The 230,686-nt window shown below is 49.9% G+C and carries 195 protein-coding genes and 1 tRNA gene (1 of these 196 cut by a window edge); 88 read left to right on the top strand and 108 right to left on the bottom strand.

Features of this window, described 5'->3' with window-relative positions:
* From BP71_RS19505 to BP71_RS19490, 4 genes are all read right to left on the bottom strand, one after another.
* Positions 1 to 968 carry the 5' portion of a RagB/SusD family nutrient uptake outer membrane protein gene (locus tag BP71_RS19505; RefSeq protein WP_496382250.1) on the bottom strand. 562 nt of this gene lie to the left of the window's left edge, so only the first 968 of its 1,530 coding nucleotides appear in the window; its start codon is at positions 966 to 968; its stop codon lies off the left edge, out of view.
* A gap of 18 nt (positions 969 to 986) precedes the next feature.
* A complete protein-coding gene (locus BP71_RS19500; RefSeq protein WP_496382248.1) occupies positions 987 to 4,097 on the bottom strand; it encodes a SusC/RagA family TonB-linked outer membrane protein in 3,111 nt (1,036 codons plus the stop codon).
* A gap of 248 nt (positions 4,098 to 4,345) precedes the next feature.
* On the bottom strand, positions 4,346 to 7,045 hold the full coding sequence (gene ligD / locus BP71_RS19495; RefSeq protein WP_496382246.1) for a DNA ligase D: 2,700 nt from the start codon (positions 7,043 to 7,045) through the stop codon (positions 4,346 to 4,348).
* A 20-nt stretch (positions 7,046 to 7,065) separates the two neighbouring features.
* Positions 7,066 to 7,821 (bottom strand): DUF72 domain-containing protein, encoded by a 756-nt coding sequence (locus BP71_RS19490; protein WP_496382244.1) that lies wholly within the window; start codon positions 7,819 to 7,821, stop codon positions 7,066 to 7,068.
* Positions 7,822 to 7,952: 131 nt separating this feature from the next.
* On the opposite strand from BP71_RS19490, the gene BP71_RS19485 reads away from it, so the two are divergent.
* The 6 genes from BP71_RS19485 to BP71_RS19460 all read left to right on the top strand — a co-directional run bounded on the left by BP71_RS19485 (position 7,953) and on the right by BP71_RS19460 (position 13,768).
* The gene (locus BP71_RS19485) at positions 7,953 to 8,312 is read left to right on the top strand and encodes a hypothetical protein (protein WP_496382242.1); all 360 of its coding nucleotides are present in this window, start codon (positions 7,953 to 7,955) and stop codon (positions 8,310 to 8,312) included.
* Between the two features lie 143 nt (positions 8,313 to 8,455).
* Entirely contained in the window at positions 8,456 to 9,856 is a 1,401-nt protein-coding gene (locus tag BP71_RS19480) for an ATP-binding protein (protein ID WP_496382240.1), read from the top strand.
* Positions 9,857 to 9,891: 35 nt separating this feature from the next.
* Positions 9,892 to 11,553, top strand: a complete 1,662-nt coding sequence (locus BP71_RS19475) for an NAD(P)/FAD-dependent oxidoreductase (RefSeq protein WP_496382238.1) — start codon at positions 9,892 to 9,894, stop codon at positions 11,551 to 11,553.
* Entirely contained in the window at positions 11,553 to 11,822 is a 270-nt protein-coding gene (locus BP71_RS19470) for a UBP-type zinc finger domain-containing protein (RefSeq protein WP_496382236.1), read from the top strand. Before BP71_RS19475 ends, BP71_RS19470 begins: the two co-directional genes overlap by 1 nt.
* Positions 11,823 to 12,001: 179 nt before the next feature.
* Positions 12,002 to 12,910 (top strand): helix-turn-helix domain-containing protein, encoded by a 909-nt coding sequence (locus tag BP71_RS19465; protein WP_496382234.1) that lies wholly within the window; start codon positions 12,002 to 12,004, stop codon positions 12,908 to 12,910.
* Between the two features lie 93 nt (positions 12,911 to 13,003).
* Positions 13,004 to 13,768, top strand: a complete 765-nt coding sequence (locus tag BP71_RS19460; protein ID WP_496382232.1) for an SDR family NAD(P)-dependent oxidoreductase — start codon at positions 13,004 to 13,006, stop codon at positions 13,766 to 13,768.
* Between the two features lie 93 nt (positions 13,769 to 13,861).
* Here the strand turns inward: BP71_RS19460 and BP71_RS19455 are convergent, their stop codons facing one another.
* Positions 13,862 to 14,479 carry a YceI family protein gene (locus tag BP71_RS19455; protein ID WP_496382230.1) on the bottom strand — a complete coding sequence of 206 codons (618 nt, stop codon included), beginning with the start codon at positions 14,477 to 14,479 and terminating at the stop codon, positions 13,862 to 13,864.
* Positions 14,480 to 14,670: 191 nt separating this feature from the next.
* Here BP71_RS19455 and BP71_RS19450 point away from each other — a divergent pair, with 191 nt between their 5' ends.
* From BP71_RS19450 to kdpB, 5 genes are all read left to right on the top strand, one after another.
* Positions 14,671 to 15,096, top strand: coding sequence for a response regulator (locus BP71_RS19450; protein WP_496382228.1), 426 nt, complete (start codon positions 14,671 to 14,673; stop codon positions 15,094 to 15,096).
* 60 nt (positions 15,097 to 15,156) lie between these two features.
* The gene (locus BP71_RS19445) at positions 15,157 to 16,494 is read left to right on the top strand and encodes a sigma-54-dependent transcriptional regulator (protein ID WP_496382226.1); all 1,338 of its coding nucleotides are present in this window, start codon (positions 15,157 to 15,159) and stop codon (positions 16,492 to 16,494) included.
* Positions 16,495 to 16,771: 277 nt separating this feature from the next.
* Positions 16,772 to 16,849, top strand: a complete 78-nt coding sequence (locus tag BP71_RS19440) for a potassium-transporting ATPase subunit F (RefSeq protein WP_496383131.1) — start codon at positions 16,772 to 16,774, stop codon at positions 16,847 to 16,849.
* Positions 16,850 to 16,862: 13 nt separating this feature from the next.
* The gene (kdpA, locus tag BP71_RS19435; RefSeq protein WP_496382224.1) at positions 16,863 to 18,551 is read left to right on the top strand and encodes a potassium-transporting ATPase subunit KdpA; all 1,689 of its coding nucleotides are present in this window, start codon (positions 16,863 to 16,865) and stop codon (positions 18,549 to 18,551) included.
* Between the two features lie 16 nt (positions 18,552 to 18,567).
* Positions 18,568 to 20,607 carry a potassium-transporting ATPase subunit KdpB gene (gene kdpB, locus BP71_RS19430; protein WP_496382222.1) on the top strand — a complete coding sequence of 680 codons (2,040 nt, stop codon included), beginning with the start codon at positions 18,568 to 18,570 and terminating at the stop codon, positions 20,605 to 20,607.
* Between the two features lie 2 nt (positions 20,608 to 20,609).
* On the opposite strand, the gene BP71_RS19425 is transcribed toward kdpB, so the two are convergent.
* Entirely contained in the window at positions 20,610 to 20,876 is a 267-nt protein-coding gene (locus tag BP71_RS19425; RefSeq protein WP_496382220.1) for a Txe/YoeB family addiction module toxin, read from the bottom strand.
* Positions 20,873 to 21,184, bottom strand: coding sequence for a hypothetical protein (locus BP71_RS19420; protein ID WP_496382218.1), 312 nt, complete (start codon positions 21,182 to 21,184; stop codon positions 20,873 to 20,875). The genes BP71_RS19425 and BP71_RS19420 overlap by 4 nt, the downstream gene beginning before the upstream one ends.
* Here BP71_RS19420 and BP71_RS19415 point away from each other — a divergent pair.
* From BP71_RS19415 to BP71_RS19385, 7 genes are all read left to right on the top strand, one after another.
* Positions 21,183 to 21,743, top strand: coding sequence for a K(+)-transporting ATPase subunit C (locus tag BP71_RS19415; RefSeq protein ID WP_496382216.1), 561 nt, complete (start codon positions 21,183 to 21,185; stop codon positions 21,741 to 21,743). The genes BP71_RS19420 and BP71_RS19415 overlap by 2 nt on opposite strands.
* Positions 21,744 to 22,174: 431 nt before the next feature.
* On the top strand, positions 22,175 to 22,537 hold the full coding sequence (locus BP71_RS19410) for a DUF7674 family protein (RefSeq protein WP_496382214.1): 363 nt from the start codon (positions 22,175 to 22,177) through the stop codon (positions 22,535 to 22,537).
* Positions 22,538 to 22,542: 5 nt separating this feature from the next.
* Entirely contained in the window at positions 22,543 to 22,773 is a 231-nt protein-coding gene (locus BP71_RS19405; protein WP_496382212.1) for a hypothetical protein, read from the top strand.
* Positions 22,774 to 22,785: 12 nt separating this feature from the next.
* The gene (locus BP71_RS19400) at positions 22,786 to 23,904 is read left to right on the top strand and encodes a sensor protein KdpD (protein ID WP_496382210.1); all 1,119 of its coding nucleotides are present in this window, start codon (positions 22,786 to 22,788) and stop codon (positions 23,902 to 23,904) included.
* A gap of 1 nt (position 23,905) precedes the next feature.
* The gene (locus BP71_RS19395; RefSeq protein ID WP_496382208.1) at positions 23,906 to 25,639 is read left to right on the top strand and encodes a HAMP domain-containing sensor histidine kinase; all 1,734 of its coding nucleotides are present in this window, start codon (positions 23,906 to 23,908) and stop codon (positions 25,637 to 25,639) included.
* Between the two features lie 217 nt (positions 25,640 to 25,856).
* Positions 25,857 to 26,180 carry a DUF8740 domain-containing protein gene (locus BP71_RS19390; RefSeq protein ID WP_496382206.1) on the top strand — a complete coding sequence of 108 codons (324 nt, stop codon included), beginning with the start codon at positions 25,857 to 25,859 and terminating at the stop codon, positions 26,178 to 26,180.
* Positions 26,181 to 26,198: 18 nt separating this feature from the next.
* Complete coding sequence (locus BP71_RS19385; protein ID WP_496382204.1) at positions 26,199 to 27,590, top strand: tail fiber domain-containing protein; 1,392 nt, start codon at positions 26,199 to 26,201, stop codon at positions 27,588 to 27,590.
* Between the two features lie 36 nt (positions 27,591 to 27,626).
* Here the strand turns inward: BP71_RS19385 and BP71_RS19380 are convergent, their stop codons facing one another.
* Positions 27,627 to 29,579, bottom strand: a complete 1,953-nt coding sequence (locus tag BP71_RS19380) for a CocE/NonD family hydrolase (protein WP_496382202.1) — start codon at positions 29,577 to 29,579, stop codon at positions 27,627 to 27,629.
* Positions 29,580 to 29,758: 179 nt separating this feature from the next.
* On the opposite strand from BP71_RS19380, the gene BP71_RS19375 reads away from it, so the two are divergent.
* The 6 genes from BP71_RS19375 (at position 29,759) to BP71_RS19350 (ending at position 37,628) form a co-directional block, all read left to right on the top strand.
* Positions 29,759 to 31,639, top strand: a complete 1,881-nt coding sequence (locus tag BP71_RS19375; RefSeq protein ID WP_496382200.1) for a T9SS type A sorting domain-containing protein — start codon at positions 29,759 to 29,761, stop codon at positions 31,637 to 31,639.
* Between the two features lie 128 nt (positions 31,640 to 31,767).
* On the top strand, positions 31,768 to 33,627 hold the full coding sequence (locus BP71_RS19370; RefSeq protein ID WP_496382198.1) for a T9SS type A sorting domain-containing protein: 1,860 nt from the start codon (positions 31,768 to 31,770) through the stop codon (positions 33,625 to 33,627).
* A gap of 137 nt (positions 33,628 to 33,764) precedes the next feature.
* The gene (locus BP71_RS19365; RefSeq protein ID WP_496382196.1) at positions 33,765 to 34,133 is read left to right on the top strand and encodes a hypothetical protein; all 369 of its coding nucleotides are present in this window, start codon (positions 33,765 to 33,767) and stop codon (positions 34,131 to 34,133) included.
* Positions 34,134 to 34,216: 83 nt separating this feature from the next.
* On the top strand, positions 34,217 to 34,702 hold the full coding sequence (locus BP71_RS19360; protein ID WP_496382194.1) for a helix-turn-helix transcriptional regulator: 486 nt from the start codon (positions 34,217 to 34,219) through the stop codon (positions 34,700 to 34,702).
* A 117-nt stretch (positions 34,703 to 34,819) separates the two neighbouring features.
* Positions 34,820 to 35,353, top strand: coding sequence for a DUF4199 domain-containing protein (locus tag BP71_RS19355; RefSeq protein WP_496382192.1), 534 nt, complete (start codon positions 34,820 to 34,822; stop codon positions 35,351 to 35,353).
* 142 nt (positions 35,354 to 35,495) lie between these two features.
* Positions 35,496 to 37,628 (top strand): T9SS type A sorting domain-containing protein, encoded by a 2,133-nt coding sequence (locus BP71_RS19350; protein WP_496382190.1) that lies wholly within the window; start codon positions 35,496 to 35,498, stop codon positions 37,626 to 37,628.
* 24 nt (positions 37,629 to 37,652) lie between these two features.
* Here the strand turns inward: BP71_RS19350 and BP71_RS19345 are convergent, their stop codons facing one another.
* Both BP71_RS19345 and BP71_RS19340 read right to left on the bottom strand, forming a co-directional pair.
* A complete protein-coding gene (locus BP71_RS19345) occupies positions 37,653 to 39,758 on the bottom strand; it encodes a metallophosphoesterase (protein WP_496382188.1) in 2,106 nt (701 codons plus the stop codon).
* Positions 39,755 to 41,539, bottom strand: coding sequence for a cytochrome-c peroxidase (locus BP71_RS19340; protein ID WP_496382186.1), 1,785 nt, complete (start codon positions 41,537 to 41,539; stop codon positions 39,755 to 39,757). Before BP71_RS19340 ends, BP71_RS19345 begins: the two co-directional genes overlap by 4 nt.
* Before the next feature lie 101 nt (positions 41,540 to 41,640).
* Between BP71_RS19340 and BP71_RS19335 the strand changes: the two genes are divergently transcribed.
* The gene (locus tag BP71_RS19335; RefSeq protein WP_496382184.1) at positions 41,641 to 42,513 is read left to right on the top strand and encodes an AraC family transcriptional regulator; all 873 of its coding nucleotides are present in this window, start codon (positions 41,641 to 41,643) and stop codon (positions 42,511 to 42,513) included.
* Positions 42,514 to 42,516: 3 nt separating this feature from the next.
* Here BP71_RS19335 and BP71_RS19330 read toward each other — a convergent pair whose 3' ends face one another.
* From BP71_RS19330 to BP71_RS19305, 6 genes are all read right to left on the bottom strand, one after another.
* A complete protein-coding gene (locus BP71_RS19330; protein ID WP_496382182.1) occupies positions 42,517 to 42,900 on the bottom strand; it encodes a DUF983 domain-containing protein in 384 nt (127 codons plus the stop codon).
* 133 nt (positions 42,901 to 43,033) lie between these two features.
* On the bottom strand, positions 43,034 to 43,615 hold the full coding sequence (locus BP71_RS19325) for a chemotaxis protein CheB (protein WP_496382180.1): 582 nt from the start codon (positions 43,613 to 43,615) through the stop codon (positions 43,034 to 43,036).
* Positions 43,597 to 44,406, bottom strand: a complete 810-nt coding sequence (locus BP71_RS19320; protein WP_496382178.1) for a CheR family methyltransferase — start codon at positions 44,404 to 44,406, stop codon at positions 43,597 to 43,599. Before BP71_RS19320 ends, BP71_RS19325 begins: the two co-directional genes overlap by 19 nt.
* 3 nt (positions 44,407 to 44,409) lie before the next feature.
* A complete protein-coding gene (locus BP71_RS19315) occupies positions 44,410 to 44,775 on the bottom strand; it encodes a response regulator (RefSeq protein WP_496382176.1) in 366 nt (121 codons plus the stop codon).
* 9 nt (positions 44,776 to 44,784) lie between these two features.
* The gene (locus tag BP71_RS19310) at positions 44,785 to 48,387 is read right to left on the bottom strand and encodes a response regulator (protein WP_496382174.1); all 3,603 of its coding nucleotides are present in this window, start codon (positions 48,385 to 48,387) and stop codon (positions 44,785 to 44,787) included.
* A gap of 13 nt (positions 48,388 to 48,400) precedes the next feature.
* On the bottom strand, positions 48,401 to 49,996 hold the full coding sequence (locus BP71_RS19305) for a hybrid sensor histidine kinase/response regulator (protein ID WP_496383129.1): 1,596 nt from the start codon (positions 49,994 to 49,996) through the stop codon (positions 48,401 to 48,403).
* Between the two features lie 464 nt (positions 49,997 to 50,460).
* Here BP71_RS19305 and glgX point away from each other — a divergent pair, with 464 nt between their 5' ends.
* Positions 50,461 to 52,641, top strand: a complete 2,181-nt coding sequence (glgX, locus tag BP71_RS19300; protein ID WP_496382172.1) for a glycogen debranching protein GlgX — start codon at positions 50,461 to 50,463, stop codon at positions 52,639 to 52,641.
* Positions 52,638 to 54,485, top strand: a complete 1,848-nt coding sequence (gene treZ, locus BP71_RS19295) for a malto-oligosyltrehalose trehalohydrolase (protein WP_496382170.1) — start codon at positions 52,638 to 52,640, stop codon at positions 54,483 to 54,485. Before glgX ends, treZ begins: the two co-directional genes overlap by 4 nt.
* Here the strand turns inward: treZ and BP71_RS19290 are convergent.
* Both BP71_RS19290 and BP71_RS19285 read right to left on the bottom strand, forming a co-directional pair.
* Complete coding sequence (locus BP71_RS19290) at positions 54,472 to 55,044, bottom strand: hypothetical protein (RefSeq protein ID WP_496382169.1); 573 nt, start codon at positions 55,042 to 55,044, stop codon at positions 54,472 to 54,474. The two genes, treZ and BP71_RS19290, sit on opposite strands and share 14 nt — an antisense overlap.
* A gap of 74 nt (positions 55,045 to 55,118) precedes the next feature.
* Complete coding sequence (locus tag BP71_RS19285; protein WP_496382167.1) at positions 55,119 to 56,012, bottom strand: helix-turn-helix domain-containing protein; 894 nt, start codon at positions 56,010 to 56,012, stop codon at positions 55,119 to 55,121.
* 173 nt (positions 56,013 to 56,185) lie between these two features.
* On the opposite strand from BP71_RS19285, the gene BP71_RS19280 reads away from it, so the two are divergent.
* Together BP71_RS19280 and BP71_RS19275 are read left to right on the top strand one after the other, a co-directional pair.
* Positions 56,186 to 57,625, top strand: coding sequence for an arabinose isomerase (locus BP71_RS19280; RefSeq protein WP_496382165.1), 1,440 nt, complete (start codon positions 56,186 to 56,188; stop codon positions 57,623 to 57,625).
* 43 nt (positions 57,626 to 57,668) lie between these two features.
* Positions 57,669 to 60,542: a glycosyl hydrolase gene (locus BP71_RS19275; protein ID WP_496382163.1), complete on the top strand. Its 2,874-nt coding sequence runs from the start codon at positions 57,669 to 57,671 to the stop codon at positions 60,540 to 60,542.
* 83 nt (positions 60,543 to 60,625) lie between these two features.
* Here BP71_RS19275 and BP71_RS19270 read toward each other — a convergent pair whose 3' ends face one another.
* From BP71_RS19270 to BP71_RS19235, 8 genes are all read right to left on the bottom strand, one after another.
* Complete coding sequence (locus tag BP71_RS19270) at positions 60,626 to 60,793, bottom strand: hypothetical protein (RefSeq protein ID WP_295922522.1); 168 nt, start codon at positions 60,791 to 60,793, stop codon at positions 60,626 to 60,628.
* A gap of 76 nt (positions 60,794 to 60,869) precedes the next feature.
* Complete coding sequence (locus BP71_RS19265; protein ID WP_496382161.1) at positions 60,870 to 62,033, bottom strand: THUMP domain-containing class I SAM-dependent RNA methyltransferase; 1,164 nt, start codon at positions 62,031 to 62,033, stop codon at positions 60,870 to 60,872.
* Between the two features lie 119 nt (positions 62,034 to 62,152).
* A complete protein-coding gene (locus tag BP71_RS19260) occupies positions 62,153 to 63,061 on the bottom strand; it encodes an NAD(P)/FAD-dependent oxidoreductase (RefSeq protein ID WP_496382159.1) in 909 nt (302 codons plus the stop codon).
* A gap of 50 nt (positions 63,062 to 63,111) precedes the next feature.
* A complete protein-coding gene (locus tag BP71_RS19255) occupies positions 63,112 to 63,666 on the bottom strand; it encodes a TetR/AcrR family transcriptional regulator (RefSeq protein ID WP_496382157.1) in 555 nt (184 codons plus the stop codon).
* 59 nt (positions 63,667 to 63,725) lie between these two features.
* Complete coding sequence (locus BP71_RS19250) at positions 63,726 to 65,063, bottom strand: hypothetical protein (protein ID WP_496382155.1); 1,338 nt, start codon at positions 65,061 to 65,063, stop codon at positions 63,726 to 63,728.
* Positions 65,064 to 65,172: 109 nt separating this feature from the next.
* On the bottom strand, positions 65,173 to 65,418 hold the full coding sequence (locus tag BP71_RS19245) for a hypothetical protein (RefSeq protein WP_496382153.1): 246 nt from the start codon (positions 65,416 to 65,418) through the stop codon (positions 65,173 to 65,175).
* A gap of 272 nt (positions 65,419 to 65,690) precedes the next feature.
* A complete protein-coding gene (locus BP71_RS19240) occupies positions 65,691 to 65,933 on the bottom strand; it encodes a hypothetical protein (RefSeq protein WP_496382151.1) in 243 nt (80 codons plus the stop codon).
* Positions 65,934 to 66,008: 75 nt separating this feature from the next.
* Positions 66,009 to 67,655 (bottom strand): vitamin K epoxide reductase family protein, encoded by a 1,647-nt coding sequence (locus BP71_RS19235; protein ID WP_496382149.1) that lies wholly within the window; start codon positions 67,653 to 67,655, stop codon positions 66,009 to 66,011.
* Positions 67,656 to 67,899: 244 nt separating this feature from the next.
* On the opposite strand from BP71_RS19235, the gene BP71_RS19230 reads away from it, so the two are divergent.
* A complete protein-coding gene (locus tag BP71_RS19230) occupies positions 67,900 to 68,283 on the top strand; it encodes a helix-turn-helix transcriptional regulator (protein WP_496382147.1) in 384 nt (127 codons plus the stop codon).
* A gap of 39 nt (positions 68,284 to 68,322) precedes the next feature.
* Here the strand turns inward: BP71_RS19230 and BP71_RS19225 are convergent, their stop codons facing one another.
* The 3 genes from BP71_RS19225 to surE (BP71_RS19215) all read right to left on the bottom strand — a co-directional run bounded on the left by BP71_RS19225 (position 68,323) and on the right by surE (BP71_RS19215) (position 72,969).
* Positions 68,323 to 70,644 (bottom strand): DUF7133 domain-containing protein, encoded by a 2,322-nt coding sequence (locus tag BP71_RS19225; RefSeq protein ID WP_496382145.1) that lies wholly within the window; start codon positions 70,642 to 70,644, stop codon positions 68,323 to 68,325.
* A gap of 69 nt (positions 70,645 to 70,713) precedes the next feature.
* Positions 70,714 to 72,006 (bottom strand): MFS transporter, encoded by a 1,293-nt coding sequence (locus BP71_RS19220; protein ID WP_496382143.1) that lies wholly within the window; start codon positions 72,004 to 72,006, stop codon positions 70,714 to 70,716.
* Positions 72,007 to 72,234: 228 nt separating this feature from the next.
* Positions 72,235 to 72,969 carry a 5'/3'-nucleotidase SurE gene (surE, locus tag BP71_RS19215; RefSeq protein WP_496382141.1) on the bottom strand — a complete coding sequence of 245 codons (735 nt, stop codon included), beginning with the start codon at positions 72,967 to 72,969 and terminating at the stop codon, positions 72,235 to 72,237.
* A gap of 83 nt (positions 72,970 to 73,052) precedes the next feature.
* Here surE (BP71_RS19215) and BP71_RS19210 point away from each other — a divergent pair, with 83 nt between their 5' ends.
* From BP71_RS19210 to BP71_RS19200, 3 genes are all read left to right on the top strand, one after another.
* Complete coding sequence (locus BP71_RS19210) at positions 73,053 to 73,958, top strand: diacylglycerol/lipid kinase family protein (protein WP_496382139.1); 906 nt, start codon at positions 73,053 to 73,055, stop codon at positions 73,956 to 73,958.
* Between the two features lie 109 nt (positions 73,959 to 74,067).
* Positions 74,068 to 75,072 carry an NAD(P)/FAD-dependent oxidoreductase gene (locus tag BP71_RS19205; RefSeq protein ID WP_496382137.1) on the top strand — a complete coding sequence of 335 codons (1,005 nt, stop codon included), beginning with the start codon at positions 74,068 to 74,070 and terminating at the stop codon, positions 75,070 to 75,072.
* Between the two features lie 2 nt (positions 75,073 to 75,074).
* Entirely contained in the window at positions 75,075 to 75,398 is a 324-nt protein-coding gene (locus tag BP71_RS19200) for a 2Fe-2S iron-sulfur cluster-binding protein (RefSeq protein WP_496382135.1), read from the top strand.
* 68 nt (positions 75,399 to 75,466) lie between these two features.
* Here the strand turns inward: BP71_RS19200 and BP71_RS19195 are convergent, their stop codons facing one another.
* Positions 75,467 to 76,165, bottom strand: a complete 699-nt coding sequence (locus tag BP71_RS19195; protein WP_496382133.1) for an SGNH/GDSL hydrolase family protein — start codon at positions 76,163 to 76,165, stop codon at positions 75,467 to 75,469.
* 91 nt (positions 76,166 to 76,256) lie between these two features.
* Positions 76,257 to 77,135, bottom strand: a complete 879-nt coding sequence (locus BP71_RS19190) for a maleylpyruvate isomerase family mycothiol-dependent enzyme (protein WP_496382131.1) — start codon at positions 77,133 to 77,135, stop codon at positions 76,257 to 76,259.
* A gap of 121 nt (positions 77,136 to 77,256) precedes the next feature.
* Between BP71_RS19190 and BP71_RS19185 the strand changes: the two genes are divergently transcribed.
* Positions 77,257 to 77,979, top strand: a complete 723-nt coding sequence (locus BP71_RS19185; RefSeq protein ID WP_496382129.1) for a proteasome-type protease — start codon at positions 77,257 to 77,259, stop codon at positions 77,977 to 77,979.
* Between the two features lie 49 nt (positions 77,980 to 78,028).
* Here BP71_RS19185 and BP71_RS19180 read toward each other — a convergent pair whose 3' ends face one another.
* From BP71_RS19180 to pdxA, 7 genes are all read right to left on the bottom strand, one after another.
* On the bottom strand, positions 78,029 to 79,411 hold the full coding sequence (locus tag BP71_RS19180; RefSeq protein WP_496382127.1) for a M28 family peptidase: 1,383 nt from the start codon (positions 79,409 to 79,411) through the stop codon (positions 78,029 to 78,031).
* Between the two features lie 36 nt (positions 79,412 to 79,447).
* On the bottom strand, positions 79,448 to 81,769 hold the full coding sequence (locus BP71_RS19175; protein ID WP_496382125.1) for an efflux RND transporter permease subunit: 2,322 nt from the start codon (positions 81,767 to 81,769) through the stop codon (positions 79,448 to 79,450).
* 71 nt (positions 81,770 to 81,840) lie between these two features.
* Positions 81,841 to 83,025, bottom strand: a complete 1,185-nt coding sequence (locus BP71_RS19170; RefSeq protein WP_496382123.1) for a methyltransferase — start codon at positions 83,023 to 83,025, stop codon at positions 81,841 to 81,843.
* Positions 83,026 to 83,095: 70 nt separating this feature from the next.
* Positions 83,096 to 84,895 carry a tetratricopeptide repeat-containing sensor histidine kinase gene (locus BP71_RS19165; protein ID WP_496382121.1) on the bottom strand — a complete coding sequence of 600 codons (1,800 nt, stop codon included), beginning with the start codon at positions 84,893 to 84,895 and terminating at the stop codon, positions 83,096 to 83,098.
* A 74-nt stretch (positions 84,896 to 84,969) separates the two neighbouring features.
* Positions 84,970 to 85,593 carry a DNA-3-methyladenine glycosylase gene (locus tag BP71_RS19160; protein WP_496382119.1) on the bottom strand — a complete coding sequence of 208 codons (624 nt, stop codon included), beginning with the start codon at positions 85,591 to 85,593 and terminating at the stop codon, positions 84,970 to 84,972.
* The gene (locus BP71_RS19155) at positions 85,593 to 86,480 is read right to left on the bottom strand and encodes a YicC/YloC family endoribonuclease (protein WP_496382117.1); all 888 of its coding nucleotides are present in this window, start codon (positions 86,478 to 86,480) and stop codon (positions 85,593 to 85,595) included. Before BP71_RS19155 ends, BP71_RS19160 begins: the two co-directional genes overlap by 1 nt.
* An 85-nt stretch (positions 86,481 to 86,565) precedes the next feature.
* Positions 86,566 to 87,672, bottom strand: a complete 1,107-nt coding sequence (gene pdxA / locus BP71_RS19150) for a 4-hydroxythreonine-4-phosphate dehydrogenase PdxA (protein ID WP_496382115.1) — start codon at positions 87,670 to 87,672, stop codon at positions 86,566 to 86,568.
* A gap of 96 nt (positions 87,673 to 87,768) precedes the next feature.
* Here pdxA and BP71_RS19145 point away from each other — a divergent pair, with 96 nt between their 5' ends.
* Positions 87,769 to 88,695 (top strand): 2-hydroxyacid dehydrogenase, encoded by a 927-nt coding sequence (locus tag BP71_RS19145; RefSeq protein ID WP_496382113.1) that lies wholly within the window; start codon positions 87,769 to 87,771, stop codon positions 88,693 to 88,695.
* Between the two features lie 60 nt (positions 88,696 to 88,755).
* Here BP71_RS19145 and BP71_RS19140 read toward each other — a convergent pair whose 3' ends face one another.
* Genes BP71_RS19140 through trpS form a run of 4 tightly spaced genes read right to left on the bottom strand, consistent with a single transcriptional unit; the run spans position 88,756 to position 91,890 of the window.
* The gene (locus BP71_RS19140; protein ID WP_496382111.1) at positions 88,756 to 89,322 is read right to left on the bottom strand and encodes a 50S ribosomal protein L25/general stress protein Ctc; all 567 of its coding nucleotides are present in this window, start codon (positions 89,320 to 89,322) and stop codon (positions 88,756 to 88,758) included.
* Between the two features lie 35 nt (positions 89,323 to 89,357).
* Positions 89,358 to 90,302, bottom strand: coding sequence for a ribose-phosphate pyrophosphokinase (locus BP71_RS19135; protein WP_496382109.1), 945 nt, complete (start codon positions 90,300 to 90,302; stop codon positions 89,358 to 89,360).
* A 38-nt stretch (positions 90,303 to 90,340) separates the two neighbouring features.
* On the bottom strand, positions 90,341 to 90,916 hold the full coding sequence (locus tag BP71_RS19130) for a phosphatase PAP2 family protein (protein WP_496382107.1): 576 nt from the start codon (positions 90,914 to 90,916) through the stop codon (positions 90,341 to 90,343).
* Entirely contained in the window at positions 90,913 to 91,890 is a 978-nt protein-coding gene (gene trpS / locus BP71_RS19125; RefSeq protein ID WP_496382105.1) for a tryptophan--tRNA ligase, read from the bottom strand. Before trpS ends, BP71_RS19130 begins: the two co-directional genes overlap by 4 nt.
* A gap of 484 nt (positions 91,891 to 92,374) precedes the next feature.
* Between trpS and BP71_RS19120 the strand changes: the two genes are divergently transcribed.
* From BP71_RS19120 to trxA, 3 genes are all read left to right on the top strand, one after another.
* Positions 92,375 to 93,046, top strand: coding sequence for a DUF2461 domain-containing protein (locus BP71_RS19120; protein ID WP_496382103.1), 672 nt, complete (start codon positions 92,375 to 92,377; stop codon positions 93,044 to 93,046).
* Positions 93,047 to 93,103: 57 nt separating this feature from the next.
* Complete coding sequence (gene dnaE / locus BP71_RS19115) at positions 93,104 to 96,754, top strand: DNA polymerase III subunit alpha (protein ID WP_496382101.1); 3,651 nt, start codon at positions 93,104 to 93,106, stop codon at positions 96,752 to 96,754.
* Between the two features lie 85 nt (positions 96,755 to 96,839).
* Positions 96,840 to 97,172, top strand: a complete 333-nt coding sequence (trxA, locus tag BP71_RS19110) for a thioredoxin (RefSeq protein ID WP_295922486.1) — start codon at positions 96,840 to 96,842, stop codon at positions 97,170 to 97,172.
* A gap of 208 nt (positions 97,173 to 97,380) precedes the next feature.
* Here the strand turns inward: trxA and BP71_RS19105 are convergent, their stop codons facing one another.
* The gene (locus BP71_RS19105; RefSeq protein ID WP_496382098.1) at positions 97,381 to 98,055 is read right to left on the bottom strand and encodes a DUF8737 domain-containing protein; all 675 of its coding nucleotides are present in this window, start codon (positions 98,053 to 98,055) and stop codon (positions 97,381 to 97,383) included.
* Positions 98,056 to 98,205: 150 nt separating this feature from the next.
* On the bottom strand, positions 98,206 to 98,367 hold the full coding sequence (locus tag BP71_RS19100; protein WP_496382096.1) for a hypothetical protein: 162 nt from the start codon (positions 98,365 to 98,367) through the stop codon (positions 98,206 to 98,208).
* A 69-nt stretch (positions 98,368 to 98,436) separates the two neighbouring features.
* Here BP71_RS19100 and BP71_RS19095 point away from each other — a divergent pair, with 69 nt between their 5' ends.
* Positions 98,437 to 98,622: a hypothetical protein gene (locus BP71_RS19095; RefSeq protein ID WP_496382094.1), complete on the top strand. Its 186-nt coding sequence runs from the start codon at positions 98,437 to 98,439 to the stop codon at positions 98,620 to 98,622.
* Between the two features lie 171 nt (positions 98,623 to 98,793).
* Here BP71_RS19095 and BP71_RS19090 read toward each other — a convergent pair whose 3' ends face one another.
* From BP71_RS19090 to BP71_RS19060, 7 genes are all read right to left on the bottom strand, one after another.
* Positions 98,794 to 99,672 (bottom strand): aldose 1-epimerase family protein, encoded by an 879-nt coding sequence (locus BP71_RS19090; RefSeq protein WP_496382092.1) that lies wholly within the window; start codon positions 99,670 to 99,672, stop codon positions 98,794 to 98,796.
* A 4-nt stretch (positions 99,673 to 99,676) separates the two neighbouring features.
* The gene (locus BP71_RS19085) at positions 99,677 to 100,888 is read right to left on the bottom strand and encodes an aspartate aminotransferase family protein (protein ID WP_496382090.1); all 1,212 of its coding nucleotides are present in this window, start codon (positions 100,886 to 100,888) and stop codon (positions 99,677 to 99,679) included.
* A 56-nt stretch (positions 100,889 to 100,944) separates the two neighbouring features.
* The gene (locus BP71_RS19080) at positions 100,945 to 102,138 is read right to left on the bottom strand and encodes a hypothetical protein (RefSeq protein ID WP_496382088.1); all 1,194 of its coding nucleotides are present in this window, start codon (positions 102,136 to 102,138) and stop codon (positions 100,945 to 100,947) included.
* The gene (locus BP71_RS19075; RefSeq protein ID WP_496382086.1) at positions 102,131 to 102,973 is read right to left on the bottom strand and encodes a type 1 glutamine amidotransferase; all 843 of its coding nucleotides are present in this window, start codon (positions 102,971 to 102,973) and stop codon (positions 102,131 to 102,133) included. The genes BP71_RS19080 and BP71_RS19075 overlap by 8 nt, the downstream gene beginning before the upstream one ends.
* Positions 102,974 to 103,091: 118 nt before the next feature.
* On the bottom strand, positions 103,092 to 104,192 hold the full coding sequence (locus BP71_RS19070) for a carboxylate-amine ligase (RefSeq protein WP_496382084.1): 1,101 nt from the start codon (positions 104,190 to 104,192) through the stop codon (positions 103,092 to 103,094).
* A gap of 27 nt (positions 104,193 to 104,219) precedes the next feature.
* The gene (locus tag BP71_RS19065) at positions 104,220 to 105,479 is read right to left on the bottom strand and encodes an ATP-grasp domain-containing protein (protein ID WP_496382082.1); all 1,260 of its coding nucleotides are present in this window, start codon (positions 105,477 to 105,479) and stop codon (positions 104,220 to 104,222) included.
* A 29-nt stretch (positions 105,480 to 105,508) separates the two neighbouring features.
* Positions 105,509 to 106,219 (bottom strand): esterase family protein, encoded by a 711-nt coding sequence (locus tag BP71_RS19060; protein ID WP_496382080.1) that lies wholly within the window; start codon positions 106,217 to 106,219, stop codon positions 105,509 to 105,511.
* Between the two features lie 152 nt (positions 106,220 to 106,371).
* Between BP71_RS19060 and BP71_RS19055 the strand changes: the two genes are divergently transcribed.
* The gene (locus BP71_RS19055) at positions 106,372 to 107,142 is read left to right on the top strand and encodes an alpha/beta hydrolase (protein WP_496382078.1); all 771 of its coding nucleotides are present in this window, start codon (positions 106,372 to 106,374) and stop codon (positions 107,140 to 107,142) included.
* On the opposite strand, the gene BP71_RS19050 is transcribed toward BP71_RS19055, so the two are convergent.
* Complete coding sequence (locus tag BP71_RS19050; RefSeq protein WP_496382076.1) at positions 107,139 to 108,164, bottom strand: acyl-CoA reductase; 1,026 nt, start codon at positions 108,162 to 108,164, stop codon at positions 107,139 to 107,141. The genes BP71_RS19055 and BP71_RS19050 overlap by 4 nt on opposite strands.
* A gap of 129 nt (positions 108,165 to 108,293) precedes the next feature.
* On the opposite strand from BP71_RS19050, the gene BP71_RS19045 reads away from it, so the two are divergent.
* The 3 genes from BP71_RS19045 to BP71_RS19035 all read left to right on the top strand — a co-directional run bounded on the left by BP71_RS19045 (position 108,294) and on the right by BP71_RS19035 (position 111,569).
* Positions 108,294 to 108,641, top strand: coding sequence for a 4Fe-4S binding protein (locus tag BP71_RS19045; RefSeq protein WP_496382074.1), 348 nt, complete (start codon positions 108,294 to 108,296; stop codon positions 108,639 to 108,641).
* Between the two features lie 348 nt (positions 108,642 to 108,989).
* Positions 108,990 to 110,192, top strand: a complete 1,203-nt coding sequence (locus tag BP71_RS19040) for a porin (protein WP_496382072.1) — start codon at positions 108,990 to 108,992, stop codon at positions 110,190 to 110,192.
* A 57-nt stretch (positions 110,193 to 110,249) separates the two neighbouring features.
* Positions 110,250 to 111,569: an ammonium transporter gene (locus tag BP71_RS19035; protein WP_496382070.1), complete on the top strand. Its 1,320-nt coding sequence runs from the start codon at positions 110,250 to 110,252 to the stop codon at positions 111,567 to 111,569.
* A gap of 99 nt (positions 111,570 to 111,668) precedes the next feature.
* On the opposite strand, the gene mtaB is transcribed toward BP71_RS19035, so the two are convergent.
* Together mtaB and BP71_RS19025 are read right to left on the bottom strand one after the other, a co-directional pair.
* A complete protein-coding gene (gene mtaB / locus BP71_RS19030) occupies positions 111,669 to 112,997 on the bottom strand; it encodes a tRNA (N(6)-L-threonylcarbamoyladenosine(37)-C(2))-methylthiotransferase MtaB (protein WP_496382068.1) in 1,329 nt (442 codons plus the stop codon).
* A gap of 37 nt (positions 112,998 to 113,034) precedes the next feature.
* Complete coding sequence (locus BP71_RS19025; RefSeq protein ID WP_496382066.1) at positions 113,035 to 114,870, bottom strand: LTA synthase family protein; 1,836 nt, start codon at positions 114,868 to 114,870, stop codon at positions 113,035 to 113,037.
* A gap of 148 nt (positions 114,871 to 115,018) precedes the next feature.
* Between BP71_RS19025 and BP71_RS19020 the strand changes: the two genes are divergently transcribed.
* On the top strand, positions 115,019 to 117,205 hold the full coding sequence (locus BP71_RS19020) for a glutamine synthetase III family protein (protein WP_496382065.1): 2,187 nt from the start codon (positions 115,019 to 115,021) through the stop codon (positions 117,203 to 117,205).
* Between the two features lie 29 nt (positions 117,206 to 117,234).
* Entirely contained in the window at positions 117,235 to 117,786 is a 552-nt protein-coding gene (locus tag BP71_RS19015) for a hypothetical protein (RefSeq protein ID WP_496382064.1), read from the top strand.
* Between the two features lie 73 nt (positions 117,787 to 117,859).
* Here BP71_RS19015 and BP71_RS19010 read toward each other — a convergent pair whose 3' ends face one another.
* Positions 117,860 to 118,870: a glutamine synthetase beta-grasp domain-containing protein gene (locus BP71_RS19010; RefSeq protein WP_496382062.1), complete on the bottom strand. Its 1,011-nt coding sequence runs from the start codon at positions 118,868 to 118,870 to the stop codon at positions 117,860 to 117,862.
* A 394-nt stretch (positions 118,871 to 119,264) separates the two neighbouring features.
* On the opposite strand from BP71_RS19010, the gene BP71_RS19005 reads away from it, so the two are divergent.
* The 3 genes from BP71_RS19005 (at position 119,265) to BP71_RS18995 (ending at position 121,656) form a co-directional block, all read left to right on the top strand.
* Positions 119,265 to 119,972 (top strand): RsmE family RNA methyltransferase, encoded by a 708-nt coding sequence (locus tag BP71_RS19005; RefSeq protein ID WP_496382060.1) that lies wholly within the window; start codon positions 119,265 to 119,267, stop codon positions 119,970 to 119,972.
* Positions 119,973 to 120,115: 143 nt separating this feature from the next.
* Positions 120,116 to 120,775 carry a DUF4159 domain-containing protein gene (locus BP71_RS19000; protein WP_496382058.1) on the top strand — a complete coding sequence of 220 codons (660 nt, stop codon included), beginning with the start codon at positions 120,116 to 120,118 and terminating at the stop codon, positions 120,773 to 120,775.
* Between the two features lie 134 nt (positions 120,776 to 120,909).
* Positions 120,910 to 121,656 carry an acyl-CoA desaturase gene (locus tag BP71_RS18995; RefSeq protein WP_496382056.1) on the top strand — a complete coding sequence of 249 codons (747 nt, stop codon included), beginning with the start codon at positions 120,910 to 120,912 and terminating at the stop codon, positions 121,654 to 121,656.
* Positions 121,657 to 121,970: 314 nt separating this feature from the next.
* Here BP71_RS18995 and BP71_RS18990 read toward each other — a convergent pair whose 3' ends face one another.
* From BP71_RS18990 to BP71_RS18970, 5 genes are read right to left on the bottom strand one after another with little or no spacing between them, the layout of a single operon-like run.
* Positions 121,971 to 123,353, bottom strand: a complete 1,383-nt coding sequence (locus tag BP71_RS18990) for a sensor histidine kinase (protein WP_496382054.1) — start codon at positions 123,351 to 123,353, stop codon at positions 121,971 to 121,973.
* Between the two features lie 3 nt (positions 123,354 to 123,356).
* A complete protein-coding gene (locus BP71_RS18985; RefSeq protein ID WP_496382052.1) occupies positions 123,357 to 124,034 on the bottom strand; it encodes a response regulator in 678 nt (225 codons plus the stop codon).
* The gene (locus BP71_RS18980; RefSeq protein WP_496382050.1) at positions 124,031 to 124,564 is read right to left on the bottom strand and encodes a 5' nucleotidase, NT5C type; all 534 of its coding nucleotides are present in this window, start codon (positions 124,562 to 124,564) and stop codon (positions 124,031 to 124,033) included. The genes BP71_RS18985 and BP71_RS18980 overlap by 4 nt, the downstream gene beginning before the upstream one ends.
* The gene (locus BP71_RS18975) at positions 124,564 to 125,853 is read right to left on the bottom strand and encodes a dihydrolipoamide acetyltransferase family protein (protein ID WP_496382048.1); all 1,290 of its coding nucleotides are present in this window, start codon (positions 125,851 to 125,853) and stop codon (positions 124,564 to 124,566) included. The genes BP71_RS18980 and BP71_RS18975 overlap by 1 nt, the downstream gene beginning before the upstream one ends.
* Before the next feature lie 60 nt (positions 125,854 to 125,913).
* Positions 125,914 to 127,185 (bottom strand): competence/damage-inducible protein A, encoded by a 1,272-nt coding sequence (locus BP71_RS18970; protein ID WP_496382046.1) that lies wholly within the window; start codon positions 127,183 to 127,185, stop codon positions 125,914 to 125,916.
* A gap of 107 nt (positions 127,186 to 127,292) precedes the next feature.
* On the opposite strand from BP71_RS18970, the gene BP71_RS18965 reads away from it, so the two are divergent.
* Positions 127,293 to 128,018 (top strand): DUF4197 domain-containing protein, encoded by a 726-nt coding sequence (locus BP71_RS18965; protein WP_496382044.1) that lies wholly within the window; start codon positions 127,293 to 127,295, stop codon positions 128,016 to 128,018.
* Between the two features lie 57 nt (positions 128,019 to 128,075).
* Positions 128,076 to 128,417 (top strand): gliding motility protein GldC, encoded by a 342-nt coding sequence (gene gldC, locus BP71_RS18960; protein ID WP_295922457.1) that lies wholly within the window; start codon positions 128,076 to 128,078, stop codon positions 128,415 to 128,417.
* A gap of 137 nt (positions 128,418 to 128,554) precedes the next feature.
* On the opposite strand, the gene BP71_RS18955 is transcribed toward gldC, so the two are convergent.
* The 6 genes from BP71_RS18955 to BP71_RS18930 all read right to left on the bottom strand — a co-directional run bounded on the left by BP71_RS18955 (position 128,555) and on the right by BP71_RS18930 (position 135,188).
* Positions 128,555 to 128,914, bottom strand: coding sequence for an MmcQ/YjbR family DNA-binding protein (locus tag BP71_RS18955; protein ID WP_496382042.1), 360 nt, complete (start codon positions 128,912 to 128,914; stop codon positions 128,555 to 128,557).
* The gene (locus BP71_RS18950; RefSeq protein ID WP_295922455.1) at positions 128,911 to 129,090 is read right to left on the bottom strand and encodes a DUF6728 family protein; all 180 of its coding nucleotides are present in this window, start codon (positions 129,088 to 129,090) and stop codon (positions 128,911 to 128,913) included. Before BP71_RS18950 ends, BP71_RS18955 begins: the two co-directional genes overlap by 4 nt.
* A gap of 40 nt (positions 129,091 to 129,130) precedes the next feature.
* Positions 129,131 to 131,134 carry a (E)-4-hydroxy-3-methylbut-2-enyl-diphosphate synthase gene (gene ispG, locus BP71_RS18945; protein WP_496382039.1) on the bottom strand — a complete coding sequence of 668 codons (2,004 nt, stop codon included), beginning with the start codon at positions 131,132 to 131,134 and terminating at the stop codon, positions 129,131 to 129,133.
* Between the two features lie 325 nt (positions 131,135 to 131,459).
* Positions 131,460 to 132,542: a GHMP family kinase ATP-binding protein gene (locus BP71_RS18940; RefSeq protein WP_496382037.1), complete on the bottom strand. Its 1,083-nt coding sequence runs from the start codon at positions 132,540 to 132,542 to the stop codon at positions 131,460 to 131,462.
* Between the two features lie 4 nt (positions 132,543 to 132,546).
* On the bottom strand, positions 132,547 to 133,770 hold the full coding sequence (locus BP71_RS18935; protein ID WP_496382035.1) for a sugar MFS transporter: 1,224 nt from the start codon (positions 133,768 to 133,770) through the stop codon (positions 132,547 to 132,549).
* Between the two features lie 65 nt (positions 133,771 to 133,835).
* On the bottom strand, positions 133,836 to 135,188 hold the full coding sequence (locus tag BP71_RS18930) for a Gfo/Idh/MocA family protein (protein WP_496382033.1): 1,353 nt from the start codon (positions 135,186 to 135,188) through the stop codon (positions 133,836 to 133,838).
* A gap of 306 nt (positions 135,189 to 135,494) precedes the next feature.
* Between BP71_RS18930 and BP71_RS18925 the strand changes: the two genes are divergently transcribed.
* Together BP71_RS18925 and folE are read left to right on the top strand one after the other, a co-directional pair.
* Positions 135,495 to 135,911, top strand: coding sequence for a 6-pyruvoyl trahydropterin synthase family protein (locus BP71_RS18925; protein WP_496382031.1), 417 nt, complete (start codon positions 135,495 to 135,497; stop codon positions 135,909 to 135,911).
* Positions 135,871 to 136,560 carry a GTP cyclohydrolase I FolE gene (gene folE, locus BP71_RS18920; RefSeq protein ID WP_496382029.1) on the top strand — a complete coding sequence of 230 codons (690 nt, stop codon included), beginning with the start codon at positions 135,871 to 135,873 and terminating at the stop codon, positions 136,558 to 136,560. Before BP71_RS18925 ends, folE begins: the two co-directional genes overlap by 41 nt.
* Positions 136,561 to 136,711: 151 nt before the next feature.
* Here folE and BP71_RS18915 read toward each other — a convergent pair whose 3' ends face one another.
* Together BP71_RS18915 and BP71_RS18910 are read right to left on the bottom strand one after the other, a co-directional pair.
* Positions 136,712 to 137,635, bottom strand: coding sequence for a sugar phosphate isomerase/epimerase family protein (locus BP71_RS18915; RefSeq protein ID WP_496382027.1), 924 nt, complete (start codon positions 137,633 to 137,635; stop codon positions 136,712 to 136,714).
* A gap of 25 nt (positions 137,636 to 137,660) precedes the next feature.
* Positions 137,661 to 138,674 (bottom strand): cation diffusion facilitator family transporter, encoded by a 1,014-nt coding sequence (locus tag BP71_RS18910; RefSeq protein WP_496382025.1) that lies wholly within the window; start codon positions 138,672 to 138,674, stop codon positions 137,661 to 137,663.
* A gap of 38 nt (positions 138,675 to 138,712) precedes the next feature.
* Between BP71_RS18910 and BP71_RS18905 the strand changes: the two genes are divergently transcribed.
* Complete coding sequence (locus BP71_RS18905; protein WP_496382023.1) at positions 138,713 to 139,267, top strand: NUDIX domain-containing protein; 555 nt, start codon at positions 138,713 to 138,715, stop codon at positions 139,265 to 139,267.
* Between the two features lies 1 nt (position 139,268).
* Positions 139,269 to 139,883 carry a LysE family translocator gene (locus tag BP71_RS18900; RefSeq protein WP_496382021.1) on the top strand — a complete coding sequence of 205 codons (615 nt, stop codon included), beginning with the start codon at positions 139,269 to 139,271 and terminating at the stop codon, positions 139,881 to 139,883.
* A 2-nt stretch (positions 139,884 to 139,885) separates the two neighbouring features.
* On the opposite strand, the gene BP71_RS18895 is transcribed toward BP71_RS18900, so the two are convergent.
* Together BP71_RS18895 and surE (BP71_RS18890) are read right to left on the bottom strand one after the other, a co-directional pair.
* Positions 139,886 to 141,454: a GH3 family acyl-acid amido synthetase gene (locus BP71_RS18895; RefSeq protein ID WP_496382019.1), complete on the bottom strand. Its 1,569-nt coding sequence runs from the start codon at positions 141,452 to 141,454 to the stop codon at positions 139,886 to 139,888.
* Between the two features lie 13 nt (positions 141,455 to 141,467).
* Positions 141,468 to 142,235 carry a 5'/3'-nucleotidase SurE gene (gene surE, locus BP71_RS18890; protein WP_496382017.1) on the bottom strand — a complete coding sequence of 256 codons (768 nt, stop codon included), beginning with the start codon at positions 142,233 to 142,235 and terminating at the stop codon, positions 141,468 to 141,470.
* A 119-nt stretch (positions 142,236 to 142,354) separates the two neighbouring features.
* Here surE (BP71_RS18890) and BP71_RS18885 point away from each other — a divergent pair, with 119 nt between their 5' ends.
* Positions 142,355 to 142,849, top strand: a complete 495-nt coding sequence (locus BP71_RS18885) for a GNAT family N-acetyltransferase (RefSeq protein ID WP_496382016.1) — start codon at positions 142,355 to 142,357, stop codon at positions 142,847 to 142,849.
* Positions 142,850 to 142,854: 5 nt separating this feature from the next.
* On the opposite strand, the gene trhO is transcribed toward BP71_RS18885, so the two are convergent.
* Positions 142,855 to 143,841 (bottom strand): oxygen-dependent tRNA uridine(34) hydroxylase TrhO, encoded by a 987-nt coding sequence (gene trhO / locus BP71_RS18880; RefSeq protein ID WP_496382014.1) that lies wholly within the window; start codon positions 143,839 to 143,841, stop codon positions 142,855 to 142,857.
* A gap of 195 nt (positions 143,842 to 144,036) precedes the next feature.
* Here trhO and BP71_RS18875 point away from each other — a divergent pair, with 195 nt between their 5' ends.
* Entirely contained in the window at positions 144,037 to 144,651 is a 615-nt protein-coding gene (locus BP71_RS18875; RefSeq protein WP_496382012.1) for a deoxynucleoside kinase, read from the top strand.
* A 1-nt stretch (position 144,652) separates the two neighbouring features.
* Here the strand turns inward: BP71_RS18875 and BP71_RS18870 are convergent, their stop codons facing one another.
* Both BP71_RS18870 and BP71_RS18865 read right to left on the bottom strand, forming a co-directional pair.
* A complete protein-coding gene (locus BP71_RS18870; protein ID WP_496382010.1) occupies positions 144,653 to 145,129 on the bottom strand; it encodes a hypothetical protein in 477 nt (158 codons plus the stop codon).
* A 332-nt stretch (positions 145,130 to 145,461) separates the two neighbouring features.
* Positions 145,462 to 145,545: transfer RNA gene (locus BP71_RS18865), tRNA-Leu, on the bottom strand.
* 160 nt (positions 145,546 to 145,705) lie between these two features.
* Here BP71_RS18865 and BP71_RS18860 point away from each other — a divergent pair.
* Positions 145,706 to 147,109 (top strand): Gfo/Idh/MocA family protein, encoded by a 1,404-nt coding sequence (locus tag BP71_RS18860; RefSeq protein WP_496382008.1) that lies wholly within the window; start codon positions 145,706 to 145,708, stop codon positions 147,107 to 147,109.
* A gap of 278 nt (positions 147,110 to 147,387) precedes the next feature.
* Here BP71_RS18860 and BP71_RS18855 read toward each other — a convergent pair whose 3' ends face one another.
* From BP71_RS18855 to BP71_RS18830, 6 genes are all read right to left on the bottom strand, one after another.
* Complete coding sequence (locus BP71_RS18855; protein WP_496382007.1) at positions 147,388 to 149,064, bottom strand: selenocysteine synthase; 1,677 nt, start codon at positions 149,062 to 149,064, stop codon at positions 147,388 to 147,390.
* Between the two features lie 162 nt (positions 149,065 to 149,226).
* Positions 149,227 to 150,564 (bottom strand): amidohydrolase/deacetylase family metallohydrolase, encoded by a 1,338-nt coding sequence (locus BP71_RS18850; RefSeq protein WP_496382005.1) that lies wholly within the window; start codon positions 150,562 to 150,564, stop codon positions 149,227 to 149,229.
* Between the two features lie 112 nt (positions 150,565 to 150,676).
* Positions 150,677 to 152,251 carry a SusD/RagB family nutrient-binding outer membrane lipoprotein gene (locus BP71_RS18845; protein WP_496382003.1) on the bottom strand — a complete coding sequence of 525 codons (1,575 nt, stop codon included), beginning with the start codon at positions 152,249 to 152,251 and terminating at the stop codon, positions 150,677 to 150,679.
* Positions 152,252 to 152,270: 19 nt separating this feature from the next.
* Positions 152,271 to 155,816, bottom strand: coding sequence for a SusC/RagA family TonB-linked outer membrane protein (locus BP71_RS18840; protein ID WP_496382001.1), 3,546 nt, complete (start codon positions 155,814 to 155,816; stop codon positions 152,271 to 152,273).
* A gap of 262 nt (positions 155,817 to 156,078) precedes the next feature.
* Complete coding sequence (locus BP71_RS18835; RefSeq protein ID WP_496381999.1) at positions 156,079 to 157,308, bottom strand: FecR family protein; 1,230 nt, start codon at positions 157,306 to 157,308, stop codon at positions 156,079 to 156,081.
* A gap of 126 nt (positions 157,309 to 157,434) precedes the next feature.
* Positions 157,435 to 158,070: an RNA polymerase sigma factor gene (locus BP71_RS18830; RefSeq protein ID WP_496381997.1), complete on the bottom strand. Its 636-nt coding sequence runs from the start codon at positions 158,068 to 158,070 to the stop codon at positions 157,435 to 157,437.
* Between the two features lie 293 nt (positions 158,071 to 158,363).
* On the opposite strand from BP71_RS18830, the gene BP71_RS18825 reads away from it, so the two are divergent.
* A complete protein-coding gene (locus BP71_RS18825) occupies positions 158,364 to 160,103 on the top strand; it encodes a T9SS type B sorting domain-containing protein (protein WP_496381995.1) in 1,740 nt (579 codons plus the stop codon).
* Between the two features lie 16 nt (positions 160,104 to 160,119).
* On the opposite strand, the gene BP71_RS18820 is transcribed toward BP71_RS18825, so the two are convergent.
* Positions 160,120 to 160,593, bottom strand: a complete 474-nt coding sequence (locus BP71_RS18820) for a hypothetical protein (RefSeq protein ID WP_496381993.1) — start codon at positions 160,591 to 160,593, stop codon at positions 160,120 to 160,122.
* A gap of 648 nt (positions 160,594 to 161,241) precedes the next feature.
* Between BP71_RS18820 and BP71_RS18815 the strand changes: the two genes are divergently transcribed.
* Positions 161,242 to 161,514: a hypothetical protein gene (locus tag BP71_RS18815; RefSeq protein WP_496381991.1), complete on the top strand. Its 273-nt coding sequence runs from the start codon at positions 161,242 to 161,244 to the stop codon at positions 161,512 to 161,514.
* A 109-nt stretch (positions 161,515 to 161,623) separates the two neighbouring features.
* Here the strand turns inward: BP71_RS18815 and BP71_RS18810 are convergent, their stop codons facing one another.
* A complete protein-coding gene (locus BP71_RS18810) occupies positions 161,624 to 162,967 on the bottom strand; it encodes a WG repeat-containing protein (RefSeq protein ID WP_496381990.1) in 1,344 nt (447 codons plus the stop codon).
* 214 nt (positions 162,968 to 163,181) lie between these two features.
* Between BP71_RS18810 and BP71_RS18805 the strand changes: the two genes are divergently transcribed.
* The gene (locus BP71_RS18805) at positions 163,182 to 164,345 is read left to right on the top strand and encodes a DUF3095 family protein (protein ID WP_496381988.1); all 1,164 of its coding nucleotides are present in this window, start codon (positions 163,182 to 163,184) and stop codon (positions 164,343 to 164,345) included.
* Between the two features lie 9 nt (positions 164,346 to 164,354).
* On the opposite strand, the gene BP71_RS18800 is transcribed toward BP71_RS18805, so the two are convergent.
* Positions 164,355 to 165,509 (bottom strand): AraC family transcriptional regulator, encoded by a 1,155-nt coding sequence (locus BP71_RS18800; protein WP_496381986.1) that lies wholly within the window; start codon positions 165,507 to 165,509, stop codon positions 164,355 to 164,357.
* 104 nt (positions 165,510 to 165,613) lie between these two features.
* Here BP71_RS18800 and BP71_RS18795 point away from each other — a divergent pair, with 104 nt between their 5' ends.
* Positions 165,614 to 167,047 (top strand): S41 family peptidase, encoded by a 1,434-nt coding sequence (locus BP71_RS18795; protein ID WP_496381984.1) that lies wholly within the window; start codon positions 165,614 to 165,616, stop codon positions 167,045 to 167,047.
* 172 nt (positions 167,048 to 167,219) lie between these two features.
* Positions 167,220 to 172,601, top strand: a complete 5,382-nt coding sequence (locus BP71_RS18790) for a S8 family serine peptidase (RefSeq protein ID WP_496381982.1) — start codon at positions 167,220 to 167,222, stop codon at positions 172,599 to 172,601.
* Between the two features lie 82 nt (positions 172,602 to 172,683).
* Here the strand turns inward: BP71_RS18790 and BP71_RS18785 are convergent, their stop codons facing one another.
* From BP71_RS18785 to BP71_RS18770, 4 genes are all read right to left on the bottom strand, one after another.
* A complete protein-coding gene (locus tag BP71_RS18785; protein ID WP_496381980.1) occupies positions 172,684 to 173,202 on the bottom strand; it encodes a cupin domain-containing protein in 519 nt (172 codons plus the stop codon).
* A 144-nt stretch (positions 173,203 to 173,346) separates the two neighbouring features.
* Positions 173,347 to 174,951, bottom strand: coding sequence for an efflux MFS transporter permease (locus tag BP71_RS18780; protein WP_496381979.1), 1,605 nt, complete (start codon positions 174,949 to 174,951; stop codon positions 173,347 to 173,349).
* A gap of 2 nt (positions 174,952 to 174,953) precedes the next feature.
* Complete coding sequence (locus BP71_RS18775) at positions 174,954 to 176,000, bottom strand: HlyD family secretion protein (RefSeq protein ID WP_496381977.1); 1,047 nt, start codon at positions 175,998 to 176,000, stop codon at positions 174,954 to 174,956.
* A 22-nt stretch (positions 176,001 to 176,022) separates the two neighbouring features.
* Positions 176,023 to 177,357: a TolC family protein gene (locus tag BP71_RS18770; protein ID WP_496381975.1), complete on the bottom strand. Its 1,335-nt coding sequence runs from the start codon at positions 177,355 to 177,357 to the stop codon at positions 176,023 to 176,025.
* 165 nt (positions 177,358 to 177,522) lie between these two features.
* Between BP71_RS18770 and BP71_RS18765 the strand changes: the two genes are divergently transcribed.
* On the top strand, positions 177,523 to 178,398 hold the full coding sequence (locus tag BP71_RS18765; protein WP_496381973.1) for a helix-turn-helix domain-containing protein: 876 nt from the start codon (positions 177,523 to 177,525) through the stop codon (positions 178,396 to 178,398).
* Between the two features lie 35 nt (positions 178,399 to 178,433).
* On the opposite strand, the gene BP71_RS18760 is transcribed toward BP71_RS18765, so the two are convergent.
* The 4 genes from BP71_RS18760 to BP71_RS18745 form a co-directional block, all read right to left on the bottom strand.
* Positions 178,434 to 179,366 (bottom strand): TIGR01777 family oxidoreductase, encoded by a 933-nt coding sequence (locus BP71_RS18760; protein WP_496381971.1) that lies wholly within the window; start codon positions 179,364 to 179,366, stop codon positions 178,434 to 178,436.
* Entirely contained in the window at positions 179,363 to 180,184 is an 822-nt protein-coding gene (locus BP71_RS18755) for a DCC1-like thiol-disulfide oxidoreductase family protein (protein WP_496381970.1), read from the bottom strand. The genes BP71_RS18760 and BP71_RS18755 overlap by 4 nt, the downstream gene beginning before the upstream one ends.
* 56 nt (positions 180,185 to 180,240) lie before the next feature.
* On the bottom strand, positions 180,241 to 180,747 hold the full coding sequence (locus BP71_RS18750; RefSeq protein WP_496381968.1) for a GbsR/MarR family transcriptional regulator: 507 nt from the start codon (positions 180,745 to 180,747) through the stop codon (positions 180,241 to 180,243).
* Between the two features lie 75 nt (positions 180,748 to 180,822).
* Positions 180,823 to 181,422 (bottom strand): hypothetical protein, encoded by a 600-nt coding sequence (locus BP71_RS18745; protein ID WP_496381966.1) that lies wholly within the window; start codon positions 181,420 to 181,422, stop codon positions 180,823 to 180,825.
* A gap of 244 nt (positions 181,423 to 181,666) precedes the next feature.
* On the opposite strand from BP71_RS18745, the gene BP71_RS18740 reads away from it, so the two are divergent.
* The gene (locus tag BP71_RS18740) at positions 181,667 to 182,845 is read left to right on the top strand and encodes a PQQ-dependent sugar dehydrogenase (RefSeq protein WP_496381964.1); all 1,179 of its coding nucleotides are present in this window, start codon (positions 181,667 to 181,669) and stop codon (positions 182,843 to 182,845) included.
* A 40-nt stretch (positions 182,846 to 182,885) separates the two neighbouring features.
* Here BP71_RS18740 and BP71_RS18735 read toward each other — a convergent pair whose 3' ends face one another.
* Together BP71_RS18735 and BP71_RS18730 are read right to left on the bottom strand one after the other, a co-directional pair.
* The gene (locus tag BP71_RS18735; RefSeq protein WP_496381962.1) at positions 182,886 to 184,817 is read right to left on the bottom strand and encodes a pectinesterase family protein; all 1,932 of its coding nucleotides are present in this window, start codon (positions 184,815 to 184,817) and stop codon (positions 182,886 to 182,888) included.
* Between the two features lie 170 nt (positions 184,818 to 184,987).
* The gene (locus BP71_RS18730; protein WP_496381960.1) at positions 184,988 to 185,278 is read right to left on the bottom strand and encodes a hypothetical protein; all 291 of its coding nucleotides are present in this window, start codon (positions 185,276 to 185,278) and stop codon (positions 184,988 to 184,990) included.
* A gap of 327 nt (positions 185,279 to 185,605) precedes the next feature.
* On the opposite strand from BP71_RS18730, the gene BP71_RS18725 reads away from it, so the two are divergent.
* On the top strand, positions 185,606 to 186,175 hold the full coding sequence (locus BP71_RS18725) for a CAP domain-containing protein (protein WP_496381959.1): 570 nt from the start codon (positions 185,606 to 185,608) through the stop codon (positions 186,173 to 186,175).
* Between the two features lie 39 nt (positions 186,176 to 186,214).
* Here the strand turns inward: BP71_RS18725 and BP71_RS18720 are convergent, their stop codons facing one another.
* From BP71_RS18720 to BP71_RS18685, 8 genes are all read right to left on the bottom strand, one after another.
* Entirely contained in the window at positions 186,215 to 188,410 is a 2,196-nt protein-coding gene (locus BP71_RS18720) for a PepSY domain-containing protein (protein WP_496381957.1), read from the bottom strand.
* Between the two features lie 6 nt (positions 188,411 to 188,416).
* Positions 188,417 to 188,911, bottom strand: a complete 495-nt coding sequence (locus BP71_RS18715) for a DUF2271 domain-containing protein (protein ID WP_496381955.1) — start codon at positions 188,909 to 188,911, stop codon at positions 188,417 to 188,419.
* Between the two features lie 6 nt (positions 188,912 to 188,917).
* Positions 188,918 to 190,390, bottom strand: coding sequence for an ankyrin repeat domain-containing protein (locus tag BP71_RS18710; protein WP_496381953.1), 1,473 nt, complete (start codon positions 190,388 to 190,390; stop codon positions 188,918 to 188,920).
* 163 nt (positions 190,391 to 190,553) lie between these two features.
* Positions 190,554 to 192,956 (bottom strand): ABC transporter permease, encoded by a 2,403-nt coding sequence (locus BP71_RS18705; RefSeq protein WP_496381951.1) that lies wholly within the window; start codon positions 192,954 to 192,956, stop codon positions 190,554 to 190,556.
* Positions 192,957 to 193,248: 292 nt separating this feature from the next.
* Positions 193,249 to 193,935 (bottom strand): LytR/AlgR family response regulator transcription factor, encoded by a 687-nt coding sequence (locus BP71_RS18700; protein ID WP_496381949.1) that lies wholly within the window; start codon positions 193,933 to 193,935, stop codon positions 193,249 to 193,251.
* Entirely contained in the window at positions 193,932 to 194,963 is a 1,032-nt protein-coding gene (locus BP71_RS18695; RefSeq protein WP_496381947.1) for a sensor histidine kinase, read from the bottom strand. The genes BP71_RS18700 and BP71_RS18695 overlap by 4 nt, the downstream gene beginning before the upstream one ends.
* A gap of 44 nt (positions 194,964 to 195,007) precedes the next feature.
* The gene (locus BP71_RS18690) at positions 195,008 to 195,778 is read right to left on the bottom strand and encodes an ABC transporter permease (RefSeq protein WP_496381945.1); all 771 of its coding nucleotides are present in this window, start codon (positions 195,776 to 195,778) and stop codon (positions 195,008 to 195,010) included.
* A gap of 2 nt (positions 195,779 to 195,780) precedes the next feature.
* On the bottom strand, positions 195,781 to 196,686 hold the full coding sequence (locus tag BP71_RS18685; RefSeq protein ID WP_496381943.1) for an ABC transporter ATP-binding protein: 906 nt from the start codon (positions 196,684 to 196,686) through the stop codon (positions 195,781 to 195,783).
* 383 nt (positions 196,687 to 197,069) lie between these two features.
* Here BP71_RS18685 and BP71_RS18680 point away from each other — a divergent pair, with 383 nt between their 5' ends.
* From BP71_RS18680 to BP71_RS18645, 8 genes are all read left to right on the top strand, one after another.
* Positions 197,070 to 197,402 carry a PadR family transcriptional regulator gene (locus tag BP71_RS18680; RefSeq protein WP_496381941.1) on the top strand — a complete coding sequence of 111 codons (333 nt, stop codon included), beginning with the start codon at positions 197,070 to 197,072 and terminating at the stop codon, positions 197,400 to 197,402.
* 1 nt (position 197,403) lies between these two features.
* On the top strand, positions 197,404 to 200,076 hold the full coding sequence (locus tag BP71_RS18675) for an ABC transporter permease (protein WP_496381939.1): 2,673 nt from the start codon (positions 197,404 to 197,406) through the stop codon (positions 200,074 to 200,076).
* Positions 200,077 to 200,443: 367 nt separating this feature from the next.
* Positions 200,444 to 200,959 (top strand): putative immunity protein, encoded by a 516-nt coding sequence (locus tag BP71_RS18670; RefSeq protein WP_496381937.1) that lies wholly within the window; start codon positions 200,444 to 200,446, stop codon positions 200,957 to 200,959.
* 215 nt (positions 200,960 to 201,174) lie between these two features.
* Positions 201,175 to 202,260 (top strand): serine hydrolase domain-containing protein, encoded by a 1,086-nt coding sequence (locus tag BP71_RS18665; RefSeq protein ID WP_496381935.1) that lies wholly within the window; start codon positions 201,175 to 201,177, stop codon positions 202,258 to 202,260.
* A 23-nt stretch (positions 202,261 to 202,283) separates the two neighbouring features.
* Entirely contained in the window at positions 202,284 to 202,613 is a 330-nt protein-coding gene (locus BP71_RS18660) for a hypothetical protein (RefSeq protein WP_496381933.1), read from the top strand.
* Positions 202,603 to 203,172, top strand: a complete 570-nt coding sequence (locus BP71_RS18655) for an RNA polymerase sigma factor (protein ID WP_496381931.1) — start codon at positions 202,603 to 202,605, stop codon at positions 203,170 to 203,172. Before BP71_RS18660 ends, BP71_RS18655 begins: the two co-directional genes overlap by 11 nt.
* A 1-nt stretch (position 203,173) precedes the next feature.
* Positions 203,174 to 203,479: a hypothetical protein gene (locus BP71_RS18650; RefSeq protein WP_496381929.1), complete on the top strand. Its 306-nt coding sequence runs from the start codon at positions 203,174 to 203,176 to the stop codon at positions 203,477 to 203,479.
* A 139-nt stretch (positions 203,480 to 203,618) separates the two neighbouring features.
* Entirely contained in the window at positions 203,619 to 203,843 is a 225-nt protein-coding gene (locus tag BP71_RS18645; protein WP_496381927.1) for a Kazal-type serine protease inhibitor domain-containing protein, read from the top strand.
* 3 nt (positions 203,844 to 203,846) lie between these two features.
* Here the strand turns inward: BP71_RS18645 and BP71_RS18640 are convergent, their stop codons facing one another.
* Together BP71_RS18640 and BP71_RS18635 are read right to left on the bottom strand one after the other, a co-directional pair.
* Positions 203,847 to 204,704 carry a CPBP family intramembrane glutamic endopeptidase gene (locus tag BP71_RS18640; protein WP_496381925.1) on the bottom strand — a complete coding sequence of 286 codons (858 nt, stop codon included), beginning with the start codon at positions 204,702 to 204,704 and terminating at the stop codon, positions 203,847 to 203,849.
* Between the two features lie 6 nt (positions 204,705 to 204,710).
* Complete coding sequence (locus BP71_RS18635; RefSeq protein WP_496381923.1) at positions 204,711 to 205,319, bottom strand: serine hydrolase domain-containing protein; 609 nt, start codon at positions 205,317 to 205,319, stop codon at positions 204,711 to 204,713.
* 383 nt (positions 205,320 to 205,702) lie between these two features.
* Here BP71_RS18635 and BP71_RS18630 point away from each other — a divergent pair, with 383 nt between their 5' ends.
* Entirely contained in the window at positions 205,703 to 206,128 is a 426-nt protein-coding gene (locus BP71_RS18630) for a VOC family protein (RefSeq protein ID WP_496383127.1), read from the top strand.
* Positions 206,129 to 206,191: 63 nt separating this feature from the next.
* Here BP71_RS18630 and BP71_RS18625 read toward each other — a convergent pair whose 3' ends face one another.
* The gene (locus BP71_RS18625) at positions 206,192 to 207,313 is read right to left on the bottom strand and encodes a redoxin family protein (RefSeq protein ID WP_496381921.1); all 1,122 of its coding nucleotides are present in this window, start codon (positions 207,311 to 207,313) and stop codon (positions 206,192 to 206,194) included.
* 196 nt (positions 207,314 to 207,509) lie between these two features.
* On the opposite strand from BP71_RS18625, the gene BP71_RS18620 reads away from it, so the two are divergent.
* Positions 207,510 to 208,592 (top strand): sensor histidine kinase, encoded by a 1,083-nt coding sequence (locus BP71_RS18620; protein ID WP_496381920.1) that lies wholly within the window; start codon positions 207,510 to 207,512, stop codon positions 208,590 to 208,592.
* Positions 208,589 to 209,257: a LytR/AlgR family response regulator transcription factor gene (locus tag BP71_RS18615; protein ID WP_496381918.1), complete on the top strand. Its 669-nt coding sequence runs from the start codon at positions 208,589 to 208,591 to the stop codon at positions 209,255 to 209,257. The genes BP71_RS18620 and BP71_RS18615 overlap by 4 nt, the downstream gene beginning before the upstream one ends.
* Before the next feature lie 134 nt (positions 209,258 to 209,391).
* On the opposite strand, the gene BP71_RS18610 is transcribed toward BP71_RS18615, so the two are convergent.
* Positions 209,392 to 209,970, bottom strand: coding sequence for a histidine kinase (locus BP71_RS18610; RefSeq protein ID WP_496381916.1), 579 nt, complete (start codon positions 209,968 to 209,970; stop codon positions 209,392 to 209,394).
* A 606-nt stretch (positions 209,971 to 210,576) separates the two neighbouring features.
* Here BP71_RS18610 and BP71_RS18605 point away from each other — a divergent pair.
* The 10 genes from BP71_RS18605 (at position 210,577) to BP71_RS18560 (ending at position 226,027) form a co-directional block, all read left to right on the top strand.
* Positions 210,577 to 211,167, top strand: a complete 591-nt coding sequence (locus BP71_RS18605) for an RNA polymerase sigma factor (protein ID WP_496381914.1) — start codon at positions 210,577 to 210,579, stop codon at positions 211,165 to 211,167.
* A gap of 88 nt (positions 211,168 to 211,255) precedes the next feature.
* Positions 211,256 to 212,218 carry a FecR family protein gene (locus BP71_RS18600; RefSeq protein ID WP_496381912.1) on the top strand — a complete coding sequence of 321 codons (963 nt, stop codon included), beginning with the start codon at positions 211,256 to 211,258 and terminating at the stop codon, positions 212,216 to 212,218.
* A gap of 208 nt (positions 212,219 to 212,426) precedes the next feature.
* Positions 212,427 to 215,900 (top strand): SusC/RagA family TonB-linked outer membrane protein, encoded by a 3,474-nt coding sequence (locus BP71_RS18595; protein ID WP_496381910.1) that lies wholly within the window; start codon positions 212,427 to 212,429, stop codon positions 215,898 to 215,900.
* 2 nt (positions 215,901 to 215,902) lie between these two features.
* Entirely contained in the window at positions 215,903 to 217,381 is a 1,479-nt protein-coding gene (locus tag BP71_RS18590) for a RagB/SusD family nutrient uptake outer membrane protein (RefSeq protein ID WP_496381908.1), read from the top strand.
* A gap of 85 nt (positions 217,382 to 217,466) precedes the next feature.
* Positions 217,467 to 219,131, top strand: a complete 1,665-nt coding sequence (locus BP71_RS18585) for an amidohydrolase (RefSeq protein WP_496381906.1) — start codon at positions 217,467 to 217,469, stop codon at positions 219,129 to 219,131.
* A gap of 93 nt (positions 219,132 to 219,224) precedes the next feature.
* On the top strand, positions 219,225 to 220,817 hold the full coding sequence (locus BP71_RS18580) for an amidohydrolase (RefSeq protein ID WP_496383126.1): 1,593 nt from the start codon (positions 219,225 to 219,227) through the stop codon (positions 220,815 to 220,817).
* Positions 220,818 to 221,202: 385 nt separating this feature from the next.
* Complete coding sequence (locus BP71_RS18575; RefSeq protein WP_496381904.1) at positions 221,203 to 221,871, top strand: ABC transporter ATP-binding protein; 669 nt, start codon at positions 221,203 to 221,205, stop codon at positions 221,869 to 221,871.
* Complete coding sequence (locus BP71_RS18570) at positions 221,837 to 223,000, top strand: ABC transporter permease (RefSeq protein WP_496381902.1); 1,164 nt, start codon at positions 221,837 to 221,839, stop codon at positions 222,998 to 223,000. Before BP71_RS18575 ends, BP71_RS18570 begins: the two co-directional genes overlap by 35 nt.
* A gap of 1 nt (position 223,001) precedes the next feature.
* On the top strand, positions 223,002 to 223,448 hold the full coding sequence (locus BP71_RS18565; RefSeq protein WP_496381900.1) for a hypothetical protein: 447 nt from the start codon (positions 223,002 to 223,004) through the stop codon (positions 223,446 to 223,448).
* A 32-nt stretch (positions 223,449 to 223,480) separates the two neighbouring features.
* The gene (locus BP71_RS18560) at positions 223,481 to 226,027 is read left to right on the top strand and encodes a zinc-dependent metalloprotease (RefSeq protein WP_496381898.1); all 2,547 of its coding nucleotides are present in this window, start codon (positions 223,481 to 223,483) and stop codon (positions 226,025 to 226,027) included.
* A 199-nt stretch (positions 226,028 to 226,226) separates the two neighbouring features.
* Here the strand turns inward: BP71_RS18560 and BP71_RS18555 are convergent, their stop codons facing one another.
* Together BP71_RS18555 and BP71_RS18550 are read right to left on the bottom strand one after the other, a co-directional pair.
* Positions 226,227 to 226,613: a dienelactone hydrolase family protein gene (locus BP71_RS18555; RefSeq protein ID WP_496381896.1), complete on the bottom strand. Its 387-nt coding sequence runs from the start codon at positions 226,611 to 226,613 to the stop codon at positions 226,227 to 226,229.
* Positions 226,614 to 227,022: 409 nt separating this feature from the next.
* Positions 227,023 to 227,295, bottom strand: coding sequence for a hypothetical protein (locus BP71_RS18550; protein WP_496381894.1), 273 nt, complete (start codon positions 227,293 to 227,295; stop codon positions 227,023 to 227,025).
* A 247-nt stretch (positions 227,296 to 227,542) separates the two neighbouring features.
* Here BP71_RS18550 and BP71_RS18545 point away from each other — a divergent pair, with 247 nt between their 5' ends.
* Complete coding sequence (locus BP71_RS18545) at positions 227,543 to 228,055, top strand: TlpA family protein disulfide reductase (RefSeq protein WP_496381892.1); 513 nt, start codon at positions 227,543 to 227,545, stop codon at positions 228,053 to 228,055.
* A 100-nt stretch (positions 228,056 to 228,155) separates the two neighbouring features.
* Here BP71_RS18545 and BP71_RS18540 read toward each other — a convergent pair whose 3' ends face one another.
* Positions 228,156 to 228,596 carry a DUF6194 family protein gene (locus BP71_RS18540; RefSeq protein ID WP_496381890.1) on the bottom strand — a complete coding sequence of 147 codons (441 nt, stop codon included), beginning with the start codon at positions 228,594 to 228,596 and terminating at the stop codon, positions 228,156 to 228,158.
* Positions 228,597 to 228,887: 291 nt separating this feature from the next.
* On the opposite strand from BP71_RS18540, the gene BP71_RS18535 reads away from it, so the two are divergent.
* Positions 228,888 to 229,211, top strand: a complete 324-nt coding sequence (locus tag BP71_RS18535; protein WP_496381888.1) for a winged helix-turn-helix transcriptional regulator — start codon at positions 228,888 to 228,890, stop codon at positions 229,209 to 229,211.
* Positions 229,212 to 229,277: 66 nt separating this feature from the next.
* On the opposite strand, the gene BP71_RS18530 is transcribed toward BP71_RS18535, so the two are convergent.
* On the bottom strand, positions 229,278 to 229,835 hold the full coding sequence (locus tag BP71_RS18530) for a 2OG-Fe(II) oxygenase (protein ID WP_496381886.1): 558 nt from the start codon (positions 229,833 to 229,835) through the stop codon (positions 229,278 to 229,280).
* Between the last annotated feature and the right edge of the window lie 851 nt (positions 229,836 to 230,686).

Raw genomic sequence — 230,686 nt, 5'->3', positions numbered from 1 at the left:
CCGGATACATAATCCGGAGCGGTGTCCGACTTACGATTGTAGCCGCGCGGACCGGTAATGATGTTCATCACATTTCCCTCGGTACACGACACACAGCTCCATCCCCCGGCAGAGGTATTGGTGTAGGACAGCTCGAAGATAGATTCACTGTTAAACTTGTTACTGGTTTTCCAAAGATCCGCAAAATTGTCGAGCAGCTTATAGCCGTAGGGGTTACTGCCGCCCGGCGTCCCGTTGACCTTCGCCAATTCCTGCGCCGCCGGCGCGAATTTTTGCTGATACAACAAAACTTTGCCGAGAAGCGCGTGTGCTGCGCCCTGTCCGACGCGTCCGCCCTCGGTTGCTACGTTGATCGTCGCCGGAAGATCGGCGGTCGCTTCGGTAATGTCCTTTTCGATCTGTGCATACACCTCCCCGGGCGTCGCTTGCACCACATCGTACATTTCCTGCGTGGAAATAGTTCTCGTAAACAAAGGCACATTCTTGAACAGCCTTACCAACTCGAAATAGAAGTAGCCCCGCAGGAATTTCGCTTCCGCAGCGTAACGCTTTTTCAGGGTTTCATCCATCGGCACCCCAGGGAGCTTTTCCAGAAGGGCATTGGCGCGGAATACGCCGGAGAACCCTTTTCGCCAGAGTTCTCCCTGTGGTCCGGTGGTCGGGTTTAGGGTATAGTTGGAAATGACCTGAAAATCCATGATATCGCTCGGGCCGCCACCCCCGGCAAAGTGGTCGTCGGAGGCTGCGTTCATGGTGGCGATGGTGCTTACGTAGCCGTTGCCTTGCCAGCCCACGACGTCGTATATGGCCACCACGCCATTGAAAGCCTCTTCCTGGTTGCGGTAATAGTTGGCTTCCAGGTTCAGCCCTTTTGGTTTTACATCCAGGAAGCTTTCAGAGCAAGACATAAGCTGCATGCCGGCAGTAAATGCCAGTGCAGTCGCGAATTTGTTATATCTCAATTTCATCTTATTCGTATTAATCAATTAAAAGCCAATGTTCAAACCTACCATGAACGAACGCGCCTGCGGGTAGATACCCTTGTCGATACTGAGCACGCTTCCGCCGATTTCAGGATCATAGCCGGTGTACTTGGTGAGGGTAAACAGGTTCTGGCTCATTACATACACGCGTGCCTTTTTCATAGCCACCTTGCTGATCAGCGAAGCCGGGAGCGAGTAACCGATTTGCAGGGTTTTTAGACGGAAAAAGTCGCCTTTTTCCAGATAGTAGCTCGAAGGGTTCTGGAAATTCTTGTTTGGGTCGCCGTTCACGATACGAGGGAAGGTCGTGGAAGTTTCCGGGCCGGTCCAGCGGTCCAGGGCGTCTGTCTGCCAGTTCGCATTCGCGATATCGAGGCGACGCAATCCCTGGAAGATCTGATTACCGGCAACACCTTGGCCGAACACCACGATATCAAATCCTTTGTAAGCCGCATTGAGGGTCAAGCCGTAGTTCCACTTCGGAGTGGGGTTACCAATGAAGGTGCGGTCGGTTTCAGTGATCACGCCGTCGCGATTGAGGTCTTCCCATTTGAAATCACCCGGTTTTGCATTCGGCTGGATCTTTTTGCCGTCGGAAGAAACGTGTGAATCGACTTCCTCCTGGGTTTGGAAAATACCCTGGTTCACATACCCGAAGAACGAGCCGATCGGTTGGCCTACCTGGGTGCGGGTAATAGGGGGCGCTCCCTGGAAGCTGGCACCGCCTGAGAGGTACTCCACACCATTGCCCAGGTTGGTGACTTTGTTTTGAATGTAGGAAACATTACCGCTCACAGAGAAGTCGATTTCACCCAGACGTTTGCGATAACCCAATTCCAGTTCCACACCGGTATTTTCCATGTCGGCGATGTTGGCCGCAGGGTTGGAGATCGCGCCTACGTACCCCGGTATGCGTGGATTTTGAAGAATGTCCTTGGTAGCCTTTTTGAACCATTCGAATGTTACATTCACATTATTGAAGAGCGTCGCGTCGAAACCAATGTTGGTCTGGCTGGTCTGTTCCCATTTCAAATCCGGGTTGGCCGGTGCGTTGGGGCTGTATCCGATGATGTAACTGCCTGAGGTTCCGATGGTATAATTACGACCGCTACCGATGGTCGACAGGTAGGCGAAATCGCCGATGCCGTCGTTACCCACCACCCCGTAACCACCGCGGAATTTCAGGAAGTTAACCGCATTGATCGAAGGGAAGAAATCTTCCCGGGACAATACCCATCCCAGCGAGAATGAAGGAAATACACCGTATTTGTGGTTGGAACCGAAGCGGGACGAACCGTCGCGACGTATCAGTGCCTGAACGAGGTATTTCTCGTTGTAATCGTAGTTCAAACGGGCAAAAAGCGAGCTTACGGTGTGTTTTGCCCCTTCCGAGCCGTCGGAGTTACGCTGGTCGGCCGGTACTTTGAAGTTCAGGGACGCGTCGTCGAAGTTGGTAGCCGGTACGTTGAAGAACGTCACGCTCGTCATCGTGGTGTTGTTGTCCAGGTAAGCACCTTGTCCCAAAAGCACGTTCACATTGTGCAGACCGAATGCACGGGTGTAGGAAATGGTGTTTTCAAGGTTGTAATCCAAACGGCGGTTGTTGGTGCGGTTGAAGTTGGTTTGCGACGTTACAGAGGCCGCATTCAGCCAGGAGATGGGGGTGAAGCTTTCATTGCCCCAGAATGCCAGCTTGCTGCCGATGGTAGACTTCAGCTGCAGGCCCTTGATCGGCTCGGCCATCAGGTAGGCATTACCCACGATGTTGTCGGACCAGCTGTAATTGCCTAAACGGGTTTGAATATACGCAAGCGGGTTGCTCATTTCCTGACCAACTGCCTGAGAGATGCCGTATGGATTGCCGTTGGCGTCGCGCTGGATACCCTTGTTTGTGTATGGGGCCGCATTGGCGATGGCCGGGTCGGTGATCACAGCGGGTGTGATCGGGTCGAGGTTGATCGCTGAGCTCAGCGGACCGCCGAATTCGCTGTTGGTGTTACCCAAACCGATCGATTTATCGTGCGCGTAACCCAGGTTTTGCCCGAATGTGAGCCATTTGGCCAGTTTGTGTTCCGAGTTCAGACGAATGCTGGTTCTTTTGTATTTGGAAATATCCGTAGCCACGATGCCTTCCTGATCAAGGTAACCCAGTGACAGATAGAAGGTTGACTTCTCGGATCCGCCGCTGATGCTCAGCTCGTGATTCTGGCGTTTGGCGCTGTTATTGAAAATCAATGACTGCCAGTCGGTTCCCTTACCGAACGATGCCGGGTTAGGATAGGGTGCTGTTTGTCCCGCATTCACGGCCGCTTCGTTGCGGATGGTTGCATATTGGGTAGCATCGAGCAGATCCAGTTTTTTGGCCGGCCCCTGCACACCGATGTAGCCATTATAGTTGACGCGAATACCGCCTGCTTTTCCTTTTTTGGTAGTAACCAGGATCACGCCCGCCGCTGCACGGGCACCGTAAATGGCCTGGGAAGCAGCATCTTTCAATACTTCAATCGACTCTATATCAGACTGATTGAGGTAGCCGATACCACCGTTGTCTACCACCACGCCGTCTACCACCCAAAGCGGGTTGTTGTTGTTCAGCGTTGTCACCCCGCGTACCCGAACAGTGGCGGCTGAGCCGGGTTGCCCGGAGTTGGAGGCGATCGTCAGACCGGACGTGCGACCCTGCAATGCCTCTTCCAGCCTGTTGATCGGCATCGATTCCAGGTCGCTGGCCTTCACGCTCGAAATCGCACCGGTGACGACGCTCTTTTTCTGTGCGCCATAGCCGACCACGACCACCTCGTTCAGATTGTCGACGGATTCCTGTAATTCAAAATTGATTTCCGATTGGTTAGCTACTTCGATCCTCTGGGTCAGCATGCCGATAAAACTAGCCACCAGTATCGAATTGGGCTGTACTTCAATGGAGTAATTTCCGGAAGCATCGGTAATCGTGGCGTAGTTGGTACCCTCTACCACCACAGTCGCGCCCACAAGCTCTTCGCCTTTGCCCTTAACACCGACCTTGCCCTTCACAACACGGCTCTGGGCGAGGGCCGTCTGCACAAGACCATATAGCATTAGCACACTACATAATAGTACAATTTTTTTGCTCATAGATGTTAGTATTAAAATTTAGTAGACAGGTAAATGACCTTTGCTCAATTAATTATTGAAAAAGTGATACTTGCGTATCGCCTGCAAAGGTATAGGCACAGTGGGGTCACCAGGCAGCAATGCATTACTACATTACTACCTCATATTGCACAAGTGAAATGTTTTCACGGAAAAATCACCCCTACATTACTACTACAATGCAGGTTGAGCTGGTTATTTATTGATATAAACTACGAGGATTTTGACTTTCAACCGGTGGTGACATCAATCTTTCCGATCACCTCTTCCAGATCGATGCCCTCGCCTAAAACGGGTTGGAAGAGATCGCCTTCGCGCTGTATCCGGGCGGTCGCGTTGTGAATCGTGAAGTCTTTCAGTGCGAGTCCCTTTCTGACCTCTTCCCAATGCAGGGGCATAGACACGGTGGCACCTGGTTTGGGCCGGACGGCATAAGGGGCGGCCAATGTGGCCTTTGGCCTGTTTTGCAGATAGTCGATGTATAATTTGCCTTTGCGGTTTTTGGTCAGCCGTTCCACGCTGGTAAAGTCGGGAAGTTGCTGCTGGGCCTGTCCCGCCACCCATTCGGCGAAGAGCTGGCACTGATCGTACGAGTATTTTGCGCCGAGCGGGATGTAGATATGCAGGCCTGTGGAGCCGGAAGTTTTGCAGTAGGCAGGTACACCGAGTGAATCCAGCAATTTTTTGATGGTCTGGGCAGTTTCGATCACCTGTCCGAAGGTATTACTGGTGTCGGGATCGAGGTCGAGCAGGCACCAGTCGGGATTATCGGGCTTTTCAATGCGGCTGTTCCAGGGATTCACATCAATGGCACCAAGGTTGGCCATGTAGAGCAGCGTTGCTTCGTCGTTGCAGAGCATGAAGTTCTTCTGCTCTCCTTCCGAGGTATAAGGGAACGTCCCGATCCAGTCCGGAACCTTGCCGGTGACGTCTTTCTGGTAAAAACTCTTTCCGTGAATGCCGTTGGGAAACCGGTTCAAAGAAAGCGGACGGTTTTCCAGATAGGGTAGAATAAAGGGAGCTACCTGGTAATAATAGTTGATCAGATCGCGTTTGGTGATCTTGTCTTCCGGCCAGTAAAGCTTGCCCAGATTCGAAAACTTCACTTCACGGCCGCCAATCTTACGAACCTGCGTCTCCTCTTTGGGGTTCAGCAATGTTTTCCTTTTTGCCTTGTCCGGCTTGCTGATAATTTCCTCATGAGTGTTTTCAGTCTCTTCGACTACCTCTTCCGTTGACTTCTCGATCTCGCGAACTACTTCTTTGGCCGACTTGTCTTCCCGCATTCCTTCGAAGGACGGGTGCCGGAAAACGCCATCGGCGGTCACTTCTGTAAAGCTGATCTCACACACGAGTTCGGGTTTCAGCCAGGTGACATTGGCGTGCGGCGGGTTGGGCCTGAAACGCGACGGTTTGTTATAGTCCGGTGTTTCTTTAAAGGGGCTTTTGGGAGTAACCAATGGTTTGAAGAGCGCCAGCATTTCCTTTTGTTGCTTTTCTTTGAAGCCGGTGCCCACCTTGCCCACATAGCGCAGCTCGCCATTTTCGTAAGCAGCGAGCAGGAGTGCGCTGAATGGCTTGGGGGAGTCGTCGTTCAGGGTGTAGCCGGCGATGATCACTTCCTGCCGCTTATTGATCTTGACTTTAAGCCAGTCGCGGGAGCGGATGCCCGGATAGTATTCGCTGTCCGACTTCTTGGCGATAATGCCTTCCAGCCCCATTTTTTTAGCCGCATCAAAAAAAGCTTTGCCTTCGGCTTCGATGCTGTATCCCAACTGAACGGGGCTGCTTTCGTCTACGATGCGCTTCAGAATAGCTTTTCGTTCGGATAATGGTAAATGCACGAGGCTCTTGCCTTCCAGCCAAAGGACGTCGAAAACATAGAATACCAACTCGCCGTCGGCCTCGCTTCGCCAGTTCTGCAATGCGTTGAAGTCGGAATGGCCTTTGTCGTTGATCACTACGATTTCCCCATCCAGCACGGCATTGATTTTCCATTGGGAAAGCTGCTGGTATATCGGGTAAAATTTGTCATCGAACGATTTCTTGTTCCTTGATTGCAGGCTTACGTCACCGTTTTGCAGGTATGCCAATGCCCGGTAGCCATCCCATTTGACTTCAAACTCCCAGGCGTCGTCGTCGAACGGTTCGTTTACCAGTGTCGCCAGCATCGGTTGTAAGCCATTCGGAAATTTTTGTTTCTTACCCTTTCGCAGGATTGCTGTTATGTCGGGCTCCGGACTTTTTTTTTCAGCCTTGTCGCTTTCAGCCGGTTCCCGGGCTGCGCTTTTAGCGCGTTTTTTTGCGGGTTTTGCGGATTTGCCCTCGTCGTGATCGCTGATCCAGACATGGTCGGCACTTTTTTCGATGCCTTCCAATGTTTTCCGGGACACTGCTGACCGGTCTTTTTCAGTAATATCCTCCTCCGAGGCATATTTGTCGCGGTGCTTGATCAGCAGCCAGGCATTCTCCTCCATGCCTTTTGTTTTTACCAACGCAAATTCTCCTTTCAGCTTTTTGCCATGCAGCCTGAATTTCAGTGAACCTGAACGCAGTTCTTTCAACAGCATTTTTTCCTTGCCTTTTTTTCCTTCCACTTCCTCCAAAGGTTCGTAAGTGCCAAAATCCCAGACCATGACGGTACCGGCGCCATAATTGCCTTCGGGTATGATGCCTTCAAAATCCTTATAATCGTAAGGGTGGTCCTCCACCATCATCGCCAGCCGTTTCACCAACGGGTCCGTGGATGGGCCTTTGGGTACAGCCCAGCTTTTGAGCACACCATCCATTTCCAGGCGGAAATCATAATGTAGCCTGCTGGCGTCGTGCTTCTGGATCACGAAAATCAGTTCATCTTTGCCGGCTTTACCGCCTTTAGGTTCGGGAGTGCGTTCAAAGGCGCGTTTCTCGTTGTATTTGGTGAGGCCCATGGTTAAAATTGGTTGAGTAGTTAATGTACGGGTACTGCTGTTCCGGCGATCATTTTCCCTAATGTTCTGGCATTGTTTAAAGCATGGCCGCCGACATCGTTGTTGAAAAATGCCCAGACCTGGTGGCCTTTGTCGATCCAGTCGATGAACTTGGCGGCGTAGTTTTCCAGTATTTCGTCGGAGTAGGACGAGCTGTACAGGGAATGCGGTCCGTGAAAGCGGACGTAAATGTCTTTGGCGGTGGCCTCCTCGTGGTAAGGGTAGCGATCCGATTGGGCGAAGACTAGCGTAATCTCGTACTTTTTCATCAACCGGATGCTCGCCTCGCTGAACCACGAAGGGTGGCGTACTTCCAGTGCAAACCGGTATTCGCTGTAATCGCGTTGCAGGATTTCGTAGAATGGCGCGACCAGGTCTTCATGAAAAGGCGCATTGGCCGGGAGTTGTACCAGTACGGGGCCCAGATGCTTTTGAAATGGCTCGAATATTTTGAAAAAGCGCTCAAGCGGCTCTTCCGGATCGTGGAGTTTCTTGAGATGACTCAGATATCTGCTCATTTTAGGGCAGAAAATGAAGTCTTTCGGGACGCTATTGACCCATTTTTCAACAGTACCCTGCTGTGGCAGCCGGTAAAAGCTGTTATTGATCTCAGCAACATGAAAATGTTTGGCGTAAAATGCGAGATAGTCCGCTGCTTCCACGTCTTTGGGGTAAAAAATACTTTTCCAGTGTTTGTAACTCCATCCCGAGGTGCCGATGTGTATGTTTCGCTCCACTTTCACTTTCAGTTTGCTGTACGGCTTCGGAATGCAATAATCGTACCGCCGGGGCCGGAAACTATCAGGCGGATAACAGGGAATGGTTTTTGAGTTCTCACCGGGAACCAATCACCTTTTAATCACATCAAATGGCAGTTATAGATATCCTGGGAGACCAGGAAGAGACATTAGGCACAGCGGATGACCTGCGCGAGGAGGTCGTTCTCGAGATTATGCAGCAGGAGATCGTGGGGAGTATGGTTAAAATTGAGTTTGAAACTTCACTGGGGCTATGTACGGGGTATTACCTTTCCACCGAGCTGGGGCATGAGGAGATCAACCTGGAAGCTGAGTCCTTTGAACGTTTGAAACAACTATTCCCTGCGTGTAACGGCGCATTCGTGCATCCGAACAATCGCGACTGGGTAGAAATCAGCATGGCGGAAGGCATGGGAGGTTTGCCGGAATACAAGATTTATAGCCGGGTGGTAACAGGGGGTATTGTATGAGCCGGTCTGGTGGGTAGATTTCGATTCATGGCCCCGAGTGTGCTTCAAAGTCTATTTCGGCAGGTTTAACCAAAAAAATCCGCCTAAATGCCGATTTATTTCGAAATTGGGCGCTTTGACGAAACTACCAACGCTTTCTCCGTATGAAAGATATCACTGTAAAAGACTTGCAGGCCATTGAAGTTTTTAAGGATGTTCCTGAGAGCCAGCTGCAATGGATGATCGACCGCAGCCAGCATTATGAAATCCAGGAAGGCGAGCTGATGACCCGTCCCGGCGAACCGATTTCCGGAACGCATATTATCTTTTCCGGGCGTATCGAACTGTACCGGGTACAGAACAATGCCAAGCATGTAATCTCGCAGCTCTTGCCGGGCGCTGTTACCGGTATCCTTCCTTTTTCGCGGGGGAAAGTCGGGATAGCATACGGCGTGTGCCTCGAAACGACACAGTTGATGACGTTCCCCAAAGAGCTGTTGAAAGAACTGATCATCTCGCATTATGAGCTCACGCAGGCGCTCGTGATCGTGATGACGTCACGGGTACGCGAGTTTACCGAGCTGGAACAGCAGAACGAAAAGATGATGGCATTGGGTAAGCTCTCGGCCGGTCTGGCGCACGAGCTCAATAACCCGGCTGCTGCCATTGTGCGCAGTTCGGCTTCGCTGAAACAGCATTTGCTGATGCAGCCGGATTCGTTCCGGTCGCTGCTGTCGATCCATTTGTCGGATAACGAGATCGACCTGATCAACGGCAAAATGGTGAGCCTGCTCAGTAATGTCAACCGTCCGGTACTTTCGATGATGAAACGGTCGGAGAAGGAAGACGAGATCCTGGATTGGCTGGATGTTCACCAGATCGAGGGATGCGACGACATTGCGGATAACCTTGTTGAGTTTGGTGTGGGTGAAGATGACCTGGAAGAACTGAAAAGCAAGATCAATCAAAAAGACCTCTCGCCGGTACTCACGTGGATCAACAACAGCCTGACCACGGAACGCATGGTGGCGGACATTCAGGAAGCTTCGAAGCGCATCGCCGAGCTCGTAGGCTCGGTAAAGACATTCACGCATATGGACCGCGGGGGTGAGCGCGAGGTGGTCGATATTCACATTGGCATCCGCAATACGCTGATCATGCTGAACTACAAGCTAAAAAAGGGCAACATCAAGGTCACCGAAGATTTTGACCTGACATTGCCTCCCGTGAAAGCGATGGTAGGCGAGCTGAACCAGGTGTGGACGAACCTGATTGACAATGCGATCGATGCGTTGGAAAACCAGACGGCCGCTGAATTGACCATTATCACCCGGCGTGATAAGGAATTTGTAAAGGTGACGATCTGCGACAATGGTCCGGGCGTGCCGGCGGAAATCCGTTCGAAGGTCTTCGACCCTTTTTTTACGACTAAATCGGTGGGGAAAGGCACCGGGCTGGGACTGGACGTGGTGTCCCGCATCGTGAAGCAGCATAATGGCACCGTTACGTTGCATTCACAGCCGGGCCGCACCGAATTTCTGGTTTGTTTCCCATTTAATGGATAATTTTAATTCTCAACCATCTCTTAAAGAAAGCTCCTATGGCTTTGCCCATTATCTTTTCCATTGACGACGACGCACAGGTGCTCAGGGCCATTAGCCGTGACCTGAAAGCCCACTACCGTGATAAATACCGGATATTAAGTACTACTTCCGTGGCCGAAGCCATTGAAAGCCTGCTCGAATTGCAGAACCGGGGCGACGAAGTGGCAATGTTCATTTCGGATCAGCGCATGCCGGAAATGCAGGGTGTCGACTTCCTGCAAAAAGCGATGAAGCTGTTCCCCTTCGCGAAACGGGTGCTGCTCACAGCTTATTCCGATACCGAGGCGGCGATTAAAGCTATCAATGACGTCCAGCTGGATTATTACCTGATGAAACCCTGGGATCCGCCGGAGGAAAAGCTATACCCCGCCGTCGACGAGCTGTTGCGTGACTGGCAGGGTAACTACCGCCCCGACTTCAAGGGTATTAAAGTAATAGGTTACCAGTTTTCACCCAAAGCGCACGAAATCAAGGACTTTCTGGCTGGAAATCTGGTGCCTTACCTATGGCTGGACGCCGAGTCGAACGACACGGGCAGGCTGATTGCAGAAAACAACCATCTATGCCCGGTCGATTTTCCGGTCGTTATTTTTGAAGATGGCTCGCTGTTGAAAACCCCGTCGCTGATCGACATTGCGGGCCGTATCGGTCTGAATCCCAAGACAAAACAGCAGATCTATGATGTAGTGATCATCGGAGCCGGACCAGCCGGGCTGGCGGCGTCGGTGTACGGAGCTTCGGAAGGTTTAAGTACTTTACTGATCGAGCGGAAAGCACCTGGTGGTCAGGCGGGAACGAGTTCCCGGATCGAGAATTACCTGGGTTTTCCGACTGGCCTGAGCGGAGCAGAATTAACGCGCCGCGCCATTACCCAGGCCACACGGTTCGGTACGGAATTCCTCTCACCGCAGTTTGTGAAGGAGATTAAATTGAAGGATAAATATAAAACCGTCGTGTTGGGCGACGGGGCGGAGATCAACGCCAAAGCCGTGGTGATCACGACGGGTGTGGATTACCGGAAACTGGAAACGCGGGGAATAGGTGATTTTACTGGAAAAGGAATTTATTACGGCGCTGCGAGTACCGAAGCGAGCTCGTGCGGAAACAAGGATGTGTATGTGCTCGGCGGAGGTAATTCGGCAGGACAGGCGGCAATGTATCTGTCCAAATTTGCCCGGAATGTCTATATCCTGATCCGTAAAAACGACCTGACGTCGTCGATGTCATCCTACCTGATCGATCAGATTGCGGGTACCGAAAACATCAGCGTATTGGGCTGCACGGAAATTGTGGAAGCCAGAGGCAGCGACCACCTCGAAGGGTTGAAGCTGACAGACCTCAATACCGGCGAGGAACGCGATGTGCCCGCCGACGCCCTGTTCATCTTCATCGGCGCCAAGCCATACACCGACTGGGTAGGACTGGAAATCATCAAGAATACCAAAGGTTTTATCGAAACCGGCCGGGATATGAAGAATTACGACAATTTCAAGCAGATCTGGAAAGTCGACCGTGATCCGTACCTGCTTGAAACGAGCTCACCCGGCATTTTTGCTGCGGGTGACGTGCGCGCAGGCGCGATGAACCGCGTGACCTCCGCAGTAGGCGAAGGATCGATGTCCATCAGTTTTGTTCACCAATATTTAAGCGAAGTATAATGGATCAGGTTTGTAAGCATATCAGCGATATTCAGGAGATTAAGGTGGCGACCGAACTTGCCTGTGAGGAATGCAGGAAGGCCGATGGCTGGTGGGTACACCTGCGCACCTGCCAGACCTGCGGTGCCACATTGTGCTGCGACAGTTCGCCGGGCAAGCATATGACCAAGCACTTTCACCGCACCGGCCACCCCGTGGCATCATCGGCGGAGCCCGGCGAGAAATGGCTTTGGTGCTATGCGGATGAATCTTTTGTGGAGTATGAGTGAGAAGGAAGGGAGGAAGGGAGAAAATGGAGAAAAGGGAGGAAGGGAGAGCGAATGTCACCTTTCCCTTCCTCCATCCTCCTCATCCTCCCCATTCTCGCCATTCTCCCCATCCTCCTCGTCCTCCCTCGTTCATACTCCTCCCTTCATTTTTCTAAGATTGAATTTCGTAACTTTATGGCATGACGAAGACGGCGACTATCGAACAGTTCTATAAGGACACTTCCCAGCTGATCCCGGAACCGCTTCAAAAGGAAGTTGGGCATTTCAATATCTTCCGGACGGACGAACTTTACCGGGCGTTTGCGAAGAACCGTGCCATGCCCTATAATCGTCGGGCCTATTATAAAATCAGCCTGATTATTGGCCGCAACCGCGCGGAATATGCGGACAAGGTTATTGATATCGAGCATAATGCATTGCTTTTCGCGACTCCGCTGATCCCTTATAATTATGTGCCCCAGGACGATAACCAGGCTGGTTTTTTCTGCATCTTCTCCGAGGATTTCCTGACGCAGGACAATAGTGGTGTGCGGCTGCGGGAACTGCCGGTGTTCAGGCCGGGTGGTAATCCGATCTTCTTCCTTACCGATGAGCAGATCGAGGACATCAAGTATATTTTCAAAAAGATGTTCAGGGAAATCGAGTCGGATTACGCATACAAGTATGATCTGCTGCGCAATTATGTGATCGAACTGATCCATTTCGGGCAGAAATTGCAGCCTGCAACCTCTTTGTTTACAGAAACCAATGCCTACAAAAGGGTTTCTTCGCTTTTTGTGGAACTGCTTGAACGCCAGTTTCCCGTAGAGCCGCCGCACCAGAAGCTGAACCTGCGCTCGGCCAAGGATTATGCAGACCAGCTTTCAATCCATGTGAATTACCTGAATAAGGTTTTGAAGGAGATAACCGGTAAAACGACTACCGAGCTCATCACCGAGCGGATTATCAAGGAGTCCAAGATCCTGCTGAAACACACCGACTGGAATGTGTCGGAGATCGCATACAGTCTGGGTTTTGAAGAACCATCGCATTTCAATAACCTTTTTAAGAAGCACACCACACTGAGCCCGCGCGCATTCCGGGTGTAAGATTTGAATTTCGTAAGTTTTGATTTGAAACCCGCAAATCCGGCGGGATACTGCCCGGTACCTTTGTTCCATCAATTTTAAACAATAAGAAAGATGGAATCAGCAAGTAAAATAGCATTGGTTACCGGCAGTAGTCGTGGTTTGGGAAAAAACATGGCATTGCGCCTGGCAGAAAAAGGGAACGACGTGATCGTGATATATCGCAGCAAGGAACAAGAAGCGGAAGAAGTGGTAGCAGTGATTGAAGCGCTGGGACAAAAGGCAGTGGCAGTTCAGCTCGATACCGCGGATGTCAAGGCTTTTGACGGTTTCTTTTTACAGCTTTCAAGTATATTGAAGGACAAATGGAACCGGACTTCCTTCGACTTTTTGATAAACAACGCAGGTATCAGCCGTCCTTCGGCATTCGGTCAAACGAGCGAGGAGGATTTTGATGACCTTATGAACGTGCACTTCAAGGGGGTTTACTTCCTTTCTCAAAAAGCACTGCCACTGATCGCCGACGGTGGCCGGATTGTGAACCTCTCCACCGGCCTCGCGCGCTTTTCCACACCCGGGTATGCTGCATACGCATCCATGAAGGGCGCGATCGACACGTTGACGCGCTATATGGCCAGGGAACTGGGCAGCAGGGGCATTACTGTTAATGCGTTGGCGCCGGGAGCCATCTATACCGATTTCAACAGCGATTCATTCGATAAACACCCGGGCCTGACGGAGTTCATCAGCAGCGTTACCGCACTCGGCCGTGTGGGCCAACCCGACGACATCGGCGGCGTGATCGCATTCCTTTGTTCGGAAGATTCGCGCTGGATCACCGGGCAGCGGATCGAAGTTTCGGGCGGGATGTTTTTGTGAAAAGTACCAATGCCGTTGTCAATGCCGGCGTCAACTAACACGGCATTGGCAACGGCGCACCGCAGGTTGTTGGTGATAACACCAACAACCACATTACATTTTCTTCCCTGACAGCTTCAAATGCACATCGATACCCGGCTTAATGGATGCATCATCCGGCAGGCCGGGTTCCGTGGCGTAAGTCATTCCCCACAAAGTACGATCAATCCGGACTTTTCCTTCCATTTTGAAAGAATCGCCGCTGATATCGATACGGGCGGGGAATGTGACTGGGTTACTTTTACCTAACATCGTTAAATGACCTGCCACCTGGTAATTTGCATCTTTTACCACGTCGTCACCGCTGCCAGAGAATGGGGCGACGACCGTGATTTCGAAGGTTACGTCCGGATGCAGTGCCATATTAAAGAAATCAGGGCTTTGCAAGTGGTGAACCAGTTGATGCTTAACCTCTTCGGTGGGAAGGTTAAAGTTGATGATCGAGGAAACCGGAATGGTGAATGCACCGCTTTTAACTTTACCGTCCTCGATGATGAGACTGTTGCTCTCGACCCCGATCGACCCTTCATTGAAATAGCCGGTTTTGAGATACCCCTTCCATTCCGCTACCGAGGTGTCGTCCAAATGATACCGGGTGGTCGATACATCGTGATCCGTACAACCTGTAAATAGTGTAGCAAGTGTTAACAGTGTTAGAAATTGTTTTTTCATGTTTTGATTTGTTTTCATGGCTGATAATGATTTCGTTGCAAAACTATGTCCAAAGAATGGCTGGTAGCCTACGTGAAACGGATCAAAAACTACGCGGAGGGGATTTATGGGAGGAATTTGGGCCGATTGAAATCGGAAGCAATAATTGCTTTAATTTGTAGCCAGATTTTAGTCATTAATACTACCTGGCGATGTCAGTAAAAGGACCTATTATTTCCATAGAGGACGATGCCGACGACCAGTTCTTAATCAAAAGCGTCGTTGAGGAGCTTGACATACCCAACGAGCTATTGTTTTTCAATAACGGTCTGGAAGCGCTGCTGTACCTGGAAACGACCCAGCAGCAGCCATTCGTGATCATCTGCGACATCAATATGCCGGTCATGAATGGGCTGGAATTGCGCGAACGAATCGATCAGAACGAATATCTGCGAAGGAAGGCTATCCCGTTCGTGTTCCTGAGCACTGCAGATAATCCGCTGGTGATCGAAACAGCGTACGACTCCACAATCCAGGGCTTTTTCAAAAAAGAAAACAGTTTCGAAGACCTCAAAAAGAGGATCAGGGTCATATACGACTATTGGTCATACTGCCTCCATCCAAATCAATACCATTAATGCCGGCTTTCAAGCCGGAGCCCCAGCCAGTTCGCGCGGGAGACAAGCAGAGAACAAGCCATGAAAAAAGTTCTGATCATCGACGACGAAGAAAAACTAAGGGGCCTCATGGCCCGGGTGGTAAAGCTGGAAGGTTTCGACGTGATCGAGGCAGGTGACGTCAAAACAGCCTGGAAAAAGCTGGATCAATCGGAGCCGGACGTCGTGCTTTGCGATGTAAAGCTGCCCGACGGCAATGGCGTGGAGTTCCTGAAATTGTTGAAAGAAAAATACCCTTCCCCGGAAGTGATCCTGCTCACTGCCTACGGCAATATTCCGGACGGTGTACAGGCCATCAAAAACGGCGCATTCGACTACATTACCAAAGGTGACGACAACAACAAGATCATCCCGCTTTTGTATAAGGCCATGGAAAAGGCCGAACTCAACCGCCGGGTTATCAGCCTGGAAAAGCAGCTCGGGGAAAGACATTCTTTTGATGCTATCATAGGTAAGTCCAAAAGATTGCAGGCCAGCATCGATCTCGCGAGACGTGTAGCGCCCACAGACACCACAGTTCTGTTGCTGGGTGAAACCGGGACCGGTAAAGAAGTATTCGCTCAATCCATTCACCAGGCCAGTAACCGGGCTAAGAAATCATTTGTGGCGATTAACTGCTCGGCATTTGGAAAAGACCTGCTCGAAAGCGAGATGTTCGGACACAAGGCGGGTGCATTCACCGGTGCGGTGCGCGACAAGAAAGGGCTTTTTGAAGAAGCCAGCAATGGTACGATTTTCCTGGACGAGATCGGTGAGCTGGCACCGGAGTTGCAGGCCAAACTGCTGCGGGTGCTGGAATCCGGTGAGTTTATCAAGATCGGCGAGACGCACGCTACCAAGGTAAATGTGCGTGTGATCGCCGCCACGCACCGGGACCTGCCCAAGCTGATCGAGACCGGCGAGTTTAGAAGCGACCTGTTTTACCGGTTATCGGTATTCCAGATCACATTGCCGTCTTTACGTGAACGCACTTCGGACATTGAAGCGCTGGCAGGCAGTTTTGCTGCCCAGTTTGCATTGAAAACCAACAAAAAAATCAGCACGCTGTCGCCGGATTTCGTGGCAGCGTTGGAAAAAAATCCCTGGAACGGGAACATCCGGGAGCTGAAAAATGTCATCGAACGGAGTGTGATCCTCACCGATGGGCCTGTGCTCGATGTAGAGAGCCTACCTTTCGAAATGCAGCACCCCAGGCAGGAGAGTGGCAAAAATATGTCGGCATTCTCGCTCGCCAGCGCCGAAAAATTGCATTTGCAAAAGGTTTTAAATTACACCAACGGAAATAAGGCCGAAGCCGCCAGACTGCTGGAAATCGGCGTCGCTACGTTGTACCGCAAAGTCGACGAGTACAAGCTCTAAACACCTTATCTCTATCAACCGGAATTCCATTGTGATAAACGGGCCTATCATTTTGATAGGCTTTTTTTGTGCCCATTTGGAATGTAAATGCTTAATTAATTGCTGTACAGTCTATTGTGCAAGAATGTGGCGCCGGGGCACAATGATGGCAATAGTGCTGGCATGTCAAACAATATTATCACTCTGATCATGACAACGATCCTTCTTCTGGGAGCCGGAGCACTGAGCTTCGCTCTTTTTTACAAAACTGTTCACTACTTCGAAAAGATCTGAAATCATGCTTCCGCTATTCATCGTCTCGATACTGGTCTTCGTGTACATGTGCTATGTGCTCGTAAAGCCCGAAAAATTTTAAAACACCCAAATCAATGAACACTGAATTATTTGGCATTATCGCGTTATTCGTCGCTACGGTCGCATTGGCGGTACCGTTCGGCCAATACATTGCGAAAGTATACGGAGGAGAAAAAACACCCCTGGACCCGCTTTTCAACCCTTTGGAAAAAGGGTTTTTCCGTTTGAGCGGGATCAGGCCAAACGTTGAAATGAACTGGAAACAGCATTTGTCCGCATTACTGACGATCAATATGGTCTGGTTTTTCTTCGGCATGTTCGTCCTGATGAACCAGAGCTGGCTACCACTCAATCCCGACGGCAACCCCTCGCAATCGGCTGAACTCGCCTTCAACACGACCATTTCATTTGTTGTGAACTGTAACCTGCAGCATTACTCGGGCGAAAGCGGAGTAAGCTACCTGGGCCAGTTGTTTTTGATGTTCCTGCAATTCGTAAGTGCCGGAACGGGCATGGCAGCTGCTGCGGTCGTGATCATTGCATTGAAGGAGAGAACTACCGACAAGCTCGGTAACTTCTACGATCTGATGGTAAAATCCTGCACGCGGATCCTGCTGCCCGTATCGTTTGTGATCGCGATCATTTTGCTTGCAAACGGCACACCCATGACTTTTGATGGCAAGGATACCATGATATCCCTGCAGGGCGACACAGTCCAGGTTTCCACGGGTCCGGTAGCTGCATTCGTGCCGATCAAACACGTCGGTACCAACGGAGGCGGTTTTTTCGGGGCTAACTCGGCGCACCCGCTCGAAAACCCCAACTATGCAACCAACATGACTGAAATGTTCGCGCAGATGATCATTCCGCTGGCCATGATTTTCGCATTAGGGTATTATGTCAAACGTAAGCGGCTTTCGTGGATGATCTTCGGGGTAATGACGCTCGGCTTCCTGCTATTGACGGTCCCTACCGTTGTCACTGAACTGAACGGTAACCCAAAGATCGCACGGATGGGCGTTGATATGTCTTCCGGTGCGATGGAAGGTAAGGAGACCAGGTTTGGAACCACGGCCTCGGCATACTGGAGTATAGCCACTACCGTCATCTCCACGGGTTCCGTTAACTCCATGCACGACAGCTTTATGCCGGTGTCCGGGTTGACGCAAATGCTGTCCATGATGACCAATGCATTTTACGGCGGTGCTGGCGCGGGTATTCTCAATTTTTACATATTCATCATTCTGGCCGTCTTTATCAGCGGTCTGATGGTGGGCCGTACGCCGGAATTTATGGGTAAAAAAATAGAGGCACGGGAAATGAAGATTGCGATGATCGTCGCGCTGCTTCACCCGCTGCTGATCCTGGCGGCCACGGCATTAGGCGTATCCATGCCCGAGCTGACCGCCGGCACACTGAACAATCCCGGTTTCCACGGGTTAAGCGAAATGCTCTATGAATATACCTCTTCCGCCGCCAATAACGGCAGTGGTTTCGAGGGATTGGGTGACAACACGCCCTGGTGGAACATCAGTTGCGGCATTGTGCTGATTCTCTCCCGATTTATCCCGATCATCGGTCCGGTAGCCATTGCAGGCATTCTGGCATCCAAAAAACATGTTCCGGAGAGCGCGGGTACACTACAAACCGACACGGGCACATTTGGTATCATGGTTTTTGCCGTGATCGCGATCATCACTGCGTTATCCTTCTTCCCTGCATTGACCCTCGGGCCGATCGCCGAATATTTTTCAATGCAATAATTAACTGAAATCAGAAATGAAAACTCAAAATACATCCCTCTTTCAGGGGGATCTCGTACGGGAGGCGCTGGCGCAAGCCTTTGTGAAGCTGAATCCGAGAATTATGTTCCGTAATCCTGTGATGTTCACAGTCTGGATCGGTACGCTCGTGATGCTGATCGTGAATGTGTGGATCATGAGTGGCGAAAAAACGCAAGGCAGCTTGTTGTACAACCTGATCGTCTTTTCGGTCCTTTTCCTGACGCTCGTTTTTGCCAATTTTGCCGAAGCTATCGCCGAAGCACGGGGTAAAGCCCAGGCCAACAGTTTGCGGAAAACGCGTGAGGAAACGCCCGCGAAGTGGATACAGACAATAGGTGAAATGTATGTCAACGAGATTAAAATAGTCCCATCATCGCAGCTGCGGAAAGGCCATATTTTTCTTTGTGAAACCGGCGATATTATCCCTACCGACGGTGAAATCATCGAAGGCCTCGCGACGATCGACGAAAGTGCCATTACCGGTGAATCGGCTCCGGTGATCCGGGAGGCGGGCGGCGATAAAAGTAGCGTAACCGGTGGTACCAAAGTGCTTTCCGACCGCATTAAGGTCAAAGTGACCACCGAGCCGGGCGAAAGTTTCCTGGATAAGATGATTGCTTTGGTAGAAGGCGCCAGCCGTCAGAAAACGCCCAACGAAATTGCATTGACAATTCTTCTGGCAGGCTTTACATTGGTTTTTGTCATCGTATGCATCACCCTGAAGCCATTCGGTGATTTTGCAAATACACCCATTACGATCGCCGCATTCATTTCGCTCTTCGTCTGTCTGATCCCGACGACGATCGGCGGGTTGCTCTCCGCGATCGGTATTGCCGGTATGGACCGTGCATTGCGTGCCAATGTGATCACCAAAAGCGGTAAGGCGGTGGAAACGGCGGGCGATATCGACACCCTGTTGCTGGATAAAACAGGTACCATCACCATCGGGAATAGAAAAGCGACCAATTTCTGGCCGGCTAAAGGCGTGGATAAAAGTTACTTCATTACCGCGGCCGCCTTAAGCTCTGTGGCCGACGAAACGCCGGAAGGTAAGTCGATCATCGAACTCGCCGACATTCATCCGGACCAATTGCGGGTCGAGAATCCTACATTCATTGAATTTACTGCCGAAACCCGCAGCTCGGGTGTCGACTACCTGGATACCCGCATTCGAAAAGGCGCGTCGGATGCGATCCGCAGGCTCAGTGAAAAAGCCGGTAATGCGTTTCCCGAGGACATTGCCAATAAGGTGAGGGACATATCCAGCAACGGCGGTACGCCGCTGGTCGTGGCCGAAAATGAGAAGGTAATCGGTGTGATCGAGTTGCAGGACATTATCAAGCCGGGTATTCAGGAACGTTTCGAAAGACTGCGTAAAATGGGTGTGAAAACGGTGATGGTAACCGGAGATAATCCACTGACTGCTAAATATATTGCGGAAAAGGCCGGGGTAGATGATTACATTGCCGAAGCCAGGCCCGAAGATAAAATGAACTACATTAAAGCCGAGCAGCAGAAAGGCAAGCTCGTGGCGATGATGGGTGATGGTACCAATGATGCACCCGCCCTCGCACAGGCAGATGTAGGCGTGGCGATGAACAGCGGTACGCAAGCTGCCAAGGAGGCCGGCAACATGGTCGATCTGGATAACGATCCGACGAAGCTGATCGAAATTGTCGAAATCGGCAAGCAGCTGCTTATGACACGCGGTACGCTCACTACTTTCAGTATCGCCAACGACGTTGCTAAGTATTTTGCCATTGTGCCCGCTTTGTTCATCGCCTCCATTCCGGCGTTGCAAGGCCTGAACATCATGCGCTTGCACAGCCCCGAAAGCGCGATCCTGTCGGCTGTTATCTTTAATGCGGTGATTATCCCCTTATTGATTCCGCTGGCATTGAAAGGTGTAGCGTACAAACCCATCGGTGCGAGTGCATTGCTGAGGAGGAATCTGCTGATCTACGGATTGGGAGGTGTGCTGGTGCCATTCGTTGGGATCAAGGCGATTGATTTGGTTGTGAGTGTGTGGTTTTAAAGCTATTGCTCATAATGGCCATGGACGCTCAGCACGAATATCTCAACGGAAGTCAAGACTTTGTAAATCAGCCGATGCTCGTCGGAGGTTCTTCGGTTCCAATATCCTTTAAACTGATGTTTCAATCCCTCAGGCTTACCAAGTCCTTCAAAAGGGTGTTTATGAATGTCAGTAATGAGTTCGAATACCTTCCTGACCAGTTTCGGATCGGTCTTGGCCCAATGAGCAAGATCTTCAAATGCGCTAGGATCAATAATGGTGTTTTTCATCCCTTTTCAGCCAGGTGTTTGCTGAAAAGTTCAAAAGAGTCGCCGCTGAAAGTTACCACGTTACCTTTTTCGAAATTATTGATGGCTTCTTCAAGACGTTCGAAATACTCCTCACGGGTTTCTTTGCGGAGAATCCCTGCGGAAGCTTGGTCGGTAATGCTGATGGTGATCTCTGAATTCTCTTTACCACGAACCAATGCTTTGATTTTCTCTGTCAACTCATCAGTGAATTCAGAAGATTGAATTCTCAAAACAGCTTCCATAAGATTTTCTTTTTTCTCAAAAAATAAAAAAATTAAACCAACCATGAAACAACACATTCTTCCAGCGATCCGGTTGACAATCGTGACGCTGTTATTCTTCTCAGGCGTGTACACGCTGGTGATCCTGGGTATTGCCCAGGCGTTTCCGAACCATGGAAAAGGCGAGGTAATCGAACGGAACGGGAAACGTTATTATGCCAATATCGGGCAGTCGTTTACCGATGATAAGTACTTCAATTCCAGGCCTTCCGCGGTGGGTTATAATGCAGCCGGCAGCGGTGGCAGCAACAAGGGCCCTTCCAACGAAGAGTACCTGGGCGTGGTGAAAGCACGGATCGATACATTCCTGGTGCATAACCCGGATGTGAGGCCATCACAGGTTCCAGTAGAACTGGTAACCGCGAGTGGGAGCGGTCTGGACCCCGATATTTCTGCCAAGGCGGCACTGGTGCAGGTGGATCGAATTGCCCGGGTTCGTAACATTCCCGGCGACCGTCTGAAAAAGCTGGTAGCAGACCATATTCAGGGGCCATTACTCGGCATGTTCGGCCCGGAAAAGGTGAACGTGCTGAAACTGAACCTGGAGCTCGATCAGCTTCGATAATACCATCGACACCGCCCGCTTCCAGTGCCGTCGTAGCGGGCGGTGCCTTTTTCTTCCGCGCGGCTATGATTGAACAGATTGACCATTTTATGAAAACCGTATTACTGAGTGCCCTTGCCATTGCCTCCTTCACCCACGTTAATGCCCAGGATTCGACCGGCAATAATGTGTCTCCATTTCCTGAATAGCCGCGATGCGATTTTTAGCAGGAGGCAGTCGGATTTGTCGAAGGACAAAACTTACGTGACCACAGCACTGACTTTTGCATTGAATTGAGAAAGGTATCATACCTGACGGCCAATTGTTGGTGACAACACCAACAATGGCTGAATGGCTGAATAGCGCTGTTGGTGATAACACCAACAATGGCTGGCTGAATGGCGGAGATTACTGGTGACAACGCCGGCAACGGCCACTAACCCTACATTGCAATGTTTACCCAATTACAAATTATCAACCTGTTACGAAATGAACTTCCCCGCCTGGCGGGGGCGGATTGTGCGGAATTATCTTCGCGTACTTTCGTTTCTATCCATTCATCGATCCATTACCTGTCGGATTGTACTAAAAACACCATCGAGCAACGGCATTTCGAACCGGCTCGCCAATGCTTCGCGCTGGCGGAACGCATCTACCAGGAAGGCGACATGATGGTGAGGCTGCTGATCGAAAATGTGTTCGTCTATGCCACCGTCTGGACCAAAGGGCGGAACATCACCAGCCTACCGGGACACATCATTCCCGATATTTTATATAAAATACATTTGAAACAATTGAATGACAGCCATTGCTGACAACCATGAAAAAGGATCCTGATCCGATTGATATACACATCGCCGGAATAGACGATGAAAAATTTACCAGACTGATTACAGAAGAAATGGAACATTCCGCGCTGCTCAGGGGATCCGGAATTTCCAAAAGGACGCATGCGGGTATTGTACAGAAAATGCGGGAAGGCAACGCCGTGGCAGCGGTTACGAGAGGCGGAATATGGGTGGGCTTTTCTTATATCAACCCTAACCGGTAACCCCTGAAAAGCATGGAAGCCAGCAATGCGGAGCACTTTCTTGAATTGATTAAAAAATCGAGGAAAGGCAAATTCAAGATCTACATCGGAATGAGTGCGGGAGTCGGTAAGACGTACCGCATGTTGCAGGAGGCGCACGCGTTATTGCGTACCGGTATCGATGTAAAGATCGGTTATATCGAAACCCATCTCCGCAAGGAAACGCACGATCTGTTGGAAGGATTGCCGGTAATACCCAGGCGGAAGCTATTTTATAAAGGGAAGGAGCTGGAAGAACTGGATGTCCAGGCTGTGATCACCCTCCGCCCGGAAGTGGTGATCGTCGATGAGCTAGCACATTCCAATATCGAGGGCAGCAAGAATGCCAAACGCTGGCAGGACGTGCTGGATATTCTCGATGCCGGGATCAATGTGATTTCGGCCGTAAATATCCAGCACATCGAAAGCCTGAACCAGGAAGTACGCGAAATTACGGGTGTGGAAGTGGCAGAGCGTATTCCCGACAAAGTGCTGGGGATGGCTGATGAAGTCGTGAATATCGACCTTACCGCGGATGAGCTGATTAGCCGTTTGAAAGAAGGTAAGATTTATCGGGAGGAAAAGATCCAGGCCGCATTGCAGAACTTTTTCAAACCCCAACATATTCTGCAACTGCGTGAACTGGCCCTGAAAGAGGTGGCATCGCAGGTCGAACGGAAGGTAGAGAGTGAGATCCAGCCGGGTATGGCGCTGAAACACGAACGGTTTTTGGTATGCATCAGCAGTAATGAGAAGACGGCGCGTAAGGTCATCCGTAAAACCGCCCGGCTCGCCAATTACTACCATAGCAACTGGTTTTTGCTGTATGTACAAACGCCGGGCGAATCGGCGAGCAGGATCGGGCTGGCCAAGCAGCGGCATCTGATCAATAACTTCAAGCTGGCCACCGAGCTGGGAGGCAATGTGATCAAAATGGAGAACAGCAGCATTGCCAAAACGATCGTGGAAGTGGCCGAAAAGAATAAAATCACGACAATATGCATCGGAAAGCCGCATTTGAACCTCTTCAAAGTCATCCTGGCGACGAATGTGTTCAACGGACTTTTAAATAAAATGTCTTCTTCCGACATTGACCTCATAATACTTTCCTGAAATGAAAATCAAAACCAAATTACGGCTGGGCATCGGGCTGCTTTTCGCGATGATCACCGTGCTGGCAGTTGTCGGCATCCGGCAGGTCAGCCTGTTATCAGCCGATTCCCGCAATATCCTCGTGGCTAACCATAACTCTCTGGTATATTCCCGGCAGATGCTTAGAGCGCTCGACGAACTGGAAATTCACGCGGGGGCGCTCGACCAGTTCAAAAAGAACCTGGAAGCACAGCAAAAGAATGTTACCGAGATCGGAGAAAAAGAACTGACCGACCAGTTGACCCGTCATTTTGAAAGACTGGCGACAGACGTCCGGGATCAGCAGCTGATCGGCCAGATCCGCGGCGACGTGACCGAAATTATGAGCATCAACCTCGATGCGATCAGCCGCAAAAGCCACATCGCCAGTCAAACTGCCAAAAGTTCGATGGTCTGGATCGGGATCACAGGTACACTGTGTTTCATTATCGCGTTCACGTTGTTTGTCAACCTGCCGGGAAACATCGCAAACCCGATCCGGGAATTGACCGAGAGTATCCGGCAGATTGCGAACGAGAACTATACCGAGCGGGTGCACTTTGGCAGTGGGGACGAGTACGGGCAACTGGCGCAGTCGTTCAACACCATGGCCGAGAAGCTGGAAGAATACAATAGCAGTAACCTGGCCAAACTGATGATCGAGAAGAAACGGGTTGAAACGCTCATCGATAATATGCACGATCCGGTAATCGGGTTGGATGAGCATCGGACGATAATCTTCGCCAACGAAGAGGCCCGCAATGTCACGGGGCTCAAAGCGGGTGAAATGATCGGTCGGGATGCTGCGAAAGTGGCTTTACATAACGATCTGATCCGCTCACTGGTACGTGACATTTTTGAGCCGGATACAAAGGGGAATGGCGAGGCCGCACCGATGAAAATCTACGCCGACGGCAAGGAAAGCTATTTTGAAAAGGAATATGTTGACATTTCCATTGTCCCGACAGGCGAGTCGGCGAGCCGGTCGATCGGTCATGTCATCATTTTGCGGAATGTGACACCTTATAAAGAGCTTGATTTTGCCAAAACTAATTTCATTGCGAACGTGTCGCACGAACTGAAAACGCCCATTTCTTCCATTAAAATTACATTGGATCTCCTGCGTAACGAGCGGGTGGGTGAAACCAATGATGAACAGCGGGGCCTCCTCGACAGCATTCGGGAGGATGCCGACCGTTTGCTGAAAATTACCGGCGAGCTGCTGAACATTACTCAGGTGGAAAGCGGTAAGATCCAGTTGAATATTGCCGGATCCTCGCCTCAGGAGATATTGCATTATGCCGTCGCCGCCAATGAAACGCAGGCCGAAAGCCGGGATATCCGGTTGCTGGTCGATGAAAACGGGGTGAAAACCAGCGTCCTGGCAGATTCCGAAAAGACGGCCTGGGTGCTGACCAACCTCATTTCCAATGCAATCCGCTATTCCTACGACCATTCCAACATCCACATTGGTTTGGAAGAAGATCAGAATTTTGTGAAAATAGCTGTGAGGGATAACGGTCAGGGTATTTCGCAGGAGTATAAAGACAAAATTTTTGACCGGTACTTCCGTGTCCCCGGTTCAACCAAGGAAGGTACCGGACTGGGGCTTGCCATTAGTCGTGAATTCATTGAAGCCCAGGATGGTACACTCACAGTCGAGAGCGAGCTGGGTGCCGGAAGTATCTTTACAATCGGTTTGAAAAAGAATAGCTGATATCGGACATTGCGCGAAGGCAGTGCAGCAGTGTAGTATAGGAATACTTCGAAACTTATTCTGATTAAAGTAAAAGTATTGTAATCAGCGTTTTATGGCGTTTTCCTTTTGATTTTTAAGCAGGACCGGTCGTATATCGGATATGTGGCTTGTTGCACGGGATGCTTATCATCGGACACTAAATTCAAGTGTCACATTTTAATCCATCCCGAAAATTATGGTAAACCTGTCCAAGCCTTTTTTGCTCCCTCTTTACCGTTTGCTACCCCGGAACCGAAAGATTTTTATTGCGTTCTGGCTGCTTACATTGCTGCATCACGCGGCATTCTCGCAAAACCCGTTCAAGTTTAGTTATCAGGGTGTAGCACGCGACGGCAACGGCAAGCTTGTCGGTACCGCCACCGTCTCGGTCAGGGTGAAGATCCATGAAGACTCGCCCGGCGGTCCGATTGTTTATGAGCAAACCAACTCGCCCCAGACCAATGCAAGCGGTGTTTTCAACCTGGTGGTCGGTACCAATGCATTTCTGAACATCGACTAGGGATCCAAGGACTACTTCATGCAAACCGAGATCGATACCGATGGTGATGCGGATAGTTTCACGGACATGGGCACCACGCCACTGCTCAGTGTCCCTTATTCCCTCATCGCAAAGCAATGGATGAATAATTATCCCATTGTCCAGAAAGGTACCGTTGGGTCAGGGCCCAGCCTTTCCAATGTGCAGGCTGGGGCCAATTTGATCTGGTATCCCAGAAAGGGTGCATTCCGCGCCGGATCGCTGGACATGAATGGTGTTGCTTACTGGGATCATAATGGCATCGGCGTCAATTCATTTGCGACGGGTTTTAATACCAAGGCATCGGGGGAAGGTTCGATCGCGATGGGGAAATTTTCATTTGCATCCGGCCTCAATTCGGTGGCAATCGGATCCAATCTTTTTGCGAATAGCGAAGACGCGGTTGTCATTGGGCGTAGTGCTGTTGCCGACGGGAAAGGCGCTACTGCGATAGGCTATGAAGTCAAATCGCCCGGTGAACGTTCATTGGCTATGGGCTCGGATGGCGCTATGGCTTCCGGCCCTCACGCCGTATCGATCGGGGCGGGAACGGTTGCGCGAGCTTTTGGAAGCGTTGCTCTGGGCTCTTTTAATAACAATCAGGACCCGATCGGCCTGAATCCTTCGTTTGATCCGTTGAGCAGGTTTTTTCAGATTGGAAACGGGTTTAGTAACGAAAGCCGCTCTAATGCCATGACGGTTTTGAGGAATGGAAATGTTGGGATTGGCAATAATGCTATTAATCCGGAATTTATACTTGATGTCGGCAGCAGGATGAGATTGAAGCACAATCCGAATTTAACACCTGGAATATGGATGAACGATGACCAGAACAAACCAACGTTCTTTTGGGGAATAAGTTCTAACAAGACCATGGGAATGTACCACATCAATCACGGATGGGTCGCAACGATATCTGAGGATGGTTATCTGGAAGCAAAAAATGGTGTATATACCTACGAGCTCGTTGCCTACAAAAAAGCAGTAATAAAGGGTGACATCCACCTGGAAGGAAAGCTGATCAATACATCTGACCGTCGTTTGAAAATGAATATTACCCCGTTGTCCGGCAGTCTGGCGAAATTGTCGAGTCTTGATGGTTATCACTACCACTGGAAAAACAAAACCAAAGACCAAACCTTGCAAACCGGCGTGATCGCGCAGGAAGTGGAGGCAATCTTTCCGGAACTGGTTACCACAGACAAAGGCGGCCTGAAATCGGTGAACTACGTCGGGTTGATCCCGCATTTGATCGAAGCGGTGAAAGAGCTGAATGACAAGAATGAAGCAGTGGCTCGCCTCGAAAGGGAAATGGAGGCAATGAAGAAGATGATCGCCGGATTAAAAGATACAGGCGGCCATTCTGAAAATGCTGCCCGAGCAAGTAAGTAAGTTACAGCCCCGCAAATGCGGGGCTGCTTTTTTGTACTATTCCACCACACGCACCCCTACATACGAGGACGCTTGACCCGACAAATAAACCCTGTGTTTTGCTTTCTGGAAATCAGCTTCTGTGGCCTCGTAGATATTTACAAACTTTTGCGGATTACGGTCCACCAGCGGGAACCAGGAACTCTGGACCTGGACCATGATTTTGTGACCCTTTTTGAAACGGTGAGCTGCGTCCTGCATGTCGAATCTCACATTTTCGATCTTGCCCGGCGTCATCGGTTCGGGTTTGGAGAAGCTTTTCCGGAATTTCGAGCGCATTACCTCGCCACGTATCAGCAACTGGAAGCCTCCCATTTTCATGTTGGGGTTTACCGGGCTGTCGTTCGGCGCGTCGCCGGGGTAAACGTCGATCAGTTTGACGACGAAATCGGCATCAGTACCCGTTGTCGAAACAAAAAGATCGGCGAAGACATTACCCGAGATCGTTACATCCTCTTTTAGTGTTTCCGATTCATAAACCAGCACATCCGGGCGGGTGGCAGCAAAACGCTGATCTTCGTACATAAAATCGCTGCCGCGGATTATGCGGACTTCCGACGTATAGGGCACCGGTTTATTCGGGTCGCTAGGGTATTCGTGGAAAGAAGGTTTTACACCCACCTGCATGATCGTCATGGTTGGCGAGAATGAAAGGGTGCCGTCCGGATGGAGGTAAAGTTTCTTCTCGACCGTGTTTTTGGGTGGCCACTGATCATACTTTCGCCATTCGTTCGAACCGGTCTCGAAAATATAGGCTTTGGGAAGGTTGGGATCAGGTTGGTCTTTGAGGTAATGATTAAATACCGGCAGTTCAATGTCCTTCTGGTAAAATGCGCTCGTTTGGGAGCCAAAGCGAATGTTACCTAGCGATTCACCCGTCCCGCGTGACCAGCCACCGTGGATCCAGGGGCCCATTACCAGCAGGTTAGGCGATTTGGGCCCTTTGCTTTCAATGCCCTGATAGGTTTTCAGTGGGCCATAGAGATCTTCCTGATCAAACCACCCGCCGACCACCATGACGGCCGGTTTGATGTTCTTCAAATGCGGCACCGGCGTTCGGGCTTTCCAGAAATCGTTATAGGTTTCATTCTCCATCATCTGGTTCCAGATGCGGTTCTGACCTTTGAAAATCTGTTCATTGAAGTTCTTCAAAGGTCCCATGTTCTTGTAAAACTCATAGGAATCCGGCGTGCCATACGCGGAAAACGGGGGTGCTCCCTTGGGGGTGGGCGCGGGCCGTGGCGCACCATACGAGGACAGGAATGCGAAGGTGCCCATCAGAAAGAATGCCCCGTTATGATGCCGGTCGTCGCCCATGAACCAGTCGGTGACCGGTGCTTGCGGCGACGCTATCTTCAATGCCGGATGCGCTTCCACGGCTGTCATGGTGGTATAGTAACCCGGCGCCGAAATGCCCCAGCTGCCTACTTTGCCGTTGTTGTCCGGGATATTTTTGAGCAGCCACTCGATCGTGTCATAGGTGTCGGAACTCTCGTCCACGTCGGTTTGAGCCTTTTTGACGGGTATAAATGGCCGGTAGGCTTCGAAATCACCCTCCGACATGTATTTTCCTCTTACATCCTGATAAACAATAATATAGCCTTCCCGGGCAAACAGCATGCTTGGTCCCAGCGATGTTTTGTACAAATCTTCCCCATAGGGAGCCACACTGTACGGTGTGCGGTTCAGCATCATGGGATAGGTTTTGGAAGCCGAAATGTCTTTGGGAATGTAAATGGAAGTAAAAAGCTTGACCCCGTCCCGCATCGGAATCTGCCGCTCGATCTTGGAGTAGTGCTGGCGGATGTAAAGGGAATCTTCGTTGGGCTTGGTCTGGGCGCGAGCGTTTTGTATAAAGACAAAGATCGGTAAAACCAGCCAAAGCATTCTCAGACCGGATAAGGAATGCTTTCGTCCACGCAGGCAGAAGGAAAGTATAAAAGTGTTCAAGGCTATATCATGAATTTTGTTTAACCCAATTTAAACATAAATAGGTTACATCAGCTTTCCGTGCAAAGGAATGAACACGACCCGCTGGCTAAGTGATCAGCGCGGCTTGAACATTCTTGCAAAAGTTTAATTTGGTAGCGGATAATTTCAATCATTTATCACTTTAATCTTCCTGAGACATGATTAGAAATTACCTGTTTTTTTGCCTGTTCCTGGCGACGTCTTGTCGCCTCGTCGCCCAATCGGGTTCCTTGGATGTAACATTTGGCCAGGGAGGGAAAGTAACGACGAATGTCGGTAATGGTGAAACCTTTATGAACTCGGTGCTAATTCAGCCGGATGGGAAAATAGTAACGGTCGGATATACAGGCCCCCAGGAGTATCAAGGCAGATTTTGCCTCGTCCGATATAATTCAGATGGAACTTTGGACAATACTTTTGGCATAGATGGAATTGTCGAAACCACGCTGGGAAGCACCGAGGATCTTGCTTTTTCCGGAGCTTTGCAGCCTGATGGGAAAATACTGGTAGCGGGGTATACGTGGAAAGGTGACGATGACTTTGATTTTGCTCTCGTGAGGTATACAGTGGAAGGTTTACGTGATCTCACGTTCGGTCAAAGCGGAATCGTAACGACCAATTTTGGGGACGGAGATGCCGATGGTCACGGAGATGACGACCGCGCGAGAAAGGTTCTATTGCAGCCTGACGGCAAAATAATACTCGCCGGTTCAACCGGTGGCCCTGGCACGGCCTGGATGACGGATATGGCATTTGCCAGGTATTTGCCCGACGGTCAATTGGATGGAAGCTTCGGTCAAAATGGAAAAGTCATTATACAAATGGACGAACCAGGTTCGCAGTTGGCTCAATACGTTAATTCTATGGCAATGCAGGCGGATGGGAAAGTGTTGGCAGCCGGATTTACGGAAGTTTTGGATGAGACTACACAGGAGATCAACCGGAGCTTTATTGCAGCCCGGTTAAATGCAAATGGAGATCTGGATAACAGTTTTGGCGTAGGAGGAATCGTGTTGCCTTCGATAGGGCGCGACGATGTGGCAAATTCGATTCAACTACAATCCGATGGGAAAATTCTGATATTCGGAAGATCGTCTCCGGTAAATGAAGGATTTAACGACTTTGCATTAGTGAGGTATAACGCTAACGGTACTCTGGACGCTGGTTTTGGCAATCAAGGGATAGTCTTGACAGCGTTTGACAATGCCTATGATTTCGGATTGGATATGGTTGTTCAGAAAGATGGGAAGATTTTGACTTCTGGTATGACCGTTGTACAGAATGGAACCACATGGGATTTTGCCATGGCACGTTTTCACGCGGATGGTTTAATAGATATGGCATTTGGAAATAACGGAAAAGTAACAACGGATTTTAGCAACAATTTGGATCGGGGCGCAGCCATGGCGATGGACTCAAAAGGAAAGATAGTAATCGTGGGACATACAATTACAAATACCCACGCGGACGTAGCGTTAGCCCGATATATCAATGACGCTTCGCTGCCCGTAGAATTATCCAGTTTCAGCGCCACGTTGAGGGAAGCTGAGGTCCAATTGAGATGGCAAACGTCAATGGAAGCAAATAGCGATCATTTCGAAGTAGAACGGAGCCGGGATGGAAAGAAATGGATATCGATCGGATCGCTAGAGGCGGCCGTTAACTCCGAAAAGCTGCAAGCATATCATTTCAACGATTCCAAACCCTGGACAGGAGAGAATCTTTACCGGCTGAAAATGATCGATTTGGATGGGACATTTGCTTATAGCGGTATCAAACCGGTATTCTTTCAAACTGGCGACCTGGGGCGCATTAACGTATACCCGAATCCGGTTGAAGATAAGTTATACCTGATGTTGGGAAAGGGAGAAATTCTTAAGAGCGTGAAGGTTTACGACCTGAATGGCATTCTGGTATTTCAGTCAGATGCAGAATCGTCTGAAATAGATCTTCCAAATATTAAAACAGGTACTTATTGCCTTACAATACAACTTGCAGATGGATCATGCCATAGCCAAACGATTCTTGTGAATCGCTAGCTATCCCGGGGTTTTTTGCTTTCATCCGAACCATTCGATAAGCCATACTATCAAGCTGGACATTGTAATCTTCTTACACTTCAATAGCGGATAATTTCAATCATTCCTCACTTTAATCTTCCTGAGACATGATTAGAAATTATCTGCTTTTTTGCTTGTTCCTGGCGACGTCTGGCCGCCTTGCCGCTCAACCGGGTTCACTGGATTTAACTTTTGGCCAGGGAGGGAAAATTTTAACAAATGTGGATGAGACTAGAAATGACGCCAGTTCGGTGTTGATACAGCCTGATGGTAGAATTGTAGTTGTAGGATCCTCCATGCCAGTAGAATATGCAGGCTTAGGAGGATATTTTACACTTGTTCGCTACAATCTGGACGGATCTGTCGATAATGATTTTGGGCTGAACGGTAACGTTACCACGGTCATCAACGGAGAAGACGATATTGCTTTTTCTGGTGCTTTGCAAGCGGATGGGAAGATCATTGCTGCTGGTTACACGTTGACCGGCACTAACTACGATTTTGTAATGGTGAGGTATAATCCAGATGGTACAAGAGACCCTACATTTGGGATGGATGGAATTATAATAACCGATTTTAATGGAGGGAATGATATAGTTAATCAGGTTCTTATTGAACCCGACGGGGATATTATTCTTATTGGATACACGGGAGATGACGAATTCGATGAAATTGACATGGCTTTTGCAAAGTATAAGCCGGATGGAACACCAGATCACACTTTTGGTGGTGATGGTTTGGTAATTGTTCCGGCTAGTGATCCCAAACTGTGGGATATCGCATATGCAGTCGCTGTACAGGCAGATGGTAGACTTGTTATTGTGGGCAGCTCTGAAATATACAACCCTGTTACTACGGAGGTTAAAGAAGAAATAATTGTGTTGCGATTGGATGGAAACGGAGCCCTGGATAATACATTTGGGAATTCGGGTGTTGTAGAATTAGAGATAGGGCAACATCGCGACGTAGCAACATCAATAGTAATAAATAGCGAAGGCAAGATCATCGTCTTGGCCGAAAGCAGGACCAACAGTGGCTATTCGGACTTAGTAATTGTTAGGTTCACATCGTTCGGTGCACTAGACACTACTTTCGGTACAAACGGAATGACTGTTGTATCATTCGACAACACTGACGATAAGGGTTACTCATTGGTTTTACAGCCCGATCAAAAGATACTGGCTGGTGGCTACACAGCGAGGAGCAACGGATCAAAAGTTGACTATGCCCTTGCGCGTTTCGATTCAAACGGGTTTTTAGACAATACTTTTGGTAATGGAGGAAAGGTAACTGTCGACTTTCAGGGCAGCTTTGACTATGGAGCTGCTATTGTCCTGCAGCAAAATGGCAATATTGTTATGGCGGGCTCTTCCAATGCTCAAAATGACTTTGACTTCGGCCTGGTTCGTTTCGAGAACGATGTCGCATTACCTGTCAAACTCATCCGTTTCGACGCGACCCGATTAGAAAAGCAGGTTCATCTGAAATGGCAGACGGCGGAAGAATTGAACAGTGATTATTTTGAAATACAAAGAAGCCCGGACGGCATTAAATGGGCAGTCGTTGGGACGATCACCGCCGCCAAAACTTCAGTGACGGCGAAGGAATATAGTTTTGCAGATGCAAATCCTGAGCCCGGACAAAACTACTATCGTTTGAAAATGGTGGATCAGGATGAAACCTATGCTTTTAGCAATATTGAAGTGGTCCGTTTTAGTCCGGCCATTGAGAAAAATGAGGCCTTTGTGTATCCCAATCCCGCGACAAACAAATTGTATCTATCACTTGGTAAAGGCCAGGTGCCTCAGCGTGTGCAGGTTTATCAGTTGAATGGTACGCTGGCATTTCAATCAGAATCGGGTTCACCCGAGGTAAATCTTCCCAATTTGAAAGCCGGAGAATACTTCCTGGTTTTACATATGGCGGACGGATCGGCACATAGCCAAATGATTGCTATCGGTCGCTAGACGAGGAGCAGATAGTAATGGCTATAAGCCTCTCTGTCAAATATTATCCAAGACTTCTCCGACATTCTTGAAGAAGGATTTGCAATTTATTTTCTAGTACTGTATATTGCATAGTACCTTGTAAAACAATTACAGCCATGAAAATCAGATTATTCTTTTTTACAGTATGCGCGATCGCTGCGGTCGCCTGGTCATGCAACAACAGTGGGCTCCATATCCGTGTGAAGGATGCCGATGATTACTACCGGTTCTCGGCCAAGTTTGACAAAGCGAAGTCGCCCCGCATCCATCGATTCATCAACAGCCAGATCGCACCCACCCGCATCGAGTCGGATCGGGATATTGATATTACCACGATACTCGATGACGAAACCAAATTCCAATGGGAGGCCTCGCCGGGGGAGATCATGATTTATCTCGACCGGCAGGAAAATAGTAAGGCTTCCTATATTCGCATCAAGCAGATGTGTGAAAAAATCAAGGACATTATACAGGAGAAGCCCTGAGTATTCGCCTGAAAGTGTTGCATTGCAAGCCCATGAGGTTGCCGAAAATTTTTATTTTTGGCATCCCAATGGACTGGTTACAAATGGATTTACGAACGATCGGCGACTTTTACCAAAAACACAGGCAGGTGATCCTTTACGGGATATCACTTGCCTTGTTGCTTTTTGTACTGAAATGGCTCGAATTACGATTCCTGATCATCGGCCACATCATCGAAATTTACGTGGGGGCCATCGCGCTGCTTTTTACAGGGCTGGGCATCTGGCTGGCCATGAAACTGACTACCCCGAAGGTGGAAACGCGTATTGTAGAACGTGAGGTGTACGTGACTGCCGGTGAGGAATTCAATGTCAACGAGCAGGAAAGGTTACGCCTGGGGCTGAGTCTGCGCGAGCTGGAAGTGCTGCAACTGGTCGCCGAGGGAATGAGCAACCAGGAAATCGCCTCGCGGCTCTTCGTTTCGCTCAATACAATCAAAACACATTCATCGAGGATATTCGAAAAGCTGGAAGTCAGGAACCGGACCCAGGCGGTGGAAAGGGCCAGGCGGCTACGGTTGATCCCCTGATCATACTTCGGTGTGAACGGGGGCGCTCCACGTGCAAAATCACCCGAAAGTATGAATCGGAAATGCTTCTTATCGCTCAAATTCGCAGCATTATCAGCTATTTAAACAAACAGCATTATGAAGAGGATCATCATCATCTGCGGCCTTATCTCGGGTGCCGTCGTTTCCACCCTAATGATATCGACCGTGGCGGTATGCTACAATCAGGAGGATTTTGAAGGTAATATGCTGCTCGGTTATGCAGCGATGCTGCTTTCCTTTTCCATGGTTTTTGTAGGTATCAAAAACTACCGCGATAAATATAACCACGGCACCCTGTCGTTTGGTAAGGCCTTCAAAATCGGACTGTATATCACACTGGTCGCTTCCACAGTGTATGTGGTTGTCTGGCTGATCGATTATTACCTGTTCATCCCCGATTTCATGGATAAATACACGGCGCACGTGCTCAGACAAGTCAAGGCGGACGGGGCTACGCAGGCGGAACTGGATAAGAAAGTCGTGGAAATGGCCGAGTATAAAGATTTGTACAAAAGCCCGCTGATGGTCATACTTTTCACTTATGCCGAAATCCTGCCGGTGGGACTGGCGGTGTCACTCATTTCAGCTTTAATCCTGAAAAAGCCTGGTGCCCGATCCACAGCAGCGTAATTGTTCGATAAATAAATTCGGGTTCTAAGAAAGTATTGTAAAATACTGGGAACTATTACTACGAAAAGTAGGGTTTGCGGTTCAAAGGATTTTCTTGCTAACTCATTGAAAATCTTCTTAATCAAACAAACCCTTCTTTTTCGTGAAAAAACTTTACTTCCTGATTTCGGGACTATTGCCGTTCGCCGCAAATGCGCAATGCCCCACAGCCCTCAACTTCACTAACCAGGCGTCGATCAACAGTTTTCAGACTGACTATCCCGGTTGCACAGTGCTTCCCGGCGACCTGACCATCGAAGGTGACGATATCACAGACCTCACGCCTCTGAATACGCTCACAGGTGTGGAGGGTATCATCTCCATTCATTACAACAGTACCCTTACCAGCCTGAACGGGTTGAATAACATTGTTCTGGCGGACTCCACGCTGGAAGTCCACGACAACCCTGTGCTGGGCAGCCTGGCGGGTCTGGAGGGCATTACTTCGGTGAACGGTGATTTGATCCTGGACAACAATGACCTGGTCGAAGACCTCGCTGGCGTCAAAAACATTACCTCTGTGGCCGGTTCGCTCGTCATCGGAGCCAGTGATGCGTTGGTTTCGATCAGTGACCTGACCGTGTCATCGGTAGGTGGTTCGGTGCACATCGGATTTAATGAAAATTTGCCGACACTAACTGGTTTGCAGGCCATAACGAGTCTGACCGGTGATTTGGAAATTACTAATAATCTTACAATCAAGGATTTGTCTGGCCTGGAAGGGCTTGTTTCGATCGGAGGGGGTGTATATCTCGATTTCAACGACAGCCTGGAAACCCTTGCGGGATTGAATCAACTGACATCCATAGGCGACGAACTTTATCTCGATTACAATCTGATGCTCGCCAATCTGAATGGTTTGAACCAGCTCACATCCATCGGCGGGTATCTGACGATCTCCGAAACGGACAGTCTGACCGATCTGTCCGCATTAAGCAACGTTACCGCGGTGGGCGGTGGTTTTAACCTGTTTTTCAACCTCGGGTTGAAGCAAATGACGGGACTGGAAAATATACCATCGTTCGGCGAAGAGGTCACTATCCTGCTCAATCCTTTACTGGAAAGCCTGGATGGCTTGAACGGGTTAACGACAGTAGGAGAGTTGGGAGTGCAGATCGCCGCCAACTTTTCGCTGAAAAACGTATCGGCATTGTCGTCGCTTACCGCTATTGACGGCGATTTACAGGTTATTTTCAATCCTTCATTAAGCAGCCTTTCGGGTTTGCAAAATCTGCAATCGCTGGGAGCATTCGGGACGTTGGTCGTTGCCGGTAATGATTCGCTGACCGATTTGCAGGGGCTGGGCGGATTAACTACCGTGGATCGGTTGTTCATTGAGGAAAACGGCATGCTCCGGGAACTCGCCGGGCTCGAAAACCTGGTATCGGTGACCGACTCGGTTTCTGTTTCTGCCAACGACAGTCTTCAGAGCCTCGATGGCCTGGCCGGACTTCAGTTCATCGGTGGCGGGCTGCTGATCTGGGCGGATTCGTCGCTGACGAGCCTCGCCGGGTTGAGCAGTTTGAATGTAGTGGCCGGTACGATCACGATCATAGATAGCCCGGAGCTGGAAACCTGCGCGACCAGTGAAATTTGTGAAATACTTAAAACCAAACCCGTGGAGGCCGTGTTCATCTCGGGCAATAAGACTGGCTGCGCCACACGCGAAGAGGTGGATCTCGGGTGTGTCCAGCTGCCGGTGCGATTGATCAGCTTCAAAGCCCGAAAGGAGGGTCAAACGGCATTACTGGAATGGTCGACGAGTCTGGAAGTAAACAGTGATTTCTTTGAAATTCAGCACAGCCATGCTAAGGGGAAGAATTGGATGACAGTCGGGAAAGTGGCTGCTCAGGGCGAAAGCTCCCTCACACAGCGGTATGCATTTGTACATGACAATCCACGGGCAGGTAGCAATTTGTACCGCCTGAAAATGGTTGATCAGGATGGTACGTTTGCTTACAGCAGCATTCAAGACATTCGTTTGGATGAGACATCCGATATGGAGATTTATCCTAATCCGGTGGTTGCGAGTCTGATCATCCGGTCCGGGCACGGTCTGATCCGGCAAGTAAGGTTGTACAATGCCTCGGGTGGTCGCGTGGCGTTCCGGTCGCCAGCGGCACAGGAAGGAGCACCCTGGGTGATTGATACCGGGCACTTGCAGGCCGGCTCATACATAGTTCGCATTGCGTACGCCAACGGCCAGGAGCAAACCGGGAGATTCGTCAAGAAATAGGCAACACGTTTGAAGGAAGTGTGGTTAACGGATCGCCAGCTTTTTAACCACGCTTCTGCCGTTTACCCTTACCTTCAGCAAGTAAATCCCGGTGGGCAGCTCGCTGGGCAGGAAGGCCGCAGGCGTATGGCTGATCGTCATTTTCCTGCTATCCAATATTCTTCCCGAAACGTCGGTGAGCGTCAGTTCCGCCATCTGCGTGGCTTGCACCGTGGTGCGGATCTGCATTTGGCTTGCGGATGACGGATTAGGAATGACCTCGATATCGAGCGCAAGGTTGGGGTCGGCAGAAAGGATCAGATCCCTTAGCAATACGCTGCTAATGGACGTATAGAGTAATCTTCCGTCGGCTGCCGTAGCCACAACGCGGTAATAATATTCCGTATTGACGGGCAGTCGGGGGCTTTCGGTATCCACAGAAGTGTAGTCCTTGTTCTGTTGGGAATTGGGTCCGCCGGGTACCCTGGTGATCTCCGTGAAATTCTTTGCGTCTGTCGACCTCTGGATTGCGAAATGCGACAGTTCATTTTCGGCACTCGTCGTCCAGGTTAACGTGACTAGGTTTTTATCGTCCTTCGAAACCTTGAATCCGATGAACTTCGCGGGGTCAGCCTTGGGAACCCTGACGTGGAACACATCCTGAACACAGTTCTTGTCGTCCTTCACCGTGTAGTCGGTACTTTCGGAAGGCTGCACCGTGATCGTTCTCGATGTTTGTCCCGTATTCCAGACATAACTACCTACAAACGAAGCTTTCAAATCGACCGACGCATTTTGTGAGATATCATGCGTGGTTTCCTTGTTCACTTCTTTTTCCATGGTGAACTTGTCGCGGATGGTGCCGTCAGACGTGATCCATTTCATATCAAGCCGGTTGCCTTCCACCTCCATCATGAGCGCACCACCGACCTCCGCATTCGAATAATACATAGCCTTGTGCGGATAATCGGCCTTCGGGCTGCCCAGGTGCCCGCTGGAACCAGCCACGACATACACTGTGCCGCGGCTGTCAGGGGTAATTTTAATGTAAGGGCAGGAATTGTCGCTTCCGTCGTATTTCGCGGTCGACGCGTCTATCACGTGCTTGGCTGCATCGAAGGTGTTGCTATATCCGTAATGCCCGTTCATGAGCCGCGATCGCTCGTACACGTGGCTATGCCCGCATACGATCAGATCCACGCCGTAGCGTTCGAGAATACGGATAAAATTCTGACGTATCCCTGTCATTTCCGGGTCACCGTCGGATTCGCGTGACCCCTTCGAATAGGGTGGGTGGTGCCAGTAGGCGACGACCCAGCCCTTATTTTTGTTGGCGGCAAGATCCTTTTTAATCCATTGGACCTGCCGTCCAAGCGTATCGTACAATCTGGTGGCATTGTCCTCGCGGCCGTAGGAGTCCAGGGATAGAAAATGTACATTCCCGTAGTCAAACGAGTAGAACGATTCCGTTCCCGAGGCTTCGCCGCCTGCTTCACCCTGCGCAGGCATGGTGAAAACGTCGTAATAAGGTACTTTGTGGTCGTTCTGCCTGGCTGGATTATCGTTGTCGTAGTCGTGATTGCCGGGCGAGGGATAGAGGGGATTCTTTTTGAGGAAATTATCCTTGTATTTGGAAAAAAAGTGGGTTTGGTATTCTACATCCTGCCCGAATGAATAGGCATTGTCGCCGAGCAGCAACCAGGCGTTCATATACTCGTTGCCCAGGTATTCGGTGAGTTTATCGCGCACCGATTGCTGTATGACTGCGCTGGTGCCGCAATCGCCGAGGAAGCCGAACCGGTATTTGCCCGGCTTGCCTGCGACGGCGGTTGTCTGGAAATAATTCTGGTCGCCTTCCTGCAAAACACCTGTCTGTGAGCCGATGGAATAATAATACCGATTTTCGCTTTGAAGCCCGGTGACCTTCACCTCGTGTTCCATCGTAAGCGCATTATCGGAGATGATTTGGCCGAGAGCCTGGGGGCTGGCACCGATTTTGACCACTGAATTTTCAGGTTTATCTGTTCGCCAGCGGATCACGATGCTGGTAGGCGTCGCCGCTTGCAGATACGGTCCGCGTAGCAGCGCGCCTTGACCATAAGCGGCAGCTGCCGCAATGAATAGCAGGAAGGAAAGTAAATGTTGTTTCATAGACGGTCGGTGAGTGCATTTATAAAGGCGATGATATCCGATTTTTCCTGATCGGTCAGATTTAAGGGCGATGAAGCAAGGGTTTGGTCAGGAATGTCGAGACCCAGACCTGCGCCTCCTCCTTTATCATAGAATTCCATCACCTTTTTCAGGCTTCCAAAATTCCCGTTATGCATATACGGTGCAGTTACAGCTGCATTGCGAACGGTCGGTGTCTTGAATGCCCCGCGGTAATAGGGGGTTGGCAGGGTTTCGAAACGGCCCTGATCGGGATCTGCTACGGGTTTTAGGAAATCGTCGGATGCCGTGGTGCCCAATATCTCAAATTCCGTCTGAAAGTACAGCGGCGGGATAAGGCCATTGAACAGGGGCGCGAAGTGGCAGGTGCCGCATTGCGCTTTACCCATAAAGAGGTTGAAACCATTAATCTGATGGTCTGTGAGTGCCACTTCATCGCCTGCCATATAACGGTCAAAATCCGACTTGAAAGGTTGTAATGTGCGCACGAAGGCCGCGATCGATCTGTAAATAATGGTGTCGTTAAGGGACTTCCGGTCAGGAGATACTTTCCGGATAAGGCGGCGGTAGGCCCGCTCCTTTGCCAGTCCCCGGATCGTTTCGGCAGGTCTGCCACCCATTTCGAGTGTATCATGGATGACGGTACGGATCTGATCTTCCAGCGTTTTGGCACGTCCATCCCAGAATTGGGTGTGTTGAAATACCCCATACAACAGCGAAGGTGCATTTCGCCTGACGGTCTGGCCGGGGTGGATGCCTGTACTTTTTGCAAGCCCGTCCGTAAAATACAAAACCGGGTTGTGACAGGACGCACAGCTACGAGTTCCATTTGCCGACAATCGGGTTTCAAAGAAGAGTTTTTCCCCCAATTCGGCCAGGGCGGGCTTACTGGTCGTGTTTGTTCCAAAAGCCGCCGGGGCAAATGCATCGAGGCTGAACAGGTTTTTGGCATTATAGTTTAAAATCTTCTTCTCATTGAGCTGCAATCCCATCCGGGAGATCATCCGGCCGAGGTGCTCCTGTAAGGGCAGTGCAGAGCGGGTTAGGAAATGCAGCCGGTCGAATTTGTCGAAATCTCTGCTTTTTGTAATATCGGTCTCACAGGAAAGGAGGTATTTCCAGACAATGTCATCGTCTGAATGTTCTATATATGGTTTCAGGACTGTATTTATCGTTTGCAGTGAAACGAGTGCCTCGTCGAGTCCGCTTTTCAATAACGGTGCGTCAAAACCCGTGATACTGAGCGTGATGATCCGGATGAGCTCGATCCGGACGCTTTCCAGGATCTGCGCATCGTTGGCCTTAAAATTGAAAAGCAATGCGGGCATATCATCTGCTGCTACCTGTAATAACTCGCATTGCTGCAGCAATTCCACTTTGTGAACAACGGGGTCGTCGAACAAAAGTGCTTCGATATACTGCAAGCCGGCAGGTTCCATATATTCGAGATGGGGTTCCTCGATTTCATTTTTGGGCGGCCGGTTGTAGATCCGGGAGGAAGTAAAAAAGAAGTATTCGAGAAAGTAGGCGATGCGTTTATAAGCCAGCCGCGAATCGCGAAGCGCCTGTTTGGCGCTATCGATGCCGCGTACATCGGTGCTGTCTATAGCATCGATAGCAGCTTTTAACTTTATTACCTGTGCGGCGAATTCTTTGGCGTCCACCCGGAAGTGCGTGGTACAGTTTTCCACGCCGATAGCACCCTGCCTCGACGATGCAGCAAGCACCACGAACGCCAAACTCAATGCAAAGGCCTTCCACATAACAGGAACGAGGTTTGGAAACTTCCGCAAGATACGAAACAGGATTAAAGTCGTGAATAAACCTTAAATTGCCGGGACTGACTTATTTTACGGTTCCATCCATGCACGGTTCATTTCCCCGGCTAGACATCGGCCCGCTTTCAGAATACCGCGAAGACCACATGATGGTCGCCCGGTTTTCGGATTACATCCACGAGCATCAGAGCCTGTTCTTTCCGCATCGCCACAGCTTCTACCATCTGGTACTTTTTACCGCTGGCAGCGGCCGCCATACCATTGATTTCCACCATTTCCAGGCCGCTCCCTACCAGATTTATTTCATGATCCCCGGGCAGGTGCATTCGTGGGATTTTGAAGGGGAAATGGAAGGTTACGTTGTCAATTTTTCTGATTCATTTTTTAAATCCTTTCTGCTGCAACCGGATTACCTCGATTCGTTTTCCTTTTTTGACCAGGACACCAGCAACAATGTGTTGACCCTCAGTGAAAATGTTCGGGAGAATATTTGCGGATTGTTTGAAGAGTTGCTGTTGCAGAATGACCGTGCCACTGCCTGGCGTGACGATATCGCACGGGTTTTGCTGCTTCGGATCTTTCTGACCATCGAGCAAAGTGATTCGGTAGACAGGAGAAAGAGCTCGGAAAAGGGGAAAAATGCAACGGTGAGGAACTTCATCCGCCTGATCGATAAGCATTACGACCGGCTGAGGCTGCCGGGCCAGTACGCTGATATGCTGAATGTGACGCCCAACCATCTCAATGCACTTTGCAAGGAACACCTGGGCAGGCAGGCGGGAGAACTCATCCGGAACCGGATCGTGCTAGAAGCAAAAAGGCTATTGATCAACCTGGATCTGACGGTGTCCGAAATAGCGTACAAGCTGAATTTCAACGATAATTCCTATTTCACCAAGTTCTTCCGGAAGGAAACCGGCCTGACGCCCGAAGACTTCCGGAAGAGTAATGCGGGTTAACGGCTATACCGAACGTTTTTCAGAAGAGATGGGCTTGATGAACAAAGCCAGCCACGACCGACGCGCCAATCTGTAAAAAAGAGGCGTCAGAATGACCAGGATCGGGATGATACTGATCAGGAAGTAGTCCAGGTATTGTTCGAAAAAATTCACGAAGATCAGGAAATAGATCACCATGAATGCCACATAAAATGCATAGCTCATATACAATGCACCCTGATAAAATCCGGGCTCAGGAACCAGGTCGGCGCCGCAATGCGGGCAGTTCCGGTTCATTTTGTCGAAATTGCGGAGGTTATAGGCACTTTTGGTGATGAAAAAATCGCCTTCGCCGCAGCGGGGGCATTTGTTGAACAGGACACTATATAATTTACTGGGCTTTGCCATGATCGTACTTGTTTAGTCGCTTATGAAGGCTCGGGAAGTCTGATCCTCTTTTACAAATTTCCCTATAAAAGCATTTAAAAAGAAGGACTAAAAATGCCTTTTATGGTAGAAATCAACGATCGGGTCTCAAATGCTAGCGGAGCGCATTGATAAACGTTGCCATTTCCAACAGATTGAGCACATGGTCGACGTGGGAATGGGTCATGGCGTGGTGCGGCATGAAGGGCATTTGCGCGGTGCCGGGGTTCTGGACTACAACGGTCCCGCCTGCTTTTTTGACGGCCGTCAGGCCTGCGGTGCCATCCTCATTGGCCCCGGACAAAAGGATAGCCACCAGGCCTGATCCGAATACTTCCGCAGCAGACTCGAATGTGACATCAATGCTCGGGCGACTGAAATTGACCTTTTCGGAGTAGTCCAGGGAAAAAGTGTGGTCCCGTTCGATCAGTAAGTGATAGTCAGCCGGAGCAAGGTAGATATTTCCCGGACTGACCGGATCTTTGTCCTCCACCTCCCGCGTCGGATTGAGGGTTTTCGAAGCCAGCAAACCGGTCAGGGAGGAATCGGCGGAATTGCGCCGGTGCAAGACCAGTGCAACAGGAAAAGGCAGATCTTCGCGGAGCAGGGGGAGGAGTTTGAACAACACTTCCAGGCTACCAGCCGAGCCACCGATGACCAGGAAATCACAGGGACGCGCTATATGACTTTTTTCCATATTTTCTCCCGGTTAAGTTGCTTGAACTTGTTTTGCACGGCCGAAAATTTCAGGGTCTCCTTGGTCCCCAGTGCCAGGTACCCCAACGTACCCAGACTGGCATCGAATAATTTCAAAACTCTGTCTTGCAGGTCTTTATCGAAATAGATGAGCACATTTCGACAGAGGATCAGATCGAATTCATTAAACGAGCTGTCGGAGACCAGGTTGTGGGTCGAGATAATGATTTTCTCGGCGAGCTCACTGTCGAATTTGGCCTGTCCATACTGGGCAGTATAATAGGCCGAAAAATCCCTGGTCCCGCCGGATGTGATGTAGTTTTCAGAATACTGCTTCATCAGCGCGAGGGGGAAAATACCTTTCCGCACTTTTTCCAGAACACTTGGATTGAGATCCGTCGCATATAACAATGACCTTCGGAGCAAGTTGGCCTCTTTAAGAAGAATGGCCATCGAATAAACCTCCTCGCCGGTAGAACAGCCTGCATGCCAGATCCGGATGAAGGGCTTGGTACCCAGCACCGGCAGAATGTCTTCGCGCAGCGATTTGTAGAATGATGGATCACGAAACATTTCGGTTACATTCACCGTGATCTCTTCCACAAAACGTTTGAGATAGGATGGGTCCGTCCGGACATGATACCGCAATTCCGCAAAGCTTGGGAATTTGTCCAGTGAGCACAGCCTTACGATACGCCGTTTCAGAGATGCCCGCGAATACCTCGTGAAGTCGTAACCGTATAGATCGAACAGGTCGTTGAGTAAAAGATCGATGTCTTCCTCTTCCATCATACGTTAAATAGCGTTAAGCAACTTCAGTAGTTTTTCAACATCAATGGGTTTGGAAATATAGTCGTCGGCTCCGGCCTGCAGGCATTTTTCCCGGTCGCCTACCATGGCCTGGGCTGTTACCGCAAATACGGGTGTGGCGTGTCTGTTTCCAATGTCTTTGATGAGCGGAATAGCTTCATATCCATCCATTTCGGGCATCATCATGTCGATCAGGACTGCATCGACGGGTTCTTCCGTACGCAGGATATGCAGTGCTTCGGGAGCCCCGGAACAGGCAATGCATTCGAATCCCTTGGATTTCAGGGTCGCTTTGAGCGCGAAGATGTTCCGGGCATCATCGTCGATGATCATGATTTTTTTCTTGTCCATGAAAGAGGGTCAGGATTTTTCGTAAAGCCACACCCGCAGCAGCGACATCAGCTGGTCGATATCGACGGGTTTGGTAATATAATCAGAAGCTCCCGCATTGATGCATTTTTCCCGGTCACCGGTCATCGCTTTGGCGGTGACGGCAATGACAGGCAAGTTGCGCCAACGGGGATTTTCGCGGATGCGCTTGGCAGTTTCATACCCGTCCATCTGCGGCATCATCATGTCGAGCAGCACTACGTCCACGTGTGGGGTATCTTGCAGTTTCTGAAGTGCTTCCTTGCCGTCGAGGGCAGTGATCACGTTCATTTTGTAGTTTTCCAATGACTTGGAAAGTGAGAAAATGTTTCTGACGTCGTCATCGGCGATCAGGACGGTTTTGTTGTTCAGAATTTCTCCCAGGCCGCCCAGTTTCCGAGGCTCGCCATTCTGCCTGCCCGACTTCTTGTTTTCCTCCACCACGTGCAGGAAAAGGGAGACTTCATCGAGCATCCGCTGATAAGAATGGGCGGTTTTTACAATGATCGAATCCGCGTACTGCTTAATCCGGAGTTCTTCCGTCATCGAAAGGCTCTTTCCGGTAAAGATAATGATCGGAATATGTTCGAAGCCCGGGTTTTTCTTAGCCTCTTCGAGCATATCATAGGCTTTTTTGTCGGGGATACCCATATCGAGGATCACGCAATCGGCTTCGTTGGCGGTCAATGCGTGGATGCCTTCATCGATGTCGCTTTTCAACTCTGAATTGATGTCGAAAGTGCCCAGGTAATAAGCCAATGCCTTGGCATGCATAGAATTATCTTCCACGATCAGCACTTTTTTAGATTTTTTGCTGATCACATATTCGATTTTTTTAAAGACTTCATCCATCCGCTCGACGGCCACCGGCTTATCGATAAAGTCCACGGCACCTTTCATCAGACTTTCATTTTTCATCCGGTGCGACGACATAATGTGTACGGGAATATGCCGGGTTTCAGGATCTTTTTTGAGCTGGTCCATCACTTCCCACCCACTGACGACCGGTAGCTGGATGTCCAGCAGAATGCCCATGGGTTTAAAGGTCTTTGCCAGTTCCAGCCCCTCATCGCCTCGAACTGCCACAATACCCTTGTAGCCCTGCCGACGGGTGTAATCGAGCAGTGATTTGGCGAAAAAAGTATCGTCTTCGACGATCAGAATTGTTTTCTCCCGGTCGCTGATCGTAGCGCGGTCGTCGGCGATACTTTCGGGTATAATGGCACTGACGAACTGATTTTCGGTTTTAGGGGCGCTTTTCGGTGACATTTCCTCGTGGTGATTGCCGAAAAAGTTTCCGGTATCAGGTTCTGTCAACCCGTACGACTGCCGCAATGGAATGAACAACGTGAACTCACTGCCCTGACCTACGACACTCGTCAGGGATATTTCTCCGCCAAGCAATTTGGCCAGTTCGCGGCTGATGGAAAGCCCAAGGCCGGTACCGCCATACTTGCGTTTGGTAGATCCGTCGGCCTGCTGGAATGCTTCAAAAATATGGTGTTGCTTCTCGGGTGCTACACCAATGCCGGTATCACGTACGGAAAAGCAGAGCATTTTATCATTACCCTCCTGGAGCCGGATCGTGATGTCTACAGACCCCTGTGAAGTGAATTTCAATGCATTGGAAACCAGGTTTTTCAGGATTTGTTCCATTCGCATCTTGTCCGTTTCAATAACCGGCGGCACGCCGTTTTCAACGTTGACGGAGAAATTAAGCCCTTTTTCACGGGCCACCGGTGCGAAGAGTCCCTTCATGTCCTCGCTGATTTCTTTAATGGAAACCGTGACGTAGTCCAGGTCCATTTTGCCCGCCTCGATTTTGGAGAGATCCAGGATCTCGTCGATCAGTCCCAGCAATCCGTTGCCGGACGATTGAATGACCGTCGCATATTCGATCTGTTCGCTGGTCAGATTCCTTTCATCGTTTTCGGACAGCAGCCGGCTCAGCAGTAAGATCGAGTTCAAAGGTGTGCGCAATTCATGCGACATATTCGCCAGGAATTCGGATTTGTAACGGGTCGTCAGTTCGAGCTCTTCCGCCTTCTTGAGGATTTCGAGATTCTTCTCTTCAAGGAGCCCGCTTCGCTCTTCCAATTCTTCGTTGGTTTGCTGCAACTCTTCCTGCTGCACCCGCAGCTCTTCCTCCGAGGCCTGCAATTTCTGTGACTGGGCTTCCAGTTCGGCATTCAGGTTTTCTAGCTCGTTGTGCTGTGTCTGAAGCTCTTCCGACTGTGCCTGGGTTTCTTCGAGGAAATTCTGAAGTTTTACGTAATCCAAAGCCGAATTTATTCCGCTGGCTATTGTTTCCAGGTTGTCTTCCAGGAACTTCATCGTCAGATCGTCAGGTGTTTTAAGGAAACCCAGCTCTATCACCCCGATACATTCGTAAGAATAAACAAGCGGCAGGATCGCGATGGCCGCCGGGTTGGCGTCACCGAGGCTGGATGTGACTTTCAGGTAGTTTTCCGGGATATCACGAACAAGCAATGTTTTCTTACTTTCGATTACCTGGCCGGCCAGTCCCTGGCCCGCGATCAATTTTTCAGGGGCATTTTGGGTTGCAAAGCTGCCAGTGAGGTTGAAATGCCAGTTGTTGTTCAGGATGTAAATAGTACCCAGCTGTGCGCCGGCGTAGCTGGTGAGGGTATTAATGAGATTGGAAGACAGCTTTTTGAGCACCCGTTCGCCACGTATCGCGTCGTTGACCTGTACTTCGCCTGCCTGCAACCAGTTCTGAAGACTCAATTCGTTAAAAGTCTGTTCGAGTGAACTGGTCATCTTGTTTAAGGCATACGAGATCCTGCCGATCTCGTCGTCGCTGTCATCCCGGGCCCTGGCCGAGTAGTCTCCCGAAGACACCTGTTGCGTAACCTGTTCGATGTGACCGATCCGCTGCAGTGTTTCCGTGTATTTTTCTTCATCGATCCGCTGTTGAGCGATCCGTTTGTCCATATCGTTCTTGATCCGCAGATACGAAGAAATGGTAATCAGGATCGAGATCAGGGCCGCCGCAACCAGGAGAATGGGCGTGTATTTGATATAAATCTGCTGTTGTTCAAGACGGGTAACGAGGATCTGGCTTTCTTCCTCCTTAATGTGTTCCGTGGCGAGCCTGAGATCGTCCATGATTTTTTTGCCACGGACCATTTCACGAAGGCGTGCATCGGTATCCGCTAAAAAATTGGGGTCCTTTCTGGCCATGTCGATGATGTTCTGCATCTGGCCAAACTTCGCTTCGTACAATGCCTTCACCTCGCGCAGGTTTTTTTGTTGCAACGGGCTATCTGCCGTCAGTTCCACCAGGTTATTGTAGCTCGTGGTCGTTTTCTCGTAGGCACCATTATACGGATCCAGAAACTGAGGGTCGGAGGTTACCAGAAACCCGCGCTGCCCGGTCTCGGCATCCTTCATATGGGACATAATGCTTTCAGCCTCAATCAGAACCTCATTGGTATGGTTCACGAGCTCCGAGTTGTTGATGAGCTTCTGAGTGCTGTAATAAGAGGCCAGTAAGCTGAAAAACAGCAGCAGAATGGAGAAGGAAAATACGATCTGTAACTGCTGGATGATAGAGTTGGAGACTTTCTTCATAAACGGCGGCGCACTAATTTTCTGTTTTAACGGGTGTTAACGAACCTTCCTGAACGAGCGGCAGCACGAGTACAAACTCGGAACCTTCGTTTTCGGCACTTCGGGCTGAGATCAGTCCATTGTGTTTGTCCATGATCTTTTTGGCGATGGCCAGTCCTATGCCGGTCCCTTCGTAGGTATTGATATTGTTGAGACGCTGGAAAATAACAAAAATACGGTCCAGGAACTTCTCGTCGAAGCCGATACCATTGTCTCCGATGATAATCCTGCAAAAGCTGCCATCAGGCGATACGGGACCTTCCAGCTCCTTATATTCGGTGATCTCATAGCTGATCCGGATCACCGACGGCACCTCTGGACGTGAGAATTTCAGCGCATTGCTGATGAGATTCTGGAAAACCTGGCGGATCTGACTGGGAATCGTATCGATTACCGGTAATTTTTGTTTTTCGATGACTGCTTTCTTTTCCCGGATCGTTTCGTCAAAGTCCGCCAGCAATTCGTCCAGCAGTGCATTGAGGTCCGTGGGTTGGAAATTTGCCGTCACCGAAAGCCGGGAGTAATCCAGAAGGTCGCTGATGAGTCGCGACATTCGGGCCGAAGAGCTGATCGACCGGTTGAGATAGGAAGTGGCTTCTTCGTTGCCGTTTAGGTATTTGTCTTTAATTAAATGGCTGAACGTCTGTATTTTACGCAATGGTTCTTTGAGGTCGTGCGATACCACCCAGGCAAATTGCTGCAATTCATGGTTGGTGGTTTCCAGTTCCGAGTTTTTATCAAGCAGTTCCCGTGTGCGCACCTCTACTTTATGTTCCAATACTTCATTGGCCATTTTTTGCTGGTGAATGTCCGTAAATGTGCCGACCCAGCGAACAATAGCTCCGTTTTGCAATATGGGGATGATTTTCAGCAAAAAATATTTGTATTCTTCTGTTTCGAGATGCCTCAAACGGGTCTCGCCGGAAAACTCCACACCGTTGGAGAAATGTTCCTGCCATTGGTCACACAAATGGTCTTCGGGGTGTGTATCGGGGAAGGTTTCCGCGTTGGTGGAATACTGGAACCAATGCTGGTTCACATACTCGATCTTGCCGTCGGTGCGGATTGTGAATGCGATCTGGGGAAGGGATTCCAGAATGAACCGCAATTCCTGCATGCGTGTAGCGAGTTCGTCCTGCGCACTTTTCTTGATTTCAATTTCATTGCGCAGCGACTCCTGTATCAGTTTAAGTTCCTGTTGTTGTTCAAACAGCCGGTAAAAAGTTTTGACTTTCAGCAGCAGAATGTCAGGGTCCACAGGCTTGGTCAGATAGTCGATTCCGCCGGAGGAGTAACCTTTGGTAATAAATCTTTTTTCTTTATTGACGGCCGAAAGGAAAATAATGGGCGTATCCCGTGCTTTGCCAAAACCTGCTATGGCTTCTGCGACCTCAAAGCCGTCCATACCGGGCATTTGTACGTCGAGAATGATGACCGAGTAGGTTGTATTGAGTACTTTTTTCAACGCTTCCTCACCCGATTCCGCCGTGTCGGTCTTAAAGTGGTGTAGTTCCAGGATTTTTTTCAGCGGTAAGATATTTTCCGGCCTGTCGTCGACAATGAGGATCATAGTTTCGGGTAATATGGGCATTGATTCCTACGAATGCGAACACCAGGATCTATATACGTAGACATTTGAACACATCAATAAAACTAAGTGTGTGTACGAGTGTTGCCGTGTGCGTTTCCCGGAATTATACAAAAATTATACCAGTAAGTCGTCGAATGGTCCATATTTCATGTAAAAAAAGCGACTCATCCGCAACCGCGTCGGAAGTGCCTGATGAATAACCAATTTTCACGGCAGCTGATCCCGGCCCGAGCCGCAGCGATTGACCCGCACTGAGTTGCGGGTAGCACGATTTTTCGGCCCGACTGGGGAAATTCTTCCCGGAAGTGCGTTGCGTCCGTTGGCATAATTTTGTATCGCAAGGCTGCATCGATGACACGTTTCCCCGGTAAATACGCCCGATGGCAGAAGTCAGAATGCCAGTTGCACGGGTAGAAACGTGTCGTGAATCTTAAAAAATAGCTATGAGAAAAATCGCCAATAAAAAAGTCGTCGATGAATCTAAACGGAGTAACATCAGGGTGTACCCGGGGGAGCCATACCCGCTCGGCGCCACCTGGGATGGAAAAGGAGTCAATTTTGCTTTGTATTCAGAAAGCGCCTCAGGCGTGGAGCTATGCCTGTTTGAAAGTGCCGATGCCGCTTCGGAGCATGTGAAAATTCAGATCAGGGAGGTATCGCATCACGTGTGGCATGTTTATGTACCGGGCCTGAAACCAGGTCAGCTCTACGGTTATCGTGTTCACGGCTCCTATGAACCTATGGTCGGATTGCGCTTCAATCCAAATAAATTGCTGATCGACCCTTATGCCAAGGCGATTTCCGGTACGGTTCAATGGCATGATGCACTTTTCGGTTATGTGATCGGCGACCCCGAGGAGGACCTCAGTTTCAGCGAACTCGATAGTGCACCTTATATTCCAAAATCCGTTGTAGTGGACCATCTGTTTGATTGGGAAGGTGTGGCTTCGCCCGGGATCCCGTACCACGATATCATCATTTATGAAGCGCACGTGAAGGGGTTTACCTGTCTGCATCCCGATATTCCGAAAGAGATCCGCGGCACTTATGCAGGAATGGCGCATCCGGCAAGTATAGCGTATCTCAAAAAACTGGGGATCAATGCAGTCGAATTAATGCCTATTCACCATTTCATATCCGACCGGCATTTGCAGGAGAAAGGGCTCACCAATTACTGGGGCTACAATTCCATTGGTTTCCTGGCACCCGATGTACGGTACAGCAGTTCGGGCGCACAGGGTGAGCAGGTTATTGAATTCAAGAATATGGTCAAGGAAATGCACAAGGCTGGGATAGAGGTGATCCTGGACGTAGTTTACAACCACACTGGCGAAGGCAACCAGATGGGCCCTACGCTTTCTTTCCGCGGCATCGATAACATGGCCTATTACAGGCTGGTAGACGGCAGGTACTACATGGATTATACGGGCACCGGTAACACATTGAATGCGAGGCTTCCTAATGTGCTGCGTCTTATTATGGACAGCCTGCGTTACTGGATTACGGAAATGCATGTGGATGGTTTCCGTTTCGATCTGGCCTCGACGCTGGCACGCGAACTGCATGAAGTGGACCGATTGAGCGCATTTTTTGATATCATTCACCAGGATCCGGTCATTTCACAGGTTAAGCTGATTGCCGAACCCTGGGATACCGGTTCCGATGGCTATCAGGTTGGCAAATTTCCCATCGGCTGGGCCGAATGGAATGGCCGCTATCGAGACTGCATGCGCGACTACTGGCGCGGGGCCGATAGCATGCTCGCTGAGTTTGCGGAACGTTTTACGGGAAGTTCGGATCTATATAAGGGTGAAGACCGGAGGCCGACGGCAAGCATCAATTTCATCACGGCGCATGACGGATTTACCCTGAACGATCTGGTTTCGTATAATGATAAGCGTAATGATGCGAACGGAGAGGATAACAACGACGGGGAGCGATACAACCGCTCGTGGAACTGCGGGGCAGAAGGGCCCACTGACGACGAAGACATTATCGAACTGCGCAACAGGCAAAAGCGGAATTTCCTCACCACACTCTTCCTGTCACAGGGCGTGCCGATGCTGGTGGCCGGGGACGAATGGGGGCGTTCTCAAAACGGGAACAATAATGCGTATTGCCAGGACAATGAGATTTCCTGGCTTAACTGGGACCAGGCAGATACCGAACTCCTGACATTCACTCAAAAGCTCATCGCATTCTGTAAAGCGCATCCGTCATTCCGCAGGAGGCACTGGTTCCGTGGCGTGCCGATCAAAGGTATCGGCCTGGAAGATATCGCCTGGTTTCTGCCCGATGGCCAGGAAATGCCTGATGAAAACTGGAACCACGACTTTGCAAAATCGCTCGGTATTTTCCTGAATGGCAAAGGGATCAGGCACATGGACCCCAAGGGCAAGCCTATCTACGACGACAGCTTCTATATTATCTTCAATGCGCACTTTGAACCCGTAGAATATACATTACCACCGGAAAAGTATGGCAGAGAATGGCGTAAGGTGATCGATACTGCCGATGCCTGCGTAAGCGATGACGGGCAGGTGCTGAAACCCGGGGAGTCTTTCACTGTCGACAGCCATTCGGTGGTGGTTTTTAAACATACATTGGAAGAACAAAAGATATGAACTACAACGATCTGATGGCCATGCAACCCGGTGTCACGTTTGATGCCGAAGGGAGGGCTCGTGTGTTGGTATGGGCCCCAAAGGCGAAAAAGGTCGCGCTGGAGTTGAAATCGTCAGGTGAGCTGCTCGACCTGGATGCACGGGAATATGGCTTCCGGACACTCCACACACTTGCATTGAAGCCAGGGGATTTATACGCGTTCCAACTCGATGGCGAGGGCCCTTTTCCGGACCCGGCAACAAGGCATCAACCAGAAGGCGTACACGGCGCTTCCCGCGCATTTGACCCACGTGAATTCCATTGGACAGATATTGACTGGCGGGGCATTCCGATGAAAGACTACATCATTTATGAGCTGCACACCGGCACGTTCACACTGGAAGGAACTTTCGGGGGGATTGAGCAAAAACTCGACCATTTAGAACAGCTGGGTGTGAATGCGATTGAAATTATGCCGGTTTCGCAGTTTGCCGGAAAACGTAACTGGGGCTATGACGGCGTTTTTCCATACAGTGTCCAGGACTCCTACGGCGGCCCGGCGGCATTGCAGCACCTGGTCGACGCCTGCCACCGGAGAGGGATCTCTGTCATCCTCGATATGGTTTACAACCACCTGGGTCCGGAGGGAAATGTGCTTGGGCGGTTCGGGCACTATTTTACCGATAAATATCACACGCCCTGGGGAGATGCTATTAATTTCGATGATGCCTGGTCTGATGCTGTACGTCACTATTTTGTGCAGAATGCATTGATGTGGTTCAGGGACTTTCACATTGACGCACTGCGGTTGGATGCGGTGCATGCGATCAAGGATTTCAGCCCTGTACATATTTTACAGGAAATCCGGGCGCAGACCGACATCCTGTCCCGTGAAACCGGCCGCTCTTACCACCTGATGGTTGAAATGGACCTGAACGACACGCGTTTTGTAAAACCGGTTGCGGTGGGCGGTTATGGAATGGACGCGCAATGGGTCGATGAATTCCATCATGCCTTGCGTGTCAGTTCCGGTCAGGAAAAAAATGGCTATTATGCTGATTTCGATCCCGTCACATCGCTGGCCAAATCGTTCCGTGACGCCTATGTGCACGACGGTATTTATTCCGATCACCGGAAAAGGAAGTTCGGGATGAAAGCCAACGACATTCCGGGGCATCAGTTCATTGTTTTTTCTCAAAACCACGACCATATCGGTAACCGCATGTTGGGTGAACGGACGAGCCAGCTGGTTAGTTTTGAAATGCAAAAACTGCTGGCAGGTGCCGTTTTCATTAGCCCGTTTATTCCGTTGCTTTTCATGGGAGAGGAATGGAGTGAATCCAATCCTTTTCAGTATTTCGTAAGCCATACCGATCAGGAACTGGCGGAAGCGGTGCGAAAGGGTAGGAAAAATGAATTTGCAGCCTTTCATCCGGAGGGTGAAGCGCCCGATCCGTTGTCTCCTTTGACCTTCCGGAATTCCACTTTGCAATGGGAGCTGCCTGTGCAGGAGCCGCATCACACTATGCTGCGTTACTATCGGCGCTGGATCCGGTTGCGTAAACGGGAGGATGTTCTGCGCGAATGTGACCGTGACGGGCTATCGGCAGAAGCCTTTCCTGAGAAAGAGGTGATTTTCATTCAACGCGTAGGGGCAAATCAGCATTTGACAGGGATTCTCAATTTTTCAAAATCAAATCAGGAGGTACTTCTGCCATTTGACCATCTGGTCTGGTTCAAGCTGATCGCCTCATCGGATCCGCTCTGGAATGGGTCTTCGGCAATGCCCGACCGCGTCGATGCCGGAAGATTGGTGGTTCCCCCCGAATCGGTTTCGGTTTACATGAATGTTATAAAGTCCTGATTTTGATCCGAACATCGTGAGGAGCCGTCTCATCTCCGCCGAAATAGGGCAGCAGCTTGTAGGCCAGCCCCACTCCGCCGGAACAATGGCGCGGCATCACGGTTTCTATTCCGCGGTAAGTGAAGACGTATGTGTTTTCGCGGGTATCGATTCGGAAGCTGGTGAGCTCATTGAGTTCCGCCGTGCCCAGTTCACGTTCCTGGCGGATCCCGTTTACATAGATATACGCGTAAATACGTAGTGCACCTTCGCGCCAGTTCCAGCCGAAACGCGCGCTATTGCTCTGATGTTGCGAGCTGCAATCGGAGAAGCCGTAAAGTTTGTTGATATCGTTCTGGTTTTCGGGGACGGCCGACTGGTAGATACAGCTACTGTCAAACACAGCCTGAAAACGCATCGAACCAGAAGTAAATGGAGTATTCAGGTTATGTTCTACCTCGTGGTTGCCCGCCTTGATGGTGTAGGTAGTGAAATCGTCCCCGAAACTCGGCGTATTGCCGATCCATTCGCAAGAAACCGCGCCCAAGAGGAGGAGAAGGCCTGTCAGGTATCCTTTCATTTGTTCGGTTTTAGAGGTGTTGGTCGTTAATCAGGATAGGAACGACGAAGCGTCCGGAAAATTGGATCCGATCGTTACTTCGCATTCCCGCGATAGGCCGAGGGCGTGAGCCGCATTTTCTTTTTGAAAACGCGGGAGAAATAGAATTCCGATTCAAAACCTGAGCGAAGTGCTACTTCGGTCACCGAAAGCGATGTTTCCCGCAGCATTTGGCAAGCCTTGTCGATTTTGAGCCCGAGGTGGTACTGGCCCGGGGCGATGCCGGTAACCTCCTTGAACGCTTTCCGGAACCATACGTACCCGACTCCGTTTATGGCCGCCAGCTGTCGCATTTCCAACGAGGTTGCCCATTGTTCATGAATCTGAAACCGGATCTGGTGAACGATCCGCTCTTTTGCGGAGCGGGTGCGGTTGGTCATCAGGGCCGAAGCGTACACGAGCCCCAGCAGCTGGATCACAAGGCAGGAAGCCATTTGCCGGTGCGCAATGCCCTGGTATTTCAATGTGTCAACCAGCCGGATGAACACGTTCAGCAGTTCCGAGTCGAAACCGATTGCGAGCAGCGGGTTTTGAGGCGTAAAACAGTCCTGCTGCATGAGATATTCGGCGTAATCTCCATCGAAACCCACCCAAAATTCTTCCCAGCCCGTGTCTGCGGCAGGCTTGTAACGGTGCCACACCCCGGGATAGAGCAGAAAAGCAGTGCCAGCCTTCACCGGCGTCGGTGGCACATGCGCCGATTCGAATATGCCATTGCCGTGGGAAATGTAAACGAGCTGGAATTCCCTGAGGGTCCTGCCATGCTGCCAGTCGAATTGATAGCCGTCCGGGTGTTGCGGGTCGGGGTACGCTCTGCCAGCCGGGTGTGTGTTGTGCCCGACATTACGGATCGAAACGCCCCAGTTTGGTTCCGTACCGGCCTGCGTTTCCGGTTGGTTAGCATTAAAATATTTTCGATATAGTTTCATATCACTTTGTGCAAATGACAGATCAATTCCTGCATTGACCAGAGGCTTCTTTTTGTCCTACTTTTGTAAAGTTAAAGAATATTTTGTCGGAGTATCGGCATGGCAAAAGGGCTGAGCGGCGTCAGGCGGCTCCTTTGTTTTAGCCAAATTTATTCAAACCTGTACTTTTTGATATGGAAAAACAAAATGGATACCCTTTGCGCGTGGGATTGTTTGGTATCGGATTAGAGGCTTACTGGGACCAGTTCGGGGGGCTCGAAGGGCGGTTGCGGGGATACGTCAGCGTGGTGGAGGAGCGTCTCGCCGGTTACGGAGCAGAGATCGTCAACCTGGGGCTGATCGATACGCCGGAGAAAGCGTTGGACGCCGGCCATCAGTTCCGGCAGGCGGATGTGGATCTGATATTTTTGTATGTGACGACATATGCCCTGTCATCGACAGTACTGCCGGTAGTGTCGCGCGCGAAAGTTCCGGTGATTGTCCTGAACCTGGCCCCTGAACCGTCGATCGACTATCAATGGTTTAACGCCCTGAACGACCGCACACGCATGACCGGTGAATGGCTGGCTTTTTGTTCCGCATGCCCGGTTCCCGAAATTGCGAACGTTTTCCGCCGGTCGGGCATTCCATTTTATCAGGTCACCGGTACATTGCATGATGATCCGGACGTCTGGTATGAGGTGCAGGAATGGATCGAGGCTGCAAAAGTGGCGCACACCATGTACCACAACCGGTTGGGTGTGATGGGGAATTATTATGGAGGTATGCTCGACATTTACTCTAATCTCACGCTGCAATGCGCGACTTTCGGTGGTCATGTGGAAATCATAGAGGTCGACGAACTTTCCGCGCTGTGCGAAAATGTTTCTGACAACGAGGTGCAAGTCATGCTGGATACTTTTGAAAATGCCTTTGATATCCAACCGGACTGCCCGGAGCAGGAACTGGTCAGAGCTGCGCGAACCGCAGTGGCTTTGGACAAACTGGTGAAAATACACAAGCTGGGCTCGCTGGCGTACTACCACAAGGGCACTGGCAATCCGCTGAATGAAAACACGATGAGTTCGGTGATATTGGGGACCTCGCTGCTCACGGCCCGGGGGGTGCCCGTAGCCGGAGAGTATGAAATTAAGAATGTACAGGCCATGAAGATCATGGACGCATTTGGAGCCGGTGGTTCATTCACGGAATATTATGCCATGGATTTTCGGGATGATGTGGTGCTGATGGGCCACGATGGCCCCGGACACATTGCCATTGCGGAAGGAAAAACCAAAGTGAAGCCGCTGTATGTCTATCACGGAAAGGTCGGTAATGGGCTTTCGGTTGAGATGAGTGTGTCGCACGGGCCTGTGACCTTACTATCGGTTGTGGAAACTGTCGACGGGAAGGTGATCCTGCTTGTGGCTGAGGGGGAGTCGGTACCGGGGCCTATTCTGGAAATTGGCAATACCAATAGCCGCTACCGCTTCCCCATCGGCGCAAAACGTTTTATGGAAAACTGGAATTACCATGGCCCGGCTCATCACTGTGCAGTGGGGGTAGGACATATCGGTCCGAAAATAGAGAAGTTGGCGAAACTGCTGGCAATCGGGTCGGTGACGGTATGTTAACCGCCGTACCGGCTTTTAATTACGGTTACAGAACGATATGATTATGCGCAACATAAGATACCCGTTACTCCTGCTGCTGTTCCTGGGCTTGCAGCAACTTACAATGGCCCAGCAGGTGGATAAATTGTCAGGAACGACGTTCCGAAATCCGCCCGCCAGTTACGGCATCCGCTGCTGGTGGTGGTGGTTGAATGGCAATACTAATAAGGAGACGATTACCAGAGACCTCGAAGAGATGAAAGCCAAGGGGTTCAGCGGGGCTTGCATTTTCGATGCGGGCGGTGCCGAGCAACGTGGTAATGCGCAGGTGCCGGAAGGGCCGATGTTTGGCTCGCCGGCGTGGCGGGAACTGTACCTGCACGCCATTCAGGAAGCGGACAGACTCGGGCTTGTGATGTCGTTGAGCATTCAAAGTGGCTGGAACCTGGGTGGGCCTGATATTACACCCGACGAAGCTGCCAAACAGGTAACGGTATCCGAAACAAAGGTAGAGGGAGGAAAGGAAGTGCTTGTGGAGTTGCCTATGCCGAAAATAAGGGATGAATATTACCGCGATATACGCGTGCTGGCTTTTCCCTTCAAAAGCCTGCCGGACCGGAAGCCAATCCGTGATTTTGAAAGCAAATCGGCTGCGAAGGAAGTAGGCTGGTCGGTGCCGGAAACGAGGCCGCTTCTGACCGACATTCCGGGTACGCCGGGCGAAGAAGATGCTATGGCCGCGCAAGTCATGGATATCAGCAGTAATTTCAAAAACGGAAGGTTGAAATGGAACGCCCCGGCTGGCGACTGGACTGTGCTCCGTATCGGGTATACGACAACCCATTCGGAAGTGTCTACTTCGAGCGGAAAATGGCAGGGTAGGGTGATCGACTATATGAATGAAAAGCATTTCGACCGGTACTGGAATACCCACGTGGAGCCCCTGCTTCGCATGATCGGAAGTAAGGCAGGCAAAACATTGAAATATCTTCAGACCGACAGCTTTGAAGCCGGGGGGATGAACTGGACCGACGGTTTTGAGAAAGAGTTTAAAAAAAGGCGGGGGTATGATCTCACGCCCTATTTGCCGGTTCTCTCGGGCCGAATTGTCGAAAACCGTGAAATGAGCAATCGCTTTCTGTCCGATTTCCGGAAGACGATCAGTGACTGTATTTCCGACCACCACTACCGCCTGTTCGCTGCCAATGCACGCAAGTACGGAATGGGCATTCAGCCTGAATCGGCCGGCCCGCATGCCGGTCCGTTCGAAGGGTTGAAAAATTACAGCCACAGCGAGATCATGATGAGCGAATTCTGGTCTCCCTCGCCGCACCGCTCCAAGCCGGTTGACCGTTTTTTTGTGAAACAGGCGGCCAGCGCTGCAAAGATCTTCAACAAAAAACTGGTTGGAGCCGAATCGTTCACGACCATTGGCCCGCATTGGAATGATGTGATCTGGGCCGACATGAAGCCCAGCGCCGATCATGAATTCTGTGCCGGACTGAACCTCATTTATTTACATACATTTACTTCTTCCCCCAAAGAAATGGGTCTCCCGGGGCAAGAATACTTCGCCGGAACGCATTTCAACCCGAATGTAACATGGTGGGACTATTCGACCGGTTTTATCCAATACCTCACGAGGTGCCACTATATGCTGCAACACGGAACAGCCGTTTCCGACGTGCTTTATTACTATGGTGACCACATTCCCAACATTGGCCGCTACAAGGACGATGATCCGGCGAAAGCGTTGCCGGGATATGATTATGACCTGATCAACGAAGACAAACTGCTCGATCTGCAATTTAAAAACGGCCTGATTACACTGCCTCATGGCGTTTCATACAAGGTGCTGGCATTGCCGGACCATCAGGTGCTTTCCTATGCTGCATTGAAAAAGGTGGAAGAGCTCGTGAACGCCGGAGCTACGGTGATCGGCAATAAGCCGCTGTCGATTGCAAGTCTGGTGGGTTATCCTCAAAAGGAGGCGGAGTTTAGGAAAGTGGCTGAAATGCTCTGGGGTGACGTAAGCGAGGCTATGGGAGAAAAGAAGGCAGGCAAGGGCCGCATTGTTTGGGGTAAAACAGCTTATGATGTGCTGCGTTTGAATGGGTTGCCGCTTGATTTTCAGGCCATGGATAAGAAGGAAGGCGATAGTTTCGACTTCATCCATCGCGCCGACACCGATGCAGACTGGTATTTCGTGAGTAACCAGAACAAGGACGCGAAGCAGATAATGGCTGCATTTCGCATGACAGGCCGGCAGCCTGAGTTGTGGAACGCCGTTACCGGTGAAAGCATGGGTGCTCAGGCTTTCAGCCAACGGGACGGAAGGACGTTTGTCCCACTGGACCTGGATCCCTACGGGTCTGTTTTCGTGGTTTTCCGCAAGCAGGTGGACACCCTCGCTGCCGGGAAGGCGAAGACCAACAGCCTGGTTCTTGCTGAAGCCGGTTTGCTGACGGGTACCTGGAAGGTCCGTTTCGATCCCAAATGGGGCGGGCCTGGTGAAGTATTGTTCAAGGGGCTTGTCAGCTGGACGGACCGCCCCGAAGAAGGGATCAAACACTATTCGGGAAAAGCGGTGTACAGCATCCGTTTCAACATTTCAAACGATAATCCTGATTTTAAAACACTTTTTCTCGATTTGGGGGAAGTAAAAGATGTGGGTATTGCACGCGTCAGGCTCAATGGGCGTGAAGTAGGGACCGTCTGGACACCACCGTTCCGGGTTTCGGTGGCCGGTGCGCTGAAACTGGGAAATAATGATCTGGAAATAGAAGTAGTGAATACCTGGCGGAACAGGTTGGTGGGCGACAGGGGAAAGCCTCAGGATCAGCGATTTACAAAAACGAATATCACGATTCCCGACAGCTGGCAGTTGTTGCCTTCAGGCTTGCTGGGGCCGGTGAAGTTGCTGCGAGGGGAATGGTAGGGGCATAAAAAAACGAAGTCCGGATGTTCGTTTCATGCGGACTTCGTCTCCACTTAGGAACCATTTAAAAAGGTGCTATAACGCTACCTTCGCTGTTTTCCCAGGCTATTGTGTTGTTTCTGGTTGCTGGTAATATGATTGCCTTTCACCATTTCTTCTTCACGATGCCTGCTATCCAGATTGTCTTTGTTTTCAGGCCGGTTCTGGACTTGGCCTTGCGGCATGGTTCCCGAACTTTGTGATTGTTTCATGACAATAATTAAATGGTTATGTCTGGTATTATTTAAATATTATGCCAAACCTTGCATGCCATGCCAGCAATTTTCGTCAAACTTTTCTCGAACCCTCGTAAAGTTCGTATTCCAGCAGCCTGCAATCGATTCTGCCCGAATAAAACTCGATCCTGCGTTTGGCTTTCAGGCCGATTTTCTTGGCCAGGTCGAGGTTGCCGGTGAACACATATCCGAAATATCCTCCACACTTCTGTTTCATAAAATCACCAATCCGTGCATAAGTTTCTTCAAGTTCGCCGATCTCGCCGAGGCGCTCGCCATACTCCGGATTGATGAAGAAGACACCCTTATTGTCACCCGGGACTTCGGTGTCCGCAAAATCACAGGTATCGAACTCAATCATATTGGCAACGCCCGCGGCGATCGCATTCTTTTTGGCGTTTGTGATCGCGTTTGCGTCATGATCGGTAGCGATGATCCGTAATCCGGGTACTTCTATGATCTGCGCTTCCAGTTTGTCCTGCTCTTTGTAATATACCTCTTCATCGTAGCCGAGCAAATGCATGAAAGAATAGTTGTCTCTGAAGAGACCCGGACGGCTGTTGGTGGCGATCAGTGCTGCTTCGATGGCTAGCGTTCCGGAGCCGCACATCGGGTTGAGGAATACGGAATTACGGTCCCAGCGGCTGGTTACAATTGTGGCCGAGGCCAGTGCTTCGAGCATGGGAGCCTTACCCGGGATTTTGCGGTATCCATGCCGCGCAACCGATTCTCCGGAGGTATCGATGAAAATTTCGGCCCGATCGTCTTTCCAGAACAGGTGCACGACAGCGCCTTTCAGCTCGGAGCCACTCGATGGCCGTACGCCTTTCTTGTCGCGCAACCGGTCCACAATGGCGTCCTTTACACGCAGGTTGGCAAACATGCTGTTGTTCACGGTTTCGGTCATGACGTTACTGGTCACCGAGAAATAGGCGTCTTCGGCCAGGATATTCTCCCATTCCATTTTGGAAAGGAAGCGATAAACGTCGTCCGGATGCCTTGCGCTGAACGAGCCGAGGCTGTACAGCACCTGGCTGGCGCAGTACAGGTTAAGGTTCAGTCTGATGCAATCATTGACCGTCCCGTTGAGCCGTACACCCGTTGCAAATGTCTCTTCTACCCGGAACCCCAGCGACGTAACCTCGTTTTCGAGATACTGGGAAAGGCGTTTGTAACAGGTGATAACGATCGGGGCGGTGGTGTTGAAGAGAATCATTGGCTTTCGGCAGTCGACTTTTTTGAATTTCAGATAAATAGTAACAATTGAATTTCGATAGCAGACAGCCGACGGCCGACAGCCTCTTCGCACAAAACTACCGCATTACCCCTGCAAAATCAGTAAGCTTCGTTGATTAATTCATGATTGAGCCTGGCGCCGGCGATGGTGCCGGATGCCATTGCTCCCGTTAACCCCCTGAACGCGCCGCTGTTATCGCCCGCGGCGTAAATCCCGGGTATGTTCGTTTTTTGGGCTTCATCGACTTTGATAAATCCTTGCGGCGTCAGTGCGCAACCCAATTCTTCGGGCAGTAGTGAATGCTGGACAAATGCGGGGCGATGGTACAATGCGGTAACGGTGCGGGTAGAACCATCGCCAAGATGTAAAGTTTTGAGGGATCCGTCTTCGTGATCCAATGAAACGATTGGTGTCTCGACGATTTCAGCGCCGAATGCCAGCATTTTCTCCCTGGCTATTTCGTCGAATGTCGCCGGGCCGTTGGTGTAGAGCGTCAGGTCGGCAGTCCAGTTTCGGATCAGCTTCACGTATTCGAGCGCCATTTCGCCGTTGGTCAGCACACCGGTGCGGGCGTCGCTGTACTCGTAACCGTGGCAGTAGGGGCAATGGATCACGCTGATGCCCCAGCTTTCGGCGAAGCCCGCAATGTCGGGCATAATGTCGCGGATACCGGTGGCGAAAATGAGTTTTTTGGCTTGGAGTGTCTGTTCATCGCTCGTGGTGACGGTAAATGTCCCGTCGCTTCCGTGTACGTGCGTGACCAGTCCCGTGCGCATATGCACGGTCGGGTAGGCGAGTACCTGCTCACGTGCGAGCGCGGAAATTTCGGCTGGCGTCTTACCGTCGTGTGTGATGAGGTTATGCGAATGGGGTGTCTGGCGGTTGCAGGGTTTGCCGCTATCGATCATGACGACGTTCCTGCGAGCCCGGGCCAGTGTCATTGCAGCGGATAGTCCGGCGTAGCTGCCGCCGATGATGGCGACGTCGAAGTTTTGGTGGTTGAGCATGTTTAAATATATAAATGTCTCAAAAATGAGACACGGTTGAACAAAAAATTTTAAATCCCAATTCCCTTACTGAATGAAAACCACGCAAGCTCACGCGCTTCCGACCGACTGAGCGCTCTTTTTTGCTGTGAATTAATGAATACCACCACCACGCTCTGGAAGAAGTTATGAATCCAGTCAACGGTCATGCCCTGGTTGATAATGCCTTTTGTGAGCAGCACTTGCAGGTTCCCTTTCCAGAGCTCGAAGGTGTGGTCGTATTCCGAGCATTCTTCATTAGCCGTCTGGTGCTTATGGTCGTGGAGTGTGTGTAGTTTATGCAAAAAAGTGTTTTTCGAACCGCAGTCGAGACCAGCGTAAAACATCGTTTCCAGCCTTTCCTGCGGATTTTCCGAGGCATAGTAAGCATTGGACATCGCAATCGCGCAAGCTTTCCGGATTTCTTTCTGGCATTTGTCCATCAGTTCCTTACGGTCTTTGAAATACCGGTGCAAGGTTCTGCGGGTTACCTGCGCCTGATCGGCCACTTTCTCAAGCGGTGCGGAAAGGTCTTCATTGAAGATCAGGATCGCGGCCTCGATAATGCTTTGTTCGGTGTCTTTCATAGTTGTGAAGACAAAGATAAAGCAATGTCTCAAATTTGTGACATGCAATGCCCTGTTTTTTAATCCCGGCTCTCTGAAACCGGATGGTGGGCCAGGAAACGGTTGTATTGTCGTCTGATTTTTTCCAGCCGCCCTGCGGCTGCTGCAAACATACCGGAAACCAGTCCTTCCTGCTGGTTATGAACGGCCGTGACGTCAGAATAACCAAAATCTTTCTGGGTTGAAAGGAATGGGTAGATGACCATTTTGTTGCTGGTGAGCTCGGAAAGGAAGTTGTCGGCAGTCACCGTGTCATCAAATGGTGCATCGAGGATCTTCTGGAAAAATTTCCGGTAGATCACGATGAACTGTGTTGAAAGGATGTGGTTTACCCAGTAGCGATGGGTATCCAGGGGCAGCGCATGCCCGAACCCGCCGCTTGTCCCCGCCGAAAGTACATCGCAACCCTGGCGGTGGGCGCTGATGATGTTGCCGATGAGCATGTCCCGATGATAATCCGGGGTAAATTCGTGGTCGTCTTCACAAATGATGATCACCGACTCGTCGTTTTCCAATGCTGTCGCGACAATCCGCCGGATGCTTTGCCAAAGGCCTACCGCTCCAATGGAATGTTTGCTCGCGTTTATATATTCGGGAGTGAATTCTTTTTTGTCGATAAATTGCTTTTCAATATGTTGCCGCCGATCTGTTCTTTCAGGCAGGTTGATGATATACACGGGAATAACGATATCGTCGAAACGCATTGTTGCCGGATTTGTATTGAACCCGTAAAAGGCCTGGCTATCCAGGACATATTGAATCGCATTGGAACAATCCGCAAAAAGTTTGTCGACACGGCGCTCCACATGATTAGCCAATGTTACATCGGAATAACCAAAATCTTTCTGAATAGAAATGAACGGATAAACCGAATAGATATGGGGACTGACCTGGGATAGTTTCAAATCAGCACTGTCGGAATCGAGAAAATTGATTTCCAGTATTTGTCTAAAAAACTTTCTGAAAATGATGGTGAATTGTGCGCCCGTAAAACCCTCTGCCCATATCAGGTTTCGGGATATTTTAAAAAGACTGTGGACAGAACTGAGGCCGCCCAGCAAAATATCCGCCTCCGCTAACCGGGCTTCTTCAATGCATTCAAAAAGCAAATCTTTTGAATAATGCCCCGTAAAAAGATGATCGTCTTCACAAATAAGAATATAATCGTCATGGCGGTCGCAAGCCTCAGAAATGATGCTCCTGATTGTGTTCCAAAGACCCACAGCCCCGATCTTATGGCGTTCGGCATCGACCAGTACATAGTCGAATTCCGCGCGGCTTTCAAACTGCTCCCGTGCATGGGCGCGCCGGTCGGGACGGTCGGAAAGATTAATAATGTAGGTGGGAATGGCTGTCATAGATCCATTTTGGTAGATACTTCCGGAAGAGAATGCAGGTTAGGAATGCGATGCATGCCCAGCGGGAAGACCAGACACTCTTGGAAGGGTATCTGATCTGAAAGGAAAATCAACACATATGCGTAGTGACGGTAGGTGCAATACCGCATACGCAGGTAACGAAATCTGTACCCGCGGAGCAATTGTAGATATTGGTTCCGTCGACAGGACAACTGCATGACACACTGGGGCAATTAAAGGCCTGAGCGGTACAATACACCGCGCCTCCGGATCCTCCCAGTACGTTTTTCAACTGGCTCCGTGACAGGATTTCAGCGTCATCGAAGTGCAGGTCTTCCAATTTCAATTTCTTCATACGATTGTGATTTGGGGTTGAGAATCGAGACTTTACCAACCGGTAAAGAATATTGCCTTCCGGGCGGATCGCGAATTACCCGGAAGAAAATATTTTGGTCGCTACTGAATTTCAGATGACCCGCAAACTGCGTTGCGGCTTGGCTTTGCGGGCAGGTCCTTCCAAAAGACTTATAATGCCTTGAAAGCGTTTTGAAATGCGTATTAACCTTGAGTGCCATGATCCGGTACCGTCGCGGGAACTGGTACCGGATTGGTTTGCTCAACGCCTTTTTAGCACCGGTGGGTCGTTACCACGTTGGCGTAGCCGCATATGCAGGTGGCCACATCGTTGTTGGACCAGCATTGATACATGTTCGAGCCGTCGTTGGGGCAGCTGCAAGAAGCGGCGCAGTTGAAAGTCTGCGCTGTACAGTACACGGCTCCTCCCGATCCTCCCAATACGTTTTTCAACTGGCTCCTTGACAGGATTTCAGTGTCATCGAATTGCAGGTCTTCCAATTTTAATTTCTTCATAAGGTTGAGATTTGGAATTAAGAAATGAGACTTTGCCACCCGGCAAAGAATATTGCCTCCCGGGCGGATCGCGAATTACTCGGAAAGGAAATATTTTAGGTCGCTTACACCGTAGATTTCGGGTAGCTGATGCCCGTTCACAAAAAAGGTGGGTGTAAACGATATCTTCGTAGCATTGCACCATGCACTCATGGCATCGATCTTGTGATCCTGCCTGGCAAGCTCTCCGTTGACCGCATATTGGGCGGCAAACCTGTCGTAGTCTTTGTCAGGTGCCGCATACCAGTCGTCCAGGGCATGATGCAGTGTATCCCGGCCGTACTTTTCCCCGATTGCCAGAAAATGTCTGACAGGCTGGGCAGCCACATCCCCGGCTGCATTAGAGGCCGTGAAAATGATACGGACACTTACGTCGGGATTGTTCCGGACGAGTTCTTCCATCGGGGCGTGCGCTTCGGCGCAGGGGCCGCAGTACGGATTGCATACTTTGATGATCCTGTGCTTCGCGGCAGGGTTGCCCAGCTCGATTCCCAGGCCATAGGGGTCTTCGGTCACTGTTTTCTGGCGGGAAAGCAATGCTTCGAAAATTTGTGAACTGTGTTTTAGCCGGTTCAGCTCTGTTTTGTCCCGCTTCCCGGTTTTGAGTTGACGATAGGCTGGCATGAGAAACGCAAGCGCCAGTACCGGAAGCAGGAAAGACACAAGGGCGACCATCAGGAACGGCATGGTCCAGATCATTTGAACCGGAAATGTCATATGCCAGCCACCGTACAGCGCCGTAATTCCCTGCAGGAACAGAACAGCCTGGACGGACAGGCACAGGATACACCATTGTTTCGCTACCTTCCATTGATAGTAAACCGAAAAAATCGTGTAGGGAAGCGCTACGGCGTTCAGCCAGGTCAGCGCGGAGAGCGATGCCGGGCTGGTCGGACCGTTGAGCAGGAGTAAAAGGTTACTCCCCGCAAAGTAAACGAAGCCGATGGAAGACCAGCCAACGCCACCGATACGGGCTGCCTTTGAGTTGAGGACGGCGCTGCAGTTCACTTTTTTACTGGCCTTGCATATCTTTTGCGCCACCGGATTGTATTGATCCAGCTCGTACCAGATCAGTAAACCGCAGGTAACGAGGCCGACCAGCGTAAGTAAGGTAAAAACAACCGGCAACCAGGATATTTCCCAGCCCTGCGTCAGGACGGCAACGCCGCACGCGGCCAATGTCACGACAGGAAGCGAAAGGACCAGGGCAGATTTTTGAAAATAATCTGTCTTTTCCTGTCGTTTTTTCCGATCATAATCCTTTTCCGGTTTTGCTTCGCTGGCGTCAATAAGCATTAGCGTGCGCGATGTCCATTTGTTTTGGAAATCGGCAATGTCCGCTGAGGTTTTTTTTAGGGATTCAGGATGAATGTATTCGATTGAATGTTCGTCAGTATTGAGAACGACGACCAGTTTTTCTTCATTCGGTTTAATAAATACCGGCGCCAGAAAGGGTGTCGGCATTTGGCCCAGCTTTTCGATACTGGTTTTGATACTAATATTTTTAATGTGATAGGCGGTGAGCACATCGCTTACCGCCAGCATGGCGGGATAATCGGGATGGTTTTGAAGATCGGATTCGATTGTGCCGGTTGAAATACGGACATTGTTGAGCTTTACAACATGGGTGACCGACTCAACGACATTGTCGCGGCGCGATAAAGCGGATAAAAGACTCATCATGTTTTCAGGTACGTATTGAATATAATGTCGAAATCGGTTGATAACCTGCGGGGTGGAGTGTGGGTATTATCAGGTCATTTGACTTTTATCTGTCCTGTGCAATTATATGTAGATATAGTGAAATGAAATTGGAAAAAATCGTTCAATTTGCTGTAAATTTCCGTTCACTAATTGGACAATTCATTTGATAGATTTGGTACAGATATTTCTATGAATTATGGAAATGCGGAAGCCTTCTCGATGTATGCAGATGGAAATAAAGCTGAGATCGCTCCGGGATGCGAGAAAATTGAGCACGCGCATGGTAGCCGAACGCGTCGGTGTTTCCCAGAGCACTTATATGGATTGGGAAAGGAATAGATCTTCTCCGTCGTTGCGGCTGTTGGGACCCCTGGCTATGGCCCTGGATGTCTGCCTGATTTGTTTCGTTGCCTACCTGTTCGGGCAGATGACACTAGATGAGTTGCTCGTTGTGAAGCCGGAAACTACGATCAGCGAACTGACCGCAGTGGCACGAAAGCCGGGCGAAGAGCCTGAGAAGAATAGCATCGATTTAATGCGCAGCGATATGCAACGGCTGGAAATACTCCTGCGCCAAAATCTGATCGCCGCCCTGCCCGCCAATTAGCGGCGAGAGGGCGGCGATCAACAGAACCGTTTTCAGCGATCAAATCCCGTTCAATTCTGACTCTGTGAACGCTTTTTCGCGTCCTGTCAGTTTGGTGCGGACTTTGGTGACTTCTTCGGTAGTGACTTTGTCGGCATTGTTGCGCCAGGAGCGGCGGATGTAGCTCAGGAGCTGGGCGATGTCTTCGTTGGGCATGTCCTTGTCGTAGCCGATGCCAGGCATGTCGCCGCTCACTTCGGGTGTTTGGTATACGTGTCCGTTCACCTTGACTGGCCCCGTGAGACCGAAAAGGACGATCGAGATCAGTTTGTCTTTATTGCCGGTTACCCATTCCGACTGGTTCAGTGGTGGAGCGAGTGACTTGACGCCTCCGCCGTCGGCACCGTGGCAGGTCTGGCATACAGAAGTGAACAATGCTTCGCCTTTGGGAAATTCTTTTTTCAGCATTTCGGGATTCCGGTTACCTTGTGCGCTGCGTATGGCCGTTATGGCGCGGGTCAATTGTTTGTTGATCAGTGCATTCGGGTCAGATACTGAAGCTGAGATAGCCCCTTGGAAGATTTCTTCCTGATCTTGGAGGTTGCTGATCACTGCGTCGGACACGTAGCGGTTGTTGGGATATTTAACCACCAGCTTGTTCAGCAGCCCACGCGACACATTCTGGTCAAATTTTTCGATGCTTTTGCACAGCAATGCAATGTATGGAGCTGCCAGCGTATCGCCCGAATCAACGATACCGTCAAATGCCGCTGCATATTGCTGGTACGAACCAGGCGTGATCACCGACGCCGAGGCGTATAGCCCCTGCGCACGGAAGGTCCAGGCCGGTTGCCGGATCCAGCTCAATGCCTCTTCGGGTTTCAGGGAATTCAGGCCTTCGAGCGTCCACAATGCGTGGATGGCAAAAAGGGGATTGGCAGTTTGTTTAATCGCCTCACGCAATGCGGGTATGGTCTGGTTGTATTTTCCGTCGATCAGTTTTTGCTGCGCCCGGTCGCGAACCCAGCCGTTGGGATGGCCGAGCAGCTTCACCAATTCCTGAGCGCCGTCCGGAATGATAACCGGCTTGGGTTGCGAACCTTTCGGGACGATCTTATAAATACGGCCTGCCGAAAGCGGTTGGGTAAGGTCGCGCTTGCCGATCTGGTCTTTCAAATAGGGCGTCAGATAGGTTTTGTGCTGGATAATACCGCGGTACATGTCGAGTACGAACATGCTGCCGTCGGGGGCATTATAAAGGCTTACCGGACGGAAACGCTCGTCGGTGCTGGCAAGGAACTCCTTGCCTTTGTAAGCAATATCCCCTTTGACCACGTAGCCTTTTTCATTCAGGAAATCGCGTTTGATCAGGTTCGCCGACGGTTCCGGTACGAATGCGTTGAAATCGAAATTCTTGCCAAACAGGTCACCGCGGTAGATAACGGGTCCGGCAGCCGCTGTAAATTCGTTCAGGCGCAGGCTGTCGTCCAGAATGTTTTTCATGTAGCCACGGTTCACACCCGGGGTCGGGTGGAGCGGGTATACTTTGTTATTGGCAACGGACTTCTCGTTGTAGCCGGCGACACCTTTCTGGTTTTTATTCCAGGCACCCAGTCCCGCGGGGAAATAATCACCCAGGAGGTTCTGGGAATTGTTGTTATAATAAAGCCGGCCGTAGTTGTCCTGGCAAATGCCCCACTGACCGCGGAAATGGGTATGCTCGATGAGCCATTTTCCGCCAACGCGACGATAACGTTTGTCGGATTTGGCATTATAGATCCAGTTGTCCATCGCGCGCAGCAGGCCGTTGGGCTGGTGTTCCACATTGCCGCCCTCGGTGTATTTGGGATCTACCAGCGTTTTTTTGACAACCTTGTCGTTTTTCAGCTCGTAAAACCAGAGGTTGGTAGGCTCCGCGACAAGTATTCCATTCTCGATCAGGCAAATAGCGCGCGGAAGTACGAGCGAATCGATCACTACCTGGCGGTCATCGTACACACCGTCCTGATTTTTGTCATCAAGGATCACGATGTTGCCATTGGGAATATCTTCGCCTGTACCAATGGTGTCGGGCATATAACCAGTCATTTCGACTACCCACATACGGGCATTGTCGTCGAACTGCATGGCCACCGGCGCGCTGACCAGCGGCTCAGATGCAACCAGCTTAATTTCGAAACCATCTTCGATCTGCATTTTGGCGATGGTTTGAGAAGCCGGTACAAAAGGAGATTTTCCAGAAGTTCCAGCTGGTTTCTCCTCAGGGGCCGCCGTGGTCGTGGAGGAGGAGACAGTTTGCTGGGTGGTTTGTTTGTTGGTTTTACAATACATCAACGAAAACGAAACCGTCAGAAACAGAAGGGGATAACGGTATTTCTTCATCAGAATGGTATTCTCAGCAAAATTGGTTGCATAATGGACATGGCGCTGCTGCGATGCGTTGGGCCTCTATCATAACGATTCTTCGACCGGTTTCATGTTTTTGGTCAGGAAGTGGATGATCAGCCAGGCGATGATATAGGCCAGTCCGCAGATCACGAACAGGATGTTATACCCGGTGCCGATATTGCCCAGCACCTTATAGTAGTCGAGTAATGCGCCAACCAGCAGCGGGAAAAACGTAGATCCAAGTGAGCCTGCCATGCCGCCGATCCCTACTACCGAGCTCACCGCACGTTTCGGGAAAATGTCGGACACGATCGTGAAAATATTGGCGCTCCATGCCTGGTGGGCGGCAGTAGCAATGGCGATAATGCCGACGACGGTCCAAATATCGGTTGCAAACTGCGCGAGGATGATCGGCATGACGGCAAATGCCACGACCAGCAATGTGGTTTTGCGTGCCCGTAATGGCGCCCATCCTTTTTTGATGAGGTAGGAGGACAAATAGCCGCCGCCAATGCTCCCGAAAGTAGTTGCCGTATAAACGATCGCTAAATGCAGGCTTGGTTTTTTCAAATCGAGTGCAAAAGTGGTGGCAAAGTACGAAGGCAGCCAGAAAAGGAAAAACCACCAAACAGGGTCTGTCAGGAATTTACCTACAATAAATACCCACGTTTGCGGGAGACTGACCAGTTTGGTCCAGTGAATAGGCTTTTGATTTTCACCGTCCCCGGCTTCGTTGTCACTGTGGATAAATGCATTTTCTTCGGCACTCAATTTCTTATGGCGTGACGGGATTTCGTACATAAACCACCAGAAAAACAACCAGATAAATCCGAGCGCGCCGGTAATGAGGAAAGCACCTTGCCAGCCGTAGGAGCCCAGCAGCCAGGGGACAAGAATGGGTGCAGCCACAGCACCAATACTCGTACCGGAGTTGAAAATCCCTGTTGCCAGTGCCCTTTCGCGTTTGGGAAACCATTCAGCGGTGGCTTTTACCGCTGCTGGAAAGTTACCTGCTTCGCCGAGCCCCAGCACCGCGCGAACGGCACCGAATCCAAAAGTGCTTTTGACGAATGCGTGGGCAATGGCGGCGACGCTCCATATGATAATGGAAACCGCATACCCCATTTTGGAGCCGATTTTATCGATGATATTGCCAAAAACGATGTATCCCGCGGCGTAGCAGCCCGCGAAAACCATTACGATGTTGGCATAGTCGCTTTCTGTCCAGTTGAACTCCGTTTCGAGGGTGGGTTTGAGTAATCCAAGAATCTGCCTGTCGATGTAGTTGATAGTGGTTGCAAAGAAGAGTAAGGCACAAATAACCCAGCGATAATTTCCAATATTGGTTTGTTTCATGGTGGGGAAAAAACTGATTCTTCGGATTCAGGATTGATTAATAAAATGGTTGTTTGGGAAGAAGACTGCATTTTAGCGGTTCTACCCCTTAATTCAAATGCAAGACTTTTATAAAAACAGAATCCCGTACCTGTCGGATACGAGATTCTGCACTAAATCAGGAATGTGCGTAAATGATTTACCGGCCCGATGGCTTCCCCTGACGGAAGCTATCGGGCCTTCTGCCTGTCAGGTGATCGGGTAGGCCAGCTGGGCTTTTATGAGTTCTGCTTCATTGGTGAGATCCAACCGCAGCGGCGTGATCGAAACAAAATGATTTTCGATCGCCCAGCGGTCGGTGCCTTCCTCCGCCGGTTCGAGCGGAACCACGGTGAACCAGTAGTGCTTGCGGCCCATGGGATCCAGTGCAGGGACGATGTTGTTGTCGTACAGCCTCACCGATTGCCGGGTCCACCGGACGCCTTTGGGATCGTGCGGAAAATTGACGTTGACAAGGTTCAGGTGCGGATTTTTAAAGAGCAGGTCCAGCGCTCTTTCGACGAACGGGTCGAGTGCGTCGAAATCGGGCTCGATGTCCGTCGGCGTGCTTAATGCAATCCCTTTGATCCCGAAGAGCACCGCTTGCTTGGCCGCTGCGAGTGTTCCCGAATGCCACATGGCATTCCCCAGGTTCGGCCCCAAGTTGATCCCGGAAAGCACCACATCCGGTTTGTCCCACAGATGCTGGCCCAGTGCCACGCAGTCGGCCGGCGTGCCGTTGACCCGGTAGGCGTCGATCCCCGGAAATTCAATCGGGGATTTTTTATAGGAAAGCGGCCGGGAGGCGGTAATGGCATGACCCATAGAGGATTGTTCCACGTCCGGCGCCACGATTTTAACTTCCCCGAAACGCGAGGCGATCCTGGCCAGTGCCGCTAAGCCAGGACTATATATGCCGTCGTCGTTGGTTACCAATATCTTCATAACGTATAGCGTTTTCGGTGAATATTAATAAAATTATGCCTGGTATGTTTTTTATGGGAGGGAGGTATGCCTTATAACCTGATATGAAACGAACCATCCTGCTACACAACCCCAGCGCGGGGGATAATGACTTTTCCAAAAAAGAACTGGTCAAACTGATTAAGAAAGAAGGTTTTGAATGCTCCTATGCTTCCGTCAAGGAAGAGGGCTGGGATACGTTCGAAAATGATACGGATTTTCTGATCGTCGCGGGCGGTGACGGCACTGTACGGCGTACCGCCAAGGCATTGATGAAGCGAAAACTGCTGGACAAGCAATATCCGCTCGCATTGCTGCCACATGGTACCGCCAATAATATCGCGACTGCCTTACAGATCGAAGGACACGCCAAAGACATTGTCCCACATTGGCATCATTACCATTTGAAATCGTTTGATATTGGTAAGATCCATGGACTGGGGGATGATTTGTTCTTTCTCGAGGCATTCGGTTACGGAATTTTTCCGAAACTGATGAAAGTAATGGACAAGATCGAAGGTGAGATCGGTGATAGTGTGGAGGAAAAACTGAAGGCGGCCAGGGTGGTCTTGTACGACATAGTGCAGAACTACGAAGCCAGGCCCTGCACCATCATCGCCGATGGCGTGGAGCATTCGGGCAATTATATCATGGTGGAGGTTATGAACATCCGGTCCCTGGGCCCCAATCTGGTGCTGGCTGCCGATGCCGATCCGGGCGACGGCATGCTGGATGTGGTTATGGTTTCGGAAGCGAACCGGAAGAAGTTCGAGTCCTTCCTGCTCGGAAGGATCAATGGGAAGGAGGACAGTGAATTCAGTTTTACAACCATCCGCGCCAAAAAGGTAAAGATTATGTGGGACGGAAAGGATATCCATGCCGATGACGAAAGGCTGAAAGTGGAGAAACCTTTGGAGGTTGATATTGAAATCCTACCGGATATGCTGCAATTTATGATCACGGATAGCTGATTCCATAACTTTTGGTTATAATGGATAACCAATTGTGATTGGCTTCCGGTGTGGATGACCGCTACTTTTGGATCACGAAAGTTTTCCAAAATTCTCATTCACATTCATCATGATTCACACAGACATCTGTATTATAGGAGCAGGACCGGTGGGGCTCTTCGCTGTTTTCGAAGCCGGACTACTTAAAATGCGCTGCCATCTGATCGACGCACTGCCGGTAGTGGGCGGGCAGCTTGCTGAAATCTATCCCCAAAAACCCATTTATGATATTCCTGGTGCGCCGGGCATCATCGCCGAAGACCTGGTGAAAAATCTGATGATCCAGATCGAAGAGTTCAGACCGGGTTTTACACTGGGAGAAAGGGTAGAGGGACTCGAAAAACAGGACGACGGCAGTTACATCGTGCGGACCAATGAAGGTACCGCTGTGCATTGCCAGGTGGTGGTGATTGCCGCGGGGCTTGGGAGCTTCGAACCGCGTAAACCGGCCGTAGAGCGATTGGAGTACTTCGAGGGCAAGGGGGTGCATTATATGGTGAAAAGGCCGGAGCAGTTCCGGGACCGGAACGTGGTGCTGGCCGGAGGCGGTGACTCGGCGTTGGATTGGACGATTTTCCTTGCCGACATTGCTTCCCGGGTTACCCTCGTGCACAGGGGCGACACGTTCAGGGGGGCGCCGGATTCTGCCGAAAAAGTTTTCGAACTCGCTGGAAAAGGAAAAATCGACCTCATTTTACAGGCACAGGTCAATAGCCTGAATGGAAACGGCGTGTTGAAAGAAGTGTCCGTGCTGGGCAACGACAAATCTGTGACAAGCGTTCCGGCGGATCATTTCATCCCTCTCTTTGGCCTCAGTCCCAAACTCGGCCCCATTGCCGATTGGAACCTGGGCGTCGAAAAATCGGCACTCGTGGTAGACACACTGGATTATTCCACCAATATCGCCCGCATTTACGCGATCGGTGATATCAATACCTATCCGGGCAAGCTAAAACTCATCCTGTGCGGTTTTCACGAGGCGGCCATCATGATGCAGAGCGCATTCAAGTATGTCCACCCGGATCAGAAACTAAGTTTTAAATACACCACTGTTAACGGTGTTAATCCATTTTAGCCATGATCAATATTTTCATAGAGAACGATTCAGGAGAACGGCAGAGCCTGGAAATCCCTACGGATATGGGTTTCAGTCTCATGGAATTGCTCAAAGCCTACGAATACGACATTCAGGCCACCTGCGGCGGAATGGCTTTGTGTGCCACCTGCCATATCGAGGTGCTGGAAGGGATGGATAAGCTTCCAGAGTCTAATGACAACGAGCTGGATACATTGGACACGCTTCCCAACTCTGATCAAAACAGCAGGCTTTCCTGCCAGCTAAGGCCATCGGACAGTATGGACGGACTTGTAATTCGACTGAAAGCGCTGGAAGAAGCTTAATAAGGTTATTAGAATTTTGGAATAATAGTGCATAAACCCCCGCTAGCCAAATAGCAGGGGTTTTTAGTTTATTTTAAAAGTGATTTCACCTGAGGCAGGATGGCAGTTACCCACCGCTGGTACATTTTGCCGGAGAAGTGAAGCTGGTCGGCGGCAATCATGGACGGGTCATTGAGCGCCTCGCGGGATATGGACGTAATGTCGAGAAACCGTATTTTCTTTTTGGCGCATTCCTCTTCGGCCACGGTGTTGAAACGGTTGATTTCTTTGGTGATCTGTTCGCGGTTGCCGGCGCCATAAGGTGTAACGCCCCAATCCGGAATAGATAGTACAAAAACGCGTCCGGTTTCTCGGCCTGCGTATATAATGCAATGGTCGAGCAGGTCGCGAAGCTCGGCGCGGTATTCTTCGATGTTACGTCCCTGGTATTGGTTGTTGACGCCAATGAGCAGTGATACAAGGTCGTACTGTCCGAACGGGTGACGTTGTTCCAATGCATCGAGCAGATTTCGCGTCGTCCAACCGGTGGCGGCGATAATATCCGGTGCCCTGACGGCTTTGCCCACTTTTTTCAGTTCGCCCGAAAGCAGAACCGGCCAGCACTCATCGGTGGAGACGCTCTGCCCGATGGTGTAGGAGTCGCCCAATGCCAGGTAGGTGAGGGTGCCTGTTTCTTCCGGAGCCGGGTCGCTTCTTCCCGCTTCGGGTTCCGATGACCCAGCACAGGCTGCGAATGACAGGATCATGATCAATGGGTACAGTTTCATGTCCTATATACCTTTTTCGACCGGTTTTGGATCGATTTGATTGAGATTTGGTTTTGGCCAAGTGGTAAGGAATTCCTTTGCGATCCGAAGATCAGGCCATGACTGCAATGAGGTTTAATGTAGTGCTGGCAAGTGCCTCATCTCCCGTGATCGTGACAGCACCGGCGGCATCCGCCGGACTCATTGCTTTTGTGAATAGTTTCCAGGCAGTGTCCGCGGGGATCGTGATCGTCGCATCGGCGAGGTCCTCTAATGCCTCTTCAACAACCCATTGACCGTTCCTGCGTACGTTGTAAGCAGTGATCGGCTCTTCCAGCCCGACCTGAATGGCGATAGCTGTACCCTCCTGCGCCGGCGTATTGCGGTATGTGTGCGGGAGCCCTCTTAAAAAGGTGTCCATCAGCGGCTGAAAAAGGCGCCTGGTCATAATTCCAGGCTTGCCCACGGCATCGCGGATCTGCTGCTGGTGATGCCATTTCTCCGTGTATTCACGGGCAATGTGAAACCAGTTTTTTGAAATCGTTTCACCGGCCCAGGACACCGGATACGGGGCGTTGGCGTCTAAATCCTGTGCTGCCATAATTTGGGAATATTGCTTCCCGGTGGATTCGAGCAGCTCGGTGAGCAACTGCGGACTGATTCGCTGAGCGGCCTTCACCCAATCGGCATTGAACTGGTTGAGATAGGCCACGAGATCGTCGTAGCCGTTGATCTCCAGGTCAGGCGCGGTGTAATGACCGTCGCGTCCGGAAATAACGCGCACATTGCCGTCCAGTAAATGGGCGGCAACATCCCTGACGGCCCACATACGGGCAACGGTAGGTTTGTTCCAATCTTCGGGTTGCAGTGATTTTAGTAGCTCAATGAGTTTATCGTCGAGTTCGGGAAAGAGATGAATGGTGTGGATCATGGCGGCGGCAGGCTGTTGGTTTTGAAATAAAAGCCGTTCGGCAATTTCATAAATAAACATCAAAAAGGGATTTTCTGTGATGTTAAGGTTATGATTTGGTATTTTTGAAGCTGATTTCAGTGTATCAGGAACGGGTATGATCGTAATTGGGCCCGCCCGGGAAGATTAAATGTGTAGTAAAATGACTTATTGTTTAGGAATAAAAGTAAAAGAAGGACTGGTTGCGCTGTCCGATACCCGCATTACCGCCGGCACCAATACGACGACGAAGAAAAAGGTTTACATCAAGCAAAAGGACCATTACTCGATGTTTATCATGACGAGCGGTCTGCGTTCGGTGCGTGATAAGGCAGTGCACTATTTTGAAGAGCTGATCAATGACGGTGTGGTTTACAACAAACTTTACAAGGCTGTCAATGCATTTGGCGAGCAGATCAAGCGTGTGGCCGACGAGGACAAGGCCAGCCTGGAAAGGTCCGGATTCAAATTCAATCTGAACTCCATCGTAGGAGGACAGTTGAAGGACGATGAAGACCATAAATTGTTCCTGTTGTATTCGGAAGGCAACTGGGTGGAGCTGGATGAAGGTTCTCCTTACGTCATTATCGGTAATTCGGGACAGGGCAAAGCCATTCTGAACCGTGTCCTGAATGAGGATTCAAGCATGAAACAGGCATTGAAGGCCGGGTTCCTGTCATTCGATTCAACACGGGTTAGCAACAACGACGTGGATTTCCCGATCGACGTTGTACTGTATAAAAAAGACAGTTTCGCGATGATTGAGCATCGTTACGAGCAGAAGGACATGCAGGAAATATCAGCGATATGGGCGGAAAAGCTGAAACAGGCGCTGGATGACATCCCGGAGGATTGGATGGACCGGTCGTTCGATAAGATACCCTAGGCACAAAATTGCCTAGGGTATCTTATCGTAGCCGGGTTTAAGTCCGGAATTATAAGCCGTATTTGTCTATCAGGTATAACATCGAAGCCATGGCGGCTGCACCCAGTTCGAGCTCGCGCTTGCTGACGGCGTCGAATGTGTCGTTGACGGCGTGATGGTAGTCGAAATACCGTTGCGAATCGGGTATCAGGCCGAGTAATACTGTTCCCTGCTGCGCCAATGGCCCGATATCAGCACCGCCGCCACCGGGTCCAAGCTCGTGGATGCCGTAGGGAGCGAACAATTTGGTCCATTGCATGATTTTGGCTTTCTGTGCAGGCGTTCCCACAATTCCGAAGCCTAGCGGTGTGAAGCCTCCGCGATCCGATTCAATGGCAGCCAGGTGTTTTTCCTTTTTTGCTTTCGCGGAGTCGGCATACGCCAGGCCACCTTTCAGGCCGTTTTCTTCATTCATGAACATGACGGCCCGCAGGGTATTGTTGGGCTTGTAACCCAATGCTTTTAATATCCGGAGGGCTTCAATAGACTGGACGCAGCCCGAGCCGTCGTCATGCGCGCCCTGCGCGAAATCCCAGGAGTCGAGGTGCCCACCCACGGTAATGTACACACCCGGACTATCTTTCCCTTTCAGTTCACCAATCACGTTATGGGATGGTGCATCCGGGAGTGTTTCACAGTTTTGCTCGAAATAAAATTCGGTATCTGGATTTTCTTTTAACGTCTTGCTGAGTAATTCTGCCCCATTGGTTGTAATGGCAGCTGCCGGGATCATTGGTGCACCGCTGGCATAACGCATGCTGCCGGTATGCGGTATATCGTCCAGGCGAGTGGTCATCGATCGGGTTAAAGACCCGATTGCCCCCAGTTTGGCCGCTTCGCTTGCACCGGCACCCCGCTGCTCCACGGCCCCGGCGTACGCTTCAAACGTATTCAGCTTGGTGGGATCCATGGGCCGGTTGAAAAAGACGATTTTGCCTTTTACCTTTTCAGTACCCAGTTCACGGAGCTGCTGAAAGCTTTTAACTTCTATGACCTTCGCTTTGATACCACCTTTCGGTGTTGCAACGGAGCCTCCCAAAGCAGCGATAGGCACTGTGGTCTTTTGTTTGCCATTAATGATCTGTGCCTTTTCTTTCGGCCCTCTTACCCAGTGTGGGACCATGACGTTTTGCAGAAAAACGTTGTCGAAATGTTCACCTTCCATCACGGATCTGGTGTACTCAACGGCTTTTGCAGCACCGGTCGAGCCGCTCAGGCGTGCACCTACCTGCTGGGTCAAATGTCTGAGCCATTCGTAGGACTTGCCTTCACTGAGAGAAGTGTCGAAGATTTTGCGGATGAAGATGGAATCGGCCTGATAACCGGTTTGGGCCTGGCCAGGAACGACTATCCCTGCCAGAGACAGGGATAGAGCGGTAAAGAATTTTTTCATACAGTGACAGGAGTTTATGTAATAGCGGCTAATATACTAGCTCGGCTTTACATTTTTCCCCTGCCTTTTAGCAATAGACAACAATAATGCGGGAAGCAGGATCAGGTTGGTACACATCGCCACGAGCAGCGTAATGGAAACCATCACACCCATAGCAGCGGTACCTCCGAAACTGGAAGCGGCGAAAATCGAAAACCCGCAGAAAAGGATCACCGCTGTGTATATCATGCTCAGGCCGGTGCCAAAAATCGAACGTGTCACAGCTTTGGAAGGAGTCAGGCCGTTCTTATGGAGCTCTTCCCGGTAACGCGTCAGAAAGTAGACGGTGCCATCCGAGGCGATCCCGAAGGTGATGCTGAAAATAAGGATGGTCGTTGGTTTGAAATAAATATCAAAATACCCCATGATGCCGGCCGTTAAGGCCAACGGGATCAGGCAGGGAAGTTTCGACAGGAGAATAATGGGGACCGAACGGAATAACACCATGCCGACAATAGCGATGAGGACAATGGCGATCAGCAGGCTCTCGTAAAGGTTACTCAACAGATAGTCGTTGCTTTTGAGGAAAACCAGACTGTGTCCGGTAAGGCTTACCTTATATTGTGCCGGACTGAAAATCGAATCCACTTTGGGGCGGATCTGATTCATGAGCTCTTTGATTCGTTCAGAGCCCACATCTGCCATCTGAAAGCTCAGGCGGGTAACGCTCTTGTCTTCGTTCAGAAAGGCTGTCAATTGTTTTGCCGCGCCCTGCTGGCTTTGTACGTACTGCGTCATTTTATTCAGTTCGAGCACGCCTGGCAATGCGTAATATTTGGCATCACCCCCGCGGTATCCTTGGTAAAGGAACCGAGACGCTTCTACAATGGAGACCGGTTTCGAGAATTCCGGAAATTTGGCCATTTCGTTCTGGAAGGCCTTGATTTTGTACAAGGTCCTGGCCTGATCTGCAAAAACACCATTGGGTTTTTTGGTATTGATCATTACCTCGAAAGGTAGTACGCCATTGAAATTTTTCTCGAAAAAGCGGAGATCAGTATACACCACATCTTTTTTGGGCAGGTCGTCCACCACGTAGCCAATGGTTTTGATCTTCGTCATCCCAAATGCGGAAACAACGATGAGGACCACCATAGCGATGTAGATTTCCTTCCGCCTGTTGTGGACCAGGTGATCGACTGTTTTCAGGAAGCCCGCGGCCCATTTTCCATCCAGGTGTTTCAAATGGCGAGACTTCGGGGTGCTCATATAATGCAGCGTGATCGGTAGCAGCACGAGGCAAAGTACATACGTTACCATGACGCTGATGGCTGCGACCACACCGAATTCAACCAACAGGATACTGTTGGTAAAGTAGAATACCCCAAAGCCGATTGCGGTGGTCATGTTGGCGAGGAACGTTGACAAGCCGATCTGCCGTATCATTTCCCGCAGTGCTTCATCCTTGTTGCTGTGCGAGACGAGTTCGGCCTGGTACTTGTTGATCAGGAAAACGCAGTTCGGAACGCCGATCACAATGAGCAGGGGAGGGATCAGGCCGGTTAATGCGGTGATCTTGTAATTGAATAAATGCAAAATACCAACGGAGAACACCACGCCGATCAGCACCACAATAATGGATAAAAGCGTGAGACGCAGTGAGCGGAAAAAGGCCCAAAGAATAAGCAGCGTCACAAAAACTGCCAATCCCATGAAGAGCTCCATTTCACCGGAGATCTTCTTCATGTTGACGGTCCTGATATAGGGCATCCCCGAATAATGCAGATCGGTATTGTATTTGACGGCAAATTCATCGGCCATCTTTTCGATATCATCAACGATCGTCAGACGGCGCTTGGAGTTCAGTTCCTTATCATTGAAGGTGATGACGATGAGGGTCGCGTTCGTTTTGCTGTTGAGTACGAGACCTTCGTAAATCGGAAGATTGGCAATTTCTTTTTTCAGGCTGTCGGCTTCGGCCTGGGTGCCCGGGATCTGGCGGATAACAGGGGCGAAATCGAAACGGGTGAGACTATCATTGCGGACGATTTTATACACATTCGCGAGGGACAGCACAGTTTTGATCCCTTCTGTTTCCTTGATTTTTTGGGACAGCTTGCACCAGTCACGGAATTTATTGATTTCGAAAAGCTGTGGATCCTGCCAGCCGATCACCATTACACTTCCATCCTCGCCGAAAAGTTTTCTGAAATCCTGATATTCTTTCTCGACAGGATCGTTGGATGGCAGGATGCGGGCGAAATTGTAGGAGAGCTCAATTTTGCTGGCCTCATAGGCCATGAAGACGGTCGATACTAGCACTAATGCAACCCACAAAAGCCGGTAGCGGATAATGTAAGTCGCTATTTTATTCCACATATTCGATAATTCAGTTCACAAAAAGTTGCAAATATACGCACATACGACGTAAAAAGGGACATTCTAACGGTTCAAATCCCCGCCAATCTTTCAAGGTGATGGTACTCAATACCAAAAAACTTTTTGGCTTCCTGGATTTTGCGTAGTACGACTGCCTGTGATTTTTCGCTTGCTGGCCCTTTGGTTCCTACGATCATCACGTTTTTGGGCGTGTGAGCATCGGAGATAAATTCGAAGACTTTTGTTTTGTACCCGAAGTATTCGAGGATCAGCGCGCGAATTCCATCGGTGGCCATCTCTGCCTGCCGTTCCAGAAAAATTCCGTGCCGGGTCAAAAAACCTAACTCGTTTTCTACGTGATGTTTCTCGATTTCACGCCGGACCTGCTTGTGGCAGCAGGGGGCGACGACGATCAGGTCGGATCCGGCCTCGATGCCTTTGTAAATCGCATCATCGGTAGCGGTGTCGCAGGCATGCAAGGCGATCAGCATATTAATTCCGGTGCTATCGAATGCCCCGATTGTGCCCTCGCGGAAATCCAGTCCGTGGAAGCCCGCATTCGCCGCGATGCGGTTGCAAAGCGCTACCAGGTCTTCCCGGAATTCTATACCTGTAACCTGCGGATTGAGTTGCAGGACGTTTTTGAGGTAGTCATACAACGCAAATGTGAGGTAGCCTTTACCCGACCCCATATCGGCGACCCGGATGTCGTTGCAGGGTGAGATCTCCCTGATCAGGCTGCTCAGGATTTCGATGTAATGGTTGATCTGCCGAAATTTATCCTGGGCGTTGCTATATACATTCCCCTGCTGATCGGTGATCTTGAGATCGTGCAGATAGGCATTGTTGCGGGATGATATGAGCCGTTTCTTATTCTTGTCGTGATCCAGAGAGGGAGCATCCCGGCCTGTCACCTCGCTTTTCTTTAATGTAGCCTTACCGCTCGCGTAAACTTCAAAGCGAAGGTCGGAACGGGTGGTCTGCAACGTTGCGACGTGAAAATCGATACCGATCCAGGCGGTCAGCAGTTCGTTGAATTCCTCTGGCGTCTGGTTTTTGGTAATGTCGCGTGTTTTATGGCGGTAGGTAAGACTGAACCGGGGCTCTTTTTTGATCAGGACTCTTTTGACGTAGATATTTTTAAGGGTTTCATCTGATCCTTTATAGTTGCCAAGCGATAGTTTTACGAAGGTATCGTCGGACAGGCTTTGCTTCGTTTCGGTGACGAAATCCTTTGCTTTTTCAGTAATATTCATGAGGGTGCTTAAATCATTGCTTAAGAAGTAACGACCAAATGATGGGTACAGTCTTGTACGAAACGAATAATCATTTGATGAAGACCTTGGGTATTTCGATCTCGACCCGGATCCCGTTTTTTTCTTCGCTGTGGATGTTGATCTTGCCGTGAAGACTTTCCACACGGCCCTTGATGTTTTTCAGTCCGACTCCCTGGCGGTCTGGCTCGACCATCCCATTACCATTGTCGCTCACCACCAGGACGATCGTTTTGAGGTTTTCTGTCAGGTTGACTGTGGCTTCGGAGGCTCCGGAATGCTTGATAATGTTATTGGTTAGTTCGAGGACAATGCTATATAGTTCAAATTCGATCTTGTTGTTGAGCCTGTTTTCCATTCCCTTCAGGTTGAAGGTGAATGCAATGTTTTTGTTTTCATTCAGTTTGCTGATCAGCCTGTGCAGTGCCATGCTGAGGCCATGCTCTTCCAGTTCAGCGGGCATGAGATTGTGCGACAGGCTACGGACCTCCCGGTATGCCGCACCGACCATCTGATGCACGCTATCGTAGATTTTTTGTTCTTCCGGTGAAAGTACTTTTTTGTCAATTCCGTACAGATACCAGTTCAGGGATGCCAGAGTACCACCCAGATGGTCGTGCAGCTCGGCGGCGACCCGTTTTCGCTCAATCGTTTGACCTTCGATCATTGCAGCCTGAATTTCGGCATTTTTCCTCCTTAGTTTTTTGTTGTTGAACCACAGGAACACCGTGAATGCAATAAAGAGACATGAAAAGCCTATCAGGAACCGTTGGATGGTCCGCTGTTCCTCGATAATCTTTTTCTGGATTTCAGAGTCCATTACCTGATTATCGTACATCAGCTGATACATGGTGTACTGTCTTTTGATCGTTTCGTCGTGGATCATGCGACGCGTGTGGTTGACCTCCTGGCTGTAATCCAGGGCAACATCCAGCATATTTTTGGCTTTATAAGACCGGGAAAGCGTCACCAGTGCCCAGTTGGTTTGCTGAGTGGAATGGTAGATTTTGGAATACTCCAGCGCTTTCAGGCCGGCTTCAATAGATTCGTCGAATTTTTTCTGATAGTAATAAGTATTGCTGAGATCGTTGAGGCAGTTGACTTCTCCGTAGCGGTTACCTATTTTCCGAAAGAGTGCAATGCTGCGTTTGAAATATTTCTCCGCCTCGGGATGGTTATTCAGGCGCACGTGCATGTAGCCCATGCTCTGTAGTACTGTTGCGCGTCCCCAATCCGAGTTCATCTTGTCAAAAATCTGATAAGATTGATCGTAGAGTTTGCGGGCTACGTCATACATGCTTTTTTCGCGGTAGCAGTTGCCCAGGTTTTCAATACTGAGTGCCCGCGAACTGTCCGCTTGGAGACGGGTAAAGATCTGCACTGCCTGTTCGTAGTTGATGCGGGAGGAATCCCATTGCCGGTATTCCGAATAGCTTTCTCCCAGAAATCGCCTGGCATGGCCAGTGTACATCGGCAGATTGAGCTGCCTGGACAGCGTCATGGTTTCATTGGAAAGCTCCCGTAACACGTCGTAACTGCCGTCCAGCAGATAATAGCTGCTGAGCAGATTATAGGCCAGTAATTTACCTTCTCCCCATTGGTGTTTTTGAGAAAGACGGAGCACATGTTTGGAGTAAAACATGGATTTCTCTGCGTCCTGGAAAAGATACTTGGATGCAAGTTTGTGGTATTTATAAATCAGCGCAGTGTCCTCGGCAAAATCCTCCTGTGGTATCGACTCGACAATATCTTCCACTTTCGCGTTTTTGTCTCCGCCAGTGGACGTGCACTGACTTCCGGCGAGCGCCGATCCGACTAACAGAAAGAGAATTAATTTGTAGAATTTATTCATATATTCTTGATTCCGTGTCAGTTAGGTGCGAGGACGTTTGAGCGTACCCGGTCTGTGTAATAAGACCCCGGTATCTAACCTTTACTTACAAAAGTATTGTCTTTTATATAATATCGGTAAGGAAGTTCACGGCCCACATTAATACCGATACGCGGGCTGGCCACGATCCCGGCGGGAGTGTTTGCGGGGGCGAGCAGGTGGAGCGGTCCGTCTCCAAGCAAGATACCGTTGTGAAGAGATCTTTGAATCCCCATGGCCTGAACGAGTTTGCCGGGACCGCGGCAAAGCTCCCGCAGGCTGATTTGCGGATTGCAGGTAATTACCTGGTTCCGACCCGGTCTGAGGAGCCGGCGCGCTTCCATGAGATCGATGCCGGACGTGGGTTGAAGGGCGCGGATCAGCACCGCCTCTCCGATGCCTTCCGCATTGCCGACAATATTGAAGCACTGGTACATGCCATAGATCAGATACACGTATACGGTGCCGGCAATGCCATACATCGGCTCTGTACGCGGCGTTCGCCTGTTGAATGCGTGACAAGCCGGGTCGTCCCGCAGATAGGCTTCGGTTTCCACGATAACGCCGCTGCTCGTGCCGTCAGGACTTTCATGCACCAGCTCGCAACCCAGCAATTTTTGTGCGAGGGTGCATGTGTCATAGGCGGAAAAGAAGGAAAGCGGAAGCTTCTCTTCGGGCATCAGATAATGTTCATGGTTTGCTCCTTGATCTTTTCAAGCTCGTCTTTCATCTGGACCACGAGATGCTGGATAGAAACGTCGTTGGCTTTCGAGCCGATGGTATTGATTTCCCGGCCGATTTCCTGGGCGATGAAATTCAGTTTTTTACCATTGCTCTCCGATGCTTTCAACGTTTCGATGAAATAGGTAAGGTGGTTGGCCAGACGTATCTTTTCTTCCGAAATATCAAATTTCTCGACATAATAGATCAACTCCTGCTCGAAGCGGTTGGGATCGAAATTGTCATCGGAAAGTAAGTCGCGGACTTGTTTTTCCAAACGTTCGCGTACTGCGGGTATTCTCAGCTTGTCCTGCTCGGCTACCTGATCCAGCAAGGTTTGAATAGTTTTAATGTATTCGGCAAATTTTTCGGCGGTCATACGGCCTTCCTGCTCCCTGAACACCGTGCATTTACGCAATGCTTCCAGGACGGCGACTTTGATCTGCGCCCAGTCGTTTTCCCGGCTCGACTCGTCCACGGTTTCATTGTTATAGGCATTGGGCATCTGAAGGGCAATGCGCAGGAGTTCGGTGCTTTCCGGAACGAATCCGAGACCGGCTGCGGTATCCGAAAGATCCTGATAGTAGGCATTGACGAGCAGCCGGTTGACCGATGTCGACGCGATCGTTTTGCCTACGGGTTGGACGGTCAATGTAAATTCAACCTTGCCGCGTTCCAGCGATTGGGTGATGAGGTTCCGGATTTCAATTTCCCTTTCCGAATAGTTGCGCGGGATACGGCAATAAATGTCCAGGAATTTGGAATTCAATGTCTTGATTTCCACAGTGACATTGATTGAATCGGATTCGATGTTGGATACACCGTATCCGGTCATAGATTTTAACATAGTAATGTCGGTTGGTCCGCTCGGGGATTATTTTTCTGGTAAATGAGAGTACTTCAATCGCCGGTAGCCGGTGAGCCGAAGCTGATTAATTAAACCGTTGTTTTCCGCCAGATTTGGCAGGATGCTGGCTCTCAGAAGGTTGGGGCTTCGAAATGAGCGCATTCTTCTCCATATCGGCATTGAAGACACGGAAACGAGAGATATCGCAAGCCAGGTAAAGCGCTTGCAGCAGCGATCCCGGTTCAGCTATATTTTTTCCTGCTATGTTGTAAGCCGTGCCATGGTCGGGCGAGGTACGCACTGCGGAAAGCCCTGCCGTGAAATTCACACCCTCGTTGAAGGCGAGTGTTTTGAACGGAATGAGACCCTGATCGTGGTACATAGCCAGGACGGCATCATACTGCCTGTATGTACCGGCCGCGAAGAAACCATCTGCGGGAAAAGGTCCTACTACCAGGTTGCCTTTCTCTTTAAACGTTTTAATGACGGGCTGGATCACTTCGATTTCTTCGCTGCCCAGCAGGCCATTTTCTCCGGCGTGCGGATTAAGGCCCAGAATGGCCAGCTTAGGCTTTTTGATGCCAAAATCACCTTTGAGCGATTGCAGTATCTGTTCGATTTTAGCTGTCAGCTTTTCAACCGTGATCTGTTCGCGAACATTCTGAAGGGGAATGTGGCCGGTGAGGACTCCTACACGCAGATCGCCCGCTACCATAAACATCAATGCTTCGTCTTTTCCGAAAGCCTCGGCGAGAAATTCCGTATGGCCCGGAAATTTAAAGTCGTCATTCTGAATATTGTCCTTGTTAATAGGGCCGGTTACGAGGGCCTGTATTTTTCCTTCTTTCAAATCTTCGACAGCCCGTTTCAATGACGCGAATGAACCTTGTCCGGCTTCGGCTGTGATTTTTCCCGGCTGGATTTCAGTTTGGTGATCATGCCAGCAGGTAATGACGTTGGTCAGCTTGGGGTTTGCCTGCTCGGCTTTCTGAATTCCGTGCAAAGTCCAGTCTTTCATATCCAGCAGGTTGCGGTACTGGTTCAGGACCCGTAAGGATCCATAGATAACAGGTGTGCATAATTTAGATAACTGGTTTCCTTCGAATGCTTTAAGGATTACTTCCGGGCCAATGCCGTTATAATCACCGATTGTAACGCCGATTATAGGTTTGTCACTGTGTTGGTCGCTCATGTACGTAAATGCTGTTGTATGTGTTCTCCCTGCGCAAATCTGTATTACTTTTGCCGCACGGTTCGACCGGCAAGTTACAAAAAATCCCGTGCTACTATGAAAATCCTGATCGCAGACTCCATGCATCACTCACTATTTGAAATGCTGGACACGCAAAAATGGGACTACGACTATCATCCCGAGTACAAAAGAGCAGATATCCAAAATGCATTACCCGAATATGACGGACTCATGATCCGGAGCAAGACTTTCCTCGACCGGGAGATGCTTGCGAATGCATCCAGGCTACGTTTCATAGCCAGGGCAGGCGCCGGTCTCGATCTGATCGACCTGGATGTGGCCGGCGAATTAAACATTCAGGTTTTTCATGCCGGAACAGGAAACCGGGATGCGGTGGCGGAACACGCCTTGGGTATGTTGCTGGCTTTGTTTAACAATATCCTGAAAGCGGATCGTGAAGTACGCAGCGGGGTCTGGGACCGGGAGGGGAACCGGGGCGTGGAGCTGATGGGAAAAACCGTTGGGCTGATTGGTTATGGGAATAACGGAACAGCTACTGCGAAAAGACTGAGTGGTTTTGGCTGTAAAGTACTTGCGTATGACAGGTACCGTGACAATTACGGCGACGCATTTGCAATGGAATCTTCGATCGAAGAGATTATGCGTGAGGCCGATATCCTGAGCCTGCATATTCCTTTGACAGATGTCACCCGATACCTGGTGAATGAGCAGTTTATCAGCGATTTTGCCAAACCTTTTTACCTGCTGAATTTATCAAGAGGGGAAGTGGTGAAGCTGCAAGCGGTAGCAGAGGCAATTGAAAGCGGCAAGATTAGAGGTGCCTGCCTGGACGTGCTGGAAAATGAAAAGATCGGGAAATTAAGTGCCGGGCAGCAGGTAACGTTCGATTATCTGATCAATTCGGATCGCGTCGTGCTGACGCCTCATATCGGTGGCTGGACGCATGAAAGTTATGTGCGGATCAACGAAGTACTGGTAGAACAAATCCGGAACTGGCTATAAACAAATATGCCGACCAATGGTCGGCACGTTTGCATCTATTAGCCATGAAAAATAAAATACTTATTTACCAAGTGTACCGCGAAGCGCACGTGGAATCTCAACTGAGGCGATCGGATTGCTTGCCGCTGTCAATATAACAAAATTTTCAGCTTTCAGTGCACCAACTTTAACAGATTTTCCTAAATCCAGTTCAGTTACATCAACATTTACATAGTCAGGGATGTTATCCGCAAGACCTTGTACGCGCAATTTACGCAATTTTTGGTTCATTTTACCACCTTTCATTACTCCGGTGGATGTACCTGTCAATTTAACAGGAACTTCAACTTTAATTTCCTTTCCTGCAATGATTTCAAGAAAATCCGCGTGGATCAGCGCATCATTAACAGGGTGGAATTGCTTTTCCTGAAGAATCGCATTATACAAAGTACCCTCGATATTCAGGGTTACGTTATAAATATCCGGTGTGAAAAGCAGCTCACGGAACAACATGGACGGTGCATAAAAATGTACCTGCTCACTGCCACCGTACAGCACAGACGGAACATAACCTTGTGAACGTAGTTCCTGGGCTTCCGTCTTGCCGAGATTCGCTCTTTTAAACCCTACAATCTCATGCTTTTTCATAAGAATTTTTATAAGAAAGTTAAAAAATAAAAAATTTACTGATAATTTATAAACAATGAACTAATAGATTCATGATCGCGGATCCGACCTATTGCCTTTGCAAAAATTTCTGCAACTGACAGTACGCGGATTTTTTCATTATGTTGCTTAAGAGGGATTGTATCTGTAACAATTAATTCCTCCAACACAGAATTGGCAATATTTTCATGCGCCTTACCCGACATGATCGCGTGGGTGCTGATCGCCCTTACAGAGCTGGCCCCCTTTTCCATGATGATCTCCGCTGCCTTGCAAAGCGTACCTCCGGTGTCGATCAGGTCATCTACCAGTACTACGTCCATTCCCTCCACTTCACCGATCACCTGCATGCTGGCAATCTCGTTGGCTCTTTTTCTATGCTTGTCGCACAGGATCATATCCGCATTCAGGAACTTAGCAAAATTCCTTGCCCGTGCAGCTCCTCCCACGTCCGGGGACGCGATCAGCAGGTTTTTAAGGTTCAGGGATTTGATATAAGGAACAAAAATCGACGTTCCTTCCAGGTGGTCAACCGGCAGGTCAAAAAAGCCCTGGATTTGTCCGGCATGTAAATCTATGGTCATCAGACGATCCACACCGACGGATGTAAGCAGGTTTGCAACAACTTTCGCAGCGATGGCCACCCGCGGTTTGTCTTTTCTGTCTTGTCTCGCGTAGCCGAAATAGGGGATTACTACCGTCACATAATGCGCCGAAGCACGACGAGCTGCATCCACCATGAGCAGCAACTCCATCAGGTTATCGGCAGGAGGCATGGTAGATTGAATGAGAAAAACATCACAACCTCTGATCGACTCCTCGAAACTTGGGGACAATTCACCATCGCTGAATTTCCGCAACGTGTAGCCTCCCAGTTCCTTACCATAATACCTGGCAATGTCTTTGGCCAAATATTCGGACTGACTCCCCGAGAATATTTTTACTGTATTGAATGAACCCATGGCCAAACTAAAATTTGCGCAAAATTAAATAAAATCAGTCAATTAAGATAATATCTTTTTAAAAAAATATAATAAAGCTGAACGAAGCAGTATCCGGTGAGCAATCCGACCAGTGCTCCGACCAGAATATCGAGCGGATAATGCACACCTACATACACCCGGCTGTATGCGTAAACAATCGCCCATCCGAATACAAAAGCCATATGAGGGACTTTTGGCCGCAGGAGGCTGAACCACACCATGGCCAATGAAAAGCTGGTGGAAGCATGGGAGGAAGCAAATCCATACGAGCCGCCGCAATCCGTTACCACGTGTACCAAACCCTGCAACGCCGGTTCATGGCAGGGCCGGAACCTCAGGAAATAGGGTTTCATCAATCCGGAAGTGATTTTGTCTGCTACCACAACGGCCAGGATCACCGCGATGATCATGAACGCGCCCTTTTTACCTTCTGTGCGGATCGTCAGTGCAATAAGGAAAACATACAGCGGAATCCAGGTGAATTTGTATGTAACCCAGTACATTACCGTGTCCAGCCAGGGCGTATGCATGCCATTGAGCCATAAAAACAGCTCCTGGTCGGAATGGATCAACGTGTCTATGGCCTGCGTCATGAACTGAACCCGAGGACTTTCCTTACTTTTTGAATGGTCTCCTGAGCTATTTCACGGGCTTTGGCTTCACCTTCCACCAGAATGCCTTCGAGTTCATCATTGTTTTCCATATAATAATTGAAGATTCGGCGTGGTTCAGCGAATACTTCCATAAAGCATTCGAAGAGCGCCTGTTTGGCATGTCCGTAGCCATAGCCGCCGTTCAGGTAGTGCTGACGCATGGTTTCCACATCTGGCGCCGATGCTACCAGGCTGTAAAGCTGAAAAGTAATGTCGGTAGCGGGATCCTTTGGCTCTTCCAGCGCTTTTGAATCTGAAAGGATCTTTTTAGTGATCTTCTTCAATTCATTTTCGGGCAGGAAGATATCGATGTAGTTGTGATAAGACTTGCTCATTTTCTGGCCGTCCAGACCCGGAATAGTCATAATGCGCTCATCGATCTGTGGCTCAGGCAGCACGAGGATTTCCTCTCCGGCCAGTATGTTGAACCGGTTGGCAATATCCTTGCTCATTTCCAGGTGCTGCTTCTGGTCTTTACCAACGGGGATGATGTGGGCATTGTAGAGCAGAATATCGGCAGCCTGCAACACGGGATAAGTGAAAAGGCCTGCATTGACATCCGCCAGTTTTTCTGATTTATCTTTGAAAGAGGTCGCATTCGCCAGCATTGGGAATGGCGTAAAGCAGTTGAGATACCATGCGAGCTCGGTGTGCTCCTGCACCCGTGACTGGCGCCAGAAGACGTTTTTTTTGTAATCGAACCCGAATGCGAGCCATGTTGCCGCAATAGCTTTCACATATTCGCCGCGTTCCGGCCCATTTTTCAGGGTGGTAAGCGAGTGCAGGTCCGCGATAAAAAAGAATGATTCGTTTTGTGGATTTTTAGAGAGTTCAATGGCGGGTTTGATGGCTCCCAGGATGTTGCCCAGGTGTGGTCGTCCGCTACTTTGAATGCCTGTCAGGATTCTGGCCATTTTAGAAAAGTGCCGGAAATTAGTCCGGGATATATAGAAATTAGTTAAAAATTGTTTCGATCAGCATTCGAATCTGCTTCGGGGCAATGCTTCTTTATTCTGATTTGTCGTAAATGGTAAGCAGGTATAATTTCCCTTCTTCAGAAATAATACGTTATAACTCTTATGCGCCCACTTCTCCCTTGCTCTTTACTTACCATCGAATTTTGAAGACGTTGCCTCCAAGCGGTGTGCCGGGATCCGGTTTAAGGGCTGGTTTTACGAAAAGCTCCTTTCTTAAGTTGGGTCTGCTTGTCCCGGCATTCTTTCATCGGAATCGGGACGGCAGCTTTCTCACCCTTCTCATATGCCCAAAACCGGACCTTCATAGCTCTCAGCGGGTTAGCAGTTTTGGGCAAGCATCAGCCATTTCTTAATCCCAAAATTCGTTAAATTGAATCAGAAAACGTAGTAAATTTGAATTTTATACCTTCACCAACGAGTCATGGATTCTAAAACACTTCACTTTCTCAGTCAATTAGCAGAAAATAACAACAGGGACTGGTTTCAGGCAAACAGGAAATTGTACGACGCAGCCAAGGCAGACATGGAAAAGCTGGTTGGCTACCTGATCACCGAGGTTGGCAAGTTTCAGGACCTGGGGAATGTGCAAGTGAAGGACTGTCTGCTCCGCATTAACCGCGATATCCGTTTTTCGAAAAACAAGGCCCCATATAAAAATAATCTGGCTGCGGGAATCGGGCCGGGTGGAAAGAGCTCCGGGAAAATCGACTATTATTTGCAGATACAGCCGGGTGACCAGTCGTTTCTTGGTGGAGGCATGTGGGATGTGACCACCGAGCAGCTGGCGCGTTTCCGGCAGGAAATCGATTACAATGCGGCTGAATTGAAAAATATCATCGAAGAGGATGAGTTTCGGAGCTATTATCCTGAAATACATGGTGAGTCTTTGAAAACAACGCCGAAGGGTTATCCCAAAGACCATCCGGAAATTGAGCTGCTGAAACGTAAGCAGCTTTTCTTCATGCACCGTTATACGGATAAAGAGGTGGCTTCAAAGGACTTTGGAAATGATATCGTGAAAGGGGTCCAATTGCTTAAACCTTTTACCGATTATATGAATTATGTATTGTATGAAGAGGCTGAGGAACTTTAATTATTTCCTGAGAGAAATTCAAAAATAGGCAAGACGCATCGCTCCAAAACATATTATATGCAATTTTCCCATTTACACTGCCACACTCAGTTTTCGCTGCTCGACGGTGCCGCGGACATCAAGAAACTCTTTAAAAAGGCCAAGGAAGATAAGATGCCCGCCGTGGCCATCACCGATCACGGCAATATGTTTGGTGTGTTCGAATTTGTGGCGGAAGGCAACAAGCAGGGGATCAAGCCTATTGTCGGCTGCGAGTTTTATGTTGTCGAAGACAGGCATGTGCGTCAGTTTACCAAGGATAAAAAGGATGTCCGTTTTCACCAGCTCTTACTCGCCAAGGACGAGGTCGGGTACAAGAACCTCGTGAAAATGTGCTCGCTGGGATTCATCGAGGGCATGTACGGGAAGTATCCCAGGATCGATAAGGAGCTGATCGTCAAGTACCACCAGGGGCTGATCGCTACGACCTGCTGCATTGGTGCGATGGTCCCCAAAACCATTATCCGACAAGGGGAAGAGGCAGCAGAGAAAGAATTCAGGTGGTGGCTCGACCTTTTTGGCGATGATTTTTATGTCGAATTGCAGCGGCACGACATTCGCGACCAGTATATTGTTAACGAAGTACTGCTCAAATTTGCGCGGAAATACAATGTGAAGGTTATCTGTTCCAATGACTCACATTATGTGGACAGAGAGGACTGGAATGCGCACGATATCCTGTTGTGTATCAACACCGGGGATAAGCAAAGTACGCCCTCTGCCAAGGATTTTGACGACGATAAGGGCATTCCGAAAGGCTCGCGTTTCGCATTCTACAACGATCAGTTTTATTTCAAGAATACCAGTGAAATGCTGCAACTGTTCAACGACCTGCCCGAGTCGCTGGACAATACCAATGAGATTGTCGACAAGATTAAAACGCTGGATCTTCGGAAAGACATCCTGCTCCCGAACTTTCCGATCCCGGACGAGTTTAAAACACATACATTATCTGAGATGGTGGGTAAAAAGGAGCTTACCGCCGACGTGCTCAATCAATGGGAGTATCTCAAACACCTGACTTTCGAAGGAGCAAAGTTTAAATATGGCACGATTACCCAGGAAGTTGAAGATCGCTTGAATTTTGAGTTGAACACGATCCGGAATATGGGCTTTCCGGGCTACTTCCTTATCGTGGCGGATTTTATCGATGCAGGTCGCAAAATGGGTGTTTTTATCGGGCCGGGCCGTGGCTCGGCAGCTGGGTCCGTGGTGGCGTATTGCACGGGGATCACCAATATCGATCCCATCAAGTATGACCTGCTGTTTGAGCGTTTCCTGAACCCGGACCGGATCTCACTGCCCGATATCGATACGGACTTCGACGACGAGGGCCGTCAGCGGGTGATCGATTATGTGGTTAAAAAATATGGTTACAATCAGGTTGCACAGATCGTGACTTACGGCACGATGGCCGCCAAATCGGCGATCAAGGATGTGGCGCGCGTGATGGACTTGCCCTTACCCGATGCGAATGCACTGGCCAAGCTGGTGCCCGATAAGCCAACCTACAACATGACGCTCAACCGGATCTTCACCGCGCCGCTGGAAGGGGAGGGGAGTTTGATGAAAAAGGAAGGCATTGCTCCTGAGGAATTGGATAATGTGAAGAAAATGCGCGCCATAGCATTGGGTAACGACTTGCAAGCGAGTGTTTTACAGGAGGCAAGGCGATTGGAGGGCACTGTGCGTAACACGGGAATACATGCGGCAGGGATTATCATCGCTCCCAGCGACCTCACCGAGATCATCCCTGTCAGTACGTCCAAAGATTCGGACTTCCTGATCACACAATATCAGGGGAAGATCATCGAGGACGCAGGTGTGATCAAGATGGACTTTTTGGGTCTGCGAAACCTTACGATCATCAAGGAGGCGCTGCGGATGATCAAAAATAACTATGATATCGACATTGTGATCGATGACGTGCCGCTGGACGATCCCAAGGTTTTTGAATTATTCCAGCGGGGAGAAACCAATGCGATTTTTCAGTTCGAATCCGATGGGATGAAGAAGCACATGCGCGACCTGATCCCTGATCGTTTCGAGCACCTTATCGCCATGAATGCCCTCTATCGGCCTGGTCCGATAGCCTATATCCCGAACTTTATCCGCAGGAAAAACGGCCAGGAAGAGATCACGTACGATTTACCCGAATTAGAAGAATACCTGGCTGATACTTACGGAATTACCGTGTATCAGGAGCAGGTGATGCTTTTGTCGCAGAAGTTAGCCGGCTTTACGAAAGGTCAGGCGGATACATTGCGGAAGGCGATGGGTAAGAAGCAGATCGAGACGCTGAACAAGATGAAAGGCGACTTCATGAAAGGCGGGGCGGAAAGGGGGCTGGACGCAAAAAAGCTGGAAAAGATCTGGACGGACTGGGAAGCTTTTGCATCTTATGCATTTAACAAATCCCATTCCACCTGTTACGCTTTTGTTGCTTACCAGACGGCCTACCTGAAAGCGCACTATCAGTCGGAGTATATGGCGGCGGTATTGACGAGCTCCCTGGGCAGCATCGACAAGATCACGTTCTTCATGGAAGAATGTAAAAATCTCGGTATCACTGTTCTGGGTCCCGATATCAATGAATCGGAGCGGCAGTTTGGGGTGAACAAAAAGAAGGAAATTCGTTTCGGGCTTGCTGGTGTGAAGGGAAGTGGTGACGCCGCCGTAGAGTCGATCATCGAAGAAAGGACTGCGAATGGTCCGTTTAAGGATGTATTCGATTTTATGACTCGCGTCAATCTCCGGACGGTCAATAAAAAGACATTGGAAAGCCTTGCTTATGCGGGTGCGTTCGATTGCTTCACGGATTATCATCGCGCGCAGTACTTTGCGGTGGAGCAGGGCGAAACCGGCACATTTATCGAGAAACTGATCCGGTATGCGAATAACTACCATGCGGAGAAGTCTTCGGCGCAGGCGTCCCTGTTCGGGATGTTGGGCGACGGTGGCTCCACGCTGGCAAAACCCAAGCCGGCGGATGTCGGAGAATGGGACGACCTAGCCAAACTACGTTACGAACAGGAAGTGGTAGGCTTTTACATTTCCGGACACCCGCTGGATACTTTCCGCGCGGAGCTGGACAATTTTTGCAACTGCACGCTTGAAAAAGTAATGGAAATCCATGAAGGCGAGCGTGCGCCGCGGTATTTCGGCAAAGATATCAACGTAGCCGGTATCGTTACGAGCGCACAGGAGAGGATGTCCAAAAATGGTAGCCTCTTCATGATCTTTAAAATAGAAGATTATCAGGGTGCCATGGAAATGCTGATCGGTGGCGAGGACTATATTCGTTTTAAAAACTACCTGCAGGTGGGGCAGTTCCTGTACATCAAAGGGAAGGTGCAGAACCGCTGGAAGCAGGAAGACCAGTTTGAGTTCAAGATCTCGCAGATACAATTGCTGCCGGAAATCATGGAAAAGATGTGCAGAAAGATCAAAATCAACCTTACGCTGGATCAGATCGACGCACAGTTCATTCAGGTCCTTAATGATACCTTCGGAACTTACCCCGGCGGATGCCAGGTAAGTATGACGGTGAAGGACCCTGAGACGCATATTGAGGTAGAAATGTTGTCCCGCGGTTACCGCGTAGCACCTAGTAGTGAGCTGTTTAAGGTGCTCAGGGGGTTTCATGGTGTAAATTTCTCATTAAACTGATTTGTATTGATTTTGGTGAGGAACTTTTAGTTATTAATATTCCTTATTAACGCAGATTGATAAATAACAATTAGACACTTAAAACATGGGAAAAGCACTTGAAATTACCGATAGCACTTTTGATGAGCTCATCAAAGGGGATAAGCCAGTACTTGTAGATTTTTGGGCCGAATGGTGCGGGCCTTGTAAAATGATCGGACCCGTTGTTGAACAACTGGCTGGTGAGTACGATGGCAAAGCTGTTATTGGTAAAATGGACGTGGATATGAATTCGTCGGTACCTGCTAAATTCGGTATCCGCAGTATCCCTACTCTGATGATTTTCAAAGGAGGCCAACTGGTAGATAAAGTAGTAGGCGTTGTTCCCAAAACAACCCTGGAAGATAAATTGAATGCTCAGATCGAAGCGACCGTTTGATAATCGTTGTGATTTGTGAAAGAGTTTAAAGCCCCGGTGACGGGGCTTTTTTCTTAAAGTCTCTCTCCCCGAACAGACAAAGTAATCTCGTGATCTCAGATCGGTCTAAGCAATTTTCTCTTAGAGAAAAATTTTTTCTACGTGCTCTTGGCAACAGCTGTGGGTGCTTAGCGTCTGTTATCAGTTTTGTTTACGGGGTATAGTCCACCTAAAAAAGCCTCGACCTTTCTATTTTCATAATTGCCGCAACATGCGCAAACAATACCGCAGGAACAATGAATGACGGCAGCAGCACAAACGGGGCTTTAAGAACGGCCACATTCGGCTGATCGAATGCAAATTGCTGGAATGGGGTAGGGGCTGAAAGGATCGCCCGAACGACGATGTTGAATAGCAAACCCAGGCAGGCGACATTCCAGATCAGCAATCCCCTGTTACCGATCATGCCCCTGCCATATGCCAGCCAAACCATCGGCGCGGTAATACCCGAAATAATATCCGGATTACTGCCTTCGAATGTCATCAGCCGCGGAATTTTCCCCATTTCAAAAAGGTAAAACAATGCAAGCTCCACTGCGATTCGGACCGTGTGGAGTAATGTGAGGTATTTCAATGAATTGCCGTCGACCAGTCTTTTGCGTTGGAAAACTGCCAGATAGGCGATGAAAAGTACGGGTGGCAAGATAGCCAGTGCAAAATGTGGCGGCATACTGGTCGTGTCGAGGTAAAATCCATTCGCGCTCAGGATTATTTGTAGCGGCAGCCAGACCAATGCTAAAAGCCACAGGAACCACGCAGCGTTTGTGGCCCGGTAAAGCAAAATCCATGTGGCGATTGCGATGACAATAAAGAATGTCGGAAGGAATAACGGATTGATATCCATTGTAATTGATTGATTTTCTGGGTAAATAAAACCAATCGTCTCCCGAAAAATCTTGCCAAATGACAATTAATGCAGATCACCTGTGACACTGACTTCTCCCAACAATCAATGCCCAAACCTGACAAAGAACAACCAGCAACGCTCATCATCCTACTTTCCCGAAATTTCCTTCCTGATCCGGCTGAGCGAGGTATCAGTAATGCCGAGGTAGGACGCAATCGCACGCAACGGTGCATGTTGGAAAATATCCGGGCTGGTTTGAAGTAGTTGCAGGTAGCGGGTTTCCGCGGTTTCCGTGATGGTCGATAGCATACGGGATTTCAAATGTGAGAATCCCCGGACCAGAATGCTCCTGCCGAATTCGCGGAACTCGGGTAACGCGTGAAACAACTCGTTGAGCGTCGCGTATGTGATCGCAATGCCTACGCAGGGCGTAAGCGCCTGTATGTTCTCGCGCGAGGGTATCCGGTGGAAAAAGGAGGATATTTCAAATACGACCTGCTGTGGCCCGTGAAAGCCCGTTGTGATATCCTTACCGTCGGGGCCAGGGCGAACGACCGCATATAACCCTCCGTCAGAAAAACGTATTCGTTCGAAATCGAGCCTTCTTTTAGCAAAAAATCACCTTTGCTGAAATGGATCTGGTAAAATTTTTCCGAAATGTCCGATGCCATTTTCACGGGCATTGGATAGGCTTTTGTTATAAAGTCAACGAGTTTTGAGCGCTCTGGCGAGAGGCTATTCATTGATCTCAATACTAAAACTTGCCCCGAAAGTACCCCGGGCTTCCAATTTCAAAATCCCTTCCTTTGTTTCAAAATTCTGGTCCGAATCGGCGTTGTCGGCGATACCCAGCCAAGGCTCGATACAAACAAAGTGGCCGCCTGGTTTGGCCCAGATACCGAGATAGGGAAAGTCCGGGTAATGCACGGTGATGACTTGCCCGGATTTAGTGCTTCTCAGGCTTACTTGTTTTGAAATTAAATGTTTGAAAATCAAAGCATCATTGTCGAACAAATGAGCGTTCAGATGCAGGATGTTGGTGTGTTCCAAAACCGGTTTGGTCGTACTTCCAACCAGTCCGTTTTTTTCGAGCAGCCAGGTGGAATCGTTTTCGACAGCCTCGAATTCCAGATAGTAATCTTCATACACCTCGTCGTCGTGTAATGGGCATTTGAAGGCAGGATGCCCGCCAAGTGAGAAGAGCATTTGCTTGTCTCCGTGGTTAATTACTTTGTGATCGACGATTACCCTGTTTCCTTCCAGTTTGTAAGTGATCGTGAATTCGAATTCAAAAGGATATATCGCGAGCGTTTCTTCGCTGTATTTTAATGTAAATGTAAGACTGTCGGTGGTTTGATTGGTCAGTTTTACATGGGGGTTGTTCCGCACCATTCCGTGACGCGGCACAGCATATTCACCGCCATTGTATTTGACAAACCCATTTTTGATCGCACCGATCACCGGAAAAAGTACAGGTGCGTAGCTGGCCCATACCGCCGGATCGGCATTCCACATAAACTCCTTGCCGGTTACGGTCGATTGTATCTGGCACAACTCGGCACCGGTTTCCTGAACAGCAATTTTCAGGTGGTCATTTTGAATGGAGTAGTTCATATATTTAAGAATTCAGGACGTCGAGAATGATCGAGCAGGCTTCCCTGATCTGCTCTTCGGTGATGGTAAGTGGCGGAGCAATCCGCATGGAGTTGTCGCAAAACAGAAACCAGTCGGTGACTACACCCTGTTCTATGCATCGATCGATGGTTTCTTTCAGTTTTTCAAAAGATTCCATTTCTGCCGCAAGCATAAGGCCTTTTCCGCGGATTTCCTTGATTTTGGGATGAATTAATAATGATTTGAACAGCTCGCCTTTATCGACCGCAGCTGTGGAGAGGTTTTCGTCGATGATAACACGCAACGCCGCCAGCGACGCAGCGCAACTGACCGGATGCCCTCCGAAAGTCGTGATATGCCCCAGTATTGGGTTGGTTTTCAATACTTTCATGATCTCGCGGGAGGCCATGAATGCACCGATGGGCATTCCGCCACCCATTCCTTTGGCGCTGAGTAAAATGTCCGGGTAAATGCCGTACTGTTCAAACGCCCAGAAACTCCCCGTCCTGCCAAACCCGGTCTGGATTTCATCGAGGATCAGCAAGGTGCCGGTCGCTGTGCAGCGCGCGCGCAATGCATGCATATATTCATGCGTGGGAACGCGTACACCCGACTCCCCACCAATGACTTCGATAATGACTGCGGCGGTCTGCTCCGAGATACTTTCCAGATCAGGCAGGTTGCCATGCCGGATGTGTTTTACACCCGGTAACAGCGGCCTGAAGTTTCTTTTGAAAAACTCGGCGCCTGCCAGGCTCAGCGCACCCTGTGTGGCGCCATGGTAAGCATTATAGCAGGAAATGAGTTCCTTTCTCTTGGTAAAGCGTTTGGCCAGTTTCATGGCGCCTTCCACCGCCTCAGTACCCGAGTTCGTAAAATAGACGTTATCGATCAACCCGAAGGCAGACGGATGAGGCGTGGCAACATGTAAGGTATCTGTCAGGGCTTTGGCGAGCTGAATCTGGCTGCTCTGTACATACTCCCCGTAAACGAGCAGGTGCATGTGCTTGTCCAGCTGCGCATGAATGGCTTCCAGTACCCGGGGATGCCGGTGCCCGACATTGCTGACACCGATGCCGGAAATGAGGTCCATATAGGATTTCCCATCGGGTGAATACATGTAAACGCCCTCAGCCTTTTCAATTTCAAGGGCAAGCGGAAAATCGGAAGTTTGCGCCAGGTGGTCAAAAAAATGCTGGCGATGTGAAATATGCATTCGGAAATGTTGGATACTTTTTAAAAGTTTAATACTTTAAAAAAGTGGCCGGATGTTTAATGTTCAAAAAAACTGGCGCTGCCGCCAACCCAGGTAAAATCCTTATTGTATCTTACCCCGATCATTTCGCCCCGGCTCAACCGGCTCAGACTGATCAGTAATTCGGGCCGGGATGCATGATCGGGCCAGCCGTACATCATTCGTATTTCGCATTTGACAAGACCGTCCGGTGCCTGGATCACGGGCTCGTATGCCACTTTTCGCTGCAAGATATAATTTTCCGGGTCAAGAATGGCTTCCAGAGCCTGCTTATCGAGATGTAATTGCACTCCTGCGCCTGCAAACGAGAAAAGGGGTTTCAAAACATAATTTTCCAGGTCTGCGGGAAATTCTCCCTCATAGTGGCTAAGAAAATGTGTTTCCGGTACAAATTCACTATTCAGGAACGGCATAGCGAATTTGCTGATCCTGAAAAACCAGTTGGGGTGACCTACCCAGTGTACATCAACGTCGTCGGTGAAGTGGTAGCTGGTCTGCAGACCGGGATAACTGAAGAGGTCGTCGAAGATGAGGCGGTTGTAAATGCGTTTGACCCTTACTTTCCGGCCCTCATTTTCGTAGAACAACGACCGCCCTTCCCGGATTAATTTCGTGTAGCAGACCGCCTTGATGCCGAGCATCCGTTCGGTGACGGCAAAATCGATCCGCGTTTTTTGCTTTTCAGGAAAAATTTCGAGTAGTATGACATTTTCGGGTTGTTCGTCACCCAGGATCAAAGTCCTAAGCTTTGATACATAGGCGTCTTCGGATTCGGCATTGAACAGGTAAGTAAAGTTCTCTTTTACATCAAAGAACTTCCTGAATGATTCAGACAGAAATGCCTGATAGCCGAATATGGAAGGAAATCCCTGCAATTCGATCAATTGTGGTTCCAGTTCACCGTCGGCATTGCGGCACACGGCATAGTCGATAGCGAGGAAGGAAGTATGCCCATTTTCGCCGGGCACGTTTTGGTTTGAGGGGACAGCGCGGTTTGTATTTTCAAGGAAATCCGGAGATAGCAACGTCTCAATGATCTCATCTGACGCGCGTATGATCTTCTCTGTGAGTTCTTTGGGTACAAAAATGGGTGTTTCGGCGACCCTGAAATCCAGCTGACCGGGAAACGCCGATTGCAGCGACGATACGAATGCTTCGTATCCTTTCTCTGTAAAAGAGTTATTGAACGTTTCCCGGGCTTGCTTATGCATAGGCTGGCTGGAATGTCTTTTGAAATGCGTTTTTCAAAAAGGTTGGGATGACGGCAGATTCCGTCATCGAAATCTTATCCGGGTCATTCAAATGTTCGATCATGTCGTTGTATTTGGCTTCGCCGTGCGCCTTGACGATGGCCTCTTTTTTATCCTCATTTAAGAAATAGCGGAGCATTCCCTCGGCGTCGGCTTCCGGGTGGAATTGGGTTCCAACAATTTCGGGCGCAAAACGGATCGCCATGACCGCCCGCTCCAGTGGGACGTGCGGCCGGATCTTTTCCAGGCACAGCAATTTCGCGCCCATACTATCGAATGCGAACTGGTTGGCCTGGGTAACCTGGAAGTCACGCGAATCGACAATCCAGAATGGATCGCTCAATGCAGCCAATAATGCGTCTTTCCGACCGGCAGAGGTTTTATGCACCGGGAACGTCCCGAAGGATGTCTTTCTTCTCTTGCTCACAGCGGCCAGCTGCCAGTGAATACAGGCCATCTGGAATGAATGGCAAATGAGAAACAAATGCTTTTTGATGCGGTTACGCCGGTTAGCATTGTAAGTCAGTATTTTGTCCAGAAAGCCAAAAAACTTCTTTTCCCACGCTTCGCCCGCTGGGGACGGATTGCCCGGCCCACCCGTGGAGATATAGGCATCGAAGTCCATGCCTGGTACTTCGGCCTTTTGTCTTACATCAAAAACGATGAATTCGACGGGCACAGCTTCCTGCTCTCCGAATGCGTTGATGATCTTCTTGATACATCGCATTCCTTCATTGGGGTGTCCGTTGTACATATCCAGGATCGCGATCCGGAAATGTTTGTGATTAGTGGTCATCTTATCGGTGGCTGATCGTGTCAGCAAATCAGCCGTTAGTTATAGAATCGGGTAACCTATTTGAAACAAACATCGCGGTGAATAGTTCGGGTTTGAACCTAAATGATTGATTTTATTCTTAATCAAGCCCGATTCGGGTCTCTGAAACGATATAATCTACAACGTCGTTAAGGCTCCCGGTTTGTTCGAATACAGCTAGCTGACGGTCTGCTCCCGTGCCCATTTCAAGAATCTGGTGGATGTATTCGACTTCCTTGCGGCTGTCGAGCTCGTCCACTACGTCATCGATAAATTCGAGCAACTCGTGGATGAGTATTTTATACTCCACTTCTTCCTGTTTCCCGAAGTCTATAAGCTTGCTGCTGATCCCGTACCGTGCTGCACGCCATTTGTTTTCATTGATGAGCATTCGGCGGTAGGGGCGGAAGCTCAGATTCTGGCTGTGGAGTTTATGGATCTTCGCGACAAGCGCCTGCATGATCGCCGCCAGGCAGATGGTCTCGTCTGTGCGCATAGGCACATCACACATGCGGAACTCGATGGTGTTGAAAAAAGGGTGTAAGCGGATGTCCCACCAGATTTTTTTACCGTTGTCGATACAATTCGTTTTGATGAGCAGGTCGATATATTCATCGTATTCTGCTGCGCTCGAAAAGAAATCGGGTATACCGGTTCGGGGGAATTTGTCGAAAACCTTGGACCGGTAAGACTTAAAACCCGTGTTCCTTCCGCACCAGAATGGCGAGTTCGTCGACAACGCGTAGATATGCGGCAGGAAATAACGAACGGCATTCAGGATCTGGATGCCTTCGTTCCGGGTTTCGATCCCGACATGGACGTGCAGCCCGAAAATCAGGTTACCTCGGGCAACATCCCGCATCTCATCGATAATCTGGTCGTAGCGGGGATCAGGGGTAATGAGCTGGTCGACCCAATCCGCAAACGGGTGCGTCCCGGCGGCTGCCACCTGCAGGTTTTGCTTGTCGGCCAGGTCCAGGATCATCTTACGCAGATAGGTAACCTCCTCCCGCGCTTCCCGGATGTTGTGACAGATATTTGTACCCACCTCCACCACTGCCTGATGCATTTCCGCCTTGACGCGTTCTTTCAATGTTATTTTCCCATCCTCAACCAGCTTTGACATATGTGACCGGAGGTTCCGCGTAACCGGGTCGATGGTCTGAAATTCTTCTTCAATGCCCAGAGTGAATGTTGCCATAATGCAAAGCGGCTGAATTTTAGTTTGTCAGGATTTTTTCAATTTGGAATTTTTGGCGGGTGCCTTGGTGACTGCCGCTTTGGTAGTGGGCACTTTTGGTTCCGGTTCGGCGACTTTTTCCGTTTTAGCCTTCGCTTCTACCGGTTTGGAGGTCTTTTTAGGAACAACCGCTTTTACCTTGACTTCTGTGGCCGAAGGCGTCGTCTCAGCAACTTTAGCCGGTTTCGGCGCAATGGCCTTGGTGGGTTTTGCCGGGGCGGGTGTTTTGGCGCTGGCAGGTTCGACTGATTTTGCGGGCGCTGGGGCTTCAATTTTAGGTGCTGCCGGTGCCGGAACGCTGTTCACAGCCTGGTTAATGAATGTACCCCAGGTCAGGTTAATCTGTCCGGGAACCTGTTTCCGGGCACGTTCGATCGCCATATTGGCTGCGGCTTCTACTACCCACTCAAAATTATCGCGGCCCACCGAGTAAATGTCGGCATCCGGAGCCGGATTGCAGAAGTCGATCGCATAAGGAATGCCATCCCGCACAGCAAATTCCACGGTATTGAAGTCGTAGCCTAATGCGATATTAAGCTTCAATGTGTAATCCCTAATGGTTTCCAACAGTTTTTCGCGTTCCTCGTCCTGCGCTTTCAGGTCGGCTGCGTAGCGCAAATGGTGCGGGTTGCGGGGCTCGTAGGGCATAATCAGTACTTCTTTCTGGCCAATGCAGTAGCAGCGCACATAGTCGTCGAATACGATTTCTTCCTGCAACATCATCACCAGCTGGCCGGTTTCCTCATGTTTAATCCACATATCCTGCGGGTTTACCACGCGATAGACGCTCTTCCAGCCGCCTCCGTCATGCGGTTTCATGTAAGCCGGAAATCCTACATATTGAAATATTTCTTCCCAGGCCATCGGAAATGCGAGATTCCGGAACGAAGTTTCTGAGGTATTCTCAGGGCGCTGTTTGGAGGGCAGCAAAACCGTTTTCGGCACAGGTACGCCTATTCTTTCGGCTAATGCATTGTTAAAGAATTTTTCGTCGGCGCTCCACCAGAACGGATTGTTGATCACCGCTGTGCCCGAAAGGGCGGCATTCTTTAAATAGGAGCGGTAAAAAGGCACGTCCTGCGAAATACGGTCGATGATCACCGCGTATTCGGTAGGTGCTGCCTGAATTACTTTATCAATGGTAACGGCTTCCGCAATGATGCCTTCTTCATTTTTACTGTTGATTCGTTCGATAAACGCGTTCGGGAAGGTGTTTTCCATTCCAAACAGGATTCCAATCTTTTTCATATAAAGGTTTTGAGTTGTGTTTTTGGTTGTTACAAGACGATCCGCGACAGGTAGTCGGGGAACATTTTATTCCAGAGCGGCCAATCGTGCTTTTCCCATCCACGGACGTCGAGCCAGTGTTCGATACCGTTGGCGCTGAGGATGCCGGACATCCGCACATTGCTGTCCAGGCAGATATCCCAGTCGGAAGTGCCGAGCACGATTTTCATGTGGCCGAAGCGCCAGCCTTGTTCATTGGGCATAAAATCGATCGGGTTATTGAAGTAAACCAGGTCGTCATAATATCCATCCAGAAAACTACGGATATCGAATGCGCCGCTCATGCTGATCAGGTAAGCGACCTGGTCGGGGTGTCGAAAAGCGAAATTAGCCGCGTGAAAGCCGCCGAAACTGCAACCCGCAACGCCAATTTTGCCGACATTACATTCATTCTTGATATAAGGTACCAGCTCGTTTTTGAGGAACTTGTCGTATTGAACGTGGTTGGCGACCCGGTACTCCGGATTGAGGTGCTTTCCATACCACGAGTCGGCATCGATCGTGTCCACACAATATATTTTGTACCTGCCGGATTCGACGAGCCATCGTACGGATTCGATCAGACCCATGTCCTTAGCCTGGTAATATCGGCCCAGCGTCGTCGGGAAGAGCAGGATGGGGTAGCCCCAGTCGCCGTACACAAGCATCTCCACGTCTTTGTCGAGATGATGAGAATAGTATTTAATATGCTTCTCTTCCAAACAAAGATGTTTTTATAGTTGATAAATGAAATATACAAAACAAATCATAGGAAGCAAATTATTAACTTTCGGGTTTTATTTTCATCCATAGTCGTCCATTTGCAGTGAATTCAGCCGTTTCTTCTCAAAAAATAATACCTGTCAACATCGCCTTGTCCTCCATTTATCTCGGGCGGGACGTAACGGTTACGATTCTGCTTCCGCAGGCATTTAGTGCCTCAGAGCGTTATCCGCTGGTGCTTTTCAACGACGGGCAGGATTTCGAGGAGTTGCAAATGGCCGAGACGGCAGCGGCAATGTTGTCGGCAGGAAAGATAGCTCCGTGTGTGATCGCGGGTATCCACGCGAATGACGCGCGCATATACGAGTATGGGATCGCCCGCCAGTCCGACTATGCGGGCAGGGGCACCAGGGCCGGTGCGACCACTTCTTTTGTGGTGCGTGAGCTGATCCCGCATCTGACTGCGCATTACTATACGAGAGCGAGCGGGATTACCTATGCAGGTTGTTCGCTGGGTGGCCTGATGGCGCTGGACGTGGTCTGGAATCATCCAGAGCTATTTTCGAACACAGGCGTTTTCTCGGGCTCTCTCTGGTGGCGCCAGAAGGCGCTGGACGAAGGTTATTCGGAAACCGACCGCATTATGCACAGGCAGATCCGCGAAACGAAAAAGGTCTCTCCCGTGAAATACTGGTTTCAATGCGGCACCTGGGACGAATACGATGACCGGGACGGCGATGGGGTGATCGATTCGATACAGGATACACTCGAATGTATTGCCGAACTGGAAAGGAAAGGGTATAAATGGGGAACTGATATCCGGTATGTGGAGGTGAAGGAGGGGATGCATAATCCGGAGACCTGGGCGAAAGCCCTTCCGGATTTCCTCGAATGGATATCAGGAAGGGCAGGGAAGGGCTAACCTATCTCCGAAAGAAATGCCATCGTATCGATGGAATCGGCATAATCGTCCAGGGCTGGCAGCTGGGCTACGCCGAAAGGAATGACACCCGCAATGCCGGTCGATTGGTCGCCTATAATGCACTGAATTTTTTCCTTCGATTCTGCCAGTATCTGTTGCGCATCTTCCAGGGAGTTGTAAGTTTCGTAATGAAGTACGCTGATCGCCGACACCAGGGTCTGGCTTTCAGTAATGAGCAGGAAGTTATTGTCAAAATGCGGGACCCGGTTCACCAGGAATATCGACTTGTTGTATTCGTAATTGTTAAAATACTTGTGGTGATTGATGTAATCCGGCGCCATATCCTCGATGGCTTCATAAAACTTGGTAAAATCATATCCAGCCGGAACCAGCAGTTTGGACACATTGCGGCAGCCCAGGCCAAAGTATTGCAATATATCGCTTCCCAGCGCCCTCAGTTCCCCGGTAGTTTCACGACCTGTCAGTATGGCTACCGACGTACGGTTCTTACGGATAATATGTGGTTTCTTGGCAAAATAGTAATGGAAGTAACGGGCCGTATTGTCGCTGCCGGTGGCAATATATGCGTCGGAATCGTTTAGGCGCTCCACAAAATGGATCGAATCAGCGAACTCCGGTTCAATTTCTATGAGTTTATCCAGCATGGCACGGACCAGAACCTGGTCGTCGGAGCTGGGTTTAGCCATCAAGATGTGGCCGCTGATCAGCACGCATAGCGCGTCGTGGAAACCTACGGCAGGGATGTTCCCTGCCATTACTACGCCTACTTTCTGCGGATTCACGGGTTCGGGGTACTTTTTAGTCCATTTTTGGAGCTCGCCAGCGTCGAGGTACCGGGTCGCGATTGCATGCAGCGAACGGGAGACATTGGCGGGGATAAACCAGTTATTTTTACTTTTCGCCCCCTCAATCCATTCTTCTAAGACCGATTCGTTCTGTTTTTCATGGATGAACTGGCCCAATCTGGCGAATGCATTTATCCTCCGAATTCTTGATATCATTCTACTGTGACTCTAAAAAGTTTAACTGTAAGTGCCGTTTTTATTTTTCTGATTGTTGGGAAACTATAAATAGTTATATTTGTTACTCTAAACAGAAGAATAGCAACAAATATAAACAATCCGGCGACTATGGCTATAATGATAACCGATGAATGCATAAATTGTGGGGCGTGTGAGCCAGAATGCCCGAATACCGCAATTTATGAGGGAGGTGTAGAATGGACTTGGGGAGATGGAACGAGTTTGGATGAGGTAGACTTTGGCGACGGTACTGTGGTAAGCGGCAAAGAAAAGCAGTCCCCGGTCTCTGACGAATTTTATTATATAGTTACAGATAAATGTACCGAGTGTGTGGGTTTTCATGAAGAGCCTCAATGTGCTGCGGTATGTCCGGTAGATTGCTGCGTACCGGATCCGGACAATGAGGAAGAAGAAGAAACTTTGCTTGCCAAAAAAGCATGGATGCATGGTGAATAAAAACCTGCTGACCCTATAAGAAACCGAAGCCTGCTGATTAGCAGGCTTTTTTTGTGCCCTACTGGCACTAAAAATGTCATTATAATAATAAAATTTCTTATTAATTCCAATCAATTGTTTTGAAGAAAATTTCGTTTTGAACTGAATATACAGAATATTAATTTTTTGATTAAAATGTCATTTTTGCCAATTTTGTGTTTAAAAAACTATAAAAAACATGACAAAAATCAGAAAATTGGATTTTTTGATATAAATTTCACGTATATTATTTGATAAATATAATTTAAGTACAATATTTGATCCAGTAATGCAGCCGGAGAGTAATATTAACTTAAACAGAATATAATTATGAAAAAAGTCTATTGCACAGTATTATCTTTGATGGTTCCTTTTTTGGGTTTTGCGAAGTCGGAAGAAGAGAAAAAGGCGGTGAAGGCAGATACGGCAGTGGTGACAGAAGCCAAGGACGAGGAGGAGGCCAAGGGAGCATTCGCATTCTCGGGTTACCTGGACTCCTATTACATGGCTAATTTCAACAAACCAACTTCCCGCTCTAACATGGGTGCCACTAATGCACGCGTGTTCGACCAGAAATCGGGTCAGTTCTCTCTGGGCCTTGTACAGGCTAAGGTGGCTTACACCAACAGCAAGTCGGAGGCAGTGGTGGATCTGACTTTCGGTCCGAACGCCAACATGGGTAATTATGGAAACGCATTGTTCAGCACCGCGCTAGCGATTAAGCAGGCATACTTTACATACAAATTCACGGACAAGTTCTCTATGACTGCCGGACAGTTCGGAACACATATCGGTTATGAAGTGATCGACGCGCCGGCCAACTTTAACTACTCACTCTCTAACCTGTTCAACAATGGCCCGTTCTACCATGCAGGATTGAAAGCCACTTACGCATTTTCTGACAAAGCTTCTCTGATGGTGGGTGTGGTAAACAATGTGGATGGCCTGGGTGATAACAACCGAGCCAAAGGGATCATCAGCCAGTTGTATTTCAAACCGGTTGAAAACTGGAATGTTTACCTGAACTATATCGGAAGCAACGAAGCGAATCCCGATTCAGTGACAGGTAAGCAGCTGGATGGTTTCTACCAGGTGTTTGACCTTACCACAAGCTTCCAGATTACTGAAAAATTCCTGTTGGGCCTGAACGCCGCGTACGGATCTCAAAAAGGTGATTATCAGGGTATGGGTGGTCCAGTCAAGACGGAGTCATGGGGTGGTGTTGCAGTATATGCCAACACCGCGATCACCGACAATTTTGGAATCGGCGCACGTTACGAGTACTTCAACAATGATAATGGCGTACGTGGCTTGCTTACCCCCGCAGGTGCAGGCACGAAGGTAAATTCTGTTACCCTGACCGGTAACATCAACCTGGCAGACGGACACATCCTTGTTAAACCTGAATTCCGCCTGGACGCATATCCTAAGTTGAGCGGTGCAGGAGAAGCACAGCAGTTTCAGGATTCAGACGGCAAATGGACCAAAAACAGCCAGACGACGTTTGGGCTTGCATTCATCTACAAGTTCTGATCCCGACGCATTTCACACGAATACCTTCTTAATCTAATACAATAACAATTTACAACAATGGAAAAACGTAACTTTATCCCACTGATTATTCTCCTGGTAATCAGCATCCTCGGCGCCTTCGTCCCCAATGTTCCGACACAGATCGTGACGGAGGGTATCAATTCGGGTGACACTGCGTGGATGCTTGTTTCAGCCGCGCTGGTATTGCTGATGACCCCTGGTCTGGCGTACTTCTATGGAGGAATGGTCAACACCAAAAACGTCATTTCCACGATGCTCCAGAGCTTCATCGCGATGGGTGTGATCAGTGTGATATGGATAGTTTTCGGTTTCAGCATCGCATTTGGTGAGGACATTGGAGGTTTTATCGGTAACCCGATGACACACTTTATGTTCAAAGGCGTATTGGACGGCCCGGTTTGGGGTACCATTCCTTTCGCTCTGTTCGCAATGTTCCAGTTGAAGTTTGCAGTGATCACTCCTGCGCTTGTAACCGGTTCGATGGCTGAACGTATCAACTTCCGCTCTTACGTTCTTTTTATTATCCTGTTCTGTGTTTTCATCTACTCGCCGCTTGCCCACATGACATGGCATGCAGATGGTCTGCTTTTCAAAATGGGTGTGCTTGACTTCGCTGGTGGTACCGTGGTTCACATGTCTGCCGGTTGGGCTGCTTTGGCGGGTGCTTTGTACCTGAAACGCCGCAAATCTCTGCTGGAAGATCACGTATTGCCTCCTGCAAACATCCCATTTGTATTGTTGGGAACGGGTTTGCTTTGGTTCGGATGGTTCGGTTTCAACGCCGGTTCAGCTCTGACAGCTTCTCCATTGGCGGTTTCAGCTTTCGCTACTACCAACACTGCTGCTGGTGCTGCGGGTCTTGCATGGGTTCTTTTTGACGCTGCAAAAGGTAAGAAAGTATCTGCTCTTGGATTCTGTATCGGTGCTGTGGTTGGTCTTGTAGCCATCACGCCTGCTGCCGGTTTCGTAACGGTACCTGCGTCCCTGTTCATTGGAACTGTGGCTGCGATCATTAGTAACTATGTGGCTCACCTGCGTACCCGTTCAACTTTGGATGATACATTGGATGTGTTCCCTTGCCACGGTGTAGGTGGTATGGTAGGTATGCTGATGACCGGTATTTTCGCAACAAGCGGTGTTAACTCGCTGGTAGTAGACCAGGGTCTGGCATTCGGCGAAACCAAGTTGTTCATCAACCACGTGATCGCCCTGGTAGGTGTGTCGGTATTCGCATTCGGAGGTTCATTCCTGTTGCTGAAATTGGTCGATCTCATCCTTCCGCTCCGCGTTTCAGAACAAGACGAGAAAGCCGGTCTGGATGTAAGCCAGCACGACGAGTTCCTTGTAGAAGCTTAATCTTGCCAATAACCTATACAGATCGAAAAAGCCTGGCCATTTGGCCAGGCTTTTGTTGTAACCCAGGACTTAGGTCCTGGGCATAGACAGACATGCAGACTAGTGCACCAGGATCTCCTCTGCAACCTCGACAACTTCCATCAAGCTATCTTCATTGATGTGGTCGTAACGTACCTCTTTGGTTTCGTTGATCAGCAGCGGATCGTATTTAACGGCTACACGGACGTAGTTAGCAGTAAATCCGAGCATTTGACCGTTTTGGATTTCATCTTCAAACAGTACGACGCCCTCCTTGCCAACCTGGCTTTCGTAGAAAAATCTTTTCTTTTTGTCGGAAAGAATATGTAGCATTTTGGAACGCTCAGCTCTTTCGCTTTTCGGGACAATGGGGCGAATTGCCAGCGCACTGGTGTTCTCTCTTTCGGAATAGGTGAATACGTGCAGGTACGAAACGTCCAGCTCGTTCAGAAAACGATAGGTTTCTTCAAATAGCTCCCTGGTCTCTCCGGGATGTCCTACGATGACATCTACGCCAATACAGCAATCCGGCATCAGCGACTTGATCTTCGCTACACGTTCCACGTAAAGCTCACTTTTATAGCGACGCTTCATCAGGGCGAGCACCTTGTTGGAGCCCGATTGCAGTGGAATATGAAAATGCGGGGCAAATCGTCTGGATTGTGCTACGAATTCGATGATCTCATCGGTCAGCAGGTTAGGTTCAATCGAAGAAATGCGGAACCGTTCGATGCCTTCCACTTCGTCCAATGCCTTAATCAGGTCCAGGAACGTTTCCTCGCGAACACCATTGCGCAAACCAAAGTCGCCGATGTTCACACCGGTCAATACGATTTCTTTCACATCGCGGGCGGCAATATCGCGGGCTGCTTTCACGATGTTTGCAATGCTGTCGGAACGACTTTTCCCGCGTGCGAGCGGGATCGTGCAGTATGCGCACGGATAGTCGCACCCGTCCTGCACTTTCAGGAACGTGCGCGTGCGGTCGTTGAGCGAGTAGGAGGTATGGTATTCGATCGCGTGATCGATGCTGGACGCAATAACCTGCGCCGGCTGTCCTGTTGGTGTTTTTTCAAAAGTATCGATTAATTCTACCAGCCTGAACTTCTCGGCGGCACCCAAAACAGCGTCCACACCCGGAATTTCTGCAATCTCCTGTGGTTTTAGCTGGGCATAGCAGCCGATGATCGCCACATAGCCGTCCGCATTGATTTTTTGTGCTTCCCGCACGATCTTACGGCATTTTTTGTCCGCATTCTCCGTGACCGAGCAGGTGTTGATGATAAAAATATCCGGGTTTTCGTTGAACTCCACTTTGGAATAGCCCTTCGCCTCGAACATCCGTCCGATCGATGAAGTTTCCGAGTAATTCAGCTTGCAACCCAGTGTATAAAAAGCGACTTTTTTCATTGTTTTCAAATATCCTGCAAAATTACACCTTTTATTATCAACGCTTTAAATAATCGCCAAAAGAAGATTCCAGGTAAGCCTTGCTGTTTTCTTCTTCCTGTTTGTTCAAAACGCCGCTTTTTTCGGTGATATGGCCGCCGATGTTGTCGCGGACCAGAAAGCCATCCGGTTTCATCCAGCCCAGTCCGTTGTTGAATGCGAAATAAGCAAAATCGGTGCGACCTCCTCTAAATATGTCGTTGCTCCACGTAAAAGTTCCGGATGGCATGTGCATTTGGTTTAAAAGCGTGGCAGCCAGGTCGGTTTGTGACGCAAGTGTACCCACGCGTGCAGGTGGGACGTTTAACGCGCCCCCGAGCCACAGCATAGGGATGTGGAACTCGGCAGGCTTGTCTTTCCGGGTTTCAGGCAGCGGATGCCCATGGTCGGCAATGATGACGATCAGAGTATTTTTCCACCAGGGTTTGGTCTTCGCCTTTTTAATGAATTCGCCGATCGAGGCGTCGGTATAATGTAAAGCGTTCAGGAACAGGTGCTCGGGGTCATTGCCTGGTATCGCTGTTTTAACGGGCACTTCGAACGGCTCATGACTGCTCAGTGTAAATAGCGTCGTAAAAAAGGGCTCTTTCTGCTTGTCCAGATCGCTGAGCAGCCGGTTGAGCACGATATGGTCGTGGGCGCCCCATTTGGAATTCATATCCTTGCCGTCAAATTCATCTTTGTCAATGATGCGGTCAAAACCTTGTTGCAGGAAATATGACTTCATATTGGCAAACTCGGTTTCGCCTCCGTAGTAGAACGAGGTATGCCAGCCTTTTTTCCTGAACTCGCGCGGTAGCGACGGCAGGCTCGCTGTTTTGGTAGGAATCTTAATAATGGAGGTTGTAGGCTGGGCCGGATAGCCGCTCAGAATGGCGACCATGCCTTTGTCGCTACGGTTGCCGCTTGCGTAAACATGGGTAAAGAGCAGTCCTTCCTTGGTGAGCGCGGCGAATTGCGGTGTCATATCAGGCAGGCCTCCCAGCGGTCCAACTACCTTGGCGGTAAAGCTCTCCCATATCAGTACAATCACATTTTTGCGACCGGTAGTGTCGATGATCTGCTGTGTGCTGCCTTTCGTGTGATACAACCCGGCTACCATTCGATCCGCCTGATTATCCCCGAAGTACTTAAATGGGTTCTCTTTGGAATAACTCTCATTCAGGATCGAACGCATATAGTTCCAGGGCACATTGACGGCCGCATAATTGGCGAAACTTTTATCACTGAAAAATACGGCGCTTTCGTTCATCGGGGCAAGCTGAAAGCCGCCGCGGATCGGGATGATCAGGCTTCCTGAGAGAGCCAGGAATGCTGGTGCGATCAACAGATGCGACACGCGTCTGAAGGAACCTGTGCACCTGTTGATGATCGTTTGTAAGATCCGTTTAACCAGGAAGAATAATGCAAAAAGCAAGAGCAAAAGCGGAATCACTGGGGCCGCGCCCATGGAGGCCATGGCTTCGGCAGGCGTTTCTAGGTAATGCAGCGAGGTGCCGTCGATCCGGAAGCCCCAGGCGCGGAAGAGTTCGAGATCTACCACCGTGAGGAGGGTGATCAGGAATGTGATAATGGTGGTATAAACTGTTAGTGTTTTTTGATACCATTCCCAGTGCTGGCCGGTGAATATCATCAGCAACGCCGGTATCCCAAGAATATACCCCGCAAATGAAATGTCCATGGGCAAGCCATGCTGCGCGCTGGCGACCCAAAGTGAAGGAGGGAGTTCTAATGCCTTTTTATAATGGTAGGCCAGAAAAATAATACGGAAAAACTGGAAAATCAAAACCCAGCTGAGCCCGTATAAGACCACAAATTCAAGTCTTTTACGCATTGGTATCATTGAACAATCCGCAAAGTTCCGAAAAATGCGCAAACTGTGGTAACCGTTGGCCGCCTAATGTGAAAATGTCGGAGCAAATAGTGGTTCCTATTGGTAAATAAATAATTTTGGGGAGAATTAATATAAATCAGTAAATACAATGACTTTTCGTTCCAAAGCTTTTGAGATCGCGCAGGGTCGCGTCTCTCCTGTTTTGACCCCTCCCACAGAAAAAGTGGCCGACCTTTACGGCAGCAATACTTTTAGTGATGATGTTATGAAAACCCTGCTTTCCGCAGAGGCGTATACCAAGATCTCCAATGCGATTCGCTCCGGCTCGACGATCGACCGCGAGGTAGCGGAGGAAGTGGCGGCTGCTATGAAATCATGGGCGATTTCAAAGGGTGCTACCCACTACACGCACTGGTTTCAGCCACTTACCGGAACGACAGCCGAAAAGCACGATTCGTTCTTCGATCTGACGATGGACGGGAAGGCGGTCGAGAAATTCAAGGGCAGCGCGCTGGTTCAGCAGGAGCCGGATGCATCCTCATTCCCGAGCGGCGGTCTGCGCGCGACTTTCGAAGCACGCGGTTACACGGGCTGGGACCCCAGCTCTCCGGCATTCCTGATGGACAATGGCGCAGGCGGAAAAACCCTGTGTATTCCTTCGGTATTCATTTCCTATAACGGAGAGGCGCTGGATTACAAAGCACCGCTGCTGCGTTCGCTGATGATGCTCGACAAGGCAGCAACAGGTGTTTGTCAGTTTTTTAACCGCGACGTCGATAAGGTAACGCCAACACTCGGCATTGAACAGGAGTACTTTCTGGTCGACAAAGCCCTTTACTATGCGAGGCCCGACCTGCTGATGTCCGGAAGGACGGTCTTTGGTCACAATCCGGCACGCGGCCAGCAGCTCGATGATCATTATTTCGGCTCCATTTCACCGCGGGTGAATGCATTCATGGTGGACTTTGAGTTCGAAGCGTTGAAATTGGGTATTCCGGTGCGAACCCGGCATAATGAGGTGGCCCCCGGGCAGTTTGAATGCGCACCGACATTTGAGGAGGTTAACCTGGCGATCGACCACAATGCATTGCTGATGGATCTCATGCAAAAAGTGGGTGACAAGCATAATTTCCAGGTATTGTTCCATGAAAAGCCATTCGCGGGCATTAATGGAAGCGGAAAACACAATAACTGGTCGCTTTCGACAGATACCGGCATCAACCTGCTGGCACCGACGTCGAAGCCAAAAGAAAACCTGCGCTTCCTGACGTTTTTGATGAATGTGGTGAAGGCCGTACATGATCATGCGGACCTTTTGCGTGCTTCTATCTCATCCGCAGGTAACGAACATCGCCTGGGTGCGAATGAGGCACCGCCTTCCATCGTGTCGGTGTTTCTGGGGAATGACCTGACTTCGATGCTGGAAGAGCTGGTGAACAAAGGAGAAATCACGCTCGAAAAGGGGGAGAACTTCTATTACAAGTTGGGTATTACCCGCATTCCGAACCTGCAACGCGACAATACCGACCGTAACCGCACCTCTCCTTTCTGCTTTACCGGTAATAAATTTGAGTACCGTGCTGTCGGCAGTTCGCAGAACAGCGCTTCACCGATGATCATTTTGAATACGATCGTGGCGAATCAGCTGACGGACTTCAAAAAGGAAATGGACGAACGCTTGTCGGGAGGAGAGGAGAAGAAGGTTGCCACGGTTGAAATTCTGAAAAGATATTTCCTGGAATCCAAAAACATCCTTTTTGAAGGAAATGGTTATTCTGAAGAATGGATCGAAGAGGCGGCGCGACGCGGCCTGAGCAACATTCGGGAGACTTTCGATGCATTGTATGCATATAAGACGGACAAGACGGTTTCCGTTTTCGAGAAAATGGGCGTGCTCAGTTCACGCGAGCTGCACGCGCGTTATGAGATTGAGCTTGAAAACTATGTGAAGAAATTGCAGATAGAGTCCCGCGTGATCGGTGATCTTGCATTGAACCACATTGTTTCGACCGTAGTCAAATACCAGTTCAAACTCGCACAGACGGCCCGTTCGCTGACGGACCTGGAAATGCTTGAAGAAGCAGAACCGATTAAGGAAATCATCCGCGACATTTCCTCACACGTGGTGGTGATCAAAAAGCTGGTGCACGAAATGACTGAAAGCCGTAAAAGGGCCAATAATCTGGAAGACCTTTTCGAACGCGCCAAATGCTATGGTTCAGAAGTGAAAGGCTATTTTGACGAGATCCGCTATCATGTCGATAAACTCGAATTGCTGATCGACGATGAGGATTGGCCGCTCGCGAAGTATCGTGAAATGCTATTTTTGGAGTAGTTTTGCAGTCCAAACAAACAGAAGAAAATATGAATCCGGGATTTGATCCAGAAGAAATCGCCCAGCTCAAAAACGAATGCCAGGCAGAAGGGGCGAACTTTATATATGTAGACGACGAATTCGAAGACGATGGCGATAACAACGAGCATGCTCACGTGCAGTTTGTTGGCACCTATAAAGACCAGGAGGTTATTTTTGACGCATTGATCTTCACGTTGCGCCTGCACCACTCGACACTCGTGTACGACGAGGCGATCGAACGTCTCAAAAAGGAAATGCCCGGGTACATTTCACCGGACGAGCGTCCGGCAAATTACAAGATCAGCGATGAACAAGAAGACGAAGCGGAGCTTTTGTTGACCGAGTTTATCGAAGAAATTGAAGAGAACGAAGAGATCACCGTTCGCGAGCACATCGAAATCGACGATCAGTTCGAATACGGTGTTGGCCTGGAAGTGGGTCTGAATAAAACGGAGATCAACGATAAGATCATCAGCGATTTCATCGCCAGCTACATTGCTGGAACGGTTGAGCTAGATCCGACGCTCTATTCTTTTACGGGAAGTGAAGAGGAAGATTGATTTCCCGTAAGATCAACAACAAAAAAACCACCGCAAGGTGGTTTTTTTGTTACTATATGTTTTGTTCTGCGGATCAGATAGCAGATTTAACAGTCTTGATGATACGAGCTGCTACTTTGTAAGGATCAGCGGCCGAGTTTGGACGACGATCTTCCAGGTATCCGCTCCATCCTTTTGCAGGAACTACCACAGGGATACGGATAGAAGCACCACGGTCGGAAACGCCGTAGCTGAAATCATGGATAGAAGCAGTTTCGTGCTTTCCAGTCAGACGGAGGTGGTTGTCAGCACCGTAAACTTCGATGTGTTCTTTTACCACAGGACGGAATGCTTCGCAGATTTTGTCGAAAGTATCTTTGCTTCCGGCAGTTCTCAATGTAGAGTTTGAGAAGTTGGCGTGCATACCGCTTCCGTTCCAGTCAAGCGCGCCCAGAGGCTTGCAGTGCCAGTTGATGGAAACACCGTATTTCTCGCCGATTCTTTCCAGAAGGTAACGGCCCAACCAGATCTGGTCACCAGCTTCCTGTGCACCTTTTGCAAAGATCTGGAATTCCCACTGTCCTGCTGCTACTTCGGCATTGATACCTTCAACGTTCAATCCTGCTTCAAGGCAAGCGTCAAGGTGCTCTTCTACGATCTCGCGGCCGTAAGCATTGGCAGCGCCAACTGAGCAGTAGTATGGGCCTTGCGGCGCCGGATAACCGTTAGCAGGGAAGCCAAGCGGTTTGTTGGTTTCGTTGTCCCAAAGGAAATATTCTTGTTCAAATCCGAACCAGAAGTCATTGTCACCGTCTTCAATAGTTGCGCGACCGTTTGATTCGTGAGGAGTTCCGTCAGCATTCAATACCTCGCACATTACCAGGTATCCATTTTTACGCTGTGGGTCAGTAATAATGTAAACAGGTTTTAGCAAACAGTCTGAAGAACCGCCTGGAGCCTGCTCAGTTGATGAGCCATCAAACGACCACATTGCGCAATCTTCCAGTTTTCCACTAAAATTGTTTTCAATTTTGGTTTTGCTGCGTAAACTTTGGGTCGGCTTGTAGCCATCCAACCAAATATATTCCAGCTTGGACTTTGACATAATAGTACTAGATAAAGTGGTGACGAATAATTATAACGGCACAATATTAATGCAAAAATGTATTTACAAAAAATAAATGTTAGGAAAAATTAACCTTATGCAAAATAATATTGTGTTCGTGGTAGTATTGTCAGTAAAAAATGCATTATTCTAATAAATCGGACTCGTTTTGAAATCAGGGCCTTCGGAGTGAATTTTTGTAAAAAGTGGCAAAACAGGTGTTATTTCTATGTAATTATATAAATAATAGCGTGAAAGTTCAATAATATCGGTTTTGTGCTTTCAATACGGAATAGAATTTGAGAGGGATTGGATTTTTGGCGCTTTTGAAGAATTTTTGTATATTTTTGGACGTGTGACGGCTTTTCGTCCACCATATCGGATTATTGGAAAAATGCATTTATTTTATCAGCCTGACCCTCGGGTTTTTGAACTGGATGAGGAGGAAGCCAGGCATAGTTTTAAGGTGTTGAGGTTGCATTCGGGTGACCTCATTTATGTGACGAATGGGAACGGGCTGCTTCAAAAATGCCGCCTCAATATACAGGGACGGCATGTTGGCTACGAGGTCGTGGAAAGCAGCGTTGTGGAGCGGCGCCCATTTGCGGTACACATTGCGGTGGCACCCACGCGCAAAGCCGAGCGGAATGAGTGGATGGTAGAGAAATTGACCGAGATAGGAGTGGAGCGCATCGATTTCATAATAACGGAGCATACAAATCCCGAAACGCTGAACCGTGTGGTGAATCTCGCCCGACTCAACAGAATTGCTGCCGCAGCAATGAAACAGTCCCAGCAATATTATTTACCCGAAATAACAGTAAACAGCAAATACGAAACGTTTATCAGAAGCGCTTCTGAAGCGGTTAAGCTGATTGCTTATGTTCCGGAGCAAAATAAGGTGGAGCATGTGTTCAGCAAAGTAAAGGCAAAGCAGGATACGTTGTTGCTAATAGGTCCGGAAGGAGATTTCAGTCCGAAAGAGGTAGAGCAGGCCATCGAACTTGGTTTCGAAACCGTTTCGCTGGGGCCTACAAGGTTAAGAACCGAAACGGCCGCTATTGCAGGCTGTCACGCGATCAACCTGGCACAATTTGTGTAACAGGAGAAATGGGGAAATGGAGGAAGGGGATGAAGGGAAACAGAAGGATTTGTCTCATTCCTAATATACCAGAAGGCAGTTCCGATCCCCTTGGACTTATTCATTCACTCATTCAGTCAATTAAAATTATATACCGCACACCGATGAAACTTAGCACCTTCCTGACCCTCGCATTTCTCTGGATCGCGGTCACCGTTAATGCGCAATCGTCGTTAAAAATTGCGAAGCTGAAATACGGCGGCGGCGGTGACTGGTATGCGAACAAAACGTCATTGCCTAACCTGATCAAGTTTTGTAACTCCGAATTAAAAATGAACATCAATCCGTTGGAGGATGTGGTGGAAGTGGGCAGCCCCGATATCTTTTCGTACCCGTTCGTGCATATGACGGGGCACGGTAATGTGGTTTTTACGGATGCCGAAGCACAAAACCTGAGAAACTACCTGCTTTCCGGTGGTTTTTTGCATGTGGATGACAACTATGGGCTGGATCAGTTTATCAGAAGGGAAATGAAAAAGGTTTTTCCGGAGCTCTCGTTTGTCGAGCTGCCTTTTGATCATCAGATCTACCGTATGAAATATATTTTTCCGGACGGCTTGCCCAAAGTGCACGAGCACGACGGAAAGCAACCGCAAGGTTTTGGGTTGATCTGGCAGGGCCGATTGGTTTGCTATTACAGCTACGAAACCGACCTCGGAAATGGCTGGGAAGATCAGAGTGTTTACAACGATCCTGAGGAAATGCGAAGAAAAGCACTCCAAATGGGAGCCAATCTGCTCAGCTATGCTTTCATGATCCAATGATGCCCTATGCAGGGACGATTTGTGACAGAGGGCTATGATTATATTCCAAATTTAGTTTGGGAAATTTCGGTTTTCTAACCTTTGGCACTTACTTTTGTACAAAGTTTAGCATATTAAAATTTTTACGCCGTTCCATGTATATAGTCCTGATTGTATTTGTTGTACATTGGTATTTGTCCCTATTCTGTCAAACCTTTTTTCTGCACCGCTATTCCGCTCATAAGATGTTCATTATGAGTAAGCCGTGGGAACGGTTCTTCTATTTGCTTACTTACCTTTCACAAGGCTCTTCCTACCTGAGCCCACGTGCATATGCTATTTTGCACCGGATGCACCACGCGTTTAGCGACACGGAAAAAGATCCCCATTCTCCGCATCATACCAAAAACCTTTTTACCATGATGTGGGAGACCAAAAATATTTACAATGCCGTTTTGAACCGCAAACGCGCTATCGAGACACGTTTCGAACGCAACTATCCGGAGTGGAATTTTGTCGAGAAGCTCGGCGACTCCTGGATTTCACGTGTGGGCTGGGGCGTGATTTACCTCGCTTTTTATGTGCTTGCCTTCATCTATCTGGATATGCACTGGGCATTCTTTTTCCTGCTGCCGATCCATTTCCTGATGGGGCCGATCCACGGAGCGATCGTGAACTGGAGTGGGCATAAATACGGCTACCAGAACTTTGACAACGACGACAAGTCTAAAAACTCCCTGATCTTCGATTTCCTGATGATGGGGGAATTGTTCCAGAATAACCACCATAAAAGACCCAATTCGATCAACTTCGGTTCGAAATGGTTTGAGGTCGATCCGACTTACCCGGTGATCAAACTTTTGAACAGGTTGAAGATTATCGAGATTCGGAAGAAGCACTGAGGGCTTCGCCTAATCATTGGTAGTCAGGTATGGTCATAAATTGTGAGAGGTGAAATTGGCAGAGTATGCTGATTTTGTCTCTTTTTTTGTAGATCAAATATCCTACTCCCGCTGAGTACTCCTGACCAGAAATGACACCACTTCACCCAATGCGGCAAAAAAATTGGCAGGCGTGAGTGACACCTGCCAAATTTGCTTATTAACACCACAAAAAATGAAATCCTTTGAAATGCGACGCTGAGCTTTTGCTCTGTCGACATTACAAATAAGATCAACAATACTTAGAATGGCGTTAATAATAAGTTAGAATTTGCTTAGAGGCGTAAAAAAAGCAATCGGAAGGTGGTACCCTTTGGTACATTAGACTGGATTGAAATGCCGCCGTTGTGCAACTTCACGATCCGTTCCACCAACGAAAGCCCGATACCGTACCCTTTGATACTCGCAGTGTTATCACTCCGGTAAAATGGCTGGAAAACAAGCGTCCGGTCTTCTTGGGGAATACCCTTGCCATTGTCGGAAAAACTGAGCCCCAACTGGCCTCTCGATGGGTGTAGGGTAACAATTACCGTGTTGTTGTCGGAGAACTTGCAGGCATTATCCATCAGGTTCAGGAATGCGGTTTTCAGCAGTGTGGAATTCCCTGTAATTTCAAGCCAGGCATCGTCTTCGGGAAGGTCGTCGAAGTTGAGCTGGATATTGTAGCTGGGATTGGCCTGGGCCAGGTTCATACGGCAGTCCAGCAGCAGATCGTCCACACGGATGACCTCTGTCAGCAAATCACGCTGGTCTTCGCTCACTTTTGCCAATTCTAATAAAGTATTGGATAGTTGCGCCAGTTCCTGAATGTCTTCAAGTACAGACTTAATTGTAAGCTGATAGTCAGAAGTGTTGCGTTCTTTCAGCATACTCACTTCCAGCTGTGACTTGATCTTTGTAAGCGGGTTTTTCAATTCATGCGACACATTGGCAACGAAAATTTTCTGCATTTGAAAAGCCGTTTCAATGCGATCGAGCAATTTATTGAAAGTAGTAGTCAAACGGCCGATTTCGTCTTTTTGGTTGGGTACGTCGAGCCGGGTATCAAGTTTTTGAGGTAAAATGCCTTCTACTGCGTTCATTACTTTGGAAATAGGCCTGAGGGCACGTTTGGAAAATATCCATCCCACCAGGGCCACCACAATGGTCACAATGAAAAAGAGCGCGGTTAGAAGCGTACTGAGGTTGGAGAGATTGGCCTGCCCGTACAAATCTTTGGCACCCAGCATAACGACCGCCCTGCCAAAGGGATATTTGAAATACAAACCCACCACTTTGTAGTCGCCGTCGGTATAGCGGATCTGCCCGGCCTTGCGGATCTCATCGAGCCAGTAGTTCGATACGTGCAGGGCTTTCAGCTGAGGTGTAGTAGAGTTGCTGTAAATCAGCCGGTTCTTTTCGTCGAAAATGAAGATGTTCTCGTCATAGATCAGGTCCCGGTTGGTTTCATCCAGCGCTTTTAATACCTCTGCATTGATCAACGGAACCTGCACTTTCAGTAAGAGCTCGGCCTGGGACTTTGCCTTCGATCGCAGCCGGTCATAGAAATCTTCGGTAACGTTGTAATAGGTAAAGAAATAGACCGCAACGAAGGTGATCAGCAGGATACCGCTTACCAGCAGGGAGAACTGAACCGTAAGTCGGGTGCGGATCTGCATAATCTATTCTACTTTGAGCACATAGCCCATTCCAAACTGCGTGTGAATGAGTTTGACGGGGTAGTCCCTGTCGATCTTTTTGCGAAGATAGTTGACATACACTTCAATTACATTGGTGCCGGTGTCAAACCCGATGTCCCAGACCTGTTCTGCGATCTCCACCTTGGAAATAACCCGCCCCTGATTGCGGATGAGATAAACGAGCAGGTTAAACTCCCGGGCCGTGAGGTTGATTTTGTTGCCCGATCTATACACCGTTTTGGCGTCGAGTGATACTTCCAGGTCGGCGAAGCGAAGGACCTGAGCGGTGTGCGAGACCGTGGACCCGCGTTTGGTGAGCGCACGTACGCGTGCAAGCAACTCTTTGAACTCGAATGGCTTGACAAGGTAGTCATCCGCTCCGGCGTCGAGGCCAGTGACCTTATCGTCCGTCGTGCCCAGCGCCGTGAGCATCAGAATAGGTGTTTCGTCACCCCAGCTGCGGATTTCGCGGCAGAGTTCGATACCATTGATGCCGGGTATGATAATATCACTGATGATCAGCTGATAACCATTGCTGCGGGCCAATTGCTTACCGATCAGCCCGTCGTAGGCGATGTCCACTTCGTAGCCGTTCTCCTCTAATCCCTGCCGGATGGATTGCAGCGTTTTGGGTTCATCCTCAATCAGTAACAGTTTCATACGCTATGCAAAAATAGTTCAGCAACTTCTGTCCAGCTGGAAACCCGCTTATACGAGGTTTCCCTTAAATTATGAGGGGCCGTAAAAAGAATCCCTTTCCCTTTGAATGCGGCCAGGTTCCGCACATGGTCATCGATCAGGTAATCCGACCGGATAATGCTTTTGTATCCGCAGAAAACGACATTTGTCCAGGGAATGAAAGGAAAATGTCGTTTCAGCCAGTCGAATTTGTCGCGGAACGAATTAGGAAACTCCATACAGGCTGTGGCTACGAACAATTCGTAATACTTCGAAAGCGTGTGGACCGTATCGGCTGCCCCTTCCTTCACGGGGATATCGGCAAAAAAGCCGGGAGAATCCATGATCTTATGCAGCTTCGAGAGCTGTTTTGGATGCAATAACTCGCGCAGGCCCCGCGATTGAAGATCTTCCCTGTTCAATGTAGTCGAAAAATCATTCAGGACAATGTCGATGAGCTTTTCGTGGGTGTTGGCAAGCACATCGTCCATATCCAGGGTGAGTCTCAGCATCAGATAAGCGTTCTGTTGGTGTCGAAGTTTTCGAGGTAATCGTTTACGCGTTTCAGGAACAAACCGCCCAGCGACCCGTCCACAACACGATGGTCATATGAATGTGAGATAAACATCAGGCTCCGGATACCCAGCAAGTCACCCTGAGGCGTTTCGATGACCGCCGGTTTCTTTTTGATCGCACCAAACGCCATGATTGCTACCTGCGGCTGCACGATAATGGGTGTCCCCATGAGATTGGCGAAAGCGCCGATATTGGAAACCGTGTAGGTCCCTCCCGCAAGGTCGTCGGCTTTCAGCTTGTTTTCACGTGCCCGTCTGGCCAGGTCGTTGACTTTGCGCGCAAGCCCGGGAAGGTCGTACCGATCGGCGTGGTGAATGACCGGCACGATAAGGTTGCCGTCCGGCAATGCCACGGCCATTCCTATATTGATATCTTTCTTTTTGATGATCTTGTCCCCTTCGACGGAAATGTTGATCAGCGGATAGTCTTTGATCGCTTTTACGACGGCTTCGATCAGGATGGGGGTGAATGTAATGCTGTCCCCGGTTTTCTTCCGGTATTCGTTTTTGACATGCTCGCGCCAGTTCACGACAGGCGTCATGTCCGCTTCGATAAAGGAAGTCACGTGCGCAGATATGCGTTTGGAGTCGACCATGCGCTGTGAGATCATCTTCCGCATGCGGTCCATTTCGATGACCTCGTTGGCACCGTTGAGTGACGTGGAGGGAACAAAACTATCCGGTTTGTTGCGTCTTTGCCGGATATAGGACAGGATGTCGGTCTTCGTCACCCTGTTTTCGAGTCCGGTCCCGGGGATACTGGCCAGTTCTTTTTCTGAAATTTCCTCTTCCCGGGCAATGCTGAGCACCAGCGGAGAATAAAAAGGGTTGATCTCTGAATTGGAATGTTTGAGCTCCAGGGCAGGCTCCGGTTTCCTGTTGATCGCCGTTTCGATTTCTTTTTCAAGCCCTGCCACCGTAGAAATCACGTCGTTCTCCTCTTCCACAAGTATGGGCGCAATGGCTGTTTCCCCAACAACATCGTCGGCTACCTCTATCTGCGCCACCGCACTTCCGATAGGCACCACGTCGTTCACCTGCACAAGCCATTTGGTCAGGATACCGTCGTAGGGGCAGGGTACTTCGGTATCTACTTTATCGGTAGCGACTTCGAGAATGGAATCATCGATGCGTACTTTCGCGCCCTCTTCGGCGAGCAGGTGAAGTACGGTGCATTCCATGATGCTTTCCCCCATCGGAGGCATTACCATTTCAACTATTTTCATATTGGTGTTTTTTCGAAGGTAAGGAAAACTGCTTCCGATACCTTGCCATTCAGTCCCCGTTTAACTTTTTACTGCAAGTGACGTTTTTAAGATCGTTTTTCTCAGCAGATTAAGTGCGTAGGAAGACGTTAGTTCTATGTTGATTTTTCTGTTATTCCTTAATGTCAGCAATTGGGTAAAGGTTTCCTCAGGCGTAGCGCAGGCTATCCATACTGTACCGACGGGCTTCTCGGGCGTGCCACCGTCCGGGCCGGCGATACCGGTTGTGGAAATGGCAAATGTAGTGTTCATTACCTTGCGGGCTCCCTCGGCCATTTCGCGGGCTGTTTGCTCGCTCACGGCTCCATAAGCTTCCAATGTCTCTCCGGATACGCCCAGCACATTCAATTTAACCTCATTGCTGTAACTCACCACGGAGCCTTCATAATAACGCGAAGAGCCCGGAATACTGGTGATCTGGTTTGCCACATATCCTCCCGTACAACTTTCCGCAGTTGCGATGGTTGCATTGCTGTTCATGAGCAATGTTCCGATCACGGTTTCCAGCTCATCGGAATCGTAGCCAAATACATATTCTTCGATGAGGGGCAACACCGAGGTTACCTGTTCGGACAGCTCACGTTCGATCACTGCCTGATCCGTTCCCGTAGCGGTGAGCCTGAGTTTTACCTGCCCGAAATGCGGGAGATAGGCCAGCCTGATGTGTTCGGGAAGCGCATCTTCCCATCCTGCAATTTTTTCGGCAAGGAAAGATTCGCCGATGCCTATTGTCCGGATGGATTTATGTTGAATGATTTGAGTCGAAAACCTCGCTTTAAGCCGTGGTAGTATTTCAAACTCCATCAGGCTTTTCATTTCGTAAGGAACACCCGGCAGCGACACGTAAATGACTTCGTCCTTTTCAAACCACATCCCCGGAGCGGTTCCCCAAAGGTTGGGAATGTAGGTACAGTTTTTGGGGAGTGCGGCCTGCTGGATATTCAACTCGGTCATGGTGCGACCACGTTTGGCGAAAAACTCGGTAACGAGTGCCAATGCATCCTGGTTGATTTCGAGCTCGGTGCCGAAATATTCGCAGAAAGTGTGTTTCGTAATATCGTCACGCGTGGGCCCGAGCCCGCCGGTGACGATCACGACATTGACACGCTGGCTGGCCTGTCGAAAAGCATCGAGGATATCCGGCCTGTTATCGCCGACAGAAGTTTTCCTTACCGGACGAATGCCTATATCAGTGAGTTGTGTGCCAATCCATTGGGTGTTGGTGTCGACGATTTGTCCGAAAAGGATTTCGTCTCCGATCGTAATTATTTCAGCCCTGGCAGAGGAAATCATAGGTACAGAACACGTTAAATGGGACCGTTATTTTCCCAAAAATAAGTAAAATTAATCGTTATTGAGTACGTTTGAACCTTAGTGAAATATTAACAAACTCTATTGTAATGAAATACAAAATCCTGTCATTATCGCTGTTTTGGCTCTTTTTCAGTCACCTATCCCATGCACAGTTCAACCTCGGGAAGTTACTCGGCAAAGGCGGTGGCAAAAGTAGCGGACTCAGTGAGAATGAGATCGTTCAGGGATTGAAAGAAGCACTGAACGTTGGAATCAGCAACGGTTCTGCGGAGGCGTCCAGGGTCGATGGTTTTTTCAAAAACGAGTTGATCAAGATAGCTGTTCCGCCTGAGGCTCAGAAAGTAGCAGAAACATTGCGTAAAATGGGACTGGGCGCAGAGGTGGACAAATTCACGTTGTCGCTCAACCGGGCTGCGGAAGATGCTGCCAAGAAGTCGAAACCGATTTTTGTAAAGGCCATTACCTCCATGACCGTACCCGATGCCGTAGGCATCCTGAAAGGCGAGGACGATGCGGCGACCCAGTACCTGAGAAAGTCGACGAATAGTGAGCTCTTCAATACATTCTTTCCGGTGGTGGACAGTACCTTGAAACTCAATAAGGCCACCCAGTACTATGCGGACATCGTTAACACTTACAACCAGATTCCCCTGGTCAAAAAAGTGAACCCGAACCTGAAAGAATATGCAACGCAGAAAACCATTGATGGTCTGTATGTTCTCATTGCCCAGGAGGAAAAAAAGATCCGGAAAGATCCCGTTGCCAGGGTGAGCGATTTGCTCAAAAAGGTGTTTAGTCAGGCTGGAAAGTAAGTTTACCGGCCCCGGTATGTACCAAATGCTTACTTTTGTCAAAAATTAACACCTCATATGAAAAAGTCAGAAATTCATTTCACCGTTGAACTCGACGATAAAAATATACCGGAGAAAATCTTTTGGGACGCTACGGACAACCCCAATGAGGGGATCAACGACACGCGTGCTATTGCGATAGCAGTTTGGGATCATTACCACCGCGGTACGCTCAAAATCGATCTTTGGACAAAGGATATGGAGGTATTTGAAATGAAACGCTTCTATATTGAGCTCATGAGCGGCATCGCCGATACTTTGCTCACCGCGACCAATGACCGCAGCATGGCGGATCTGATCGAAGGGGTATGTGAAACGCTGAGCAAGCGTTTGGATGAGGAGATGAAGGCAGCGAAGTAACTTTCACCCTGAGCGAACGGGGTAGCCCGGCGTTTGAGGGCATACAAAAGAACCGCTTTAATACAGGACCGTCACCCTGATCGAAGTGAAGGGCATCTGCACAATGCCCTTCACTTCGATCAGGGTGACGGTCGTTTTTAGTCTATAACGGCCAATTCCTCCCGTACCTTCTTCGGAAGACTCGCCGCTACCAGCTCATACGAGTCCTTCACCCAGCCGAATAACGTTTCACTCGGGACACTTCCCGTGACGTACACGGTATTCCAATGCTTTTTATTCATATGGTATCCCGGCTTCACATCGGGATAGGTTGCTCTCAGCTCTTCGGCTTTTTCCGGGTCGCATTTCGCATTGAACTGGTGGCGGGCAGTATCCATGGGTGTGAGCAGGAAAACTTTCCCCATTACCTTAAATACCAATGTGTCGGGGCCGAATGGCAATTCTTCCGTGACGCCCGGGAGTTTCAGGCAATAATCCCGTAATGTTTCGAGGTTCATCGTGTAAGCGCTCTGACGATCATGATAATCACACAAATCAGGAACATGACGATCGAGATTCGGTTGATCCCGTGCATCATGCGTAAATTGAACGAATCGGGGCTATTCGGGTCGCGTTTTCGGAACACACGAATGAAGTACGAAAACACCTCACCCAATTGAAAGTATCTTTTCATAATATTTACTGATCAGTATGGCTCATGCCGAGCCTTTAATTTAAACCAAAACCTCACGCTCTTCCGGCTCGATCCACCGGCCGTCCTCGCGGATCAATTCGATGAGTTCTTCCACCGCCTTAGAGGCATGTACGGATCGCTTGATCACTTCCTGGCCGCGGTACAGGGCAATTTTATCCTTACCCATTCCAACGTAGCCATAATCCGCGTCCGCCATTTCTCCCGGGCCGTTCACAATGCAGCCCATGATTCCGATTTTAACACCTTTCAGATGCTCGGTATGCTTGCGGATCATCGCAGTAGTTTCCTGTAAATCGAACAACGTCCGGCCACAGGAAGGGCAGGAAATGTACTCCGTTTTCGACATCCGCGTGCGTGCGGCTTGCAGGATCCCGAATGCAATGCTGTTGTAGGCCGATGCAGCTCTTAATTTGTCGGTATGAGCTGCATCGGTTTCAAAGTCGGGACGGAGCAACACACCGTCGCCAAAGCCATCCACGAGTAAACCGCCTATGTCGGTCGCTGCATACAATGTGAGCCTATCTCCCTGGTCGGGTTGGTAATGCCGTTGAATAATAACGGGCACTCTGAGTTTCAGTTCTGTCAATTTGTAAAACAGCCGGCGCATTTCAGGCATCGCATGTGCATTGTCCGATCGCAGGACCAGCACTACTTGGCTGTGCCCGTTCAGCTTTTCGAGGAAGGCGTCATGCAATGTATGGATATCGCCGCTGATAAAATTGAGCTGCCGGGAAATTTCGCCGGCGGATTCCCATTCAGCAACCTGAAACAACGGGAATTTGTTTTGTTTATCCGGATGGCCTTTCCATTGTTCCTGATCCAGGATTTCTCTCAGTCCATTCGGAAGCATGAACGGAACGGGCTTTTTACCGGTATAAATAAAGTCTGCGCCCTGGTCGTTCATCGCCCATTTGTCAGGTACGGGCAAAAAGAAGTGGCCGATGCTTTTCAGGTCGTCGAGCTGCTGTATTTCAATATCGGAGTAATCGGCAATGACCCGAGGCACATTGAGATGGCCTATGTTATATACTTCGTAAGTATCTCTCCGTGTGTATTGGAATGGGTTGATCGGGCAATGATCGATCGGTTGGATGGGTGCATGCGACGGGCGCGTCGTGTATCGCTCAATGAGCGCGCGCGCGACCGGTGCTTCCTTCTCAGGAGCCTCCGTCAGCGACACCCGGACGGTGTCGCCCAGACCATCTTCCAGCAAAGTACCGATCCCGACTGCCGATTTAATACGGCCATCCTCAGCCTCTCCGGCCTCGGTTACACCTAAATGCAATGGATATGGCTTCAATCCTTCCTCATCCAGCCGTTGCACCAGCAGGCGGTAAGCTTCCACCATCACCTGTGTATTGCTGGATTTCATCGACAAGGCGATGTTATAGTAGTTGAATTCTTCACAGATCCGCAGGAATTCCAGCGCCGACTCTACCATGCCCAGTGGCGTATCGCCATAGCGGCTCAGAATGCGGTCGGAAAGGGAACCATGGTTGGTCCCGATACGCATCGCCGTGCCGTATTCCTTGCAGATTCTGACCAAAGGAATGAATTTCTCCCTGATCCTTTCCAGTTCGGCGGCATAGGAGGCATCGGTATAATCAATCACTTCGAAACGCTTGCGATCTGCATAATTACCCGGATTGATCCGCACCTTTTCGACGATGCGCGCTGCCAGTTCGGCAGCGTTCGGAGTGAAATGGATATCGGCAATCAGGGGAACATCAATGCCGAGTTTGCGTAGTCCGTTCCTGATATTTTCAAGATTCTGTGCCTCTTTCACGCTGGGCGCGGTAATGCGCACATACTCACAACCCGACTCCACCATCCGGATCACTTCGTCGATCGAGCCCTGTGTATCCATCGTATCGATCGTCGTCATCGACTGCACGCGGATCGGATAGTCCGAGCCCATCGGGATGCCACCGATGTTGATCGTAGTGGTTTCGCGTCTTTGGTACGCTGTCAGTGAAGGACAGTAGATATTGGTTTTTTGTTCGGCAGGTGTGATCACGGTCATTGAAATGTCATGAATGACAAAGGTCTTAAAACAAAAACACAATCGGAATTACAATCGTGCATTTAAATCATGTGGAACTGATTCGCAACTGTCGTATAAACCATCCGTTGGATGTAGATTTCAGGCGCGGGATAAACGTAGTCTATGGGACAGCAGCGGATTGTGCAGGACTATTTACCGGGTGCAACGGAAAATCTAACGACGATCAAGTTGCACGCGGGGTTGAAAGGAGCATATTCTTCAAGGCAGCTTTCGAAGATGGGACGGTGCAGACGAAACGCGTGCTGATCGGGAAATAAGGTGGCAAAGCGCCCCGGATGGAAGATTATCCTTCCATCCGGGTGCCTTCGTCCACTGTAATGATATAACTTTTGCCTCCTTCACGCGCAATGGCTGCTGCTACTTCTTCCGCATGCGTGGGTGCGTACGCAAACATGCAGCCGCCGCCGCCTGAGCCGTTGATCTTTCCCCCTAATGCGCCTGCGTTCAATGCGGCATTCATCATGCGTTCGATCTTCGGCGTTGAGGTGCGTTTGTGGTCACGCAGGTTCTGGTAATGTTTGTAAAGCAGGCTGCCGAAGTGTTTGTCGAAATCCTGGCCTGTGTGGTTTTCGGAACTTTCGATCAGCAATGCTTTTCCTTCCACGAGAATATCACGGTCTTCGATATTCGCATTCAGCAGGCTTAACTGGTCTTCGGATAACAGTGATTTGTAATCGCCCAGTTTTTCGGCTGGTGTGGTGAAAATGGAGAAGGATGGGTCGTAATCAGTCACGATTTTGATTACTTCCTCCATTCCATAACGGCAGCGGGCCAGAATACCTAATGTATCCTTCGGTTCCAGCGAGTCGCCCAGTACGAACGTACCGAGCTTCGGCGTAAGTGCCTCCACTTTGATGACCGGCGTCGATTCCAGGTAAATGACATTGCCAATGGCGGTCGAATAGTTGTCCATCATTCCACCCGGCTCTCCGAATTCCAATACTTCGGCCGCGTTGGCGATCTCTCCGAGTTCCTTTTTTGAGAAATTCAGCGGGTTGTCGCTAAGCTTATCCAGAAAATGTGCCCAGGAAACGATCAGGGCCGAGGAGCTGGACGTGCCGGAATTGATCGGGATATTGCCGTGGATCGTGCATTCAAAGCCCTTCGAGAATGTCAGGCCCTTTCTTTTGACTACATTGATCGTGCTGCGGAAATAATCGCGTTGCTTGACGTACGGGAAAGTTGTGTCCAGTGAAAACTCTTCTTTCGAACCCAGATCGGGCAGGTGCAGTACTATTTTATTGTCATCGCGATAACCACCGTCTACACTAATTCTTCGCGATATGGCCGCTGCGATCACGGGGAGCCCCAGGTAATCCTGGTGTTCCCCGAAAAGGCAAATGCGGCCGGGAGTTGAAATCTTCATTGAACTACCAGCTTTTCTTTTTGTGGCCTGCAAAGCCGAAATACAGCATATAAATATAGAGTGGGACCAAAATCCAGTAGGCTTTCTGCGTACTGCCGATGGAGTCGGCAATGCCTCCGTACACCAAAGGTAGCACGGCGCCGCCGGAAATACCCATTACAAGCAATGCAGAAGCGATTTTTGTGAATTTACCCAAACCGCTCAAAGCCAGTGGCCACAATGCAGGCCAGATCACCGCGTTGGCAAAGCCAAGAATCGCAATGCAGATTACCGAGGTGAAACCCGTGGAATTGATGGCGATCACTGTCACGATCAGACCTAGAATGGCCGAAAATTTCAAATAGGCCTGTTGCGATACATATTTAGGGATCAGTACGATACCGAGCAGATAGCCGGTCATCATACCATATAATGTGTAAGTCCCGAACAAACGCGCCTCCTCTTCCGGAAAGCCCAGTGAAACGCCGTAGCTGATGATCGTATCGCCGGCGATAACCTCAGCACCCACGTAGCAGAACAATGCGATAACACCAAGTACGAGGTTCGGAAATTGCAATACACTTGTTTTCTGTGCCGCTACCGGTTGCCCCAACACCGGTGCATCATCTTCCTCTTCGCTCACTTCTACCAATCCTTTCGACATTCTGATCACCAGTGCAAGCACCACCAACACGGCTGTCAGCACCAGGTAAGGCATCGCCACCTTGTCGAGTTCCGACTTAGGATCGCCTGTGGATGCGCCCGCGAGTAGGAGTTTACCAAAGATGATCTGGCTGAAAATACCGGCCGATTTATTGGCAATACCCATAATACTGATCCGCTGTGCAGCGCTTTCGCGTGGGCCGAGAATCGTGGCATAGGGGTTGGAAGCGGTTTGCAAGACAGTAAGTCCGATACCGATCGTGAACAAACCTACCAGGAACAAAGGATAGGAAGCCATCTCAGCAGCAGGAATGAATATCAGCGTGCCCACTGCCATTACACCAAGGGCCAGCGACATACCGTTTTTAAAACCGGTCTTCTTCAAAACCATCGAGCAGGGGATCGCCATGACGGTGTAGGAGATGAAGAAAGCGAAAGTGACGAGGTAGGAACTGGTATTATCCAGCGAGAATGCTTTTTTAAAGAAAGTGATCAGTGTTCCGTTAACCCATGTGACGAAACCCATCACAAAGAATAGAATGCCGATAATGAAGAGGGGGCCCAGGTAACTGTTCTTTTTGCTCATTTAAGTCGTATTGGATTAGGTTGTCGGGTTATTTGTTTGGTTAAGGTCAGGTTTTGCTATAATACTCAATATTCTTCATTCAGGCCAAAGATCCGCTGATTAGTTCTCCATTTTCCTCTCGTAAAATCAGGAATTTCGACGGGAGAACTGCCGCGGGCGATGGAAAGCTCCGATAATGGACTGATAGCGCTCCATACGGCGGTGTCATATACGTCGATCGGCGGAGCGGTTTTGCGTTTGATGGCCTCTACAAAGCCTCTCAGTACAAAGTAGTCGATCCCTCCATGGCCGGCGTTTTCGGCTTCTTTGGCATATTTTGCCCAGAGCGGATGGTCATTTTTATCGAGGTAGGGCTTGTCGGGTTCGCCAATGTGCTCTTTCGGGGATACACCTTCCAAATAAATGCTGTGCCCGTCGTTCATCCAGATGCCTTCCGTGCCCTGCGCGCGGAAACCAAGTGAGTAGGGGCGTGGCGAGTTGGTATCGTGCACAATAACAATGTTCTCGCCGTTGTGGCACTGAATAACAGTAGTAACAATGTCGCCCAGCTTGAAATTGACTTTCGCATTGGGGTGGTCCTTGCCGCCGTGATCGACGATGTATTTATGCAGTCCTCTTGATTTGGTACTGGTTGAGGTCAGGTAGGTAAAGCAGTTCCCCCGGTTGATATCCAGCCAGTGCGCTACCGGACCCAGGCCATGGGTAGGATAAATATCGCCGTTGCGGTGGACCGAATGTTGCGTGCGCCATTTCGCTTCCGAATAGCCTTTCGCACCGAATTCGACGCCGTGTCCTTCATTGCTCTGGCCGCTATTTAGCTTAATGCCGCGCAGATCGTGCTGGTAACCGCAATGCGCGTAGGTCATTTCACCAAACATCCCCGCACGGATCATTTTAAGGATGGCCATGACGTCGCGGCGGTAGCAGACATTTTCCAGGATCATGCAATGCGAGCCGGTCTTTTCAAAAGTATTGACAAGATCCCAGGATTCCTGAAGTGTCACGGTGGCTGAAACTTCCACCGCGGTGTATTTTCCGGCATTCATCGAAGCGATAGCCATCGGCACATGCCATTCCCAGGGCGTCGCGATGAGCACGCCATCCAGGTCATCGCGTTTAACGAGGTTCATGAAATCTTCGCTTCCTTTGGAATACACGGCGGGCGCCTTTTTACCAGCCTTTTTGATCTTGTCGAGTGTGATGTTGATCGCATTCTGATCAATGTCGCAGATTGCATTGAGCTCTACATCCGGGCGGAACAGGGCCTGCTCCACGTGATTACGGCCGCGAAGCCCTACACCAATAAACCCCAAACGAACATTTCCTGCCGGTTTCTCCTTTTTAGTGTACAATGAAGGAATAATCCCCGCTACGGGGCCAGCCAAAGCGGTTTTTTGCAGAAAATCACGTCTATTCATATCAGAATCTGTTGAAAGGTTCAGGTAGTAATAGTAAAAGATTATTTGGTCTTCACTGATCCAGGGGCGCAATTTACAAGCAATAACGAGATTTTTAAATTTTTTTATTAACTAAAAATTCACGAGCGGCGACTGTCCGGACATAATGAAATAGGAACGAATTGAACAATTTACTAGCTTACAGCGTTTACCCAAAGCAAGAGACTTCTGAGAGCGACTCACAGCATGCTCGGAACCCTTGGATGTGTTGGACACAGACTTTGTAACGACATCCAGGGTTAATGTAAATTTTTAAGTGGTTTAAATATGGTGCAAAAGGTGGCGGTGTTCCGGAAGGAGCACTTTAATGCGGCCCATCGTCTTCACAATCCGGAATGGTCGGAGGAAAAAAACGAGGAGGTTTTCGGAAAGTGTAATAATCCCAACTTTCATGGACACAATTATGAGCTGATCGTACAGGTAACGGGTCCCGTAGACCCCGACACCGGCTACGTGATGGACATGAAAGTGTTGAGCGCCATATTGAAGGAATCCGTTATTGACCGGTTTGACCACCGGAACCTGAATCTCGACGTTGAAGAATTCAAAACCCTTAATCCGACCGCGGAGAACATCGTGATCGTTATTTATTCAATTATAAGACCCAAAATAGAAGCAGGTCTTGACCTGAAAATCAGATTGTATGAAACAGAACGGAATTTTGTCGAATATCCAGTCCAGTGAAGCTTTGGACATCGAGGAGGTAGGTGACGATCATTTGTTTTCGGGAATAGAGACTCCCCTCCGCAAGGACGCGTTCGCGATGGAGGACGAGCTTAAAATGGAGCTCATCGAGAAGCATTTCCGACATATTATGGAGATAATGGGCCTTGATATGACGGACGACAGCCTGAAAGGTACTCCGAAGCGCGTTGCAAAAATGTACATTAAGGAGGTTTTCAGTGGTCTGGATCCCAAGAACAAACCTGCGATTGCGCTGTTTGACAATAAATATAAATACAACCAAATGCTGGTTGAAAAGGACATTACGGTGTTTTCAAACTGCGAGCATCACTTTGTTCCGATCTACGGCAAGGCGCATGTCGCCTATATTTCAAGCGGCAAGGTGATCGGCCTGTCGAAACTGAACCGGATTGTGGAGTATTACGCCAAACGCCCGCAGGTACAGGAGCGGCTCACCGTTCAGATCGCCAATGAATTGAAGGAAGCGTTACAAACTGAGGACGTAGCCGTGGTGATCGACGCGCAGCACATGTGCGTACAGTCACGAGGGATACGCGACTCGGGAAGCTCTACCGTTACAGCCTATTATGGTGGGAAGTTCGAAGAAGAGATGACCAAGAAGGAGTTTCTGAGCTACCTCGGAATGTAGGGACGTTACTGTCATCCTGAGCGGGCGGCCCCGTCCGCTCAGGATGACAGTAACCATTTAGGCCCAGATAAATACAAATGGCTGACCAAACCGATCAGCCATTTTTTTTATGTCAATAATTTAACTCATTGACTTTGAATTCATAAACTCACTATACCGTCGGTCCTACACGTTCCAATAACGCCTTGGTAGCCTTGATACCGTCATATTCCGAAAGTTTGCTTCCTTCATATTCGATACCCGCAATGCCTTTAAATCCGGTCGCTTTAACGATTTTCAGGATTTTGGTGTAATCTGTTTCCACACAGTTTCCTTTTTCATCAAAGTCGTAAGTTTTCGCGCTCACGCCTTTTGCAAAAGGCATCAGTTCCTGCGTACCCTGGTAACGATCGTATGATTCCGCACAGCCATCAGCGGAGCGCTTGATGCAGAAATTACCGAAATCCGGCAAAGTACCTACGTTTTTCATATTGACCTGCTTCATCACGCCCGACAACCATTTACCGTTAGAAGAAGAGCCGCCATGGTTTTCGACGATCACGTTGATGCCGGTTTTGGCAGCAAATTCGCCCAGTTTACCCAGGCCGTCCACCGCAGCTTTGGCGATTTCCTCATCCGAACCTTTGCCGAATGCATTCACGCGGATCGTTTTGCAGCCCAGGTATTTGGCGGCTTCCACCCATTTGTAGTGATTTTCAACCGCTTTGTTGCGAACCGCGGCATCCAATTCGCCGAGGCCACCTTCACCGTCGATCATAATCAGGTGATTGCTTACACCATTGTCCTTGGCTCTTTTCAGAAGCTCGGCCAGGTAAGTTTTATCTTCTGCTTTGTCTTTGAAAAACTGGTTAACGTACTCTACAATGGAGATGCCGAATTCTTTTTTCGCCAGTTCAGGGAAATCGAGGTTGGTAAGTTTTTTCGCGAAAAGGGCTTTGTGCAATGACCATTCAGCCAGTGAGATGTCAAACCAGAGTTTTTTGGCAGCTGGTTCAGCGAACAAATCTGTAAATGCAGTGGCAGCGAATGCAGCGGCTCCGGCTTGTTTAAGAAAATCGCGACGGGAAAAGTCCATGATTGGTTAGAATTTAGATTTATGTTTATTCCTGAATATTGATTCTGGCTTCGCGGTACAGCTTCTCGTTTTTGACGAGTTTCGCTGCGTCCCATTCAATGTCCTGCACGAATGCGTGCTGGCGGACCGGACAGTTGTCAATCCTGCAAAAGTAGCAACATTGGTATACGCATGGATCCGCGTGCACGAAAATTTCCGTTTCGCCTGGTTGAGAGTCTTTGAGGATATTCTCGAAATCATGAATGGTTTCGTGGACTTTTTGCAACTCCCAATAATAAGGTAGCGTCAGGTGGCAGTCGATATGGAGATCGGAACCGTACTGCTGGGCGCGCAGGTTATGCACGTCAATCCATTCATCTTTTTTATTCTCATTTAATGTCTGGATCACTTTTTCCAGCAGCAGTTCATCGCTGGCATCCATTAACCCGGCTACCGACTTGCTCACGAGCTGCGAGCCGCTGTATGCCAGGAAGAGCCCGAAAAGCAGGGAGGCAAAGCTATCGATCAAGGTGTAACCCGTCAGCATAATCAGTCCGACACTCAGCAAAAGCACCACGCTGCTGATGCTGTCGGACATTAAATGCTTTCCATCGGCTACCAGCGCCAGTGAATTGGCCCGCCGGCCTTCCGTGAGCAACTTATACCCGATAGCGGTATTCACAAAAATAGTAAAGAGGATAAAGCCCGAGCCTTCCGCGAGGTTCTGGATCGGGGCCGGGTCCATTATTCGTTTTACAGCTTCTATCACAATGAAAAGCGATGCGATGATAATCAACGCTCCTTCGAAACCTGCCGAGAAAAACTCCACTTTCCCATGCCCGTAGGGATGGTTGCGGTCTTTGGGCTGAGAGGAAAGGTAGACACTGTAAAAGGCAAATCCACTGGCGATTACATTGATAATCGATTCCAGCGCATCACTCAGAATGGCATTGGAAGACGTAAGATAGAATGCAAAAAACTTCAATCCCGTCAGCAGAATGCTGGCTACAAAAGACAGCATGATGAGACGTTGTTTAAGCTTATTTTGGTTTATTTGCATTTGAGATTTGTCAATGAGGAGTCAAAAATACTAAGAAAATGCGGGTTATATCCACTGAAAATAATTGGAAAACACTTTCGTCTGAAACCGTCTATGAGAATGCCTGGCTGGAACTCAGTCACCGTGACGTAATTAACCCGTCGGGTAACAAAGGCATTTACGGTCTGGTCAAATTCAAAAATCAGGCGATCGGCGTCATCCCGGTGGACAGCGAGGACAACATTTACCTGGTAGGGCAATTCCGGTATGCGATAGAAGAGTACTCGTGGGAAATCCCCGAGGGGGGAGGCCTGCTGGGGACCGATCCGCTCGAAGCTGCCAAACGCGAATTGAAAGAAGAGACGGGCCTCATCGCCAATAAATGGACTAAACTGGCCCGCATTCATACCTCCAATTCGGCAACCAATGAGGAGGGTTTTCTTTACATTGCCGAAGAGCTCATCCAGGATCAGGCGGAGCCTGAGGATACCGAGGACTTGCAGGTATGGAAGTTGCCTTTGAAAGAAGCCGTAGAAATGGTAATGCGCTCAGAAATTACCGATTCGCTTTCAGTAAGCGCCATCTTAATGACTGCCAGACTGAAAGGTATCTGATATGTTTCAAGCGCTACTGTATGGGACGCTCACGGGTGTCGCTTTGTGCCTCACCTTCGGGACCGTCTTTTTTTCACTGGTCCAGAATAGCGTCGATAATGGCTACCGGACCGGTATCAAAATCGCATTCGGCGTTTTTGTATGCGATATCATCTTCGTTTTCTTCGCGATTTTTGGTACGGCATTGTTGCCGGATATTCCCAATTTCCAGAAATGGATGGCCGGTGCAGGCGTCGTTTTTCTGATCGCATTGGGATTGAGTAACCTCATCAAAGGCCAGCCCAAGATCGCTTACCCGCAGACCCGGTTCGGGAATTTGCTGTATTACTTCACCACTGGCTTCCTGCTCAATGGATTGAATCCGGTCAATTTCATCAGTTGGGTAACCATCGCGTCATACATCAGGACCAACCTCCATTATAACCTCAATCAGGTGCTGTTGTTCTTTACGGCCAGTGTGATCGCCGTGTTTCTGGTGGAAGGTGCGATCGCAGTCTTTGCACATCGCCTGAAAAGGGTCTTCACACCCCGCGTCGTGACGGTGTTCAACAAAGTGACAGGCGTGGTTTTTATTCTCATCGCCTGTCAGATTGCTTATTCCAATTTTTTGAAGTAGGATTATTCTCTCACGTAGCCTTCCGCTTTCAGGAAGTTTTGCCAGTCGCTGATCAGGTCTTTCTTGAAAACGCGCGGGAATTTGTTCTGGCCGCCGAGCTTTCCTTTCGATTCCATCCAGTCGTAGAATGCCTGGTTAGGAAGAACAGTCACGAAGACCTCCTTCAATGCATGCCTGCGTTCTACGGCGTAGTCGTCGTTCAGTTCGGCAAGCTTTGCATCCAGTTTTTTCTTGAGCATATCTGCGTCCACATTGGTTTCCTCCACACCCACGTACCAGTGATGTGCGAACAGGCTGCCATACTCGATTCCGCAAACTGTAAATTCCTTGACCGAAATCCCCATTTCCCGCGAAACCAGGTCAATGGCCTTGTTCATATTGTCGACCGAAAGGTGCTCGCCGCAAAGACTCAGGTAATGTTTCGTTCGTCCCGTAATGACGATTTCGCCCCGCGACTTATCTACAAACTTCACCGTGTCACCGATCAGGTAGCGCCAGGCTCCCGCGCATGTCGAAAGCAGCAGGGCATATTCCTTGCCTTCTTCCACCTGATCGATCATCAGCGTTTCGGCGTCGGGTAGCATCGTACCTTCGGAATCGAAGTTTTTGGGCGTAAATGGAATGAATTCAAAAAAAATACCATTGTCGCACACCAGCTCCATACCTTCCGCGCCGGGGCGTGTCTGATAGGCGATAAAGCCTTCGGACGCCAGGTATGTATTAATATAGATCAGCGGCTTGCCAAGCAGTTTTTCGAAGCCTTTACGATACGGTTCAAAAGAGACCCCGCCATGGGCGAAAACCTGTAAATTCGGCCAGATATCGTGAATGTTATTTACCTTGTAATGTGCAATGATCTTCTCCATTAAAAGCTGTATCCAGGCCGGTACGCCTACGATAAACCCGATGTCCCATTCACTGGCGACGCGGGTAATCTCTTCCAGCTTCAGGCCCCAGTCGCGTTGCGCGGCGATTTTCTGACCGGGTTTGTAGTAGGGGCGGAACCACCTCGGGATCTGCTGAATTTGAATACCGCTCAAATCACCTTCGAGGCTCCCATTATCATGTGGATTCAGGTTGGTGCTGCCGCTCAACATCAGAAAGCCCTTTTCGTACAAATCCGGTGGGAGATCCTTGTAATGCCCCAACGAGAGGATTTGCCGGATACTGGTTTTCTGGATAGCCTTCGTCATGGCCTTCGTGACAGGAATCTGCTTGGAAGCGGCCTCAGAAGTCCCCGAGCTCAGTGCATAATATTTGATCTGACCCGGCCAGCAGATATCCTTTTCACCTTCCAGCGACTTATGCCACCATTCGTTGAAGATCCTGTTGTAGTCGTAAACGGGGAGCGTACGCTTGTACAGGTCGTAGAATGCACCTTTTTCACCAAACAGGATGGTGGAAAGCAATTCGTCAAAGTTGTACTTCTCGCCGAACTCGGTATATCTTGCCTTAGCCAGGAGTTTGGCCAGGGTCTTTTTCTGTTGCTGGTGCAAACTTGCCTTGCGGCGGTTGGCAACGATGTTGCTGAAATGGATGCCTTTCTTTAATAAACTGCCTACTAATGCCATAGCTGATGTTAAATTACAAATCCCAGGTCGATAGCTTTTTCAACGCTTCATACTCTGTCAGATCATATTGACATGGCACCACCGAGATGAAGTTGTTATCCAGTGCCCAGACATCGGTATCTTCTTTCTCTGTGTCGAAATTGACAAATTCTCCGGCCATCCACAGGTATCCGCGTCCGTTCGGATCTACCCGGTAATCAAATTTTTCCTGCCATTTGGCACGTGCCTGCCTGCAAATTTTAACACCTCTCAGCGGGAGTTCGGTTTTTGCAGGGATATTGACATTCAATGCAACGCCATTGGGTACGCCATTCTTTAAAGCTTCTTCGGTAATCGATTTGATAAACGGAACGGCATGGCTGAAATCGGCGTCCTCCCGGAAATCGCACAGGGAAAACCCGATCGCGGGGATTCCTTCGATCGCTGCTTCGATCGCGGCCGACATCGTTCCCGAATACAACACGCTGATAGAGCTGTTGCTGCCGTGGTTGATTCCGCTGACCACCAGATCAGGCTTGCGGTCCTGCAAAACATAGTTCTTGGCCAGTTTCACACAGTCGGCCGGGGTGCCCGAGCATTCGTACTCTGTTACGTCTTCAAAAATATGGGTGGAATAAAGTCGTAAAGGCTCGCCGATCGTGATTGCGTGTCCCATTCCGGACTGCGGACTGTTTGGAGCGACAACAATCACTTCTCCCAGCGTCTGCATGATTTCTACCAATGTTCGGATTCCTTTTGACGTTATGCCGTCATCATTAGTAACTAAAATGAGGGGTTTCATATATTTCTACTTATCGGGTGCCTTTGCGCTATCCTGCTGGATATGCGCCGATGAAGTAACATGGTTTTTAGGTGAATAAATATTTACTTGCGCTTTTCAAGCTGCCAAATTTAAGCAATATGCCTTCATTCGCAACAATGCATGCCTCGGCAGAGGACATTCCAACTATTATTACAATTCAGGAAAAAACATGGGAACCTACTTACCGTGACATCCTTAGCCAGGAACAGATCGATTATATGTTTGAAAAAATATATTCTCCCGCTTCACTTAAACATCAGATAGAATCCGGTCACCATTTTATAATCCTCCTGAACGGTAACAATCCCGAGGGTTTTTCATCCGTCCATGAAGAAAAGCCCGGAAAATTCAAATTACATAAAATATATGTCCTTCCCAGCACGCAGGGGACCGGAGCAGGCAAATATCTTTTGCGTGAAACAGAAGATTACGTGAGATCGGCGGGCGGAACAGTGTTGTCGTTGAACGTCAACCGCTATAACAAGGCTAGGACATTCTATGAAAAAATGGGCTTCCGGATAGTGGGTGAGGAAGATATTCCCATTGGCCCCTACTGGATGAACGACTACATCCTTGAAAAGACATTGGACTGAACCGGCTAGGCCGATTCAGTCTTCAATGCGAGCTTCATTTTCCTGATATTTCGTTTCTGGCTTTTCAGTCCCTGCATGGGGTTGTAGTGGTTGCTTTGCACTACGTAATATCCCGTACCGTCATAGTGGCGTTTCGCCGGATGTGCTTTGCATTCGGCGGAGCAGGCTCCTTCCATATCTTCTCCACATTTCTCACAGATCGGCAAGTGGTTGTTGCATTCCGCATTAGCGCAGTTCACCATGCGGTCGCTGGGTTCTTTGCAGATGTGACACTTGGATATGACGGTCGGATTAACGCTATTAACATCCACGGTAATACGGTTGTCGAACACGTAACACTTACCGTCAAAATTCTCCCCGCCCTCTTCCAGTCCATAGCGAATAATCCCGCCATGCAGCTGGTAAACATCCGTGAAACCCTGATCGAGCAGGTAGGCACTCGCTTTTTCGCATTTGATCCCGCCCGTGCAATAGGTAACGACCTTCTTGTCTTTCAGGTGCGCGATCTCGTGCACGTGGTCGGGTAGCTCGCGCAGGTTATGCATGTCGAACGTGATCGCCCCCTTGAACTTCCCGACTTCGTGTTCGTAGTCCGAGCGCATGTCTACCAGCACAACATCCGGGTCGTTGAGAAGTTTTTTAAAATCGGCCGGTTCGAGGTGCTTGCCTGTGCGCACAAGCGGGTTCACAGGAAGATCGGAATTGACGATTTCATCTTTCACGCGGACATGCAGTTTTTGGAATGCAATCTGATCGTGCTCCTCCACTTTGAACTGGACACCCGCAAACCGCTTATCTGACCGTACATACTCCATATAGGCCTCGCAGTCTTCCGGCGTTCCTGAAACAGTTCCGTTGAGGCCCTCGGGCGCCACGATGATCCTCCCCAGCAGATTGTGGTTGACGCAGAACATGTGGTGCTCGTCCCGATAGGTGTCAGGATCAGCGATAAGTGTATAATAGTAATATAAGATAACCCTGTAAGGCTTCATTGCATTAACTTTTAATGAATCCGTGGAGAAAGGCAGAAGGTTTCGCGCAGTTTCTTTTCTCCAAATCAGCCGCAAATATACGAAATGCGACAGTTTTAAGAAAATGCGGAAAATCAGTTTTGCGGATGTTGAGTATTCACTGAAATACATATTTTTGTAAGCACTCATGATCTGCTCATCTCATCCTGATTCTTTATGCACATTGCTATCATCGGTAACATCGGCGCGGGCAAGACCACGCTGACCCAAATGCTGGGAGACTATTTCAAATGGGAAGTGATGTACGAGGCGGTGGAAGGAAACCCTTACCTGGCTGATTTTTATCAGGATATGGACCGGTGGGCGTTCAATTTGCAGGTGTATTTTCTGAACAACCGCTTTGCCCAGGTGCAAAAGATCAAAGAAACTACCTATTCGACGATCGTCCAGGACCGCACTATTTATGAAGACGCCTACATCTTCGCCCGGAACCTGTATGAATCGGGCGTCCTGGTCGAGCGTGACTACCAGACTTACCTTTTGCTGTTCGAATCCATTATTCGTACCGTTTCGCAACCTGATTTACTGATCTATCTCAAAGCGGATATTCCCAAGCTGGTGTCGCAGATCAAAAAGCGCGGCAGGGAATTCGAAGCGGATATTTCGACCGACTATCTTGCCAGTCTTAACCGTTATTACGAAGATTTCAGCCAAAATTACGAGGATGGCAAAATCCTGGAAATCGACGTGAACAATATGGATTTCGCATCCAATCCCGATGATTTCAATAAAATCATAGCCTTGTTGAATAAAGAGCTCTTCTACGTCTGAGCTAGCGCATGCAGGCGATGGCTTTGTTCAGCACTTCGTTTTTCTTTTTATCGAGTTTGAACACGCGCGTCTCATCGGTAAGCAACACCTGGATCTTGATGATGTCCTTCATTTTTTCGAGATCTTTCGGTGTCAGGGGGCTGGAGAGTACGAAATCCCGTTGCCAGTTGCTGCGATCCGCCGTGGTAGTGTACAGGGAGAAGGCCCCTCTGTTGGAGAAAAAACGTATTTCCGTGAACATCAGCACGTGATATACAAGGGGGAATTCGTCGTTGTGATAGCTGAAAATGCGTTCGTCGCCGGTTTTGGAAAATGTGAGATATTCTTTCTTTCCCACGAGCGGAACTTTGTGGTAGTGTACTTTTTCATGGGTGGAAGGGCTGATCTTTTCCAGGCACTGACCGAGGGTTTCAGCAAGACCAGACACCGCAGCCATACCGAGCAGGAAGAAAACTTTCTTGCAGAGGGGATAATTCAAGATATTAACGTTTTATCGGGGGTTATTCAAGTGCTTGTAAATATAGCGTTACAATGTGTATAATGCAACAGAATCGAGGTATTGTTGTATTTCAGAAAACTCTTGAAGCCTTATGCCGTCATCCGGGGATGGTTACTTTATGTTGTACATGTCAGATCAGGACAAGTGTGCCTGGCGGCAACGCAATTTGTCGGAGATAGCTCCTTACGTCGGGCAAGGAAGTTTCTCACGGGCGGCTTGGATAGGACGGGATGGTAGTTGCGGGCTGGCAAAAGGAGGGGTCCGGATACAAAAAAAGTGCGCTGGTTGTTACCAAACGCACTATTAAACGGTGACCAGAAGGAGAGTCGAACTCCTATACCCAAACGGGCACTACCCCCTCAAAGTAGCGTGTCTACCAATTCCACCACCTGGCCGCTCAATTGTGATGCAAAAGTAATATTTAAATAATACGCTCCAACAAGTAGCGGAATGTTTTTTGTCATAATCCCCATAATCATCGAAATTCCTTCGATTTTGGAGGATTTCTTGTATTTTAAACTGCAATTTCAAACCAACTAATTACAGAGATCACCTATGCCCGCGAAAAATACCAACCCGAGAAGGAATTTTATCAAGAAGCTTTCGGGCGGTGCGCTTTTGGCCGCCAGTCCCGTACATGAATTGCTCGCTGGCCGCAAGCCTACGCATGCGTCCCATGAAATCCCCTGGCTTGAACGGAAGATCACCGCTAACGACAACATTCAGATCGCCTGCATTGGCACGGGGATCATGGGGATGGGCGATACCCGAACGGCGCTCAAAGTACCCGGTGTGAAACTGATGGCCGTGGCCGATCTGTATGACGGCCATTTGGTACGGGCCAAGGAACTCTTCGGTAACGATATCCAGACAACCCGCGATTATCGCGAAATCCTCCACCGCAAAGACGTCGATGCCATTATTCTGGCTACGCCCGACCATTGGCATTCGCAGATCGCCATCGAGGCATTGAAGGCAGGGAAGGCAGTTTACTGCGAAAAACCTATGGTACACAAGATCGAACAGGGTTATGACGTCATCAAGGCCCAGCAGGAGTCCAAAAAGGTGTTTCAGGTAGGTAGCCAACGGGTGAGCTCAATTATCTATGCAAAGGCTAAAGAACTTTACAAGGCCGGTGCGATCGGAGAGCTCAATTTCGTGGAAGTGTATTACGACCGGCATTCGGCCCAGGGTGCCTGGCAATATTCATTGCCGCCGGACGCTTCCACCGAGACTGTTGACTGGGAGCGTTTCCTAGGAAACAAGGCCCCCAAAATGGCTTACGACCCGCTGCGTTTTTTCCGGTGGAGAAATTACCAGGACTATGGTACGGGTGTCGCCGGTGATCTTTTTGTGCATTTGTTTTCAGGCATGCATTACATTCTGGACAGTAAAGGCCCGACACGTATAATGACCAGCGGTGGCTTGCGCTACTGGAATGACGGCCGGGATGTGCCCGACGTGATGGTGGGTATTTATGATTACCCTAAAACAGCCACGCATCCGGCATTCAACCTGACATTACGGGTTAATTTTGCGGATGGTTCCGGTGGGGGCTCGGGTTTTCGCTTTGTGGGCACGGATGGGCAGATCACCTTATCCGGTAATACCGTCACGGTGAAGAAAAAGAAAATGGCTAAAGCGCCAGGTTATACCATTGATACGTTTCCAAAGGGATTGCAGGATCAGTTCCTGGCCGAGTACAACGCAAAGTATCCGGTCGTTCCTGAAATGTCGGAGCCGGATTTTGAAGAATACAAAGCACCGCAGGGCTACGACGACCGCCTCGATCATTTTGCGATCTTCTTCGATGCGATGCGGAATAACAAAGCTGTTTTGGAGGATGCGACATTCGGCCTGAGAGCGGCCGGGCCGGCATTGCTATCCAATAAAAGTTATTTTGAAAGCACACTGGTGAACTGGAACCCGGAGGAAATGAAAATTACAAAGCCGGTATAGGCTGAAAATCAGTCGTCGATGCTTAAAATGGCACTAATGATTCCGGAAATGGATCAAAAGTGCCATTTCGTGCGTTAATGGAATCTGTGAATGTAAGTTCCCGTGTGTCACCCACGTGTCGGGCACAATGCCGGTCGTACGCATGAGGACGGAAAACCGAAGATTTTAGATTTAGTAATTAGCATAAAAGCCCTGGCATCGATCCAAGGCTTTTTATGTTAATTACATGTATTGAAAACGAACGGCCAGGTCTTAATACCCCCGACAAGAACGCCTGTCTAGGTCGACAGCGGACGTCCTGCAGGAATGTTGATCCGCTGGCGATTGTTCGGGAACGTAGCCCGTTTGGCCGTGAACTTGGCATTCACATATTCTACCATGTCGATTTCGCCTGTAATAGTGTCACCGGACAGCTTTCCGTGAAAAGTCATCACGACATTGTCGCCAGGTACACTGTAGCGGCTCTGGAACCGCACTTCGTCGCCATCGATGTTACCAAAGAGTTCGCGTGTCGCGAATTCGCCTTTGTGCGTTCCATAAAGATAATTACCATCCTGCCGCTCGATCAGGAAAGTGTGTTTGCTGGTACTGGTGTAAAACTCGATGTTTACGTCCCAACGGCCGGCAACTTCCGCACCTGGTGCTTTCATGGCAGCTTCGGCTTTAGGCGCGCTGCGCTTGCGCATGAGAATTTCATGAATGCGTTCCGCCACGATCTTGTCATTACCAGGACCCATCATGTAAGCAGCGACCGTTATGGAAGTAGTAGGAGGGCCCGATTGCGTTGCTGCCGGTCCTCTGCGGAAACCGGTTCCCACCGCCACGCGCGGTTTGGTAGTCTGCAGTTCATCGGCCACTTCTTGTCCCGTGATATTGAGTTTAGTCGGGTCCCAACTGACGGTTAATGTTGGGGTCGCATTGTCGAGTGCGCCTTCTTTCGGCTCGCGGACATCCAGGTTCACACTCGGAACACCGTTCAGTTTTTTGGCGATCGTATCCAGCCAGGACACCCACGTTTTCATTTCGGCCTTGTGGTCGCGCGTGGCCCATGCTTCTACTGCCGCCAGCATACCGATCATTTCTTCCCGGCCTACCTTGTTGTTGCGGCAAGGTCCGTGATGTGGTGCGCTAGCCTGCCATGCCGACATCAGGACGTCTTTGCTGCCCAGCAGGAGGCCGGCACATTGCGGCCCGCGAATGACTTTTCCTCCGCTGTACGCGACAACGCTCGCGCCGGCCTGAAGGTGGATATTAGGGATTGTAAGACGCTCCGCCGCCGCGTCCACCAGAATGGGAACACCGGCAGGTTTGGCGATTTTGGCCACATTCGCAACCGTCCAGGGTGCTTCGCCGGGCATCATGTAGATCATCGCGGTGCGTGGGGTAATGGCTTCCTGAAGTTCTTCCGGGGTTTCGACGGTAATGATTTTCACACCTACGTTACGGATCGCGTGGTCGTAAACGTTGCGCGATGAGCGGGGGATGATCACTTCTGTTTTTTCAAAACCTTCGAGGTTCGGAATGCGGATCAGTTTTTCGGGATTACCACCGGCGATGAGACCGGCCGTCACTTCATTCATACCCGCCGCACAGCCCGATGACACCATTCCCCATTCGGCACCGGTAATTTCGGAGAGCCGCTGACCTACACCAAATGCCAGTTCATCGATTTGTACATTGTACTGGCACGCATATTCCATGGCCTGACGGACTTCCGGCAATTCAATAGAAGCACCGATGATCGTGAAGGTTCCCCGGCAGTTGATGATCGGCTCGACGCCGATGGATTGATAGATCTGCGGACCTGGTTTCAGCGGACCCGGTGCGGAAACGGCTGCGGAGGCTTTTTGAAACCACGCGGGTTTACTGCGCTCGGCCATTGCCGCCGATGTGCTCAGTACGCCTCCCGCCAGCGGTATCATGGTCAATTCTTTCAGAATTTCTCTGCGTTTCATGGATGTTTAGGAATTTTGATAAATGGAAATATGGGTTTGTACTCGTGTCGTTTCAGATTACAGGGATTATCCGGGGTGTCACCCAGAGCAATGCGTCTTTTTAAAGATGCAATATGCAGCTCAGTATACTCTTTCTTGTTAAACTAAATCACCTGAAAGCATTTACCGTGGTCCCTGACCTTGTCCCGGCTGGCCCTGGCCTCCTCCCGGACGTTCGGGGCGCGGAAGGTTGATCGGCTCCACGCGTGCATTGAGGGTGTATACGATGCTGCCGGCGCGTATTGTCGCTTCGGTTTCAATGCGTTTTTTGCCGGTGATCTTGCCGTCCCTGGCGTAAAATCCGAAATTACCATCGCGCAGGTTCAGAATGGCAATGTCGGCCGGAGCACCTACTGAAAGGTTTCCCAGCTCTTCCCGCTTAATTTCCTGCGCGGGGTTCCACGTGCTGGCTTTGATCACGCTTTTAAAATCCATACCCATCGCCAGAAATAACGACATGATGTTGTTCATGTCTTTCATGGCATTGTTCATGCTGCTGGTGTGGAGATCGGTGCTGATGGAATTGGGGTAGAAGCCTTGTTTAATCGCGGGCTGCCCTTGCGCCAGCAGGAAACTGGAACCGCCAAAACCCACGTCGAAGATCACGCCTTTTTTCTGTGCTTCAATGGTGTAGGCCTTCACTTTGTTGGTGGATACGTCCACGATTGATTCGCGTCCGCGTCCGCTGTTGTTGCTGTTTCCGCCAAAGCAATGGGTGTAGATGTCTCCTTTTCTGAATTTTTTAAGGTAAAGTTCTTCCAGAGGCAGGACGGGGTTTGCACTGCCGAAGTCGACCATGATGGGGATGTTGGCCAATTTACCCGCTTCCAATGCACGGTCGGTAGGGGTCCAGTCATGGCCTACGTAATGCGCCAGTTTCACACCCACAATGTCGTTGGGATATTTTTTTGCCATTTCCGCGGTTTTGGCTGCGTCCATTTCATCGAGGCTGTTCTCAAATTTGCCGCCGGCCATGCCCTCTCCAACGATGTTCAGCATCGCCAATACACGCGTTTTGGAGAGGTCGATGGTCTGCTTTTTGAAAGTTTCGAAAGTTTTCCAGCCTGAGCTTCCCGCATCTACGACCGTCGTGACGCCCGAACGGAAAGTGAAGCCATCGGCGGCCAAGCCGTTAGGGCCGTTCCGGTAGGTTCCTTTCAGGTCAGTTCCCCAGAAGAAATGAACGTGGATGTCGATGATACCTGGTGTTACGTACAGGCCTTTGGCGTCCACCACCTGTACTGCGAGGCTGGGGTCGATATTTTTGGACACGAGCGCGATTTTACCGTCCTCGCCGCCGGGAGTGCCTTCAATCGCAACGTCCATTACGGCATCGATGTTATTTTTGGGGTCGATCACGTGTCCGCCCTTGATCACGATGCTGTACTTTTTGTTCTGGGCCCAGGCCGGCTGGAACAAAACACACAGCAGCAGGAATGCTGCAAAACTGCCTACTCTCATAATGGGTAAAGGGTTTAGGATAGTTAAATGCTTCTGTACAATATGCTTGCAATCAGGTCGCATATGATGAGGACAGCCATTTGAATATGCAACCCCCATCCTATGCAGACAATTATTTTTTGTCCCACCACACACGTCCTAAAAGCGCGTCACTCTGCGCTTTTACGCTGGGATCCAGCGGAAATCCTTGTCTTTTCAATGCTTCCTGCTGGTGATCGTTGTTGGTCGCGCGTTCATCGGGATACGGCAGCCTTCTGAACATCTCACCGCCCGTTACCGAGCCCGGATACGGCTTGTCGCCTTCCCAGTTTTTGAAACTAAATTTCGGATAACCGGTACGTCGCCAGTTGGACCATACCTCGTGATCGTCACCGAGCAAGCTAAGCCATTTCTGGGTCGACAGCTGGTTCAGTTTTTCTTCAAATGTCCCGTTTGTTTTGTAGGGATAGCCCGTCGTCAGGTAGGCTGTAATGGCTGCCTGCGAAATGGTACTGTTGTTCGGCGAAAGCGACGGTACATTAGGCCACAATGCCCATTGTTGCATGGCCCGCGTTACGGCGAGGTCGTAAGCGGCTTTTTCGGTAGTGCCGCTGTACCAGCCGCGGAGTACCGCCTCCGCTACGAGTAATTGTGCCTCGGCGGGCGTCAGAATCAGAAGCGGGGAAGTTTCCCGGTTCCACCAGATCGGCGAGTATTCCGAATAGGTAGGGAAATCGGCGGGGTAGCCGAGAATGGATCCCGGGATCATCCCTTTCTGATTGGCCATGGAAGTGTCCGCAACGTAGGCCGAACCTGCTTTTGTCCAAACCACGGAAAGGACGTAAGTGCGCGGGTCGCGGGTTGTTTTGAACTGGTTGATCAGCGTGCTCGACAGTTTCTGACCCTGCGCATTGTCGGGGTCCTGCGTTGCCTGATATTCGGTATAGGGTGCCCGCGGATTGGTGGCCGTAGCGCTGTATTTCAGGTAAGCAACATCCGCGGCTTCCGACATCACGCCTCCATTGAGGGCGATCAGCGCATACTTTTTGGCCATCTCCGGGTCTTTTTCTGACAAACGCATGGCCAGCCGGAGCATCAATGTGTAGGTGAATTTCTTCCATTTCGGAATGTCGCCGCTGTAAAATACGTCCGCACCGCCAAACGTGGGCATCGACGGGTTGAGCGAAGCCGCCGCTTCGTCCAGTTCTTTAAGCATATCCATATAAATGGCCTGCTGGGTGTCGTATTTGGGTTTCAAAACATTAGCCAATGCTTTGGACGCCTCGAAATAGGGGATGTCTCCGGTCGCGTCCGTGAGGGTGTGATAGGCATACACGCGTACGACCCGGCAGAGCGCAATTTTGTTTACATCTTCAGGTGCTTTCAATGCGTCCATACACTGCTTGATCGCATTGAGCTGGGTGGAGTAGATTCCGAAACCGAATCCGGGAATGTAGTCGAACTGCTTTCCGCCGATGTCGGGAACGTCTTTGTACGTCGCCACATATTGCATTCCCTGGTGCAATGCGCCGCGTGTCTGCGGCATCCCGAGCTCTATCTGGGTGAAAAGGTAGTTGGGGATAACGTAATCGATCTTGTTCGGATCATTGTTGAGGTTGGTGAGCACGTCGCTGTTACAGGAAATCATGGTTCCTATTACTGTTGCCAACGCTGTTTTATATGCTGTTTTGATAAATCTGCTATTCATTGTTTCGCCGTTCAAAATGTTAGAATTTCAGCATCAGATTGAAACCATAGTTGCGTGTCCGCGGCATATTCACACCGCCGGTTCCCTGTGCGTTGGTTACCGATTCCTGGAACTCGGGGTCCAGTCCTGCCTCTTTCACGCGTTTGTCGCGGTAGAGGATGAACAGGTTGCTGGCCACCAACGCGATGGAGGCTCCCTGCAGACGCAGCGGGCGAAGTACCGATGCCGGGATGTTATAGTTCAATACCACGCGACGGGCTTTTACGAAATCGGTCTTGTAAGTAAACAACGCGGAATATCCGCGCCCCACCTGGTTGTAATATGCCTGGATATTCGCCGGTGTCCACAGGTAGCTGAAAGTGTCGCCATTCTGGTCCACACCATTGAGTTGCAATCCGTTATCGCGTCCCTCCAGTGTCATAGGTGCCAGGCCGAAACGGGTGGCGTAGAACATCAGGTTGTTATAGCCCACGGCTCCAAACTTGCCGTCGAGGAGCACGTTCAGTGAAAAGTTTTTATACCGGAATGTGTTAGTCAAACCCATGGTGTGAGGCGGGTTGCCGATTCCATATGCAACTTCCTCTGCTTCGGGATAATGGCTGATGGAATTGTACACCGGTGTACCGTCAGCAGTGGTTTTCGGCTTGATCACCATTACAGTTCCGTAGGCGAGCCCGGGCCGGTTCACGATCCGCGCACCCTGAATCCCGTTCCCCAGCGATATCTCCGCCACGGTGGGGGCTAGCTCAACGATCTTGCTTTTGTTATAAGCGTAGTTGAAAGTGATGTCCCATTTGAAATCGTTGGTTTTCAGAGGATTTGCTGTCAACAAAATCTCCACACCCCGGTTGGTTACCTTGCCAATGTTGACATTGCCGCCTGTAAATCCGCTCGCCTGGGAAATGTTTACGCTTACAATGTCGTTCGTCGTCACCTTACTGTAATAAGTAAAATCAAGCCCCAGGCGGTTGCGGAAGAATTTTGCCTCAAATCCTCCTTCACTTGTCGTCACGGTAAGCGGACGGAGGTCCGGGGTAGGGAGGCTGGCTGATACATTCTGGGATGGCAGGTTATAGCCGTTTGTGGTCGAAATCGTATAGGTTTGGTTCACCTGGCCCGCATTGACGGTGGCACTACCCACTTTCGCCCACGAACCGCGCAGTTTCAGAAAGCTGATCTTGGTTGGCAAACTGACAAGGTCCGTGAGAATGGCGGAACCGCCGACAGACGGGTAGAAAATGGAGTTGCTGCCCGGATTCAGCGTCGAAAACCAATCCTGGCGACCGGTGAACGACAGGAAGAGCGTGCGTCCGTAGTCGAAATCAGCTGAGGCGAAGAGCGAGTTGGTACCTGTTCTTCTCTCCGTGTGAAATGCCGGATCGCTGGTCGCGGTTGTGGTAATCGTGCTCAGGTTGGTAAGACTGATAAAATCCGGTATAACAAAGTTGATCCCGTTCAGGTTGTTAGTAATAAACGTCGCCCGCTCCTGGTTGCCGCCCGCCATAGCCGTCACATTGAAGTCTTTCAGGAAAGCCGTATTGTAGTTGATCGTGGCCTGCACATTGGTGATCGACTGGTTGCCATTGCTGGTATTCAGTGCACCAAAAGGCTGGGAGTTCTTGCCGATCGGGACGAAGTCGGAACGCTCGAAGTACTGAAAATCACGCTGCGCCCTGCCCATAAGATAGAGTTTTTCCGAGAGATTCATTTGGATGCTTGTGGAGGCGATATAACGCTTGGTTTTATCCTGGTTCCCCATTTTGTTTACGATGAAATAGGGGTTGGGGGCTTCGGGAGCAGGGTTCCAGGCTAGCTCGCGGCCGGTTTCGGGGTTGTAGCCCGGGGCGAGATTGCGGATGTCGACCGTGTTGGCTACCAGGTACACAGGCCATGCGGCATTCATTTCGGCATATCCCACGGTTGGCCGGTTCTTACCATTCACGATGTTGTACTGCACGTCGGATTTCACGACAAAAAGGTCGTTTTTGCCGAGTTTGGCCATCAGCGAGAGGTTGGCAGTCTGGCGGCCGTATGACGAGTTGGGCTGCATACTTCGGGACCTGAGATCGGAGAGCGAGAGGCGGCCATTGAATACCTCGGTCCCTGCATTGAATGCGATCGTATTGGTGATATCGGAACTGTTCCGATAGAAATTCTTAATATTTTCTTTAACCCCGATCGCTGCGTACGGATGCATCTTGCTGTCTACCTGCATGTACTGGATCGATGGATCCACTTTGGCGCCATAAGATAGGCGACCCGAGGCCTGTGCTTCCGCTACTGTTTTAGGAATGTTGCCATTCTGTCCCTGGCCGTACTGCGTTTGAAAATGGGGGAACTCGCTGGGAGTACCCATGGTGGCTACCGAATTGAACTCCACACCTACACCTTTTTGCGCCTTGCCGGATTTGGTTGTGATCAGAATGACCCCGTTCGCAGCCTGACTGCCGTAGAGTGCCGCCGCCGCACCACCCTTTAGTACCGAAATGCTCTCGATGTCGTCCGGATTGATCATTGAAATACCATCCCCACGGTCGATGTTCAGGCCTACGGTGTTCTGGCTCGCGCCACTGTTGTTATTGTTGATCGGCAGGCCGTTGACCACGTACAACGGCTGCTGGTTGGGATTGGAGCCGCTGAGCGAGTTGTTACCCCGGATAATGACCCGGCTTGAACCGCCGGGCCCTGCATTGATCTGCGTGGCATCCACCCCTGCGACCTTGCCCGTCAATGCACTCGCGAGGTTGTTGTCGCGTGCCTGGGTGAATTCTTCCCCACGTACCTCAGCCACCGCATACGTGAGCGCTTTTTTCTCCTTGGCGATCCCCAGCGCCGTCACCACCACTTCATTCAGCGCATGTTCCGAAGGTTTCAGCTGCAGGTCGATCACACTCAGGCTGCCCACGTTCACTTCCTGGCTTTCGTAGCCTACGAAGCTGAAAATTAAGATACCTGAGTCATTAGGCAATGCAATTTTATAGGAACCGGTCGCGTCGGTAACTGTGCCGGTTGATGTGCCTTTCAGTACAATGCTTACGCCGGGCAATGGCTCTTTTTTTTCGTCGGTTACCTTGCCTGTGATATCCTTGGGAGGTAAGGGCTTCACGGTCGGCAGGTTGACGGGCTGTAATGCGTTCACAGCCAGCGGTCGCATTGCCTCTTCCAGTGTACCCGTCGGCTCGGCGCTGGTTTTGCGGGTTTTGGCAGCTTTGATCACCACGGTTTTACCGACGATGGCGTAGGTCAGAGACTGCCCCGCCAGGCATTGTTCGAGCGCTTTTTCAAGGGTTGTGTTCCGGACATTAATACTCACTGCGGAAGTTTGTTTCAGCAATGCATCGTCATAAAAGAAAGTATAACCGGATTGTTTTTTCAGGATCTCGAAAACCCTTTCCAATGCGAGGTCGTTACCCGAAAGCGTTACCTTTTGGGAGTAACTGGCTGCATGAACGTGCAGACAGGCAATGGTCATCAGGATGATAGAAAGCTTCACTATCCTAGCAATATTAAAGTTTTCGCAAGACCTTCCGTAGCCCTTTCCGTAAGAGCATAGTTTTCTGTACATTTGAAATGTTTGGGTAAGTTGTTATCGATTTTTTCGCGAAATGGTATAACAATCCCTGCCAGGTTTACTGGTAGGGAGCAGCAGAGCCCGGACAAATCCCAACCAACATGGGAGTTCGATCAGGGGCGGGCCAACGCTCCTGATTTTTTTATGTCCGTTCTTGATTATGCGTTCCGGAAGTACTCAGGGTGGTAGTGCTATCATCATGGGCAAGGGGGAGTAGGTGGTTAAATGGTATCGTATTCAATAACAATCCGTCAGATTATGGTTTTACGAGCACTTCTTTTCCGGCAATATCCAGGTGTACTTTGCTGATTTCCAATATTTCGAGTACCTCTGAGAGCGTTGCGCTGCGGGGTATTTCACCGCTGAACTTGCGGTCGGGGAGCTTGCCGTCATACCTGACTTCGACGTCGTACCACTTCGTGAGTTCCTTCATGATCTCCGCAAGGCCGGCTTTTTCAAACCTGAAATAGCCTTCCTTCCAGGCCACCGACTGCCTTACATCCACGTCTTTTACCTGAATGGTGGCGGACTGCCCGGGTACATTGGCCTGCTGGCCGGGTTTCAGCAGGCTCTTCCGGTTTCCTTTCCGGACGCGTACCGAGCCTTCGAGCAAGGTCGTCTTAACACTGCCCGCATCGCCGTAGGCATTAATGTTGAAATGGGTTCCGAGGACTTCTACTTCCACGTCGTTAACCTTTACGATGAACGGCACACGCCGCGCTACCGGAACGGTCCGATCCGTCAGTTTGCTGATCTCGAAATAAGCCTCGCCATTGATCTCCACACGCCTGGCCCGGCTATCAAATGCTGTCGGATAACGGATCGAGGAGGCGGCGTTCAGCCATACCTTACTGCCGTCGGGCAAAACGAGGTGGTATTGGCCTCCGCGAGGGGTTTTCAGTACATTGTAGCCGGCACTGGCGTATTTCCTGTCTTTTCCTACCTGGTAGGCCAAGTGCCCCTCGCCGGTTTTGACGATCGAGACATCACCTTGCTGCGTCAGAACACCCTGGGACACATGGTCAAGTTCGATGGTCTTACCGTCGGATAAAGTGAGCAGCGCCTTGTTGCCGCCGGGTTGGATATCGTTGTTGATGCCCACTGTTGCCAATGGCTTTTCAACCTGTTTTTCTACCGACTGTTTGTAATAATACAACCCGATCCCCAGCGCAAATAATACACTCACTGCTATGGATATACGTCGCCAGAGATATACCGGTTCGTTATCTTGAAAGGTAGCTTCATCTGTTTCGACGATCGTTTCACTCCGCGGTGCAAGTATACTTTCCAGCATCTGCCTGCTCCGTTCTTCGGAAAATATCTCATGGTGACTTGTAAATGAATCCCAGGCCTCGTCCATGAGCTGGCGGATGATTTTTTCGTGTTCAATCCCTTGCAGCAACTCCGCAAGTTCGAGCTTTTCCTCCGGCGTAGCCGTTCCATCGAAATGGCGGTAGAAAAGATAGGTCCTGCGCTGGTTGTCCATTCAATAAATTTTTTGTTTTTATTGATAAGACACAGATTATTGGGGGCAGGGTCAATCAGATAAAATAATTTTCCGGAATTTTTTCAAATGAAAATATAATTATCCTGCTCGCGACAATTCCGGCTTTCAGCCCGAAATCAGCTCTGAAATCGATACCAGGAATCCCAGCACATTGCCTGCGTTGCTTTTGATGTATCGTGAAATCGCTGCAATGGCCAGACTGACGTGCCTTTTGACGGTTTCTTTCGACAATTGCATCCGTTGCGCGATTTCTTCGTGTTTCAAGCCTTCCTCCCGGCTCATGCGCCATACTTTCTGTTGCTGAGGTGCAAGCAGCGACACAGCCTCGTCGATGATCAGGTAGTACCGTTCGCGATCGGGTGCATTCTCAGGGTCTTCAGAAAAAGGAACGTCGGCGACCCACTTTTGATAGAGCAGCGCTTTCCGGGCCTCATCCCGCATCATATTAAATGTGTGATTACGGGAAGCGATGAACAGATAGGCCCTGAAATTGCTGATCCCCAGCAACTGTTCCCGGCGTGTCCAGATCTTAATGAAAACATCCTGGACAATTTCTTCCGTAATGGGCAATGATTTCGTGAGTCGCAGGACATAATCGGCCAGCTCCTGATGATAGAGATAGAACAGGCGCGAAAACGCTTGTTCATCTCCCTGCGCTACTTGATTGAGCAACTCCGGTTCGTTGTAGGCTACTTTCAGAGGCACGTCTGTGTTCTTTAAAGGGGTTAGGTATGCTGACACCGGCATTGTCAGCTTTATAAAGTTAATGAAATATTAATGTTAGGCTACCTGAATATTCATAAAACCACAGATTTCCGGGTAAAGTACAATACATTCCGGAATGAATAACTCACTTATTCCGAAGTGGTGGTGAATTCAATGGTAATTGTAGTAAAATGTATCAAACAACCCAATAAAGTAACCCCAGGCAACTTTTTGGCGAAATTTATAGGATGTGCGCAAAAGAATAGGGTTGCCACGCAACGGCCCGGCGGCTTGTGGCGTAAAATGTTGCAACGAACCTCGGATTCCCTATGAAACACGCTCTAATGCTGACTGCGATCCTGTGTCTTTGGCTGCAAATCGTTGCCGCACAGGTGGATTGCAGCAATATCGGTTTCGAGCAGGGCAATACCAATGGCTGGACGCTGACGTATGGCGGCGTTACCGATCAGAACCTTCAAACGGTGTACCAGAATGAAACTAACGGCAGCCAGAACAAAGAGCACTACATCACAAGCGCCACGGACGGTAACGATCCCAGGATTCCGTCGATCCCGATGGTCGCGCCGGGGAGTAAACATTCGATCCGGATCGGCAACGTGAACGAGGGCGGGCATTTCAGCAGGATTCATACCAATTATATCGTTACGGCGGATAATACGCTGTTTCAATACAAGTTCGCGGTCGTTCTCCAGAACACCGGGGCCGATGGCCGCGCTAATCATGAGTCTTACCAGAAACCGGGTTTCAATATCCTTATTTTTGACAGTAATGGCGAAGAATTGCCTTGCAGCAGCTACGATATCCAGCTGGAAGGTTCCAATACCGTGGAGGGATTTCAGGCGTCGGGGGACATTCAGTACCGGAACTGGACGGTGGGCGCTATCGACTTGCGGAATTTTGTAGGTAAAACCATCACGATCGTCGTGACCGCACACGGTTGCACGCGCATGCGACATTTTGGATACGCGTACTTCGATGCGGAATGCCTGAAATCGGAGATCAAGCAGGTGGCGGACTGTCCTGACGAAAGCGGTTTTCTCACATTGGCTGCGCCCGAAGGATTTGGTAAATATGTATGGAACAATGGCGAGACTTCACAACAAATTCAAGTGAAAGCCAGCGTAGGCGATAAATACCACGTCGAAATGGTGCCCCGGGGAAGTCTGGACGAGTCGTGTGCACTGGGCCTGGATTATGAAGTAGGTTTCAAAAAGAAGACCGCCGCGCTTGCAAAGGTGATTTGCGAGGGAGATGTGTTTGCATTGGGCGACACACTTTTGAGGACCAGCGGGGTTTACGTCCGGAATGTGAGCAGGAGTAATGTGTGCGACAGCACAGTCACGCTGACGCTGACCGTGAATCCGGTGGGGGCTTTCAGCCAGACGGTCAGGATCTGCGAGGGAGAGCGCGTAGTGGTAGGGGACAGCGCGTATACTGTTGCCGGTACCTACATTCAGAATATACGCCAACCGACCGGCTGCGACAGCGTTGTGACCACCATCGTGGAGGTAGTGCGTATCGACCTTACCGTTATTCCAACGATTTCCATTACACAGGGCGACAGCGTACACGTGGAGCCGTTGATCGAACCGGCAGGCACCTATGCTTACCATTGGGACCAGACCGGCCTTTCGTGCACAGACTGTCCTGATCCTTGGGCATCGCCGGTGCAATCCACATTATATCAGCTCGAAGTTACCGATCCGGAAAAGGTCTGCATGCGCCAGGCTCGTGTGCAGGTGTACGTGAAGCCCTGTGGTATCGAAATCCCGGATGCATTTTCACCCAACAACGACCAGCATAACGAGGTGTTTTTTGTGTATGGGAATACTTGCGTCAGGCAGGTGCGGGAAATGTACATTTACAACCGTTGGGGAGAGGTAATCTATCAGAAATCAAATTTCGCTGCTTCCGACCCGGCTGCGGGTTGGGACGGAACCTATCAGGGTGCCGGCATCGCGCCGGGCGTATATCCGTACAAGATTCGGGTGGAATTGAATAATGGCTCGTTTCTGCATTATACAGGAGTTGTGAATTTGCTGCGTTGAGGATGCAGGCGGGGAGTTACTGTCGCTTCATCAACAAGTCTCCCTGAAATGTGTTCCCGTCGATTATTTCTTTTAAGTTGACATCCAAGTGTTTTCCAGCCAGCACGGCGTTGATCTCAATATCCGACGTTTGCAATTCACCACTAGTCGGCCATTCGATCTTTCGCAGGACATGAAATTTATCGGCTGCCGAGAGTTCAATATTGTCAAAGGTGACCTCTTTGGGGGGCGTTGGCTCAAAATACTCTTCCCATCCTTCGCCTTCAACTGTATACTCTTCGCGGTGCTTCAGGCGGATCATGTTGTCGGAAATCCGCTCGATCGTCCATCGAATAGTTGCAGTAACCGTGAATTTATCCTGATAAGTCTGCGAACTCGACGCCTGATAAACGCCCACCAGGTCCCGCGTGAGGTCCGGGGCTGGCTCCTTGTCCTTTTTGCAGGCAATGAGGATTACAAGAAGTAAAAGGGGGAGATATTTCCCGATCATGACAGAGGTAAAATATAACTATTCGTAATCTAACCATTATCCTGTGAAATATCAAAATAGTTTTTTATTGCGGAGCTTATGAAGTTTCTACTATCCTATTGGAAATCTAATTGAAATAATTGTCAAAAATCTTAGCAAGGAATTTAATAATGAACAGTAAACATATCTTGTAATTACCATCAGATTCATAACTGTGACGTCAAGAAAACTACCTTGTTTATTGAAGGATGTGTGAATTCCAGGACTCTGGCGAGGCAGCTGGTCGCTGTTTATTTTACTAACTATTCAAATTTCAAATTCGACCTAACTTTGCAGAATTGTGTCGGAAAGTTTAACGTGGCTGTGCACGCCAATTTTATCAATGGAACCGCAAACATTAACAATGTATCCATGGATTATTCGACCTGGGGAACGGACCCGTTTGCGTTTTGCAACTTTCTTGAAAACAATTACCGGGACTGTAACATAAAATTTGCTTCTACGAATAATCTTAACTTGCAAAGAGCCGTGTCGTTCAGGAATTGTAAAATTTCATCGGCAACATTGTATAAGTTGAAGATTGGGTATTACGGTGCTGAATATGTGGAGATGGAAGACTGCAAACTGGATAATATTGTTCTGTCGGATATCATTCAAGCTGACTATCAGATGAAATTGATATTAAAAGGGAATACCATTTCAGGCTATGGCAGTGCAGGCCTCTTAGAAAATGTAACCAGACGCCTTGCCTACATAGATGTATCGAATAATAAGTTCACATCGACTACGGATCCAACGGCAATACCGATTCAGCTGGGCCTGGAAGCCACCGATTCACATGGCTTGCATACTTTCTGCCTCTGGGAAGATTCCACGGCGCAGAATTCCGTCAGTTTTGGAGTCATTTATCCAATAACCTATAAGACTAACCAGACGGTATGAGTACTGCTTTTTAGGTTTTCTTCGACGGCGAGTCGGTGTCGTCGATAGAGTTTTCGCAGGAAAACGCATTGTCCTGGTTCTCCGACGATAGGCTAGCCTCGACTCCCGGCTACGACTTTTTCCCCGTTCCAACTAACCGCCTTTTCAGCACGCGCTGATAGAGCAGATTATTGAACCAGATGAACAGTAGCACACCGATCACAATGAAAACCGCATTGAGCTTATACGAAAACCCAACGAACGTTTCTTTTCCTTTAAGTGAGAGTTCAAAGCGCAGCCAGGAACGCTCAACCGTGGTCACAGGGTGGTCGAAGGGCAGGGCTTCGTCGTAGATGATCTCCGTAATGAAATGTCCGGTGGTGTCCATGTAGCCATATTTGTCGTCTATCCGGACCATCGAAAGGCCGTGATTGTAGTACGAAGCAAAATCGTATTTGAAAGGCGTACGTACTTTCCCGGATTTGTCGATATGACCGAATTTGCCGTTGATGGCTACGGCTGACCGGTTTTCGGCAGTGAAACCGGTCGCTTCATCGTACAGAAATTGGATGCGCGTTTTACCGGTCTTGTCGATACAACCCCATTTGCCATTCTTTTTTACCCAAAACAAACCATTGGTAGGCTTACGGGTATCGGTGTATTCGAAAGGGACAATGAGGTCGCCGGTAAATGGGTTAATGTAGCCGTATTTGTCGCCATACTGCACGCGCTCCATGCCCTGGCCGGAAAACTTGTACTCAGGATCGATATCATCCAGGGACACAGGCACTCTGAGTACCATATTTTTATCGATAATGCCGAATTTGCCCTTGTAACTGAAATGGTAAATGAATTTGGAATTTTTGATCTCCTTTTCGATGAAAGGGCTGAAATTGAAATTCAGAATGAAGAAATCTCTTCCTTCCCCCCACAACACATCCTCCTTGGTGTCGTGGTTACAGAGGAAATCGATTCTGGCATCTTTGAGCAGGTAGTCTTTCGGATAATGCTGAATGGGGATTTTATAGAGCTCCTTACCGGTGAGATCGATGTAGGAAAGCCCGTAATGCCCACCGGAAGGGTAGATGACCCAGGTTTTACCATCCCGGAACCGGTCAGTGGAGGTGTAGGTCGGCGGAATGACAACCCGGCCGGTTTGATCGATGAAACCATGCAATCCGTGCCCGTCCGGACCCAGTTCCATTGGTACGAATTCGGCGAGCCCCTCAGCAAAGTCGCCGATGTCGCGGTAGGCAGGCGTCAGTTTGCGGCCTGTTTTGTCGGTAACAAAGGTTTCGTAGGAACGGCAGGGGATATTCACTTTCTTGACCACGTAAATACCGTCGTACTCCCGGTACTCATTGTATGCTTTGAGCCACGACTTATCCGCGGCGGTCTTGTTTTGTGCAGAAAGCAATAGTGGGTTAAGCAGGGAAATGAAGAGCAGAATATAGTGAAAAGTTGTTCGAAGCATTCCAAAACTTGGGTTTCAGGTGATGTGGCCGGCGGCGGAAAGACGTCGGAGTCGGTTCAGGATACCAGCGGTACCTGTTTTCAGATTGCAAAAAACGAAAACTTGGCAGGAATATCGTCCTGCTTCGGGGGAATTATTGAGAAAATAGCTTTAATTTCCGTATCTGAATGCGGAGGAACCCGCTACTTTTCAACCTGGAAACTCACTACCCGCCATGTCGCCGGCTCAGAACGATCAGTTTTATTTCCGTTTGCCTGCCAACCATATTTCACTGGGTGAATTGCTTACGGAGGCCCACTTATTTTATGATGTGCCGGAGTCGTGGCATGTGGTAATCACCGATATCCGTAACTCGACGGACGCGGTGGCGGGCGGCATGCACCAGACGGTCAACCTCATTGCCACCGGCAGCATTGCCAGCGTCCTCAATATTGCATTCAAGGCGGGTATCAAGCTACCTTTCTTTTTTGGCGGTGACGGCGCCACATTTATCGTTCCGCCCGGCATTGTAGACGCGGTCATGCGGTCGCTGGCTATTTTCCGGAGCAATACACAAGCGAATTTCGGCCTGGACCTGCGCATCGGTACTGTGTCGGTAAAAGAGATCTACGATCGGGATTGCGAGCTAAAGGTGAGCAAGTTGAAGATGTCTGGCATTTTTTCGATACCGGTTGTGCTTGGCAACGGGCTGCATTATGCAGAGAAAGTGGTGAAAGGGGACGCTTACCGTTTCAGCGTGGAACCCGTGCCGGGTGATGAGCTGGATCTGAGTGGTATGCAATGCCGTTGGGACAAGATCGGTCCCCCGGAACCGGACCAGGAAGTGGTCACCTTGTTGGTGGCGGTCGCGGCGGGAAAAGCGCAGGCAGCCTCGTTCGCGAAAGTCATGGCGTATATCGACACTGTTTATGGGCCTTTCCCTCGGAGGCAGCCCATATCCGTCCCACGCCTGATATGGAAGACAACTTTCAAAAAAATGGAGCTCGAAACACTGGTCAGGAAAGGACGCATCAACCTGTTGGGTGTTTTCGCATCCTGGCTGGCGTCACTGTCCGGTTACGTATATTTCTGGACGTCACATGGGAAAAATTACCTGAACAGCCTTGTGGAAATGTCGGACACGCTGGTAATTGACGGAAAAATCAATACGGTCATCACGGGTACACCCGCCCAGCGCGAGACGCTGCAGAAAGCACTCGACGAAATGGAGAATGCCGGCGAAATCCATTACGGGATGCACATCAGTAATGTATCGGTGATGTCGTGCTATGTCCACGACCTGAAAGACGGCCACATCCATTTCGTGGACGGCGGTGACGGTGGGTATACCAAGGCGGCGGGCATGCTGAAACAAAAGTTTCGCAGCAGGCAGCTCTGATTGCAGTACTTAATGGGAAGCTGATCGTACCCCGGCGCTTTTGACGAACTCCGACGGTGTCATGCCTTCTGTTTTTTTGAAAACCTGATTGAAGGTCGCCTTGGAGTTAAACCCGCATTCGAGGGCTATGCCGAGGATTGAAAGATGGCTGTTGGCAGGATCGAGCACTTGTTTCTTGAATGCTTCAAGCCGGTGCCGGTTGATGAATTCGTAGAAGTTACTGCTGAACTCGGTGTTGATGACTTGTGAAAGCTGGTGTTTGGGCAGAGAAAGCATGGTGCTCAGATCGAGAATCGTGAGATCGCTGTCCAGATAAGGTTTTTGGGTAACCATGAGTTCTGAAAGCTGTTCGGCAATCGATTGGCTGGTATCGTCACTCAAAGCACTTTTGGCATATTTTACAGATACCGGGGCAGGGGTTGCAGGCTGAGAAACATACTGCGGCTCATCGGGCGCCGACCATGTCGCTTTTTCCTGCAACAGTTTATAGGCGATCCAATACACCAGCACCACAACCAGCACAAAATGAGCCGGATAAATGTCCTTCACCAATGGCAGGTCGTTTTTTTTGGCATAAAATGTGAGGACAGAAAACAGCATGATAGACAGTATCAGCCACAGGAATTCTTTCAGCCAATGCATATGGACCAATGCTTCATTGGAAAAATGACCGGAACGTTGCGGGACGCTTTTGTAAAAAAATACCAGTGACCAAACCGTAAACCCAAGGTGCACATAATTTGTCAGGGTATTCATCCATCCGAAATCCGCCTGTTGCACCACCGCAGGGTCGGACAGCAAAGCGGCTTTTGCCTCACCCGGGAGCAAAAAATGAGGAACCAGCAATCCCAAATAGATGACAAACGGAGCAAGATAACCCAGCTGGCCGGCGCGAAATTGGAAAGTAGGGTCTGCTATGCTCTGGGTCAGCAGTAGGATCAGCGGGCCGTACAGCAACGGCAGCAACCACGACAGCCGGCTGAAATGCGGGTATGCCGGAAAAAGCCCTTTAACATCGAGGCAAATCAGGGAAAGGTGGAAAATCAGCAGCAAGATCAGCGCAGCCAGGATCCTGTTGGAGACCTTGTTCGATCCCTTTCGGAGGAGCAGGAAGACCAGGAACCCACCCTGTATAATGCCGGATAATAGTAATGCTGTGATCAAATTTGCTTAGGATTGTCTGAAAAACGGGTTGCAAATGGGTCTGAACTTGTCGGGAAAGACGCTTTGCTTCATTTATTGACCCAAAATTGCGGAAAAATTCGAATATGAAACTTTCGTTGAGCCTCATTGTCTTCATCAAATTCTTTGTGTTTTTATCAAGCGGCGCCCAGCCGGCTTCAGGGAGGAGATTCGCTCCTGCTGCGCTCGTCCGCGACCTGGCTTTAATTCGCACTTCCGTAGAAGCGCTGCATCCCGGGCTAGGTCGTTTCGGGCCCAGGGAGGAATTCCTTTCGACCCTCGATTCCGTGAAGTCGGTTGTGGAGCAACGCGATTCGGTCTCCCTGATGGATTTTTTCAGGATGGTCAACCCTGTTCTGGTCCGTATCCGCTGCGGGCATACCAAATTCTTCCCGCCGATGCAGGGGTTCCCATTCTATTTTCACACGGAAAATGTCTTGCCCTGCATCGTCAGGTTTGATGATACCCGTCGGCTGCTTGTAACCCGCTCCACCCGTCCGGAGCTGGCGGGCAAATACCTGGAAAGTATCAATGGAAGACCTGTCGGTGCCATTGTGGATGCCTTGCGGAAGCAAATGTTTGCGGACGGGCGCGTGAGATCCTCCGCGGATGCGCAGATCGAACAGTATTTCAGCGCCTGGTATGGGGATTTCGTTCAGGATCAGCCTGCATTCCTCCTGGGACTCTCAGGAGAAAAGGAGTCTGTTCCGGTGAAAGGCATTACATCGAAGGAGTGGCATGAACTCGATAAGAACAATTCCTATTTATCCTTTCAAAACCGGCTGCAATTCCTCAGTGACTCGGTGGCCAGCCTTCGGGTGGCGACATTTTACGCCGAACAGGGAAACAAGCATTTCATGCGCTTCCTGGACTCTTCATTTACGGAAATCGGTAAACGCAAAATCAATCATCTGATCATCGATGTGCGGGGTAATGAAGGCGGAAACGACAGACTCGGCAAGGCGCTTTATGCACACATCGCATTGAAAGATTTTCGATACTACGATCGTATCGAGGTGAAAGTCAGGCGTAAGCGTGATATCCCGGAGCGGAATCGCGCCTATTTGCCCAGATTTATCGGGCTGGCCCGTTTTTTCATTAAAAAAGACCCGCAAGGACGTCTGCTTTTTACCAGGCATCGAAACCTGGGTAAGCATCACCCCAGCAAAAAGGCCTTTGAAGGGAAAGTCTGGTTCCTGCATGACGGTCTGAGCTATTCGGTAACCTCCGAGTTTTTGGCGGTTGCCCGAAGCGAGGGGAGGGGTGTCTTTGTAGGGCAGGAGTCAGGCGGGACCTATGAGGGTGATAACAGCGGTACCTTTGCCATTTACAAATTGCCGGAAACCGGCCTGGATCTGGGTATTCCGTTGGGCGGATATTATTCGGCCGTGAAAGCCGCTGCCGAGGCCGGACGCGGCATCATGCCTGACCTGGAATGCCTGCCATCGAGAAACGATCTCCTCGAAAAAACGGATCCGGCCCTGCGCAGCATTCTGCGGAACATGGGGGGAAGGTATTGAAATACTTAAGATCCAAAAATGGGGTGATGTAGGTTTAACTTGAAGTGAAACGTATTTACTTTAATCCTAATTCTGAACTAACTTGCCGACAGATTGAAAACGAACGACTTAGGCGCTTGTGTTGTGTCTGAGCCGGTTCGTAACTCCTCTCATCAATATCGGAACATATTGTATGCGTACCGGCAACGTATTCCCCTGGTTATTACTAATCACCCTGATCTCTTCAACGGTAACGGGGCAGGTAAGAAACAGAGCCAGGTACCCACTGTATCTGCGGAACGGTACGATTCATCCGGGAGAAAATATCCGGGAAGTGATCCGCAAAGGATTCCGAACGCGAGCAGATGGCCAGGAAGAAAAGCGTTTTGTGATCATCCAGTTCAATGATATTCCGGCGGATGAGGAAAAGAAAAAGTTATATGACGCCGGTGTCGAACTACTGGAATACATTCCGGAATACGCATACACGGCAACGGTAACCGGTAATGTGAACCCTGAAATCCTGGCCGGAAGCGGTATCAGGTCGGTGGTGGAGCTCGCACCCGAACAGAAAATGCAGCCCGAACTCCTGACCTCCGATATTCCTCCGCATGCGCAGACTGTGCCGGGCAAGGTGGATGTTCGGGTCTGCTTTCTTCGTTCTTTTTCGGCAGAAGAGGTAAAAACAAAGTTGCAGGAGAGTAATATCGAACTATTGTCGGACGATCTGAAAGACTATGAGATACTGCTGGTGAGGATCGAGGAGGTGCGGCTTAAAGAACTGGCAGACCTTCCTTTTGTGCAGTATATCGAGATCGCGCCAGGTGAAACACAGCCGCTTAATGACAAAAGTGCCGCCAATACAAAAGCCAATGTACTGACTTCCCAGGCGATTTCCGGAAAAGGCCTTTCCGGAAAAGGCGTTGTGGTGGGGATTGGAGACGTGGGTAATCCCTCCGATCATATCGATGTCAGGACCAGGCTGTTGCGGCAGGTCACGTCGACGAGCTCTTTGCACGGCGTGCATATTACGGGTACGGTGGCCGGAGGCGGGATCGTGAACGAAAAGTATGCGGGATATGCGCCGAAAACGGATGTGATCTTTTATCCGAATAGTGAGATATGGAGTAATGCGCCCCAACTGGTGAAGGATTTTAATATGGTGGTCACCAACAATTCCTATGGTGGCGAATCCTACGGCGGCTGCCTGGAATTCGGTCTTTACACGTCCGACTCATACATTCTGGATCGTCAGGCGTTCGATATGCCCTATCTCCAGCACGTCTTTGCCGCGGGTAACTCCGGGCAGAGCACGATCTGTAACCAATATCCGGCCGGCTTCGGAAATGTGCTGAGCGATTTTGCGTCCGCTAAGAATGTCATGAGTGTGGGACAAACGCTGACCACCGGTGTAATAGCACCTTCGTCGAGCAAAGGACCGGTTCGGGACGGGAGGGTCAAACCGGAGGTGACCGCCCCGGGCACGAGCATCTTTTCGACCACACCCGTTAATGGTTACCTGCCGGGCACGGGCACCAGCATGGCTGCTCCGGCGGTTTCGGGTGGGTTGGCATTGCTGTATGAACGGTACCGGCAGCTTCATGGCCAGGATACCCCCAAAAGCGCATTGATGAAGGCGCTGGTGTGCAACGGAGCGTCAGATCAGGGTTTGGCCGGTCCGGATTACAGTTACGGTTTTGGTAATATGAACCTGGTACGTTCCTGCGCAATGCTCGACAAAGGTCATTTCGCACAGGGGCAGCTGGCGCACCGCGCGAGCCAGACCCACTCGATTTCGGTTCCGGCTAATGCGGCAAAGCTGAAAGTAATGCTGTATTGGCACGACAGGGCGGCCTCTATGCTGACAGGGGAAAAAACATTGGTCAACAATCTTGACCTGCTACTGACACCTTCCGGTGCCGCGGCGTTGAACCCGGCCTTCCCGGCTCTGTCCAATCCCACTCAACAGGCGGTTGCAGGCATTGACACGGTCAACAACATGGAACAGATCGTGATCGATAATCCGATAGCCGGGACCTATGAGATAAAAGTGAGCGCCGAGAAAATTCCGGACGGAACTCAGGAGTATTTTGTGGTATATGATATCATTGAACAAGGAACCACCATTACCTATCCGATCGGTAACGAGCACCTGGTCCGCGGGGATGTGGTCAACATCAACTGGGAGTCCTACGGCAATAATTCCAGCACATTCAGTGTATACTATTCCCTGAACAATGGTGGTTCATGGGTCGCTGTTAATACGTCCGTGGCCGCTTCGGCGAGACAGCTGAGCTGGACTGTGCCTGACGCTGCCACCGGGACGGCCAGGGTCAGGATTAAACAAAATGATACAGGTGTGTTGAGCGACAGCGAGACCTTCGCAATTCTGGGCGTGCCGGTGGTGTCGCTTGGTCCGGTGCAATGCGAAAGTTATGTGGCCCTGCAATGGGCGTCGGTGAGCGGCGCAACGGATTATGAGGTCATGCTTTTACGTGAGGGGGAGATGCGGCCGGTGGCGGTTACCAATGCGTTGAACTACGTCCTGAGCGGGCTGTCGCGCGATTCGCTGTACTATGTTTCGGTTCGTGCGCGGAAGGACGGCGTTGCGGGGCGCAGAGGTCTGGCGATCAGCCGGACGCCCAATAGCGGCACCTGCGCGGGGACGATTTCCAATAATGATCTGGCGATCGATTCCATCATTTCACCGCAGCGATCAGGCAGGCTTTTTACTTCCGATGTGCTGTCGAATGCGATGCAGATCACCGTAGGGATCAAAAACCTGGATGATCAGGTCTGTTCTCCGCCCTTTGAAGCAGGATATTCCGTTGGGGGCGAATCGGCACCTGTGCATTGGGAAACGGTTCAAACCGCCATTCCAGCGCTTGGGTACCTGTCCTATACATTCACGCAGACAACCAATTTTGCAAATCCGGGTGTCTATCCGATCCGGGTTTTTATCCGAAAAGCGAATGACCCCGTTCAAAAGAACAATTTTACCCAAAAAGTTTTCAGACAAAACAACAACCCGGCCCTGACGCTCCCATATCTGGAAACGGTAGAGTCGATGCCGGATCAGGAAGTCACGCAGAATACAATGGGCCTGACGAATGGTGATGCATATGATTTCCATCGTTCCCGGTCCAACGGCAGGCTGCGGACATCGGCCGGGGCCGGAATCGCTTTTTCAGGAAGCAAGGCATTTACGTTGGACATCGACGATTTTATATACAACAGCTATAACACTAATTATTTAACCGGAACTTATAATTTGTCGGGTTACAAAGTGGTCAATGATGAGATTCGGCTGTCTTTCAGGTACAAAAATCATGGGCAGAATCTGGATGTTGATAACTCGGTCTATGTGAGAGGTTCTGATAAGGATCAATGGATTTTTGCCTACAATCTCTTCAATAATCAGAACCCTGCATCGGGTGAATATAAGTTTGTTTCAATTGGGCTAAGTGAAGCGTTGAAGGCCGGCGGGCAGGAGTTTTCTTCCAGTTCCCAAATCCGTTGGACGCAGTCCGGCGACGACGCTGTCCTTTCGTTGTCCTCCCGCCAGGGTTATTCTTTCGATGATATAAGGCTGTCCAGGTCCAATAGCGACATCGAGCTGGTCAGTATGGACCCGCCTGCGCCCGTGGTATGCGGCAGCACTTTGTTCGGAGTCGGGATCACCGTGCGGAACAACGATTCCGAGGATGTTTATGACGTTCCTTATAAAGTGCGGATCAATGGGGGAAGCGACAATGATAACATAATCCCTTTCATCTCCGCCCATGGCGAATCGTCGTTTTACATCAATCCGTCTGTGCCGGATGTAGGCCCACAACAAGTCAGCGTGGAAATCCTCAAACCGTATGACCTGCACCCGGAAAACAATGCCCGTTCCATCGTCATCACCAGGCAACCGACCATTACCTCGTATCCTTATCTGGAGAATTTTGAGAACGGCAGTGCAAGTTGGCAAGGATATGGGACCAACAGCTCCTGGATGTACGGAACCCCGGCTTCGCCAAACACCAAGCAGGCGGCAAGCGGCAGCAAGGCCTGGAAAACCAATCTGACGGGCAATTACAACGTGAATGAGGTGTCGTATCTCTATTCGCCATGCTTTTACATTTACAACATGGGACATCCCACGGTCAGCTTCAGCGCCAGAATGAACACGGCATCCTGTCAGGGAGGAAAGTGCGATGTGGTGTATGTGGAATACCTGCTCTCCGGTGGTACCTGGAAGCGCTTGGGGCAGGTGGGCAGTGGGACAAACTGGTATAATGCGACCGAAAATGGCGAAGGTGTGTGGTCTAACCAGAACGACTCCCGATGGCACGTATGTACAGTTCCGTTACCCAATCTTTTCGATCAGTATATCATGTTCCGGTTTGTGATCAAAAGTAGTGGAGGAAGCACCGGCGAGGGAGTTGCGATTGATGATTTTCATCTTTATGATCTTACCAATGAGATCTACGAAAGCGGTACCGAAGCCTCAGTCGTAACGAGTGATCTGCAAGGCTCCTATTGGACCAATTTTACCAGAAACCAGAGGGTGATCGCGGCCATTTACCCCGATCGCTATCTTGGTTCGACCGCCGTGAAGACGTTTCTCAACAATCGGGATGTCCGCAGTTTCAACGGACATTATTACATGGACAGGAACTTTACGATCAAACCGGAAAACGGGAATTTTACCGATTCTATCCGGGTCCGACTGTATTTTACGGATAATGAAGTGAAAAGACTGGTCGAAAAGGTGCCGGCGCCGACGTTGGAAAAGCCCCAAAGCGCCTATGAGCTGGCCATTACAAAATACTCCGGTGTCAAAGAGGATGGCGATCTGGAGAACGATGCGAACGATGGCTGGTCTTTTTATCCGGCATCAAAGGTGATCAAGGTGCCTTACGGCAAAGGCTATTATGTCGAATTCAAAACACGTAGCTTCTCGGAATTCTGGCTCGCCAGAGGCTACATTGGTAGTGGGTCCGCGCTGCCCGTGACATTGACGAACTTTTCGGCCCGTCGCACGCCGGCTCCGGATTTGCCTGCGGCAATTCAACTGGACTGGATAACTGCTTCGGAAAAAGACTTCCACCATTTTGAGGTCGAAGTAGCGTCGGGTGACGATGTGATTGGTAAAAATGCTTTCTCAAAGATTGGTGAGGTTGAAGGCCGGGGCGGTTCTGCCGATCAGCAGCACTATTCGTTTACCGACCGGCTCGCTGTGCAGCTGGCGACCCGGTATTACCGGCTGAAAATGGTCGACCTCGACGGCAGTTACCGCTATTCGGCTATTCGTGCGGTTACAAACCGGGATTCCCCGGGGCCGGTTGCGTTTCCAAACCCTTCTCAAGGGATATTTCATCTCGACTTCCCGGGCAGCCAAGCGAATGGTTTTGCTGTCAATGTGGTCGACATGGCTGGCAGACAGGTTAAAACCGAGCGCTTTACCCCAGCAAATGGGGCCGGTTCACATCAGCTCGACCTGTCCGGTAATGCTTATCCGGCCGGTTTGTACTTGATCGAAATGATATCCGGCGAGCAGAAATACAATTTGAAAGTGACGAAACAATAATAGGGCTATCTGCTGCCCGCAGAAATTTTGGCGCCTGACGCGCGGATTGGGGAGGGTGTGATTTTTTTATCAAACCCCGACATTAGTGCGGCAACATATTTTCCACATCCACGGGGAAACTGTCGTACTTCTGATATAAAGCCAGGTACTTCGCCGGGTCGATGACCGGATCGGTGAGGATTTGGGCAAGGCCGCGGAAAAAACCTTCTCGCTTCTGGCCCGGATTGAAGATCAGGTTGAGGGTAACGGGCTGGTCCGAGGTATTTGAAAAGCCGTGCGGTGTCATACGTGGGACATATACGACGGCGCCTTCTTCGGCCTGGATCGATCCGTCGGAAACCCGGATCGTAAGTGTGCCTTGCCGGACGATAAAAGTTTCGTCCATAAACCGGTGGTAATGCATCCGCGCCCCGACGATACCAGGTGCCAGGATGATCTCGTAAACACCAAGCTGATCATTTGAAATGTCGCTGGTCACTTTCAGGGTAATGCTGCTTCCGCCCATGGTGAGCGTTTCACCTTGGCCGGATGCAAATGCCACGGCTTTGTTTTCGAGGTGATCGGAGAGGAAATCGGTTTCGTTTTGAATTGTCGTTGTCATGTTTTCCGGCGTTTTGTTCACGACAAAGGTCTGCCTTCCCGAAACCGGAAACATTTACAAATGTTGAGACTTTGAAATTAAATTTTCGATAGGGCCCGGCTCATTCGGGAAGGCTTAAAAAAAGAAGCATTTTGTTTTGTCTCGTCATATTGCTTTCCGCTCCCCGACGGCCGCCAATGCATTTTGCTGTTGCTTTTTCCTGACGATCACTAAAATCAGGAGGCCGGCGATGATCGCTGCAGATAAGATAGCGATGATTTTGAAGATTGCCATATTGGTTATTAACTGGCTTTGAATCAATGTATTTCTATATAAAATGCCTCTGCCCAGGTTTGCTGCCTGTTCCGGCCCGTAGCCGTTACCGGCAAACAGCCTCGTGTGGGCGCCCAGACGCTCCGCGTACAAAGGATTGGTATCGGAAAGTCCGGCCAGGAAATTTTCCTTGTTGGATTGATTATAAAATAATTGCAGGCTGTAAAGACCCGCGCCGCTGTTCAGGATGGCGGTGAGCCGGGCCAGAGCCGCCACGGTGATGCCGGCGAAGCCGGTGTACGGTGGTAATCCGCCCACGGCGAAGCCCACCAGCGGAACAAATAGCAGGCCGCACGCACTCCCCTGGAGGAATACGGGCAATGCCAGATCACCGAACGAAAGGTCGGGGCTGAAAATATGATACATCCATACATGATACCCAAGCATTACCGCGAACCCGATCAGAAGCACGGGTCCCATGTTTTTCCCAAGGCGGATGATAAGCCGGGCCGTCAGGACCATTGAGAGCAACAATCCCGTCAGGTTAACGGCCGCCAGCTGCATGATGTCATTGCTGTTCCATTTCAGAACGGCTCCAGCAAAACCGTAGATCAGGTTGATACTATCTTTCATGCCGTAAAATAACGTGAGCAGGACAATGCCGGTGATGAACTGACCGGACCTGAAAATGTGCAGATGCAAATACGGTCTTTTGCGCAGGTTTTGCCGGATCAGGAAAAGAATGATTCCTGCCAAAGAACTGGCTGCGGCAGACCAAATGCGCACGTCACTGAACCAGTAGTACTTGGGCCCATAGACGAAAATATAGACAAAGCCCGTCAGGATGCCCAGGCTAAGCAGGAAGCTGATCCAGTCCGTCTGGTATAGCGGATAGGGCTTTATGCCTGATTTTCCCCTGAAAATGAAGAGTATAAGTGCGAGTGAGGCAGTTTGGGCAAGCATTAGAAAGAGATAGACATCCTGCCAGGCAGTAGCGTCGGCGACAGCTGCGGTTACCAGGCCGGCAAGCGTGGCGCTGCCCAGGGCTGATCCGTAAAAGATCGTTGAGCCGGCGGCCTGCGCGATAGCCGGCTTGAAAACCCCGAAAATCAACATCAGCATTCGGCCGCCGATGCCAGCTGCCAGAAAGCCCGTAAGCAACCGTAGCGCGATGAAGGCATGTATATCCCTTACCCGCATACTCAGGAAGCTCACCAGTATCGCCACCGACATCAATGTAATGAGGTAATTGCGTGGTTCGAAGTAGCGTATCAGCCGGAACTGAATTGGCAGAAAGGCGATGATCCCCACGTAGGTGATCTGTATTGAAAAGCTAACGTCCTCAGGTTGCGCGCCAAAGGACGCAACCACATAAGTCTGGTTCAATGCAAACAATCCGAATGGGATAAGGCCGGTGAGCAACAGGATCACCAGTGCTGCGTATAATAGGGTAGGGCGGCGGGAAATCCAAGATTGAAAAATTACCGGGGCATGCATGGTCATAAAGTTTTGGAGATAGAAACGCTGGCATTCATGCCTACTTTCACAGCACCCAGATCCTGGTCGGTGAGCCTGATTTTCACCGGTACACGCTGGGTGATTTTTACAAAGTTCCCGGTAGCATTGTCAGGAGGCAGCAGTGTGAACTTGGAGCCGGTAGCTCCTGCAAGTGATTCGATCACCCCGTGGTAGCTTTTGCCAGGTAATGCATCGAGCATAATGGTGACAGGCTGGCCAGGTTGCATGGTACTGATCTGGGTCTCCTTGAAGTTTGCGGTAACCCATTTGCCTTGTTCGTTGATGATCGCTACCAGCGGCTGCCCGGCTTGGATCTGCAAACCTTCGTGAATCGTCCGCCTGCCAAGACGGCCCGCAAACGGTGCCCTGACGATCGTGTAGCCGAGGTTTACACGTGCAAAATCCAGTTGTGCCTGCTTGCGTTTGATATCGGCGCGTACCAGGGCTTCCCGTGATTGTAGCTCCTTGATACGTGAAAAACTGATATTTAATGTGTGTTTTGAGGCATTGTAGTCACTCGATGCGACCTCGTAACGTGCTTTCACCTGCTCGAACTCCTGGCCGGTGACAGCTTCTTCGAGCAGCAGGTTGTGAAACCTTTTCATGTCCTGCTCCTGCTGCCACAACCGGGTTTTGGCGGAAGAAATCTGGTCTTCATTGACAATGGCGGCAGTGCGTGAAGCCTGAATGGAGGTATGCAACACGTTAAGCTGCGCACGGGCGTCTTCGAGTACCGCTTCGGCTTCCCCCACGCGGATCCGGTATTCCGTGTCGTCCAGGATTACCAGCGTGTCGCCTTGTTTGACCACCTGATTCTCTTCAAAGAGGATTTGGGCGATGTAGCCCCCTGCCCGGGCGGATACCGGGTTCAGGTAGGCTTCCACTTGGGCGTCGTTGGTTTCTTCGACCTGGTTTTGGAGAAAGAAGTAGCGCCCCAGGTAGCTGAGCGTGACTGTAATGACGATCAATGTGATCGTGGTAATGGCTATGTTCGCAAGGGATGTATGCGGTTTTACAGAATTTTCCATGGTGGCTGGGGTTGAAATCGGATCAGAGTAGTCCTTGTGTATAAAGCAGTTTGTAATAATAAATGCGCTCGTCGGCGCGTGCTTTTACGAGATTGTAGTTGGATTCAAGAAAAAGATTGTCGGCGTCCAGCAGATCTGTTAGCAATGCGAGCTGGTTCAGGTATTTGGTATTGGTAATTTTGAGGTTGGCGCTGGTTTGTTCGATGGACTGCTCGGCGACCCGTATCCGGCTAAGCGATTCCCCGTATTTGATTTGCGCTGCACGGATTTCGGTATCGACCTGATCTGCTACGGACTGCTGTTGCAGGTACATTCCCGCGAGACGCGCCCGCGCTGCTGTCATTTTTTGCTTGCTGTGGTAAAAGGAGGAGATGTTGATCCCAGTTTTGATCCCCACAAATCCGACGGAATACCACTGCGCCACGGGGGGAAAGAAAAGGGTGTTGGGGTAGTTGAGCCCGTAGGCACCTACCAGCTGTACCGTGGGGTAATAGCTGCTTTTGATCAGTGTGATGCGCGATTCCTGTAACCGGATATTTTGTGCAGACCGTTGGAGCAGATAGGAATGGTTGGGCTGGTTGAGCATACTGTCGCTTGCATAAGCGCGCCCTTCGGGCAGGTCGGCCGGATTTTGCGGTAACAGTATAGTAGTGTCAGGCAGGTTGAGCAGCACGTTCAGCCGGCGGTTGGCGATCGCAAGGTCATTGCCTGCCTGCTCGCGGTTCAGCTTGTTGCCCGACAGAATCACCTCGGCCCGGAGGAGGTCGCTCTTCGTTACGCGTTGGTTGTTATACATCGACTGAATGTTTTTCAGCCGTATCTCGGCGCGTCTGACCTGCTCGCCGATTAACGAGTCAAGTTTTTGCAGACGGACCATTTCCATATACTGGATCACGACCTGCAAGGCGACATTGCCCTCAAGGTCGCTGGTGTTGATCCTTTCCAGGCGAGTTTTGATCAGCTGCTCTTCGATCGATGCACGTTGGCGACCTCCCGAATAGAGCGTGAATTCGACCCGTGTACCGGCATTCACGGCATTCGGGCTGGGGCGGCGGGTCATGGAATGAGCCTCGGACAGGCCGTTTTCAAACATGGTGAGTTTGGAAAACCGGTCGTATTCTGCTCCGAACGACCATTGCGGTAATATGGCGTTCCGGGCGTCCCGGTAGTCGGCTGCGCTGGCTGCTTCCTGCTGCTTGCTTGCTGCAACGGATTTGTTCCGTGTCCTGGCCTTTTCAATGGCTTCCTGTAACGTGATGCTGAGCTGCTGTGCGCTGCCTGGGGTATCGGCGCCTACCGCCAGGAGCAGGCTTGCCGAAAGTATCGCCAGGATCTTTTTAGGACGTTTTGTTTTCATGGATGTTCGTTTAAATCTTGGGAAATAGGCATTCCCAACTTTGGCTGACCGCGAAAAGCCAGCCTGATTACATTGCAAATGTCCCCCGGGGAGGGCAATTTTAATGGTCGATTTAGCGGCACCTTTGGTCGGGAATTCGGATATTTGTTGTTCGAGAAACGCCTGATGAAGCCCATACCCCAATACAGCATCAATCGCCTGCAACGGTTGTTCAGCGAGTCGGCAATGCCGAAGGAGTACTTTTTTGTGCGGGTGGAAGCTTTCGATCTCTACGATCTGGAACCCTTCAGGACGGAAACGTATGGCATGGCATTTCTTAGGAAAGGGAATCTCGTGCTGCATGCGGGCCTTGACCGCCGGTTCCTGACCGGCCCCTGCATTTTTGGCATCGGACCCGACGTCATCCGCCGGTTTGAGCGAGGAGAGGAGGATCCGTTGATGGATATCATGTTTTTTACCGGTAAGTTCTTTTTGAACAACCAGGCTGATGTCTTCTATTTGTCCAGATTTTTGTTTTTTGAAGAGAATCAGCCGCACGCATTCCCGCTCGATGTGCGTATGGAGAGGAAGTTTACCCTGGTGTATGAACAAATCCGGGAGCTCCTGGATGACAAACATGTGCATGAAGCGCGGATCATCAGGAGTTTTATCAATATCCTGATCCATGAAACGGACGCTTTGTTCCGCGATGCAGTCCGGGAGAACCTTCAAATCAATGGGAACGAGCCGTTGGTGGCGCGGTTCAAGTCACTGCTCACACGCGATTTCAAGGCAGAGCGGAGTGTCGGTCATTATGCTGATCAACTGAATGTTACCGCCAAATACCTTTCCGAGTACCTGAAAGAGAAGACCGGTCGCTCCGCCAGCCAATGGATCAACGGGATTATCATTCTGGAAGCAAAGGTATTATTGCAGCGGAAGGAACTGACCGTGGCGCAGGTCAGCGAGCAGCTGAATTTTTCCGACCAGTCGGTTTTTGGTAAATTTTTCAAGGCCAATGCGGAAGTGTCGCCGGCGTCATACCGGCGGTCGCTGGGTTAGTGCATGAAAGGCGTTTTTTGAGCGGGAAAAACGCGTTATGATATTTTCGGCTGCGAGACAATGTCGTTAATCGCGTGTCTGATATCGGGATAGCTGAATTCGAAATTCTGGTCGAGGAGCCTTTGTGGCATTACCCAGCGACTTTTTAGCAAAAGTTCGGTTTCGGTGCCGATCAGCCTTGCGCCTATTTCGAGCAACCACGCCGGTGACGGCAGCCCAAATGGCATGCCGCAGGCTTGTCTGATCGCAGTCATCATGTAGTGATTCTGAACGGGTTGAGGCGCGGTGGCATTGAAGATGCCGGATAGCTGTTCGTTGTCGAGCAACCATTCGGTACATTTTGCTGCGTCCTGCTCGTGAATCCATGAGGTATATTGGTTCCCGTTTCCCTGCCTGCCTCCGAGCCCCAGCCTGGCGAGGGTCAGCAGACGTGGAAATGCACCATCTTGCATACCGAGGACAATGCCCATGCGCAAAGCAATCTTTCTCGTTTGAGGTGTTTGGGTTTGAAAGAATGCCTCCTCCCATTTCTGACAAACGCTGATAGAGAAGCCGTAACCGATTTCACCTGTTTCCTCGTCTTGAGCGCGGTCTTCAGCATGACGGTAAATGGTTGCCGAAGTCACATTGATCCAAAGCCGGGGTGGGACAGGAAGCTTTTGAATGGCGTTTCCGAGCAGGATTGTCGGTGTGACGCGGGAGTCGATGATTTCTGCGCGGTTTCGGGCGGTGTAGCGGCAGTTTACATTTTTGCCGCAGAGGTTGATCAGCATATCCGCACCGGAAAGGGCACCGGCCCACTCGCCTGCGTCGCGGGCGTTCCATACCACGGTTCTGATGTTTTCGTCAGCAGCCCTTGGTTTTCTGCTCAATACTATGACTTCCTGCGCTTTGGTGCGATAGTATTCTTGTAAGACCCTGCCAAGATACCCATTGCCTCCGGCAAGCACGATTCTGTTGTATTTCATATCCAGGGCCAAAGTAAAATGAGCAGGATAATGACACGGTACAGAACCCAGGTGATAGTCATCAGAAGCCTGATTCCGAGTAGGCTGGTTCGTCGAAGATGTTCCAGGAACATGAGAAAGGCGACCATCAGGAACCCGAATGCGTAAAACCAGATACCGAGATGCAGCCAGCTGCTGATGGTAAGCAATATAAATAGCGCGACTGCCCCCATGAGCGAAATTGTCATCATATTACCCAGATAATCCCAGGTTTTGTTTTTTTGAAAAATGGCGACAATAATGCCCTGGAAGATAATCTGCCCGCCGCAAACGGCAAACTCACGCCAGAAGGCACCCGGAGGGACTACGCCTGTAAGCAATTGTGTATAGTTCGCCAATATGGCCGACGTAACGACCCAGGTAAAGAGCAGCCAGGCAATGCGATAATGTATTTTAAAGGCAGGTTGAAAACGAAATCCGCGCTCAGACGCAGGGACGATCACCCGGCGGTTATAGGAAATGAATGCGTAGGCTTTTTGCGCGAGCCACCGGGAAATCTTCCACCGAAACAGGGTCGCGACCGGCGGCCAGGCATTCGCACAGACGCGGAGCAGACTCTCGACACCATACGTCACCTCACCGGTCTGCTGGTTAACGAGCGCGATTTCGTTGACAGCCCGCTGCCAGTCTAGGTTCGGGCAGGATTGGCCGGAGTATTGCTGGTATGCTTCGCGCCCGTTTGCATCCAGTAAACCACTGCGGACAAAAGCACCGGTGTACAGATTGCACATCGGGCACTCCGCATCGAAAAGGATCAGGTGATTTTTAAGTGTTTTCATTTGTATGATATTTTTCGAATTTTCAGAAAAATTTGAAAGTTTAATTCAAAAAAATATTATTTGAACAATTTGAGAATCCCTCCCCAAAACCAGCTCTCTTCCGCGCCAAGCATGGTTTCTATTGTCTTGTCCACATTTTTTGCCAGTTTGTTGATGTCCGTTACCGATTTCTGAAAAGTACTGAATGCGGGATCGTTGACATCGCCAGTCACCTTTGAAAGCTCGTCGAGCACCTTCACCACCGGTTCCAGTTCGCGTTTGCGGCGCTCTTTGGCTACTTGTTTGGCAATATTCCAGACGTCCTTGTCCGCAAAAAAGTATTCTTTGCGCTCACCGGGTTTGTGTTGCTTTTCGATGAGTCCCCAGCCGATCAGGTCCCGCAGCGTCATATTTGCGTTACCTCTCGAAATGCTGAGCGTTTCCATAATCTCCTCGGTCGTCAGCGGGTCGGGCGAAATGAGCAGCAACGCGTGTACCTGCGCCATGGTGCGGTTAATACCCCACTCGGAGCCCAGTTTACCCCAGGATTCAATGAATTTCCGTTTTGCTTCTTCGAGTTCCATGTTCAAAGGTAAGTGCAAAATTAAACTTTCAAAACTTTTTGAAAGTTTAATTTTTTGATATCCGGACCCGTGCCACTATATCTGGCCTTGATTTTCGATCAGGATATAGGGGATGACCTTCTTGTTCCAGCTATCTCCATAAAGTCTTCGGGCATGGTCTTTCGCCAGGTTATAAAAGCTGTCCCATTGGTTGGGATGTATGGTCTGACAACCTTCACTGGATGTCGTATTGTAGCCGCCTCGGTGGATATTGATCCCGAACATACCGGTTTGTTCATAGTCGGGGTTGCCGTCACGGATGACGGTTACAACGGCGGCACGCTGGCAAATAGCGGGGTAACTGGACGAGGAGCCGTTGTGGACATCGAACCGGTGCGAATAATAGATCCCGGATTTCAGGCGGGCGATCCCTTTCTTAGAGGCGGTCCTGGGACGTACAATGGACGGGTCGGTATTGGCATTAAAAGAGGCGGTTGCTTCGGGTGACATAACAAAAAGCGCGTCGTCGTAAATACCCCGGTCGTTCGCACCCGGAGCGCCCAGCGTATCCCGGTAGTAACCCCGGATACCGACTATGAACAATGGGTATTTGGATGCATCCAGCCCGAAAGGGGCGATGAGTTCCATGATTCTGCTGTACGACAGCCGGGGTCTGGTGGAGGGGACAATGGACATGGTAATTTCGGAGGTTGAGCGGATTTGAGAAGGTTTACTGCCCCATCAATGTACACTGATCGGTAAAAGCAAATATAGAAGCTTGCAGAAGTCTCGCAATCAATTTGATAGAATTGGATTCAGAAATTGAGTATTCGGCTGACGGTTATATCCGATGGTTGAAAAACTCATTAATTTGCATCATGCATTATGTCTTTTTCAGACTAAGTAATCTCATTTTTCAAAATCAAACTATTTAGGCTTTATGACCGGGATACTAAAAAATGGCCTTTTATGCATGGCCTTGCTGGCTACCTGTATGGCTTCCAGGCAGCAGGAATACCGCTGGCCGGCTACGGAACCGGTTCGTGTGATTGAAGCGTTTCCCCAATTGCATTTCGAGTATCCCGTAGACCTGACCCATGCCGGTGATGAAACCAACCGTCTTTTTGTATTGGAACAGGAGGGTGCAATCCGCGTTTTTGAGAATAATGCAGCTACATCGGGTACGAAGGAATTTCTGAACATCAAAAAGAAAGTCAGCTATGGGGGAGAAGCCGGGTTGCTGGGATTGGCTTTTCATCCTGATTATAAGCGCAATGGCTACTTTTTTATGAATTATACCCGGAAGGTTTCCGGCAAATTGGAAACGGCCATTGTCCGGTATAAGGTAAGTGAGTCTGACAGGGACCGCGCCGACCCCGCCAGCGAAACGGTGTTGCTTACTTTCGACCAGCCGTTTGACAACCACAATGGCGGTGCAGTGAAGTTTGGAAAAGATGGTTACCTCTACATTTCGACAGGCGATGGAGGCAGCTGGGGCGATCCGAGCAACAATGGACAAAATAAGGGGAGTCTGCTGGGGAAAATTCTGAGGATTGACGTAAATGCTTCGGAAAAAGGGGCCTATGGAATTCCAAAGGACAATCCTTTTGCAGGCAATAAGGACGGTTTCAGAGAGGAGATTTATGCCTACGGGCTCCGGAATCCGTGGAGGATCAGCTTTGATGACGCCACGAATACTCTTTGGGCCGGAGATGTCGGTCAGAATAAGCGGGAGGAGATCGATATCATTGTCAAGGGAGGTAATTATGGCTGGCGGCTGAAAGAAAGCATCGATTGCTACAATCCGAAGCGGGATTGCGGAGAGAACGGGCTGATCGATCCCGTACTCGATCTGCCGCAAGCCAACGGCGAGCACTCCATTACGGGTGGTTTTGTGTACCGGGGGAAAGCGGTCCCCGCGCTTGGCGGGAAATACATTTTCGGAGATTTTGTCAGCGGGCGCCTTTTCGCACTGGAGACAAAAGATGGCAAAGCAGTGCAGAATAGCCTGCTTGCCGAAGGCGTGGGCCAAATCTCGGCGTTCGGCATCGATGAAGCAGCGGAATTGTACATTTGCGAATACGGCAAAGGGAAAATCATGCGGCTTTCTGCGAAGTGAGTATGGTGGACGGGAGGTGTACACCGGCACGAAAGTGTGGCTACCTGCGTTGCCGGTTATCCGCAAACACCTTTTTCAAAAAACCGGAAATGGCTTCCAGAGTCGGCTTGAACCATGGATCGAAGAACATAAATGTATGGGGCGCGTCAGGGAAATTCCTGACTTCACTATATGTACCGAATGCGTTCAGCTTTGCTATAAAATCTTCGCGTCCCGCGTGCATGCGTGCGACGGAACTGTTGATGAACAGGGTGGGAGGGGTGTTCTTGTTCACATGGGTGAGCGGCGATGCGTCGTTCCACAGGTCGGGCCGCTCGCTTTTGGGAAATCCAAACCAGTAGGTGGCTGCGGAGGTCGATCTGGAATCATCACCTTCGCCTGACTCCGGATGGATGAACGCCAGTGTGCCATCGATGTCGATTATCGCCTGCACCGCGCTGGAAACGGCGTTATTGGCACTGTATCTGGCGTCATCGTTGGTGGTGCCGATGAATGCGGCCAGCTCGCCGCCGGCTGAGAAACCCAGTGCGGCTATGCGGGAAGTGTCTGCTCCATACCGCCAGCCTTCGGACCGGATCCATCGAACGGCTGCTTTTAAATCGTGAATTGCCGCCGGGTACAATGCGGCGGTAGACAGGCTGTAATCTGCGGTGATGCAAATATATCCTTTCGTTGCCAGCTGCCGGGCGAGTGTGCTGTTATGTGTGCGATCGCCCGATCGCCATCCACCACCATGTATCATTAGCACAGCAGGCCTGTTAGTCTTTAACTTGGCCGATGGTCTGTAAATATCCAGAAATAATTTTCTGCCGTCCGGGGTTGTACGGTACAAAATCGCGGGCACACATTGTACCGAAGGAGGCATTGCCGAGTCCGCTATCGTTATGCCCGGATGCCGTTTAATTTCATTCAGAAATGCACTTCTTACTGTGAAACTGGTATCCGGAATGCCCGATGGCCGTAACAGCCGGGATGCAGGTATCGCGCCGGCAGGTTTCCATCCTGAAAAAATACGCTCGACGGTGTAGCTTTGCCTTTCTTCCCGGGTAAGCTGCCGCGCCCAGGATACGCGGCCCGAGGGGTTTGCCCCGGCTCCGAAGCTGTTGTATTCCGCGTAAAAGGCTGTTGCTTCTTTCTCCGGGAACATGTTATCGCCTTTCCAGGGATCCCAGCCCTCTTTTACAATGTGCGGACCCATTTCGGTATCAATAAAAACGGTTTTGGCATGAGGACGCCAGGGACGTCCCAGGTAGACCTGTGTTGCCTCTGTGGAGGCTGAGAGTTTACAATGGAGGAAAACGTAGCCGAAAGGCTGGTCCGGGGTAGTCGATGCAGCTGTGATGTACGAATTGGCCAGACTTTCAATTGTACAGTCTTCGAAGATCGCTGTCGCTTCCCCGAAAATAAAGTCGGTGGTTCCTGTGATCAGGCAGTCTTTGTAGTAGTTTCTTCCGTCCTTGGCGGTGTACAATGTGTCCTGGTTGCCGAGAATGCGGCAATTATAGATTTCAATGCGGTCGCCTTCAGTCGCCAGGGCAACAGCCTGGCCAACCCTGCCCGCGGTGTTTTCGATAGTCAGGTTGCGTAGCATGCAGTCGTTCGCCTGCACGAGTACGGTATAGGAAGTATAAGTGCTGAATTTGTTGTTTTGGGTAAAATCCCTCCCCGGAAGATCCTTTCCCGAGTAGTCGCCATGGGTGATAATGGTTTGCTCCGGATTTTCGCCAATGAGTATAATATTCTTTTTCCAGGCCGGAATCACCAGTTTTTCTTTGTAAATCCCTTTTCTGACATGGATAATGGCCTTGATCTGCGAGTGGTCCCGCACCGCGTTGACAGCTTCTTGGATTGTCCTGAAGTTTCCGCTCCCATCTTGCGCGACAGTGAATTGCTGCTGTATTGCCTGAACCTGGGCGTTGGAAGCAATGCAATACAAAAAACATAACAGAAAGAAGCAGATTCTTTTGGACATATTAACGGTAGCCTGATTTTATAAATGCAGTCAAACAAATACCCGTGCTACCGCAAAAGATTTCAGCATATTATTAGAAAGTTTAATATTCAGCTGGTTCTATGTGGTAATTTCTTTGAAAATCACAATTACCTAGTTGCGTTTGATGTCGTGGCATTTGCATCACCGGGTTATAATCGCTCATCCACGAGACTGAGAACCCAGCATACAAATGCAAATGCTGTGACCGATATCACAGTAAGGTACGCCATTCCAAACCAGCCCACTGTGAAAGATTTGCCATTTTCATTCTTTAAAAAATCGAAAAGCGACCAGAGTAAGAATACTGCGAATATCGCTGTAATGACGGATGTTCCCGTTCTTATTGCCCGGTTTGGGCTGAAAAACAAGGTTTTTAGAATTCGGATGATCAGGTAAAAAAGGATGGCTACGTAAGCCATCGCTACCAAGAGCAATTCCATAAAGCGTAGGTTCGTTTTGTTGGGCTATTCATTTCAACGAGCAAATGGTTTGGCCGATTATTACTTTGGACTTATGGAAATCATTTTTTGGTGATATTTTTTTGCCTGATTCCCCATGCTCGTTAAACCAGGCTTTTACGATTGGAAAAGTATGATATTTTTGAAGGAATATTTTTGTTTTTTTATCATATTGTTATAAAATGATGTTGGTCATTTTGCAATGCCATGGAAACCCTGATCACATTTGCCCTTTATCTTTATTCGAGTATATGGTTAAGCCATAGCAAAAGCGTCTATTATACGATGGAGGAGGCGCATTTTTTCTCCATGGCGCAATCACGGCAGGTGATTCCGCTCAGCCATCCCGACACGCTGTTTCTGGATGCAGCCATCTTCCATGCCAGCAATGAGGTCCGACGGAAGTATGGTCTTCCTCCCTTTCAGCATGATTTTGCATTATACCTGGCCTCTTCCCAGCATGCCACGGCGATGACATTTCGTCGTTTTTTTAATCATACCAATCCTTTCAGCCCCTATGAGCGGACCGCGCAACGCAGGGTCGAGTTATATACCAAACGATTCAAGCGCATCGGGGAAAATATAGGAAAATACCAGACGCTGATCAGTGGTGACTGGATGGTGGCGCGTCAGAACCCGAAAAGTCAGGAGTATGAGTTTCTGAACGAGACCGACCGTAAGGTTTGTCGTCCGTACACGTATGAGTCTTATGCGCACTTTGTGGTGGAACAGTGGATGGCCTCGCCCCCGCACCGGCGCAACCTCCTGAATCCCGAATACACCTTTGTGGGATGTTCAGCGCGCCTCTCCCCCGAGCCCTTCAAACGTCGTGAGGTTCCGTACGCCAGCCTGGTGCAGAATTTTGGAGGAGAGCGATAGGACGGACCGGGAACAGACCCAAAAGCGGATCGTACTTCACTAATAGCAATCCATCAGAATCTGGCTACGGGATTGGTAATAGCTCACGTTTTGTCCCAGATACTCGTGACAGATGTCGTCCAGCAACGCGATCACGTTATTCTGCATCGCCAGCGACCCGCACAGCATCATAACGCCGCCGTTGTCCAGTGTTTCGGCAATGAAGCGCCCGTCCCGCATCAGAATGTTGCGTACATACTGCTTTTCGCCCTCACGCGAGTAGGTTACGTGCACCGCCTGTAATTTTCCCTCTTCCAGCGTTTGGTCAATCATGCTTTTGTAAAGCGAATAGGAGGATTGATCGCGAAATCCGCAATACAGATGCCGTTTCATTTTTGAAGCTTTTTCGGAGATCATTCCCAGAAACGGAGCAATCCCGGTGCCATTGGAGATCATGATGACTACCGGCGCTTCCGGTGGGAGATGAAAATGGGTGTTGTCTATAATACGTCCATGGATGGCGTCACCGGCATTCAGACGATGTAAGTACTCAGACCCCAGCCCCGGCACGTGGAGTTTAACGCTAAGCTGAATATCACTTCCGACCTTTCCGATGGAATAAAGCCTCTCACGATGGTCATCGGCAGGGTAAACGGCCAGCAGGTCGCCGGACGTGAACTTGTGACGGCGTTTCAGTCGAAGGCGAATCATAAATGACTCGCCGGGCCTTGCGCCTGGCGTTTTTTCGATGACAGTGAAAGGCAGGGTGCGATCTTGCCGCATCGTGAGCAGCCCTGGTGAAACCGATAGCGGAATCCCGGCGTGCTGTGACCAGGTAGCGGCCCATTGGCCGAACTCCTGAGGTGACTTGTCGTTGACGGTGTGAATTTCAAGCATCGGAACGGCCCAATGCTGCCTGGCCAGGATGTTGTCGACTTCAAATGCGAATTTGCAGAAATCGGAATAACTGTGGGAGCCGAAGCCTACGACCGAGAACAGAATCTGATTCGGCTGTTGGTGTTTTTCTATCCTCGCCGCAAAATGAGCAGCATTGGTGGGCGCATCACCCAGTCCGTAGGTGGCTGTCATCACGATGAGGTGCGAAGCATTCGGATAGATGGTATAATCATTAAGCTCGCCGACAAATGCGGTCTGTCCATTCGCGATCAGTTGTTGGCAAATGGCGTTAGCGTAGCCTAATGTTCCTCCGTTCTCAGACCCCACCAGGATGATAAATTTGCTTTCGGCCGCTGTATGCAGGTTTTTCATCCGTCCTGCACGGCGTTTGAACGTGATGGCAAAGCCCGAATAAATAAAAAACAGAATGTTGCCGGAGGCAAGCGCAAGCAGGATAGCCCATATCGCATTGTTACGGCCTGTGTGCAGGTCGAGGCTGAGCTCGGTGAGCAATGCCCCCGTGGGATACCGGACTTCCGTCAGGATTTCGCCTGTAATCTGGTTCACGGTCAGTTCCTTGTCTCTTAGTTTGACAGTATAATAGTCTTCTACATCTTCCAAAAAGGGGAATTCGATTGTGCGCACGTCGGCGATGCGGGTCCGTTTGAAAACTCCGAAATCAGCCGTTTTTTGGATAGGATGGTCTTTAATCTTGTCAAAATCGATTTCGGCGGCCTTGTACGATGTTTCCACCAGTCCAAAGCGCGCCAGGGAGAGATAGGTACCTGTGCCTGCGATCAGGAAAATGGGGATCAGCGATAGCCGTCCTAATACGACGTGGTAGTACTGCGCAAAATGGTCGCGAACAATGCGTGTAAAAAAGCGTTTGAGGCCCCGCTGGCGCTGAATAATCAGAATGGTACCCGATGTGGTGATGAGTAGTAGCAGGAAGGAGGTAAGTCCGATGAAAAACCTTCCTGTTTCATGCAGAAAAAGGGATCTGTGCAAGGCCGTTACCCATTCAAAGAACTCGCTCTTTTTCGGAGGATACCCCAGTATTCTGCCTGTTTGGGGATCAATGTATGCGATGAGATTTTTTCCTTCGGCGTCTGTGGCCTTGATTTGTACAAATTGGTTGGCATCAACGCTCAGCTCGCTGATCTCGCTATACTGTTTTTTGAGTATGGGAAGCGTGTGTGAAAGGCTGATTTCATCGAAATGGGCAATCCGGTAGGGCTGGGTTTTTTCAGCCAATGGCTGGAAGGCCAGTATAATGCCGGTAACAGAGGCCAGGGTTAGTAAAATAAAAGAAGATACAGCCAGTGCAAGATGGCTGTATCTCCATATCGAAATGGTCATAAAGTACTAGTTTGGACTGAACCGGACGTACCGGATATACCCGGTCCCCTCGCTTTTCGCAGAAAGAGCGTCGGTGGTCAACGGGATTTCGAGGTCTTTTGTGAAATACTCCTTGTCTTCAACCGCACTTTCGAACCGGAGTTTGTAACCTGCATTGATTTTTGAATTCTCGATCTCAAAAACGTTAACGCTCCGGTCGCCGCCGGTAACGGACGCCCCGGTGATGGCACTGATGTTGGTTGGTTTTTTGGAGAACGCCTTATGCCATTCTTTGAGGCTGTTGTACCATTTTTTATCGGAGCCCATTACATACAATGTCTTGTCGTATGCATTCTTGGGATTGATAATGGAAACGACCATATAAGCACCTTCACCCATATAGTTCGTCATCTGGATCATGCATTTGTATTTGCTCGTACCTGTCCCCTGCGCTAGCGTAACGACAGGGCGGGCGAGGATGAGCGCGAAAAACAGGAGTGTAGTTCTAAATAAAGCAGACATGGGCAATTACTTGAGAAAATTGACGGTAACATTGTTTTTGGAAAGTGACTCGTTTTCCCCGGCCAGGTCAAAAGCCGTTTCCTGAAAATTGGTCCGGATGTCTTTTTTTGCCCCCATGGACAGCAGATATTTGAGCATCGTGTCATCCTTGGAGATCATGGCAGCTCTGTGCAGGGCCGTAAGACCTTCCTTATTCCTGGCGTTGATGTCGATTTGATAGGTTTCCAGTTTTTTGACCAACGACAGATCGTTTTTCGCTACCGCAAGGTGATATAATGTGTTGCCGTTTTGCTGCGGCTCGGTCACTTTCAGGCCTTTTCCTGTCAGGATCGCCATTTTTGCATCGAATTCGGCAGCTCTTTGCGCATTGTAGGATTGCACAAGATATGAACCCAGGTTGTCGCCGTTCTTATCTGTCACGCTTGCGGACGCACCTTTTTCGATCAGGTAAGCGACGATTTCGGGAGAATTGCCCCGCACCGCCATTGCCAGCGCCGTAACCCCTTTTTGATTGCCCTGGTTAATGTCTTTTACCTTTGGGATCAGCACGTTAAACACAGCCGTGTCACGGTTGGATGCGGCAGCATTCATCAAGGGGGTATTTCCATCCTCGTCGGCCTGGTTCACATCCACGCCTTTGGAAAGGAAATACTGGATGATTTCACGTTGTTTGGGCTTGCGTGCCAGCGAATGCAATACGTTGCCGCCATTTTTACCAACCGCCGTCGGCTTGATCTTCAGGCTTTCGAGGTACTGGTAAACTTCAATGGTATTGGCACCGCCGCGGCTGCCCTGCGCGGCCATCAGCATAGCATGATCGGTGGCAGGAACACCCTTCTGCAACAGCGTTTTGAGGAGTTCGATGTTGCCGCTTCTGGCCGCGTAGGCGAAAGCATTGTTCCCGGCAGCGTCGACACTTTTAAGGTCTAATCCATTGGACACAAAATAATTGGTAAGCACCAAATCTTTATCGCTGGCGACCGCCAGGAGCAACGCATTGGCACCGTCGTGGTTCAGATCACTTTTCAGATTCGCGCCATTGGCCAGGCAGATGTCATAAACCCGGGTATTAGGCTGGCCGGCGCCCGCCGCGAAATTCAGCGGAGTGGACCCGTGGCTGTCGATCCCGGTAGCTTTGGCACCTTTGGACACCAGATATTCCATGATCTCGGTATTGCCCCTGCTCGCAGCCCAGTGAATGTAGTGACGGCTGTCGTGTGTTAGCTTATTGATGTCGTTGCCGGGCTGCGTCAGCAGGAATTTAATGGTTTCGGTGGGCGCCTGGGCATTGATGGCCAGCACCACCGGATCGAAACTCGCACCATTGAACTGGGCCGGATTGTTCCCTTTTTCAATGGTTGCTTTTACTGTGCTGACGTCGGGAGCATTTTTCCAGAAGGATTGTTCCAAAAGCACGTTTTGCTGTGCATGTGCCGCAAAAGCAAACAATGCAGAAAAGGTAAAAATAAGCTTTCTCATACTGAGGAATTTAATTAGAAACTAACTATCGGGCCCTGAGCCTTTGGGAGGCGCACAAAGGTAATCGATAACTAGTCTAAATAATACCCTTTCTGAAAATTTGACGGGTCTTGAAACTATGTTTCAAACGCTCGGTAGCTGCGCAACAATTTTTGCCGGGATATCACTCGCTTCTTAAACTTTTCACCGGGTTCATCAGCGCTGCCCGGATACTCTGAAAGCTGACTGTCAGCAAGGCAATGGCGATCGATAAGATACCTGCGAGGGGAAAGACCCACCATCCGATTTCGGTGTGGTAGGCAAAATCCTGCAGCCAGTTTTTCATACCGTACCAGGCAATCGGCGAGGCGATCAGAATGGCGACAAGGACGGGTTTGAGAAAATCTTTCGAAAGCAGCCCGACAATGCTGGATACCGAAGCGCCCAGCACTTTTCGGACGCCGATTTCTTTCGTCCGGAGCTCCGCCATAAACATTGACAGACCCAGGAGTCCCATGCAGGATATGAGGATCGCGACACCGGCAAACACGCCAAATAGCAGTTGCTGGGTTTGTTCGCGGGCATATAGCTTGCCAAAACGCTGGTCGAGGAATTCATATTGGAACGGAACATCGGGAAACCGCTCTTTCCACACCGACTCGAGATGGGCGATCGTGTTCTGAATGTTTCCGCCTGCCACCTGCACCGACACGCGCCCAAGGCGGCCCGGCTGGTAGAACATCACGATGGGGGCTACTTTCTGGTGCAGTGACTCAAAATGATAGTCTTTGGTAACGCCGATGATCTGGCCGCGCATCTGGCCGTAACCGAAGCGGTTGCCAATGGCTTCATCAGGATTTTTCCAGCCCAGCAGGCGGGCGGCAGTTTCATTCAGCACAAAACCGTTGGTACGGTCAGTAGGATGCTCACGGGAAAAGTTGCGGCCCGCGGCCATCGCAATCTGGTAGGTGGGAATAAAGTCTTCATCGACCGAAAGCGATTTGATACTGATTTCCGTGGGTGCCATGGAATCCCCTTTCATCACATAGGCGTCCCACGAATCGAGCAGCCTGCCCGAGGGGATGCGCGACGAGCGGCCGACTTCCCGCACACCCGGATTCTCTTTGAAACGCTGGCGGATCGCTTCGACATCGGTCGTCGAATCGTCGGACATGCTGAAAATGACGACCTGATCTTTGGCATAACCCAGTTTGTAATTTTGAATGTAGCGCATCTGGTTATAAACAACCGTCGTACTGATGATCAGCGTCACAGCGATCGCGAACTGGGCAACCACGAGCGTCTGGCGTAGTTTACCGTTTTTCAGGGCTGTGGCAATTTTCCCTTTCAAAACGGCGATCGGTTGGAAGCCCGTCATAAAAAACGCCGGATAGCTGCCTGCCAGGAGCCCTGTAAATGCAGTAATACCGAATAGTATCGCCAGGAAGCCGGGATCAAGCAACGCGGCAATCGAGAGCTGTTTTTGGGTAAAATTATTGAATAGCGGCAGGCTCAGGACAACGATCATAAATGCGATGGCGACAGAGATCAATACCAATAGTACGGATTCGCTGAGAAACTGATTGACCAGCTGCGTACGTACCGCGCCGATCACCTTGCGCATACCCACCTCCTTGGCCCGCGTGGCCGACTTGGCGGTGGCCAGGTTCATGTAGTTGATGCAGGCAATGAGCAGAATGAAAACCGCGATTGCTGAAAAAAGGTACACGTACTGGATATCGCCATTGGCTTCTATTTCCGAATCCTTGTGGGAGCGCAGGTGAATGTCTGTGAGTTTGGTGAGCGTGAGCACGGAGTACTTGGAAGTATTGGGGCCGACGTGCTTGTTCTGGAACGCAGGAAATGCGGCCACCAGATTTTGCGGGTCGTAATGCTTTGGCAGCAGCAGGAAAGTCGAGAACGAGTTATTACCCCAGTTATTGCGAAGCCCTTCGGCCCCGTAAATGCGGTTGTCGTTCAGTGTCGAGAAAGAGACAAGAAAATTGGGGTGGAAATGCGATTGCGAAGGCAGCCGCTCGAAAACGCCTGTGACCGTATAATCGAACTGGTTGTCCATCCGCACCACTTTCCCGATGGGGTCCTCATTTCCGAAATATTTCTCGGCCATTGGTTTGGAAAACATGATGGAAAAGGGGTTTTCGAGCGCCTTGTCCGGGTTTCCGCGGTCTATTTTAAAAGTAAAAACCTTGAAAATGTTCGCTTCCGCTGCAAACATCTGTTCTTCCGAAAAGCGCTTTTCGCCATACCTTACCAACGCTCCGGTTTCGAGCAGGCGCACCACTTGTTCGATCTGCGGGAAATCCTGCTTCACCAATGGCCCAAAGGGCGGTGCGGCATGCCCCAGACTGAGCGATTCCGTGCCATCGTTGGCCAGGAAGGTGCGGTTTAGCCTGTAAATGCGATCGGCATGTTCGTGGTAGCGGTCATAGCTTAGCTCGTCTTTCACATACAGGGCCAGCAGCAAAAAGCAGGTCAGCCCTAACGATACGCCGGAAATGTTGATGAAACTGAAAGCTTTGTATTTCGTCAGATTTCGGAACGCTATTTTCAGATAGTTTTTGAACATGATGTCTGCATTTTAGACCCGGGGAGGTACTGGAAAAGTTATTAACGGCAACAGGGGCTGTCCTAATAAATGTATGCCATTGTTGTAATGTATTGAAAATCAAAAATTTAATAGATGTTGCTCCGTCCGAAATCGGACGCTGTTGTTCAGGGTTGCACGGCAATGGGGAAGTTGCTGGCCGATGGTGTTCATGTGATTATTCATGAAAGGCTTAATGCTTCTGTGCCGTACCATGCGGTGCCAGCAACTTGAAGGCCCCTTGCATCAAGGAAGATGTCTGAACCTACATTGTTTAATTTTTTCCCAGTAGTCGTAAAAATTCCTTGCGATAGGTAGCAGAAATGGGAATGTAGATGTTGTTGATCCTCACTTTCTCCTTTTCTATGATTTCAATCTTGTCGATGGCTACCATAAATGACTTATGCACCCTGCAAGCGACATGTGACGGGATCTCTTTTTCGAAATCGGTGAAAGTCTGTAAGGTCATGATCCGTTTGTGTACCGTATGAATCCGGCGGTAATCCCGCATTCCCTCAATGTAAAGTAAGTCGTTCAAAGACACCCTTTCCAGCCGGTTGTCGGTTTTGACGAACAGGGCGGTTTTGTTGGCGGATGTAGTCCTGGCCAGGCTGGTCGCGACTTTATCAACAGCCATCACGAACCTTTCAAAGGTAAATGGTTTGAGCAGGTAGTCGGTCACGCTCAATTCAAAACCCTTTAATGCAAATTCATGGTAGGCCGTAGTAACGATCACCTGGCTTTCGACTTTCATGGATTCCAGCAAATTGATGCCGGATAACGCGCCCAGATGAATATCCAGAAAGATCAGCTCGACCTTGTTGAATTTCAGGAAAGAAAATGCGTCGACCCCATTCTCGAAAGTCCCCACGAGTTCCAGGAAAGGCAACCGCGACACATAACCGCTTACGCGTTCCATAGCCAGAGGCTCATCCTCGACGATGATACAGGTGATTTTCATTCTTCAATGGTCAGTTTAACGCGGTAATGTCCGTCTTCAAGGTTGGTGTTCAATTGATGTTTGCCCGGATAAAGCAGTTCCAACCGCCTTTCCACCAAGTTTTTCCCCAATCCGCCCGGCTGCCTGTCTGCCTGCACACCCGGCTCGACCCGGTTTTCACATTCAAATAGAACCCCCTTTTCATTGATCGCAAAACTGATCCGGATAGCATTGTCCGCCCTAAGGTTGGTGTGTTTGAATGCATTTTCGATAAAAGGGATAAACAGCATCGGCGCTATCGTTCTTTCGGCCGGATCACCTGCCAGTTTGTAGCTAATGGCATGGATGTTGGCAGTCCGGATCTTTTGCAAGGCCATATATTTTTCAATGTAAGCCAATTCGTTCGTTAAAGGTATCCGGTTCGCTTTGGTTTCATATAACATAAACCGCATGATGTCCGACAACTTGTTGAGATAGGCGGACGCTTTCACGCTATCTTTTTCGATCAGTATATCGATGTTGTTGATGGTATTGAAAAGAAAATGCGGATCCAGCCGGGATTTCACCAGGGCCAGCTCCATTTCGTAATTTCTAAGATTCAGCTCTTCCCGCAACCTCAGATCGCGAAGCCACGATTCGAAACCCTTGATGACAAAACCGATAGCGCCATTCACCAATGCAATGAACGTGATAGGTATGGCCAGGCCCAGAACGCCGCTTAATCCGTCATTGTCCCAGTAACTGGCATTGAAAAGCACGGTTAGCAGGCTGATTCCGGCCAATGCCGCGAGCAGGCCGGCAGCCAGCGACAACAAAAGCAAGCGGGCCGGCGACTTCGTGCGCACATAATGCGGGAAAAGCCAGTTGTAAAACGAATAAAAACCGATCAGTCCCGGCACCACCGCAAATCCGGCCATAAGCCGGCACCAATGCGCAAGCGGCATCGGCGGCCTTTGGAATAAGGTCAACAGGAAATACAGCACGCCCAGAAGCAACGCGTACAGGAGCCAGTATCCCAGCTGGACCAATATGGTAACCGATTTTTTCATCTCGTGCGGACTTGCGGGGCGACCACGTCTCGCGTTAAAACTGATCAGCCCCTGCTCTTCCGGTTAATATATAGGATATAATTTAAAATGGTAAATAAGAAGAAATACCCAGCCGCCCAGGCATAGATATTCACCTCGGGATCTATGCGGTTGTCGTTGATCAGAAACTGCTTCGAGCAATAGGTATAAGGAAGAAAATAGCCATATTTCCACGAAACCGCGATCAGGGAAGCAATCATCATCGCGAAGCCGATCCCGATGGGCACCATGAAGTTCCGGATGTGGATACTCAGCAGATATTGAAGCGAGAGGATGGGGAGGCTGTAAAGAAAAAATTTGCTATTGCCGATCAAAAACGCCTCGAACGGAAAGTCCTGTTTTGGAAACGGGACATCGGCAAACAGCAGCGCCGGAACAATGCCCGCCATCACAATGCCCAGGTTGAACAACAGGAAAAACTGGACGAGCATGATTATAACAATGCAGAATTTCGCCAGGAAAAGAACCGTGTAGCTTTGGGGCGTAGTGTGCACCTGCTTCCAGGCATTGTTACGGAATTCGATCTGGGCGATCAGACTGGCCGTCAGAATAATACCCATGGGTAACAGGAACACCGACATATATTGCCAGCACTGACTGTAAAGCACCTTCCAAATCGTTGCGGAAGAGTTACTTTCGATCAGTGTATGCGGGTTAAGGAGTCTTTTGATCAACACGAGGGCGGGGATAAACAGCGCGCCGACCACTGTGAGCCAGGAGGCCGAACTATGCCTCTTTTTGATCCATTCACTTTGAATACTATTGAAGATAACCATGATTATTGATTGATGAAATCGATGAAAATGCTTTCCAGGTCCTGATTCATGGCGTTGATGCCGTAGATCATTATCCCCGCTTCTACCAGTTCCCGAGTGATCGTCCCGATCTGCGATTTCGTCGAAATGGCAATCCGCAGCCTGTTGTCGTGGAGGTTTTCTGAGGCGTACCTGCCATCCAAAATACCCATCGCCTTTGCCGCATCATCCGTTTCAAAAGTTACCCGGGATAACTCCCGCCTTCTGGTCATCAACTGATCGAGCGTCCCCTCGTACACCAACTGCCCCTGATTGATAATGCCGACATGACTCACCAGTTTCTCCATTTCGGATAGCAAGTGACTGGAAACGACGATTGAAATACCATGTACCCGGTTCAAATCTTTGAGCATTTCGCGGATCTCGATCATGCCGTTAGGGTCCAACCCATTGGTGGGTTCATCGAGCACCAGCAATTTCGGGCTGTGGAGCAGCGCTATCGCGATACCCAGGCGCTGCTTCATACCGAGCGAAAAATGGGCCGCTTTCTTAGCGCCGGTACGCGCCAGTCCGACGAGGTTCAGCACTTCACCAATCCGTTCCCGGGGGCACTGGTAAAGCTTTTGAAACACCTGCATGTTCTCGGCGGCAGTTAAGTGGCCGTAATAGGATGGGCTGTCGATCAGCGAGCCGACCTGTTTCAGGATTTCCAACCGGTTCTCATGGAAGGGCTTACCGAAAATGTTTATCTGCCCTTCCTGCGTTTTGATCAGTCCCAGAATAAGCCGGAGGGTCGTCGTTTTCCCGGCGCCATTCGGTCCAAGAAAACCATAAATGCTGCCCCTGGGAACACGCATATGAAGGCCTTTGATGACATTATTGTTTTTGTCAAACCGGTGGTACAAGCCATTTATTTCCAGAACAGACATTTGCTTCAAATAAGATTGATGGAATGCTGCAAATGTAAATTCCGGCCCCTGCCCTCATCCGGGAAATCTGCAAAATGGGGCAAAGCGTCTGCAAAGTGGTGTATTGGCACGTAACGTGGTTCCCGAGGGTCAACCGAAGTCATCACCCAAAATCATAAAATATGTTAAATAGCTACAATCCAGATCGTTATAGACATATTTGCATATACATTTGATGCTTAGGCGGATACATCATCCGGCATTTATCACTACGTTTTTTGGGAAATCCGGATGTCAGACAGGTGGCAAGTGGTTCATAACCAGCGTTCAACGAGAATATTTAATCACTATTTGTATGTATAATAAAAAATATTTTACATACATTTACGTAATTAATATTCAAGATGAAAGGGACAAACCTCGGAGAATTCGAAGAACTGGTGCTGCTTACCGTCGCTGCGTTGATGGAAGAGGCATATAGTGTAGCGATATGCGATGAACTCTCGAATCACACGGGCCGCTCAGTGAAACTCGGCGTGGTGCACGCGGTGCTTAACCGTCTGGAAGAGAAATCGCTTGTGAAAAGTCAGCTGGGCGAAGCGACCAAGGCCCGTGGCGGCAAACGCAAAAGATTTTACCAGCTCACCGTGCCCGGAAAGGCGGCATTGGTACGCGCGAAGTCGATGCGGGACGACCTGTGGAATAAGATACCGTCGCTGACGTGGAAAAAAATATAGTATGAAAGAGCAACGGCAACACCATCCGCCCGAATGGGCACAGCGATTTGTAGCGTGGTATTGTAAGCCAGGGCTCGTGGAGGACCTCACGGGCGACCTCCATGAATATTTCGACCGCAACCTGCAATCGGTCGGGCCGTTTCGGGCGAAACTGATCTATATGATCGACGCCATCAAGTTTTTCAGAAGTTACACGGTACGAAAACCCACATTTGCCAACCTTTTTATCAACTGGATCATGATCGGAAGCTACGTCAAAACATCGAGACGCAACTTAATGCGTAACAAGCTGTTCTCGTCCATCAATATCGTCGGTCTCGCCATCAGCATGTCCGTCGGGCTGCTGCTGATCGCCTTTGTACTCGACCTGCGCTCTTACGATAAGTTCCACCAAAAAGGGGAGCGGATCTATCGCATTACCAACATATTGAGCTCCAACGGTGAAAAAAACAGCAAGTATTCATCCACATCGATTAAGACGGGAAAGCTGATCCGCGAAAAAGTGACCGGCATTGAAGAAGTGGCCATCCTGCGCAACGACTTTTTAAAGGATGCAAAGGTTGGCGAGAACATTCTGCCTGTCAAAGGTTACTGGGCGGAACCTTCCATATTCAGGATCTTTACGTTTCCGATGGTGGAAGGCAATCCCGAAACGGCGCTGAAAGATCCTTATTCGGTTGTGCTCACCGAGTCGGCAGCGAAAAAGCTGTTCGGCGACCAGCCTGCGCTCGGCAAGGCGATCAAATTCGACGAGTTCGATTACCAGGTGACCGGCATTATGAAGGATGTTCCCTTCTTCTCTCACATCAGCTTCGAAGCACTGGTATCGTTCTCCACGGCTATTCAAACCAACAAAGCCGACAAGAATTTCGAAGACTGGACGAATATGTACGGAAATTCCGTGTATCTACTGCTGCCTGAAAATACCTCCGCCGCATCCAGCCTGACTTCCATCCAGAAGCAGCTCGATGCCATTGCAAGAGAGGAAAACCTGGCCGATGAGAATACCAGGATCCAGCTCGAACTGCTTCCATTGCATGATATCGTTGTGGGCGAGAGCCTCAATTCCGGCTCCATGAGCGGCAGGGTGGATCCGCATATGCCCCCGACGGTGCTCTGGATATTGGGCGGGCTTGCGCTCGTGGTGATTTTGTCGGCTTGTTTCAATTACACCAATCTCTCGATAGCGCGTGCGATGCGCCGTTTTAAAGAAATAGGCCTTCGCAAGGCCGTGGGTGCCGGCAAAAGCCAGGTAAGGCAACAGTTCCTGGCCGAGGCCGTGATGATCTCGCTCATCGCGCTGTTCCTTTCATTCTTTATATTCCTCGTGTTACGTCCGCAGCTGATCGGCATGGCCCCGGAAATGCAGCGCACAGTGAAGCTCGACCTCACGCCCGCTATGGTCATAACCTTCATCGTCTTTTCGGTGACGGTCGGCGTCATGGCCGGTTTCATGCCTGCATTGTTCTTTTCGAAAGTGAGCGCGATCAGCGCCCTGGGGAATACCGCGTCTGTGAAAGTATTCAAGCATTTATCGCTCCGGCGTGTTTTGGTGGTGATTCAATACACGGTCACGCTGATCTTCATCACTACTACCGCTGTGGGTTATGTACAGTACAAAAATATACTGGCATTCGATCTCGGTTTCAGTACGGAGAACATCCTGAATATCAATATGCACGACAATAAACCCGATGCATTTATGAAGGAACTGGGTGAAATGCCGGAAGTCACGGACCTCTCCCGGTCGCTGATCATCACCAGCGTCGGGAATGCCTGGGGTGGTTTTATTAAATACAAAGATTCGCGGGACTCTGCGCTGGTGATGACCAACAATGTGGATGAAAATTATATGCCCCTGCATGGCTACAAGCTCATTGCCGGGGGGAATTTCACGAGCCGGCCCACCACTCCCGAGGGCGTCCGCGAACTGATCGTGAATCAGCAGTTTTTAAAACGCTTCAACATCAGCGCGAGCGATCCCGCGCAAGCGATCGGCCAGGAAGTTACTTTCAGCAATTTCAAATTGCACGGACACAGAATGACGATCGTCGGGGTGATGAAGGACTTTCACTATGGCAAAGTGGAGAACCTCATCGGGCCGGTAGCATTCATGCCCTGGACATCCGGAGACCGGGCCGTCATTAATGCCAAAATACAAAGCACCGACATGCCGGCGACCCTGGCCAGGATCGAATCCGCGTGGAAGAAGATCGACCGCGTGCATCCTTTTGACGCTGAATTCTACGAAGAATCGATAGAAGAAGCTTACAGCGAATTCTCCACCATGATCAAGATCATTGGGTTCCTTTCATTCCTCGCCATTTCCATCGCCTCGATGGGGTTGTTCGGAATGGTGGTATTTACGACCGAGACTAGGCTGAAAGAGATCGGCATCCGCAAAGTGATGGGCGCCACATCCGGCAACCTCATCTTCCTGCTGAGCCGCGGCTTTCTGGTATTGCTGTCGATATCCGCGCTCATTGCCCTGCCTGTGACTTACTTCTTCTTCGAAAAATTTGTTCTTAAGAATTTCCCTTACCATACGCCCGTTCAAATCGCGGAGCTGTTCATCGGCTTGCTCACGGTACTGGTGATCGCATTCATGATGATCGGATCGCAGACGATGAAGGCCGCACGGACCAATCCCGCGAAGGTTCTGAAGAGCGAGTAGGGCAGATGTCAGGCAGGGGGACAATACAATCCGGATAAAATCTTTCCGCGCAGGTTGCCTATGGAGAAGCCTTTTTCCCGGATGCGTGGGGAGCGTAAACGGTCAAACCTGTGTCTATTAATACTTTGGATAGAGCATGCCGGTACCGCAACCAGGTCAGGCACCGTCGCATTCGGGCACCAAGGTTTGGCCCAGTTCCGGATCAATGCGGCATCAATGCCGTCGTTGGCCAGCCCGCGACTATTGATGAAAACAGCCGCATTTCTTTGTAACCGTTTGATTTATCCATTTGTTGCTGATAAGATTCCTGACTTTAATATATTTCGGCAACAGTTGAAAGATATAATTCCCCCGTAAATTTTAGCCAATGATCCTACCCAAGGAAAGAGATCCAAGATTCATCACCATAAGGCGTGGAGGAAAGTTAACAGATTCCGACCATCGTTTGCTGGCATTATGGGCGGCTGATTGTGCCGAACATGTGCTGCCCCTGTTTGAGCAAGCTAACCCCAATGACACCCGGCCGCGGGAGGCTATTGCATTGGCAAGGGCCTGGGTAAATGGCGAAATAACCATGAAGGATGCTCATAAAGCCGCCTTTGTAACCAATGCTGCCGCAAAAGGAGTATCCGAAGCCGCCAAGTTTGTGGCGCTGGCAGCTGGTCAGGCCGTAGCCGTGGCGCACGTCGCGGCACATGAATTAGGTGCTGCTGCATACGCAATCCGGGCTGTCAGGGAATCTGCTGAAGAAAACCTGAAAAATGAATTGGCACGCAAGGAATGTCAATGGCAGCGCGACCAGCTTCCGGACGAAATTCGCGAACTTGTATTGGATGACCAGCGACTCAGAAATCATATCTGTTGGTTTGTATTCGATTGCTGACTTTAGAGTGAGTAAAAGTATTCATCCCGACATTGTAATCTATTCCAAATATCTTCATCCAAATCTCCCGTAATTGTTACTTAAAACGCAGGTGTTTGCCGGGTAAATTGCAAATTAAATCGAGTCATTCATGATAACATGTAACCTTTTTTTATTCTGCCGGATCAAATGGCAGGAATATGAAGAAAGCGTTTTTAAACTGTTGCATGAACGATATGAAAGTATTTTTCCGAGCACTCATCGTATTAGCAATCACGGCGGTGGGAATACAATCATTTGGCCAAACTGGCTCAATTAGGACAGTAACGGGCAGTAAGATTGAAGCAGGGCAGCTGGATGAATTCATCCGGCAAAGCATGGATAGCCTCAAAATACCAGGGTTGTCAATTGCTATTGTCAATGATGCGAAGATGGTATATCATCGAACTTTTGGAGTTAAAAACTTCGACTCAAAAAATGCGATTGATAGCAATACGATCTTCGAGGCGGCTTCTCTGTCCAAGCCATTGTTTTCTTATTTTGTAATGAAAGAAATTGAAAAAGGGATAATTGGCCTGGATGATCCTCTTTATAAATACATGCCTCATCCGGCCATTAAGGACAATGACAAAAGATATGAATTAATAACTCCTCGTATGGTCCTATCCCATACTACGGGCTTCCCCAATTGGTCCGTTGACAAGCCCATCGAAATACAGTTTACCCCCGGCACCAGCTTTTCGTACTCCGGAGAAGCACACCAGTATCTTACAGCTTTGCTCGCGGTAATTCAGCACACCAATTGGCAATCGGGACTGGATTCAATTTTTCAGCAGGACGTTGCCAGGCCACTTGGAATGAAGCGATCGTTTTATGTCCGAAATGCCTACACTACCAGCAACAAAGCAACAGGCTATTTTAAAGATGGGAAGGCCAAGGATTTCTGGCTGGATGGCTCAATATCCTTTGGCGGTGCCCATTCACTTCATACAGAGGCTACGGATTACGTTCGATTTTTAATAGCAATGATCAACGGTGAGGGATTGAAAAAAGAGACATTTGATGAAATGTTGAAAGAACAGATCCATTTTGCTGAGGACAGCGACTTGTCGTCCACAGGGCAAACGGGGTGGTGTCTTGGCTTTGCCATGAAGCCGATGCTATATGGAATGCGGTATCTTCACACTGGCAGCAATTCCGGGTTTCAATCTTATTGCTGTTTCAATAGGGAAAACAAATACGGGCTCGTCCTTTTTACAAATTGCGAGAAAGCATTTGAACTATATGCCCGGATAGGCAAATACCTGGACGACGAGTTTTGATTCACAATTTAACCTCATTACGCATGCAAAATTTAGAGACTATTTTTTTAAGTATCGCCATATTCGGTTCAGGCGTACTGGTCATATTCATCATTGCAAAATACAGTTACTTAACCAAAAAGGTTTTTGCTGAGAAGGGAATGCCCCATGATGCAAGTAAGATGTCGTACCCGGAGATCGCGTGCATTGTGATCGGCATTGCCCTGGGACTTGGCGCTTCATCGGCTTTTACGATACTGGATCTTCCGGAGGACACCATGGATATGTTAATCTATGCGACTGTCCTTTTGGGAGGCGGTTTAGGACTTTTATGCGCACATTTTATCCGAAAAAAGGGTGAAAGTGCGAAATGAAACGGATCCCGACCGGCGGACGATAGAGCGAATAAGAGCAGGTGACGCGTCCGAATTTCGGATGATTGTCGAGAAATATAAAGATGTGTCTCTGTCATTAGTCAGCTCATTAATCAAAAACGATGCGGAGGCAGAAGACCTTTTACAGGATGCATTTATCAAGGCATTTAACAATATCCATAAATTTCGATTTGAATCATTATTCTCGACCTGGCTTTACCGAATAGTCGTCAACACCTGTCTGAGAAGGAGAGAAACGGATAAAGCCGGCCTTTTTGACGGGCTGTCAAAAGTCGAAAGGACACATTCACAGGAGCTGTCCGGCATCGACCTGCTGGAACAAAATGAGCGAAGTACTTACATTTCACTTTGTTTTAAGATGATGAAACCGGAAGAAGCGCTCCTTTTGAGGCTTTTTTACCTTTGCGACCTGAGTGTTGCGGAAATACGGCAGGTGACCGATTACAGTGAGTCGAATATTAAAGTCATACTGCACAGGGCAAGAAAAAATATGCATGAAATTCTGGTGAAACTCACCGGGAATGATCTCAAAATCTAATATGAACGAAGATACTACAAGAGCCCTTGTCAAGGCAGGTATGCTGCACACTTCGGACGAATTTGCCCGGGAGTTAATGTATAAACTGGAACGCAGAAACGCATTGCGGCGCGAATTTGCCAAAGCGTTCATGGTGGGTTGCAGTTGCTGTGTTTTTATTCTGGTGTTGTTTGCAGCAACCTCGCATGCGGTTACTGTGTTTAGCTTACATTTCCCCGCCTTCAACGTGAAGCTAATAGGTGTTATCGTGGTTGTCGGCTTACTGAACCGATTAATAGCAATGAAGGAAGCGCTAGCGGCAGGTTGACTTGTTACGGGCCATTGTTTTCAGGATGAATATTTCGTATTATTGGTTACAATACCTGTCAAAGCTTACCGGTTCAGGCAAATAGCTTTCGCTGGCAACGGCTGGATTATCGCTAAGATCTCTTAATTATGACATCCTTATGCGCTGTTTAACAAGATTCTTGATGCTGATCGCACTGGCAGGCTGCGGCGACGAAAAGCGCCCCGACCCGGACTGTGTTGAAAAACCCAGAGATGCCTCCGGTTGTTACACCGTTTATCACCCCGTTTGCGGTTGCAACGGAAAAACATACAGCAATGAGTGCGAAGCCCGTGCGCATGGAATTGTTTCCTTTCAAAAAGGCAATTGTGAAGATCCGCGGTAGGCTTTACCGGAATTGACTTCGGCGAAAATACAGGATGAGCAGCATTGACAAGATTAACGAACTACTGCCGTAAAGCCAACTGTAATTTGGAAACTGCACTTCCAGATTGTGAAGAACCACCTGGTCTTTGAAGAAAAACGAAAGAATGAATAATGAATTATTGATAAAGTGTACCAGAATGGGGACCCATAGATTTCCTGAAAATACATATAGATAGCCAAATATCGCCCCTAACGCCAGCCTGGGGAAGAAGCCGTAAAACTGTAAATGCACAGCACTGAATAACGCTGCCGTCAGCCAGATGCCCAGGTGGTTATTTTTAGTCCCCTGTATCAGTTTGTTCTGTATAATACCTCTGAAAAACACTTCTTCGCCCACTGATGCGATTAAAGCGCTGACAACCAGTAGGGTAATCAGCTGATCAAAAGACTCGATGGCCGTGAGCTTTGCTACCAGTAATTGATTGGCCTGCTCTTTTTGTATCATCCAATGCTCTACCGTTGAGAATGCTTTTGGAAGAGTTATCCCCTTGTTCCATCCGATCAGTATTTCATTGAACGGCAGGAATGTAATCCCGACGAATATGCCTGCCCAGAGAACAGAAACACTTTTTAAGGGGCGTTTACTAAACCCTTTCCAGCTTGCGGATTCGAACCAATGCCAATAAACCAAAGGTGGAATAAGGTAAATGCAGAGGTGGTTGATGGCTACATTGGTAACTAAGCCGTACCAGGGCGATACATGCTGCATGAGGAACGCGGCCATCGCTGTCAGAACCATGCCAAGCGCCATACCCAGCAGGATGCACCCCGTGAAAAGGAAAATAAATTTTAGACTTGTCAGTTGTAAATGCTGATTCATAAAGTGTCAATCCCGTAAATACTCGTCAAAGGGCATGCCTGAAGCCAATTCAATAATGCTGGCAAGCAACAGATAATTGGTATTGGAATACCGGACCCCTTCGCCCGCAGTGAATACTGCCGGCCTGTTTTTCTCAGATAACTTTTGAATGATATCCGCATTCGAGTGGATGCGTGAGACATCAATATCCTGCTCCGTCCAGGCCAGGAAGTCCTCAATTCCCGAAGTATGTGAAAGCAGATGCTTTATCCTGACGCCCGGATAGTGTAATTCCGGAAAGAATTTGCCCGGGCTGTCCTCATAGGAGAGCAGAGCCTTTTCTTTCAATTGCATGATCCCCATGGCTGTGAAACCTTTGGTGCTAGAGCCGATTTCGAAAATAGATTCGTTGGTCAGAAGTCGTTCTTTCCCATCCCCGGCGGAGCCCAAAGCAGTTTGTAAAAGCACCTTACCCCGATCCATGATCAGGACGCAACCGTTGAGGTTGTTACGTTGGCCGAGCGTGTCAAAAAGCGCTTTTAGTTGCGCTTGCCGGCCTTGGGCAGATGTTTGCAGACAACCCAAACAGAGCAGGGGAAGCAGGGCAATCGTGACCTTGAAAAAGTTGGAAAACATCGGACCGCCGGTTTGATGAAGTGTTTGCAATTAGGATATGAGTGCAAAGGCAAAACCAACGCAGATCTAACAAAGCGATTTCTTAAATGGGCAGTAATTTCCCTGGACATAAAGCTGGCCAGAGCTGTTTGAATGCATTTTAGTGATGAAAAAATCTCTAAACTGTTTATGTCACTGGCAGTGCTAGTTATTTTGTAGATTTGAAAAATAGATCAAGAATATCTCAGAAATATACAAAATACGCAATACGTGTGTTTCAGGTTATGCACAACTTTAATACAAAAGATGCTTGGAAGTAAGCTCATTAAGTGAAGGTTCAAGCCAAGATTATAAGTTCTGATTAAGAAATAGATAAAACTATGGCAAAAAATAAATTATTGCGAATGGATAATGTCGGCATCGTGGTAGAATCCATCGATGACGCTATTTCTTTTTTCACGGAGCTGGGCCTGACGCTCGAAGGAAGGGCCACCGTCGAAGGGGAATGGGCTGGTCGGGTTACCGGACTGGGCAATCAGTGCGTGGAGATTGCTATGATGGTTACCCCGGATGGCCACAGCCGGCTGGAAATTTCGCGATTTCTCACGCCGCCTGTTATTTCAGATCACAGGACTGCTCCTGTGAACTCTCTCGGTTATCTGCGTCTTATGTTCACGGTCGAGGATATTGACGAGATGGTATCCCGGCTCAGCAAACATGGCGCTCAGCTCGTTGGCGAAGTGGTTCAGTACGAGGACTCGTACCGACTCTGCTACATTCGCGGAGCCGAGGGGATTTTAATCGGTTTGGCGGAACAGCTCGCTAAATAAATGAGCGGATGCCTTCCACCGGGCCATTGCTTCACGGTATGGGGTTTAAAAGAATGTGATGTCTCACCGGGCCAGCGCCTTCTGAATTTCATTTTCGAGATCATCAGAGAAGCCCTCGTGGAGAAAGAGCACCTTTCCATCCTTGCCGATCAGGATGTAAAGAGGAATCGCCGAAACATGAAAGGATTTTTTTGACGCTTCGTTTCCGACAAGCATCGGGAAAGTCACTCCGGTCTTTTCGGCACGCTTTTTGGAAATACTTAACTGGCTGGTTTCATGAATAATGCCGTAAACCTGCAAGCCATGCGCTTTGTACCGGTCATAAAGTCTTTGGATCTTCGGCATGGATGCAATGCATGGCCCACACCAGGCCTCCCAGAAATCCAGCAAAACGACTTTTCCATGGGGCACGAGCGAATGGCTTTTATCATTTTCGAATGACGGAAGCATTATGGTGCCGACCGTACTGCCTAATAGTTTTGACAAGGGATTTTCCGCCTTTAAGGGAGCTATTTCTTGCTTGTAATTTTTAATAAAAACAGGGTCTGAGAAGTCGTAATGCTTGTTTTTACTCAGGTCGAATACCTGAAACAGCAAGTCCTGGACCTTCCCCAGCGTTTCCTGATATTTTCGCACTTGTACGGGCAACATGCTTTTTTTGTCAATGGTGAGCACTTTGCGGCGTTTGCTGACATCGTGCTCGGTCAGATCAGGGTAGTTGATTGTCAGGTAGTAATAATGCTCGTCCTGGCTTGCGGTAATGCCTGTTGCCGCTGCCGTGTCCAGTTTGATCAGATCGTGGACAATCATCTGTCCGCCTGTGGTGCTGTAAAAAATGTTCCCGGTCGGATCGGATATGATTTTGTATGTCTTATTAAGCGTGTCTGAAACATAACCCAGGCGACCGTCGAAAATGGTTTGCTGGTCGAAACCATCTCTTTGAGCCCAAAAACGAAAGCCGATGGTCTTGTCCGCCGGGTCTAACTCGATGATGGCTTTTCCCGACATCGTCCTGACGTCACCCGTTACCAGTGTATCGGTCCGTTGTAATCGGTAAGATAGCGACCTTAGTGAAGCCTGTCGTTGCTTCACGGAGGTGATAATACGTTGGGCGTCTTGCGCCCAAATGGTTTGCCCGGCGGGAAACAATAGTAGCCCCAATGCCAAAATTTGAAATGCCTTCATTGCGAAACACAGGTTGTTGTTTCGAAAAGTAATGCCGGCTGGCGAGTCATTTTGTGGATTTAGACGGAAAGGTAAGTGATTTCGTCCGTTTGAATCAGGAGGTCCGCCCGTCGAAATTTTTGCCGGTTTCGTCGAAAAGGATGGAAGCGGTGCCAGCTGAGCCGCCGACCTGTGAAATTTTGGGTAAATTACTGCAATGAAGTCGTACAAAAGTAACCTGCAGCATCACGAGGTAAGGACAGAAATTGCATTTTTCCTGACCTATTTCATTTTGTTTCCGATCATTTCCAGCCTCGAATATAATTTTAGGGAACGAGGCTCTGCGGCACTCTTCATGGGAGAAATACCGGACCGGCTCGTCTATGGCGCACTCAATATGGTTCCATATTGGCTTTATTATAAGTTACTTATCCGGAAATATTTGTTCAGGAAACGCCCGCTTGCTTTCATCGCATTGCTGGCACTATTTCTCGTCGCTTTGAATTTCTATTACGTCGGCAACTATTGGCTGATCTCCCACATGCAATTTCTGCCGGCAGCGATGGTAACGCGAGCCGCTACCTGGTTTGAAGCCGACACCCTGCTGCATTTCAGCATCATCTACATTTTTCGGGATTTGTTGGTTATCACTGCCTTGGCTTATTATCTGAGGGCCGGGCGCCTGGCCCGTCAGTTGGAAGCACTTCGCAGCCAGCAGCTGGAAGTAGAACTCAGTGCTCTGAAAGTCCAGCTTCAACCTCACTTTTTCTTCAATACCCTCAACAACATTTATTCGCTTGCATTGCAGGGATCGGAAAAAACAGCTGCGCTTTTAGCCGGGCATACCGAAATCATGCGCTATGTGCTTTACGACTCCGCATTGGCGCGCGTAAAACTTTCCAAAGAGATTGCTTTCCTGAGAAGCTTTACAGATGTGGAGGCCGTACGATTTTCCGAGTACATTTCTATTACATTTGAAACCCAGGGCATCACGGATATCCCGAACATTGAACCGTTACTGTTGCTTCCTTTTGTGGAAAATGCTTTCAAGCACGGCATAAGGGATGAGATCGCAACGGGCTACGTTCAAATCATTATTTGTTGCTTTGAAAATGAGCTGGTGATGGAAGTGAAAAATAGCAAGCCTTCCATCGGTAAGGTTTCATCGGGAACGGGTGTCGGACTGGCTAATGCATTGAAACGATTGGCCCTGCTGTACCCGGACACCCATCGGATGCAGGTAACAGAGGACACGGATCGTTATGAAGTTCAGCTGAATTTAACATTAAGGTCGGAATGATAAAATGCATTGTTGTCGACGACGAGCCTCTGGCAAGGCAGGTACTGGAAAACCATATTTCCAGAATAGATGACCTGCAACTGCTCGGTAAGTACGCGAATGCAATCGAGGCTTTCGAGATCGTTGCAAAAACTTCGTTAGACCTTATTTTTCTGGACATCAAAATGCCCGTACTAAGCGGCGTCGAATTCATTAAAAGCCTGAAAACCCCGCCCGCTGTTATTTTCACCACCGCGTTCCCGGAATATGCCGCATACAGCTATGAACTGGATGCAGTAGATTACCTGCTTAAACCGGTGACCTATGAAAGGCTTGTCAAAAGCATTGCGCGGTTTCAGAAACTTCTGCCCGTGCATCCGCAAACCTCGCATTCATATTTCAAAGTGAACGGCAAATTACTCAAACTGGAACATCAGGACATACTGTGGGTTCAATCCATTAAGGACTATGTGATCCTGAAAACCACGCATGGTAGTTACATCACCCACATGACAATGAAGTCGATTTCGGAATTGCTGCCACAGACACTGTTCCGTCGTATTCATCGCTCATATATGGTTGGTGTCTCACATCTGACGGTAATTGGCAAAAGCGAAGTGCACGTGGGGCAGGTCTGCATCCCGATCGGAGAAAGCTATAAAGGCGCATTGCGGGACATGATGTGACTCGAATGATGAAAATTTCGGTTTGGCTGTGGCAGCAAAATTGCACACTGGACACTTTCCTGATCGTCCAATGAGTGGCTCGTGACACAATTCTGTCAGCGCACAAATCATCAGGAGATGGCTTCTATCATTTTTTAAATGGAGCCCAGAAAGGAAGCAGGGAAAACCCGACCTGAAAGAAGGGTATCTTCGCCTTGTTTATGATCTTCATTATAGAGCGATTTGATCGTACTCAACGAATTAGAGAGGAAATGAGGATGGATTTGCTGCCGTAACAGTAAATTGGCGGTTTCGCTGGCATTGGATTTCAATTGAAGGTTTTCGATTTCGCTTCTCACTTTCTTGCGCTGCAGGATAACTATTTTTTGCAAAGTCAGAATGAGGCTGTTAAGGGTTAGTATGGATATTGTCGCGGGAAGAAAATGAAACTCTCCGTTCCTCCATTGAAGTCCTGTGAGTGCAGGGTAAAGAAGCATAGTCATAGTCCCGATGACAAAGGCACCCAGATAGCTGGAAAAATAAAATTTTACATTGACCAATTTATCCGCCGCATCACTATACTTCGGAAAAACTGCCAATAGTGCCAGGTTACAAAAGCTGGTCGCAGCAGTGAACAGGAACGCTTCGAAGAACGGGTTTACTGCTTTGCCCAGGTCATTGGTAATGGCAGATAGAAATGTAAAGATAAAAACCGAGGACATCAGGGAGATCATCCAATTCAGTCTGATTAAGCATTTGACGGGTGTTTTTTCCGCAGCGCCGGGCATTGACATAGTTTGTGCAAAAAAGTCTGCCTTAAGGCCTTTCCCGAAAGTTGACCTGATGGCGGATAGGCTATACAGGTACATCATTTATTGGCGATTGATGTGCTTGATTTTCCCTGGCGGAAGCTCCGGATTAAGACAATGGTTATCTCACGCGGCTTCAACCGACGAACGAAATTCGGCGTAATCATGCCCGTTCATTTACACATCGGACAAAATGCCCGCTGAATCGGAAGGCTTCCACTTTGAACCGGAGGAAAAGGAAGATTATTCGTTGTTCGAAAAGTGAGTTATGCGAATTCACTTTCCGATAGTGAGAATGGCGTAGCGGATTTAGGACGTCCAATCAGGTAGTCGGCCGTTTGAAAGTAGCGTTTTTTAATCCTTTGCTTTCAGTCGATTATTTCAACTTTTCTATAAAAATCATAATTATACTAATCCATTATTGGGAAATGCGAAATTAATGAATCGTAACTTTTGAAAATCTTGAAATTTTCGTGAATATGTGGCTAAATTAGGGAAACGATATTTGGTCGGATCAAGATTTACTCAAAGATGGACACGCTCGATGAAACTGTTCTGCTGAAAGACATTGCTTTGGGAGACAGCAAGGCTTTCGATGAGGTGTACCGTCATTACCATGGCGAGATAAACCGCTACGTTCTCAAATTCGTCAAATCTGCCGAGCATACCGAGGACCTGTGCCAGGAGATATTCCTGAAAGTATGGGAGAAACGCGAGACGCTGCCGAACCTGCAATCCTTCCGAGCCTACCTTTTTACCGTTTCCAAAAACCGGGTACTCGACTTTCTTCGTCATGCGGCGACCGAGCGTTCGGCGCGGGAGGAGATCATCCGGGCCTCGCTGCAATATGCCAGTCACGTCGAAGAATCCCTGCAATCCGAAGAATATCAGCATTATCTTCAAAAAGTATTGCACGAGCTCTCCCCGCGCGACCAGGAGGTGTTCCGCCTTTGCCGTGAAATGGAGCATACCTACGACGAAGCCGCCGAAGTCCTGGGCATTTCCCGCAATGCGATCAAAAAACACATGGTGAAGGCGATCAAGTATATTAAATACTCTGCTTGCAAAAGCTTCGGGCTTTCGTTCAATTCGCTGGTTATCTGCGGTATGCTGGTTTGGTGACCAATCCCGCAAAAAATTAACATAAATTTTTGGCGAAGGGGTACCCTAACATCCCCCGCGTCCGTCTTCATCATAAATAGCCGGAAAAATGGAAGAAAAGCGATTCCTGGAAACACTCGTCAAGCGCTATGTGGATAATGCGTTGAGCAAAGAGGAACTTGACGTTTTTTTCCGTCTGCTGGGCGAAGGTAAACTGAACGAAGCGCTGGCAACGCGACTCGACGCAGAAAGCGGCGACCAAAAGGGGCAGGTCCAACCGCTCCGTCCCCAGCCATGGAAGGCAGTTTCCCGGACGTTTCGCATTGCCGCATCGGTGCTGATCGTGATGGGTATCGGGTTCTATGCCTGGAAACACAATTTCCTCCCATTCTTCGGGAATACCGTTTCGGTAGCGACAGGGAAGGGAGAGCGAAAGGAGATAAAACTTCCAGACGGCTCTATGGTATGGCTCAACGAATCGAGCAGGATGGAATATCCCTCGCATTTCGAAGCGCATTCAAGGAAGGTAATGCTGCTCGAAGGAGAAGCTTATTTCGATATCGAAAGGGATGAGTCGAAGCCATTCTTTGTGGAAGCGTCCGGTACGACAACCCGCGTGTTAGGGACGGCATTCAATATCCGATCCTACCATTTTCTGAAAAGTATATTGGTAACCGTTACAAGGGGGAAGGTGGAAGTCCAAAAAGCCGGCGGAGGCACAGGGCCTGATAAAAAAATCCTTTTGCCCAACGAGCAGGTGTATTATGATATTAAAACCCGCGAGATCAAAAAAGTAGCGGTCAACAGCGCTAACGCCGTGGCATGGAAGGAAGGCAAACTGCTGTTCGACAACGAGAGCTTCGCCAATGTGATTGCCATTCTTGAAAATAAATTTGATGTAAAGATCCGGGCAGAGGAATCGATACGGCAATATCATATGTCTGCCGAATTTACCTCAACCGACTCCCTTCCTCGCATTCTCGATCTGTTATCCCTCGCCAACAACCTGGAATACCGCTTTGAAAACAATCAGATAACACTTAGCAAAAAGAGAAAATCCGTGCCTATGTAAGTAAAGACTGCCTTCAACGCAAAAAATCCGGCAAACCGAAGCCTGCCGGACTATGTGATAGTGAAAATCAGAACGTAACGCCAATCACTGACTGATCTTGCTATCCGGAAGCTGGAATTAATGTTTTATGATTAACCCCAACTCATTCAAAGGTATGAAAAATTGTACCAGAAGTTTAGTGTCCATGCTCAAATGGACATGCCGAACCGTGTCCTTCTTATTTTTTGTATTGCTGATCACGGTGCCGGTTGCCCAGGCGGGTGGCGACACTAAGCAGAGCCTTCAGGAAGTGACGATCGACCTGACGCTGAGGGACAGGAGCCTGAAAGAAGCATTGAACCTGATCAAGAAAAAGACCGGCTTCAAATTTGTGTACAACGAAGCGCTCGTGGCACCCTATCGGGTCAGTATCACCGTGAACCACAAGCCGGTGGACGAAGTGCTCGACGAGCTGCTGGGTCCGACCCGCCTCGACTACCGGGAACAAAGGGGCACCGTAGTAATCGTTGAGAAGGAAGCCAGGCCGACCGGCCAGATCCAGAAAACGGAAATCCTGCTGGCATCGCTCGTGCGCCCGGCCGACCGGGAAATATCGGGTGTTGTGACCGACAACGATAATGGCGAAGCATTGCCTGGGGTAGCGGTGCTCGTGAAAGGCACCTCCACCGGTACCATTACCGACATGAACGGCAAGTACATCATCAAGGTGTCCGACTCAGGCGCACCCGTGCTGGTGTTCTCGTACGTGGGCTACCTGGCGCAGGAAGTAGCGGTCGGTGGCCAGTCGGCGATCAATATCAAACTGGCGAGCAGTACGAAACAGTTGAATGAGCTGATGGTCGTGGGGTATGGAACACAGTCCAAGGAGGAGTTTACCGGTTCGGCGGCCCGGGTATCGGGGGATAAGCTGAAAGATATGCCGGTGCAAAGTTTCGACCAGGGGCTTGCGGGTCGTGCGACGGGCGTTAGCATCGGTCAGCCGAATGGTGTTTTGAACAACCCGCCGGTAATCCGCATCAGGGGCATTAACTCTATTTCGCTCAGCTCGTTTCCATTGATTGTAGTGGATGGTATTCCGATCAATACCGGCGACATTTCGGCCAACACCACCGTGGCCAACAACCCGCTTGGGGACATTAATCCTGCCGATATCGAGTCGATCGACGTGCTGAAAGATGCCGCCTCGACTTCCATTTACGGTTCACGGGCAGCTGCTGGCGTGCTGCTGATCACGACCAAAAGCGGCAAAACGGGTAAGGCGAAAGTGACGTACGAAGGCTGGACAGGCATTACCAAAGCGACACGCCTGCCCAAAATGCTCGACGCGCAGCAGTTTATGGATATCAAAAATGAAGGAGTGATGAATGCCAAGATCCTGGGCGGTAATGCGAACAACGATGCCGTGGCGTCGGCGCTTTTTTTTCCTATTATCCGGGAGGACGGCTCCATCGTGAATACCAACTGGTATGACCAGGTATATCAGACCGGCGTTTCGCAAAACCATAGCATCAGCGTATCCGGCGGTTCGGAGTCGACAAAATATTACTTTTCCACGAATTACAGCAATCAGAAAGGCATTCTGAAAACCAATCAGTTTACACGGAAAGCGGCGCGTTTCAATATCGATCACAAACTTAATTCGTGGCTGTCTTTTTCCGGAAATATCAATTACAATACCAGCCTGAATGCCTCGCCGAACACTGGCTCGCTGAGCGGTAACGCATTCGGATTGGTGGGCTCGGCGCGGCTTGCCTGGCTTTCCGCTCCAAACGTATACGCAGTGAACCCCGATGGCTCGTATAATGTGAGCTCGTCCAATACGCTGGGCATGGGCAACAATAAGGTGGCGAGCAACTTTTATAACCCCGTTCCATTGCTTGACCTGAATAAGTATACCTCCGAAAACGACCGCATTATCGCCAACTTTGGTACCACGGTGAAGCTATTCAAAGGCTTGCAATACAAAATGAGCTACGCAATGGACCGTTTGAAAGTCGAAAATGTGAGTTTCAACAGCCCGGTTCACGGTCCCGGAAACTCTTCCAACGGCAGCGCCACCAATAGCAGCAGGCTGATCAGCAACTGGAACTGGACGAATACGCTGAACTATCAAACCACCTTCGCTACCAATCATAACATTTCTTTGCTGGCGGGCTATGACGTCCAGAAATTCGAGACATCGGGTTGGGGTGCCACCCGTACGCAGCTTTCGGATCCGTTTTTCGACGAATTTCAGGGAAGCTACGGGCAAATATCCCCTGTTGCGAATGTGTTGACGGAGAGTGCATTGGTGTCTGTATTCTCGCGATTTACCTACGATTTCAGCAAAAAATACTTCTTTACCCTGAACTACCGCCGGGACGGCAACTCTGCCCTGGGCAGCGGCAAGAAGTACGGAAATTTCGGAGGTGTTTCCGGTGGATGGAGCATCTCGGAAGAGGATTTTTACAAACATTCCAAGCTGGCCGATATCATGAGCAGCGTGAAGCTACGCGCCAGCTGGGGACGTGTGGGCAACTCGGGCGTGAGCGCATACGGCTCACTTGCATTGTACGAGTCGAACCTCTACGCCGCCGTGCCGACATGGAATTTCAGCCAGGGGGGTAACCCCGATCTGGGCTGGGAAACCAGCAGCCAGACCAACGTCGGCGCCGACGTAAGCTTCCTGAACGACCGCATTACCCTGGAAGCGACTTATTATGCGAACAGTGTCAACGGATTGATTCTCAATGTGCCGCAATCGCCTTCGAAGGGTATCCCCGGTGACGCGATATTCATGAACATCGGCGCGATGTACAACCACGGCATCGAGCTCGGCGTGAATGCCAACATCATCCGGAAAGGCAAGCTGAGCTGGAATGCGAGCCTCAATTTCACACATAACAAAAACAAAGTCACAGAGCTGTATGGGCAGGGTACGGAATTGGTGGGCACCACTTCCACGGCAGCGGAGGCGACCAACATTACCCGAGTTGGCTATTCCGTAGGAAGCTTGTATGGGGCAAAAACGGATGGTGTGAACCCCGAAAACGGCCAACGCATCTTCATCAACAAGGCGGGCGAGCGTGTGCAGTACAGCCACGTGGTACCTGCGGGGGGAAGCCGCTGGACTTATCTGGACGGCTCTCCCGCACCTGCCATTGCGGTGGACGACTATTACCTGCTCGGCAATGCGCTGCCGACCTATTATGGCGGTTTTATCAATAATGTCAAATACGGGCAATGGGATCTGGGTGTGAACTTCACTTATTCCGGGGGCAACCTGGTGATGAATGGTACGAAGGGCACCTGGCGCGACCAGCGTTTCTGGAACAACACCACCGAAGTGCTCGACCGATGGACCACACCGGGGCAGGTAACCAACATACCGCGCGTCGTGTACGGCGATCTGCTTTCGAACGGCTCGTCGTGGCCGATCTCCGAGAATGCCGAAAAGGGGGATTTCCTGCGGTTGCAGTCGGTTTCGCTGGGTTACCGCGTGCCGGGCCCGATACTGAGTAAGCTGGGGCTGAGCTCGGTGCGGTTGTATGCGCAGGTTTTCAATGCGTTTATCCTCACCAAATACACCGGCACCGATCCCGAGATTTCGGTCAATGGTAATTCCAACACGACCCCGGGTGTCGAGAAAAACTCCATTCCGCAGGGCCGCACATTCACATTTGGTTTAAACCTCGGTTTCTGATCATGAAAAATATCCTCAAAAACACTCCTATGAAGCCTGTGAATACCTGGTTGTTCCGGCTGACCTGCCTGGCATTGCCTATGACGGCGCTGATGACCTCGTGCGATGAAAAGGAACTCCTGAACCCGGTGCCTAATATTGCCTTGCAGGATGCCTACATTTTCGACACACCGGCCCGCGTGTTGGGTCAGGTGAATGGTTTGTATGGTGCGATGAAACACGCTAGCCTGTACGGCGGGCGCTACCTGATGCTGGCTGATATTCGCGGCGAGGAGTTTATTAACCGTACGCAGAATGTCTTTACCGGTTACGACGCATGGAGCCATACGGTAACCTCCGGCTCCAACGACGCCTCTTCGGCCTGGGGAACTTCCTATACCGCCATTAATTCCGCAAACCTGCTGATCGATGGCCTTCCCAAGCATCCCGACGTGGTCGATGCAGCGACGGCCGCGCAATACGTTGCGGAGGCGAAATTTGTACGCGCATTCTGCTACTTCGGCCTGATAACCCGCTATGCGCAGCCTTATGCGAAGGACAAGGGTGCATCCCCGGGCATTCCGCTTCGAATGCAGGGAGAAAGTACACCCGCAAACAACGATCTCGCGCGCAGCACGGTGGCAGAGGTATACGCGCAGATTTTGAAAGACCTTGATGAAGCAGAGGCCGGTTTGCCGGTGAACTACTCCACCGCATTGCTAAATACCACCCGCGCCCATAAAAACACCGCGATCGCGATGAAAACGAGGGTGTACCTGACGATGGGCGATTATAGCAAAACGGCCATGGAGGCGAAGAAGATCGTATCCGACGCAGCGCCGTTCAGTGCGCCTACAGGTGTGAAGCACCAGTTGCAACCCAACATTACCACTGTATTTTTTACAGATTACACGACGGCCGAGTCGATCTTCTCGATGCCGATGACCGCCCTGAACCTGGTAAGCGGGCAGAATTCGCTGGCGTACGAGTACAATCTCAATCTGGAATATAACCTCAACCCGACAGGCATTCTGGGGGAACCGACCTGGCCGGCTACCGACGTCCGGAAAACCGCATTCACAAGGGTAGCGGGCGGACTGACTTATTTAAAAAAATACAACCAGACCAACCCTACGACCGATTATGTTCCGCTGCTTCGCTATGCCGAAGTGTTGCTGAACTACGCCGAGGCTCTCGCCAAAACCGGCGATCTGGCCAAATCGGTGGAGTTGTTGAAAGCCGTGCGCCTGCGCTCGGATGCGGCTTATGTATTCCCGGCGGCCGAAATTGCAACGGCGGATGCATTGGTAAAAACGATCTGGATCGAACGGCGCATTGAGTTCCTGGGAGAAGGCCTGCGTTCGAATGACCTGCTGCGCAACCTGCTCACGATCCCGGCCAAAGGCAGCGGAGGGCTTTCGGCCCCATCCATTTCACCCTCGCAGCCGGAGTACATCTTCCCGATCCCGAATGCGGAATTGTCAACCAATAAACTGATTTAGTACCGGGGCTTCGACTGCGCTCAGCCTGACACAAGCATTGTCAGCCTGAGCGAAGTCGAAGGCCGGTACTCTAACCGAAAATCCCATGAATAAATCTGCAAAAATACTCAGCTACCTCGCAGCCATCATGCTGCTTCCCTGCCTGGCGGCAAACGCCCAAACCAAACTCACCCCAGCCAAAATTGACGCCCTTAAAACTGAAATGGCCAAAGACATCGAGGGCCAGAAGAAGTTCACGCAGGAAATGGTGGATATGATATTCAGCTTCGGCGAACTGGGTTTTCAGGAAGTGGAAACCTCTAAATACCTGACCGATATTCTCCAAAAGAACGGATTTACGATTGAACAGGGCATTTCGGGCATTCCTACCGCCTGGACGGCCAAATGGGGCTCGGGCAAGCCGGTAATCGCCGTGGGCAGTGATATTGATTGTATTCCAAAAGCTTCGCAGAAGCCGGGCGTGGCTTATCATGATCCTATTATCGAGGGAGCCCCGGGCCATGGCGAAGGCCATAACTCCGGTCAGCCGCTGAATGTAACAGCCGTTCTCGCATTGAAAAAGATTATGGAACGTGAAAAGATACCGGGTACCATTATGCTGTGGCCGGGTGTGGCGGAAGAGCAGCTTGCAACGAAGGCCTATTTCGTTCGCGATGGTTATTTCAAAGATGTCGATGCCTGCATTTTCACGCACGTGGGCAGTAACCTGGGCACTTCCTATGGTGACACCGGAGGTAATGGCATGATCTCGGTCCGCTTCGATTTCGAAGGGCAGGCCTCCCACGCGGGCGGGGCACCCTGGCGCGGAAAAAGCGCATTGGATGCCGTGGAGCTGATGAATATCGGGTGGAATTACCACCGCGAACACATGGAAACCACCCAGCGCTCGCATTATGTGATCACCGACGGCGGCGACCAGCCTAATGTGGTACCTTCCAAGGCGTCGGTATGGTACTATTTCCGCGAGCGCAGCTACCCGAAGATCACACAGATGTACAAAGACGGTATCCGCATTGCCGAAGCAGCCGCGAAAATGACGGAGACCAAAATGACCTACGAGGTACTCGGCAGCGCGTGGCCGGGACATATGAACCAGCCCATTGCCGAGGCGATGTACGAGAATATCAAGAGCGTAGGCCTGCCGCAATGGAGCGAGGAAGATCAGAAACTGGCGCGTGCATTGCAAAAAGAGGTCGAGAGCCCCGCCATAGGTTTCGGCGGAGAACGTGCCAACGATGGTTTGAGTACTTCATTGAGCCAGTTGAGAAAACCGATGGCCACCGCGTCGTCGGGTGGGGGAGGATCGGATGATATTGCCGATATTTCCTGGAATCTGCCGACAATTGTCCTCGGATATCCTGCCAACATTCCGGGACTTCCCGGCCATCACTGGGCCAACGCCATTGCCATGGCGACGCCCATTGCGCACAAAGGTGTTACCGCAGGCGCCAAAGCAGAGGCGATGACATTGCTGGACCTCTTCGTAAAGCCCGAAATCCTGACCAATGCCTGGAAGTATTTCAATGAGGTACAAACCAAGGATACCAAGTACACGGCCCTTATTTCGAAAACCGACAAGCCGGCTGTCCATCTCAATAAGAAGATCATGGAGGAGTTCCGGCCGGAGATGAAGAAATATTATTACGATCCTGCCAAATATCCGACCTACCTCGAACAGTTAGGCATCAAATACCCGACAGTACGCACTTCGGCGCCTGCCGAGGAAAAGAGTTCAGGTTCAGGTAAATAGGTCAACACTTAAACGGTTCCAGATATGCTTTTAAAAACAAATGGGTTGTTCCGGAGAATGCGGCATTGGGGAATGGGCTGCGCAGCAGGTGCGATGCTGGCTTTGCCGACGGACACGCTGGCGCAGGTCAAAATGAATCCTGCCAAAATCGATGCGCTGAAAACGGAAATGGCCAAAGAGATCGACAGCCAGCAGAAGTTTACGCAGGAAATGGTCGATATGGTATTCAGCTTCGGCGAGCTGGGTTTTCAGGAGGTCGAAACTTCGAAGTACCTGACGGATATTTTAAAGAAAAACGGTTTCACGATCGAGCAGGAAATTGCCGGCATTCCTACGGCCTGGACGGCTAAATGGGGTTCCGGAAAGCCGGTCATCGCCGTCGGCAGCGATATTGATTGTATTCCAAAGGCATCCCAGAAGCCGGGCGTCGCCTACCACGACCCGGTTATCGAGGGAGCGCCCGGGCACGGGGAAGGTCACAACTCCGGCCAGCCGCTGAACATTACCGCGGTGCTGGCATTGAAAAAGATCATGGAACGCGAAAAGATCCCCGGTACCATTATGCTCTGGCCGGGTGTGGCCGAGGAGCAGTTGGGTACCAAGGCCTATTATGTCCGCGATGGGTTTTTCAAAGGTGTGGATGCCTGCATTTTTACCCACGTGGCCAACAACCTCTCGGTTTCGTATGGCGACGGCGGGAACAATGGCATGGTGTCGGTGCAGTTCAACTTCGAAGGACAGGCCTCCCACGCTGGCGCCGCGCCCTGGCGCGGGAAGAGTGCGCTCGATGCCGTGGAGCTGATGAATATCGGTTGGAACTTTCACCGCGAGCACATGGAAACTACCCAGCGGTCGCATTACGTGATCAAGGATGGCGGCGACCAGCCCAATGTGGTGCCTTCCAAAGCATCGGTATGGTACTATTTCCGCGAACGGACTTATCCGAAGATCACCCAGATGTTCAAAGACGGAATCCGCATCGCCGAGGGCGCGGCACAGATGACCGAGACCAAAATGAGCTACGAAGTACTGGGTAGCGCGTGGCCGGGGCATTTCAATCAGGCCATTGCCGAGACGATGTACGAAAACATCAAGCGGGTAGGCTTGCCCAAATGGTCGGAAGACGACCAGATACTGGCCAAGGCGGCACAGAAGGAAATGCAAAACCCGGAAGGCGGCGCGCTCGAAACCAACGGATTAGCCACGACATTGAGCCAGCTGACCAAACCTTCGGCCACACCCAACACCGGCGGTGGCGGCTCCGACGACATTGCCGATATTTCCTGGAACCTGCCTACGGTAGTACTGCGCTATCCGGCCAACATCCCCGGCCTGCCGGGGCACCATTGGGCGAACGCGATCGCCATGGCCACGCCCATTGCGCATAAGGGCGTTACCGCCGGTGCCAAGGTGGAAGCCATGACGTTGCTAGACCTGCTGGTAAAGCCCGAAGTGCTGCGCTATGCCTGGGAATATTTCAACAATGTCCAGACCAAAGACGTCAAGTACAAAGCCCTCATTTCCGCCACCGACAAGCCGGCGATCCATCTCAACGAAAAGATTATGTCCGAATTCCGGCCGGAAATGAAGAAATACTATTACGACCCGACGAAGTACGCAACCTACCTCGAACAGCTCGGGATTAAGTACCCGACGGTGCGGGAGGCCAGCGGGACGGGGAAATGAGCGGTCAGGAGTTGTTAAGTGTGGTCAGGAATTATCAGGTATGGTCGGGTGTGGTGGGGTAGTGTTCGTTAATGTGAAGTTTCGTCAAGTGGTTCGCCATTGTCAGGCGTTGTCAGAGACGATCGGTACTGGTCGCCGGCCAAACCAGCCACAGAGTGGCTTCCTGTTTGTAGCAAATATCGGCAGATAAATCGCCCGGACTCCGTGAGGAGTCGCCTGATGACGTATCGCATACGCCCGGGAGGCACCTACGGAACCCGCAAATTGATTTGTAATACAAATTTCTACAAACAGAAAGCTCCTCCGGAACTGCGATCTGCATTGACCATTACTATCAATAAAAGCTCCCCGGAGCGGATTACACCTGACCAAACTGACAAATCCCATGCTGCAAACATCCCTTTTGACCAAAGCCTTCGCGAGCGGCGCCACGCTGTGCTTCCCGGACTGGAAAGTCGGTGCGGGTGAGCAATGGCTTTTGCTGGGCGAATCGGGAAGCGGGAAAACGACTTTGCTGCATATGCTCGGCGGATTGCTAAGGCCTTCGGCGGGGTGTGTGACGGTGAACAGGACGGATTTGTACGCGTTTTCTGCCCGGGAATTGGATAAATTCCGCGGGAAACATATCGGTATCGTCTTCCAGCAGCCGCATTTGATACGCAGCCTTACGGTGGAAGAAAACCTGCAACTGGCGCAAAGTTTCGCCGGAGTGGCCAAAGACCCATTTCGTATCCGGGAAGTGCTGGATGCATTGGGTGTAGATCACAAGAGGCGCAGCTTTCCGCAGGAACTCAGCCAGGGGCAAGCGCAGCGCGTGGGCATTGCGCGGGCGCTGGTGAACCGGCCTCAACTGCTTCTGGCAGACGAGCCGACGAGCAGCCTCGACAACCGCAATGCCGATGCTGTGATCCGTTTGCTATCGGAGCTGGCCGTTTCGGAAGGCTCTACGCTGGTCATTTCCACGCACGACGACCGGGTTAAGGATGCTTTTTTCAAGGATTTTATGTTCGAACTTTCGCATGAATGCATTTCAGATCAGTTGGAAAAATCTTAAAGCCAAGCCACTGACGCTTGTATTGAACCTGCTGCTGATTGCATTCGGTACGGGCATGCTGGCGATGCTCCTGCTCGGTGTGAGCCAGGCAGGCGAGCGGCTGCGCGATAATGCCAGAGGTGTGGATCTGGTGGTTGGGGCGAAGGGCAGCCCATTGCAGCTGATATTGAGCAGCATTTATTTTATCGATTTTCCTACCGGCAATATCAGCGAAGAGGACGCGCGTTTGCTGGCTGCTAATCCGATGATAAAAAAGGCAGTCCCGCTTGCATTGGGTGATAATTATGCCGGCTTCCGCATCGTGGGCACTGATACGGGTTATGTGAGCCTGCAAGGCCTGGAACTGGCTGCGGGGCATTTCTGGGGCAAAGCATTTGAAGTCGTGATCGGCGCGGAAGTGGCGCAGGTACAGGGATTGAAAGCGGGCGACCGCATTTATGGTTCGCACGGGCTTTCGTCGGACGAGGATGTTCACGACGACCATCCCTACATTGTAGCCGGCATTTTGAAAACGAAAGGAAATGTGGCCGATAACCTGGTGCTTACGGGGCTGGAAAGTATTTGGGAAATGCACGGTGCCGGGGAGAAACGTGAAATTACCTCCGTGCTCCTGCAGTATCGGTCGAGAATGGCGATGGTAACATTGCCTGCGATGATCAACCGGTCCACGGCCATGCAGGCGGCTTCTCCCGCGAAGGAAAGTGCGCGGCTGTTCGCACTGATCGGGGTGGGCGTGGACGCGGTACGCTGGCTTGCGGTTGCGTTGATGCTGCTGGCAGGTATAAGCGTTTTTGTAAGTCTTTACAACTCCCTGCGCGAGCGCGTGTACGACCTCGCGGTGATGCGCGTCATGGGAGCGTCGCGCGAGGCGATTTTTACCATGATCCTGTTGGAAGGAGCGTTACTAACCACATTCGGTTCGCTTGCCGGAATGCTGCTAGGCCACGGTGCCCTGCACATAATCGGCTACTGGCAGGGGTCGCCGCAGGCACGGATGGATGGTCTCGTCTTTTTGCCGGAAGAAGGCTGGCTGCTCGGTGCCGGTCTGCTTATAGGGTTAGTGGCCGCATTACTGCCTGCCATACAGGCCTACCGGACCGATATTTCTGAAACCATGTCGAAAATTTGAAATGATTTTTACAAAAAAATGGCTGTTGTTGATTCTTTTGCTGTCGGGCTGGGCCGGACTGGCCCAGCCGCCGGCGCATATCCCGCTGATGAACGACACCTGGAAGCTCATCGCACAACGCACCTATAAGAAGAACGCCGACTTTAAGATGGTCCCGGCGTTTCCCGCCCGGCTGGAAGCGTTGCAAAACAAGGCCGTTGAACTGCCCGGTTACATGATCCCGATCAATGCCGACCTCAACCACAGGGAATTCATGCTCGCCGTGGTGCCGATGGACCAGTGTCCCTACTGCGGGCAGGGCGACATTCCGTCCATGGTGGAGGTTAAAATGGTGAAGGAAGTCGGTTATACCGACAAGCCTGTGAAGATCAGGGGTAAACTGATGCTGAACAAGACCGGCGATTACCGGTCGGAAGTATTTCTGCTTCAAGCAGAACAGGTAAAATAGTATTTAAATCATTCATCCATAACCCGAATCCTATGAAGTTGAGATTCTATGCATTGGCCGTTTTGCTGGCAGCCGGTACCCTCAGTTTTGCGCAAAATCAGGGCGGAACGCCCGGCCAGCGTGGTTCCACGCCTGCAACAAGCATTGCCTCCGCCACGCAGGGCATGAAGAAGTACGAAGGTTTTTTCAATTTTTATTATGATGAAAAAACAGGCAGGGTACTGCTCGAAGTGGACAAGCTCGACAAGGAGTTTCTTTATTTCGCATCGCTTTCCGAAGGTGTTGGAAACGGCGGCCCCGAGCGTGGGCAGGCGTCTTCTGCATTGGCCAAATTCATTAAAGTAGGCCCAAAAGTGCTGCTCGTGGAGCCGGTAACCAACTACCGGGCCATTTCACAAAATGCCGACGAGCAAAAGGCGGTGGAGAATGCATTCGCCAAATCGGTAATCTGGGGCTTTGCGCCCGTGGTGGTGGAAGGCGAAAAGCTGCTCGTCGACCTGACGCCGTTCATCATCCGCGACAGTCAGAACATCGCTGCGCGGCTGGGCGTGCGGCGCGTGAGCGGGCCCGTAAGCGTGGCACCACCGAGCGGCGCGGGAGGTACTTACCGGCTCGATGAATCGCGCTCGGTTGTTTACCTCGAAAACACAAAAAATTTCCCTAAAAACACCGAATTCGAAGCGATGGTCACTTTTACCGGCGGCTCGCCGAATGTGAACCGGTTTGGCGGCGGTGGCAGCAGCCTCGCGCCCGATCCCGGCGCGGTGACGATCAATATGCACCAAGCGTTTGTAGAGCTGCCCGACGGTAACTACAAGCCACGGCGTTTCGATCCGAGGTCTGCATTCGGGATGTTCAGCTACATGGATTTTTCTGCGCCGATGACCGAGCCTATTGTGAAGCGGTTCATTCGCAGGCATCGTTTGGAAAAGAAAAACCCGGGTAATGCGCCCAGCGAGGCTGTCGAACCCATTGTGTACTACATCGACCGCGGAGCACCCGAGCCCGTGAAAACCGCGTTGATCGAAGGCGGTGCCTATTGGAACGAGGCATTCGAGGCTGCCGGTTTCAAGAATGCATTCCAGGTGAAGGAATTGCCGGAGGGGGCCGATCCGATGGATATCCGGTATAATGTCGTGAACTGGATCAACCGCACCGGTGCGCCGCGCGGATTCTCGTCAGGGGCCTCGTATATCGATCCCCGGACGGGTGAGATCATCAAAGGCGTGGTGACGCTCGGCTCCGACCGCCACCGCCAGGATTACCTCATCGCCGAGGGACTTTTGCAGCCTTATGAAGATGGTAAGAAAACGACCAATGCCATGCAGGAACTCGCCCTGGCGCGCGTAAGGCAGCTTTCGGCCCACGAAATAGGGCATACGCTCGGTTTTAATCATAATTTTGCCGCCAGCCCGAAAGATCGTGGCTCGGTGATGGATTACCCGTTCCCCAGATTTTCCCTGAAAGCGGATGGTACTGTCGATATTTCTGATTCTTATGCAAAAGGCATTGGAGCCTGGGACAAGCGTGCGGTGATGTGGGGTTACGCGGAGTTTCCAAAAGGGGCCGACGAAGAGGCCGGACTGGAAAAGATCATGCAGGAGACACTCAAACAAGGCTTTTTGTACATTCCCGACATTGGCGGGAATGCGCACCCGACGTCGCATCAGTGGGACGATGGTGCCAATCCGATCGACCAGATGACCAACATTATGAAGGTCCGCAGAAAGGTTCTGGATAATTTTTCCGAAAAAGCCATTCAAAAAGGCGAACCGATGGCGACGATCGAGGAAGTTCTCGTGCCGATCTATCTGCTGCATCGCTACCAGGTAGAGGCGGTGGCTAAGTCGGTGGGTGGGTTGTATTTTACCCACGCTGTCAAAAACGACGGCCAGGTAACGACGCGGATGGTGGAGCCTAAGGAACAATGGCGTGCGCTGGAATCGCTGCTCGGCACAATCACACCGGAAGCGCTGGCATTACCGGAAGCGTTGATCAGCAAAATCCCACCGCGGCCGAGCGGCTACCCGGCTAGTCTGGAAACTTTCACCGGCCATACCGGCCCGACGTTCGACCCCATTGCGGCTGCTGAAACTGCGGCTGGCACTACGCTCTCATACCTGCTCAATCCCGAGCGCGCCGCGCGGCTGATCGAGTACAATGCACGCGACGCGAAACAACCCGGATTGATGCCGGTGATCGACAGGCTTTTTGAAAAAACCTGGAAATCATCCCCGATGGACGGCTACAAGGGCGAATTGCAAACCCTGGTTAACAACCTTTCGCTCAAATACCTGCTCATGCTCGCCGCTGACTCCAAAGCACCCGAGAATGTGCGTGGTGAAACGTTGCTGAAAGTAGGTGAGCTGAGCGATTGGCTGAAAGGACAGCTTGCCACGGCCACGCCCAAACAGAAGGCCAATATGCTGTTCGCATTGTCTCAGATCGACGAGTTTGGCAAAAACCCGATCAAATTTGAGCCTGGTTCGGTGCTCGACATGCCTCCCGGCGCACCGATCATGGGGCATATGGATTTCATGGGATGCTCGCAGACGCATTCCGGCGATATTGCGGAATAATAACTTACAGGCGGGAAGTACCGTTTTTATTTCCCGCCTGACCACCGCAGTCTGTAATTACAATTGTCCGCAGGTTTACACACGTTGAAACTGCGTTTTGACGATGGTAGGGCACGGTCAATTGAGATCATCATTAGTAAATAAATCATCAGCGTCGGTCCGGTAAGCGGAAATGGCACTAATGCTGAAGGGTGCTTTGTCAGGGTTTCGACGTGGCCAGCCAGCGAAGGTAGGTCGTTTTTAACCAGGTGTCTTCGTCCCGCCGATACTCCCGCGTCGCCACTGTGAAGTGGTTGCCGGGATAGTATTCAAACCGGATATCGGCTCCGATCTTCTTCATTTTCTGCTCAATCAGCTGCGCTGAAATGTTCAGAAAGGCATTATCTTCATGGCCAACCGAAATAAGCAGTTTACCAGACAGATCTTTACGCAGCTTCCGCCAGTTTCTAAGCACATATCGGGTAAGGTCATATTGTTTTCCAATGCTCGAATAGGCTTCTGTCCAGTTGGCCTGTGGCGGAGTTATAGAGCGGTCGGGGAAGCCCGTCTTTACCTCGGAGACTGAACACGGCGTCGAACGACACATTTTGTTCGCCCAGGTAAATGATGTCCTCGATACTATGCATGATGTGGGGCCGGTCGTAGGCCACCTCGACGTCAGGTTTTCTGCCGATCGTCAGGGCGTCGACGAATTCAACCCGGGCCGGATCCGAATAGGATTTGTTTCCGTGAAGCGATGAAAATCAACCGCATCGGGCGCGCTTGTCCCTTTTAGTGACATGGGTTTTCGATGAAACTTGCTTAGCAAATCCGAGGGGGGCGTTGAGGTGTTTCACAAACCGGGATTCGGTAAAAACAGGCGCGGGTACCCGTTGGTCGCAAACGACCGTGAACACTTCATCGGGATTGCCGAGCGTAACTTTCCGGCTGATGCTGTGAGGGTTGCCAGTGCTTTGGCCAATGATGCGTCCGTCGTAGTTGATGTGCCAAACAACCTACATGTAGTCTTCGCCGCGTTCCAGCCGTGTCAAGAGTGTAGGATACGACAGCGATGAATCGGAAAAACGAATGGTTTCGCCCGGCTTGACATTCCGCACCTGCATCCGGTAGCAGTGCCAGCCGGTACGGTCTTTCGGTTGTTCGTTTTTGGTGGACAGGTACAGGATGACATTACCCGAAAACGGCCCTTTGAAAGCTTCCTGGGTGTCAGTTACTTTGAATTGCTGCGCAATGAGTGTGTGGAAGGTACAAACCAGGAAAAGTGACATTATTCGGCTTGTCTTCATGGCATAGCGGAAAGTACGTTTTCGGATGCAGAGGCGACCGGGTCGGGGAAATGTTACAACTGATGCTTGCGATCGCTTTGGTTCACCTGTCGCGGTAGACGACCGGCCTTACTGTGTGAGACAAACGCCAGGAATACGCGTGGCACGTTTTTCCTGCAAACGGGTGGTAATACCCCGCGAGTCAATTACACGGCCTGGTGGTTGAAAAATGTACATAAACGAATTTAGCATGAGATCGTATCGTATCACTCTGTTTACACTGTTTTTGGGGATTGCCGTGGGTTCTTTCGCGGTCGCGCAAGAGGTTTCGAATGAGTTGCCGTCTGCTGAAATTTCCGACATGAATGGGAAAATTGTCAACACGGCGAGCATTGCCCACCCAGGCTCCAACCTGCTGGTCCTCACCTGGCAATCTGATGCAAAAAACTCCATTCTATGCCTGGACGCCATCGCATCGCTTAAAGACACGATAGCGAAATCAACCCAAACAAAAGTCATCATGATCAACTTTGACCCAGTCGGGGATGTGACGAAAGTCGAAAAAATGCTAAAAGAGCATCAATGGACCTTTGACAATTATCTGGACCCGAACGGCGATTTCAAAAGGGCCGCCGCGATATCCTATTTGCCGGTTATTTTTATTGTGGATCAAAACAACAGGATCATTTACCGGAAAGCGGCATTCTACCTTGGCGACGAGCAGCTTATACTTCGGGAACTTGAAAAACTAAGCCCGCGATGAGGCTGGGCCGGACTTGCAGAAGCAGGCAGATTTATTTCAGTTTATCGACGTTTGCCCGGACGCAGGTATTTTACCGGGGATTGTTCGCAGTTACATCCTCTTAGGCATTCGCTTTTCTGTAATTCGTTTTAGCCTTGTCGTAAGCGTATTCCAAAAAAGCCTTAATTTGCTTATAACTGCTCTCAGACGGATTGATAATGCTCACCCAATACATGCTTCCGTAAAATGGATGAGGAAATAATTGGTCTTCCCGTGTGAAGTCAATTCCTGAATCAACATAACCACCGATCCCGGACTTTGAAGGCACAGAGCCAAAGAGGTTTTGAAAGGTCATCTTATCGATACCAATATTGAGCCTGTAAAACCCATCCCGGTTAAGGTTCGAGACATTGTCAAAGTCATTGTCACTCGTGACGATTGTGGCAAATGGAAATTTTTCTTCATCTTGATACATGAAGAAAAGGTCCCCACTGGCTTCAACCTCGCGTACATTTTCGTATTCTTCGGTGATCCGATTTCTTATGTCTGTCAGTTGCATCATTATCGTATTTCATTAATGCCAGGTTACCTGAGTGGGTCTTACTCGAATTCCGGGAAGCTATGCCGAAAACCCCGCTCGATCGCTTTGCCTGGATTTCAGATTGATTCGGAATCTATCATGCCAGACGATTGTTGCCCTGTTCAGGTTCGTCTTCGATATTGTCAGGCAGCATCTGTGGATCTGATTGTTTTTCGTCGGTGCGAAATTGCTCTCATCCATTCACTTTTACAAGTAGTTATCCTTTTGTTACTTAGGGATAAAAAGTACAGCGTTGCTCATTTACAGCCTTTTATGATTAAACAAAAAATTGAAATACAAAATGAAGAATGTCCGTTCCGGACAGCAATGGATCTCATTTCAGGTAAATGGACAATGTCGATCGTCAACACCCTCATGTCCGGGACACTGCGGTTCAAACAACTCGAAAGGGCTGTAAGCGGGATCAACACGCGTATGCTGGTGAAGGAATTGAGGCTCCTTGAATCAAAAGGGCTTGTTTACAGGCAAGCCTACGCCACCGTGCCGCCCACGGTCGAATACAGCCTTACCGAGAAAGGCAGATCGTTACAACCGGTGATTGTTGCTGTCCAGCAATGGTCATCAAAGCAAATGTGATCAACTCATTAGGAAGTGAGTTGTTTTGCTGACTGCCTGCAATTCATTGTCATCTGAGATTTCTCGTCAGGCTTTGTGAATCCAGAAATTGACGGCAAACCGCAAATCTTTAAATGGCACGTTTGGAGCAACTACCGGGAGTACTTCGTGTGGCGAAAAGGACGGAAAAGCAGCCAGTGAGTTATTTTCAGGAATAATCTCTTTGGGTTCGTCATTTTCGGTACCGACGGGGATGGGATGTATCAACAGATTTCCGCCACTAAATTTTCTTGGCTGGGAATGAAAATAGTAAATAGCGCTAATCATTCTGCGCGTCTGAGTTTTCTCATGAACTGCCGTATCGATGTGTGTTCTAAAGAATGCACCGTCCCCATAGGCCGTTAAGTTGAGCTCTATCGCGGCAACAGGGAAATCCGGAACATCAAGGGCTTCAAGCAGACTGGGAATGGAATTATGAAGTTTTTCTTCAAGAATGGACTTATATGGTCCGAGGTCTTTCAAGGTCAATGAAACCCGTACATTGGAAACAGAGCTTGTTCCCTGACTTGATACTGTCGAAGGCACAAAGGAATCCTGGTTCGCTATGGCATAATTCAAAATTTCAGCATTCAACTTTTCATCCAAAAAATTATGGAGTTGTAAAAAGGGAAATAACCTGGGCATAATGTGTAAAGAAATATTATGGAATAATGTTAATGAAAATAACTACAGTAAACACCGTTGGCGGAATTACCGGGCAGGGAAGTTTACCGCGGCCTGAATATAGAAACCTGGTATTTTCTTCCACTGAGCAAGTGTATACGTCATAATGTCCTTTTGACAGGATAACACAGCAAAATAGTTCCTGAATCCGAGATTAGCACGGGAACTGTCCAATCGTTTTTTGATAACGGTCGTTAGCCAAGGCCAAAGGTAGTTAAAATATGATACGCAGGAAGATTCCTTTCTGCCTAAGGAGAAGGCGATTGTCAGAGAAGTTGCCATAAACAAGATATTTGCGTATAGTGTATTTCGTTCGGGTTGTGTAGTCTACGGCGCGGGTGAAACTATTATTCTGGAACATTTTGAGGCCTCATAAAAGAGGTGCCGGCGGTAAATTAATTCATCGGCAGGTATTAAACGGAGGCAACCTGCCGATGAGTTGAGCGCAGATTATTGTGTGAAAATTTTCATTGTCCGGGTTTGCGTGTGGGTGCTTACGCGCAATACCATCTTTCTGCTATTATGGGTATAAAATGCTGAGAAGCGGACGGTGGAAGCGGCTGACCAAAGACAGTATACGAGGATATCAGGATGGCGCGATGCGCCTGAATGCGTCATCGATTCCTTGTTGGGATTGGGCTGATATCACAGTCTGAGAATATTTAAAAAAATGAAGGCTCCTTGACGTGGTTCCGTTTTGGTTTGCACTTTTGCGGGTTAGTAAATATTTAAAGTGTCAATTCTCATCCAGTTTGCCGATAGTATTCAGCCTC

The sequence above is a fragment of the Dyadobacter ginsengisoli DSM 21015 genome (assembly GCF_059568735.1).
This window is presented reverse-complemented; position numbering and strand designations above follow the sequence as displayed.

Bases quoted from the DNA above. Each gene is read 5' to 3' on its own strand.
- BP71_RS19500 (WP_496382248.1), bottom strand. From the start codon at position 4,097: ATGAGCAAAAAAATTGTACTATTATGTAGTGTGCTAATGCTATATGGT.
- ligD (WP_496382246.1), bottom strand. From the start codon at position 7,045: ATGGGCCTCACCAAATACAACGAGAAACGCGCCTTTGAACGCACTCCC.
- BP71_RS19485 (WP_496382242.1), top strand. From the start codon at position 7,953: ATGGCAGTTATAGATATCCTGGGAGACCAGGAAGAGACATTAGGCACA.
- BP71_RS19480 (WP_496382240.1), top strand. From the start codon at position 8,456: ATGAAAGATATCACTGTAAAAGACTTGCAGGCCATTGAAGTTTTTAAG.
- BP71_RS19475 (WP_496382238.1), top strand. From the start codon at position 9,892: ATGGCTTTGCCCATTATCTTTTCCATTGACGACGACGCACAGGTGCTC.
- BP71_RS19470 (WP_496382236.1), top strand. From the start codon at position 11,553: ATGGATCAGGTTTGTAAGCATATCAGCGATATTCAGGAGATTAAGGTG.
- BP71_RS19465 (WP_496382234.1), top strand. From the start codon at position 12,002: ATGACGAAGACGGCGACTATCGAACAGTTCTATAAGGACACTTCCCAG.
- BP71_RS19460 (WP_496382232.1), top strand. From the start codon at position 13,004: ATGGAATCAGCAAGTAAAATAGCATTGGTTACCGGCAGTAGTCGTGGT.
- BP71_RS19455 (WP_496382230.1), bottom strand. From the start codon at position 14,479: ATGAAAAAACAATTTCTAACACTGTTAACACTTGCTACACTATTTACA.
- BP71_RS19450 (WP_496382228.1), top strand. From the start codon at position 14,671: ATGTCAGTAAAAGGACCTATTATTTCCATAGAGGACGATGCCGACGAC.
- BP71_RS19445 (WP_496382226.1), top strand. From the start codon at position 15,157: ATGAAAAAAGTTCTGATCATCGACGACGAAGAAAAACTAAGGGGCCTC.
- BP71_RS19440 (WP_496383131.1), top strand. From the start codon at position 16,772: ATGCTTCCGCTATTCATCGTCTCGATACTGGTCTTCGTGTACATGTGC.
- kdpA (WP_496382224.1), top strand. From the start codon at position 16,863: ATGAACACTGAATTATTTGGCATTATCGCGTTATTCGTCGCTACGGTC.
- kdpB (WP_496382222.1), top strand. From the start codon at position 18,568: ATGAAAACTCAAAATACATCCCTCTTTCAGGGGGATCTCGTACGGGAG.
- BP71_RS19425 (WP_496382220.1), bottom strand. From the start codon at position 20,876: ATGAAAAACACCATTATTGATCCTAGCGCATTTGAAGATCTTGCTCAT.
- BP71_RS19415 (WP_496382216.1), top strand. From the start codon at position 21,183: ATGAAACAACACATTCTTCCAGCGATCCGGTTGACAATCGTGACGCTG.
- BP71_RS19420 (WP_496382218.1), bottom strand. From the start codon at position 21,184: ATGGTTGGTTTAATTTTTTTATTTTTTGAGAAAAAAGAAAATCTTATG.
- BP71_RS19410 (WP_496382214.1), top strand. From the start codon at position 22,175: ATGTTTACCCAATTACAAATTATCAACCTGTTACGAAATGAACTTCCC.
- BP71_RS19405 (WP_496382212.1), top strand. From the start codon at position 22,543: ATGAAAAAGGATCCTGATCCGATTGATATACACATCGCCGGAATAGAC.
- BP71_RS19400 (WP_496382210.1), top strand. From the start codon at position 22,786: ATGGAAGCCAGCAATGCGGAGCACTTTCTTGAATTGATTAAAAAATCG.
- BP71_RS19395 (WP_496382208.1), top strand. From the start codon at position 23,906: ATGAAAATCAAAACCAAATTACGGCTGGGCATCGGGCTGCTTTTCGCG.
- BP71_RS19390 (WP_496382206.1), top strand. From the start codon at position 25,857: ATGGTAAACCTGTCCAAGCCTTTTTTGCTCCCTCTTTACCGTTTGCTA.
- BP71_RS19385 (WP_496382204.1), top strand. From the start codon at position 26,199: ATGCAAACCGAGATCGATACCGATGGTGATGCGGATAGTTTCACGGAC.
- BP71_RS19375 (WP_496382200.1), top strand. From the start codon at position 29,759: ATGATTAGAAATTACCTGTTTTTTTGCCTGTTCCTGGCGACGTCTTGT.
- BP71_RS19370 (WP_496382198.1), top strand. From the start codon at position 31,768: ATGATTAGAAATTATCTGCTTTTTTGCTTGTTCCTGGCGACGTCTGGC.
- BP71_RS19365 (WP_496382196.1), top strand. From the start codon at position 33,765: ATGAAAATCAGATTATTCTTTTTTACAGTATGCGCGATCGCTGCGGTC.
- BP71_RS19360 (WP_496382194.1), top strand. From the start codon at position 34,217: ATGGATTTACGAACGATCGGCGACTTTTACCAAAAACACAGGCAGGTG.
- BP71_RS19355 (WP_496382192.1), top strand. From the start codon at position 34,820: ATGAAGAGGATCATCATCATCTGCGGCCTTATCTCGGGTGCCGTCGTT.
- BP71_RS19345 (WP_496382188.1), bottom strand. From the start codon at position 39,758: ATGAAACAACATTTACTTTCCTTCCTGCTATTCATTGCGGCAGCTGCC.
- BP71_RS19340 (WP_496382186.1), bottom strand. From the start codon at position 41,539: ATGTGGAAGGCCTTTGCATTGAGTTTGGCGTTCGTGGTGCTTGCTGCA.
- BP71_RS19335 (WP_496382184.1), top strand. From the start codon at position 41,641: ATGCACGGTTCATTTCCCCGGCTAGACATCGGCCCGCTTTCAGAATAC.
- BP71_RS19330 (WP_496382182.1), bottom strand. From the start codon at position 42,900: ATGGCAAAGCCCAGTAAATTATATAGTGTCCTGTTCAACAAATGCCCC.
- BP71_RS19325 (WP_496382180.1), bottom strand. From the start codon at position 43,615: ATGGAAAAAAGTCATATAGCGCGTCCCTGTGATTTCCTGGTCATCGGT.
- BP71_RS19320 (WP_496382178.1), bottom strand. From the start codon at position 44,406: ATGATGGAAGAGGAAGACATCGATCTTTTACTCAACGACCTGTTCGAT.
- BP71_RS19315 (WP_496382176.1), bottom strand. From the start codon at position 44,775: ATGGACAAGAAAAAAATCATGATCATCGACGATGATGCCCGGAACATC.
- BP71_RS19310 (WP_496382174.1), bottom strand. From the start codon at position 48,387: ATGAAGAAAGTCTCCAACTCTATCATCCAGCAGTTACAGATCGTATTT.
- BP71_RS19305 (WP_496383129.1), bottom strand. From the start codon at position 49,996: ATGATCCTCATTGTCGACGACAGGCCGGAAAATATCTTACCGCTGAAA.
- glgX (WP_496382172.1), top strand. From the start codon at position 50,461: ATGAGAAAAATCGCCAATAAAAAAGTCGTCGATGAATCTAAACGGAGT.
- treZ (WP_496382170.1), top strand. From the start codon at position 52,638: ATGAACTACAACGATCTGATGGCCATGCAACCCGGTGTCACGTTTGAT.
- BP71_RS19290 (WP_496382169.1), bottom strand. From the start codon at position 55,044: ATGAAAGGATACCTGACAGGCCTTCTCCTCCTCTTGGGCGCGGTTTCT.
- BP71_RS19285 (WP_496382167.1), bottom strand. From the start codon at position 56,012: ATGAAACTATATCGAAAATATTTTAATGCTAACCAACCGGAAACGCAG.
- BP71_RS19280 (WP_496382165.1), top strand. From the start codon at position 56,186: ATGGAAAAACAAAATGGATACCCTTTGCGCGTGGGATTGTTTGGTATC.
- BP71_RS19275 (WP_496382163.1), top strand. From the start codon at position 57,669: ATGCGCAACATAAGATACCCGTTACTCCTGCTGCTGTTCCTGGGCTTG.
- BP71_RS19270 (WP_295922522.1), bottom strand. From the start codon at position 60,793: ATGAAACAATCACAAAGTTCGGGAACCATGCCGCAAGGCCAAGTCCAG.
- BP71_RS19265 (WP_496382161.1), bottom strand. From the start codon at position 62,033: ATGATTCTCTTCAACACCACCGCCCCGATCGTTATCACCTGTTACAAA.
- BP71_RS19260 (WP_496382159.1), bottom strand. From the start codon at position 63,061: ATGCTCAACCACCAAAACTTCGACGTCGCCATCATCGGCGGCAGCTAC.
- BP71_RS19255 (WP_496382157.1), bottom strand. From the start codon at position 63,666: ATGAAAGACACCGAACAAAGCATTATCGAGGCCGCGATCCTGATCTTC.
- BP71_RS19250 (WP_496382155.1), bottom strand. From the start codon at position 65,063: ATGACAGCCATTCCCACCTACATTATTAATCTTTCCGACCGTCCCGAC.
- BP71_RS19245 (WP_496382153.1), bottom strand. From the start codon at position 65,418: ATGAAGAAATTGAAATTGGAAGACCTGCACTTCGATGACGCTGAAATC.
- BP71_RS19240 (WP_496382151.1), bottom strand. From the start codon at position 65,933: ATGAAGAAATTAAAATTGGAAGACCTGCAATTCGATGACACTGAAATC.
- BP71_RS19235 (WP_496382149.1), bottom strand. From the start codon at position 67,655: ATGATGAGTCTTTTATCCGCTTTATCGCGCCGCGACAATGTCGTTGAG.
- BP71_RS19230 (WP_496382147.1), top strand. From the start codon at position 67,900: ATGCAGATGGAAATAAAGCTGAGATCGCTCCGGGATGCGAGAAAATTG.
- BP71_RS19225 (WP_496382145.1), bottom strand. From the start codon at position 70,644: ATGAAGAAATACCGTTATCCCCTTCTGTTTCTGACGGTTTCGTTTTCG.
- BP71_RS19220 (WP_496382143.1), bottom strand. From the start codon at position 72,006: ATGAAACAAACCAATATTGGAAATTATCGCTGGGTTATTTGTGCCTTA.
- surE (WP_496382141.1), bottom strand. From the start codon at position 72,969: ATGAAGATATTGGTAACCAACGACGACGGCATATATAGTCCTGGCTTA.
- BP71_RS19210 (WP_496382139.1), top strand. From the start codon at position 73,053: ATGAAACGAACCATCCTGCTACACAACCCCAGCGCGGGGGATAATGAC.
- BP71_RS19205 (WP_496382137.1), top strand. From the start codon at position 74,068: ATGATTCACACAGACATCTGTATTATAGGAGCAGGACCGGTGGGGCTC.
- BP71_RS19200 (WP_496382135.1), top strand. From the start codon at position 75,075: ATGATCAATATTTTCATAGAGAACGATTCAGGAGAACGGCAGAGCCTG.
- BP71_RS19195 (WP_496382133.1), bottom strand. From the start codon at position 76,165: ATGAAACTGTACCCATTGATCATGATCCTGTCATTCGCAGCCTGTGCT.
- BP71_RS19190 (WP_496382131.1), bottom strand. From the start codon at position 77,135: ATGTTTATTTATGAAATTGCCGAACGGCTTTTATTTCAAAACCAACAG.
- BP71_RS19185 (WP_496382129.1), top strand. From the start codon at position 77,257: ATGACTTATTGTTTAGGAATAAAAGTAAAAGAAGGACTGGTTGCGCTG.
- BP71_RS19180 (WP_496382127.1), bottom strand. From the start codon at position 79,411: ATGAAAAAATTCTTTACCGCTCTATCCCTGTCTCTGGCAGGGATAGTC.
- BP71_RS19175 (WP_496382125.1), bottom strand. From the start codon at position 81,769: ATGTGGAATAAAATAGCGACTTACATTATCCGCTACCGGCTTTTGTGG.
- BP71_RS19170 (WP_496382123.1), bottom strand. From the start codon at position 83,025: ATGAATATTACTGAAAAAGCAAAGGATTTCGTCACCGAAACGAAGCAA.
- BP71_RS19165 (WP_496382121.1), bottom strand. From the start codon at position 84,895: ATGAATAAATTCTACAAATTAATTCTCTTTCTGTTAGTCGGATCGGCG.
- BP71_RS19160 (WP_496382119.1), bottom strand. From the start codon at position 85,593: ATGCCCGAAGAGAAGCTTCCGCTTTCCTTCTTTTCCGCCTATGACACA.
- BP71_RS19155 (WP_496382117.1), bottom strand. From the start codon at position 86,480: ATGTTAAAATCTATGACCGGATACGGTGTATCCAACATCGAATCCGAT.
- pdxA (WP_496382115.1), bottom strand. From the start codon at position 87,672: ATGAGCGACCAACACAGTGACAAACCTATAATCGGCGTTACAATCGGT.
- BP71_RS19145 (WP_496382113.1), top strand. From the start codon at position 87,769: ATGAAAATCCTGATCGCAGACTCCATGCATCACTCACTATTTGAAATG.
- BP71_RS19140 (WP_496382111.1), bottom strand. From the start codon at position 89,322: ATGAAAAAGCATGAGATTGTAGGGTTTAAAAGAGCGAATCTCGGCAAG.
- BP71_RS19135 (WP_496382109.1), bottom strand. From the start codon at position 90,302: ATGGGTTCATTCAATACAGTAAAAATATTCTCGGGGAGTCAGTCCGAA.
- BP71_RS19130 (WP_496382107.1), bottom strand. From the start codon at position 90,916: ATGACGCAGGCCATAGACACGTTGATCCATTCCGACCAGGAGCTGTTT.
- trpS (WP_496382105.1), bottom strand. From the start codon at position 91,890: ATGGCCAGAATCCTGACAGGCATTCAAAGTAGCGGACGACCACACCTG.
- BP71_RS19120 (WP_496382103.1), top strand. From the start codon at position 92,375: ATGGATTCTAAAACACTTCACTTTCTCAGTCAATTAGCAGAAAATAAC.
- dnaE (WP_496382101.1), top strand. From the start codon at position 93,104: ATGCAATTTTCCCATTTACACTGCCACACTCAGTTTTCGCTGCTCGAC.
- trxA (WP_295922486.1), top strand. From the start codon at position 96,840: ATGGGAAAAGCACTTGAAATTACCGATAGCACTTTTGATGAGCTCATC.
- BP71_RS19105 (WP_496382098.1), bottom strand. From the start codon at position 98,055: ATGGATATCAATCCGTTATTCCTTCCGACATTCTTTATTGTCATCGCA.
- BP71_RS19100 (WP_496382096.1), bottom strand. From the start codon at position 98,367: ATGCTATCGACCATCACGGAAACCGCGGAAACCCGCTACCTGCAACTA.
- BP71_RS19090 (WP_496382092.1), bottom strand. From the start codon at position 99,672: ATGAACTACTCCATTCAAAATGACCACCTGAAAATTGCTGTTCAGGAA.
- BP71_RS19085 (WP_496382090.1), bottom strand. From the start codon at position 100,888: ATGCATATTTCACATCGCCAGCATTTTTTTGACCACCTGGCGCAAACT.
- BP71_RS19080 (WP_496382088.1), bottom strand. From the start codon at position 102,138: ATGCATAAGCAAGCCCGGGAAACGTTCAATAACTCTTTTACAGAGAAA.
- BP71_RS19075 (WP_496382086.1), bottom strand. From the start codon at position 102,973: ATGACCACTAATCACAAACATTTCCGGATCGCGATCCTGGATATGTAC.
- BP71_RS19070 (WP_496382084.1), bottom strand. From the start codon at position 104,192: ATGGCAACATTCACTCTGGGCATTGAAGAAGAATTTCAGACCATCGAC.
- BP71_RS19065 (WP_496382082.1), bottom strand. From the start codon at position 105,479: ATGAAAAAGATTGGAATCCTGTTTGGAATGGAAAACACCTTCCCGAAC.
- BP71_RS19050 (WP_496382076.1), bottom strand. From the start codon at position 108,164: ATGATATCAAGAATTCGGAGGATAAATGCATTCGCCAGATTGGGCCAG.
- BP71_RS19045 (WP_496382074.1), top strand. From the start codon at position 108,294: ATGGCTATAATGATAACCGATGAATGCATAAATTGTGGGGCGTGTGAG.
- BP71_RS19040 (WP_496382072.1), top strand. From the start codon at position 108,990: ATGAAAAAAGTCTATTGCACAGTATTATCTTTGATGGTTCCTTTTTTG.
- BP71_RS19035 (WP_496382070.1), top strand. From the start codon at position 110,250: ATGGAAAAACGTAACTTTATCCCACTGATTATTCTCCTGGTAATCAGC.
- mtaB (WP_496382068.1), bottom strand. From the start codon at position 112,997: ATGAAAAAAGTCGCTTTTTATACACTGGGTTGCAAGCTGAATTACTCG.
- BP71_RS19025 (WP_496382066.1), bottom strand. From the start codon at position 114,870: ATGCGTAAAAGACTTGAATTTGTGGTCTTATACGGGCTCAGCTGGGTT.
- BP71_RS19020 (WP_496382065.1), top strand. From the start codon at position 115,019: ATGACTTTTCGTTCCAAAGCTTTTGAGATCGCGCAGGGTCGCGTCTCT.
- BP71_RS19015 (WP_496382064.1), top strand. From the start codon at position 117,235: ATGAATCCGGGATTTGATCCAGAAGAAATCGCCCAGCTCAAAAACGAA.
- BP71_RS19010 (WP_496382062.1), bottom strand. From the start codon at position 118,870: ATGTCAAAGTCCAAGCTGGAATATATTTGGTTGGATGGCTACAAGCCG.
- BP71_RS19005 (WP_496382060.1), top strand. From the start codon at position 119,265: ATGCATTTATTTTATCAGCCTGACCCTCGGGTTTTTGAACTGGATGAG.
- BP71_RS19000 (WP_496382058.1), top strand. From the start codon at position 120,116: ATGAAACTTAGCACCTTCCTGACCCTCGCATTTCTCTGGATCGCGGTC.
- BP71_RS18995 (WP_496382056.1), top strand. From the start codon at position 120,910: ATGTATATAGTCCTGATTGTATTTGTTGTACATTGGTATTTGTCCCTA.
- BP71_RS18990 (WP_496382054.1), bottom strand. From the start codon at position 123,353: ATGCAGATCCGCACCCGACTTACGGTTCAGTTCTCCCTGCTGGTAAGC.
- BP71_RS18985 (WP_496382052.1), bottom strand. From the start codon at position 124,034: ATGAAACTGTTACTGATTGAGGATGAACCCAAAACGCTGCAATCCATC.
- BP71_RS18980 (WP_496382050.1), bottom strand. From the start codon at position 124,564: ATGCTGAGACTCACCCTGGATATGGACGATGTGCTTGCCAACACCCAC.
- BP71_RS18975 (WP_496382048.1), bottom strand. From the start codon at position 125,853: ATGAAAATAGTTGAAATGGTAATGCCTCCGATGGGGGAAAGCATCATG.
- BP71_RS18970 (WP_496382046.1), bottom strand. From the start codon at position 127,185: ATGATTTCCTCTGCCAGGGCTGAAATAATTACGATCGGAGACGAAATC.
- BP71_RS18965 (WP_496382044.1), top strand. From the start codon at position 127,293: ATGAAATACAAAATCCTGTCATTATCGCTGTTTTGGCTCTTTTTCAGT.
- gldC (WP_295922457.1), top strand. From the start codon at position 128,076: ATGAAAAAGTCAGAAATTCATTTCACCGTTGAACTCGACGATAAAAAT.
- BP71_RS18955 (WP_496382042.1), bottom strand. From the start codon at position 128,914: ATGAACCTCGAAACATTACGGGATTATTGCCTGAAACTCCCGGGCGTC.
- BP71_RS18950 (WP_295922455.1), bottom strand. From the start codon at position 129,090: ATGAAAAGATACTTTCAATTGGGTGAGGTGTTTTCGTACTTCATTCGT.
- ispG (WP_496382039.1), bottom strand. From the start codon at position 131,134: ATGACCGTGATCACACCTGCCGAACAAAAAACCAATATCTACTGTCCT.
- BP71_RS18940 (WP_496382037.1), bottom strand. From the start codon at position 132,542: ATGAAGATTTCAACTCCCGGCCGCATTTGCCTTTTCGGGGAACACCAG.
- BP71_RS18935 (WP_496382035.1), bottom strand. From the start codon at position 133,770: ATGAGCAAAAAGAACAGTTACCTGGGCCCCCTCTTCATTATCGGCATT.
- BP71_RS18930 (WP_496382033.1), bottom strand. From the start codon at position 135,188: ATGAATAGACGTGATTTTCTGCAAAAAACCGCTTTGGCTGGCCCCGTA.
- BP71_RS18925 (WP_496382031.1), top strand. From the start codon at position 135,495: ATGGTGCAAAAGGTGGCGGTGTTCCGGAAGGAGCACTTTAATGCGGCC.
- folE (WP_496382029.1), top strand. From the start codon at position 135,871: ATGAAACAGAACGGAATTTTGTCGAATATCCAGTCCAGTGAAGCTTTG.
- BP71_RS18915 (WP_496382027.1), bottom strand. From the start codon at position 137,635: ATGGACTTTTCCCGTCGCGATTTTCTTAAACAAGCCGGAGCCGCTGCA.
- BP71_RS18910 (WP_496382025.1), bottom strand. From the start codon at position 138,674: ATGCAAATAAACCAAAATAAGCTTAAACAACGTCTCATCATGCTGTCT.
- BP71_RS18905 (WP_496382023.1), top strand. From the start codon at position 138,713: ATGCGGGTTATATCCACTGAAAATAATTGGAAAACACTTTCGTCTGAA.
- BP71_RS18900 (WP_496382021.1), top strand. From the start codon at position 139,269: ATGTTTCAAGCGCTACTGTATGGGACGCTCACGGGTGTCGCTTTGTGC.
- BP71_RS18895 (WP_496382019.1), bottom strand. From the start codon at position 141,454: ATGGCATTAGTAGGCAGTTTATTAAAGAAAGGCATCCATTTCAGCAAC.
- surE (WP_496382017.1), bottom strand. From the start codon at position 142,235: ATGAAACCCCTCATTTTAGTTACTAATGATGACGGCATAACGTCAAAA.
- BP71_RS18885 (WP_496382016.1), top strand. From the start codon at position 142,355: ATGCCTTCATTCGCAACAATGCATGCCTCGGCAGAGGACATTCCAACT.
- trhO (WP_496382014.1), bottom strand. From the start codon at position 143,841: ATGAAGCCTTACAGGGTTATCTTATATTACTATTATACACTTATCGCT.
- BP71_RS18875 (WP_496382012.1), top strand. From the start codon at position 144,037: ATGCACATTGCTATCATCGGTAACATCGGCGCGGGCAAGACCACGCTG.
- BP71_RS18860 (WP_496382008.1), top strand. From the start codon at position 145,706: ATGCCCGCGAAAAATACCAACCCGAGAAGGAATTTTATCAAGAAGCTT.
- BP71_RS18855 (WP_496382007.1), bottom strand. From the start codon at position 149,064: ATGAAACGCAGAGAAATTCTGAAAGAATTGACCATGATACCGCTGGCG.
- BP71_RS18850 (WP_496382005.1), bottom strand. From the start codon at position 150,564: ATGAGAGTAGGCAGTTTTGCAGCATTCCTGCTGCTGTGTGTTTTGTTC.
- BP71_RS18845 (WP_496382003.1), bottom strand. From the start codon at position 152,251: ATGAATAGCAGATTTATCAAAACAGCATATAAAACAGCGTTGGCAACA.
- BP71_RS18840 (WP_496382001.1), bottom strand. From the start codon at position 155,816: ATGTACAGAAAACTATGCTCTTACGGAAAGGGCTACGGAAGGTCTTGC.
- BP71_RS18835 (WP_496381999.1), bottom strand. From the start codon at position 157,308: ATGGACAACCAGCGCAGGACCTATCTTTTCTACCGCCATTTCGATGGA.
- BP71_RS18825 (WP_496381995.1), top strand. From the start codon at position 158,364: ATGAAACACGCTCTAATGCTGACTGCGATCCTGTGTCTTTGGCTGCAA.
- BP71_RS18820 (WP_496381993.1), bottom strand. From the start codon at position 160,593: ATGATCGGGAAATATCTCCCCCTTTTACTTCTTGTAATCCTCATTGCC.
- BP71_RS18815 (WP_496381991.1), top strand. From the start codon at position 161,242: ATGAAATTGATATTAAAAGGGAATACCATTTCAGGCTATGGCAGTGCA.
- BP71_RS18810 (WP_496381990.1), bottom strand. From the start codon at position 162,967: ATGCTTCGAACAACTTTTCACTATATTCTGCTCTTCATTTCCCTGCTT.
- BP71_RS18805 (WP_496381988.1), top strand. From the start codon at position 163,182: ATGTCGCCGGCTCAGAACGATCAGTTTTATTTCCGTTTGCCTGCCAAC.
- BP71_RS18795 (WP_496381984.1), top strand. From the start codon at position 165,614: ATGAAACTTTCGTTGAGCCTCATTGTCTTCATCAAATTCTTTGTGTTT.
- BP71_RS18790 (WP_496381982.1), top strand. From the start codon at position 167,220: ATGCGTACCGGCAACGTATTCCCCTGGTTATTACTAATCACCCTGATC.
- BP71_RS18785 (WP_496381980.1), bottom strand. From the start codon at position 173,202: ATGACAACGACAATTCAAAACGAAACCGATTTCCTCTCCGATCACCTC.
- BP71_RS18780 (WP_496381979.1), bottom strand. From the start codon at position 174,951: ATGCATGCCCCGGTAATTTTTCAATCTTGGATTTCCCGCCGCCCTACC.
- BP71_RS18775 (WP_496381977.1), bottom strand. From the start codon at position 176,000: ATGGAAAATTCTGTAAAACCGCATACATCCCTTGCGAACATAGCCATT.
- BP71_RS18770 (WP_496381975.1), bottom strand. From the start codon at position 177,357: ATGAAAACAAAACGTCCTAAAAAGATCCTGGCGATACTTTCGGCAAGC.
- BP71_RS18765 (WP_496381973.1), top strand. From the start codon at position 177,523: ATGAAGCCCATACCCCAATACAGCATCAATCGCCTGCAACGGTTGTTC.
- BP71_RS18760 (WP_496381971.1), bottom strand. From the start codon at position 179,366: ATGAAATACAACAGAATCGTGCTTGCCGGAGGCAATGGGTATCTTGGC.
- BP71_RS18755 (WP_496381970.1), bottom strand. From the start codon at position 180,184: ATGAAAACACTTAAAAATCACCTGATCCTTTTCGATGCGGAGTGCCCG.
- BP71_RS18750 (WP_496381968.1), bottom strand. From the start codon at position 180,747: ATGGAACTCGAAGAAGCAAAACGGAAATTCATTGAATCCTGGGGTAAA.
- BP71_RS18745 (WP_496381966.1), bottom strand. From the start codon at position 181,422: ATGTCCATTGTCCCCTCCACCAGACCCCGGCTGTCGTACAGCAGAATC.
- BP71_RS18740 (WP_496381964.1), top strand. From the start codon at position 181,667: ATGACCGGGATACTAAAAAATGGCCTTTTATGCATGGCCTTGCTGGCT.
- BP71_RS18735 (WP_496381962.1), bottom strand. From the start codon at position 184,817: ATGTCCAAAAGAATCTGCTTCTTTCTGTTATGTTTTTTGTATTGCATT.
- BP71_RS18730 (WP_496381960.1), bottom strand. From the start codon at position 185,278: ATGGAATTGCTCTTGGTAGCGATGGCTTACGTAGCCATCCTTTTTTAC.
- BP71_RS18725 (WP_496381959.1), top strand. From the start codon at position 185,606: ATGGCGCAATCACGGCAGGTGATTCCGCTCAGCCATCCCGACACGCTG.
- BP71_RS18720 (WP_496381957.1), bottom strand. From the start codon at position 188,410: ATGACCATTTCGATATGGAGATACAGCCATCTTGCACTGGCTGTATCT.
- BP71_RS18715 (WP_496381955.1), bottom strand. From the start codon at position 188,911: ATGTCTGCTTTATTTAGAACTACACTCCTGTTTTTCGCGCTCATCCTC.
- BP71_RS18710 (WP_496381953.1), bottom strand. From the start codon at position 190,390: ATGAGAAAGCTTATTTTTACCTTTTCTGCATTGTTTGCTTTTGCGGCA.
- BP71_RS18705 (WP_496381951.1), bottom strand. From the start codon at position 192,956: ATGTTCAAAAACTATCTGAAAATAGCGTTCCGAAATCTGACGAAATAC.
- BP71_RS18700 (WP_496381949.1), bottom strand. From the start codon at position 193,935: ATGAAAATCACCTGTATCATCGTCGAGGATGAGCCTCTGGCTATGGAA.
- BP71_RS18695 (WP_496381947.1), bottom strand. From the start codon at position 194,963: ATGAAAAAATCGGTTACCATATTGGTCCAGCTGGGATACTGGCTCCTG.
- BP71_RS18690 (WP_496381945.1), bottom strand. From the start codon at position 195,778: ATGGTTATCTTCAATAGTATTCAAAGTGAATGGATCAAAAAGAGGCAT.
- BP71_RS18685 (WP_496381943.1), bottom strand. From the start codon at position 196,686: ATGTCTGTTCTGGAAATAAATGGCTTGTACCACCGGTTTGACAAAAAC.
- BP71_RS18680 (WP_496381941.1), top strand. From the start codon at position 197,070: ATGAAAGGGACAAACCTCGGAGAATTCGAAGAACTGGTGCTGCTTACC.
- BP71_RS18675 (WP_496381939.1), top strand. From the start codon at position 197,404: ATGAAAGAGCAACGGCAACACCATCCGCCCGAATGGGCACAGCGATTT.
- BP71_RS18670 (WP_496381937.1), top strand. From the start codon at position 200,444: ATGATCCTACCCAAGGAAAGAGATCCAAGATTCATCACCATAAGGCGT.
- BP71_RS18665 (WP_496381935.1), top strand. From the start codon at position 201,175: ATGAAAGTATTTTTCCGAGCACTCATCGTATTAGCAATCACGGCGGTG.
- BP71_RS18660 (WP_496381933.1), top strand. From the start codon at position 202,284: ATGCAAAATTTAGAGACTATTTTTTTAAGTATCGCCATATTCGGTTCA.
- BP71_RS18650 (WP_496381929.1), top strand. From the start codon at position 203,174: ATGAACGAAGATACTACAAGAGCCCTTGTCAAGGCAGGTATGCTGCAC.
- BP71_RS18645 (WP_496381927.1), top strand. From the start codon at position 203,619: ATGCGCTGTTTAACAAGATTCTTGATGCTGATCGCACTGGCAGGCTGC.
- BP71_RS18640 (WP_496381925.1), bottom strand. From the start codon at position 204,704: ATGAATCAGCATTTACAACTGACAAGTCTAAAATTTATTTTCCTTTTC.
- BP71_RS18635 (WP_496381923.1), bottom strand. From the start codon at position 205,319: ATGTTTTCCAACTTTTTCAAGGTCACGATTGCCCTGCTTCCCCTGCTC.
- BP71_RS18630 (WP_496383127.1), top strand. From the start codon at position 205,703: ATGGATAATGTCGGCATCGTGGTAGAATCCATCGATGACGCTATTTCT.
- BP71_RS18625 (WP_496381921.1), bottom strand. From the start codon at position 207,313: ATGAAGGCATTTCAAATTTTGGCATTGGGGCTACTATTGTTTCCCGCC.
- BP71_RS18620 (WP_496381920.1), top strand. From the start codon at position 207,510: ATGAAGTCGTACAAAAGTAACCTGCAGCATCACGAGGTAAGGACAGAA.
- BP71_RS18615 (WP_496381918.1), top strand. From the start codon at position 208,589: ATGATAAAATGCATTGTTGTCGACGACGAGCCTCTGGCAAGGCAGGTA.
- BP71_RS18610 (WP_496381916.1), bottom strand. From the start codon at position 209,970: ATGATCTCCCTGATGTCCTCGGTTTTTATCTTTACATTTCTATCTGCC.
- BP71_RS18605 (WP_496381914.1), top strand. From the start codon at position 210,577: ATGGACACGCTCGATGAAACTGTTCTGCTGAAAGACATTGCTTTGGGA.
- BP71_RS18600 (WP_496381912.1), top strand. From the start codon at position 211,256: ATGGAAGAAAAGCGATTCCTGGAAACACTCGTCAAGCGCTATGTGGAT.
- BP71_RS18590 (WP_496381908.1), top strand. From the start codon at position 215,903: ATGAAAAATATCCTCAAAAACACTCCTATGAAGCCTGTGAATACCTGG.
- BP71_RS18585 (WP_496381906.1), top strand. From the start codon at position 217,467: ATGAATAAATCTGCAAAAATACTCAGCTACCTCGCAGCCATCATGCTG.
- BP71_RS18580 (WP_496383126.1), top strand. From the start codon at position 219,225: ATGCTGGCTTTGCCGACGGACACGCTGGCGCAGGTCAAAATGAATCCT.
- BP71_RS18575 (WP_496381904.1), top strand. From the start codon at position 221,203: ATGCTGCAAACATCCCTTTTGACCAAAGCCTTCGCGAGCGGCGCCACG.
- BP71_RS18570 (WP_496381902.1), top strand. From the start codon at position 221,837: ATGAATGCATTTCAGATCAGTTGGAAAAATCTTAAAGCCAAGCCACTG.
- BP71_RS18565 (WP_496381900.1), top strand. From the start codon at position 223,002: ATGATTTTTACAAAAAAATGGCTGTTGTTGATTCTTTTGCTGTCGGGC.
- BP71_RS18560 (WP_496381898.1), top strand. From the start codon at position 223,481: ATGAAGTTGAGATTCTATGCATTGGCCGTTTTGCTGGCAGCCGGTACC.
- BP71_RS18555 (WP_496381896.1), bottom strand. From the start codon at position 226,613: ATGTGTCGTTCGACGCCGTGTTCAGTCTCCGAGGTAAAGACGGGCTTC.
- BP71_RS18550 (WP_496381894.1), bottom strand. From the start codon at position 227,295: ATGTCACTTTTCCTGGTTTGTACCTTCCACACACTCATTGCGCAGCAA.
- BP71_RS18545 (WP_496381892.1), top strand. From the start codon at position 227,543: ATGAGATCGTATCGTATCACTCTGTTTACACTGTTTTTGGGGATTGCC.
- BP71_RS18540 (WP_496381890.1), bottom strand. From the start codon at position 228,596: ATGATGCAACTGACAGACATAAGAAATCGGATCACCGAAGAATACGAA.
- BP71_RS18535 (WP_496381888.1), top strand. From the start codon at position 228,888: ATGATTAAACAAAAAATTGAAATACAAAATGAAGAATGTCCGTTCCGG.